The following is a 223601-nucleotide window of genomic DNA, read 5'->3' on the forward strand; positions in this document are numbered from 1 at the left end:
GTTTTTTTCGGTGAGCATAGGCACCGGGAAGGTGTTCCAGCCGAGGATGTTAGAGTAACGAAAGTCAGTCTTCATCTTGCCGCAGACGGTGGCAATCCAGACCAGATGCATGCGACTGGCGATCAGCGCCATGTTCCAAAGTGGCGCGTCAATAAGGGCGAAGGCTTGGTTGGTCGTAACAGCCTCTGCGCTCTTCAAGTCAGTTGGCATATATTCGCGCCGCTCCGAAGATACGGTCGGAACGAGAATCAATTGACGCTCTGCGGCATTGCGATCCCTGTACTGATGTGCACGTGTTGCAAGCGCGTTCAAAGCCGGATCGCGACTGGATAGCCGGGTAGATCGGACGGCTTCGATTCGACTAGCAATAGTCGGATCACTCATAGCTTGGTCGAGCATTTCATCGTCGATCCAAAGACAGAATCGACTTAGACCTCTGATAAACTCTTGGGCGCCATAAACGGGCTTTACGATCTTACTCAGATCAGGTCGGCGAGTACGCAGCTCTCGTGCCTCGGCAGGACTGAGCGTTAGGTGATTACCATCTCCTGGATAGTTGCCATAATTCATATTAGGCAATTTTGAAATTGGCCGCGATGATTTTTCAACCCAAATATTTGACGCAGCTATTAGGTAGGGATTGATATTATCGGTCTCTTTGACAACGACATCGCCACCAACTGAGAGGGAAAACAATCGACGAGTTCTTGGCGCTTGATTGGACAAGCCGATCACGGCAACAGTTACGCCAGCATTGTGACTCGCCAGATTCGCCCACTTGAAGCTGGTGTGTGCAAAAGCGATTTCATGACCAGTCTCAAGAAGAAGCGGCCACAAGATTGGGACATGCTGTCCCTGACAAATGGAGTTCGTCGTCACAAATGCTGTATCGGTCTTCGTTCGTAGTCCATAATCGACCGATTTCAAAAACCAAGCGGAAACATAATCGAGCAATCTCCAAGAGGTTGTACGATCATTAAATATACGTTTTAAATCCTCTTTTTGCTCTGGCAATTGCTCACGAGCCCCTTGATAGGGAGGATTCCCACAGATATATGTCTCACCACCTTCATTTTCAAAATCAATTTCCGCCTGTTCTAGCGGTGTTGCAAACAAATCATCCGCCTGCATCTTCACGCCGGTTCCAGTCGGCGGGCAAATACTCAACCAATCCAGCCGCAGTGCATTACCGCAAGTAATCCAGTTCTCGTTGCGAAGCGGCAGGAATTCGGCCAGCGCCAGCCGTTGCCCGCGATAAAGAACATCGCACTGGTACTCGGCGATGATCAGCGCAAGGCGGGCAATTTCCGCCGGGAAGTCGCGTAGTTCAATCCCGCGAAAATTAGTGAGCGGAATTTCCGATGCGCGATCCTGTTCCCCACGCCGCTGGTTGATCTCGGCCTCGATGGTGCGCATTTCCTTGTAGGCGATCACAAGGAAATTTCCCGACCCGCAGGCCGGGTCGAACACGCGGATACGCGCCATGCGCTTGCGCAGGTTAAGCAAGGTGCGTGGGTTGTCACCCGCCTCTTCCAGCTTTGCGCGCAGATCGTCGAGAAACAGCGGGTTCAACACCTTCAAGATATTGGGAACGCTGGTATAGTGCATGCCCAGCTCACCACGTTCCTCGTCTTCAGCGATGGCCTGGATCATTGAGCCGAAGATGTCGGGATTGATTTTTGTCCAATCGAGGCCACCGACGTGCAGCAGGTAAGAGCGGGCGATGCGACTAAATCGCGGCACTTCGTCGCTGCCCGAGAACAAGGAACCGTTGACGTAGGGAAACTCTGCGGCCCAACGGGGAATGCCAGCGGTGGCCCGCTCCTCGCGCTGGGTGTTCATGGCGCGAAACAGCGTGGCGATGACCTCGTGAGTATTGGAGGCGTCACGCTCGCTCATCTGCGCGACGGTGTCGGTGAAGCGTCCCTTGCCGATGAAAATATCGGTGTCCTCGGCGAAAAAGCAAAAAATCAGCCGAGCCATGAACTTGTTCATGTCATGACGGCGATCTGCCGTGCCCCATTCGGGGTTGTCTTTCAGCAGCTCGACGTACAGCCGGTTCAGGCGACTGGTGGCCCGGATGTCGAAGGCGTTTTCGCTGATCTGACGGACGGTACTAATACCCGCCAGCGGCAGGAAGAAGCCGAAGTGATCCGGAAAGTCCTTGAAGGTGCAGGCGACAGTCTCGCCGCTGGTGAGGTCTTCGGCTTCGAAGTCTGCGCCGTCCGTGGCGAGAATGAACTTCGCCTTGGCCTTGCTTGTGGCCGGGCTGCCCTTGAGCGCGGCCAGCGCCTGCGTCACCTGCCCCGCGTCGCAGGTCAGGATGTGGATGTTGCTGGTCTGGAGAACACCGCCGAGGTCGGACTTGTTTGACGCCCCCGCGCGCAGGCGCTTGATGGTCGTCGCCTTGTTGCCGAAGGCCTCAAGAAATGCAAAGGGAAACTCCGCGCGGTCGAACGGCTGCTCCGCAAGGTCGGTGATGGCTTGTTCGATTTCTACGGCGTTCATGGTGTTGCAGTCGGTTTGACGCTGCCCACATGACGATAAATCGTCGTTCGACTCACTCCGTAGCGCTGCGCCACTTCGGTGACCGCCATATCTGGGTTGCTGAGCAACACTTTGATTTCCTTGATTTTTTGAGCATCCAGCACAGGTTTACGTCCACCCTTACGCCCCCGCGCCCTGGCTGCCTTCAGGCCAGCCATCGTGCGCTCACGGATCAAGTTACGCTCAAACTCGGCCATGGCAGCAAACACGTGGAACATCAGTTTCCCAGTGGCGCTACCAGTCTCTATGCGTTCGGTCAGGCTCTCAAAACCGATGTGCTGGACCTCCAAGTCCGTGATCGTCCGCACCAGGTGCGCCAATGATCGACCCAACCGATCCATGCGCCATACCACCAATGTGTCGCCAGGCCGCAGCGCTTTTAAACAGTGATCAAGCTCTGGTCGATCCGTTGAGCTGCCGCTGATCTTCTCTTGATAGATGATTTCGCAGCCCGCCTGCTGCAGGGCATCAATCTGCAAGGCGAGATCCTGATCGTCGGTGCTAACCCGAGCGTATCCAATTCGTTCTGACATACCGTTTGTGAAACATAGATAGTGAAACCAATTTTGGAACAAAATCAGATGCTCGTGAAGCACCTTTCATGTCGTTTTCAGAAGACGGCTGCACTGAACGTCAGAAGCCGACTGCACTATAGCAGCGGAGGGGTTGGATCCATCAGGCAACGACGGGCTGCTGCCGGCCATCAGCGGACGCAGGGAGGACTTTCCGCAACCGGCCGTTCGATGCGGCACCGATGGCCTTCGCGCAGGGGTAGTGAATCCGCCAGGATTGACTTGCGCTGCCCTACCTCTCACTAGTGAGGGGCGGCAGCGCATCAAGCGGTGAGCGCACTCCGGCACCGCCAACTTTCAGCACATGCGTGTAAATCATCGTCGTAGAGACGTCGGAATGGCCGAGCAGATCCTGCACGGTTCGAATGTCGTAACCGCTGCGGAGCAAGGCCGTCGCGAACGAGTGGCGGAGGGTGTGCGGTGTGGCGGGCTTCGTGATGCCTGCTTGTTCTACGGCACGTTTGAAGGCGCGCTGAAAGGTCTGGTCATACATGTGATGGCGACGCACGACACCGCTCCGTGGATCGGTCGAATGCGTGTGCTGCGCAAAAACCCAGAACCACGGCCAGGAATGCCCGGCGCGCGGATACTTCCGCTCAAGGGCGTCGGGAAGCGCAACGCCGCTGCGGCCCTCGGCCTGGTCCTTCAGCCACCATGCCCGTGCACGCGACAGCTGCTCGCGCAGGCTGGGTGCCAAGCTCTCGGGTAACATCAAGGCCCGATCCTTGGAGCCCTTGCCCTCCCGCACGATGATCGTGCCGTGATCGAAATCCAGATCCTTGACCCGCAGTTGCAAACCCTCACTGATCCGCATGCCCGTTCCATACAGAAGCTGGGCGAACAAACGATGCTCGCCTTCCAGAAAACCGAGGATGCGAACCACTTCATCCGGGGTCAGCACCACCGGCAAGCGCCGCGACGGCCGAGGTCTTCCGATCTCCTGAAGCCAGGGCAGATCCGTGCACAGCACCTTGCCGTAGAAGAACAGCAAGGCCGCCAATGCCTGACGATGCGTGGAGACCGAAACCTTGCGCTCGTTCGCCAGCCAGGACAGAAATGCCTCGACTTCGCTGCTGCCCAAGGTTGCCGGGTGACGCACACCGTGGAAACGGATGAAGGCACGAACCCAGTGGACATAAGCCTGTTCGGTTCGTAAACTGTAATGCAAGTAGCGTATGCGCTCACGCAACTGGTCCAGAACCTTGACCGAACGCAGCGGTGGTAACGGCGCAGTGGCGGTTTTCATGGCTTGTTATGACTGTTTTTTTGTACAGTCTATGCCTCGGGCATCCAAGCAGCAAGCGCGTTACGCCGTGGGTCGATGTTTGATGTTATGGAGCAGCAACGATGTTACGCAGCAGGGCAGTCGCCCTAAAACAAAGTTAGAGGGCATGGAGCCGCTTCGCATCGTCCAGCGCACGAGACACATGCGACCGGATGGCCTGCTCTGCAAATTGTTTCCCTTGGGTAAAAACCGCATCGAGCATTCCAGCAACAATCTGGTAGTTGGTGAAAGAGTCGAGGTGTAGCGAGTATTCAACTCCGTCGATCTTGAAGATCGCGGTTCCATCAACCGCATCCACATTACCTTTCCACTCACTTGGGTATGTCATGGCATTGCCCTCTAACAATTCATTCAAGCCGACGCCTACGGCGCGGCTTAATTCAGGCGTTAAACATCATGAGGGAAGCGGTGATCGCCGAAGTATCGACTCAACTATCAGAGGTAGTTGGCGTCATCGAGCGCCATCTCGAACCGACGTTGCTGGCCGTACATTTGTACGGCTCCGCAGTGGATGGCGGCCTGAAGCCACACAGTGATATTGATTTGCTGGTTACGGTGACCGTAAGGCTTGATGAAACAACGCGGCGAGCTTTGATCAACGACCTTTTGGAAACTTCGGCTTCCCCTGGAGAGAGCGAGATTCTCCGCGCTGTAGAAGTCACCATTGTTGTGCACGACGACATCATTCCGTGGCGTTATCCAGCTAAGCGCGAACTGCAATTTGGAGAATGGCAGCGCAATGACATTCTTGCAGGTATCTTCGAGCCAGCCACGATCGACATTGATCTGGCTATCTTGCTGACAAAAGCAAGAGAACATAGCGTTGCCTTGGTAGGTCCAGCGGCGGAGGAACTCTTTGATCCGGTTCCTGAACAGGATCTATTTGAGGCGCTAAATGAAACCTTAACGCTATGGAACTCGCCGCCCGACTGGGCTGGCGATGAGCGAAATGTAGTGCTTACGTTGTCCCGCATTTGGTACAGCGCAGTAACCGGCAAAATCGCGCCGAAGGATGTCGCTGCCGACTGGGCAATGGAGCGCCTGCCGGCCCAGTATCAGCCCGTCATACTTGAAGCTAGACAGGCTTATCTTGGACAAGAAGAAGATCGCTTGGCCTCCCGCGCAGATCAGTTGGAAGAATTTGTTCACTACGTGAAAGGCGAGATCACCAAGGTAGTCGGCAAATAATGTCTAACAATTCGTTCAAGCCGACGCCGCTTCGCGGCGCGGCTTAACTCAAGCGTTAGATGCACTAAGCACATAATTGCTCACAGCCAAACTATCAGGTCAAGTCTGCTTTTATTATTTTTAAGCGTGCATAATAAGCCCTACACAAATTGGGAGATATATCATGAAAGGCTGGCTTTTTCTTGTTATCGCAATAGTTGGCGAAGTAATCGCAACATCCGCATTAAAATCTAGCGAGGGCTTTACTAAGCTTGCCCCTTCCGCCGTTGTCATAATCGGTTATGGCATCGCATTTTATTTTCTTTCTCTGGTTCTGAAATCCATCCCTGTCGGTGTTGCTTATGCAGTCTGGTCGGGACTCGGCGTCGTCATAATTACAGCCATTGCCTGGTTGCTTCATGGGCAAAAGCTTGATGCGTGGGGCTTTGTAGGTATGGGGCTCATAATTGCTGCCTTTTTGCTCGCCCGATCCCCATCGTGGAAGTCGCTGCGGAGGCCGACGCCATGGTGACGGTGTTCGGCATTCTGAATCTCACCGAGGACTCCTTCTTCGATGAGAGCCGGCGGCTAGACCCCGCCGGCGCTGTCACCGCGGCGATCGAAATGCTGCGAGTCGGATCAGACGTCGTGGATGTCGGACCGGCCGCCAGCCATCCGGACGCGAGGCCTGTATCGCCGGCCGATGAGATCAGACGTATTGCGCCGCTCTTAGACGCCCTGTCCGATCAGATGCACCGTGTTTCAATCGACAGCTTCCAACCGGAAACCCAGCGCTATGCGCTCAAGCGCGGCGTGGGCTACCTGAACGATATCCAAGGATTTCCTGACCCTGCGCTCTATCCCGATATTGCTGAGGCGGACTGCAGGCTGGTGGTTATGCACTCAGCGCAGCGGGATGGCATCGCCACCCGCACCGGTCACCTTCGACCCGAAGACGCGCTCGACGAGATTGTGCGGTTCTTCGAGGCGCGGGTTTCCGCCTTGCGACGGAGCGGGGTCGCTGCCGACCGGCTCATCCTCGATCCGGGGATGGGATTTTTCTTGAGCCCCGCACCGGAAACATCGCTGCACGTGCTGTCGAACCTTCAAAAGCTGAAGTCGGCGTTGGGGCTTCCGCTATTGGTCTCGGTGTCGCGGAAATCCTTCTTGGGCGCCACCGTTGGCCTTCCTGTAAAGGATCTGGGTCCAGCGAGCCTTGCGGCGGAACTTCACGCGATCGGCAATGGCGCTGACTACGTCCGCACCCACGCGCCTGGAGATCTGCGAAGCGCAATCACCTTCTCGGAAACCCTCGCGAAATTTCGCAGTCGCGACGCCAGAGACCGAGGGTTAGATCATGCCTAGCATTCACCTTCCGGCCGCCCGCTAGCGGACCCTGGTCAGGTTCCGCGAAGGTGGGCGCAGACATGCTGGGCTCGTCAGGATCAAACTGCACTATGAGGCGGCGGTTCATACCGCGCCAGGGGAGCGAATGGACAGCGAGGAGCCCCCGAACGTTCGGGTCGCCTGCTCGGGTGATATCGACGAGGTTGTGCGGCTGATGCACGACGCTGCGGCGTGGATGTCCGCCAAGGGAACGCCCGCCTGGGACGTCGCGCGGATCGACCGGACATTCGCGGAGACCTTCGTCCTGAGATCCGAGCTCCTAGTCGCGAGTTGCAGCGACGGCATCGTCGGCTGTTGCACCTTGTCGGCCGAGGATCCCGAGTTCTGGCCCGACGCCCTCAAGGGGGAGGCCGCATATCTGCACAAGCTCGCGGTGCGACGGACACATGCGGGCCGGGGTGTCAGCTCCGCGCTGATCGAGGCTTGCCGCCATGCCGCGCGAACGCAGGGGTGCGCCAAGCTGCGGCTCGACTGCCACCCGAACCTGCGTGGCCTATACGAGCGGCTCGGATTCACCCACGTCGACACTTTCAATCCCGGCTGGGATCCAACCTTCATCGCAGAACGCCTAGAACTCGAAATCTAACGTCCGTTCGGGCATCGAGGTCCATGTCGGGGTGGGACGGGCCCGTGGCTTCAAGATCACTTGCAGTCCGACCGCGATGTCTTGGTTGCGCGAGAGGTTGTCGATATCTGTTGATTTGCACCCAAATTTGACCCGGGATTTGCATTGAATTTTGACCCACCCCTTGTTGTCAGAATTATGTCTCGATTTTCAGTTTGCGGGTCTGTTTTTCCTCCTGCTTATTCTGAGTTGAACTGTGTTTGAAGCGGTAACTTTCATTGCCGGTTTCCAGGATGTGGCAGTGGTGGGTTAGTCGGTCCAACAACGCTGTTGTCATCTTTTCATCGCCAAACACTCGGCTCCATTCCGAGAAGCTCAAGTTGGTGGTCAGTATCACGCTGGTTTTTTCGTACAGCTTTGAGAGCAGGTGAAACAGCAGTGCCCCACCGGTTTGGCTAAAAGGCAAATATCCCAGCTCATCCAGAATCACCAAATCGGCATACAACAGACGGTTTGCGATTTGTCCCTGACGCCCAGATGATTTCTCTTGCTCCAGTGCATTGACCAAATCCACGGTGGAGAAGAAACGCACCCGTCGGTTCAAGTGCATCACTGCTTGTGTACCAATGGCTGTGGCCAGGTGAGTCTTGCCTGTGCCTGGCCCACCAATCAGCACCACGTTCTGGGCTTGTTCCATGAAGTCGCACCGGTGCAATTGTTTGACCGTGGCCTCATTAACCAGGCTTTGACTGAAGTCAAAGCCCACCAAGTCCCGATACACGGGGAACTTGGCCACCCGCAATTGATAGTTCACCGAACGTACTTCACGCTCTGCCACTTCAGCTTTAATCAAGCTGTCCAGCATGGGCAAGGCTTGATTAAATGCTGGTGAATTCTGATTGCCCAACTCCTCAATGGCGTGTGCCATGCCAAAGAGTTTCAAGGATTTGAGGATTCTCACATGGCCTTCATGCTGCATCATGGGCTCTCCTTAAACTGTCATAGCGGTTCACGTTGGCCTGTGGTTCCAATGTCAGCCTTAACCCCTTGGGAATTGGAATCGGTTTGGGTGGAGGTTCTTCGGTCAAACGTCCCAACAGATTAAGCACATGCTCCTTCGATGGCTTGCCACACTCCAATGCCAATTCCACAGCACTGAGTACCGCACCTTCATCGTGGTGCAATACAAGGGCCAGAATTTCCACCATGTCACGGTCACCGCCGGGGCGTTGCAGCAAGATGGATTGAAGCTTCTTGAACGCGGGTGGCAATTCAGCAAATGGCGCACCATTGCGCAACGCCCCAGGTTTCTTCTGAAGCACAGACAAGTAATGGTGCCAGTCGTATTGTGTGTGGCCACGCCGAGCGTGGCCACTGCCAAACAATCTTGGATGCTCGGCAATGTGTTGGCCTTCGGCAGCCATCACCAGCTTGTCTGCATAAATCCGAAGGCTGATGGCCCTGTTGGCGTAACTGGCAGGAACGCTGTAGCGATTGCCCTCGTGGTGAACAAGGCAGGTTGAAGTGACTCGCTTGGTTTGCTCCACGAATGCATCAAAGGCATTGGGTAGCGCCATCAACTCGCCTTGTTCATCGGCAAAGGCCTCTTGCACGGTTTGGTCCAATTCGGGGTGGCGCAGCTCAGACCACAGCGCTTTGCAGCGATGCTCAAGCCACACATTCAAATCAGCAAGGCTTTGAAAGTCTGGTGCCCCTTGCCACAGGCGTTGGCGGGAATCCTGCACGTTCTTCTCAATCTGGCCTTTCTCCCAACCCGATGCTGGATTACAGAACTGCGCATCAAACAGGTAGTGGCTGACCATGGCAGTGAACCGCTGATTGACCCTGCGCTCTTTGCCACGCCCCACCGAATCCACAGCGGTCTTCATGTTGTCGTAGATGCCGCGCTTGGGAATGCCACCGAAGATTTGAAAGGCATGCCAGTGGGCATCAAACAGCATTTCATGTTTTTGCTGGTAGTAAGCCCGAAGCACAAAGGCCCGGCTGTGGGCCAACTTAAACTGGGCAATCTGAAGTTTGACCTGTTTGCCCGCTATGCGGGCAAAGTCCTCACTCCAATCGAATTGGAAGGCTTCGCCACAAGCAAAGCGCAAGGGGATGAAACAACCCTTGCCCGAGGTTTGCGCCTTGAACTGTTCGGAATCTTTCCACTGTCGGGCAAAGGCACACACTCGGTCATAAGACCCGGTAAAGCCCAAAGCGACCAAATCCCGGTACATGCTGCGCAGGTTTCTGCGCAGCTTCTTTGTCTTTTTGTGCTCGGTGGAGAGCCACTGCCTTAACTTGGGCTCAAAAGGACTTAACTTGCCAACGCTGTCTCGCGCTGGGTACTGCGGTTCAACCACCTTGCTTTGCAAATACTTGCGAACGGTGTTCCTGGACAGGCCGCTTCGTCGGGCTATTTCCCGAATCGACGCACCATCGCGAAAATGCCAGCGTCGAATTGCGCTCAATATCGCCACGTTTATCACTCCTTGATTTCTCCCGCCATATCCAGACGGGAAACAGTGTCATACGTGGGTCAAATTTCGACGCAAATCTTTACCCTAAGTGGGTCAATTTTAGATGCAACTCAACAGGCCATGCTGAGTGTGCGATGGTTGATCGCTTCCTCGCCGCTCTCCACGGCGACGATGGCCGCCGCCATCAGCAAGTGCGCCAGTTCCCCTATGGTGCCCTCGCTGCGTGTGAGCAGGTAGCGAGCCATGTCCAGCGTGGCAATTGGGGAAGGCCGGCGCAGCGGGAGCGAAGCGGCGAAGCTGGCCAGCAGTGAGCAGCAATCGTCGTTGGCCTCCCATACCGGCAGCATCATCGGCTCGAAGCGATTTTCCAACTGGTCATCGGAGCGGATGGCTAGGTAGGCGTCGCGCGTGCCTACCCCAACCAACGGGATGCGCAGTTCGTTGCCGAGGAAGCGCAGCAGGTTGAGGAATTCCCGGCGGTTGACGCTGTTGCCGGCCAGCACGTTGTGCAGCTCGTCGATCACCAGCATGCGCACGCCGACCTTGCGCAGCAGTGCCAGAGCCAGTTGCTCCATTTCCGGCAACCGTGGGCGTGGGCGCAGCGGCGCGCCCATCGCGGCGAGCAGCGCGACGTAGAAGCGGATCACGGACGGCTCGGACGGCATCTGCACGACCAACACCGGGATGTGCTCCTGGTCGGCGTCGGAGCTGGCCGGGTGGGTGCGGCGGAACTTCTCGACGATCATCGACTTGCCATTGTTGGTCGGGCCAACCAGCAGCAGGTTGGGCATGCGTTGCTTGTTTGGCCACGCATAAAGGGCTTCCAGCCGGTTCAGCGCCTCGACTGCGCGCGGATAGCCGATCCAGCGGTCGGCGCGAAGGCGCTGGATGCGCTCGTCCGCCGGAAGACGGGCCAAGCCCTGGGCCGCCGGCAGCAGGTGGGACAGGTCGATGATGGGATATTCGTCCACGGCTACCACTCCTCAATCTGGTCGAACGGTTTGGCGGGTGGCAAGTTGTCTGCCTGCGGGTCGGCAATATCCGTATCCGGCGGAACGGGCTTGTCCGGCCGAGCTGATGTCTTGAGGTGCTGGCGGCGATCCGCGTCACGCCGCGCCTTGCGTGTGGCCTTCTGCGCGCTGGTCACAATCTCACGCATCTGGCCGATCATGCGGAACAGCGCCGACTCATCCACCTGTTCGCGCCCTTGCTGCCGCAGTTTCGCCAGCGCCTGCCGTTGTTCCCAGAGGGTGACAGCCGGATGCGACAAGGTACGGTAGGGAATTTCCAGGTAATGCTGTCCCTCCGGTTCCAGGACCCAGATACGGCTGATGTCGCGCGGATCGCGCCGGATCAGAAAGGACGGCCAGCGTTCACGCCGCGCAATCCACGGCTTGAGCGCATCGGCGTAGTAGTGGATGTGGTCGATGACAAAGCCGGTGCGGGTCAGCGTGCGCCGGAGGATCGGCAGAAAATCGACCAGGAACGAAGTAGCGCGTGTGACGACGGCCGGTACGCCGACACGCGCCACGGCCTCGGCCCAGCGCGCGGCCGGCGGTTGGAGCAGGCCGTTGTGCACCGAACCGTGGTAGGTGCCGACCGCCAATGTGAGCCAGCGCTCTAGCTCGCGCAGCGTCAGGGCGGCCTTGTTTTCGGAATCGTAGTCGCCGCGCTGGTCAGGGTTGGAGAAGGTCGTTCCCGGCAGTTCGTCGTGAATCATCTGCATCGCCGTGCCGATGATCCGTTCCACGATGCCGCCATAGTGCGGCTGTCCCAGCGGGCGATAGTCCAGCCGGATGCCATGCTGCTCGCAACCCCGGCGCAGGGCCTCGCTCTTGAACTCGGCCGCGTTGTCTAGGTAGAGCAGCAAGGGCTTGCCGCTCATCTGCCAATCCATTTCCACGTTCAGTCCTTCCAGCCAAGGGCGCTTGTCGCAGGCGACATGCACGAGGCACAGGCCAACCGAAACGGCAGACGGCGCTTCCAGCGTGACGACCATGCCGAGCACGCAGCGGGTGAACACGTCGATGGCGAGGGTCAGGTACGGGCGGCCAATAGGTTGCCGGTCGCGGTCATCGACCACGATCAGGTCGATGACCGTATGGTCTATCTGCACCTGCTCCAGCGGCGCGGTCACGGCAGGAGGCTCGCCGCCCACACCTTGTAGGTCACGAGCGGCATCCTGGCCTTCCCGCCGGCGGATGACCTTGCGCGGGTCAAGGCTAGCGATCCGTAAGGCCACGGTATTGCGCGCCGGCACTCGCAGTTTTTGAGCCTTGCACACCTGAGTGACTTCGCGGTGAAAGGCCGCTAGGCTGCGCTTCTGCTTGGTCAGGAACCGCTTTTGCAGTAGCTCGTGGATGACGCGCTCGACCGGTTCCGGCAAGCGCCCCTTACCTTTACCTCCACCGGACTGGCCGGGCACCAGATCCGTCACGAGGCCGCTGCCTTGCCGGGCACGCCGGATCAGAACGTATACCTGGCGCCGAGACAAGCCCAGCGCCTGAGCCGCCATATCGGCCGCTTCGTGCCCGACCGTCTCCGACTGCGCCAACGGACTGATGATCTCCGCACGACGGCGCGCACGCTCCCAAGCCTCATCAGGCAGAGTGGCCACGCCTTGTTCTGGAATCCGTGGGGTGTCCGTCGCCATGCTCACCTCGCTTTGGTGCACACGAGTATTGAGCATAGTCGAGATTGGTGCAGATCACTTCTGATATTGAACTGTCAGGAGCTGGCTGCACAACAGCCATTACGCCCAATCAACTGGTGCAGTCGTCTTCTGAAAATGACATTTCAAGCGCCTCACATGATTGTCACACAAACGACCGTTTGCGCAACACAGTCAACTCAGAGTCGATGATAAAATGATCCAGTGCACCCGTCGATGCACGCTGCCCACCACGGCACACCTGGTTCGCTAGGACGACATAAAACATTTTTGTGATTCCCGTGTCTTGCGGGAGTTCGGCAGTGGGCACCGAACCAAACCGCATGAACTTGGAAACACATATGAAGTATTTACGCACCACAGCCACCGCCGTCGAAAAGATGCGGCGTCGCGCCAAGATGCTGAGCAAGGCAGGCCAAATGCTTTGGCTCACGGCCCTTGACCTCGCTGCAAAAGAGTTCGGTTACCTGCACTGGAGGCACGTGACCGTCTGCCACGCTCAAACGCAGAAAGACCCGGTCGAAATCCTCCACCGAGAACATCATCGTCGGCGACACACGTTCCTCCCGAAGATGTCCGCAGAGGATCGAGCACTTTTTGACGGTTTGAGCCAGGAGGTTCAGGACTTCTGGCTTTTCCAGCTGGAAAAAAGCACACCAGAGGGAAAAGCTCGATACCAATCAGTCAGCTCCGTTGTTCGCAGCTCGTGGGAAAGTGCCTCCCCGGTTGCTAACGTGACACGAACATCTTGGAGTGAGTCCAAATCAATTCTGTCGAATTGATCAATCGAGCAGCCTGACCGGTTTTGCACCTCAGGCTGCTCACTCCTTTTCAGTTGGTTTCGGTCACGGCCGCATTGAGCGATGGCGTTTTCGCGTGCTTGGCCTTGACGTGCTCGATGCCCAGTCGCGTGTGTTCCGCGCTGCTGATCTCGCCGTCGATGAAACGTTGGTTCAGCGCCTCAATTTCAGCGTCCAGAACCACGCCCTCCAGGCGAACGCTGTTGCGCGCCTTGCGGATGGCTTCGCTGCGCTGCCGACGCTCTTGTTCGCTGATCTGCATGTCTTGCTCCTTTGCCTGGCCACGCTCAATCAGAAGTCCAGAACTGGCGTATTACCCGGTCGGCTCTGCCTCGTTTTGTTGCGGCGAAAGGCCTCTTTGGTTCTCTCCCGACGCTCCAGCTCATCTTCTGCCAACTTTTCCGAGGCCGGTTTTTTGGAGCCTTTGGGTCTCGATTCACCCTGCCTTACGTCATCCGCACCAGGTTTGTCGCCACAACCCACAAAGCAAGCTACTGCAGCAACCAGCCCGATCATCCACAACCTTCGCCCGACTTCCATGCACACCTCCCGGGAGAGGCCCGCACCTGGCATCGGTCAATCCAGACACTCCAAAAATTCACCGACTTCCAAGCCCAGCGCCTCGACCCACAGCTTGAGTTCAATCACATCCAGGCGCCTCACGCCCGTTTCGCATTTGCTGATCTCGTCCTGCGTGGCCTCCAGCACCTCGGCCAATTGCCTCTGCGTCAAGCCGGCGTTGTGCCTGGCTTTTTTCAGATGGCGCAGCATCTTCTGGTACTGCTGGGTGTAGAGGGACTTCTGCATGGGCTCGTCTCGGGCCCATGCAGATTGCATGCGAAATACGCATATGCGAAAATCGCATCATATACTATGAAAACCAACCTCTGGCAGCTCCAAAAACTCTGCACGCCTGCCCAAGACAAGGCCCTGGCGGCCAAAACCTGGGACTGCTACGTGTTCCTGCGGGCCGTCATACATCAGCTTGTCTGCGCCATGGATCGCTGGCGCTATGCGGGTGCGCCCAGGCCCGGTCGATCCGTGGCCATCGACACCGAGATGGCCAACGGACTGGAGACCTTTCTTCAACAGCTTTCTCTCGAAGACCCCCGCTACCTGCTCGATCATGTCTGCCGCCGCCTCAGCAGCACCTGGATCGGGCAAGGCGTCTCACACAACGGCCGCGACACGGACCTTCCAAGCCTGTCCGACAACGAGCCGCTGCTGTCGCTCTACACGATCGAACGAGATCCAGGAAGCGGCTGCATCCAGGACCTCCAGCTGGTACTGCCAAGATGGCTGTACAAGGCCATCGCGGACAACCGCTTGGATCTGCTGGCGCATCCACCGGGGAGCAATGACCTGGTGGACTCCAAGCTGGAGCGCGACATCTACCGCATGGGTCTGGCACTCGCCAAGGACGCACCCTTCAGCGTGCCTTTCAAGGCCTTGCGCATCCAGACCGAGAGCCAGCGCCCGCCAATGGAGTTTGACTTTGACCTGCGGCTCATCATCGACGTCAACGATCTCCCCGGCTTCACCCTCCGCCAGGGCAACTCCACCGACGAGCAAAGCTGCCTGGTGATCGAGCCCGTGGCGGCCTGAGCCGACTGTTTTCAGGCGCCAGGCTTTCCTTCCACATCTGCCGCCACGGCCTCCTGCCATCGAGCATGGCGAATCTTGGCTTGGTCAATGGCCGCATCCACGGCCTCCGGCGGTGGCTGAGGAACACAGGTAAAGAACGCTTGCGCCAGGTAATGAACCTGCGACACGTTCACCTGCACCCCATCGTTGACGGTCTGGATCATCTGCATGACGCGCCCGAAGGTCGCAGCCATGCGTTCCTCCATCGCACTGAGAACGTCGTCGTTCTCGATCAACTGGGCCTTCTCTCGAGCTGCCGCCAGCAGGAAGGCGCTCAGGGAACGATAGCCAGCTCGGGCCGCAACCTTCTCAAGTAAAGCCCGTTCCTCCGGGTCGATCCTGACTGTGTAGAAAGCCGATTTCCGAGACATCACAAATGTGGGGTATGAGTGCAAGTCTGTGGGGTAAAAAAACGTAGCAACCACAACGCTTTGCGTGCGATTTTATGGGGTAGTGGCACACATCCCTTTATGTTCCACTAATACGGCGTTTCCGCCAATACCCCCTGATCCGCCTTTCCTTCGCCGCCCAGAACAAGCCTTGCGCTGCCGACTATTGACGCAATCGACAACTTTCTTCAACAATCATCAACTATCAGAATCGAAATCCAACTTTCCGAGAGTTACGGAGAGAAATCGAGAGACTGGGAGAGACCCGACCTGCATCAACCTTCAACACTCTCGACAAGACAACGCCTGAGAAATGCGCATGAATGACCGCCAAGCTCCCAGACGCAACGCCTCGGCCTACATCCGGGCCAACCGGCATCTGGTCGATGAACTGCTGGCCCAGGGCTATTACCTGCACACCGTGGCCGAGAAGCTGGGCGAGCAAGCCGGCTTTCCCATCGGCTACAACACGCTGCGCTCCGTGCTTTCCCGGCAAAAGGAACGTACCGCGCCTGCGGCAGAAAAAACCCCTGCGGCCGCCGTGCGCGAATCAAGAAGCCTGCATCAAGAGAAGCCACCCCGAAGTTCGGTGCCACGCCGCGTCGTCTGGAACCCCAACCCCGATCCGAAGGAGCTGCTGTAGTGCAGCTCTGGAGTGCTACGAACCAGCGCGGCATTTGAATAAACACCGATCCCAGGCCGATTGCCACCTGATTGACAGCAAGCAGGGGGGAGCCACGAAGTGGGGGGAGCGCAGCTTCCCCGGAGGGGTCGAGGCCGCGCCGTGGAGCGCCGCAGGCGCGTAACAGGCGGACAGGGGAGGCGCAGCCTCCCGCGGCCTGGGGGCGCGTGGCGCGGAGCGCCAGGGCTCCCCCCTTCAGGGGGGCTGTTTAAGGGAGCACTTGGCGCGCGGCACAAATTTTGTCGTCTTAAAAAGATCTGTTGTCGTAGTGGTGTCGACTGCCAGCTTATCCACACCCCACCTCCAGTAAAAAGAAGGTAAAAAGAAGGTAACGATCTTTTTTTTAGAAAAAATTGCTTATGCATCAATGCATTACAAGGCTAGGGTGCGACGCTATGCCACTAAAGCGCGACGCTATGCCACCAAATGGCGATGCTATGCCACTGCGGGCGCGACGCTATGCCACTGCGGGCGCGACGCTATGCCACTGCGGGCGCGACGCTATGCCACCGGCTAAGCGCGACGCTGTGCCACTGTTGGAAGTACCTCTACCAGAGCGCCAGCCAGAAGAGTCGTTTCTCTAAAATTTAGACTGCTGCACGTACGAGCCACAAGGTGAGTTGCTGAGCGCCTTTAGTATTTGTGGCTATTTTCCCTTTGGCGACGATCTGGAGCCGTTCAAGTTCTTGAACGGCGGCAGTCAGAGCACTTCTAAAATCCCGCATACGCCCTTGGTATTCCATCTTCGCTTTCAACATATCTAAACCATATCGTTGTACCGTGTTGGAAGAAGTCGAAACCAACCGTTGCAGTGTTTTTGCCATATCCTGCCCTCGTCGAATGCTCCTTCGTTTCTCCCAATCAAGGAGGGAGTATTCGCGATTACCAAACATCAGCTCCCAACGAGGATCAAGCGTATAGCAATAAACTTCCGCAGAATCGTCATAGCTAAGGTTTTGCACGATGTTGAACGAGGTCATTTTTCCAATAGAATACCCAGTTGTTCCGTCAAGCTTTTTTGTTTCTAAAAAAAGAGTGGCCTCGCGTAGCCTTTTAAGACTTCGATGCAACCATTGATACTGCGAACTCCCAATAGCTCCGCGCTTAATTTTTCGCAGAAGTCTTTTCCTATTTAACTGAACGGATGTACCGAGTGGATAAGGACGCGCAAAGGCAATCAGCGCCATAATGACATCGCCATCCCCTTCATCCAACTGCTCACCTGTGTATTCCAGCACGCAATCTCTCCGGGTGACCATGATGGCTTGACGGTAAAATTTGCGTTGGCCACGTGCAATCGGGGCGATCAAGCTTGAACGGTTTAGATGGTTTGGGAAAGCTCCAATGTCAAACCCAGGCAGGAACAGCTGCGTCGGAGTCGATAAAGTCTTTGCTTCTGCAGCCGCGTGATTTGCTGCAATCCGCAGTCGGACACGAGCTAAAGCTTCATCAAACGCCTGATCTGATGATGAAGGCGAAAGCATCTCGCAACACTATCTTCCGCTCAACACCTTCGACACATCGATGGTCCGAAAGTAGACGCGTCGACCTAACTTGACCCTCGTTTCGTTGATGCGCCTTGACCAATCAGAATCGTTCAGCAGGCTAACACGTAGCCCTTCTGATGAACGATCAAGCACTTTTGCCAGCTGAGCCATGCTCAGCAACGGACCATACTGACGAAGCAGTACATCCTCTATGTTCATGCTATGCCCTTCCTTCAATTACGTTCGTTGACTAAAGGATGGGGTTGTTCGACCGTGCTGAGTCAGGAAATTGTTAGAATTTTGTTGTCATATCGAGTATAATTTTTTTATGGCTACACACAAAAAAAGAAAAATCAAGAGACTACTGTTCGATCCGTGGACTGAACAGCTTGTGCCAGAATACGAAACAACTTCTCCACGTATACGGTGGAAATTAAATCAACATTATGATTGGAGATTTTGTGATTTATGCTGGCGCTCAACTGAATACGCTGTTAGGCGAGAGATTTTCGTAGCAGTTAAACGTTTGCCGCGAGGCGGAGCAAAGGTGATCCCTTTAACGGATGCCATGCGAGATGAAGCCAAGAAAAATGCGGACGCCATGATCACGCACTTCAAACGCTTGCTGAGCGGGGAAATGAAACCTGATGACCCCTTTGAGGCCGCTCGCATGGTGAGCGACTATTGCAATTTATCTGAGATGAATCATGATTTTTCAATCGATTCAATTCAAGATCACTTCGAGCGACAGGCCCTTCTATCACGCTGGGCACGAGGCGGTTTACTTGTAAATCTTGCCCAAATACCAGGTCAACCCATGGGGTCACCTAAAGCCAGTAAGCTGTATTGTGAAAATCATAACCCAAGACGAAGTGAAGAAGCACGCCGAGCATATCAAAGAGATATAAGATTCATCGACGATTTTGAGGTCATCGTGAATATTCTATGGATGGAAAATGCTGCTCGTCTTTCAAGAAGCATCGCTGAGCATCAAGAAGCGATCAGATACGAGGCTTATTATCGACTCCAAGGGCATAAGACACCAACCATCAAAATTGATGAACTACTGGAAGAAGGCATAACCAACCAAGCAGAAATTGCTCGTCGCCTTGGAATATCCCGTCAAGCCGTTTCAGCAGCACTCCGTCGCCGAAAACCAAAAAACTCGAAGAGTGACAACTAAACTCTAACTATTGTTGTCCCTGCCAAGCCGTTCTGGCGACATTCTTGGATTAGCCAACGTAATCCAAGGGAAGTTACCGTATGCAGGCCGAAGAGAAGCGAAAGACTCTGATCAACCGAAAAAGGTTGTTAGCAATGATTCCGCTGTCCGAAAGAACAATCTTCAACATGGAGCGTCGGGGAGAATTCCCGCAGCGCATTGTTTTGACCAAACGAAGCGTCGCCTGGGACTTAGCCGAGATTGAAGCGTGGATAGAAATGCGTAAATCGACCGGGGCACGTGCCACTCGTCCAGGTATGACAGGGTCGCCAGTAGTCACCGGACTTATTTGACTGGTTTGACTTCCTTTTCGGCGCGTGAAGCATGACTACGGCTGTGTCCATCCATCAATCATGTCCGCCCAGTCCTGGAGCATCGCTGCACGTTGCTCGCGATATTCAGCCTTGTTGTAGACAGCCCTCACGCCCTTTTGCTCGTGGGCTAGGCATTTCTCAATCCAATCGGTGTTGTAGCCCGCTTCGTGCAGCAAAGTGCTAGACGTGCGCCGCAAGTCATGCGGACCGAATTTTGCGAGCGGCTTACCTTCCTTCTGTGCCAACCGGTATGTCAGCGTCAACACTTGGTTGAGCGTGGCGCTGCTCATCGGCTTGTCTGAGTCGTACCGCGACGGCAGCACATAGTCTGATCCACCCGCGAACGTTTTCAACGCAATGAAGATATCCAGCGCCTGGACGGACAAAAAGACCAAATGTGGATTGCGGCGCTTCATTCGCTCCTTCGGGATCGTCCAAAGTGCGTCGCTGAAATTGATCTCACTCCAGGTCGCCTTGGTCAACTCGCTCTTGCGCACCATCGTGAGCAACAACAACTTGACTGCCGCCCGAATTGAAGGCGACGTACCAATGCGCTCGATGTACTGGTACATCAAACCAATTTCATCGGGTGTCAGAGTACGGTCGCGCGGCTCGAATTTAGCGATGGATGCTGGACGCACCAACTCTGCCGGATTTTCCACTTTCTGGCCGCGCTCGATGGCCCAGCGAAAAACCTGCAACACCACCTCGCGGGCATGCACTGCAGTTGCCGGCGCGCCGCGCTCCACGATGACATCGGTCAGTGCGCGCAGATCTTCGTGGGTAATTTCTATCAGCTTCTGGTTGCCAAATTTCGGCTTCAACTCGCGTTCATAGACAGAGCGACGCATATCACGAGTGGAATCGGCCATCTGGTAGCCGCGTAGCCACTTTTCCGCCCAAGCTCCGAACGTCTCGGCATCTTTGACACGGGCCTTGTCCCGCGCCTTTTCCTTGGCTGGGGACTTCCCAGCCGCGATCATCTTTTTGGCCTCGCTCAACCGCTCGCGGGCTTCCGAAAGAGTGATTCCGCCATGACCGTAACGGCCGAAGGTGATGGTCTCCTGCCGACCGTGGATGGCGTAGTTGTAGCGGAACGAAATCGACCCGGCCGGTGTGACGGCTACATAGAGGCCGTCACGGTCGTTCACTTTGTAAAGCTTGTCCTTCGGCTTGAGGTTGCGCAACTTGGTATCGGTCAGCATGGCGTTCACCTTGAATCAGTTGAAATACCATGATTCACATACCCACTTTTTGCACAGAAAAATCCATACAAATCAATGATTTACATGTTTCTGATACCATGAGAAATCGCAAAACGGCTTCATGGTATCGAAAGCACATCATGGCATCGGACAAGAATAGTACCACTTACCATGCCATGAAAAAACAGTGCTTGACGATGCCAGCAGTTGCCAGTCTATGCCAAACAATTCAATAAAATTCAATATTGACAACAAGTTAAGTGTCGCTTCTTGCTAGTTAGTGCCAGCCGATGCCAGACGCAGAATCATTCCCACTCAATGGTGGCCGGCGGCTTGCTTGACACGTCGTAGGTCACGCGATTGATGCCGCGCACCTCGTTGATGATGCGGCTGCTGACGCGTTTGAGCAGGCTCCAGGGCAGCTCGGCCCAGTCGGCGGTCATGAAGTCGGTGGTCTGCACCGCGCGCAGGGCGACGACGTAGTCGTAGGTGCGCCCGTCGCCCATCACGCCCACGCTTTTCACCGGCAGGAAGACGGTGAAGGCCTGGCTGGTCAGCTCATACCAGCTCTTGCCGCTGGCCGCGTCGATGCAGTTGCGCAGCTCTTCGATGAAGATGGCGTCGGCGCGGCGCAGCAGGTCCGGGTATTCGGGCTTGATCTCGCCCAGGATGCGCACGCCCAGCCCCGGGCCGGGAAAGGGGTGGCGGTAGACCATCTCGGGCGGCAGGCCCAGGGCGATGCCGAGTTCACGCACCTCGTCCTTGAACAGGTCGCGCAGGGGTTCGAGCAGCTCCAGCCCCAGCTGCTCGGGCAGGCCGCCGACGTTGTGGTGGCTCTTGATGGTGACGGCCTTCTTGGCGTTCTTGCTCGCGCCCGATTCGATCACGTCGGGGTAGATCGTGCCCTGGGCCAGGAAGGCGATTTCGCGCGCGCTCTCGGCCTTGAGCTTCTGGGCTTCGGCCTTGAACACCTCGATGAACAGCCGCCCTATGGTCTTGCGCTTGGCTTCGGGCTCGCTGATGCCCGCGAGCTCGCGCAGAAAGAGCGGCCCGGCGTTCACGCGCACGACCTTGACGTGCAGCTTCTCGGCAAACATGGCCATGACCATGTCGCCTTCGTGCAGGCGCAGCAGCCCGTGGTCGACGAAGACGCAGGTGAGCTGATCGCCGATGGCCTTATGGATCAGCGCGGCGGCGACGCTGGAGTCGACCCCGCCGGACAGCCCCAGCAGCACCTGCTGGTCGCCGACCTGGGCGCGGATGCGCGCTACCGCTTCGGCCACGTGGTCTTGCATCACCCAGTCGGCGCGCGCGCCGCAGATGCCGAGCACAAAGCGCTGCAGCAGCGCCCTGCCCTGCAGGGTGTGCGTGACCTCGGGGTGAAATTGCACGCCGTAGAAGTGCCGCGCCTCGTCGGCCATGCCGGCAATCGCGCAGGACGGCGTGCTCGCCATGAGCTTGAAGCCCGGCGGCAGCGCGGTGACCTTGTCGCCGTGGCTCATCCAGACCTTGAGCATGCCGTGGCCTTCGGGCGTGGCGAAGTCCTGCAGGTCCTTGAGCAGTGCGGTGTGGCCGTGGGCACGCACCTCGGCATAGCCGAACTCGCGCTGTTCGCCGCCCTGCACCGCGCCGCCCAGCTGCGCCGCCATGGTCTGCATGCCGTAGCAGATACCCAGCACCGGTACGCCCAGCGCGAACACCGCCTGCGGCGCGCGGTCGGTGCTCTCGAGCGTGGTACTGGCATGGCTGCCCGAGAGGATCACGCCCTTGAGGTGCCCGCCCTGCTGCTGCGCGCGCAACCAGTCGTCGGAGACGTCGCAGGGGTGTACCTCGCAGTACACATGCAGCTCGCGCACGCGCCGGGCGATGAGCTGCGTGAGCTGCGAGCCAAAGTCAAGGATGAGGATCTTGTCGTGGTCCATGGCGTTTCATGAAGAAATCGGCCTCCAGCCCTTGTCTGGCAAGCGCCGGCAGCTATCAAAACAGAGATTTCGGCAATCAGTTGCCGTGGTAGTTGGGCGCTTCCTTGACGATCTGCACGTCGTGCACGTGCGATTCGCGGATGCCGGCGGCGGTGATCTCGACGAACTCGGCCTTCTCGTTCATCTCGGCGATGCTCGCGCAGCCGCAATAGCCCATGGAGGCGCGCACCCCGCCCGTCATCTGGTAGACGATGGAGACCATCGAGCCCTTGTAGGGCACGCGGCCTTCGATGCCCTCGGGCACGAGCTTGTCGGCGTTGGGGTTGCCGCTGCTGCTCTCCTGAAAATAGCGGTCGGCGCTGCCCTGCTGCATCGCGCCGATCGAGCCCATGCCGCGGTAGCTCTTGTAAGAGCGCCCCTGGAACAGGATGACTTCGCCCGGCGCCTCTTCGGTGCCGGCAAACACGCCGCCCATCATCACCGAGCTCGCGCCCGCGGCCAGCGCCTTGGCGATGTCGCCCGAAAAGCGGATGCCGCCGTCGGCAATCAGCGGCACGTCAGTACCCTTGAGCGCAGTGGCCACGCTGTCGATCGCCATGATCTGCGGCACACCCACGCCGGCCACCACGCGGGTGGTGCAGATGGAGCCCGGGCCTATGCCGACCTTGACCGCGTCGGCGCCCGCCTCCACCAGCGCCAGCGCGGCCGCGCCGGTGGCGATGTTGCCGCCCACCACCTGCAACTGCGGGTAGTTGTGCTTGACCCAGCGCACGCGCTCGATCACGCCCTTGCTGTGACCGTGGGCGGTGTCGACGACGATGGCGTCCACGCCGGCGCGCGCCAGCAGCTCCACGCGCTCCTCGGTGCCCGCGCCCACGCCCACCGCCGCAGCCACGCGCAGGCTGCCGCCGGCGTCGCGCGCGGCGTTGGGGAAGGTGGTCTGCTTGTCGATGTCCTTGACGGTAATCAAGCCCTTGAGCTCGAAAGCGTCGTTGACCACCAGCAGCCGCTCGAGCTTGTGCTTGTTGAGCAACTGCTTGGCCTCGTCCGGGCTGGTGTGGTCCTGCTCGCGCACGGTGATCAGGCGCTCGCGCGGCGTCATGATCTCGCGCACCTTGACCTCGTAGCGCGTCTCGAAGCGCACGTCGCGGCTGGTGACTATGCCCACCACCTTGCCGCCGTCGCACACCGGAAAGCCGGAAATGCCGAGTTCCTCGGACAGCTGCAGCACTTGCAGCACCGTGTGCTCGGGGGTGATGACCACCGGGTCGAGCACCACGCCCGATTCATGGCGCTTGACCTTGGCCACCTCGGCCGCCTGCTGCTCGGCCGACATGTTCTTGTGCACCACGCCGATGCCGCCTTCCTGGGCAATGGCGATCGCAAGGCGCGCTTCGGTCACGGTGTCCATGGCGGCGGACACCAGCGGAATGTTCAGGGAAATGCCGCGCGTGAAGCGGGTGGCGAGAGAGGCGTCCTTGGGCAGGACCTGGGAATACGCGGGCACCAGCAACACATCGTCGAAGGTGAGCGCTTTTCCGAGAAGGCGCATGGGAAAGCTCCAAAAAACGGATTGTACCCATGCGACCACAACGCCCTAGGCGCTGCATGCACGCGCCGCTACACTGCGCGCATGACTGTGCAACGCATCTTCCTGCTGCTGCTGGCCTGCTGCTGGGCGACGCTGGCTTCGGCGCAATACCAATGGCTGGACAAGGACGGGCGCAAGGTCTTCAGCGACCGCCCGCCGCCGCTGGACGTGCCGCAAAAGAACATCCTGCAAGAGCCCCGGCTGGGCCGCATCGCGCCGGCGCGCAGCGCCCCCGCCGCACCTGCAAATGCAGCACCCGCAAATGCAGCGCCGTCCGATGCCCCGGCAGCAGGCGCCGATGCCGCCCCCGCAGCCGACGCGCCCGCGCCCACCGCAGCGCCGGCCGTCAAACCACCGACCGCCGCCGGCACCGACAAGGCGCTGCAGGAAGCCAAGGCCAAGGCCGAGGCACAGGAGCAGGCCAAAAAGAAGGCCGAAGACGAAGCCAAGGCGCGCAAACAGGCCCAGACCCAGGCCGACAACTGCAAGCGCGCGCGCCAGGCCAAGGCGGCGCTCGAGCCCGGGCGCCTGGTGAGCACCGTGAACCCCCAGGGCGAGCGCGTCTACATGGACGACGCCACCCGCGCGGCCGAGCTGCAGCGCGCCGAGCAGATCATCGCCAGCGACTGCAAGTAAGTCCGGCGGGAAGGGGTTTTTTCAGCGTAGCCCCGGGCCTTCAGCGCCGCTGGGCGAACAGGCCGGCGGTGCGCGCGCCCTGGCGTGCGAAGCGCTCGCGCCGCGCCACCTTGGGGTCTACGCGCAGCGGCCGGCACCAGTCGATGCGATCGCCTTCGCGCAGTGGCGTATCCAGCGGCTGCGCCCTGCCCCAGACGCCAGCGGCGTAGTCGGGGTCGCCCGGCTGCAGGCCACAGGCGCGCAGTGCCTCGGCCAGCGTGGCGCCGGCGGGCAGGTCCAGCGTCCAGCTTTGCGTCTGGCGCGGCGCGGCCGAAGTGACCACCACCACGCGGATCGTCGCTTCAGCCATAGACCTTCTGCGCACGCTCGACGAAGGCATCGACGAGCGAAGCGGCAATGCGGTCGAACACCGGCCCTACCAGCGCCGCCAGCGTGCGGCTGGAAAAGCCGTAGTGCAGGCGCAGCTCCACCTTGCAGGCGCGCTGGGCGCCGTCGCCCACGGGATGGAACTGCCAGTCGCCGTCAAGCTGGGAAAACGGCCCCTCCACCAGGCTGATGGTCACGCGCCGGCCGGCTTCGTGCTCGTTGCGCGTGACGAAGGTCTTGCGCACGCCGGCGAAGCTGATGCCCACCTCGGCGGTCATGCCGTGCTCATCGCGGCTGCGTACCGCGGCGTGGTCGCACCAGGGCAGAAACTCGGGGTATTTGGGCACATCCGTGACCAGGTCGAACATCTCTTGCGGCGTGTACCAGATCAGAACGGATTTGTGGACAGTCTTCATGCGTGGACGGGAGCCGGGCGCCGCCTAAAATGGACGCCCTTCAGGCAGAACCGATTCTAGTGGTGCTGCCGGCACGACTCTTCATGGCCAAGAAACCCCAACCGTCCCCGCGCATCGCCGAAAACAAGAAGGCCGCGTTCAACTACTTCTTCGAGGAACGCCACGAGGCCGGCATGGTGCTGCACGGCTGGGAGGTCAAGGCGCTGCGCGAAGGAAAGGCGCAGCTGACCGAGGGCTATGTGGTCATCAAGAACGGCGAGCTGTTCCTGATCGGCTGCCAGATCCAGCCGCTCAAGACCGCTTCCACCCACGTGAGCCCGGACGCGGCGCGCACCAAGAAGCTCTTGATGCACAAGGACGAGATCCGCCGCCTGATCGGCAAGGTGGAGCAAAAGGGCTACACCCTGGTGCCGCTCAAGCTCTACTGGAAGGACGGGCGCGCCAAGTGCGAGGTTGCGCTGGCCAAGGGCAAGGCCGAGCACGACAAGCGCAGCACCATCAAGGAGCGCGAAGGCAAGCGCGAGGTGGAGCGCGCGATGAAGAGCCGCCAGCGCTGAAGAGTGTTGAGCGTTGGGTGCGCTGATCGGAACGCGCTGCGTGTGCGCCCTGGTGGCGCAATCGGTGAGGTTGAGCGTTGAGCGTTGAGCGGACTGTACACACGGGAAGTGTTGGATTGCGACGTATTTTGACGCAAAAGACCACAAAATACTCTCATCGGTAACAGACGCCCTGAGCAAGCCAAGCATGCACGGCCAACGGCCCGGCGCTGGCAAAAACAAGGGCTGCCACCGGGGAGTCCCATGGAAAATCTATCCGCAACACAAGACAGCATTACGCGCTCGCCGCTCGCCAAGCACCTTGAGCACATGCTGCACGACCTCGACCCCATGGGCACTTGCTGCCGCCTGAATCTGAACATGGAGGACGAGTACAAAGCTGAGGCGCCGCACATCGCGCGTCTGCTGAGCACGGGCCTACCGCTGCGCGATGCCGTCTGCCAGGTGTTCGATGACTGGTTTGAGACCGGCTGCCTGCAGAACCGGTGGGGTGAAAAAGGGTTGATCGAGCTGATCGCCAAACTCGATCAAGGTCTGCAGCGCCTGAACGGCGCCCATGACCAAATGCTGATCTTGCATGAGATGCTGTTCGAAAACATCCTGCCTGATTTATTTACCGAAGAATCGGGCTGGACCTACGTCCAGTTCATGCAGACCGCACCTGAACAACACCACCCTGAAGCTGCTGAGGGCGGACCAGTGTTCCGCGCAGACATGGCGGTCTACAAACTGGACGACTCTCAGGAAAAAGTCAGCGATGATGGCGAACGGGGAGCCGTTGAGCAGACCCGCATGCCCTCTCCGGGAGAACCGGACATCCACCATCTGATGCCCTGGCTGCACGCCTTGCTGTTTGAGAAAACCCGCCGACGCACCCCAGCGCCGCATCAGTTGACCTACGAGCAGTTTCTGCAGCAGGTCCGCTGTCGCATGGGAAGCTGACAACAGCCGGTTCTTCAGCCTCTCCGAGCAGCACCCGCAGTATTCGGCCATGCTTCCCGCGGGTCTGTGCATCACTTTCGACACTGGCGAGCGCTGCAATGGCGAGGGCCGCTGCTTCTGCGTGCCTTGTACCGAGCCCGTTAGCCAAGTCGAAAGACATGGGCTGTGCAAAGATATTGCTTTGAGCCCCCGTTACAGTGAGCAGGTCAGGAGGGTGCCGCGTGTTCGGCAACGGCTTCGTATTCTGGACTGCGGCGCCAGTTGGGCCATGCTTGGACACCGAGGATCGATCACGATACATATGAAAAAGGTAGTCGCGGAGTGTCAGACGTCGACTATTGCCCTCGGGAAGAGAAAAGAATTCACGCATTGTTTTTGAAATCGTAACGTTCAGCCTTAACCAAAAATCAATTTACAGGTGAACCAATGGCTCGACACACAGGTACTAACGCAAACAAGATTTATAAAATAGCAACTAATTTCTTGCATAACTGCTTGTTGAAAGATGGATCATTATTATTCTCCAATGAGGAAGTATGGAATCACAGAACACTAGAGGAATTCTGTTATATTCTTGAAAAAAATCCCGATCAGGGTAACAGAAAATTTCTTGACAAACTCCAGGATCAGATAAAAGACAAAGATGATAAAGTAATAAAACTTACCGCAGAAATTCTGACTGTCTACTTCCTGTTTTTATCGAATGTTACTGGCGAGAAAAAGCAGGAAAACGTGAATTTTGTTCTTGGTTTATGCGGAAAATCGCTACCAACATCCGGAGATTTGATTGATGCTTTCTCAACGGGCATTGGTAGTGGCGGTCAGGGGTACAACACCCGGAGACCCACTGAAATCATATTTTTGAGTAAATTTGCTGATGAATGGAAAAAGCTCGACGAGCCCCAGCAGAAAAGCAAAGCAGAAGACCCGTGGGAATTCCAAGATTTCATGGACGGTATCGAGAATGCAGATTCCGTTCTAATACGGCACATGCTCCTTCACCTAGTGTTTCCTGAACACTTTGAACACATGGCAACCAGCAACCATAAAAACAGACTGGTCAACCACTTTTCAAAATTGATAACAAAGTCATCTGGTAATATTGACAAAGATATCCTTGGAATTCGCAGAGAACTCGAAAAATTGAGGCCCGGAGAGCAACTGGATTTTTATTGTTCGCCATTGAAGGAGGCCTGGATTGGAGACGATGACCGAGCGTCTGCGGGCGCACCTTTGGAAATCATAGAATATAAAAAACAAATCGTCCTTTATGGCCCACCGGGAACTGGCAAGACTTACCGCGCAAAGGAATTGGCCAAATACATCATTCGGTCTGCAGCTCTGAGGAAGTGGGGAGCGTCTGATTATTTCAGGAAAGAATCTGCTATTCAGGACGCAGTTGCGAATAATGTACACAGACTACAGCTTCATCCCGCCTACAGTTACGAAGATTTTATTCGGGCACTTCACATTTCAGGCAAGGGGGGAACAGAATATCGGGCTGGTTATCTACCCCGACTGATTGAAAACATCGAAAAACAGCGTAAAGAAGAACGCTTGCCACACATCCTCATCCTCGATGAAATGAATCGGACGGATCTGAGCAGGATGTTCGGCGAATGCTTCTCCTTGCTGGAAGATCGGGACCAATCAATTGATCTCCCAGCACGCAACGAAGAAGGGGCAGCAATGACACTGCACATCCCGGATGATCTGTTTGTGATTGGCACAATGAATCTGATTGACCAGTCGGTTGAACAGATCGATTTCGCGTTGCGCCGCCGCTTCTTGTGGATATCTTGTCCATTTGATGCTGAAGCGTTCATGAAGGCCGTCGAATTCCAATGGAACGAATTAGGATTGCCTCTCAAATGGGACCGCGTAAAACCAGATTTTCGCGATTTGGCTGCAACAGCTACCGCATTGAACAATGAAATCCATAAAAGCCCACTACTGGGCCCCCAATACGAGATTGGACACACCTACCTGCTCGACGTAGCCGAGTTCTTGAGGAACACATCAGACATTCAGAACACACGGAAACAGAATTTCCTCTGGAATCGCCAAGGTGAAGCGCTTGAACCGGTTAAACAACTGTGGCGCCTGTCTCTACAACCGTTGCTCGAGCAATATCTCGCAGGTTTGGGCGCAGATGAACGCAATAGTCAGCTGGAAAATCTATCAAAAATTTTCTTCAAACGGCCGGAGTCCAAGTGATATTCGTCGCCCAGGATTGTTCGCCGCTCAATCCCCAGCCAACAGCAAAACAAGCTAATTGGCTCCATAGACTCTCAGCCAATATGAGGGCTGCCGAGCTTGTTGTTTCCATCTCCGGTGAAAGAGATGAAGACGAACCCATTGTCTACTGCGATAGGGATGGAATTTGGAAAGCGGGAAGATATGTCGGCTCAATTGCTTTTGAGGGCTGCATATTGAAGATTGAGCCACGCTTTGGTCTGCCCGCTCTAAAAGGCTGGATCTCCGAAGTTGCGTCCGTTAAATTGGTCGATACCCTGGGCAAACTACGTGAGGACGAATCGTTTATCGCTAATCTCTTGGCGTCTGTTTGGGCGCGCAATTTAGCCGAGGCTGCCCGGCACGGGCTACCTGCACTACGTCGAGAGGTCACCACGAGAGGCTTAATACTGAGAGGGCGACTGGATGTCTCTGCATCAATCCGCTCGATTGCTGAAGGTTGTGGGCAGGTTGTGTCCATCCGATCGGAGCGGTCATTGGATCATGCAGCATCCGATGCCATCATTGCCGCTTATACAGTTTTGCGGAGATGGCTTGAAGGTCAAGAGGAAAAATGGTTGCCCGCTCGCACAAAGGAACTATTATCCTCTCTGATGGCAGTTACCGGCACCCGGCCGCACGTCCCTACCAAAGCCGAACTCAAACGGGTTCGCTACACACCGATAACTGCCGGCTTTGCCCCTGTCGCTGAGTTGTCGAGACAAATTGCAAATCGAAAAGGTCTGGCTACCTCTCTTGATTCCAACGAGGAAACGAAAGGCGTTCTCCTGGATGTGGCTGAATTGTGGGAAATGTATGTTCTCAGTGTCTTGCGCAAGGCTGCAGCACCGTTGACTATAATTCACGGCACTCGAGACAAATTTTCCAACAAGAAATTGCTCCGCAGCAATGATTTGGAGCAGTCTATCGGTACGTTGATACCCGATGGCATCATACAGTGGGGCTCAGACGTTAGAGGTATCGTTGATGCCAAGTACAAGTCTCTCCATCCCTCTGCAAGCTCACAAAGCGGTCCGCAGCGTAATGACCTATACCAGATGGTTACCTACTTAGCAAGCTTTCAACCGCATTCCGACCGAGCGGCTTGGGGACTATTGGTCTACCCTTTCGATCCGAAAAAACCTGATATGCCGAATGCCGAGCAGAAAAGCCCGTGGAGCCTTGGCGAAAACACAAAAATCAGTTTTTGCACGCTGCCGCACAACTCTGCTGAAGCCGTAGAAAAACTGTGTTCTCTAATTTTTCAAATACAACCAGCGGGCAACCTGGCGAACTGAAAATTGCGTTGCTTGGCGTTCTCATTGAATGGCATACGGGTCCAAAGCAATGGACATTTCTGTTGGTTTCTCCTCACCCGTACGGTCGCCCCTGCAACCGCAAACTACCACGACTGCCCAACATTTTCCGCCCGCTGGCCTGCTCCAACATCCATGTTCAAACATGCAAGGCCCGGATTTGCTGCACCAGAGCGGCGGCAACCAACCGTGCTCGCACTTCGTGGCCCCGAACCATGGCCGATTGGCTCAACCATGTCTCTGACTGAGGCACAAGACGCGCTAAAGGACAAGCGGTGAAGCTGTGCCCGATACACGCCAGTTCGGATTCTCCGCAGTCACGGTGACGCGCTGGCCCATGCTGACCCGCTGCAGTATTCGACAGTCGCTGAGCTCGACGGCCGAAGGGTTGAAGAACAAGGAGCATGCTCAAGAGCTGGCAATTCGCCAATCCAATGCTGTGCTTGCGGCTCGCCTGACTCGGCTGTCGTCTCTGATGGCGCATCACCGTGCCGGCCATCCAGATCCCATACCACTCGCAATCGCCTGGATCAACCCTCTCCTGGTTGCGGATCACGTTCAGTTTCTCCGGTAGCTGGCGGCAGACAAGAAGCACGGGCATCCTTGCCTACTTCTCCGTTGCACCAGAGTAGCACCGCTTCCTCTATCCCGCCTTTGTCTCCGATGCACTCCAGCTGCAGTCCGGGGTGACTGGGCGAGCGCAGGCGAATGTGCATGCCCAGAACATAATCAAGATCGTAAAAGTCATCGTATTCGTCGACCTTCACTGCTGCATTGTGCGGGACATCGCGGTAGCACACGCCCTGGCTCGCCCAGCTTGAGGTGGTGTCATCCAGGGTAACGAAACCGGTGGAAGAGGCATAAACCTCATGGAGTGTTTCCGCACTGTGGTTGACCAGATACAGCTCGCTGCCGCTGCGTCTCAACCACAGAGCAGGCAATCGGACATCGGGCTTGCGCGGCGGCATGGGGCCACCGAAGTGACTCCGGCGCTGGTGTACCGGTATCCATTGGATTTCATCCACGAGGAGTTTGGGCTCGAACATGGCTCTCCCGCACAAGAGGTTAGAGGGCAAGGTGAGCGGACGTCGGTCTTGCACCGCACGCCTTGTTTTCACACTTGTCATTGTGTTCCAGGTTCCGACAAAATGGGACGTTGGCAACTACTTTTCCTGACCTTGCATGCCTGCGCAAACCACCCGTCAGACCCTCGCCCGCCAATGGGAGCTACTCAAGTTGCTACCTTCTCGAGGCGTGGGCAAGACGGCTGCGGAATTGACCCAGAACCTGAATGCGCTGGGTTTCAAGGTGAGCAAGCGGCAGGTGGAGCGGGACCTGTGGCAGCTGTATGAGGCTTTTCATCTGGAGTGCAATGAAGGCGGCGCGCCCTACGGCTGGAAATGGCCGCTGGGGGCGAGCGTTGACATGCCTGCCATGACGCTGGCCGAGGCGCTGTCACTGGCGCTGGTGCAAGACATCTTGGAACCGCTGCTGCCGCCCTCCTTGCTCGTGGCGCTACAGCCCCGTTTTGATCTGGCACACAGGAAGCTGGACCAACTAAAGTCGAACAACCCCAGCGCAGACTGGCTCAAGAAGGTAGCAACCGTGCCGCCCGCTCTGCCCTTGCAGCCTGCCAGGCTGGCAAACGAAGTGCTGGAGGCGGTTCACGAAGGTTTGCTGCGGGAACGCCAGTTGGAAGTGAGCTACCAGGGGCAAGATGCCAAGGTGCCAATATCCATCCGGCTGCATCCTCTGGGTGTGGTGAATCGGGGGCCAGTGAGTTATCTGGTGGCTACGGCCTGGGATTACGACGACGTGCGGTTGTACGCCATGCACCGTATCCACGCTGCGGCCCTGACCGAGGAGCCCGCGCGTCAGCCTGCGAGCTTTGAGCTAGACGCCTACATCCGGCAAGGCGCCTTGCAGTTTGGCGGCGAGCACACGATACGCCTGAAGGCGAGGGTCAGTGATGAATTGCGGCGCATTCTGGCCGAAACACCGCTGTCAGAAGATCAGGTGTTGGAGGGTCACCTGCTGAGTGCAAGCGTGCGTGAAACTTGGCAGCTGACGTGGTGGATTCTCAGTCAGGGCGCAGGCATGGAAGTGCTGGAGCCCAAGGCTCTGCGTGGGCAGATCGCTGCGAAGATTGCCGAAGCGCATGCTCGCTACCAATCTGCGCCCAACTGACTCGTATTGGTGCCCTGCGTGAAGGCTGGCAATCCTGGCAGCATGTCGAGCGCGAGGAAGACAAATCCGGTCATACGGTTTTGCATACAAGCGTAGAAAAAGAGGGGCCGACCCTGCGGTACGCTTGAAAGCGAAACCATATCCAGCGGAAATCCACGCTGACTGCTCGCCGCCAAACCCCTTTCCACGCCCAATCTCACGTTGAGCCTTGAGGCGCGGGACAAGCAGCCGGGCTGCAATTACCGCCCTCGCCCGCGTGATCCAGCGACCCGCTTGCCGGGATTGCGCCGCCGTCCTCAGCCAGCAAGCGACCCAGCACCACACCAAGTTCCAGCTCATCGATGCTGCCAAAGTGGTGGGCGCGCAGGCGCCCGGCCTTGTCGATCAGCAAGGTGCTGGGCGTGCCCTGCAGTTGCCAGCGCAGCATGGTGGCGGGCAAGGGGCTGTGCTCCAGAGGCCGGTCCACGCCGACGGGAAAGCGGATCTTGTATTCGTACAGGAAGGCTTCGAGCGCGTGCGGCTGCATCGCCTCGTGGTGCTCGAACACGGTGTGCAGGCCAACGACGGCCAGGCCTTGATTGCCGTACATCTGGTGCACCTTGCCGGCCAGCGGCAAGGCCTGGCTGACGCAGCCGGGGCAGAGCATTTGAAAGGCTTCAACCAGCACCACCTGGCCGCGCAGGCCGGCCAGGCTCAATGGCGTGTCGGTGTTGAACCAGCGAGAGACTTCCCAGTCGGGGAAAAGGCGTTGTTCGGCGGCAGTCATGCCCGCCATGGTGCCACGGCGGGCAAGTGCCTGCCGGCAGCAGGCTTCAAGCCAGGCGCGCCAGCGGGTGCAGCGCCTGTGGCCAGGGGCTCTCGAAGAAGGCTTGCACCAGTTGCGGGTCCACCTCCTCGATGCGCGCCGGCTTCCACTGCGGATTGCGGTCCTTGTCTATGGCCAAGGCGCGTATGCCTTCGAGGGTTTCGCTCTGGCCCGGGCGCAGGTGAAAACAATGGCGCACCAGGTCGCGCTCCATGCGCAGGTCTTCGGCCAGCGTCATGCTGCGCGCGCGGCGGATCTGCTCCAGCACCACATGCAGCATCAGCGGCGAGCGCTGGCGCAGCGTGGCGGCGGTGGCGCGCTCCCACTCGCCTTCAGAAGCTTCCAGCGCGGCGATGATGGCCGGCACGTCGGGCAGTGAAAAATATGGGTCAAATTCGGCCCTGACGCCCGCCTGCTCTGCGCTGGCAGCTATACTTTGAGAAGCAATCCAGCTTTGCACCGCGGCCCCGTCGGCAAAGCTTTGCTGGCCCAGTGCCTCCCAGACCTCGGCCAGTTTTTCCGACGGCAGGATGGCATCGGCCAGATGCAGGGCCACGGCCTGCTGCGCGCCTATGGTTTCGCCGGTCAGCGCCAGCCATTCGCCCACGTGCCCGGGGCAGCGCGAAAGGAAGTAGCCGCCGCCCACGTCGGGGAACAGCCCGATGCCGGTTTCGGGCATGGCCATCTTGGTGCGCTCGGTGACGATGCGCAGGCTCGCGCCCTGGCTGATGCCCATGCCGCCGCCCATGACCACACCGTCCATGAAGGCGATGTAGGGTTTGGACAGGTGGTGCGTGAGGTGGTTGAGGATGTATTCCTCGGTGAAGAAGTCTTCTACCCGCGGGTCGCCCTGCGTGGCGCCCTGGTGCAGAAAGCGGATGTCGCCGCCGGCGCAGAAGGCGCCAAACGGCCCTTCCTTGTTGCTGCCGCGTATCGCGATGGCAAGCACCTGCCGGTTCTGGTCCCAGGCCTGCAAGGTGGCAAACAGGGTGCGCACCATGCCCAGCGACAGCGCATTGAGCGCCCTGGGGCGGTTCAGGGTTATGCAGCCGATCTGGCCGCGCACTTCAACAAGGACTTCTGCGTCTTGCATGCCTGCTCCTGCAAAAAGTGGGGGTCAATCGCCGCGCTCCTGGCGCGCGGCACGCTTGCGCTCGTGTTCGCTCAAATGGCGCTTTCTGAGGCGGATGCTCTTGGGCGTGATCTCGACGAGTTCGTCGTCCTCGATGAATTCCACGCCGTATTCGAGCGTGAGATCGATGGGCGGCGTGACCTTGATCGCGTCCTCCTTGCCGCTGACGCGAAAGTTGGTCAGCTGCTTGGTGCGCGTGGCGTTGACGACGAGGTCGTTGTCGCGGCTGTGGATGCCGACGATCATGCCCTCGTACACCGGGTCGCCCGCCTTGACGAACATGCGCCCGCGGTCGTCGAGCTTGCCCAGCGCGTAGGTGAAGATCTCGCCCGCGTCCATGCTGATCAGCACGCCGTTCTTGCGCCCGCCGATCTCGCCCTTGTAGGGCTCGTAGCCGTCGAAGATGTTGGAGATCAGGCCGGTGCCGCGCGTGAGGTTCAGGAACTCGTTGGTAAAGCCGATCAGGCCGCGCGCCGGGATGCGGTATTCCAGGCGCACGCGCCCGCGCCCGTCGCTTTCCATGTTGACGAGTTCGCCCTTGCGCTCGCCCAGCGCCTGCATCACGCCGCCCTGATGGTTTTCTTCCACGTCGGCGGTGACCATCTCGATCGGCTCGCAGCGCTCGCCGTCGATCTCGCGAAACACCACGCGTGGCTTGGACACCGCCAGCTCATAGCCCTCGCGGCGCATTTCCTCCAGCAAGATGGTCAGGTGCAGTTCGCCGCGGCCCGAGACCTCGAACACGCCGTCTTCGCTGGTTTCCTTGACGCGCAGCGCGACGTTGGAGCGCAGCTCTTTTTGCAGCCGGTCCCAGATCTGGCGGCTGGTGACGTACTTGCCCTCGCGCCCGGCCAGCGGGCTGGTGTTGACGCAGAAATTCATCGTCAGCGTCGGCTCGTCGATCTTGAGCATGGGCAGGGGTTGCGGCGCTTCGGGGTCGGTGATGGTTTCGCCGATGCCGATGTGCTCTATGCCGTTGACCAGCACGATCTCGTCGGGCCCGGCCTCGCTCACCTGCACGCGATCTAGCCCCTGGAACTGGTGGATCTGGTTGATGCGCGCCTTGTAGGCCTCACCGTCCGGCCCGGCCATGACCAGCACGTCCTGGCCCGCGCGCAGCGTGCCCTGGTTGATGCGGCCCACGCCAATGCGCCCGACGAAGGTGGAATAGTCCAGCGCCGAGACCTGCATCTGCAAGGCGGCGGCCGGGTCGCCCTGCACCGAGGGCACGTGCTTCAGGATGGTCTCGAACAGCGGCGCCATGTCCGGCCCCCACTGCTCGCCCGGCGCTCCTTGCGTGAGCGAGCTCCAGCCGTTGATGCCCGAGGCATAGACCACGGGAAAGTCGAGCTGCTCGTCCGTGGCGCCCAGCTTGTCGAACAGGTCAAAGGCGGCGTTGACCACATAGTCGGGGCGCGCGCCCGGCTTGTCTACCTTGTTGACCACGACGATGGGCTTCAAGCCCAGCGCCAGCGCCTTCTTGGTCACAAAGCGCGTCTGCGGCATGGGGCCTTCCTGCGCGTCGATCAAGAGCACCACGCCGTCAACCATGGACAGCGCGCGCTCGACCTCGCCGCCGAAGTCGGCGTGCCCGGGCGTATCGAGGATGTTGATGTGCGTGCCCTGCCAGGTCACCGCGCAGTTCTTGGCCAGGATGGTGATGCCGCGCTCGCGCTCGATGGCGTTGTTGTCCATGACGGTGTCCTGCACCTTTTCGTGCGCGGCGAAGGTGCCGCTCTGGCGCAGGAGCTGGTCGACCATGGTGGTCTTGCCATGGTCCACGTGGGCGATGATGGCGATGTTGCGTATGTGCTTGCTCATGATGACAGTGCTTCTTCTTGCAGGATTTGCCGGATTTCGAGGGGGCTGAGCAGCCGGTCGGGAATCAGTTCGCCCGCGCTGACGTGGCCGACGCCGAGCAAGGCGGGCGGCTGCTCGCCATAGACAGCGACGGCGCTGGTATCGGGCCAGGGGCCGCGGCGGCGCAGGCCTGAGAGAAAGCGGCCGGCGTCTTCGGCTTGAAGCGTGATGCGCGCATGCCCGGCGAGCAACGCGTCGACGGGCAGCAACCGCGCCAGGCGCCCGGCCTCGGGCAGGGCTTCAAGCTCAGGCAGCGTGATGCAGCGCGCAAGGCCGATGCCGCCGGTTTCAACGCGCCGGAGCGCAATCAGATGCGCGCCGCAGCCCAAGGCCTGGCCGATGTCTTCGGCCAGCGTGCGAATGTAGGTGCCCTTGCTGCACAGCACATCAATTTTGATAGCTGCTTGCGCTTGACTGGTGGGCGCTGGAGCCATATTCAGCTCAAATATCTCGATCTCGCGCGGTGCGCGCTCGACCTCGACGCCTGCGCGCGCATATTCGTACAGCGCCTTACCGTCCTTCTTGAGCGCGCTGTGCATCGGCGGCACCTGCCGGATGCGGCCGGTGAACCGGCGCGCAACCGCGGCCAGATGCTCGGGCGAGAGCGCGTTCGGGTCGGGCGGCGTGCGCGCAAGCACCTCGCCCTCGGCGTCGCCGGTGCTCGTGGTCACGCCCAGCAGCGCCAGCGCCTGGTAGCGCTTGGGCGCGTCGAGCTGCAGCGCGCTGAACTTGGTCGCCGCGCCAAAGCACAGCGGCAGCACGCCGCTGGCCATGGGGTCGAGCGTACCGGTGTGCCCGGCTTTTTCGGCGCGCAGCAGCCACTTGGCCTTTTGCAGCGCCTGGTTGCTGGAGAGGCCCAGGGGTTTGTCCAGCAGCAGCACCCCGTGCACCGGGCGCCGCTGCACCCGGATGCGAGGGGCAGCCGTCGTCATGCGTCCTCGTCTTTGGAGCGCGAAGCCACGGCGCGCGCGATCAGCGCATTCATGTCGGCCGCGCGCTCGCTGGTGCGGTCGTAGATGAAATGCAGCGTGGGCACGGTATGGATCGCAAGGCGCTTGAACAAGCCGTTGCGCAGAAAGCCTGCCGACTGGTTCAGCGCCTCTTGCGAGGCCTCGCCGTCGCCTACCAGCACGCTGAAATAGACCTTGGCGTGCGCATAGTCGGGCGTGACCTCCACCGCCTGGATCGTGCACATGCCGATGCGCGGATCCTTCAGGCCGCGGATCAGCTCGGCCAGATCGCGCTGGATCTGGTCGGCAATGCGCAAGTCGCGATGGGGTCCGGAATGCTTCTTCATGCTTGTGCCCTGCGCGTGGGGCGCACGAGCACCCCACGGCCCAACTGCCTCTTTACAGCGTGCGCGCCACTTCCTTGACTTCGAAGAATTCGAGCTCGTCGCCTTCCTTGATGTCGGTGTAGTTGCGCAGCTTGATGCCGCACTCGAAGCCTTCCTTGACTTCCTTGACGTCGTCCTTCAGGCGCCGCACCGATTCCACCTCGCCGGTGTAGATGACCACGTTCTCGCGCAGCAGGCGGAACTTGCAGCCGCGCGTGACCTGGCCCGAGGTGATATAGGAGCCGGCAATCGTGCCGATCTTGCTCGCGACGAACACCGTGCGGATCTCGGCCGTGCCCAGCTGCTCTTCGCGCTGTTCGGGCGCGAGCATGCCCGACATCGCCGCCTTCAGTTCATCCACGGCGTCGTAGATGATGTTGTAGTAGCGCAAATCCACGCCGTTCATCTCGGCCGTCTTGCGCGCATTGGCGTCGGCGCGCACGTTGAAGCCGATGACGATGGCCTTGGAGGCCAGCGCCAGGTTCACGTCGGACTCGCTGATGCCGCCCACGCCGGCGTACACCAGTTGCACCTTGATCTCGTCGGTAGAGAGCTTGAGCAGCGACTGCGCCAGCGCCTCCTGCGAGCCCTGCACGTCGGCCTTGACGATGATGGGCAGGTGTTGCACCTCGCCCGCCTGCATCTCGGCAAAGACGTTCTCCAGCTTGGCCGCCTGCTGCTTGGCCAGCTTGGTGTTGCGGAACTTGCCCGCGCGGTAGGTTGCGATCTCGCGCGCCCGGCGCTCGTCGCCCAGCACCATGAATTCGTCGCCCGCCTGCGGCACTTCCGACAGGCCCTGGATTTCCACCGGGATGGACGGGCCGGCTTCCTTGATGGACTTGCCGTTTTCGTCGCCCATGGCACGCACGCGGCCAAAGGTCTGGCCCGCGAGCACCACGTCGCCCACCTTGAGCGTGCCCGACTGCACCAGCACCGTGGCCACGGGGCCGCGGCCCTTGTCCAGTTGCGCCTCGATCACCAGGCCCTTGGCCATGGCGTCGACCGGCGCCTTGAGTTCGAGCACCTCGGCCTGCAGCAGCACGTTTTCCAGCAGATCGTCTATGCCCATGCCGGTCTTGCTCGACACCGCGATGAAAGGCGCCTCGCCCCCGTACTCCTCGGGCACCACTTCCTGCGCCACCAGCTCCTGCTTGACGCGCTCGGGGTTGGCCTCGGGCTTGTCCGACTTGGTGATGGCCACCACCAGCGGCACCTTGGCGGCACGCGCGTGCTTGATGGCTTCCTTGGTCTGCGGCATCACGCCATCGTCGGCCGCCACCACCAGGATCACGATGTCGGTCGCCTGCGCTCCGCGGGCACGCATGGCCGTGAAGGCCTCGTGGCCGGGGGTGTCGAGGAAGGTGACGATGCCGCGCGGCGTCTTCACGTGGTAGGCACCGATGTGCTGGGTGATGCCGCCGGCCTCGCCCGTCGCGACCTTGGTGCGGCGGATGTAGTCCAGCAGCGAGGTCTTGCCGTGGTCCACGTGGCCCATGACGGTGACCACCGGCGCGCGCGGCAAGGCCTCGGCCTCGTGGCTGGAGACTTCTTCGGCGGTGAAGGCCTCTGGGTCGTCCAGCGCCGCGACGATGGCGGTGTGGCCCATTTCCTCGACGATGATCATCGCGGTGTCCTGGTCCAGCGGCTGGTTGATCGTGACCATCTGGCCCATCTTCATGAGCACCTTGATGACTTCGGATGCCTTGACCGCCATCTTGTGCGCGAGCTCCGCGACGGTGATGGTTTCGGGCACATGCACCTCGAGCGCGCGAAACTCCACTGGTGCCGACGGCTGATGGCGCTCCTCGCGAGCGCCGCCCCTGCGGCCGCCACGCCCGCCGCCCGCGCGCCAGCGGTTGCCGCCGACGCCGCCCGAGCTGTCGCCGCGCGTCTTGATGCCCTTGCGCTTCTCGCTCTCGCCAGCCCAGCTCGAAGACAGCTTGGAGGACTTGACCTCCTTGCTGGTCGAGGGCGTGGCGCTGCCCGCCGTCTTGTGCAGCGTGCCCTTCTTGGCATCGGTCTTGGCGGCGTCCTTGTCCTTGCCGTGGCGCGTCTCTTCGGGCTTCTTGGCCACCAGCACCTTCTTGGGCGCGGCCAGCATCGCGCGGATGGCTTCGGCCTCGGCCTGGGCGCGGCGGCGGCGCTCTTCCTGGTCCTCGGCGCGCTCGGCTTCCTCGGCCGCACGGGCCTGGGCTTCGGCGGCCGCTTCCTGCTCAGCCTGGGCCTGTTCTTCCTTGCGCTCGGCCGCTTCGCGCGAAGCCTGCTGGCGCGCGGCCTCTTCATCGGCCTTCTCGCGCGCCTTGCGCTCACGCTGCTCGGCCAGGTAGGCGGCGGCGCGCTCTTCGGCTTCGCGCTCCTTGCGGGCGCGCTCATCGCGTTCGCGCTGGCTCAGGCTGCCGTCGGCTTCCTGCTGGCGCAGCAGCGCCGCCTGGCGCTCGGCCTCGGCCGCGCGACGCGCCTGCTCGGCCTCGTCGACGACAGAGACCGGGGCGGCTGCCGCTTCGGGCGCCTCGGTCGCGGCTTCGGGCGCTTCTTCGCGCTTGATGAAGGTGCGCTTCTTGCGCACCTCCACCTGGATGGTGCGCGCCTTGCCCGTGGCGTCCGACTGGCGGATTTCGCTGGTGGAGCGCTTGACCAGGGTGATCTTGCGCCGCTCCTTGACCTCGGTGCCATGGGCCGCGCGCAGATGGTCCAGCAACTGCTGCTTGTCCGCTTCGCTCACGGTGTCGGCGGCAGATTTCTTGGCCACTCCGGCAGAGCGCAATTGCGACAGCAGGGTTTCGGGCGTTTTCTTGAGTTCAGCGGCAAACTCGGCAACGGTAATGCTCGACATATTCGGTTCGGTCCTCCCCGGCCTTATTCATCACCTGCGGCAAACCAGTGCTCGCGGGCTTTCATGATCAAGGCCTTGGCGTCTTCGTCGCTTTGGCCAGTGAGTTCCATCAGTTCATCGACCGCCAGGTCGGCCAGCTCGTCGCGCGTGGTTACGCCGCCGGCGGCGAGCTTGACGATCAGCTCCGTGGTCAGGCCTTCGAGTTCGCGCAAGTCCTCGTCGACCTTGCCCACCACCTGTTCACGCGCGATCTGCATGGTCAGCAGCGCGTCCTTGGCTCGGGTGCGCAGCTCTTCGACGAGGTCTTCATCGAAGCCTTCGATGTCCAGCATTTCCTGCAGCGGCACGTAGGCCACCTCCTCGAGGTTTTCGAAGCCCTCGCGGATCAGGATGTCGGCAATCTCCTCGTCGACGTCGAGCTTTTGCATGAAAAGCTCGCGCGCGGCGCTGGTTTCGTCGGCCTCTTTCTGCGCCGACTCGGCCGCATCCATGATGTTGATCTTCCAGCCGGTGAGGTCCGACGCCAGGCGCACGTTCTGTCCGCCGCGGCCAATCGCAATCGCCAGGTTTTCCTCATCTACCACCACGTCCATCGCATGCTTTTCCTCGTCGACCACGATGGATTGCACGTTGGCCGGCGCCAGCGCCCCGATGACGAACTGCGCCGGGTCTTCGCTCCAGAGCACGATGTCCACGCGCTCGCCGGCAAGCTCGTTGCTGACCGCGTTCACGCGCGTGCCGCGCACGCCCACGCAGGTGCCGATGGGATCGACGCGCTTGTCGTGGCTGAGCACCGCGATCTTGGCGCGGCTGCCCGCATCACGCGCGCAGCTCTTGATTTCCAGCAGGCCTTGTTCGATCTCTGGCACCTCGTTGCGAAACAGCTCGATCATGAATTCGGGCGCCGAGCGCGACAGCAGGATGGGCGCGCCACGCAGCGTCAAGTCCACCTCCATGATCATCGCCCGCACGCGGTCGCCGGTGCGCAGGTTTTCCTTGGGGATCATCTCGCTGCGGCGCAGACGCCCTTCGACGCGGCCGCTCTCGACGATGATGTCGCCCTTGTCCATGCGCTTGACCGTGCCCGAGAAGATCTTGTCGCCGCGGCTCATGAAGTCGTTGAGCAGGGTCTCGCGCTCGGCGTCGCGAATCTTCTGCAGGATCACCTGCTTGGCCGCCATCGCGCCGATGCGCCCTATGGGCACGGAGTCGACCGGCTCCTCGATGTATTCACCCACCTCGATGCCGGGCACGCGCTCTTGCGCGTCCATGAGCAGCTCTTCGGCGTCGGGGTTTTGCAGCCCGGCGTCGTCGGGCACCACCAGCCAGCGGCGGAAGGTCTGGTAGTCGCCGCTGTCGTGGTCCAGCGCGACGCGGATGTCCACTTCGCCCTCATAGAGCTTCTTCGTGGCCTGGGCCAGCGCCGACTCCACCGCCCCCAGCACTATTTCGTGATCCACGCTCTTTTCGCGCGAAATCGCTTCAATCAGCATCAACAACTCGCGATTCATGCCCAGGCACTCCTGTTTTTGTCAATTTCGGGCCGGCCGTGTGGCGCTGGCCCCATCCTTGGTCTGTGTCAATCGGCTTGTGGCTTGCGGCCGGCGCGACCCTTGAAGTTCACCGCCGGCGCCAGGCGCGCTTCGCGCAGCTCGTCCCATTCGAAGCCCAGCACCTGCAGCGGCGCGGCTTCGCGCTTGCGCGCCACGCGCCGGCCCGGCGGCGGCGCGGGCTCGTCGCTCCAGGTGATCTGCCAGCCACCGCCCTCGGCGCGTTCGAGCCGCCCGCGGAACTTCTTGCGGTTGGCGGCCACCTGGCCGCCCGCAGCCGCACCCAGCGGCGCCTTGAGCGTGAGGTCGATCAGCTCGCCCTCGAAACGCTCGAGATCGGCCTCCTTGCGCAGCGGCCGGTCAATGCCCGGCGAGGACACCTCCAGACGCTGGTAATCGATGCTGCCCACTTCCAGCGCAAACTGCAGCTGGCGCGTGACCGCTTCGCAGTCGTCCACGGTGATGAAGCGCTCGGCCACGGCCTGCCCCGCTTCGGGGCGCTGCCACGGGATGTCTATGGTCACGCGCAGCAGCCCGCCTGCGGAGCGCTCCACGTCCACGAGCTCAAAACCCAGACCTTCGACGGTCTGCTGCACGATTTGCTGCAATGCCACTGCCTTGTGTTCTCTGCGCCTTTGCGGGGCCCGTGCCCTTGTCCGGCGCCGATTCAACCCCGATTCAATCTCTATCCAAAACCGATCGACCAAAAAAAACGGGCGGTTGCAACCCGCCCGGTTTTGGTCGTGAAGCGGGTATTGTAGTGTCAAATACCCTGCTTTTCAAGTTATGGCAAGCCCCTCGCAGCGAGGGCCGCTGCCTCAGCCGCGGCTTGCGATGATGCGCTGCAGCAAGGCCAGCGCCTCGGGCTCGTTTGCCGCGGGCGCGTCGGGGCCCAGCAAGCCCTGGGCCAAGCGCAGCAGCGCCTCGGGGCGCGGTGCGATGGGCGCGCAGTAGCGCAGCTGTCCGGCGCGCCCGAGCAGCAGCGTGGGGAAGGTTTCGACGTCGAAGTCGCCCACCAGCGCTTCTTCGTCCTCGATATCCACCCAGGCAAAACGCCACTGCGGCTGCTGCGCGGCAAGCGCTTCGAAGTCCGCGCGCCAGCCGCGGCAAACCTTGCACCACTGGGCGCACAGGCAGACGATCCACCAGGCTTCGCGCGATTCGGACATGGTTTCACTCAATAAGTGCTGCGCTCGCGCACGCGGTGCACGGCTATCGCGTCCACCCGGCCCGCCTGGTTGCCCCAGGCCTGGCGGATGTAGCTCAAGACCGCGGCGATGTCTGCGTCCGTCATGGACTGGCGAAACGGCGGCATGCCGTGGGGGCGCGGGTTGCCGGCAGTGGCAGGCAGGTAGCCGCCGTGCAGGGTGATCTGGATCAGGTTCAGCGGCTCGGCCATGGTCACGGCCCGGTTGCCCGCCAATGCGGGAAAGGCGCCGCGCTTGCCCTGGCCTTCGTCCTGATGGCACTCGGCGCAGTAGTCGGCATACAGCTTGGCGCCGCGCTCGAGCACCTGCGCCGCAGCGGCCGGGGCGCTCGGCCCCGCCGCCGGCGCATGCTGTGGCAGGGCGCGCAGCCAGCGGGCCAGCGCCAGGGCGTCATCCGCCGTGAGGTATTGCAGGCTGTGGAACACGACCTCGGCCATGGGGCCGGAAACACCCGCCTGCGCCGAGCGGCCGCTGGTCAGCAGCGTGGCGATGTCTTGCTCGCTCCAGTCGGCCACGCCGGCCTGCGCCGGGGAATGCAACGATGGCGCCCACCAGTATTCGCCCGGCACGATGGCGCCGCTGAGTGCCTCGCCGCGCAGCGGCCCGCCGAGCGCGTCGCGCGGGCTGTGGCAGGCGGCGCAATGCCCCAGGGCCTGGGCAATATAGGCGCCGCGCTGCAGCGGCGTTTGGGGCGCCGGGCGCTCTGGCGCCGGCCGAAAGTACAGCGCGCGCCAGACCGCGAGCGCCGCCTGGGTGTTGTAGGGAAAGCGCAGCGTCGGCGCCGGCGTGGCCTGGTGCACTGGCGCCAGGCTCTGCAGGTAGCTGAAGAGCGCGTCGGCGTCGGCGTGCGTGATGTGGGTGTAGGCCGGATAGGGAAACGCCGGATAGAGCAAACGCCCGTCGGCCGAGCGCCCGTGGTGCAGCGCACGCCAGAAGGCGTCGGGGCTCCAGCCGCCCAGGCCGGTTTGCACGTCCGGCGTCAGATTGCTTGCATACACCGCACCAAAAGGCGTCGCTATCGCGCGCCCACCGGCATAGGGCGCGCCCCCCGCGCGGGTGTGGCAGGAGACGCAGTTGCCCAGCCGCGCCAGATAGGCGCCGCGCGCGATCTGCGCTGCATCGGCCCCGGCCGTGCCGCTGCCGTCCACCGGCGCTTCGCCGCGCAGGTTGAGTGCCCAGATGGCGGCGGCCGCCAGCAGGCCGAGCGCCAGCAGCACGGCGGCTAGCCAGGTGCCAAGCCGGCGCAGCTTCATTGCGCGCGCTCCGCCAGGCCCGCCGGCGGCCAGCGCACGTTCAGGCTGCCGCAGTCCAGCGGCGGCGCCTGCGTGAAGTCCGCCGCCGCCTGCCCGCCCCCGGGTACCGGCTGGGCCGCAAGCCAGGCGGCCACCGCTTGCACGTCCGCAAGCGCCATGCGCCGCGCCACCTGCGCCATGCAGTCGGGCTCGCTTGCATGGCGCTGGCCGGTGCGCCAGGCGCCGAGTTGGCTGCTCAGATAGTCTTGCGACAGCCCGAGCAGGCTGGGCACGAAGGGAGCCACACCGGTCAGCCGGGCGCCATGGCATTGCTTGCAGGCGGGCAGCTCGCGCGCGGTGTCGCCGCTGCGCACCAACTGCTCGCCGCGCGCCAGCAGCGCCGCGCCCACGCTCGCCGGCGCCGGCGCGGCATAGGGCAATTGCAGCTCGGAGAAGTGGCGTGCGATCTCGGCCAGGTAGTCGTCGCTCAGATAGCTCAGCAGATACGCCATCGGCGGATAGCGCCGCTTGCCGTCACGAAAGTGGCGCAGCTGGTTGTACAAATAGCCGGCGGGCTTGCCCGCGATGCGCGGGAAGTAGCCCTCGGGCGTTGCCCGCCCCTGCTTGCCATGGCAGGCGGTGCATGGCAGCACGCGTTGCTCCATGTCGCCCGCCGCGCCGCCGGCGGCCAGCGCGGCGTTCGCCAGCGCCAGGCACAGCAGCGCCAGGGCCTGTAGAAAAAGTGAGCGCAGCACGCTTTATCCGCGGCCGACGAAGGGCATTTTCGTGGCCATCACCGTGTGAAAGAGCACGTTCGCAGACAGCGGCAGCTCGGCCATGTACAGCACCGAGGCGCCGACGATGTCCACGTCCATCAAGGGCTCGTCGGCCATGGCGCCGTGGGCTTGCAGCACGCCCTGGGTGAGCTGCTGCGCCAGCGCCGTATCGGCATTGCCCACGTCAATCTGGCCCACCGCGATGTCGTAGGCGCGTCCGTCCAGCGCGGCCGACTTGGTCAGGCCGGTGACCGCGTGCTTGGTGGCGGTGTAGGCGATCGAGTGCGGGCGCGGCGCATGCGCCGAGATCGAGCCGTTGTTGATGATGCGCCCGCCGCGCGGCGTCTGCGCCGCCATCACCCGAAACGCGTTCTGGATGCAATAGAACATGCCGCTCAAGTTGACGTCCACGACCTGTTGCCAGTGGCGCACTTCCAGCTCTTGCAGCGGCACCGCCGGCGCGCCCGTGCCGGCGTTGTTGAACAGCAGGTCAACGCGCCCGTAGTGCTGCACGCTTGCGTCAAAGAGGCGACGCACCGCAGCCGGGTCGGCCACGTCGGTGGGCAGGGCAAGCGCCGCCCCTTCGCCGCCGCACTCCTGCGCCAGCGCCTGCAAGGGCTCGGGCCTGCGCCCCGCGAGCACCAGCCGCCAGCCCGCGCGCGCCAGCGCCAGCGCCGCGGCACGCCCTATGCCGCTGCCCGCGCCGGTGATGAGCGCCACGCGCCCCGCCGTGCTCACGACGACCTCCGCGTGCGGGCGGAGGCGCCGTTGCGCGCTTCGCGCTTGGCGCGCTGCCCGCCCGCCTTGGTCTTGGGCCGCGCGGGTGGCGCAGCGCCTGCAAGGTCGTGCTCCTCGTGGGCCCGGCGCTCGGCCTTGCGCGTGCTGCGCCCGCCCTCGGGCTTGGCGGCAAGGGAGCTTGCGACATCGTGCACCAGGCGAAAGTCGATCTTGCGCCCGTCCAGGTCCACGCGGCTGACCTGCACCCGCAGGCGCGTGCCCACGGCGTAGCGCATGCCGGTGCGCTCGCCGCGCAGCTCCTGGCGTACCTCGTCAAAGCGGAAATACTCGCCGCCGAGCTCGGTGATGTGCACCATGCCTTCGACGTAGAGCGCGTCCAGCGTCACGAAGATGCCAAAGCCCGCCACCGCGGTCACGACGCCGCCGTACTCCTCGCCCAGGTGCTCGCGCATGTACTGGCACTTGAGCCAGGCTTCGACGTCGCGGCTGGCTTCGTCGGCGCGCCTTTCGTTGGCGCTGCAGTGCAGGCCCGCGGCCTCCCAGGCCAGGCGCGACTTGCTCGCCGGCGCAGAGCGGCCGCCCTGCCCCTCGCTGCGGCCCTTGGCGGCCCATTGGCGCGCGAGCTTGTGCTGGGCCTCGCCGGGCAGCGGCAAGGCGGGCAGCTGGTAGGTCTTGTCCGCCAGGATGGATTTGATGACGCGGTGCACCAGCAGGTCGGGGTAGCGCCGTATCGGGCTGGTGAAGTGGGTGTAGGCGTCGAATGCCAGCCCGAAATGGCCGCTGTTGATAGGGGTGTAGATCGCCTGCTGCATGGAGCGCAGCAGCATGCTGTGGATTTGCGCCGCGTCCGGCCGCTCGCGCGTGGCGACGGCAATCGCCTGGAAAGCCGCGGTGGGCGGGTCGTCGGGCAGGCTCACGTGCACTGCCAGCGCCTTGAGGTAGGCGCGCAGCATCTCGAGCTTTTCCGGCGTGGGCTTGTCGTGCACCCGGTAGAGGCAGTCGCGGTGGTATTCGCCCACGAAGTCTGCGGCGCAGACGTTGGCGGCGAGCATGCATTCCTCGATCAGCCGGTGCGCCTCGGTGCGCACGCGCGGCTCGATCTTCTCGATGCGGCCGTTGTCGTCGCAGACGATCTGGGTTTCCGTGGTTTCAAAATCTACGGCGCCGCGCGCGTGGCGCGCCGCCAGCAGCGCGCGGTAGGCCTCGTGCAGATGCAGCAGGTCGGGCAGCCTGTCGGACAGCTGCGCCGCCTGCGGCCCCCGCGTGTTGCCCAGCGCGGCCGAGACCTGGGTATAGGTCAGGCGCGCGTGGCTCTGGATGACTGCGGGATAAAACTGGTAGGCGTGCGTCTGGCCCTTGCCGTTGATGACCATGTCGCAAACCATGGCAAGGCGCGCCACGCCAGGGTTGAGCGAGCACAGGCCGTTGGAGAGCTTCTCCGGCAGCATGGGCAGCACGCGGCGCGGGAAGTAGACGCTGGTGGCGCGCTCGTAGGCGTCGGCATCGATCGCGCCGCCCGAATCCACGTAGTGGCTGACGTCGGCGATCGCCACCAGCAGGCGCCAGGCCTTGGCCCGGCCCAGACGCATCGGGGTGCAATAGACGGCGTCGTCAAAGTCGCGCGCGTCTTCGCCGTCGATGGTGACGAAGGGCACGTCGCTCAGGTCGACGCGCTCTTGCCAGTCGGCCTCGCGCACCTGGTCGGGCAGCGCCTTTGCCTGCGCAAGACAGGCGTCGGAAAACACATGCGGCACGCCGTACTTGCGCACCGCGATCTCCACTTCCATGCCCGGATCGTCGATCTCGCCCAGCACCTCCACCACCCGGCCCACGGGCTGGCCGTGCAGCGCCGGGGGCTCGGTCAGTTGCACCACCACCACCTGGCCGACGCTGGCGCTGCCGATGGCGCTGCGCGGCACCAGAACGTCCTGCCCGTAGCGCGTGTCTTCCGGCGCGACCAGCCAGATGCCGGCCTCGTGCAACAGGCGACCGATGATGGTCTGGCTCGGGCGCTCGATGATCTCCAGCACCCGCCCCTCGGGGCGGCCGCGCCGGTCCTGCCCGATGATGCGCACGCGCACCCGGTCCTTGTGCAGCACCGCGCGCATCTCGTTCGGTGCCAGGTAAATATCGCCTTCACCGTCGTCACGCAGCACGAAGCCGTGTCCGTCGCGGTGGCCGCGCACGCTGCCTTCAATTTCCTTGTTGGCGTTTGCGTGAAACTCGTTTTTTTTGCTATACAATCTGCGACTTCCTGAAATGCCCAGGTGGCGGAATTGGTAGACGCACTAGTTTCAGGTACTAGCGGGTAACTCCGTGGAGGTTCGAGTCCTCTCCTGGGCACCAAGTGTAGAAGAACACTTGGCGTTGATATGAAGACAGGCCGCTTGCATTTGCATAGCGGCCTTTTCTTTTGCCTTGCAGTTTGCTGCGCAAAAAATCACTTGCGCAGCAGCACCTTGAGCGCGGCCTGCAGGCGTTGGCCGCTGGTGCGGTCCGCCGGCCCGGCCAGCACGCGGGCGGTGTCCTCGGGCCAGGTCTCGCCCGGGCCGGGTTCGTTTCGGCGCGTGAGCAGCTGCAGTTGCAGCGCGCGGCGCGCGTCGTGGTGTTCGGCCGGCGTGGGTACGTCGGCGGCAATTTCCAGGCGCAGCAGCGCCTGGGGGTCTGTCGCTTGTGCGCCGCCCTGCAAGGCCTTGGCCCAGGCGGCCACCGCCTGCGTGTTCACGCCGCGGCCAAGCTCGCGGGCAGCGGGCAGCATGGCGGCGTCGCGCTGCTGCCAGGCTTGCAGAAGCTGGTTCAGCGCCTCGCCGTGGGCCTGGGCGGCCAGCTTGCGCAAGGCCATCTGTGCCTGCTCCACAGCCTCGCGCTGGGCGCGAAACGCGGTGTCGCCCAGGCGCGGGCCGCGCTCCGGGCGGCCGCTGCGCTCGGGGCGCTCGCGGCCAAAGCGCTCGCCCCCCGCGCGCGGGCTGCGGGCATCGGCGCGCGGGCCGCCGGGCTTGCGCGCGGTCGGCGCCGGCGTGGCCGGCTTGCGCGCGTCGGGCCGGTCGTCGCCGCGCACGGCCACGACGCGGCGCGGCGCGGTGGGTGCGGCCGGGCCATCGGCTGGCGCAGCGGGCGCTGTATCGCCTCCTGCATCTTCAGAAGTTGTAGCTGGATCCGCAGTATCGGCGGGCGTTTGCACCGGTTTTTGCTCAGATTCTGCACCGGCTGCTCCGCTTGGCCGGCCCTGCATCACCGCCTGCAACTGCTGCATGGCCAGCCGGATCTGCTCGGCATCGCCCGAGGCGTTGGCCGCGTCGAGTGCGCGCGAAGCCTGCAGCACGGCCGCGTCGTGGGCGGACAGCGCAGCGGCGCTGCGCTCGCGTTCGGCGCTCTTGCGCTCGAAGGCCGCGTCGATGGGGCTGCGAAACGCGTCCCAGAGCTTTTGCTCCTGACGGCGCTCCAGCGGCACCGCCTGCGCCAGCGCCTGCCAGCGCTGCTGCAGCGCCTTCACCGCGTCGGTGCGCAGCTGCGGCGCCGCGCCCAGGGCCACGGCTTCGTCGATCAGCGCCTGGCGCTCCTGCAGGTTCTGCTTCTGCGCGGCAGCCAGCGGCGCGCCGGCTTCGGCCAGCGCCTGCTTCCATTGGGGCTGCAGCTCGGCAAAGAGCTTTTCGCCCACGTGGCCGCTGGCGCGCCAGCGCTCGCCGAACTGGTGCAGCGCGCGGATTTGCATCTTCCAGTCGCTGGAGCGCGCGTGCTCTGCGCCCCAGGCCTTGAGCTCCTCGATCAGCGCCAGGCGCTGGGTCTTGTGCTCGAGCGCCTGGGCGCGCGACTTTTCCAGCCATTCCTCGACCTGCTTGTGCGCCGCGTTGCAGGCCTCGTCGAACTTCTTCCACAGCGCGTGGTTGGCCAGCGCGCCCTGGTCGGCCTGTTTCCACTGTTCGCGCAGCTGGCGCAGCTGCTCTTGCAGCCGGCGCCCGCCCAAGGCCTGGCCTTCTGGGCGCTGCAGCAGGCCTTGCGCCTTGGCCACCAGCTCTTCGCGGATCTGGTCGGCGCTCCAGCGCTGCCAGCCTTCGAGTTCGCCGGCGGTGGTCAATGCGGCGTGCACACGCGCTTCCAGCGCCGCATCGACAAAGCGGCCGTGGGCCTTCCAGGCGGCGCGCAGCTGCTGGGCCGCGCCGACGCTGGCCTTGCCGCGGCCTTGGGCGGTTGCGCCCTCAAGCCGGGTCAGCGCCTCGGTCACCGCCTGCACCGCCTGGGCGATGCGCTCGGGGTGCGGCGCGGCGCGCGCGGGCTCGGCGGCGGAGGCGCTCGTCGCCCCGCCTCGGGCGGCGCGCAGCTCTTCGGCCCACACCGGCACCTGGGGCAGCGGGGCCTTCGGGTCTTCGCTGGCCGCCGCCGCCTGGGTGAGCGCGGCGCCAAACGCATCCCAGACCAGGCCGAGCTGGGTCTGGGCGGCTTCGAGCTGGGGCGCAAAGCGCAGGTCCACGCTCGGCCAGACGGGGTCTTGCACGATCTCCTGCGCCTGCTGGCGCCAGCGCGCGACGTCCTCGGCCAGCGTGGCGTGGGCCGCCTGGGCCTCGCGCCAGGGTTTGGTGGAGAGCACCTCGATGCGCTGCGCCATCAGCACCGCGGCCTCGCGCTGCACCTGTACGCGGTGCTGCAGGTCTTCGACTGCCTTGACGCGTTCGGCCAACCGGGTCTTGAGCGTCTGCAGTGGTTCGCGCGAGAGCGGCGCGCCGGCGCGGGCCGCGTCGCGCTGCCAGGCGAGCGCATCGGCAACATGCAGACGCGGTGCATCGAGCAGCGCCTGGGCCCGCGCCGCCCACTCCGCCGCCATGGCCTGCTGGGCCAGGGCGCGGCGCTGTTCCTCCAGGCGCTCGCGTATTGCCTTGGCCGCGCCCTTGTCGCGCGTGCTCAGCTCCTTGAATACTTCCTGCATCTGGGCGCTGTCGGGGTTGGTGGCCAGCCAGTCGCGGATGCGCGCCGAGCGCTCGCCCGAAGTCGCGGCGGAGAAAGCGCCGCCGGTCAGTGCATCCAGCGGATGCACATGGGCGCTCTTGTCCGCAGGAGCAGCGGCATCGGGTTCAGGCGCAGGGCTGGGGGAAGAAAAGGGAAACATGGGTGGTGCGAGGGTAGATCGGTAGGGCGTTGACGCGCGCCCGGCGTCATCAGGGCAAGAAACGCGCGAGCAAGGCGGCTATTGTGGCTTGGTTTGCGGCCTGTACCGCCCGCGCCGTCCCGGTGCCCTGCGACACGGCCTCTTGCACTGCGCAAAGAGAAGCCCGGTGGCGGGGGAGCCCCGGGCACCGGGCTGGGGGACCGGCATACCCGCCGGGTCCGTCCCTGGCGCGGCGGAGATTGCTGTCCGACGCGCCGGAGGCAAACGATTGCCTCCCATGGTGCTGCCCGCCTTGCCGGGCGCGCGGCGATCGATGGAGGATCGACCGGCATGGCAAGTCTGGCAAGCGGCGTCTGCGTGCTGCAGACGAAGGCACCTTAGCAGCTTTGCGCCGGCCGGTCACGCACCGTTGCAACTGGAAACCTGCGGGCTGCGCGGTGCGCGTCGCCAAAAGGCCCATCGATGGAAAACCCTTGAATTGGGTGCCTTGAGCGGGCTGCCTGGAGGTGTTACTAATAATGTTTTCGTTCTACAAATCTTTTCTTTAGTATTGACCGTGTATATGCAAGCTCCCTAGAATCCGGCTCAACTCCACAAAGGGTCCGTACAAACCCTTAGATCTCTCCCAGTGCCACGCACCATGTCGGCCCCATCCGAACAGGCCGAGCTCCCATGTACCGAGGGTGGTGGCGGAACGCCGGATCCGGATCCGGCTCTTGAAGGTGTCGCCTGCGCTTCGGACGCAAAAGCAGGCGGGCATCGATGCAAAAGGACTCCCCATGAAGAAGGCAGGCTTGCGTGCCGTCTCTGGTATGCGTACTTTCGTCGGCGACATAGCTGCCGGATTCTTTGAAGTGACCCACAGCGGGCTTGCGCTGCTGGGTCTGGCGGTGGCCTTTGCGGCGATCACCCTGACCGCCCGCCCAGACCTGCGCCAGATGGGCGCCGACCAGCTCATGGGCTGGCTGCAGGAGCGCCAGGTCGAGATCAACGGCTTTGCCCTTGAAGCCGTCGCGAGCGAGCGCGCTACGGCCGGCAACCCCAAGGACTTGCCGCGCGAACAGGCCGCCGTGACCTACTGGCTGAGCAAGAAGTACCGCGTGGCCCCCGAGCCGCTGGCGGTGCTGGTGGGCGAAGCCTACGCCGTGGGCGCACGCACGCGGCTGGAGCCGACCCTGATTCTGGCGGTGATGGCGGTGGAGTCGGGCTTCAACCCCTTCGCGCAGAGCGCTGTCGGCGCCCAGGGCCTGATGCAGGTGATGACGCGCGTGCATACCGACAAGTACGAGGACTTTGGCGGGCGCTTTGCCGCCTTCGACCCGGTGGCCAACCTGCGTGTGGGCGTGAAGGTGCTGCAGGAATGCATTCAGCGCGCCGGCTCGCTCGAAGGCGGCCTGCGTTTTTACGTCGGCGCGGCCAATCTGGCCGACGATGGCGGCTACGCCGGCAAGGTGCTGGCCGAACACCAGCGCCTGCGCCAGGTGGCCGAAGGCGCTGCGCGCGCGCCGCTGGTTGCTGCGCGCACCCCTGCTCCCGCAGCGCCGTCAGGCCCCGGCGCGCTCACGCGCCAGCCGGGCGAAAAGGTGGCCTTGCTGGCCAGCGGATACTGAGGCGCGCCGGGCGGGGTGCGCTCGCCGGCGCGCCTGCCCTGCAGGCTACACTCGCGCGGTACGCAACTGGCGATAGGTCTGGCGTTGCCCCTGACGGGCGGCGCCGCCGACGTGGCGCGCCGGCGCAACCAGCGCATACCACGGGGAAGCGTACCGCACGGGCACAAGCCGCTGCGCGTTTTGTCGTTCGCCTGGGCAGCCCTTGCACGCCAAGGGAAGACTCTGCAATCTCTGCCATGTACCAACGAAACATCCTCGTAGAACAGACCGACCCCGAAGTGTGGGCCGCCATCCAGGCGGAGAACCGCCGCCAGGAAGAACACATCGAGCTCATCGCCAGCGAAAACTACGCCTCGCCCGCCGTCATGGCTGCGCAAGGCTCGCAACTGACCAACAAGTACGCCGAGGGCTACCCGGGCAAGCGCTACTACGGCGGCTGCGAAAACGTGGACGTGATCGAGCAGCTGGCGATAGACCGCGTCAAGCAGCTCTTTGGCGCTGAGGCGGCCAATGTGCAGCCCAACTCGGGCTCGCAGGCCAACCAGGCGGTGCTGATGGCCTTTGCCAAGCCCGGCGACACGCTGCTGGGCATGAGCCTGGCCGAGGGCGGACACCTCACGCACGGCATGGCGCTGAACATGAGCGGCAAATGGTTCAACGTGGTCTCCTACGGCCTGAACGCCAGTGAAGAGATCGACTACGAGGCCTTTGAAGCCAAGGCGCGCGAGCACAAGCCGCGCATCATCATCGGCGGCGCCTCGGCCTATGCGCTCGCCATCGACTTCGAGCGCATGGCGCGCGTGGCCAGGGAAGTGGGCGCCATCTTCTGGGTGGACATTGCGCACTACGCCGGCCTCGTCGTCGCGGGTGAATACCCCAACCCGGTGCCGTTTGCCGACGTGGTCACCTCCACGACGCACAAGAGCCTGCGCGGCCCGCGCGGCGGCTTCATCCTGATGAAGGCCGAGCATGAAAAAGCCATCAACTCCGCCGTCTTCCCCGGCCTGCAAGGCGGGCCGCTGGAGCACGTGATTGCCGGCAAGGCCGTGGCCTTCAAGGAGGCGCTCTCGCCCGAGTTCAAGGCCTACGGCAAGCAGGTGGCCAAAAATGCCCAAGTGTTTGCCCAGACCCTGACAGAGCGCGGTCTGCGCATCGTCAGTGGCCGCACCGAAAGCCACGTGATGCTGGTGGACCTGCGCTCCAAGGGCATCACTGGCAAGGCGGCCGAGGCGGCGCTGGGGCTGGCGCACATCACCATCAACAAGAACGCGATTCCGAACGACCCGGAAAAGCCCTTCGTGACCAGCGGGGTGCGCGTAGGCACGCCCGCGATCACCACGCGCGGCTTCAAGGAAGAAGAGACGCGCCTGACCGCCCATCTGATGGCCGACGTGCTTGACAAGCCGCACGACGAGGCCAACCTGGCCCAGGTGCGCGCCAGGGTGGGCGAGCTGACCGCGCGCTTTCCGGTCTATCGCTGAGCCACGCACGCCGCCCGGACAGCCATGAAATGTCCGTTCTGCAGCCATCCGGACACGCAGGTCGTGGAGACGCGCGAGTCCGAGGGCGGCGACTACGTGCGCCGCAGGCGCCGCTGCAACGCCTGCGACAAGCGCTTTACCACCTACGAACGGCCCGAGGTGAACTTCCCCGCGATCGTCAAGAAGGACGGGCGGCGCGTGGAGTACAAGCGCGAGAAGCTCGAAGGCTCATTTCGCATTGCGCTGCGCAAGCGCCCGGTGGGCACCGAGCAGGTGGATGCGGCGATAGAGCGCATCGAAGAGCGCCTGCTGCAACTGGGCGAGCGCGAAATCCTGTCCAACCGCCTGGGCGAGATGGCGATGCACGAGCTGCAGCGCATGGACAAGGTCGCCTACGTACGCTACGCCAGCGTGTACCGCAGCTTTGAACACATCGACGAATTCAAGGCGCTGGTAGACAAAGTGGCAGAGTAGCCCAGCACTATTCAAACGATAGCTGCCAGCGCTCGTCTGGCAAGCGTTTGCTCTGTTTTTTACTTCAGACTTGCCGCGACCGGGGCAAGCGCCTGGCTCACGTCGGCGCACTGCGCGCGCTGCAGCAGCGCGTGGTCCATCAGTACCAGGGCAAGCAAGGCTTCGGCGATCGGCGCCGCGCGTATGCCCACGCAAGGGTCGTGTCGGCCCTTGGTGACCACCTGCACCGGCGCGCCATGGATGTCTATGGACGGGCGCGGCGTCAGGATGGAGCTGGTGGGCTTGATGGCGATGCTCACCTCGATGTCCTGCCCGCTGCTGATGCCGCCCAGCACCCCGCCGGCGTGGTTGCTGGCAAAGCCCGCCGGCGTGATCGCGTCGCCATGCACACTGCCGCGCTGCGCGACGCTGGCAAATCCGTCGCCGATTTCCACGCCCTTGACCGCGTTCAGCCCCATCATCACCTTGGCGATGTCGGCGTCGAGCTTGTCGTACAGCGGCGCGCCCAGGCCCACGGGCACGCCCGTAGCCTGCACCCGGATGCGCGCGCCGCAGGAGTCGTGCGCCTTGCGCAGCGCGTCCATGTAGTCTTCGAGCTGCCCTACTTCGGCCACTGGCGCGAAGAAGGGATTGTTCGGCACGTGCTCCCAGCTCTCAAAGGCAATCGGCAGCTCGCCGAGCTGCGTCATGCAGGCGCGAAATTGCGTGCCGTACTTCTCTTTGAGCCACTTCCTGGCCACGGCGCCCGCGGCCACCGTGGGGGCGGTCAGGCGCGCCGACGAGCGCCCTCCTCCGCGCGGATCGCGCAGGCCGTACTTGTGCCAGTAGCTGTAGTCGGCGTGGCCGGGGCGAAACTGCTGCGCGATCTCGCCGTAGTCCTTGCTGCGCTGGTCCTGGTTGCGGATCAGGAGCGCAATCGGCGTGCCCGTGGTGCGGCCCTCGTACACGCCCGAGAGGATCTCCACCGCATCGGGCTCGTTGCGCTGCGTGACGTGGCGGCTGGTGCCGGGGCGGCGGCGATCCAGATCGTGCTGGATGTCTGCCTCGGTGAGCGCCATGCCCGGCGGGCAGCCGTCGATCACGCAGCCAATGGCCGGGCCGTGGGATTCACCGAAGTTGGTCACGCAAAACAGCCTGCCCAGCGTGCTGCCACTCATGGGGAACTCCTGGTTTGATAGCTGCCAGCGCTTGCTGGATGGGCGCTAGAGGCGGATTTCAACCTTGCGCTTCAGAGGGGGCCTGGTCTTGCGGCCAATCGCGGATATAGGCCTTGAGCAGCTTGTTTTCCAGGTTCTGGCTGTCCACCACCGTCTTGGCCACGTCGTAGAAGCTGATCACGCCCATGAGCTGGCGGTTGTCTATCACCGGCAGGTAGCGCGCGTGGCGCCCCAGCATCATGCGGCGCACCTCGTCGAGCTCGGTCTCCAGCGTGCAGATGAGCGGCCCCGGGTCCATGCTGCGGTAGACCGACAGGCCGTCGAACTTGCCGCCGTTCTTCACCGCAGCGTCTATCACCTCGCGGAAGGTGAGGATGCCGACCACACGCTCGTGCGCCATCACCACCAAGGAGCCGATATCGTTTTCCGACATGATGCGCGCCGCGTCCGCCAGCGAGTCCTCGGGCGTGATGGTGTAGAGCGTGCCGCCCTTCAGGCGCAGGATGTCGCGAACTTTCATGGCTGTGATCGGTGCGATGGGCACCGGCAAATATAGCCCACAATGCATCGCTTCATGCACGAACACGGAGACATCCATGCCCGGCTACGCCGATCCCGGCTTTGACACGCTGGCGGTGCACGCGGGCGCGCGGCCCGACCCTGCAACCGGTGCGCGCGCCACGCCGATCTACCTGAGCACCTCCTTCGTCTTCGAATCGAGCGAACACGCCGCCGCGCTGTTCAACATGGAGCAGCCGGGGCACGTGTATTCGCGCCTCTCGAACCCCACGACCGACGTGCTGGAGCAGCGCATCGCGGCGCTGGAGGGCGGCGCGGGTGCCATCGCCACAGCCAGCGGCATGGCGGCGCTGCACCTGGCCATCGTCACGCTGATGGGCGCGGGCAGCCACATCGTCGCCAGCACGGCGCTGTACGGCGGCTCGCAAAACCTGCTGAACTACACGCTCAGGCGCTTCGGCATAGCGACGACCTTCGTCAAGCCGACCGACGTCGACGCCTGGCGCGCCGCGATCCGCCCCAACACCAAGTTGCTGCTGGGCGAGACCCTGGGCAACCCGGGGCTGGAGGTGCTGGACATTCCCGCCGTGGCGCAAATCGCGCACGAGGCGGGCGTGCCGCTGCTGGTCGATTCCACCTTTACCACGCCGTATCTGATGCAACCGCTCGCGCACGGCGCCGATCTGGTCTACCACGCTGCTACCAAATTCCTCTCGGGCCACGGCACGGTGATGGGCGGCGTGCTGGTCGACGGCGGCGGTTTCGACTGGGACGCCTCGGGACGCTTTCCCGAGCTGACCGCACCCTATGACGGTTTTCACGACATGGTGTTCACGCAGGAATCGAGCGTCGGCGGCTTCCTGCTGCGCGCGCGCCGCGAAGGCCTGCGCGACTTTGGCGCCTGCCTGAGCCCGCACAGCGCCTGGCTCATCCTGCAGGGCGTGGAAACCCTGGGCGCGCGCATGGAGCGGCACGTGCGCAACACCGAGCGCGTGGTGCAGTTCCTTGCGAGCCACCCCTTCGTCGCGCACGTGGGTCACCCCATGCTGGAGAGCCACCCCAGCCACCACCTGGCGCAAAAACTGTTGCCGCGCGGCGCGGGCGCGGTCTTCAGCTTTGACCTCAAGGGCAGCCGCGAGCAGGGCAAAAAATTCATTGAAACGCTGAAAATCTTCAGCCATCTGGCCAATGTCGGCGACTGCCGCTCGCTGGTCATCCACCCCGCGAGCACCACGCACTTTCGCATGACGGACGAGGCGCTGCTCGCGGGCGGCATCACCCAGGGCACGATACGGCTTTCCATCGGATTGGAAGACCCCGACGACCTGATCGACGACTTGAAGCGCGCGTTGAAAGCGGCAGAAAAGGCGGGTGCGTGATGCTCTACCAAGTCCAGGGCGCGCCGCTTTATGCCTATACCGGCGACAAGAGCTTCAACCCGGCCCAGCCCAGCGTCGTCCTGATCCACGGCGTGCTGTGCGACCACAGCGTCTGGCTCTGGCAGGCACGCTACCTCGCCAACCACGGCTTCAACGTGCTTGCGATCGACCTGCCCGGGCACGCGCGCAGCAGCGGCGAGGCGCCGGCGAGCGTCGCGCAGGGGGCGCAGACCATCGCCGCGCTGCTCGATGCCGCCGGCTGCGACAAGGCCGCGCTCGTCGGCCACAGCTGGGGCTCACTCATCGCGATGGAAGCCGCGGCTGCCCTCAAGGAGCGCGTGAGTCACCTCGCGCTGATCGGCACGGCGGCGCCGATGGCCGTCTCGCCCGCCTTGATCGAGGCCGCGCAAAGCGACCCCGAGAAGGCGCTGAAGATGATCAACGTCTTCTCGCGCAGCACGCTCGCCTCGCCCAGCGGCGCGGGCTTGTGGGTGTATGGCGCCAGCATGGCGCTGGGGCGCAAGGTGCTGCGCAGCAACCGCCAGGTGAACGTGTTTTACCGCGGCTTTCTCGCCTGCGACCAGTACAGCGGCGGGCTTGCCGCCATGGCCACCCTCACCTGCCCGGTGCTGTTTCTGCTGGGGCAGCTCGACCAGATGACCCCGCCGCGCGCCGCCCGGCCGCTCATCGATGCTGCCCGGGCTGCGGGGCGGCAGATAGAGGTGCGCCATCTGCCGGTCGGGCACCATCAGATGACCGAGGCGCCGGTGGAAACGGCGGCGGCGCTGCGCGAATTTCTGAACTCGTCGTCATCGGCACTGCAAGCATGACTTCCGAACATACCTCTCGCCCCGTATGGATGGTGCGCGCCGGCGAAGGCGCAAGCCTGATCGAAGACTTTCGCGCGCAGTCGCTCGTGGCCATAGGCTGGAGCGCCCTGGGCGACTTGTCGCGCTATGCCACGCGCGCCGATTTCGCACTGGCAGTGGAGCAGGCCATGCCGGAGCTCAAACCCGGACAGAGGGCGTCTGCTGCCGGGCAGACCTACCGTTTCGTGCACGAGATCGCGGCGAGCGACCACGTCGTGAGCTACGACCCGGACAGCCGCGTCTATCTTCTGGGCAGCGTCACCGGTGCCTACGCCTATCGCCCTGCGCACTCGGCCGAATTTCCGAACACGCGCAGCGTGCGCTGGCTCGGCAGCGTGCCGCGCGATGCGCTCTCGGTAGCTGCACGCAACAGCCTCGGCGCCATCTCCACGCTCTTCCTGCTGCCATCTCAGGTGGGGCAAGAGGTGCTTTCCCGCTTGTCGCAACCTTCGGCCAAGCCCCACGAGAGTGTGCAGCCGGCGCAAACGGAAGAAGACAGCCAGGAAGATATCTACCGCGACGTGCAGTCCAAAGGCTTCGAGTTCATCAAGGACAAGGTCAACGCGCTCGATTGGGAAGACATGCAGGAGCTGGTGGCCGGCCTGCTGCGCGCCATGGGCTACAAGACACGCATCTCGCCCAAAGGCTCGGACCGGGGCAAGGACATCGTGGCTTCGCCCGACGGCTTCGGGTTTGAAGACCCGCGCATCGTGGTCGAGGTCAAGCACCGAGAAGGCAGCGCCATCGGCTCCCAGCAGATACGCAGCTTTCTGGGCGGCCGCCATGATCACGACAAGGGCTTGTACGTGAGCACTGGCGGCTTTACCAAAGACGCGCGCTATGAGGCCGAGCGCGGCCGCATTCCGGTGATGTTGATGGACCTGGACGATCTGGTGCGCGCTCTGCTGGAACACTACGAGCGCATGGACGTGGAGATGCAGCGCCTGGTCCCCTTGCGCAAGGTGTACTGGCCTGCCTGAGGCTCGCGCCGCAGTGGCATCCGTGAACCCTGCCCCCGTCACCCACTACGAAAACTTCCCCGTAGCCTCCTGGCTGTGCCCGCCGCGCCTGCGCGCGCCGATTGCCGCGATCTACCACTTTGCCCGCACGGCGGACGACCTGGCCGACGAGGGGCACGCCACGGCCGGGCAACGCCTCGCCGACCTGCAAAGCTACCGGCAAGACTTGGCCGCCGCCGCAGCAGCCCAGGCCCCGAGCGCACGCTGGCCGCAGGTCTTCGGTCCCTTGGCCAGCGCCATCGCGGCCCACGACTTGCCCCTGAACCTGCTGACCGATCTGCTCGACGCCTTCGAGCAGGATGTGGCGATGACGCGGGACCATGCCACGTTTGCCCATCGCGCCGCGCTGCTCGATTACTGCCGGCGCTCGGCCAATCCCGTCGGGCGGCTGCTATTGCATCTGTACGGCGTGCACGATGCACAGGCGCTGGCGCAAAGCGACGCGGTCTGCTCGGCGCTGCAGCTCATCAATTTTTGGCAAGACCTGAGCGTGGATCTGCCGCGCGGGCGCCACTATCTGAGCGACGCCGACTGCGCCGCCCACGGCGTGGCGCGGGCCGATCTGGCGGCGCTGCGGCGCTCGGCGGCGAGCGATGCGCTCATCATGGATTGCGCCGCATGGGCGCGCGCCCTGATGCTGGAGGGTGCGCCGCTGGTGCATCGCCTGCCGGGACGCGTGGGCTGGGAGCTGCGCCTGGTGGTGCAAGGGGGCCTGGCGGTGCTGGGCCAGGTGCAGGCGCTGGGCGGCGCCAGCCTGCAGTTGCGCCCGCGCCTGTGCGCCTGGCATCTGCCGGGCATGCTCTGGCGTGCCGCGCTGATGTAATCCTGTTTTGATAGCTGCCAGCGCTTGTAAGGCAAGCGTTTGAGGCCGATTTTTCTTAAAACCGTAAACCGGAGGCGGGCGCTCATGCGCATGGGACAATCACGCCCCGATGAACCCCGAGCAGTACGTGCAGAACAAGGCAGCGGCCTCAGGCAGCAGCTTTTATTACGCCTTTCTCTTTCTGCCGCGCGACAAGCGCGCCGCGATCACCGCCTTCTACGCCTTCTGCCGCGAGGTGGACGATGTGGTGGACGAAGTGCGCGACCCTGGCGTGGCGGCGGCCAAGCTGGATTGGTGGCGCTCGGAGGTGGAGCAGGCCTTCGACGGTCAGCCCAGCCATCCGGCGATGCGCGCGCTGATGCCGCACGTGGGCGCCTGCGCGATCGAGCGCCAGCAACTGCTGGACATCATCGAAGGCTGCCAGATGGATCTGCGCTACGACAGCTATGAAGACTTCGCCGGTCTGGCCAACTACTGCCATTACGTGGCCGGCGTGGTGGGCGAGGTGTCGGCGCGCATCTTCGGCCAGCAGGACAAGGCGACCAGCGACTACGCGCACAAGCTGGGCCTGGCGCTGCAACTGACCAACATCATCCGCGACGTGGGCGAAGACGTGCGGCGCGGGCGCGTCTATCTGCCGCAGGCAGAGCTGCGCGAGTTTGGCGTCACGCCCGAAGACCTCGCGCACCGCCGCTACGGCGAAGCCTTCACGCGGCTGATGCGCTTTCAGGCCGAGCGCGCGCACCGCAGCTTTGACGAGGCCTTGTCCATGCTGCCCGCGATCGACCGGCGCAGCCAGAAGCCGGGGCTGATGATGGCCAGCATCTACCGCACGCTGCTGCGCGAGATCGAGGCCGAAGACTTCCAGGTGCTGCACCAGCGCATTGCGCTCACGCCGCTGCGCAAGCTCTGGCTCGCCTGGAAGGTGCAGGCGCTGGGGAAGATGTGAAGCGCGGCGCGGGGCGGGCGGGCCGCTGTCGTGCCCCTGGGCGCGGCGGCAAGGGCAGGCAGGCATGAAGGTCGCGGTCGTCGGGGCCGGCTGGGCGGGCTGCGCGGCGGCGCTTGAAGCGGCGCAGCAGGGACACCGCGTCACGCTGCTGGAGGCCGGGCGCGAAGCCGGCGGGCGCGCGCGCACCGTCACCGTCGCCGGGCCCGAGGGCAGCCCGCTGGCGCTGGACAACGGCCAGCACATCCTGATCGGCGCCTACCGCGAATGCCTGCGCCTGATGCGCCTGGTCGGCGTGCAGCCCGAGAGCGCGCTGCAGCGCGAACCGCTTGCGCTGCGCTTTGCCGACGGCAGCGGCCTGGCGCTGCCCGACATCGCGCCGCCCTGGGACGCGCTCGCCGGCATTGCGCGCGCGCGCGGCTGGAGCCTGGCCGAGCGCCTGGCCCTGCTGCGCCAGGCGCTCGCCTGGCGGCTCGGCGGTTTTGCCTGCGCCAGCACCGCGACGGTGGCCGAGCTCTGCGCCCGGCTGCCCGCGCGCCTGGTGCAGGAATTCATCGCACCGCTGTGCATCTCGGCGCTCAACACCCCGCCCGATTGCGCCAGCGGCCAGGTTTTTCTCACGGTGCTGCGCGACAGCCTGTTTGCCGGGCGCGGCGGCTCCAACCTGCTGCTGCCGCGCCTGCCGCTGGGCGCGCTGCTGCCCGAGCCCGCACTGCACTGGCTGCGCGAACGCGGCCACGCGGTGCACCTGGGCCGGCGCGTGCAGACCCTGGCGCACGACGGCCGCCACTGGCATGTGGACGGCGAAGCTTTCGATGCGGTGCTGCTGGCCTGCCCCAGCAGCGAAGCCACGCGCCTGCTGGCCCATGCCGGTGCGACCGGCGCGATGCGGCTATTGCTGCAAGCCTGGGTCACCGCGGCCGAGCCGCTGGCCTATGGCGCGATTGCCACGGTGTATGCCCGGCTGCCCGGCGCCCGCGGCCCGGTGCTGGGCCAGGCCATGCTGGCGCTGCGCCCCGGGGCGGATGCGCCGGCGCAGTTCGTCTTCGACCGCGGTCGGCTCGGCGGGCCGCCGGGGCTGTTGGCCTTCGTCGTGAGCGCCTTCAGCGGCGAGCGCCGCACACTGGCGGCGCAGGTGCTGCGCCAGGCGCAGAGCGCGCTCGGCCTGGCCGGTCTGCAGGTGCTGCAGACCGTGGTCGAGCGGCGCGCCACTTTCTCCTGCACGCCGGCGCTCAATCGCCCGGCGATGCACATCGCCCCGGGTCTGCTTGCCTGCGCCGACTATGTCGATGGGCCCTACCCCGCCACGCTGGAAGGCGCGGTGCGCCTGGGCGTGGCGGCCGCACGCAGCCTGGCGGGCGCTGCAGCAGGCGGCGCGCAGGCATAAGCACATTGCCAAACGATCGCTGGCCCGGCCCTTGCCGAACAGCGATTGCGCGCATACTTGGCGGCCAGGCGCGGGCCGCAGGCCGGCGCGCAAGGCATAGAGGAAAACCATGAAACTGTTCAAGACCCTGTGGCTGGCCGCCGGCATCGCCAGCCTTGCCCTGTGGGCACAAACCCCTGCGCTGGCCGCCGACGACCTGGCCGCGATCCAGAAGGCCGGCACGATACGCATAGGTACCGAAGGCACTTACGCGCCCTTCAGTTTCCATCAGGCGGCGGACAACAAGCTCGTCGGTTTTGACGTGGACATCGGCCGCGCGATTGCGGCCAAGCTCGGCGTCAAGGCCGAGTTTGTCGAAGGCAAGTGGGACGGGCTGATCGCGGGGCTGAACGTCAATCGCTACGACGTGGTCATCAACCAGGTGGGCATTTCCGCCGAGCGCCAGGCCAAGTACGACTTTTCCAAGCCCTACATCGCCTCGGCGGCCGCGCTCATCGTGCGCGAGAGCGAAACCGGCATCAAGAACTTTGCCGACCTCAAGGGCAAGAAGTCGGCCAACAGCATCAGCAGCAACTTTGCCAAGCTGGCCGAGCGCAACGGCGCGCAGGTGGTGGCGGTGCAGGGCTTCAACGATGCGGTGGCGCTGCTGCTTGCGGGCCGCGTTGATGCCACGGTGAACGACTACCTGTCCTACCTCGACTTCAAGAAGCAGCAGCCGCAGTCCAAAGTGAAGGTGGTGGCAACGGACGACAGTGCGGAGTTCGGCCGCTCGGGCGTGCTGATGCGCAAGGGCCAGGCCGAGCTCAAGGCCGCGGTGGACAAGGCCATCGACGCGCTGATTGCCGACGGCAGCTACAAGGAGATTTCCGAGCGCTACTTCGGCGAAGACCTCTCGGCCAAGCTGCGCTGAGGCGCCGCCGCCCCCGCGCTACGGAGTCCCGTGCCCGACTGGCTGCAATTGATGTGGCAATCCCTCTGGCCGCTGCTGGTCGGAGGGATCAAGTTCACCGTCCCGCTCGCCATCCTGTCCTTCGTCTTCGGTCTGGTGCTGGCGTTCTGGGCGGCGCTCGCGCGCCTCTTCGGGCCGGCGCCGCTGGTGGCGCTGGTGCGCTTTTACATCTGGCTGATCCGCGGCACGCCGCTGCTGGTGCAGCTCTTCGTGATCTTCTACGGTCTGCCCAGCGCGGGCATCGTGCTCGACCCCTTCACCGCCGCGCTGATCGGTTTTTCCCTCAACATCGGCGCCTACAACGCCGAAGTGATTCGCGGCGCGATCGAAGCCATCCCGCGCGGCCAGTGGGACGCCGCCTATTCGATAGGCATGACGCGCGGCCAGGCCATGCGCCGCACCGTGCTGCCGCAGGCGGCGCGCGTGGCGGTGCCGCCGCTGGCCAATTCCTTCATCGCGCTGGTCAAGGACACGTCGCTCGCTGCAGTGATCACCGTGCCGGAAATCTTTCAGGCGGCACAGCGCATCGCCTCGGTCACCTATGAGCCGCTGGTGCTGTACGTGGAGGCGGCGCTGATCTACCTGGTGCTGTGCTCGGTGCTGGCGTCCGCCCAGGTGCGCCTGGAGCGCCACTTCAGCCGCCATGCGGTGTTTGCCGAGGGCGGGCGGTGATTGCGCTGCAGGACATCCACAAGAGCTTTGCCGGCCAGGAGGTGCTGCACGGCGTGAGCGTGCAGATCGCGCCCGGCCAGGTGACGGCGCTGATCGGCCCTTCGGGCAGCGGCAAAAGCACCTTGCTGCGCTGCGTGAACCTGCTCGAAGTTCCGGACTCCGGCACGCTCACCGTCGGCAGCGAAACCCTGAGCTTCACCCCCGGCACGCGCCCGGCGCACGAGGCGGTGCAGCGCATACGCCTGCAGACCGGCATGGTGTTTCAGAACTTCCAGCTGTTTGCGCACCAGAGCGCGCTGCAGAACGTGATGGAAGGTCTGGTCACGGTCAAGCGCTGGAGCCGCGAGCGTGCGCGCGAACGGGCGCTGGCGCTGCTGGCCAAGGTCGGCCTCGCGGACAAGGCCGACGCCTGGCCCGCCAACCTCTCGGGCGGGCAGCAGCAGCGCGTGGCGATTGCGCGCGCGCTGGCGCCCGAACCGGCGGTGCTGCTGTGCGACGAGCCCACTTCGGCGCTGGACCCGGGTCTTGCCGCCGAGGTCGTCGCGGTGCTGAGCGACCTGGCGCGCGAGGGCATGACCATGCTGATGGCCACGCACGACCTGCGCCTGGCGGCCCAGGTGGCAAGCCATACGGTCTTCTTGCAGGACGGCGCGGTGGTGGAAGCGGGCCGCTCCGGCGAGATCTTCGGCCAGGCGCAGGACGCGCGCACCCGCGCCTTCGTGCAAACGCTGGCGCCGCAATGAGTCTCAGGACGCCGGCGCGGGCGCGCCGCCGGCAGGCTCGCGCTCGAGTACGTCGGCGAGCTTGAGCACCTGCATGCCGGTGTGGCCCCAGAAGCGCTGCAGCGCCGGCGTGCGCTCGATCAGCAGGCGCTGCACCAGCGGCTCCATCGGCGTGCTGGCGGGCTCGGCGAGCAGCAGGTAGCGCGCGTCGGACAGATCGCGCGCGCCGCCCGCCACCTCGTTGATCTGCGCTACCCAACCCAGCTCCAGCAGCTCCTGCAGCACCGGGGCAAGCTGGGGCTCGCCCACGTGCAGCCAGCGCGCGAGCTGGGCGCTGCTCAGGCCCCGATGCGGTCGCTGCAGCGCAGCGTGCAACTGCTGCAGCACCTGCACCGCCAGCGCGAACGGCACCTGGTTCTCCAGGGTGTCGGTACGCGCCATCCGGGCGCGCAAGCGCGGCACGTAAGCCGCGATCACCGCCCCCAGCAGCACGATCACCCAGACCATGTAGACCCACAGCAGCAGCAACGGCACCGTGGCGAAGGCGCCATAGATCAGCGAATAGGTCGGCACCGAGGCGAGGTAGATCGCCAGCCCCTTCTTGGCCAGCGCCACGCACAGCGCCACGAACACCCCGCCGGCCAGCGCGTGGCGCCAGCGCACCGTGGTGTTGGGCACGTAGTGGTAGAGCGCCGACATGCCGGCGGCCATCACCAGGAATTCGATGATGCCAAACAGCAGGCGCACCCCGCCGGGCAAGGCGCCGCCGATGTGGTGCGAGGCGGCGGACGCTGCCGATGTGGTCAGCATCAGGCCACCGGCCAGCACCAGCGGGCCCAGCGTCATCGCGGCCCAGTAGATCAGCACGCGCTGGCCCAGCGGGCGCAGGTGCGGCACGCGCCAGATGGTGTTGAGCGTGCGGTCTATCGTGAGGATCAGCGCCAGCGCGGTGACGATCAGAAAGAAGAAGCCCACCGCACCCAGGCGACTGGCCTGGGCCGCGAACTGCATCAGGTAGTCCATGACCGGGCGCGAGATGTTCTCCGGGAACAGGCTTTGGGTGAGCCAGTTCTGCAGCACTTGCTGCATCTCGCTGAAGATCGGAAAGGCCGCGAAGATGGCCAGCACCACGGTCAGAAAGGGCACCAGCGCCAGCAGCGTGGTGTAGGTCAGGCTGGCTGCGATCTGGCCCAGGCGGTCATTGCGGTAGCGCTCGGCCATCAGCACCACCACGCCCAGCCACGGGAAGTGGCGCAGACGGCGCAAGACATGGTCAACGGTGCTGCGACTGAATCTCATCGCCCGTATGATCCCAGATTCCGCCCGCCATGCCGACCACGCCGCCCCGCCCCGCCGCCCCGCCACCGCTCGTGGTACTGAGCCAGACGCTGGCGATTGCGGCGCTTGCGCTGCTGATCGTGCTGTGCCTGGCCTGGGAGCTGTGGCTGAGCCCGCTGCGCCCTGGCGGCTCCTGGATCGCGCTCAAGGCGCTGCCCCTGGCGCTGCCCTTGGCCGGGCTGCTCAAGCGGCGCATGTACACCTACCGCTGGCTCAGCCTGCTGCTGTGGCTGTACTTCACCGAAGGCGTGGTGCGCGCATGGAGCGAGCCCGGCCCCAGCCGCTGGCTGGCGCTGGGCGAAATTGTCCTGAGCCTGCTGCTGTTTGCTGCCTGCGTGATGCACATCCGCCTGCGGCTGCGCGCAGCGCACCCGAATCCACCGGTATCGCATGACCTCCGAAGCACTCCTTGAAGCACTGCGCACCATCGTCGGCGCAGACCACGTACTCACCGAAGGCAAGCTCTGTGCCTGGGAGCAGGACTGGCGCCGCCGCCGCCAGGGCAAGGCGCTGGCCGTGGTGCGCCCGGCCAGCACGGCCGAAGTGGCCGCCGTCGTGCGTGCCTGCGCCCGAAGCGGCACGGCACTGATCCCGCAGGGCGGCAACACCGGGCTGTCGGTGGGGGCAACGCCCGACGACAGCGGCACGCAAATCGTGCTCAGCCTCACGCGCATGAACCGCATCCGGGCGATCGACCGCGACAACCTCACGGTGACCGTGGAAGCGGGCTGCATCCTGCAGACGCTGCAGGAATACGCCGATCAGCACGGCTTGCTGTTTCCGCTCTCGCTCGCCGCCGAAGGCTCGTGCACCCTGGGCGGCAACCTGGCCACCAACGCCGGCGGCACGCAGGTGGTGCGCTATGGCAATACGCGCGAGCTGTGCCTGGGCCTGGAGGTGGTGACCGCGCAGGGCGAAGTCTGGGAAGGCCTGTCGGGCCTGCGCAAGGACAACACCGGCTACGACCTGCGCCATCTCTTCATCGGCAGCGAGGGCACGCTGGGCGTGATCACTGCCGCCACGATGAAGCTTTTTCCCAAGCCGGTGGCCGATCTCACCGCCTGGGCCGCGGTGCCGTCGATGCAGGCCGCAGTGCGCCTGCTGGGCCTGGCGCACCAGCACCTCGGAGCATCGCTCACCGGTTTCGAGGTCATGGGGCAGTTCGCGCTGTCGCTCGTCGCGCGGCACATGCCGCAGCTGCGCGTGCCCTTTGCCGGCATGCAGGGCGCGCCCTACTGCGTGCTGCTGGAAAACGCCGACAGCGAATCGGAGCAGCACGCGCGCGAGCGCTTCGAACACCTGCTGGAGCAGGCGCTCGACGATGGCTGCGTGCTCGACGCCGTGGTGGCCGAGAGCATCGCCCAGGCCCGCGAGCTCTGGCATGTGCGCGAGAGCATTCCACTCGCCCAGGCCGAGGAAGGCCTGAACATCAAGCACGACATATCGGTGGCGGCTTCGCGCATTCCGGCCTTCGTCGAACACACCGATGCGCTGCTCGCGCGCGAGATTCCCGGCGTGCGCCTGGTGAACTTCGGTCATCTGGGCGACGGCAACCTGCACTACAACGTGCAGGCGCCTGCAGGAGCAGATGGCAAGGTCTTCCTGCGCGAGCAAGAGGCGCGCGTGAACCGGCTGGTCTACGACGCGGTCGCGCAGTTCGGCGGGTCGTTCTCTGCCGAGCACGGCGTGGGCCAGCTCAAGACCCACGAGCTTGAGCGCTACGAGCCGCCGGTCGCGCTCGCCTTGATGCGCGCGATCAAGCAGGCGCTCGATCCGCAAGGCATCATGAATCCGGGATGTATACTATCTAAACAATAGCTGCAAGCGCGCTCCAGTAAAGCGTTTACGCTGTATTTCGCTTGTATTTCGCTTGCTTCTTCGAAACAAGGAAGTAAGATGTCTGCACTTTCCCGACGGAGAACAAAGTGCTTGCCAAGCTGACATCCAAAAACCAGATCACTTTGCCCAAGGCCGCCATCTCGCGCGTGCAGGCCAGCGACTATTTCGAGGTGGCGGTGGAAGATGGACGCATCGTGCTGACCCCGGTACAGATGCTGCGCGGGCAGGCAGTGCGTGACAAGCTCGCGCAAATGGGCTTGAGCGAGCAAGACGTGAAAGATGCCGTCGCGTGGGCGCGGCAATGAGCGAGCAAGCAGCCAGGGTGGTGCTCGATACCAACATCGTCGTGTCCGCCCTGCTTTTCGAACAAGGCCAGCTGGCCTGGTGGCGCCACGCCTGGCAGGACGGCAGCATCGCCCCCATCGCGTGCAAGGAAACCACCAGCGAACTGCTGCGCGTGCTGGCCTATCCCAAGTTTCGCCTCACCGAAGCCGACAGGCAGGCCTTGCTGGCCGATTTTCTGCCCTACGTCGAGGTTGTCGGCCTGCCTAGCCCCTGGCCCGTTTTGCCCCAATGTCGCGACGTGAAGGACCAGGTGTTCCTGGTGCTTGCCCATGTGGCATCGGCCGATGCGCTGGTCACGGGTGACGCCGATCTGCTGGCCTTGCGCGCTACATTCCCCTTGCCGATCTGCACCGCGCACGAGTACCGGCAGAAGCATTGACAGAGCTCATCGTCCATGAATACCCGCCCCGTTCGCTCCCAGTACGAAGACCTGATGCGCCATGTTTACGAACACGGCGTCGCCAAGGGCGACCGCACCGGTACCGGCACGCTGAGCGTCTTCGGGCACCAGATGCGTTTTGACCTGGCCGAGGGATTTCCGCTGGTCACGACCAAGAAGGTGCACCTCAAGTCCATCATCTACGAGCTGCTGTGGTTCCTGCGCGGCAGCGGCAACGCGCGCTGGCTGCAAGAGCGAGGCGTGAGCATCTGGGACGAATGGGCCGACCCGCAAACCGGCGACCTCGGTCCGGTGTACGGCGTGCAGTGGCGCTCCTGGCCGACGCCGGGCGGCGCGCACATCGACCAGATCGCCCAGGTCGTCGAGCAACTCAAGAGCAACCCGGACAGCCGACGCATCATCGTCTCGGCATGGAACGTGGCCGATCTGCCCAGCATGGCGCTCATGCCCTGCCATGCGGTCTTTCAGTTCTACGTGGCCGAGGGCAAGCTCAGCTGCCAGCTCTACCAGAGGAGCGCCGACATCTTCCTGGGCGTGCCGTTCAACATCGCCAGTTACGCGCTGCTCACGCACATGCTGGCCCAGCAATGCGACCTCACGGCAGGCGACTTCATCTGGACCGGCGGCGACTGCCACCTCTACAACAACCACCTCGAGCAGGTGCGCACCCAGCTGGCGCGCACGCCCTACCCTTACCCGGTGCTGCACATCAGGCGCCGGCCGGCATCCATCTTCGACTACGCCTACGAGGATTTCGAGGTGCAGGACTACCGGCACCATCCGGCGCTCAAGGCACCGGTCGCCGTCTGAAGCCAATTGGGGCTAGGCTTGGCCCCTGACGTTTGAGGAGATCACCATGTCTGCACAAGGCTACATGCCGGGCTTCGGCAACGAGTTTTCCACCGAGGCGCTGCCCGGCGCGCTGCCGGCGCGCGGCAACTCGCCGCAGAAGGCGCCCTACGGGCTGTACGCGGAGCAGCTCTCGGGCACCGCCTTCACCGCACCGCGCCATGCCAACCGGCGCTCGTGGCTGTACCGCATCCGCCCGGCGGCGGTGCAAGAGCCCTACGAGCCCTGCGATATCGCCCCGCGCTGGCTCAGCCATTTCGACGAAGTGCCCACGCCGCCCAATCCGCTGCGCTGGGACCCGCTGCCCCTGCCCGGGCCGAGCGCGGAAGTGGACTTCATCGACGGCATGACGACCATGGGCGGCAACACCGGCTGCGCGGTGCACATCTACGCGGCCAACCAGTCCATGGGCACGCGCTACTTCTACGACGCCGACGGTGAGCTGCTCATCGTGCCCCAGCAGGGGCGGCTGAAGATAGCCACCGAGTTCGGCCTGATCGAGGTAGAGCCTCAGGAGATCGCGGTGATTCCGCGCGGCGTGCGCTTTCGCGTGGATCTGCCCGAAGGCCCGGCGCGCGGCTATGTCTGCGAAAACTACGGCGCCCACCTGCGCCTGCCCGATCTGGGCGTGATCGGCTCCAACGGCCTGGCGCACCCGCGCGACTTCCTCACGCCCGTGGCGGCCTACGAGGACAAGGAAGGCAGCTTCGAGATGGTCGCCAAGTTCCAGGGCCGGCTGTGGCGCGCGCCGATTGGCCATTCGCCGCTGGACGTCGTTGCCTGGCACGGCAATGGCGCGCCCTACAAATACGACTTGCGCAAGTTCAATCCGATAGGCTCGATCAGCTACGACCAGCCCGACCCGTCGATCTTCCTGGTGCTGCATGCGCCCAGCAGCACCCCCGGCGTCGACACGCTGGACTTCGTCGCCTTCGCGCCGCGCGTGCTGGCCATGCAAGACACCTTCCGCCCGCCGTGGTTTCACCGCAATATCGCCGGCGAGTTCATGGGTCTGGTGCATGGCGCCTACGACGCCAAGGCCGAGGGCTTTGCGCCCGGGGGCGCATCGCTGCACAACTCCATGATCGGCCACGGGCCGGACGCGGGCACCTTCGACAAGGCCAGCCAGCACGACACCAGCCAGCCCGACTACATCCGCGACACCATGGCCATCATGTTCGAGACGCCCGTGGTCATCCAGGCCACGCGCTTCGCGCTCGAGTCGCCCCAGCGCCAGCGCCGCTACCACGAATGCTGGATGGGGCTGAAGAAGCACTTCGACCCCACGCGCCGCTAGAGCGCTGAAGCGCGCCGGCGCGCTTCAGGCGCGCACCAGCAGCGAATGGCTGCCCGGCGGCAGCATCTCGCCCACCACGGCCGCATGCTCGAAGCCCTGCTCGGCAAACAGCTGCAACACCTCGGGCGCAGCCTGCGGCGTGCAGCTGACGAGCAGACCGCCCGAGGTCTGCGGGTCGGTGACGATGGCGCGGGCAGCGGGCGCGAGTGCCGGGTCCAGCAAGACCTCAGCGCCATAGGCCTCCCAGTTGCGCCGCGAGGCGCCGGTCTGCAAGCCTTGCTCGACCAGTTGCGCTACCTGCGGCAGCAGCGCAAGCCTGTCGTAGTACAAATGCGCCGCAAGCCGCGAGGCCCGCGCAAGCTCCAGCGCATGGCCGGCCAGGCCAAAGCCGGTCACGTCGGTGAGCGCATGAACCCCGGGCAGCTGCGCCAGCGCCATGCCCGGCGTGTTCAGCTGTGTGGTGCTGGCGATCAGCGCCTCGTAGCCCTGGGCGCTGAGCCTGTCTTTCTTGAGCGCCGCCGACAACACGCCCACGCCCAGACGCTTGCCCAGGATGAGCACATCGCCCGCGCGCGCGTCGCGGTTGCGCTTGACCTGGCCGGGGTGTACCAGGCCCATGACCACCAGGCCGTAGATCGGCTCGACCGAATCTATGGTGTGCCCGCCCGCGATGGGGATGCCGGCCTCGCGGCAAATGGCTTGGCCGCCGCGCGCGACGGCGCCTATGGTTTCCAGCGAGAGCTTGGCCAGCGGCATGGCCAGCAAGGCCAGCGCCATGATGGGCCTGGCGCCCATGGCATAGATGTCGCTGATGGCATTGGCCGCGGCGATGCGCCCGAAGTCATGGGGGTCGTCCACGATGGGCATGAAGAAGTCGGTCGTGGCCACCAACGCCTGATCGTCGTTGAGCCGGTACACCGCGGCGTCGTCCGCGGTTTCATTGCCGACCAGCAGTTCGGGCGGCACCCAGCCTGCGGCGCTGCCCTGAAGGATCTCCTGCAACACCCCGGGAGCGATCTTGCATCCGCAGCCGCCGCCATGCGACAGACTGGTCAGGCGCAGGGGTGCGGCGGCTTCAAGAGGGCTGTGGATCATGGCGGTCAAACGGTGCAATCGAAACGCCTATTGTCCGCCCCGGGGCCTTCGCCATAATCAACGCATGCGACTTCTACACACCATGCTGCGTGTGGGCGACCTGCAGCGTTCCATCGATTTTTATACCCGGGTGCTGGGCATGCAGTTGCTGCGCACCAGCGAGAACCCCGAATACAAGTATTCGCTCGCCTTCCTCGGCTACGAAGGCGGCAACCCCGGCCAGGCCGAGATCGAACTGACCTGGAACTGGGGCGTCGAGCGCTACGAGCACGGCAATGCCTACGGCCACATCGCCATTGGCGTGCCCGATGCCCATGCGGCCTGCGAGCGCATCAAGGCCGCTGGCGGTCAGGTCACGCGCGAAGCCGGTCCGGTCAAGGGCGGCAGCACCATCATCGCCTTCGTGACGGACCCGGACGGCTACAAGATCGAGCTGATAGAAAAATCGTAGGCGCTGGCTGCCGCGCCATGCAGGGCTGCACCGCGCTGCAAACGCATGGGCAGCCAGCCATGTCGGCAGTTCAAGGCTTGCGTGCAGCCACGGACGCCCGGGTGTCGCACTTGAAGGCGCGGCCCAACTGGCGCAATGCCTCACGCTTGCGCCATGCCGATTCGGCCGCGGTGCAGTTGCGCGGCACCTGAACCTGGTAGCCACACATGCGCGCGTCGGTCGCGGACAGCATGACGCACATGTCGGTAGCGAACCCCACGATGCACAGCCGCTCGGCCCGCATGCGATCCAGCAAGTGTTCCAGCGGCGTCGAATGAAACGCCGAATGCTGGGGCTTGAGGATTACCAGGTCTTCGGGCGCGGGTGCGAGCAGCTCGGCGATCTCGCCGCGCGCCCCGGGCAGGCTGCGGCAGGCCTGCAGGATGTCGCTGAACTCGCTGTGCCAGGTGCCGTAGTTGTCGTTGGCGTAGATGGCGGCAACGCCCCGGCGCGCGAGCTCCTGCTTGAGCCGCGCGATGGCGCGCGCGGCAGCGAGTGCGCTCGCCAGCATCTGCTCGGCCTCGGGAAAGTCCAGCGGGTTGATCACGTCCACGAGCAGCAGCACCTCGCGGCTGATCGGCACCCGCGTGGGTTCGAGCCGGCGCGCTCGCGCGCTCGCCTGCGCGTCAGAGCATTTTTTCGCGCTGCTGCTCTGCGCGTGAGGCGCCAATCGCGGACTCCACATGTTTCACCTCTTCGGGCGGCGGCAGCACGGCTTTCATGCCCAGGTGCTGAATCCACAGCTCGCGCCCCCATCCCTTGGTGTGAAAGAGGTGATGGTGTTCGTCCTGGGCCACTTCATCGTAGGCCTGCTTGAGCACCTCTGCGCTCTCGCCCTTCATGTGTTCGGCCAGTTGGTCAAGCAACTCCCAGTTCGCATGGTCCTTGGTTTCGGCGTGGACCACGCATTCGCACGCCACGAGCTCGGCCAGAGCGCGGTCGCCGCTGTCGCTGGCCATCTTCATCGCCTTGACCAGAGAGTTCCCGATGTGCTTGACCACCTGGCGCCCGGGCGAGTCGGCATTGCTGTCCACGCCGAGCGCCTCGCACACCGAACGCACCACCTCCTGGTGCTTGATGGTTTCCTCGCAATACTCTTCCCACTCCTTCTTCAGGTCGTCGTTGAGCACGCAAGTCAGGGCGGTGCGATACACCTGCTCCCCGCCGAGCTCGGTCTCCATCATCTGCAGCAACAGCTCTTGGGCCTGTGCATTGATCTTGTCGTGTTTGACCATGGGTATTTCTCCAGTCTCTGTTTCAGGTAAGCGCCTTTGCCGCGCGGGAACGAAGGGTCTCAGCGGGCATCGGCGCCGCCTGCGGCGCTGCCGGCGGCAGCCGAGAGGCCCGAACGATCGGGTCGGGAAGGAATGGAAATGCCTTGCAAGGCCTTGGCGGCCTCGTCCGTGTCGGCGCGCACGGCCACGTCGCCCAGCGAGAGGATGCCGACGAGCTGCTCACTGCGGTCCAGCACCGGCAAGCGGCGCAACTGGGCGTCGCACATGATTTGCGCGGCCTCTTCGACGGACTGGTCTTCGTAGCAGCACTGCACCTCGCGGCTCATGATCTGCGCGAGCTGCGCATGCTCGGGCGACAGGCCATGCGCCGTAGCGCGCACCGTGATGTCGCGGTCGGTCACGACACCCACCACGCGCTGGCCGTCACATACCGGAACCGAGCCCACCGAGAGCTCGTCCATGGCCTGCGCGGCAAACTGCAGGGTGTCTTCGGGGCTGAGAGTGCGTACGCCACGGGTCATGACTTCGCTCACTGTGGGCATTGCTTGCGTCCTTTGCTGGTAGGTGTTTCCAAGTCCGCCGCAGCGGGGCAGACCGTGCAGGCAAGCCGCGTTCCCGACCGGTGTTGCACCCCACCCGCTTCGCGGGCATGCTGCCTGCCGTATCTGCCGCCGCAGCCTGTCCGGCAGCAAAACACGCTCCGCTCGTCCACTTGCACGCCGCGCTCATGCACATCCAGCCCAACGCCTCTCGCTGCTCTGCCGGACCAGGCGTCAACAGCACGGCCGGCGCGCACTCGCTTGGGTGCTGCGCCGGGTGCACCGCATCACCGCGCGTCGGGGGTCAGGGGCGGGGGCGGGAGCAACATCCATGACGCCCACCCCAGAGTCTGAAGGCGAGCCGGCGATCGTCTACGTGGACGACTACACGCATGGCTGGCGCCGGGTACGCCGAGGGCGCGGCTTCTCTTATCTGGATGAGCACGGCCGGGTGATACGGGACAAGCAGACGCTCGCTCGCCTGCGCAAGCTGGCGATACCGCCGGCCTATACCGATGTCTGGATTTGCCCAGACCCGGCAGGTCACCTGCAGGCGACGGGGCGCGATGCCAAGGGCCGCAAGCAATACCGCTACCACCCGCTGTGGAAGCAATGGCGCAGCGCCGCCAAGTTTGACCGCATGCTCGCATTTGGCCGAGCACTGCCCGCGCTGCGCCGTGCGGTGCAGCGCGATCTGGCGCGCCGCCGGCTCGACCTGACCACCGTGGCGGCCGCCGTCGTGCGCGTAATGGACTTGCAGGGACTGCGCGTGGGCAACGAGGTCTATACGCTGGAGAACGGCTCCTATGGCCTGACCACGCTGCAGCGGCGGCACGCAAAAACCCGAGGCACGCGCCTGCTGCTGAAGTTCCGCGGGAAAAGCCATGTCATGCGGCAATGCGCCATCGACGACCGCCGCGTGGTGCGCATTGCCCGGCGCTGCCAGGATCTGCCGGGCCAGCGCCTGTTTCAGTTTCTCGACGAAACCGGCGAAGCCTGCGAAATTCGCTCAGACCACGTGAACGATTACATCCGCGGCATTTGCGGCAAGAATTTCACCGCCAAGGATTTCCGCACCTGGCATGGCAGCGTGCACGCAATGGCGCTGGCATTGGAGAATGCAAACGCGCGCGATGGAGACGGCGCTCCTTCCAAATTGGACGCGGGCGAAGTCGCCATGCAGGTTGCCAGGCATCTGGGGAATACGCCCGCCGTCTGCCGCAAGTTCTACATTCACCCGGCAGTATTAGCGCTCTTCGGCCCCACGGGCAGGCCCCTGCCGCGCAAACGCAAGTCTGGCAAGGGCCTGAGTCAGCCCGAGTCGGCGCTGCTAGCCCTGCTTGCCAGCCGCAAACGCGCGAAACGGGCGAAAAAGCGTGACCGGGGGAAATGAAGTAACGTCAAAAAATGAAATAGCCGTTAACTGACGTGTATATTGTGTATATTTTTGAAACGTAACCGACAAGGGGATATTGTTTCTCGACCCTACACGACCTGCATGCGATTTGTGTACACTGGGTCGATTAACCCAGAGATATCCATCATATGCATGTACGACGAGGAGGACTGACAGATTGGCGCGCTTATCTGTTGGGTTTCTCCTTGGGTGCGGCGGCGCTGATTCTCTACATATTCCTTCAACCCTGGATCAGCCCCAAGGATCTGGTCTGGCTTGCCCTTCCCATCGTCGGCCTGGGCGCGGCAATCGGGGGACCCGGACCGGGGCTGGCGCTGCTGCTGGCCGGCTATCTCGCGCTGGGCTGGGCTTCACCGATTCATACGCGCCAGGCGCTTGAGCCACAAGCGCTGTTGCTCTTCCTCGGGCAGGCGGCGCTGTTGCTCGTCATGGGCAGCGTTGTGCACCGCTACCGCGCCCGTGCATTGCTTGCAGAGGAGCGCCTGCGCGTGGCGACCGAGGAAACCGGCCTCGGCGTCTTCGAGCTCGACCTGGCACGCAAGACGGTTTACGCCTCGCCGGTGTTGGCCTCTTTGGTCGGCATGCCCGAAGTCGCGCGATGGCAGCCCTTTTCCGCATGGCAGGCCTGTTTGCCACCGGAACTCATCGCCGAGAACATCAAGGTGTTGCAGATGCGCATGGCGGAAGGGCTGGCCAGCTACGAGCGCGAGATCTCGCTGCCACGCCTGCAGGGCGGCTCGCTGTCGCTGTTCGTCTGCGTCCGTGCGCGGCATGCGCACGGCAAGGTCACGCGCCTGTTCGGAACCTGCCTGGACGTCACCGAGCGCAAAGCGGTCAACCAGCGGCTGGTCCAGGCGCGCGACCAGCTCAGCCAACAGCTCAGCGACTTGAACCACCTGCACGAACTCAGCGCGCAACTGCTGGAGACGCCCCAGCTCGATACCCAGTTGGACATGATTCTGAGCACCCTGGCGTATTTCCATGGCGCGCGCCAGGGCGCAATCCTGCTGTGCGACGATCAGGCCGAAAACTTGGAAATCGGCGCGAGCATCGGTCTGGACGCCGAAGCGCGGGCGCTGCTCGGAACCTCGGGCACCAGCGCATGCGCTGCGGCCTGCCAGCAGCGTGCGCGCGTGGTCATCACGGACGTGGACCTTGAACTGCACGGCACCGAGTGTCAGAGGCTCGCAAACCAGGCCGGATTTCGTGCCATCCACAGCACACCACTGCTCAGCCCGCAAGGCGAGATGCTGGGCGTGCTGAGCATCTTTCTGGACACGCCGCGCAGCGCCACCACGCGCGAATGCACGCTCGCGGACATCTGCGCGCGCAAGGCCGTGCTGTTCATCGAGCGCATGCATGCACGCAAGGCGCTGCAGGACTCCCAGGGGCGCTTCGAGGCGGTGCTCGAAGCATCGGGCGCGCCCTTCGTGATTCTGGAGCCGATACGCGAGAACGGCGTCGTGGCCGACTTTCGCTGGACTTACGTCAACCTCGCGGCCACCCGTGCGCTCGGCAAACCGCCGCGCGAGCTGCTGGGCAGCCGCGCGCTGGAATCGCTGGCCGGCCTGTCACGGGAAAGCGCGGAGTTTCTCCAGTGCCTGAAGGCCTTGCAGACGCAGCGCATCGTCGAGTTCGACACTGTCAGCGGCAGACGGCGCAAGGCCCGCTGGTTCCATTGCATCGTTTCGGCCATCCATGGCAGCCTGGCCATCTGGTTTACCGACATCACCGAGCGCATACGCAACGAACAGCGCCTGCGCCACACCGACAGGCGCAAGGACGAATTTCTCGCCACCCTGGCCCATGAGCTGCGCAACCCGCTCGCGCCCATCGGCCAGGCAGTGCGGCTGCTGATGTCGCCCCAGGCATCGCCGGCACAGCGGCGCTGGGCTTGCGAGGTGACTGACAGGCAGGTCAGGCGCATGGCCTTGTTGCTCGACGATCTGCTCGACGTGCCGCATATCGGCCGCGGCACCTTGACGCTGCGCAAGACCTTCAGCGACATCAACGACATCCTCAACGCCGCGATGGAAACGGCGCGCCCCAACATCGACGCGCGCAAGCACAGCCTGTCGCTGCAGAGCAGCCCTGCGCCCATCATCATCTGGGCCGACGCCTTGCGGATTGCGCAGGTCGTCTCCAACCTGCTGAACAATGCCGCCAAATACACCAACCCGGGCGGCAAGATAGGCGTTGCAGTGCGCCGCGAGGACGACGAGGTCGTCATCGAGGTGCACGACAACGGCATCGGCATCCCTCCGGCTTCGATACCGGACGTGTTTCGCATGTTCTCCCAGTTGCGGCAGACGGACGACAAGACGGGCGGCGGCTTGGGGATAGGCCTCGCCCTGTCCAAGGGCCTGGTCGATTTGCACGGCGGCACGCTCAGCGCCTACAGCGAAGGGCGCGGCTGCGGCAGCGTTTTCACCGTGCGTCTGCCGCTCGGCTACCACGGCCAGCCCTTGCTGCCCTTGCCCGCGCCGAAAGCCGACCCGGACGCTTCGGCGGCGCGCTGCAAGGTGTTGATCGCCGACGACAACCGGGACGCGTCCGAAACACTGGCGGCCTTGCTGGCGGCCGAGGGGCACGAGACGCACAGCGCCTACGACGGCGTGCAGGCTTTGGCGCTCTGGCGTGAGGTCAAGCCCGATGTCTGCCTGCTCGATATCGGCATGCCAGGGCGCAGTGGCTATCAGGTAGCGCGCGAAATCCGCCGGCAGCCTGGCGGAGAAGACACGCTGCTCGTCGCGGTGACCGGCTGGGGCCAGGCGCAGGATCGCCAGGCGTCGCTTGCGGCCGGGTTTGACCACCATCTGACCAAACCGGTAAACCCGGAGCAGATCACCGCCTTGCTGCGCGTGCGCCAGCCGGCTTGAGTGGCTGTCGCCAGCGCAACAGCCCTGCGGGCACGTCGTTTGCCTCCAACTACAGGTGTTCCCTGCGATGGAGTTCGCTCATGCGCCCTGCCTGCTGTCCCGCCCCTGCCGCGTCTGTCGCATCTGCGATCGGCGCCCCGGCTGCTGCCGCCAAGCCCGCAGCAGCCACGAAGACAGAGCCCATTCTGGTGGTCGGCGACAGCATGCTCGACCGCTACTGGGAAGGGGCGGTGGAGCGCATCTCCCCCGAAGCGCCCGTGCCCGTGCTGCGTTTCGGCAAGCAGTGGCAGCGCGCCGGCGGCGCGGCGAATGTGGCGGTCAATCTGAGTGCCCTGGGAAGCCGCGTCACGCTCGCCACCCTGCTCGGCGAGGACGAGGCCGGCGACGATCTGGTGCAACTCATGAGCCAGGCCGGAGTCGCCTTGCATGCCGTGCGGGCCCCGGGGTTGACCACCACCGAGAAGATACGCGCGGTCTGCAGCCGCCATCAGTTGCTGCGCGTCGATTTCGAGCGCGCGCCAGCGCCCGAGGCCGTGCAACAGCTGTGTTCGCTCGTCGGCGATTTGCTGGGCAGCCACCCATGGGTGGTGCTGAGCGACTACCGCAAGGGCTCGCTTGCGCATTGCGAGCACTTGATCGCACAAGCCATCGAGCGCGGCTGCCGCGTCATGGTGGACCCCAAGGGCAGCAGCTTCGAGCAGTACAGGGGCGCCTGGTTGCTCAAGCCCAACGAGAAAGAAGCGGCCATTGTCGCGGGCAGCTGGGCCGATGAGCGCGGGTTCTCGCGCGCCATGACGGGCTTGCGCTCGCGCCTGGAGGTCGAGCACCTCCTGGTGACCCGGGGTGAGCGCGGCATGTCCCTGTTCAGCGCGGGGCAAGAGCCCGCGCACATCCCCGCGATGGCCAGGGAGGTCTTTGACGTGAGCGGCGCCGGCGACACCGTGCTCGCCGCGCTCGCCTCTTATCTCGCCACCGGCGAGACCCTGCACGATGCGATCCAGCGCGCCAATCTGGCGGCCGGCATCGCCGTTGCAAAGTTCGGTACCGCCGTAGTCACGCGCTCGGAAATCCGCGGTCTGCAGCACACGGTGCAGGCTTGAGGCCCGCACACGCGGTTTTCAAGCCGGCCTGCGCCAGATCAGGGCCTGACCTCGCGCGCTACCGGTGGCACCGGACTGCCGCCCTCGCCCTCCCAGCGTTGCAGGTTCTGTGGCATGGCAGCAGGGCGCGCGGCCTTGCGCCGCTGGTGTACCGCGGCGCAGCCCGCGCAGCAGCGGGCGATGAGAAAACCGACTGCGCCGGCGAGCAGCATGGCGCGCGTGCATTCGGAAGGCAGCAGCCGGCCCATCAGGCCGGCGTCATCGTGAGCGTGGGTGGAATACATGGAAAAGACCTCCTTGCTTGATCTTGCTTGGGAGTAGCTATCGGCAAGGTCCGTTCCTGCGGCTGTCACATCTCTATACATCACCCTGTCGCGATTGGGGTCATCATGCATCCCGCCGGGGACGCATAGCAACAACTTAGAAGGACAACAATGAACCATGTGTTGATCGTCGACGACGACGTAGATTCTGCAAGCAGCATGCGCGAGCTCGTAATGGGCGAGCGCTTTTCCGTAGCGGTTGCCCACAACCTGCGCGACGCGCGCAAGCAAATCGCGATGCAGACACCCAATCTGCTGCTGCTGGACCTGGAGCTGCCAGACGGCAACGGCATGGAGTTGTTTTCCGATCCGCAAGTGGTGGATGAATCCAAGATCGTGCTGGTGACCGGGCACGCCAGCCTGGACTCGTCGATCGAAGCATTGCGCCGCGGTGCGATGGACTACCTGGTCAAACCGGTGCGCATGCGCCGGCTCGAGGAAATCCTGGAAGGTTTCACCGTACCTGGCGGCAGCGACGGCGCGCTGGTGCCGATGGCGCGCGGCGCAGCCGACGAGGACGGCCGCTTCGGCCGCCTCTGGGGCAGCTCGCAACCCATGCAGCGGGTGTATGAACAGATTCGCCGCGTCGCGCCGACCGGAGTGACCGTCTTGATCACCGGCGAGAGCGGCACCGGCAAGGAGGTCGTGGCGCAGACCCTGCATGAGCTGAGTTCGCGCCGCTCCAAGCCCTTTCTTGCCGTCAATTGCGGTGCGATTTCGCCGCAGTTGATCGAGAGCGAAATTTTCGGCCACGAGAAGGGCAGCTTCACCGGGGCAGAGCGTCAGCATCAGGGCTTTTTCGAGCGCGCGGCCGGCGGGACGCTGTTTCTCGACGAGGTGACCGAGATGCCGCCACAGCTGCAGGTCAAGCTGCTGCGGGTGCTGGAGACGGGCTGCTTCATGCGCGTGGGTTCGACCCAGACCCTGCAGGCCCAGGTGCGCATCGTTGCCGCAACCAATCGCGTTCCGCTGGAAGCGGTTGCGGCTGGCAAGTTGCGCGAGGACTTGCTCTACCGTCTGAACGTCTTTCCGATAGCGCTGCCGCCGCTGCGCGAGCGCCTCTCGGACGTGCCCATGCTGGCAGAGCACTTCCTGCAGCAGATCTCGCAACGCGAAGGCCGAAGCAAGCAATTCAGCAGCGCCGCGCTCAGACAGCTCGCACGCTACCCCTGGCCGGGCAATGTGCGCGAGCTGCGCAATGCGGTGCAGCGCGCCTACGTCATGGCGTGCGGCGAGGTCATCGACACCGAATGGTTGCCCCAGGCACAGGCGCTGGACGGCGCGGGCCCGCTGGCCTTGCCGGCGCCACAGGCGCTGCAGGACGTGGGCGTGGAGCCGGAGCAGGTCCACGCAGCGCAGCCCAATGTGCTGAAGCTGCCAGTCGGCCTGTCCATGGCCGAGGCCGAGCAGCTGCTGATCGAGGAAACGCTCAAGCAATGCCAGTATCAGAAGGAGCGCACCGCGGCCGTGCTGGGCATCAGCCTGAAGACGCTGTACAACCGCCTCAAGCGTTATTCGAGCGCCGAGCAACGCGCTTCCTGAGCACGGGGGCGCGCATCGCGCCCCGGGGGCTCAACCAGCCACGCTGTCAAACACCTGCAGCCAGTCGTCGATGAAGCGCTCAATGGAGAAGCGCTCACGCGCCGTGCGTTGTCCCGCACTGCCCCACTCGGCTGCCAGCCCAGGGTCTTCCAGCAGCACGCGCATCACCGCCTCCAGCCGGTCCAGACGCGTATCGACGTAGCCGTTGCGGCCACTGTCTATGACCGTCACCAGTTCGGTTGTCGCCAGCCCTACGACCGGCAAGCCCATGAGCATGGCTTCAATCACTGCCAGCCCCAGGCTGGTGTGGCGTATCGGGTTGAAGAAGAAGCGGTGGCTCGCCATCATCGCCGGCAGTCGTAGCTGCGCTATCTCGCCCAGCCCGCCCACCAGTTCGCTGCCCATGCCGACCAGGTGCAGCGGGAGCCGGGTGGACATGTGCTGCCAGATGTCCAGCCCCAGGCGGCGGCCGCGCCGCTGGATGTTGTTCACCACCACCAGGCCGCAGGCCTGCTCGCCGCCCCACACCTGCGGCTGCAGCAGGCGCACGCCATGTTCGACGATGCGCACCGGCGTCGAGCCGTTGTCCCACATCAGCGCGTTGAACGGCGTGACATGTACCAGCAGAACGTTGGGGTCGTCGCACCAATGGCGCGTGTTGGTCGGGCTCTCCTGCGGCGGATCGTGTTCGAGCACGATGCTTGGCAGGCGCCGCTGGGCAGGCGAGAGCAGCGTATGGCGGTCCTGCTCCCAAGCCTGTCTGGACTGGTAGAGCACCAGGTCGAATTCCATGGAGGCGAGTTCCTGCACCGGCGCTTCATGCACGTTGTCGCCCCAGGGCAGCGTGCCGCTGCGCCCGCTGTGGTGCGGCGAGCGTTCACTATCCGTCACGAGCCAGAAATCCTGCGGTACCTGGGTCAGGTTGTAGAGATAGTTTCCATGGACATGCCAGGTAAGGATGCGCCATCGCTTGCGGGCTTGTGTAAGTGTTGCGTTCATGTGTTTGCTCCATTTGCCATGGCCAGCGCCGCGTGCGTGACCGAATCCACGCTCACGCCAGACGCGCAGCCGTGCCCCACGGGGCAGTTGCGGTGCCCACAGGGGCGACACGGCATGTCGTGCCACAGCACCCGGTGGCGGCGTGTATCGAGAGGCGCCCAGCGGCGGGTATCGCTGCCGCAGGCCACGACCACGCTCGGCGTGCCCAGCGCGGCAGCAACGTGGGACAGGCCGGTGTCGTTGCACAGCAGCAGCCGCGCCGAGGACAGCAAGCCGCCCAGCGTCCACAAGTCGGTACGGGCGCACAGGTTGAGTGCCGGCTCGCGCATCGCTGACGCCACCGACGCCACCAGCTCGCGCTCGCCTTGCGTGCCGGTCAGCACCACGCGCAGACCGGCCTGCGCCAGGCGATCGGCGACAGCAGCGAAACGACGCACGCCCCAGCGCCGCGATGGCAGCTGAGCACCCGCGTGCACCACCACATGGCTGCGTCCCGCAGGCAGCAGGCGGCGCGCGCAAGCGAGGTCGCGCGGGCGCAGCGCCCAGTCGATCTCGGTGCCGCGGCGCTCAAGTCCGAGATGGTCCGCAAGGCGCAACAGGCGCTGAATCTCGTGGCCCTCCTCGGGCCAGAGGGCAAAGCGCTCTGCCTCGCCCGGCGGTATCCAGGCGGTGCGGCCTGCAAAGCCGGCGTTGCGGGCGGCACCGAAACGTGCGACCAGCGGGTTGACCCGCACGCCCGAACCATGCAGCTGGATGGCGAGATCAAAACGCTGCTCACGCAGTCCGTTCAGAAAAGCCAGCAGTTGCCGCGCGGGCGCAGGCGGCGTTTCCGGCAACCCCGGCCAGCCGGGAAAGGCCTCGAAGGCGTCCACGCTCGCCAGGCGCTGCGCCCAGCTTGCAGCCCAGGGAAGTCCGACCAGCGTGATGCGGGCTTGCGGCCACGTCGCGCGCACGGCCCTGAGCACGGGCGTCGCACAGAGCATGTCGCCCAGCATCAATGCGCGAAAGACCACAATGCGCCGCACCGGCCCCAAGCGGGAAGCCGTGGCGTTCATCGATGCATGGCCTGCGCGAGTATCAGGCGGGCAGCGTCCCACCAGTCTGTCGTGAGGCTCCAGGGGTAGCGAAGCGGCGCCATCCGCCAGCGTGTTTCGCCGCCGGAGTCGTAGAAGATGGTGCGGCAGCCGGCCCGGCGGCCTGCCTCCACGTCGTCCAGCGTGTCGCCAATCATCCAGGAGCGCTCCAGGTCAATGCCGTGCATGCGGCTGGCTTCGAGCAACATTCCGGGCCGGGGTTTGCGGCAGGAACAGGTCGGGCGCCCGTGCGCGTCCGGCTCATGGGGACAAAAATGAAAGCCCTTGAGCCGCACACCCGCCTCCTCGGCAAGACGCCGGGCGAGCGCGTCGCGCAGGCGTGTCAGTTGCGTGCGCGTGAAGTAGCCGCGCGCCACCCCGCTCTGATTCGTCACCACGACGATCGCAAAGCCGCGGGCTGCAAGGGCCGCGAGCGCCCGCAAGGCACCGGGCTTGAACTTCAACAGGTCAGGATCGACGTTGTAGGGGACGTTTTCCACCAAGGTGCCGTCTTTGTCGACGAAGATGCCCGGAGCAGACAACTCGCTCATACCGCACCCGCCTGTCGCAACGCCGATGCCATCGGGCGCCGCAAGCTGCGGCTTTGCAGCGCTTGGCGCGGGGCAAGGCCCTCGAACACGCTGACGAACTCGCGCGCCACCTGCTCCCAGGTGAAGTGCTCTTGCACGCGCGCGAGGCCCGCCTGCCCCATGGCCTGGGCCAGCCGCGGGCGTTGCTGCAGCTCAAGCAGGCGGCCCGCCAGCGCCTCGGGTGTCTTGGGCGCAACCAGAAAGCCGCTGACGCCATCGCGCACCGTGTAGCGGATACCGCCCACGTCGCTGCCCACCACCGGTCTCGCACAGGCCATGGCTTCGAGCGGCGTGATGCCAAAAGGCTCGTACCAGGGAGTGGTCACGAAAACGTCCGCCGCCTGGTACCAATCCACCAACTCGTCGCGGTCGCGGCGCCCGACAAAGCTGACGCTGTCGCCCACACCGAGCTCTTGCGTCAGTGCCATGAGGCGCGCGAGCTCCGGGTTGGAGCCCGGGTCGGGCAGCCGGGAATCCCCCCCGACGACCGCCAGGCGCGCAGGGACCGATGCCGGCAGCAAGGCCATTGCGCGGATCACGTTGTCTATACCCTTGCGCGGCACCATGCGGCCCAATTGCAGCACGATGAACTCGTTGTCGGGCAGGCCCAGGCGCCGGCGCGCCGCGCTGCGGCTGCCAGGGCAGAACAGATCCGTGTCCACGCCGCAGGGGATCATGTCGATGTGTTTGGCCGGTGCGTCGTACAGGCGCATCAGGTCCTCGCGGTCCTGGGGGCACTCCGCGATCACGCGGTTCGAGCGGCGTGCCAGTACGTGCTCTATCGCCTCGCGCTCACGCGGAAATCCGTCGGCAGCGCCCTGGTGCTCGCGGCGCACCAGCCCCAGCGCGTGAAAGGTCGTCACCAGCGGGGCCTTCAGCGCCGGGCGCAGCACCAGGCCGACCCAGCCGGACATGAAGAAATTGGCATGGATGGCGTCGTAGTGGCCTTCGGGCAGCAGTTGTTGGCGCGCGTGCCGGGCAAACTCGGGCATCCACTGCAGCAGCTCTTCCTTGGCAATGTGCTGGGCCGGTCCGGCATCGACGTGCATGACGCGCACGCCCGGCGCGATCGGCACCACCGCAGGCAGTTTGGGGTCGTCGCGGCGGGTGAGCACGTCAACCCTGTGCCCCAGCGCGCCGAGCTGGCGCGCCACACTGTCCACGTACACATTCTGACCGCCCGCATCCACGCCGCCGGCCAGGGCCAGGGGGGAAGCGTGCTCGCTGATCATCGCAATTTTCAAAGGGTGCATCATCATGTCCTGCTCCAATTCCTGTTCATTCCTGTTCAACCCGCAGCCAGGCAATTGGCGTTCCGATCGAGCGCTCCAGCGCGATCGCGCGCAGGTGCGCGGCCACCAGCAACGAGAAGGTTTCGTCCCACGCCGGCAGGGCGCCGCTGGCGGCCACGACGATGCCGTCCAGCCACACCCCGCCCCACAACACGGTGTCCTCGTGCGAGAGCCGGTGCGGCTGCAACTGCACCACCTTGCGGCTGTCCATCTGGTGGCGCCAGCTCAGCAAGGCCTTGTCGCGAGCGAAGGCCGCGTAGTCCGCGTCCCATTGCTCGCGATCGCCCACCGAGTGCTCGTAGAGCAAGGCGTCCTTGAACTCGGACGAGCCCGGGCAGGCGGCGGGGTCAAGCACCACAAGATGCAGCACCTTCAACGCGCTCACGCCAGAGCGCTGCAAGGTCTGTTCTATGGAAGGAAGGGCCAGGAGGACGGCGGCGCGGGCCGCCTCGGCATCGGCGTAACGGCTACGGTGTTTCATGCCCAGCGTTAGGCAATCGGCGCTCCCGCTCTGCCGGGCCGCGGCATGCGGCTTGCCGCTACAGTGCCATCCCAACCATGCCAAGCACACGATGAAGCATCTCGCGCCCGCTCTCCTGCTGAGCTGTCTACTGGCTGTTGCAGCCCCTGTGCACTGCCTCGCCCAAAGCGTGGACACCCAGTCCCTGCCCGCGCCCGGCACGCCAGCGGCGCAGATGTACGCCTGGATCATGCAGTCGGGTGACCATGGCGATCTGCCTTTCGTCATCATCGACAAGCGTGCGGCGCGCATCTGGATCTACCGCGCCGATGGCAAGCTCGCAGAGACCTCGCCCGTGCTGCTCGGCATCGCCATCGGGGACGAATCCGTTCCCGGCATAGGCCTGCGACCGCTGTCGCAGATCAAGCCTGAGGAGCGCACCACGCCCGCCGGGCGCTTTCTGCTCGAAGCCGGCTACAACACCGCGGGCGAGAGCATCTTCTGGATCGACTACGACGCCGCCGTGTCCCTGCACCGCGTGCGCCGCGGGAGCCCGGGCGACCGCCGGCTGCATCGGCTCGCGACGCCTACGGAGGCGGACAACCGGATCTCCTACGGCTGCGTGAACATGCCGGTGGCGGTTTACAACCGCAGCATTCATCCGCTGTTCATTCGACACGGCGGCTACGCCTACGTGCTGCCCGAGGTGATGGATTTGCGCAGCGCATTCCCGACGCTCGCTCACCTCATGCCAGAGGCACCCCGGATCGGCCCATAGCGACCGCCCTGAGCGGCGGCGAATGCCCGGTAAAGGGGCGGGATGCGTATCGGTACGGCGGTGCAACCCAGCGCCTGGTGCCCGCATGGCAGGCATCCCGCTTGCCCGCCCTGTCAAGCAAATTGATTAACAGGAGCACACATGGATAGCGCAAACCACCGTTCCTACGGGGTGTTCAAGCCCGTGGGCCACATCGTCGTTTCCTTCCCCAACGCAGTGCTGGCCAAGAACGGCCATGCGGCGCTGCGGGCGCTCGGGGTGGCCGATCAGGACATCCACGACTTCAGCGATCAGGAAATGATCGCGCGCATTGATGATGACCTCAAGCAGGCCGGCGCCCTGGCATCGTTCGGGCAGGAGCTCAATCTGGTGAAAGCCCATCGCGCGCTGGCAGAGCAGGGCTATTACTGGCTCATCGTGCGCGCCGAGGGCAGCGACAAGGCGCGGCAGATGGCCGATGCCTTGCGCGCGCAGGGCGCCGAACGGGCGCAGTTGTACGGGCGCTTCATCATCGAAGAGCTGATCGAACACCCCGACGACATGCCCCAGGCCAAGGAGCCCGCGGGCCATGGCCTGGACGCCCAGACCCGCTCTGGGCTTGAAGAAGAGCGCGCACTGCGCCGGCCCGACGGCAACACCGGCAGCGAGCCGCCCAACCCGCGCTGAATCCGGCACGCGGATTGCCTGCCGCCGTTCACCATCAACTACGAGGGTATCGCAATGAACTTCTTCATCTGGCTACTGGTCGGGGGTCTCATGGGTTGGGTCGCAAGTCTGGTCATGCGCACCAACGTCCGCCAAGGGCCCTTCCTCGATATCGCCGCCGGCGTCGTCGGAGCCATGCTGGGCGGCTGGCTCGTCACGCCGCTGCTGGGGCCGCAGTCCAGCATCAACGAAGGTGTGTACAACCAGATGTCCGTGTTCGTCTCTCTCATCGGGGCCATCGTGCTGATCGCCCTCGTGAATCTGGTGCGTCGTCGCTCGCCGCGTTGAGCGCTGAACTGAAAGGAAATCCATGAACATGCAAGACCCCAACACGAGCGCTTCCCGCTCTCCCTTTCCCGTGTCGTCCCAGGGCCCGGCGAACCCCAACGACAGCGACAGCAGCGGCGCGCCGCCCGCCGGCAAGCCCGAGGTGGTGCAACAGCTCGAACGGGGTGCCCGCGAGGCCGTCGAAGAGCTGGCAGAAGATGCTTCGACCCACGTGCGCCGGATCCAGCAAACGCTGTCGAATGCGGGTGAAAGCCTGCAGCAGACTGCACAAACCCTGAAAGAGACCGGCGACGAATGGCTGCAGTGCCTGCGCGGCGCGGTCCAGGAAAGGCCGCTCACGTCCGTTTCCGCATCGGTCGCGCTGGGCTGGTTGCTCGGGCGTCTGTGCCGGCGCTGAAAACGCCAGCGGGGCCGGACGGCATCCGCCGTCCGGCCCCGTTTGCTTTGAGGCAAGCCGGTCGCCCCGGGGCGGGGCGGACCATCCAGGTCAGAGCAAGGTGCCGGCGCGCGCCTGGTCACGCAACTCGCGGATCTGTTGGTGGTTGCGCTTTACTCCCTCGTACTGCGCCTGCACCAGTGCGCGCACATGGGCCGGCAGGTCGTGCTCAAGCGCATCGCGGTAGCGCGCCACCGCGGCATCTTCACCGCGCTCGGCTTCTTCGAGCATGTTCAGGTCGCTGTAACCCGCCAGCGTGCCCTTGACTGCAACCCAGCCGCGGTGCGCCGCACCCGCCAGGGTTCCGTGCTCTGCCGAGTCGCCACCCATCTGGGCCACGATGTCCTGCAGTTGCTGGGTGGCGGCGCGGCAGTCCTCGGACCGTGCGAGAAAGACCTGCTTGAGGTTGTGGCTGCGCGCATGTTCGGCGGTGCTCTTGAAGCCATATTCGCCGTCCTTGCAGTTCTCGATCAGGTCGTTCAAAACTTCAATGACTTGTTTTTCATCCATGGTGTAGTTCCCGGTTGGTTAACGGACAAGCTGCCTTGTTTGGCAGAGCCCTCTTCAGGCATTCGGCGTGCCCGCTTGTCCGACCAGGGAGGCTGCAGGTGGAGTGGGGGCGGCCTCGGGAACCACTGCGGCCAAGCGCAGTGAAACGCTCACGCTGCGCCCTGCCTCCAGCTTCACCCAGGCACCGGCGCCCGCAGCCTGGCTGACACGCTGGACCACGCCAAGCACCAGGTCGGGGCAGGCGTCTGCCGGCCGCCAGGCTGGCTGCGCCGCCTCTGGCGGGCCAAGCTTGGTCACCGGAATCTTCGCCAGCGCTTCAATCCGGATCTCGACCAGGCGCTGCGCCGCGCTCTGCGCCGGGCTGTCCTGAGCGTCATGCCAGGGCCGGCAGACGATGGTCACCGTGCCCTCGCGCGGCAATTGCGTGCGGACGTTGAGCAGGACGCAGGTGAGCGCCAGTTCAAGCTCTCCCGGGTCGGCGTACACCTGGTGCGTGCCCGGCGTCACCACGATCTGCAGCTCCATGCCCTTGCCCATCACCAAGGCAAAGGCCGCCTGCAGACCTTCGAGCCAGCTGTGCAGAGCGATAGGCTGCGGACTATGGGCCTGCGGCGTCGCCAGCGCCTGCAGGCGATGCGTTGCGAAGCTGGCCGTATCGACCGCGCGCAGCAAGGCTTGCAGCGGACGCTGCAGCGCAGGGTCCTGGGCGCGGCGTTCGATGAGACAGGCGCTGTTGCTGATCACGCCCAGGTGGTTGTTGAAGGCGTGGGTGTAGCGGTTGCTCAGCCAACCGACTACCAGCATGCGGTCCTGCCAGCTCACGCTGGCGTCGGGCGGCGCCTGGGGCGCCGCAGGCGTGGCAGCGCGCGGCAGAGCCCGCGCCGGCGCACCTCTGTCCATGGCGAGCGCGGCGCGCCCCATCGCCCAGGCGGCGCTCACCAGCAGCACCAGGGCGGCGCCCAGCATCCAGCCCAGCGCCGGAGAACAAGCGGGATCGAGCGCCGAACACGACGTCCATGCGACTGCAGTCCAGCCTTGTTCATCGCGGGCGAAGTAGGCGCGCTGCGACTGCCCCTGGGCGTCCGGCGACGACAACCACCCGCTGCTCGCGTCCTGCGTTCCGGCAAGCAGGCGTGCCAGCTGCTCCGGGCCATAGCTGCTGCGCAGACCCTCGGGATGCGCAAAGACGACGCGGCCCTCGGCGTCGACGAGGATGCTTTCCCAGTTGACCGGGGTCGCAGGCTCTTCGCCTGGCTCCTGCGGCGCACTACTCTGGTCCTGCGCCGGCGGAGCAACCGGCACCGGTGCCCGAGGCCTGGCCCCGGGCTGCAGCGTGTGGCCGGTATAGGCCGCCATCTCCAGCAGCGCAGCGACGGTGACGCCGGCGCGCGCTTCGTCGGACGCGCGCTGCGCATGCTGCGCCCGCAGCAGCAGCCAGGCCGACGCGGCCGAGACAAGCAGCAATAGAACAAGGGCAGAGAAAACCAACCGCAGTCGTGGGGACATGGGAGCCTGGGTTCTTGCTCCGCGGCTGCGGGGCAGTTGTGCCGCACCGAGGAGACGACGGCGGGCGAGATTCAATGACGCTACCGGGCAATTGCCGTGCCAGTCACGTCCGCAAGCAGCCGGGTTTGCCGAAAACTATGCACCAAATCGGCACTTCCTGCAGGCGGCATGCATGCGCTCTGCGTAGGGATAGGCCAAGGCGCAAGGAAGATGTATCCGCGTCGGCGGGCAAACCTTGGGGAAGGGGCAGGAATCGCGCCCGAAATGTAACAAAGGCTGTGGGCACCGCTGTTCCGGCACGGTCGTTGCATTGCTCTGGTGTCGGCAGTTGCCGCTTCGATTCATCCGCATCAAGGAGACGCCATGGGTTCCATGCAACTCACCACCACTACACGCCAGGTTCAAACTTTGTCACCGCGCCTGCAACGGGCGGTGCAACTGCTGCAGATGTCCTCACTGGATTTTGCGCAGATGGTGCGCGAGAAGATCGATGAGAACCCCTTCCTCGAGGAGGAAGAAGACAGCGATACGGCCCCGCCCGCGGCTGCCGAAACCGCCAGCGACACCGAGAGCTACCCCGAGGGCGAAGCCGGCGACGACCGTGACATCTGGCTCTCGGAGCGCGGCCCCGGCAAGCAGCAGTCGGACGACGAGCATGCGAGCGCCATCGATCTCGCCGCAAGCAGGACGACGCTGGCGATGCATTTGCACGGCCAGCTCAATCTCATGGCACTGGGCGAGCGCGACCTGTGCCTGGCGCGCGCAATCATCGAGTCGCTGGACGACGACGGCTATCTGCGCATTGCGCTCGACGAAGTGATAGACCGCCGCCAGCTCAGCCCCGCCCCCCAGCCAGCGGAACTGATGATCGCCCTGCGCCTGGTGCAGTCGCTCGAACCCGCAGGCATTGCGGCGCGCAGCGTGGGCGAATGCCTGGCACTGCAATGCCCGCGCATCGCCGACAGCGGAACCCGCGCCCTGGCGCTGCGCATCGTCGAAGACCATCTGGAGGCTTTGGCGGCGCGCGACGTAGCAGGCCTTGCCAAGGCCTTGCGCCAGCCCGCGGCGCGGGTGCAAGAGGCGATCGCCGCCGTGCGCCGCTTGAATCCGCGCCCGGGCTGGTCGGTAGGCAACGCGCGCATCGACTACATCGTCCCCGATGTCACCGTGCGCCGCGTGCGCGGGCGCTGGTGCGCGCAACTCAACCCGGCAGTGGTGCCGCGCGTGCGTCTGAACAGGGTGTATGCCGAGCTGTTCCAGCGCCACCGCCGCAGCGGGCACGAACCGCTCGTGGACCACTTGCAGGAGGCCCGCTGGACGGTGCGCAACATCGAGCAGCGTTTTGCGACCATCCTCGATGTGGCCCAGGCCATCATCCGCAAGCAAGAGCTGTTTCTCGAATACGGCGCGATGGCCATGAAGCCGCTGGTGCTGCGGGAAATCGCCGACGAGATCGGCGTGCACGAATCGACGGTCTCGCGCGTCACCAACAACAAGTACATGGCTACCCCGCTCGGGGTCTTCGAGCTCAAGCACTTCTTCTCTCGCCCCATGATCAGCGCCAGCGGCAAGGCCTGCTCCGCCACGGCGATACGTGAACTCATCGGCGACATCATTGCCGGCGAGTCGCCCGCCCAGCCCCTGTCCGACGGCGACATCACGCGCCAGCTCGCAGCGCAAGGCCTGTTGGTCGCCAGGCGCACCGTCACCAAATACCGCCAGCTGCTGCGCATAGAGCCGGTCGCCCGGCGCAGGCGCTGCGCCTGAAGGACAAAAAAATGCCACGGGGCGCGAACCCCGTGGCATGCGCCGGCGCTCAGCGCGAGCGCTGCTTACTTGCTGTCCTTCGAGCTGGAAGAAGCGCTGCTGCCATGCGTGCCAGACGAAGAGGACGACGAACCGGACGACTTGCCCGCCTTTCCGTGCTGGTTGCGCCATTGGGAGAACTCGTCGGAGAACTTCTTGTAGCGGTCGCTGCGCCAGGAACGATAGTCTTCGTCCAGGGCTTGCATCTGCTCGTTGCGCCACTGGTAGTAGTCGGGGTCGAACTGCGCGTCCTGCCAGCTCGGGCCGCCATGGCCCTGGGCTTCAAAGCTGCCCCAGGCGGCGTGTCCGGAACCGCGGCTCTGCTGGCCGCCGCCGTAGCTGCCCTGGCCATAACCGCCTTGGCCATACTGGCCCTGGCCCTGACCATAGCCGCCCTGGCCCTGACCATAGCCGCCTTGGCCTTGGCCGTAGCCACCCTGCCCGTACTGGCTTTGCCCCTGCCCGTAGCCACCGCGGCCATAGCCACCCTGGCCATAACCACCGTGGCCATAGCCGCCCTGCCCGAACTGGCTCTGGCCCTGGCCATAGCCACCTTGGCCGTAGCCAGCTTGACCATAACCGCCCTGACCATACTGGCTTTGTCCATGGCCGTAGCTGCCCTGACCCTGGCCACCCTGGCCATAAGCGCCCTGGCCGCCCCAGCCGCCCTGGTGTTCGCCGTAATTGCCCTGTCCGCCGTAGCCGCCGTACTCACGGCCTTGGCCGTAATCGCGGCCGTGGTTGCCACCGCCCTGCATGCCGCCCTGGCGGCCCGATTGGCTGTAACCGCTGCTGCCATACCACTCCCCCTGGTTGCCGTTCTGGTACGGCGGGCGGGCCGCACTCGAGTGCCCGCTGCTCTGGTAATCGTCCCCCATCGACTGGCGCGTCTGGTCCCCTGAACCTTGGCGGCCGCGTTCGTCATACTGTGCCATTGCTGGATCCTTTCAAAATCAATAGACATCAGGCTCGCGAAAGCGAAGCCTGTGGTCGATCGGGCAAACGCCATACCTGCCAATGTGTGCGCGCGCCCAGGGCGACTTTCCGGTCGGCATGCATGGCAGCAAAGGCTGCGGCAAGCCTGGCTCAGGCCGCAGGCTAAGCCCGTCGGCGGGCCGCCTGATGTCGCCCGCCGACCATCGTCGCCAGAGGCTCAGGAAGTGTGCTGGCGCGGCTCGCCCACACCGGGCAGGCGCGACGCCTGCGCGGCGGCAGCGGCCACCACGTCGGCCGGCGCCGCCGACTTTGGAAAATGCGATTGAAAGCCCGACATCAGCGCCAGCAGGCGGTCGTTGGCCTGGTCGGAAGTGGTCAATGCGACCGCGTGGATGCGCTTGTCCAGCGCGATGCCGCGGCGTTCTTCGAGCTCGCGGATCCGCGCCATGATCTGGCGCCCGTCCTCCTGGCCGAGCGAGATGTCGCAAAACAGCATGCTGGGCCACTGTGCGAGCGGCCTGGCCTGCAGCCACTCGAGCGCTGGCTCGCCGGACGCGAAGCCGTGCATGCGCGCGCCTTCGCTGCGCAGCGCAAGATCAAAGGCCTCGCGCACGCCCTCGCGATCGTCAATGACCATGACCTCCATGCCATGGAGCCGCTGATCGCTGGGCGCCTGCAGCGCCAGCGGCGTTGAAGCACGAATCGCCGCCGCCGAGGGCGAGCGCAAGGGCAGCGCGATCACGAAACGCATGCCCTGGACCGATGTGGGCGCGGTGATGGTCAGATGCCCGCCCTGGCGCTCAATGGCCGAGCGCAGCACCAGAGGATCCATGGCGGCGGGCAGCGCCTGCCTGGCGGTTGTTGCCGCGCCGCTGTCCGCCTGGTGTCTGCTGTCCGTGATGCTCAGATGGGCCTGGCTGCCGCGGCGCTCCAGCCGCAGCTCGATGCGCCCACCGCGCGGCGTTGCGCGGATGGCCTGCATGCAGATGCTCCAGATGGCCTGCGACAGCACCGCCGGGTCGCCGCTGATGCGCAGCGGCTCTGGGTCCAAGTGGGTGTAGAGCTGTACCGCGCGCGATTCGAGGCTGCGCCGCAGCTCATCGACCACGCTGGCCAGCAGCACGCCCAGGTTCAGCGGCTGGCGCACCAGCTTGCGCGCCAGTCGGTCGAACTCCTGCTTCTGGCGCTGCAGATCCCAGAGCTGGGCATAGAGGCCGCGGTGCGCGAGCAATTCCTCGTGGCGCCCCTGCTCGACGATGCGCCCCTTGTCCATCACCAGAATGCGGTCTGCATCGACGATGGTGGAGAGCCGGTGTGCAATCACCAGCGTGGTGCGCCGCGAGGCCAGCGCGTCCAGCTGCACCTGGATGGCCTTCTCCGAGCGCGTATCGAGCGCGGACGTCGCCTCGTCCAGGATCAGGATGGGGGCGTTCTTCAGGAAGGCGCGGGCAATCGCGATGCGCTGCTTCTCGCCGCCCGAGAGCTTGAGCCCGCGCTCCCCGACCAGGGTTTCAAGCTGCTCGGGCAGCGAGGCGATCAGCTCGTCGATCTGCGCCGCGCGCGCGGCATGCACCACGTCGGTGATCGATGCGCCGGGCCGGCCGTAGGCAATGTTGTAGGCCACGCTTTCGTTGAACAGCGTGCTGTCCTGCGGCACGATGCCTACGGCGGCGCGCAGGCTGGCGAGCGTCACCTGGCGGATGTCGCGCTCATCAATCAGCACCCTGCCGCCCTGCGGATCGTAGGTGCGCAGCAGCAGGCGCGCGAGCGTCGATTTGCCCGAACCGCTGCCGCCGACGACCGCTACCGTCTGGCCCGCCTCGATGCGAAAGCTCACGTCCCAGAGCACCTGGCGCCCGGGTTCGTAGGAAAAATCCACATGCTCGAAGGCCACGGTGCGCCGCTTGACTTCGAGCGCGGTGGCACGCGGGTCCTCTTCGATCTCGGGGCGCCGCGCCAGCAGTTGCTGCAGTTTTTCGGCGTTGGTCAGCGCGTCTCGCGCTTCGCGAAACAGAAAGCCCAGGGCGTTGAGCGGCAGGCAGATCTGGATCACATAGCTGTTGAGCAGCACCAGGTCGCCCACGGTGATGCTGCCACGCAGGGCTTCGCGGCCGGCAAACAGCATGATGGCGCCGACGCCAAAGGCGATGATCGCGCCCTGTCCCAGATGCAGCGCAGACAAGGCCTTCTGGTTGTCCACGCTCTGCTCTACCCAGGCCTGGCGCGCCTCGCCATAGCGGCGCACCTCCTGGGTTTCGCAGGCGTTGTTGCGCACCGACTCCTGATTCACCAGGCTGTCGAGCATCAGCCCGCTCGCGCGTGAGTCCAGCGCATTCACCTGACGCTGCACCAGCACCCGCCGGCGCGTCATGACGGTGGTGTAGCTGGCGTAAAGCACGAAGGTGGCCACGATGATGGCGGTAAACCACAGGCTGTAACCCAGCGCCAGTATCGTGACCACGGCAAGAATCTCGACCAGCGTGGGCAGCAGCGTGAACAGCAGTGCGCCGAGCAAGAAGCCCACGCCGTTCGTGCCGCGCTCCACGTCGCGCATCAGCGCCCCTGTCTGGAACTGCAAATGAAAGCGCGGCCCCATGGCATGCATGTGCGCCAGAGCGCGGCGGGCGAAGTCGGCCACGGTCACCAGCGTGACCCGCGCAAAGCACAGGTCGCGCAGCTCGGTGAACAAGGTGCTGGCAAAACGCAGCGCCGCGTAGCCGGCCAGCAGCAGCACCGGCAGCATCAACACCTGCCCTCCGGCAGGCGCCACTGACGAGGCGCCAGGCAGCAGGTCGGCGCTCAGGCCGCCGGGCATGCTGAACAGATCGATGATGCGCTTGAAGACCAGCGGCACGCCCACCGCAGCCACTTTGGCCAGCACCAGCAGGACGACCGCGGCGAAGGTGCGCCAGCGATAGCGCCAGACCGCGCGCCAAAGCTGCGCAAAGAGCACCGAGGTGTGCTCGTCAGACGGCTTGCCGGGCGTGGCCGTGGCAGCTTCAGGCATGGCGCACACCGTGCGCAGCGAATTCCTTGCTCAGCGCAATGTTGAGTTCGCTCGTGAGCCGGTCGCGCGCGACCACACCGGGGCAGTACCACACGGCCAGCTCGAATTTGCAGTTGCTGCCCTCCAGCGCGCTCATGAGGACCTCGGGAGCGGGCGTTGCAAGCACGTGGGGGTTGGCCGCGGCCACGGTGCGCAGAATCTGCTCGAGCAGCGCGAGCTCGGTCTCAGCCACCAGCACCACCGTGATGCGCAGGCGCACCGACTCGTTCAGGTAGTCGGCATTGACCACGTTTTCCAGAATCAGGCGCTGGTTGGGAATCAGTACCGCCACGTTGTCCGCCGTGACCACGGTCGTGCGCCGGGCGGAGATCTCGCGCACCACGCCTTCGATGGCGCCGACCTCGATGCGGTCGCCCACCTTGACCGGCCGCTCGAGCATGACGATCAGGCCGCTGATGAAATTGCTGACGATGTTCTGCAGGCCAAAGCCCACGCCCACGCCGATGGCGCCCGCCACGACGCTGAGCGCCGAGAGCTTGATGCCCACGTTCTGCATGATGAGCATCATCCCCAGCACCAGCACCAGATAGCGCAGCACCGAGGCGATGGCGATGCGCGTGCCCGCATTGGCGTCAAAGTGGCGCAGCAGCCGCGTCACCATCCAGCGGCGCATGGCCCCGGCAAACCAGAACAGCGCCGTCATCAGCACCAGCAGCTTGAGCAGGGAGCCAGCGGTGATGGACACCTCTCCCAGGCTTACGAGCTGCAGGTTCAGGGCGGCAGAGATCCAGGCGGCATAAGAAGTCAGATGTTCCATCCCCATGGCAGGCCTTGCGGGCAAACGCCATACCCGGCCGGCGCAAGCGGCCGCCCCAAGCCCTGCCAACACGCGCCTCGGGCACGGCACTTGCCCGGTGGCGCCGGTACAAGCAAACACGGACGGAAAATGAACGAACTCGAAGGAAAGACGGTCCTCGTCACCGGCGCGGGCAGCGGCTTGGGTGCGGCCATCGCGCGGCAACTGGTGCAAGCCCGCGCGCGGGTGGTTTTGGCAGACATTGGTGCCGAAAAAGCCGAGAGCGTGGCACGCCTCATCGACCCCGAGGGCAGCGCCACGCAGGCGCTCAAGATGGACGTCAGCCAGCCTGGCGACGTAGCCAACGCGATCAGCGACATCCATGCGCGCTGGGGGCGCCTCGATGTGCTCATCAACAACGCCGGCACCGACGTCACCGAGTCGATCGAGGACATCGACGCCGGCGAGTGGGCGCGCGTGGTGCAGACCAACCTGTACGGCCCCTTCCTGCTGGCCAAGGCGGCGCTGCCGATGCTGCGCGCGGCCGATGCCGGCCGCGGCGGCCACATCGTGAACGTGGCGTCCACCGCCGCGCTGCGCGCCTGGCCCAACGCCAGCGCCTACCACGCCAGCAAGTGGGGCTTGCGCGGACTGAGCAAAGCCATGCATGTCGAGCTGCGCGAGGCCGGCATCCGGGTGAGCACGCTGTTCGCCGGCGGCATGCGCACGCCTTTTCTGCTGGAGCGCTTTCCGGGGATAGATACCGGCCTGCTGCAGGACCCAGAGAACGTCGCGCGCACCGTGGTGTTCCTGCTCACCGTGCCGCGTGGCTCCGTCATCGCCGAGATGATGGTGCTGCCGGACAGGGAGACCTCATGGCCTTGAAAACCGGCTGGGCTGGGGCCAGGAACATCCTTGCGGTGCGGCTGGACAGCATGGGCGACGTCTTGATGAGCTCGCCCGCACTTGCCGCCATGCGCCTGAGCTCGCCCGACGTACGCCTGACTCTGCTCACCTCGATCGAGGGCGCGCGCACCGCGCGCCACGTCGATGTGGTGGACGACACGCTGGTCTACGCCGCCCCCTGGGTCGCACCGGCTGCCGAACCGTCCTCGCACCGCGCCGATCTGGCCTTCATCAACACACTCGCCCAGCGCGGCTTTGACGCGGCGGTGATCTTCACCGTGTGCACGCAAAGCGCGCTGCCAGCGGCGCTGGCCTGCAGACTGGCGGGCATACCGCTGCGCCTGGCGCACAGCCGCGAAAACCCCTACGCGCTGCTGACCGACTGGGTGCGCGACCCCGACACCGAGATCGCCAGCGCCCGCCATGAGGTGCAACGCCAGCTTGACCTGGTGCGCGAGGTCGGCTTCGAGACGCAAGACCAGCACCTGCGCATGCGCTACGACCACGCCGATGCCTTGCGCATGCAGGCCGCGCTGGCAGAGGCCGGCGGCGATGTGCGCCGCCCCTACATCGTGGTGCACGCCGGGGCGCGCGCCGCCTCGCGGCGCTATCCGGCGCCGCTCTATGGCGTGGTCGCGCGGGCGCTGCAGGCGCGTACCGGCATGCAGCTGGTATTCACGGGCTCGGACGGCGAGGCGGATCTGGTGACGCAGGCCGCGGCGCAGATGAGTCAGGCGCCGGTGGACCTGGCCGGAAAACTGGGCCTGGGCGAGCTCGCCGCGCTCCTCGATGGTGCGCAGGTGCTCTTGTGCAACAACACCGGTCCGGCCCACATGGCCGCCGCGCTGGGCACGCCGGTGGTGGTCTTGTATGCGCTGACCAACCCGCAGCACACGCCCTGGCAGGTTCCGGCGCGCGTGCTCAGCCACGACGTGCCCTGCCGCAACTGCCTCAAGAGCCGCTGCCCCGAGATACACCACGACTGCCTGCTGCGCATTGCACCCGAGACCGTGGTCGAAGCGACGCTCGACCTGTTGGCGCGCAGCGCATCGGTGCCGCACCACGGCGCTGCACATGCCGCAGCGCGCTGGCAGCACCATGGCGCGGCGCGCCCAGCGGCCAGGGCCGCCGTGGGCTGAGGAGCGGCCATGCCTGAAGCCAAGATCTGTTCACGCGCCCAAGGGCCGAGCCGGGTGGCCGCGCTCGCAGGCCCGGTGGTGTTCACCAACGGCGTTTTTGATCTGCTGCACCGCGGCCACGTGCAATGTCTGGAGGCGGCGCGCGCCCTGGGTGGCTCGCTGGTCGTCGGGGTCAACAGCGACGCCTCCACGCGCGAGCTGGGCAAGGGACCCGGGCGGCCAGTCAATCCGCAAGAGGACCGCGCGGCGGTGCTGGCGGCTCTCGAATGCGTGTCGCTGGTGATCGTGTTCGACGAGGCCACGCCGCTCGCCTTGCTCACCCAGCTGCGCCCCGACATCTACGTCAAGGGTGGCGACTACCGCAACAAGCCCCTGCTGGAGGCCGAGCTGATGCGTCAGTGGGGTGGCTCCGCCGTGGTGCTCGATTACCTGCCGGGCCGCTCGACGACAGCGCTGCTCGAGCGGGCGTTTCACATTGGCAATATGGAGATAGCGAAATGAAAGTCATGCACGCACCCTCGAGGGCCGGCTTCGGTCCCTCGTCCTGGTTGCCCGATCCGCCCTACCGGCGCGCGCTGCGCGAGCACCGCCTGCTGTTCGACGGTCTGGTCGCGATTCAGGAAGAAGTGGAAGCCGCTGCGGCCATGCTGGTGCAGTCGCTGGTGGCGGGCAAGAAGCTCATGCTCTGCGGCAACGGCGGCTCGGCCGCCGACAGCCAGCACATTGCGGCCGAGCTCACCGGGCGTTTCGTGCACGACCGCCGGCCACTCGCGGCCATGGCATTGACCACCGACAGCTCGGCGCTCACCTGCATCGCCAACGATTACGACTTCGAGCAGGTGTTTGCGCGCCAGGTGGGCGCGCTCGGGCAAGCCGGCGACTGCCTCGTGGCCATATCGACCTCGGGCAATTCCCCCAACGTCTTGCGCGCGGTGGAAACCGCGCGGCGCATGCGCATTGCCACGGTGGCGCTGACCGGGCGCAGCGGCGGGCGCCTTGGGGAAACCTGCGACGCGGCCATCGTCGTGCCTTCGTCCATCACCGCGCGCATTCAGGAGGCGCACATCTTCGTCGGGCACGTGCTGTGCGCGCTGGTCGAAGACGGCTTGACGCGCGCCGGCATGCTGCACGCGGCCCAGCCGGCGCTGGGCAAGGCTCAGATCGCGCCTATGCTGCCGGTCACTGGCAAGACGATGCCGGTGACATAGCCCGACATCACCGGCGAAGCAAGGAAGACGAAGGCGGGCGACAACTCCTCGGGTTGTGCGGCCCGCTTCATGTCGGTTTGTTTGCCGAACTCGGCCACCTTCTTCGCCGGCAGGTCTGCGGGGTTGAGCGGCGTCCATACCGGGCCGGGTGCGACGGCGTTGACGCGTATGCCCTTGGCGACGAGATTGCTCGCCAGCGCCTTGGTGAAGGCGTGGATGGCGCCCTTGGTGGCCGCGTAATCGAGCAGATGCGCGCTGCCCCGCAGGCCCACGACCGAGCCGGTGTTGATGATCGCCGCGCCGCTGCCCAGGTGTGGCACGGCGGCGCGCGTCATGCGGAAATAGCCGCCGATGTTGGTCTGCAGCGTCTCGTTGAGCCGCTCGTCGCTGATGTCCTCGATGCTTTGGGCATGCTCCTGGAAGGCGGCGTTGTTCACCAGCACGTCGAGGCCGCCCAGGGTCTCGCGCGTCTCGCGCACCGCCTGTTCGCAAAACCCGCTGTCCTTCACGTCGCCTTGCAGCAGCAGACAGCGCCGCCCCTCACGCTCCACGCATTCCTTGGTGTGCTCGGCGTCCTGCTGCGCGCTGAGAAAGACGATGGCCACGTCCGCGCCCTCGCGCGCGAAGAGCACCGCCACGGCCCGGCCTATGCCCGAGTCACCACCGGTGACCAGGGCCACCTTGTCCTGCAGCTTGCCGCTGCCGCGGTAGTCGGGCGCGAGAAAGCGCGGGGCAAGCTCCAGCGCCGCTTCGCTGCCGGGCTTTTGCAGATGCTGCGCAGGCATGGTTTCGGGCTGGATGCGCGCGCCTGCCTGGGCCGCGCCCTGGTCCTTCTCTTTGTCGGACGCCTGGCGGTCGCGGCGGTCCTGCCGCTGTTGTATCTCCCGCTGGGTCTGCAAGGTGTCGTCGCTGCGCGCGGATGGGTGTTGTTCGTCGTTCATGGTCGGTGCTCTTTGGGGGACAGGTGTTGTAGGCAAGGCGTGGGTGCCGCGGGTCGGCTTGCTGCTCGGCAGCGCCGGGACCCGTGCGCTTGCCGCAAGGGCTGCTGCACGGCTTGGCGGGCGGGGATGGCGGCATCACGCGCTCGCTGGCGGCGTCATCGGGACTTGCGGCGCTGAGCGTGCCTCAATGGCAAGGCAGCGGCGCCGTCGCAATGCCGGGCCGCTGCCGCCTGCCTGGCGCCGTACAACTTCTGGACGGCCCGGGCTTGAAATAGGAGCGGGCCGCGCCCCGGCAAATGCCGGGGGCGGCCTGCCGGGCTTCACACCTGACGGTGCTGCTGGCCGCGCTCACTTTCGTTGTGCGTGGTGCGCCGTGCATCTTGCTGGTCCTTGTGCTGGCCTTGGTGCGAGGGAGCGGCTTGCTGATCCTTGCCCTGACCTTGGTGCGAAGGGGCGGTTTGCTGATGCTGCGGTGTGTGGTTGGGCGACGAACTCTGCGGTTGTTTCTGTCCGGGTTCGTTGCGTTGGGTTTGCGTCATGCTGATCTCCGTTGGTGAATGCCGGCAAAGCGGCCGGCAAGACATGACAGGCAAACCGCGTACCCGCTGCGCCGCCCCATGAACCGCAAAGCGGTTTCAGCGCGCCGCAGCGCTCTTTTCGGCAGGGGCGCCGGGCAGCTCATGCGCTTCTTGCAGATGGTGCTCCAGCGTGGGCAGGGTGCGCGTGGCAAACGCACGCACGTCCGGGTCCTTGGCTTCCTGCGCGGCCTTGCGAAACAGTTCTATCGTGTCCTTGTGGGCCTTCACGCCGACGCTTTCGGCGTACATGCGGTCGAAGTCCTTGTCGTTGGCCAGATTGAGCAGCTCGAGCTTGGCCTTTTGCATCAGCGAGGCATCGTCGGGCAGGTCCACACCCTTGGCGGCAGCCAGACGTTCGAGCTCCTGTCCCGCCTTGCGGTGGTCGTTCAGCATCTGCTGGGCGAACGCTTTGGTCTGCGCGTTCCTGGCCTTCTCCAGCGCCATCTCGCTGCCCTTGATCTCGGCCTGGTTGTTCTGGGCGGCATCCTTGAGGAAGGAGGCGTCGGCATGCGCGAGCTTGTCCTTGCCGCGCAGCGCCGTCGGCGCCGCGTCGCTCTGCGTGGCACCCTGCGTGTGCGCCGCCGCAGCGCTGCTGGCGGCAGTGCCGGCAGCATCGGCCGCCTGGGCGCCGCCCGCCGCGAGGAACACGGCAGCAAGCAGCGCTACGCCTGCTCCCGGGCGCAGGCCACGCGGCCTGCGGGCGCTCAGGGTAGAAGTGGCGGGCTCGCGCGCGCGAGGACTGTGGGTGTGATCAATGGACATGACGGTGTTCCTGAATGAGGCGGATCAGAAGGGGAGACACATGCCAGCGCGGCCTTGTCCGGCGCTCAAGGCGCGGGGCACACGCAGCTGTGCAGAGAGAAGAGGTGTGGGGCGCGAATGACCGTGGGGCGTTCAAGCCCGTGCCAGCGCGCGCTGCCCGCAGGCAGACGGGGCGGCGCCACGGCCCGGTTGCGACACCAGGTCGCGCACCGCGGGCCGCCGCGCTCGAGGGATCAACCGCGGTCGCTGCGTGCAGCGCGCGTACGGTTGTTGTTGTCGTTGGGGTCTTGATTGCGGTTGGCACTGCCCGCGGGCACGTTGCCAGAGCGCGCCTGACCCGCGTTGTTGCCCGAAGCGGTGGAACCCGTGGCGTTCGTATTGCTGCGCACGCCGTTGGCATTGCTGCGCGTGTCGTGCGGGTTGTTGCGATTGGCCATGTCCGAATTGGTGCCGGCCGCCGAGTTGCTGCTGCCCGCATTGTTGCTGGAACTGGAGCTGCCCGAGTTGGTGTTGCTGCTGTTGCTGGTGTTGCCGCTGCTGTTGGCAGCAGCGTTGCTTGACCCGGATTGCGAGGACTGCTGGCTGGTGCCGGTAGCGCCGGCGTTGGGACGATTGGCGTCGCCCGTCGTGCCCATGGTGGAGCTGGACGTGCCGGTGGCGTTGGTGGATGCGTCGTTGGTGCCGGAATTCTGCGTCTGCGCCATGCCGGCGGTGGCCAGCATGCAGGCCGAGACGGCCAGGGCACAACGGAGTTGCTTGGAAAAGTGTTTCATGTAAATACTCCTGTGGGTTGGAAACTGCGTGTCCGTGAACTCGCGTGGCGGTGCACGGTGCGCGCCCTTGTCCGGCAAGACGCATGCCCGCGCAGCGCCAGCGCCGCCGGGGCCGCGTGCCACAATCGCCCGCGCCGGCGGCACGCCAAGTCCCTTCGCAACGACCAGCACAGGAGAGCCCCCATGACCAACCCGTTCGCACCCATGCCCGACGCCCAGGGCTTCTTCGGCCCCTACGGCGGCCAGCTGGTGCCGCCGTTTCTCAAGCAGGCGATGGACGACATTGCCAAGGCCTACGCCGAGATCACGCAGCGCGCGGACTTCCAGCAAGAGCTGCGCGAGCTGCAGACGGACTACGTCGGCCGGCCCAGCCCCATCTTTCACGCGCGGCGCCTGTCGCAGCAGCTCGGCGGCGCGCAGATTCACCTCAAGCGCGAAGACCTCAACCACACCGGCGCGCACAAGATCAACCACTGCCTGGGCGAGGCGCTGCTGGCCAGGTTCATGAACAAGACCAAGGTGATTGCCGAGACCGGCGCGGGCCAGCACGGCGTGGCGCTGGCCACGGCCTGCGCGCTGGTAGGCATACCCTGCGAGATCCACATGGGCCAGGTGGACATCGAAAAAGAACACCCCAACGTCACCAAGATGCGCATCCTGGGTGCGACGCTGGTGCCGGTCACGCGCGGCGCCGCCACGCTCAAGGAGGCGGTGGACAACGCCTTCGAGGAATACCTGAAGGACCCGACCAACTTCTTCTACGCCATCGGCTCGGTGGTCGGGCCGCACCCGTTTCCGATGATGGTGCGCGACTTTCAAAGCATCGTCGGGCGCGAGGCGCGCGAGCAATTCCTGACGCGCCACGGCAAGCTGCCCGACTATGCCGCGGCCTGCGTGGGCGGCGGCTCCAACGCCATGGGCTTGTTCACCGCCTTTCTTGAGGACGAGAGCGTGAAGCTCGTGGGCGTGGAGCCCGCGGGCGAAGGCACGGACAAGCCCGGGCGCCACGCGGCCACGCTCACCATGGGCAAGCCCGGCGAAATCCACGGCATGAAGTGCTACGTGCTGGAAGACGCGCCGGGCGTGCCCGCAGCCGTGCACAGCATCGCCTCGGGCCTGGACTACCCCGGCATCGGGCCGCAGCACAGCTACCTCAAGGACATTGGCCGGGTGCAGTACGAGCTGGCCGACGACCAGCAGGCGCTCGATGCCTACATGCGCCTGTCGCGCGTGGAGGGCATCGTGCCGGCGCTGGAGAGCGCGCACGCCGTCGCCTGGGCCATGCGCGTGGCGCCCGGGCTGGGCAAGGAGGTGAACATCCTCGTGAACCTCTCGGGCCGGGGCGACAAGGACGCGGACTACGTGGCGCACAAGCTCGGGCTCTGAGCGGGCACTCACGCGGCGCGGCAGGCATGAGCGGCCCCATCCCCTGGCTGGCGGCGCACGACCCGTTTCCGCCGCCGCAAACGAGCTGGGGGCCGGACAGCCCCATGCCCGGTCTGCTCGCTGCGGGCGGCGCGCTGGACGTGCCGCACCTGGTGGCGGCCTATGCCCAGGGGATTTTTCCGTGGTTTGGCGAGGACCAGCCCATCCTCTGGTGGAGCACGGCGCCGCGCATGGTGCTGCATCTGGATGAATTTCGCCTGCATGCCTCGCTGCGCAAGACGCTCAAGCGCTTTCGCGCCGCGCCAGGGCACGCGCTGCGCGTGGACAGCGACTTTGCCGCGGTGATCCACGCCTGCGCGAGTACCGCGCGCGCGGGCCAGGCGGGCACCTGGATCGTGCCGCAGATGGTGCGCGCCTACGAAGCCTTGCACGCCGCAGGCTTTGCCCACAGCGTCGAGACCTGGGTGCAGGGACGGCTCGTGGGCGGTCTGTACTGCGTGGCGCTGGGGCGCGCGGTGTTCGGTGAATCCATGTTCGCGCACGCGCGCGATGCCTCCAAGATCGCGCTGGCGGCGCTGGTGGCTTTGTGCCGCGCCCAGGGGGTGCGGCTGATCGATTGCCAGCAGAACACGCGCCATCTGGCGTCGCTGGGCGCGCGCGAGATCGAGCGCGAGGACTTCCTCGCGCATGTGGCGCAGGCACGCATACTGGCGGCGCTGGATTGGCGTTTTGCACCACAATGCTGGGACGAGCTTTTGCCTGCCATCACAGCATGACCCAACTCAACGACCTGCCGCTGCAGGCGCTGCAGTTCTACACCACGGCGCCCTACGAATGCAGCTACCTGCCGGGGCGCATGGCGCGCTCGGAGGTGGCCACGCCCAGCCATCTGATCCACAGCGGGGTGTATTCCGAGCTCATCGCCCAGGGCTTTCGCCGAAGCGGCATGTTCACCTACCGCCCGCATTGCGAAGGCTGCAACGCCTGCACGCCGATACGCATCCTGGCGCAGGACTTCAAGCCCGACCGTAGCCAGCGGCGCGCCCTGCGGCGTCACCGCAATCTGCAGGCGCGCGCGCTGCGCCTGCATTTCGTGCCCGAGCACTACCAGCTCTACCTGCGCTACCAGGCGGTGCGCCACAGCGGCGGCGGCATGGACCACGACAGCATTGACCAGTACACCCAGTTCCTGCTGCAAAGCCGGGTCAACTCGCGCCTGATCGAGTTTCGCGAGCCCCAGCCCGGCGGCGGCCCCGACCTTCTGCGCATGGTGTCGGTGCTGGACATCCTGGACAACGGCTTGTCGGCCGTCTACACCTTCTATGACCCGGACGAAGACGCGAGCTACGGCACCTACAGCATCCTCTGGCAGATCGAGCAGGCGCGCGCCATGGGGCTGGAGCACGTCTATCTGGGCTACTGGATCGCGCTCAGCCCGAAGATGAATTACAAGACACGCTTCAAACCGCACCAGTTGCTGCTCGATGGCGCCTGGAAGCGCTTTGACTGAACTTGTGAGTCAAATCGGCCTCCAGCGCCCGTCCATCAAGCGCTGGCAGCTATTGTTTTGATATCACGGAGCAAGATCGAAGACCAGCACCTCGGCCCCTTGGCCTTGCGCCAGCGCGATCTGCGCTTCGTCCTGCAGGAGCGCCGCGTCCCCGCCCGCGAGCGCCACGCCGTTGACCTGCAGCGCCCCGCGCACCAGATGGACGTAGGCCTTGCGCCCCGGCGCGATCGCCAGGCGCGCCGCCTCATCGCCGTCGAACAGACCGGCATACAGGCGCGCGTCGGCGTGCATGCCTACCGCGCCGCCCTGCCCCATGGGCGCGGCGATCAGGTGCAGACGCCCGCGCTTGGCGCTGTCGGGCACGCGCGTTTGTTCGTAGCTCGGCGACACGCCCTGGGCGTCGGGCAGGATCCAGATCTGCAGAAAGTGCGTCTCCTGCCCCTGGGCGTGGTTGAACTCGCTGTGCATCACGCCGCTGCCCGCGCTCATGCGCTGCACCTCGCCCGGCGGTATCGCCTGCACGTTGCCCATGCTGTCGCGGTGCGCGAGCTCGCCCGAGAGCACGTAGCTGATGATCTCCATGTCGCGGTGTCCGTGCGTGCCGAAACCGCTGCCCGGCGCAATGCGGTCTTCATTGATCACGCGCAGATTGCCCCAGCCCATGTGGCGCGGGTCGTAGTAGTCGGCAAACGAAAAGCTGTGCAGCGACTTGAGCCAGCCGTGGTCGGCCAGGCCGCGCTCGCTGGCCTTGCGCAGGGTGAGCATGAAGAGTCCTCCTGGGTCGGATGGGTGCCATCGTCCCATGTGGGTGCATTGCCGGGTTTGCCAAGGGCGCCGCGCGGCATGCACGGCGGCGCGGGCCGCTCGCGGGTGTGCTGGCCGCGCGCGTGTAGAGTGCGGCCAGTGCCACCACGGAAGACCGCCATGCCCGCGCAAGCCCCCGCCCAGACCCGGCGCAAGCCCCAGCATTACGCCGTCGTCGGCGCCGGCATTGCCGGCATTGCCTGTGCCCGCACGCTGGCGCAGGCGGGCCACAAGGTGAGCGTGTTCGAGCAGGCAGAGCGCGTCGGCGGGCGCACCCGCACGCTGCAGAGCCCGGCCGGCGGCTTCGACGCCGGCGCACAGTACTTCACGGTGCGCGACGAGCGCTTTGCCCGCGCGCTGCAGACCGTGCCCGGCTTGTGCCGCCCCTGGAGCGCGAGCACGGTGCGCGTGCTCGACGGCGCGGGCCGCGTGGTCAGCGCCGCGCCGCCGCCCGGCGAGGCGCACTGGGTAGCCCAGCCCGGCATGGACGCGCTGGCCGCCGCCTGGGCCGAGCCCCTGGCGCAACTGCACACCGGCCTGCAGGTCACGGGCTTCAAGCGCCTGGGCGCGCGCTGGCGACTGCACACCGCCGCCAGCGCTGGCGGGCAGGATGTGCAAGACGCGGGCAGTTTCGACGCGCTGCTGCTGGCCCTGCCCGCGCCCGAGGCCTTGGCGCTGCTGCAAGCCTCTGGCCTGCGCCCCGCCTGGGCGCCGGCCCTGGCGCAGGTGCGCATGGCCCCGTGCTGGACGCTGATGCTCAGTTTTGCGCAGGCGGTGCGCCCGGGCCTGACCACGCTGGGCCCGCAATGGAACGCGGCGCGCAGCACCCACCACCGCGTGGCCTGGCTGGCACGTGAATCGTCCAAGCCCGCGCGCGCCCAGATCGAGCGCTGGACGGTGCAGGCCAGCCCCGCCTGGTCCGAAGAGCACCGCACGGACAGCGCGCAGCGCGTGCAGGACAAGCTGCTCAAGGCCTTTGCCGAAATCACCGGCATCCGCGCCACACCAAGCGCGGCGCGCGCCCTGCTCTGGCCGCATGCGCAAACCCAGGTCGCGCTGGGCCAGTCCTTCGTCTGGGACAAGGCGTTGCACCTGGGCGCCTGCGGCGACTGGTGCCTGGGCCACAGATTGGAAGACGCCTTCGTCTCGGGGCTGGAGCTGGCGCTGGCCGTCGCCACCTGAGGCGATGGCCCTGGCTGCCTTGCGCGCCCCGTCCGCCGCCCATCGGCTTGATATCGATCGTCTGCATGTACCTGGGTCGTTTTGCCCCCTCGCCCACCGGGCCGCTGCACGCGGGCTCGCTGGTCGCGGCGCTGGCCAGTTGGCTGGACGCGCGCGCCGCCGGCGGCCGCTGGCTGGTGCGCATCGAAGACGTGGACAGCGGCCGCTGCCGCGCTGGCGCGGCTGAGCGCATCCTGGCCCAGCTGGCCGACTGCCAGTTGCTGCCCGACGCCCCGCCGCTGTACCAGTCGCAGCGCGGCGCGCACTACCAGCAGATGCTGGACGTGCTGCTGGCGCGCGGCCTGGCCTACCCCTGCGCCTGCACGCGCCGCGACATCGACGCCGCGCTGGCCGCGCACGGCAGCGCACACCAACGCCACCACGATCGGCCCTACCCCGGCACCTGCCGCGCCGGCCTGCACGGCAAGCCCGCGCGGGCCTGGCGTTTTCATCTTGAAAAATACCTTTCAAATTGGCCGCAAACGCAGACCAGCAAAGCGCCAGCAGCTCATTTTTCAGTAGAAGGCAGCAGGCTGCGCTGGCAGGACCGGCGCCTGGGAGCGCAAAGCCAGGACGTGGCGCGCGAGGTAGGCGACTTCGTGCTGCGCCGCGCCGACGGCCTCTGGGCCTACCAGCTGGCCGTGGTAGTGGACGACGCAGACCAGGGCATCACCGACGTGGTGCGCGGCGAAGACTTGGCCGACAACACCCCGCGCCAGATGCTGCTGCAGGCGGCGCTGGGCCTGCCCACGCCGCGCCATTTGCACACGCCGCTGGTGCGCGCGAGCGACGGCGAAAAGCTCTCCAAGCAGCATGGCGCGCCGGCGCTCGACACCCGCGCACCCCTGACCGCGCTGGCGGCCGCCGCGCGCGTGCTAGCCCTGCCCGAGGCGCCGCGCCAAGGCACTGTCGCCCAGGCGCTGGCCCTCTGGGTCGGCGCATGGCGCGACACCTACAATCGCGCGCCGTGACCCAAGAGCAGCCTTCCCCCGCCGAGCCCGAGCACCGCGAGCGGCGCATCCGCAGCTTCGTGCTGCGCGCCGGGCGCACCACCGCCGGCCAGGCCAGAGCGCTGGCCGAGCTGGGGCCGCGCTATCTGCTCGACTACGCACCAGCGGTTATCGATGCCGCAGCCGCCTTTGGCCGCGCCGCGCCGCTCATCCTGGAGATTGGCTTCGGCATGGGCGAAGCCACGGCGCAGATCGCCCAGGCCCGCCCCGGCGACAACTTCCTGTGCTGCGAGGTGCACGAGCCCGGCGTGGGCGCGCTGCTCAAGCGCATCGGCGAGCAAGACCTTGGCAACATCCGCATCGTGCGCCACGACGCCGTGCAGGTGCTCACCCACATGCTCGCACCCGGCCAGCTCGCCGGCGTGCACATCTTCTTTCCCGACCCCTGGCACAAGACGCGCCACCACAAGCGCCGGCTGATCCAGCCGCCGCTGGTGGCGCTGCTGGCCAGCCGCCTGGCGCCTGGGGGCTACCTGCACTGCGCGACCGACTGGCAGCCCTATGCAGAGCAGATGCTGCAGGTGCTCTCGGCCGAGCCGCTCTTGAGCAACACCGGCACGCCCTGGGCCGAGCGCCCTGGCTACCGGCCGCTCACCAAGTTCGAGAACCGCGGCCTGCGCCTGGGCCACGGCGTGCGCGACCTGGTCTTCGTGCGGCGGCGAGTCGCGCCCTGAGAGCGCGTCCGGGCCTGCGCATTGCCAGCACTTGCGGGTAATATCCGCAGCAAAAAAAACGGCAAGCGCGAACGCAGGCATCGCCAGCATGCCGTCAGGAGACCCACCCCTTGCTACGCCCCGTCGAGCTCAGATACCTCGGAGGCTGCGCCCTTGCCGCCGCCGTGTGCGCGCTCGCCGCCGTTTTTCCGGGCTGGAGCGCCGGCTGGCTGAGCGGGCGCACTGCGCTCGGCCTGCACCTGTTCACCGAGGTGTTTGCGCTGGCGATGATGCTGGGCATGGCAGCGCTCGCCTGGAACGATATCCGCGAAAACCACCAGCGCTCGGCCAACGTGGTGCTCTTTGGCTGGGTGCTGATCGCCGCGCTGGACACCATGAGCCTGTTCAGCTTCGAAGGCATGCCCGGCTACAGCCCTGCGCAGGGCATGACGCTCACTTTCTTCTACCGCACGCTGGCGCGCACGATAGAGGCGGCCTACCTGTTCTACCTGGCCTTGCTGCTGGGCTTTGCCGGGCGGCGGCTGCTGTGGCTCGCGGCCGCGCTCGTGCTGGCCGGCGCGCTGGGGCTGCTCGGGCTGGCCGCGCCGGCGCTGCCCTTGCTGCTCTACACCCCGCAACTGGGCGCGGGCATGTCGGCGACGGGGCTGGTGCTGCAGCTTGCGGGCATTGCGCTGTGCCTCGTCAGCGCCGTGCTGTTCCTGCGCCACTGGCGCCAGCGCCCGCTGCTGCTGTCGCTGCAGATCGCTGCGGCCTGCTTCGTGCTGGCGTTGAGCCGGGCCTTGTTCATAGGGCACTTTGGCACGCTCGACGGCGCCGACATCGCCGCCTGGCTGCTGCGCGCGAGCGCCTACGCGCTGCTGTACAGCGCCTGGCACCAGATCGGCGTCGCCCACCCGCACCAGCGGCTGCAGCAGTCGCAGCGCACCATCGCGCGGCAAACACGCGAAATCCTCACCGCCATGGCCGAGATGCCGGTCGAGGTCGTGCTGCTCGACCCCGCGCTGAACTACCACTACGCCAATCCGGCGCACACGCGGCGCACCGGCATGCACCGCAAGGAGCTCGCCGGCACCTCCTGGCTGGGCCAGGTGCCCTACGAACAGAGAGACCTGGTGCTGGCGCAGCTCAAAAGCGCACTGAACGGGCAGCACGTGCGTTTCGACCTGCGCGAGGAAGCGGGCGGCGTGGTGCTGCTGAGTCTGGACGCGCGGGCCGCGCCGCGCCATGCGGCCAACGGCAGCGTGGAGGGCGTGCTGCTCACGCTGGTGGACAACACCGAGCAGGAAAACACCCGCCTCATGACGCGCCTGTCGCTGCAGGAGGCGGCGGACCTGAAGGCCGCGCTCGACGCGCACGCCATCGTCGCCGTCTCCAACGCCGAGGGCACGATCACGCAGGTGAACGACAAGTTCTGCGAGATCTCGGGCTACCGGCGCGACGAACTCATTGGCCACACCTACGCGCGTATCCGCTCGGGCATGCACCCGCCGAGCTTTGACGAGGAGATCAGCCGCACGGTGGAAGCCGGTCAGGTGTGGACCGGCGAGATCTGCAACCGCGCCAAAAACGGCAGCCTGTTCTGGACCCAAACCACCATCGTGCCCTTCACGCGCAGCGACGGCGCGCCCCAGCAATACATCACGCTGCGCACCGACATCACCGAACGCAAGACGTCGGAGCAGCAGGCGCGCGAGATGGCGCTGTACGACGAGCTCACCGGCCTGCCCAACCGGCGCCTGATCGTCGACCATGTGCAGCAGGCCTGCACCAGCAGTTCGCGCAGCGGCAGCCACAGCGCGGTGATGCTGCTGGACCTGGACAACTTCAAGGAGGTCAACGACACCCAGGGGCACGACCAGGGCGACGAGCTGCTGCGCTGCGTGGCGCGGCGGCTGCAGCGCAACCTGCGCACCGTGGACATGGTCGCGCGCCTTGGCGGCGACGAGTTCGTGATTCTGGTCAACGGCCTGAGCAGCGAGCGCCACGGCGCGGGTGAAGAGGCCCTGGCCATAGGCGAGAAGGTGCGCGCTGCGCTGGAGCGCGCCTTCAACCTCGGCGCGCGCGTGGTGCACACCTCGGCCAGCATGGGTTTGTCGCTGTTCCAGGGCACGGGCACGACGCAGGACGACATCCTCAAGCGCGCCGACATGGCGCTCTACCGCGCCAAGGCACGCGGGCGCAACCAGATCTGCCTGTTCGACCCCAGCATGCAGACCGAGGTGGAGCACCGCGCCAGCCTGATGTCCGACCTGCGCATGGCGCTGAGCCAGGGCGAGCTGCAGCTGCACTACCAGGTCATCGTCGACCGCAACCGCCAGCCAATAGGCTATGAGGCGCTGCTGCGCTGGCAGCACCCGCTGCGCGGCCAGGTGCCGCCGCTCGCCTTCATCGAACAGGCCGAACAGTCGGGCCTGATCCTGCCCATAGGCACCTGGGTGTTGCAGACCGCCTGCCGCCAGCTCGCCGAGTGGGCGCTCGACCCTGCCATGCGCCGGCGCACGGTGTCGGTGAACATCAGCGCGCGCCAACTGCGCGACCCCGACTTCGTCGGCGTGGTGCGCTCCATCCTCGACGAAACCGGCGCCAGCGCCCACCTGCTGTGCCTGGAGCTCACCGAGAGCATGTTCCACGAGGACATGGAGCAGAGCATCGCCAAGATGCAGCAGCTGTGCGCGCGCGGCGTGCGCTTTGCGCTCGACGACTTCGGTACCGGCTACTCCTCGCTGGGCTATCTGCGGCGCATGCCGCTGGACATCATCAAGATCGACAAATCCTTCGTGGACGACATCCTCACCGACCCCAACGACGCCGCCATCGCCCAGACCATCATGGCACTGGCCGGCACGCTGGAGCTGCGCGTGATTGCCGAAGGCATAGAGGCGAGCGAGCAGTTCGAATGGCTGCGCAGCCGCCACTGCGACGGTTTTCAGGGCTACCACTTCGGCCGCCCGGTGCCGGCGCAGCAGTTGCAGGGCTCAGCTCAGGCGCTATAGTCCTGCGCCAAGATGTCTTCTGCGCCCCTGCTTCAGATCGTCCCGGCGGATCGGCACGCCGAGCCGCCCGAGCAGGTGTTCGAGCGCGCCGCCGACATCTTCCGGCTCATGTCCACGCCGGTGCGGCTCAAGATCATCAGCTCCTTGTGCGCGGGCGAGAAGAACGTGAGCGAGATCCTGGCCGAGATCGACACGACCCAGCCCAACCTGAGTCAGCATCTGAACGTGCTCTACCGCGCCGAAATCCTGGCGCGCGAGCGCCGCGGCAACCAGGTCTTCTACCGCATCCACAACCACGGCGTGGTGGCGCTGTGCCGCACGCTCTGCGGCATGCTCAGCGCCGACCAGCAGCACGCGCGCACGCCCTGAGCCGGCCGCAAAGACAAGTGCCCGGCGGCGCAGGCAAGTTCAATCGAGCGATCTGCGCAGCGCCAGGTAGCGCGCCTCGTTGCTCACGCCAGTGAGCCCGGCGAACTTGCCGGCGAGCAGCGGGTCCAGCCGCGCAATGCGCTCGGCCACCGGCGGGTGGGTGGCAAACAGCATCTGGTAGTTGGCGTCCTGCGCCGAGCCTGCGGCCAGCGCGTGCAGCGACTGCACCAGGCCCGAGGGCGCATAGCCGGCGCGCGCGGCCCACAGCAGGGCGTAGCGGTCGGCGTCGTATTCGTCGGACTGGTCCAGCCCCTTGGCGTAGATGTTGCGCACCATGCTGATCATCGGGCCGCTCAGCGCGGAATTGCCGCTGCGCGCCTCGATGATGCCGCCGGCCATCTGGGCAAAGCCGCCCGATTTGACAGCAGCCAGATAGTGGCCGCGTACCACGTGGGTGATCTCGTGGGCCAGCACGCCGGCGAGCTCGGCTTCGGACTTGAGTGTGCGCAGCAGGCCGCGCGTGACGAAGACGTAGCCGCCCGGCGTGGCGTAGGCGTTGACCGCGTCGGAGTCGATCACGCCAAAGCGCCACTGGTAGGCGATCGGCCGGCCGGCGCCGTCCTTGCGCGTATCGGCCTGCTCGGCCACCCACAGGCCCACGCGGTTGACGTAGCGCTGCACCTCGTCGTTGCGCAGCAGGGGACGCGCGCCCAGCAGCACCGAGGCAAAGCCGTTGCCCAGCTCGCGCTCTTCTTCGGGGCTGTAGTCCTTGAACGCGGCCGAAGCGCCCTGCACCACGTTTTGCACCCCGCTCATGGTGCTGCCCCCGCCGCCCAGGCTGCCGAGCGCGGCAGTCAGGCCTCCAAGGCCGCCGCCGGACATGGTTTCGCAGCCCAGCAGCACGGCGGCGCCGGCGCTGGCAAGCAGCCAGCGCAGATTCGTCATCAGGCTCATTGCGCGCCTCCGTCGTAGTCGGCAATCGCGGTGGCCGCGAGCTTGCCGCTGCGTGCAAACTGCTGCGCCTCGCGCGCGCTGACCGCGTGCTGCTCAAGCCGGCGCACCTCCTGCGGTGCGGGCTGGGCCGAAGCGAGTTCTTCCTGCGTGAGGCCGCGCGTGCCGGTGGTGGCGGTAGGCTGGTTGCTCGCGCCGGTGAACAGACTGGCGAGCGGGTTGGCGCTGGCCGCGGGCGCGCGCGCCGTCGTGGTGCGCACATGGGTCAGGCGCACCCAGCCTTGCTGTTCGCCGGCCTGCACCTTGAGCCAACCTCCCTGGGTCTGCACGCCCTGCAGCGGCGTGCCCGCCGGCAGTTGCTGCAGCACCAGGGAATTGAGCGAGGGTGTGGCGCGCAACTGCGTCGCCGTGCTCACCTCGTGCGTCTGGGCGCCGGCAAGCAAGCCCCAGGCGAGCAAGGCCGCAAAGACCAGCCAGCGCCAGCCGCGGCTGCGTGTGTGGTAGCTCATGGTTCACCTCCATCTGTGCTGCCCCCTGTGCCGGAGGCTGTTCTCGTGGCGGCCATTGTAGGCAGCGGCTCGTACAAAAGCACCTGTTGTTCGCGCCCCTTGACGCTGAAGGCGCCGTGGTTTGCAAAGGCCAGGCGCTCGCCGCAGAGCTCACGCGTGGCTTCGGACACCAGGATGCGCGCCACGCCCTTGGTGCAGCCTTCGATGCGGCTGGCCAGGTTCACCGTGTCGCCGATGGCGGTGTAGTCCAGGCGCCGGGAGGTGCCGAGAAAACCCACCACCGCCGGCCCGCTGTGTATGCCTATGCCGATCTCGAAGCGCGTGCCCGGCAGCTCGCGCGCGACCTCGGCAGCAAAGCGCTCGAGCGCCTCGGACATGCCCAGCGCCGCGCGCACCGCGCGCTCGGCATGGTCGCCCTGCGCCATGGGCGCGCCCCAGAAGGCCATGATGGCGTCGCCGATGAACTTGTCGAGCGTGCCGCCGTGGCGAAAGATCACCTCCACCTGCATCTCGAAATAGCGGTTGAGCAGCGCCACGATCTCCTCGGGCTGGCGGTGCTCGGACAGGCTGGTGAAGCCGCGGATGTCGGAAAACAGCACCGTCACCTCGCGGCTGGCGGAGACCTCGGCCTGCGCCACCTGCTGCGCCTCGGACAGATCCTGCACGATGCGCGGATCGACGAAGCGCGAGAACATCGCCTGCACATGGCGGCGCTGCGCCATCTCCAGGCGCGAGGACAGCAGCCCGAAAGACAGCAGCGCCAGAGCCCCCATGGCCAGGGCCGACGTAGGCACCCAGTACACCTGGCTGCCCAGCAGCAGCGCCGATGCGGCCACCGAGGCCACGGCCGCCGTGCCCAGCAGCGCCGCCGGCCACAGCGGCGACAGGCGCAGCACGAAGGCCGCGGCAATCGCCAGCACCAGCCCCAGCGCCAGCGCCGGGCTGAGCCAGCGCGGCGCCTCGCGCAGCCAGTCGCCCTGCTGCAGATTGGCCAGCGCCGTCGCCAGCACGAAGGGGCCTGGCGTGGTTGCGGCCACCGGCGTGGGCACGAAGTCCAGCAGACCCGAGGCGGTCGCGCCGATGATGATGATCTTGCCCGCGGGGTCAAAGGGCAGCGCCTGCCCCTCGCTCAGCGCGGCCAGATAGACCTCGGCGTAGGGGATGCGGGTAAAGCTGCGGCCATACCAGTGCAGGCGAAACGCCGGCGTGCCCGGGCGCGCCAGCCCCAGCCGGTCGGCCACGCGCCCGACGATGTGCGGCAGCCACCAGCCCTCGACCTCGCGGCCCAGCTCGATGCTGCGCCCCAGGCCGTCGGCGTCCTTGATGAAGTTGATGTAGCCGGTGCGCCAGAGCTCGGGCGGCAGCGCGATGGGCGCGTCGATGCCGTAGCGCGCATCGGGCCGGGCCGCCGGGCCGCGGCGTATGCCCATGGCTTCGGGGGCGAGCGCCAGCGGCGCCTGCTGCGTCGACTCGGGCATCAGGATCATGGGCACGAAGATGCGCTCGTCGTGCAGCGCTGCGGCGAGGGCGGCGTCGTTTTCCGGGTGCAGACGGTCGGGCGGCGAGAGGATCAGGTCGAGCACCATGGCCCGGGGGCCGTGGGCGGCCAGCGCGGTGAGCAGCTCGGCATGGATGGCGCGCGGCCAGGACCAGGTGCCCGCCAGCTCCAGCATTTGCGGGTCCATGAGCGAGTTCTGGTCTATGTCCACCAGCACCACGTCGGGCGGCGGCGTGCGCCGCGCCGCGTCCCAGCGCAGCAGCGCATCGCCCACGCGGTTGTCCAGCGCTTCAAGCACATGCCAGTGCGCCCCGTCGGCCCAGGCCAGCAAGGCCAGCAGCGCGGCGAGCAGCGCATGCAGCGTGCGCCGGCCCAGGCGAGCGCGCAGGCGCTGCAGGCGGCTTCGGGGGCGGGCGGTTTCAGTCACGCCCGGCAGTATCGGCAGGCGCTGCGTTCAGGTCAACGCAGGCGCTTTTGCTACTTGAAAGATAGCTGCCAGCACAGTATCCACGGGCGCTGGAGGCCAATTTCATCCACGTTGACGCCGTGCTTCGTAGAGGCATACGCCACTGGCCACCGAGACGTTCAGGCTCTCCACCGCGCCGTGCATGGGGATGGACACCAACACGTCGCAGCGCTTGCGCGTGAGCTGACGCATGCCCTGCCCTTCGGCGCCCAGTACCAGCGCGAGCGGCCCGCGCAAGTCCGCCTGGTACAGGGTTTGCGGTGCATCGTCGCTCGTGCCCACGACGGTGATGCCGCGTTCCTTGAGCTCCATGAGCTGGCGCGCGAGGTTGGTGACCATGAAGTAGGGCACGGTCTCGGCCGCGCCGCTCGCCACCTTGGCCACGGTGGCGTTGATGCCGGCAGCATGGTCCTTGGGCGCAATGATGGCGTGCGCGCCCGCGCCGTCGGCCACGCGCAGGCAGGCGCCCAGATTGTGCGGATCGGTCACGCCGTCGAGCACCAGCAGCAGCGGCGGCGCCTGCAGGCTGTCGAGCAGGTCGTCCACCGAATGGCTGCGCGCAAGTTCCTGCACCCGCGCCGCCACGCCCTGGTGGCCGTGCGTGCCGGCCAGACGCGCGATGCGCACGCTGTCGGCTTCCACCAGGCGCACACCGGCTTCGCGCGCGCGCTGCAGGAACTGGCGCATGCGCGCGTCGCGCCGCGTGGGGTCGTGCAAAACCTCCATGACGCTGGCGGGCGCGGTCTTCAGGCGCACGCCCACCGCATGAAAACCGAAAAGCACTTTGAGATCAGCCATGGCGCGCGATTATCCGTGTGTGGGCGCAGCCGCTTGGGGCATCATCGGGCCGAACCGCCCGGTCCGCCAACGCATGCTGCAACTGCCCCACATCTCGCCCCTGGAACACAGCGCCTTCGTGGCCGCGGGGCTGCTCACCTATGTGGTGGTCACGCGCATTCGCCAGCAGCGGCGCCACCCCTATGCGGCCATGGCCTGGGTGCTGGGCATTGCGGCCTTTCCCTATCTGGGCCTGCCGCTGTTCCTGGTCTTTGGCACGCGCAAGCTGATTCGCCCGCTCACCCCGGCCCAGCCCGCGCCGGCCGGCCCCTGGGCGCATGCCGCGCCGATCTGGGCCACGCGCCTGCTGGCTTCGCTGGGCGTGGCCGGCGCGCGCCCGCAGCGCAGCGTGCGCTTTGCCGCCGACGGCGCCGAGGCGCTGGCGCAGCTGCGCGAGGTGGTCGCGGCCAGCCGGCACACGCTGGACATCTGCACCTACGTGCTCGGCGATGACGAAGTCGGCGCGGCGGTGGCCAGCGCGCTTGCCGAGCGCGCGCGCGCCGGCGTGCGCGTGCGCCTGCTGGTAGACAGCATAGGAAGCCTCAAGAGCGCGCACCGCCACGACGACATGCTGCAGGCCATGGGCGTGCGCACGCGGCTGTTCGTGCCGGCGCTGGGTCTGCCCGGGCGCGGGCGCACCAATCTGCGCAACCACCGCAAGGCGGTGATCGCCGACGGCGCGCTGCTGTGGGCCGGCGGGCGCAACATCGCCAATGAATACTTCACCCATGCGGGCGAGGGTCCGCCCTGGCTGGATCTGAGCTTTGTCGCCCACGGGCCGCTGGCCGCGCAGGCGCAGGCGCTGTTTGACGGCGACTGGCGCATCGCCCGCGGCGCGCGCAGGGCGCCGCGTCTGGGCTATGCCGAGCGCTTTGCGCGCCAGGAGGCGGCGCAGGCCGCGGCGGCCAAAGCGGCGCTGCAGCCGCCGGCCGCAGACGCGCCGCTGCACGGCGACGAGCCGCGTGCGCTGCGCCTGGCGCACTGGGTAGCGAGCGGTCCGGACTTTCATGAGGACGTGTTGCACGCGCTGGTGGTGTCCGCCGCCTTCCATGCCGAGCGGCGCCTGCTGCTGGCCACGCCCTACTTCGTGCCCGACGAAGGCCTGCTGGAGGCGCTGGTGCTGGCCGCCAAACGCGGGCTGAACATCACCCTGGTGCTGCCCGCGCGCTCCAACCACCGCCTGGCCGACTGGGCGCGCGGGCGGGCGGTGCGCACGCTGGTGGACGCGGGCGTGAACGTGCGTCTGCTGCCGGCCATGGTGCATGCCAAGGCGGTGGTGGTGGACGAAGCACTGGCGCTGTGCGGCTCGGCCAATCTGGACAGCCGCAGCCTGTTCATCAACTACGAGGCCATGGCCGCGTTCTACGGCCCCGACGAAATCGAATGGCTGGGGCAGTGGATAGTGCAGACCGCCGAGCAGGGCGAGCGCGCCACCTCGGGCACGCCCAACTGGCTGCGCGACCTGGCTGAAGGCATCGTCACTACCATCGGCTTTCAGCTCTGAGTGCGCTGCACGATGCGCCCGGCCTGCAGCGTGATGCGCTGCTCGCAGCGCGCGGCAATGCCCTGGTCGTGCGTGACCAACACCAGCGCCGTGCCCTGCTCGCGGTTCAGCTGCAGCATGAGCTGCATCACGCTCTCGCCGCTCGCGTGGTCCAGGCTTCCGGTGGGCTCGTCGGCCAGCAGCAGCGCCGGCTGCACCACGAAGGCGCGCGCCAGCGCCACGCGCTGCTGCTCGCCGCCCGAGAGCACCCGCGGATAGGCGCGCGCACGCTGCGCCAGGCCCACGCGCTCGAGCATCTGCGTGGCCCGGGCGCGCGCGTCGCGCCGGCCGGCGAGCTCCAGCGGCAGCATCACGTTTTCCAGCGCGCTCAGGTGGCCCAGCAGCTGAAAGCTCTGGAACACGAAGCCCAGCTCGCGCGCGCGCAGCGCGGCGCGCCCGTCTTCATTCAACGCGAACAGCTCTTGCCCGGCCAGGCGCACGCTGCCGCGCGTGGGCAGATCGAGCCCGGCGATCAGCGACAACAGCGTGCTCTTGCCCGAACCCGAGGCGCCGACGATGGCCAGGGTTTGCGCGCGCGCCAGCGTCAGATCGATATCCGTGAGAATGTCGAAGCTGCCTGTGGCGTCGGTCACCGTCTTGCCCAGGCCTTGCACCTGCACGAGCGGGGTTTCGGAAGATGGAACCAGGGACATGAAGAGCTTTCAGCGGCGCGCGGTCAACCGGCGCGACTTTATCCTGCTTGCCTGCGCAGCCTGCGCCCCGCCGGCCCGCGCCGCGGGTGCCGCGCCGGTGATTCTGGTGGTGGGCGACTCCATGAGTGCCGAGTACGGCCTGCCCCAGGGCAGCGGCTGGGTGGCGCTGCTGCGCCAGCGCCTGGCAGCGCAGCGGCGCGAGGCCAGCGTGGTCAACGCCAGCGTGAGCGGCGACACCACGGCGGGCGGGCGCTCGCGCCTGGCGGCGGCGCTGGCGCGGCACAAGCCGGACATCGTCATCCTCGAGCTCGGCGGCAACGACGCGCTGCGCGGCCTGCCGCTGTCCTCCACCGAGGACAACCTCGCGACCATGGCGCGCCAGGTGCGGCAGGCGGGCGCGCGGCTGCTGCTCGTGGGCATGCAGGTGCCGCCCAACTACGGCGCCGACTACACCCGGCGCTTTGCCGGGCTGTTCGAGACCCTGGCGCGCGAGCACCAAGCGTCGCTCGTGCCCTTTCTGCTCGAAGGCGTGGCCAATGCGCCCGACCCCACGGCGCTGTTCCAGGCCGACCGCATCCACCCCAGCGTGCAGGCCCAGCCGCTGCTGCTGGACAACGTGTGGAAGGCGCTTCAGCCCATGCTGTCTTGAGCGCTATTGATGCAATAGCTGCCAGCGCTTGACCAGCAAGGGCTAGATGCCAAAAACACGCTCCATTGCCTGGGCCAGGTCGGCGCGCAGGTCTTCCACGCCTTCCAGGCCGATGGCAAAGCGCACCACCGTGCCCGGCGCGAGCTGCGTTGGCGTGGCGGCGCGCATGGCGGCAAGCTGGTAGGGCATCACCAGGCTCAGCGGCCCGCCCCAGCTGTAGCCCAGGCGAAAGTGCTGCAGCGCGTCGCAAAACGCATCCACCTGGGCGCTGGTGTAGCGCGCATCGATCACGACGCTGAAGATGCCCGCGGCCAGGCCCTCGCCGCCCCGGGCGCACAGCAGCTGCCAATGCGCATGCCCGGGGCTGCCCGCGAGCGCCGGGTGCAGCACCTGGGCTACCGCGCCCTGCCCCTGCAGCCAGCCTGCGAGCTCGCGCGCCGCGCGGTCTTGCGCGCGGTAGCGCAGCGCCATGCCGGGCAGCGCGCGCAGCACCGCCTCGACGTCGTTGCCCGCCACGCCCATGCCCAGGTGCATGTGGCAGCGCTGAATGCGCTCGTGCAGCGCGCGGCTGCGCGTGCTGATCGCGCCCATCAAGAGGTCGCCGCCGCCGCTGGGGTATTTGGTCAGCGCGTGCACCGACACATCCACCCCGAGGCTGGCGTCGCCCAGCAGGTCAAAAGGCGCAAACGCCAGGCCTGCGCCCCAGGTGTTGTCCAGCGCCGTGGTAACGCCGCGCCCGCGGCACACGCGCACCAGCGCGGGCAGGTCGGGGAATTCCATGGTGACCGAGCCGGGCGGCTCCAGCCATACCAGGCGCGTGGCAGGCCCCATGCGGGCGGCCAGGTCTTGCGCGTCCATGGGGTCGTAGAAGCCGCAGCCAATGCCGTAGCGCTGCAGCAGGTCCACGCTCAGCGCCTTGTTCGGGCCGTAGACGTTGTGCGGCAGCAGCACCTCATCGCCCTGGCCCAGCAGCGCGAGCGCGGTCACGCTGATCGCCGCCAGGCCGCTGGGTGCCAGCAGGCAGTGGCTGGCGCCTTCCAGCGCGGCGATGCGCTGCTCCAGCAGGTAGCTCGCCGGCGTGCCGTGCAGGCCGTAGGTGTAGCCGCTGCGGTCTTCCCAGCGGCTGGCGCGCAGGGCGGCGGTGTCGGCAAACAGCACGGTGGAGGCCTTGTACACCGGCGGCTGCACGCTCTCGAAGCCGGCCGGCGGACGGTAGCTGTCGTGAATGAGCCGGGTGGCGATGTCAAAGCGGGTGGTATCGGGCATGGCGCGATGGTAGCGCTGCAAAATACGCCGATGCCTTCACCGCGCAAGCTGAGCACCTGGCTGCCCTTTCTGGCCTGGCCAAGGCCGAGTCGCGAGCTGCTGCGCGGCGAATTCTGGGCCGGCATGACGGTGGGCCTGATGCTGGTGCCCCAGGGCGTGGCCTACGCACAACTCGCCGGCATGCCGCTGGTGACCGGCATGTACGCATCGCTCATTCCCATGCTGGTGGCGGTGCTCTGGGGCTCTTCGGTGCGCCTGGGCGTGGGGCCGACGGCGCTCACCAGCCTGCTCACCGGCACCTCGCTCATCGGCCTGGCGCAGCCGGGCAGCGCGCATTGGGTGACGCTGGCGGTGTGGCTCGCGCTGCTGTCGGGCCTGCTGCAGGCCTTGCTCGGCGTGGTGCGCTTTGGCTGGCTGCTGAGCCTGGTGACTTCGCCCATCCTCAACGGCTTCACCCAGGCGGCCGCGCTCTTGATTCTGCTGTCGCAACTGCCGGCGCTGCTGGGCCTGGACCTGCCCTGGCGCGCCTTCCTGCTGCAGCCCTCCTGGCAGGCGCTGGACGTGCAGGCTGGCGCCTTTGGCCTGGGGAGCCTGGCGTTGCTGTGGCTGGCCGCGCGCTGGCGGCGCAGCTTTCCCGCAGCCATCGTGGTCATCGCCCTGACCGCCGCGCTCAGCTGGGCCATGGGCTTTGCCGCCGCGGGTGGCAAGGTCGTGGGTGCGCTGCCCCAGGGGCTGCCGGCGCTCTATCTGCCGGGCTGGCTCAGCTGGGATGAGTTCAGCACGCTCTTGATGCCGGTGATGGTGATCACGCTGGTGAGCTTTCTGGAGACCGCCTCCAGCGCCAAGGTGGACCATCGCGAAGGCGGCACGCAGTGGAACGAGAACCAGGACCTGATCGCCCACGGCCTGGCCAAGGTCAGCTCCGGCCTGTGCGGCGCGTTTCCGGTCAGTGCCTCGTTCTCGCGCTCGGCGCTGAACCTCTATGCGGGCGCGCGCAGCGGCTGGGCCACGCTGTTTGCCTTTGCGCTGGTGCTGGCCGCCTTGCTGTGGCTGCTGCCGCTGCTCTACCACGTGCCGCAATCGGTGCTCGCGGCCATCGTCATCGTCGCGATCAAGGGCTTGATACAGCCACGCGGCATGCTGAGCCTGTGGCGCGTCTCGCGCGTGGAAACGGCCACCGGGCTGCTGACCTTCGCGGTCACGCTGCTGAGCGCGCCGCGCATCTACTGGGGCGTGCTTACCGGGCTGCTGGTCAACCTCAGCTATTTCATCTACCAGCGCCTGCACCCGCGCATCATCGAAGTGGGCCTGCACCCGGACGGCACGCTGCGCGACCGCGCGCTCTGGGGCTTGGGCGTGCTCGACGAGGCGGTGCTGGCGCTGCGCATGGACGCGGCGCTGGACTTTGCCTCGGCCACCGCGCTGGAAAAGCGCGTGGCGGACGAATTCTCTGCCCGCCCGGCGCTCAAGCACCTGTGCCTGTTCGCCCAGTCCATCAACCGCATCGACGTCACCGGCGTGGAGGCCTTTGCCCGCCTGCGGCTGTTCGTGCAGGGGCGCGGCGGCTGCATGTACTTGAGCGGTCTGAAACTGCCGGTGCAGCAGACCCTGCAGGCAGCCGGGGCGCTGGAGCCGGGCCCGCATCTGGTGCTGTGTCGCAGCGACGCCGAAACCCTGCGGCACCTGGGCCACACCCGGGCAGATTGAGGCAGGCCGCAGCAGGGCGCACTGCTACACTTGCGCGAGCCCCAATTCCCGCACGGCCCTGCCCTCACTGTCCATGGATTCTGGTGACCTGCGTCTAGCCACTGCCCATGCCCTGGTCACCGAAACCCTGGGGGACTGCCTGCCGCCCGCCGGCAGCGGATCGGCGCGCTATCTGCAGGCCTTGATCGACGCGCTGTGCGAGCTCTCGCTCAAGGACCCGCTGACCGGGCTGCACAACCGCCGCTTTTTCGACGCCGCGATAGAGAGCGAAATCGACCGCGTGGCACGCACCGGCGAGGCGGCGCTGCTGCTGATGCTCGACATCGACCACTTCAAGCGGGTCAACGACGCGCATGGCCACCTGGTCGGCGACCTGGTGCTGCAGACGGTGGCGCACACCATCCGCGGCTGCATGCGCCCCATGGACACCGTGGCACGCTATGGCGGCGAGGAATTCGCCATCATCTTGCCGGCCTGCCAACTGAGCTTTGGCGCGCGCGTGGCCGAGCGCCTGCGCCAAGCGATAGCGGCCGCGCCGATCGCGCTCACCCCTACGCAGCAGCTGCGCGTGAGTGTGAGCGTGGGCGGCGCCTACGCCATTCCGTGGATACGCAGTACCCCCAAACTCTGGATAGAGCGTGCGGACCTGCAGCTCTACCACGCCAAGGAAGCTGGCCGCAACCGCGTCAGCATCGAGGAGCCGCGCGACAGCACCGTCACCGCGGACGAGAAAAACATGCTTCTGGCACCGCTTTACACTTCTTCAGCCTGGGGCGAACTGTCGTCCAATCAGACTCCGCCCCATGGCAGCGCCCACTGAATCCCCGACCATGTCCGACGTGCCACTTGCGCCCCCTACCGCCGAAGCCGACGCTGCGGCGCAGGCCCGCCCGATCAGCGGCGCGCGCATCGTGGCGATCACCAGCGGCAAGGGCGGCGTGGGCAAGACTTTCGTGTCCGCCAACCTGGCCGCCGCGCTCACGCGCCGGGGTTTGCGCGTGCTGGTGCTAGACGCCGACCTGGGCCTCGCGAACCTGGACGTGGTGCTCAACCTCTATCCCAAGCTCACGCTGCACGACGTGTTCACCGGCAAGGCCGAGCTCAGGGACGTGGTGCTGCCCGCGCCCGGCGGTTTTTCGGTGCTGCTGGCGGGTTCGGGCATGGTCGAGTATTCGCGCCTCACGCCCGAGGTGCGCAGCGAATTCCTGCACGTGATCGAGACCATCACGCCCGACTACGACATCGTGCTGCTGGATACCGGCGCGGGCATCTCCGACGTGGTACTGTTCTCGATCTCGCTGGCCTCCGAGGTGCTGGTGGTAGCCACGCCCGAGCCGACCTCGCTGACCGACGCCTACGCCGCGATCAAGGTGCTTGCGGCGCAGCAAAGCCGCAGCCACATCCGCATGGTGATCAACCAGACGGTGCGTCCGGGCGACGGGCGCGCCATTACCGGGCAGCTGCAGCAGGTGCTCAACCGCTTCGTGGCCACGGGCAGTGGACAGCCCCTGCGCCTGATCCACATGGGCGACATCCCGGCCGACCCGAGCGTGCGCGACGCGGTGATGCGCCGCCAGTTGCTGCTGCAACAAATGCCCGGCTGCCCCGCCGCCCTGGCCATAGGGCAGTTGGCAAGCAAGCTGCAAAGCAGCCTGCTCGACCAGCCCCGCTGAGGCCGAGGGCAAGGCTGAAAAAGCCCCTCGCGCTCTCAGACCGAGAGCGCGCCCATGCTGGAGACGCCAAAACGCAGCACGGGCGCGGCCGCGTCGGCAAAGGGCACGCTCATCGCGATCTCGCCTGCGCCATGCAGCAGGCAGCTTTCGCGGCGCAACTGCACGGGCGCCGCGCCATCGGCAAAGCGCACCCAGGTGCCGAAGCTGCTCAGATCGGTCAGCACCGCACTGCCCTGGCGCCAGTCCACGCGCGCATGCATGCGCGAGACGCGCGGGTCGTCCACGCGCACATGGCAGTTGGCGCCGCGCCCGATGTAGAGCGTGCCGGCCGCGGCCATGAAGCTCTGCTGCGTGCCGCGCCAGTCGAAATCGAGCTTGCCGTGCGCGGCGACCACGCCGAGCGCGCCGATCTCGCTGGGCAGGCCGCCTTGCACGGTCATGAAGTCGGTGGTCTCGTCCTCGCGCCATTCGAGCTGGTAGGCAAGCACCGGGTCGCTCTTGCCGCGCACTTCCATGTGGCCCATACGCACCAGCGCGACCAGGCCCTTGGGCAGGGTCTGCACCGTTTCCTGCGAGGCGAGGATCTCGCCCGGCGCGGCAATCTCGCACAGCCGGGCGGCGACGTTGACCGCATCGCCGTAGGTGTCGCCGTCCACCTCGACCACCTCGCCGCTGCACAAGCCCACGCGCACCGCCAGGCGGTGCGACTGGGGCAGTGCGCGCGTGGCCAGGTGTTGTTCGCGCATGAGCTCGACCACGCCCGCGGCCGCGGCGGCGCCGTCACCAAAGACGCCGAGGACCCCGTCACCGAGCTTCTTGACCACGCGCCCGCCGGCGTTCTTGATGGCCAGACCCATCTGGCGCGTGAGCGTGGTCACCGCCCGGGTCGCCTCGGCATTGCCCAGGGCGTCGTAGAGCGCGGTGCTGCCGGAAATGTCGGCAAATACCACGGTCTTGATCTGGCTGGCCTGGGTATCGGGCACGAGGGGTGTTCCAGCAGGGTTCATGGGCAGCAGTCACCTGCCGTGTAGCGCAGGGCCGCACCACATTATGGGGACGAAGCGTGTCCGTGTGTAAGTGCAAACGTCGAAGATTGTCAGCGCCTCAGTGCATGTGCCCCCATACCAACAGCGCCTCGCGCTCGTGCACCGCAAGCGACACCGACGCGCCCACCGGCAGCAAGACCTTGGTCGGAACGTGGCCGAAGGGCAAATTGGTGAGCACCGGCGCCTTGATGCGCGTGCGCAGCCAGTCCACCACGCTTTGCAGTCTGTAGCCCTTGTCGTGCGCGGCCAGCTTGTACTGGGTGAACTGGCCCAGCAGCACGGCCTTCTGCTGCGCCAGCACGCCGGCGTAGAGCAACTGGGTGAGCATGCGTTCGATGCGATAGGGGTGCTCGCCGATGTCTTCCAGAAACAGGATGCCGCCCTTGACCTGCGGGAAATACGGCGTGCCGATGAGCGAGTTCAGCACCGCCAGATTGCCCCCCCACAGCGGCGCCGGCTTCAGATGGATCTCGGGCGCCGCCGCAGAGCCGTCGGCTTTGGGCTTTTCACGGCCCAGGCGCCAGCCCGTGCCTTCGCCGTGGCCGGTGAGCAGGTCGTCGAAACAGGCGGCCATGATCTCGTCGGGCTCGCCCTTGACCCCCCAGTCGATTTCCAGGGACGGGCCGGCCCAGGTGATCGCGCCGGTGCGCGCCAGCACCGCGCATTGAAAGGCGGTGAAGTCGCTCATGCCTACGAAGCGCGTGCCGCGCTCTATGGCCTTGGCGATCTTCTTGTACTGGATGTCCGCCAGGATGCGCGTGCAGCCGTAGGCGGCGCGCGATATCAGCGCCACGTCGGCCCCGCTGGCGGCCGCGCGGTGGATCGCCGCCAGGCGCGTGGCGTCGTCGCCGGCGAAGCGGGTGTGGCGGGCGAGCGCGTCGGCGTCCACCTCCACCTCGTGGCCCAGGGCCTGCAGGCGCGCAATGCCGCGCCGAAACGCCGCCTTGTCGCGCACCGCGCTGGCCGGGGAATAGATGTAGATGTGCTTGGGGCCGTGGTCGTGGCCGCAGTGCTCAGGGTCGTGCATGGTGGGCGAAGTATTCCATAGCGGCCCGGGCCGAAGCCGCGCTGGCGTCGGGCAGCGTGAGCACCGCGGGCGGCTCGCCAAGCGCAAAGCGCGCAAAGGCGCGCGGTCCGGCGCGGTGCCCGGCGTCGGGGAACGCGGCCTCGTCCGCCAGCGCCGCCTGATCCACGCGCACCAGCGGCGCGCTCATGGCCGGCAGCAGCGCACCGGCCTGCGCGAGCAGCACCACGTGGCGCAGCGCCAGGCGCTCGGCCAGCTGCGCCAGCACCTGCCGATGCCAGTGCGGGCTGTGCGCGGCCTCCCGCTTGGGTTTGTCGCTGCGCCCGAAGCCGATCAGATCGGGCGCGACCACGCGCTGGCCGGCTGCGGCAAACACCGGCGCCATGCGCTGCCAGACCTCGCCCGAAGCGGGGCTCGCGTGCAGACACAGCCAGGTGCGGGACGCCTCGCGCGGGCCGATGTCGCGGTAATGCAGGCGCAGTCCGTCGAAGTAGTCGTACTGCCCTTCGGGGCCGGCAAAGCGCGCTGCGGGCGTGCGCAGCGCGTCCTCGCGCAGCGGCTGGGCCTGCGCGCGCTGAATGCCCCGGCGCTCGGCAAAAAATGCCTGCAGCAGCGCGCCGCATTCAGCCGCCAGCACGCCGCCTTCGACCTGCGTCTGGTGGTTGAGCCGCGGCTGGTCAAAGAGCTGGAGCACCGAGCCCGCCGCGCCGGTCTTGGGGTCGGGCGCGCCATAGACCACGCGCGCCAGCCGCGCATGCAGCAGGGCGCCGGCGCACATCGCGCAGGGTTCGAGCGTCACGTAGAGCGTGCAGCCGTCGAGCCGGTAGTTGCCCAGGCGCGCACCGGCGGCCCGCAGCGCCATGATTTCGGCATGCGCGCTCGGGTCGTGGCTGGCCAGCACCGCATTGCGGCCGCTGGCGATGAGCGCGCCGCCCTGCACCAGCACCGCGCCCACTGGTACCTCGCCGGCCTCGCCGGCTTCCTGCGCGGCGGCGAGCGCGGCGCGCATCCAGCGCTCATCGTCCTCGGTAGTGCAAGATTCCACTATCACAAAAATAGCTGTTCGCGCTTGCACCGCAAGGGCTGGAGCACGATTTCATTGCTCATCTTCAGGCATGGGCCGCGGCTGCTGCATCAGGGTCTGCACCTGCTCGCGCACCTGTTCTTGCACCTGCTGGCCCTGCGCGCGCACCGTGCCCGTGGGCGCAGCCGCGGCCGGGGCCTGCAATGCCGGCACAGGCGCGCGGGTGGCACTGAGCTGCTTCTTGACCAGCACGCCGACCAGTAGCAGCGCGACAAGCAGGCTGAGGATGCCGATCACCGCGCGCATGGGCGGCGCCTGCAAGGCAGGTCAGACAGAGATGGCATGGCGAGCGTGGCGATACAGTATTTCGCGCGGTCGGGCATATTGCGGAATTCGTCCCAGAGTTTTTGCGCCTCTTCGCGCAGCAGCGGCTGCACCGGCACGGTGCGCTGCTCATAGGGGCGCTTCATGTCTTCGCTGATGTTCAGGTCGGCGAACAGGTCGGCGTAGTCGCCCAGGCGGCGGCGTAACAGATGCGCTCGACGCGCGCCCAGCAGGCCGTGGCAAAACACATCGGGCATGGCTCGCATCTGGTGAACGGCGTGGCGATGCAGAAGCTAGCTGCCTTGCGTGTCATGGTCCTCGCCAGCGCTCATGGTGTTCCCCCGATAGTGATTGGAGCGTGCATCCTAGCGACAAAGCCGTGCGGCTGTACAGGCGTGTTTGCCCGATGCGTGGCGCCCGGCGCCGCGCCCGCCTGGCGCGCATAAGCACATAGCCAATGCGTCGTTTGCTGCTGGCGCCTTGCGCCGACAATCAGGCCTTTTGACCCACTGGAGGCTGCGCCCATGCATCTCGATACCCTGGCGATCCACGCCGGCTATACCCCAGAGCCCACGACCAAGTCGGCTGCGGTGCCGATCTACCAGACGACCTCCTACGTCTTCGACAGCGCGCAGCACGGCGCCGACCTGTTCGACCTGAAGGTGCCGGGCAACATCTACACGCGCATCATGAATCCGACGACCGACGTGCTGGAAAAGCGCCTGGCGGCGCTCGAAGGCGGTGTCGGGGCGCTGGCCTTTGCCTCGGGCATGTCGGCGATCACCGCAGCCATCCAGACGATTGCCGAGGCGGGCGACAACATCGTCGCGGCCAGCACGCTCTACGGCGGCACCTACAACCTGTTTGCCCACACCTTCCCGCAGCAGGGCATCACCGTGCGCTTTGCCGACCCGCGCAAACCTGAAACCTTCGGCGAGTTGATCGACGCGCGCACCAAGGCCGTCTTTTGCGAATCCATCGGCAACCCGCTGGGCAACGTCACCGACATCGCCGCGCTGGCCGAGGTCGCGCACGCGCATGGCGTGCCGCTGATCGTGGACAACACCGTGCCCAGCCCCTACCTGCTGCGTCCTATCGAGCATGGCGCGGACATCGTGGTGCATGCGCTGACCAAATACCTGAACGGCCACGGCAACAGCATAGGCGGCGCCATCGTCGACAGCGGCAAGTTCCTCTGGAGCCAGCACAAGGCGCGCTTCAAGCGCCTGAACGAGCCCGACGTGAGCTACCACGGCGTGGTCTATACCGAGGCGCTGGGCGAGGCGGCCTACATCGGCCGCGCGCGCGTGGTGCCGCTGAGAAACACCGGCGCGGCGCTCTCGCCCTTCAACGCCTGGCAGATTCTGCAGGGCATAGAAACCCTGGGCCTGCGCATGGAGCGCACCTGCGAGAACGCGCAAAAAATAGCCGAAACGCTGGAGCAGCACCCCAAGGTGCAGTGGGTGCGCTACGCGGGGCTGCCAGGCCATCCGGACCACGCCATCGCCCAGCGCCTGCTGGGCGGCAAGGCCTCGGGCATCGTCTCGTTCAACCTCAAGACCGAGGGCGATCCGCGCGCTGCGGGCGCCCGCTTCCTGGACGCGCTCAAACTCTTTTACCGCCTGGTGAACATCGGTGACACGCGCTCTCTGGCCACGCATCCGGCATCGACCACGCACCGCCAGCTCGATGCGGCCGAGCTCCTGAGCGCGGGCGTGAGTGAGGGCATGATCCGGCTGTCGATTGGCATAGAGCACATCAGCGACCTGCTTGCGGACCTGAACCAGGCGCTGGACGCAGTCTGACCAGCTTTGTGCATCAAAAACGCGGCTGGCGCTTGTGGGGCAAGCGCCAGTCGCTATTTTTTTCAGTGCAACAATTGCGGCACGATGGTCGAGATCCAGGGCACGTAGGTCACGACGATCAGGAACAGCAGCAGCAGCAGCGTCCAGGGCAGCGCCGCGCGCACCACCTGCCCTATCGTCATGTGCGTGATGCCCGAGGTGACGAACAGGTTCAGCCCCACCGGCGGCGTGACCATGCCGATCTCCAGGTTCACCACCATGATGATGCCCAGGTGCACCGGGTCTATGCCCAGCTTCTCGGCAATCGGAAACAGGATGGGCGCCATGATCAGGATGATGCCCGTGGGCTCCATGAACATGCCCGCGATCAGCAGCAGCACGTTGACCACCAGCAGGAACTGCCAGGGCGCCATGCCCATGCCGGCGATCGATTCGGCGATCTGCTGCGGAATGCGCTCGGTAGTGAGTACGTGGGCAAACAGCAGCGCATTGGCGATGATGAACATCAGCATCACCGTGACCTTGGCCGATTCCAGCAGCACGCCGGGGATGTCGCCCCACTTGAGGTCGCGGTAGATGAACACCGCCACCACGAAGGCGTAGACCGCCGCCACCGCCGCCGCTTCGGTCGGTGTGAACACGCCGCCGTAGATGCCGCCCAGGATGATGACCACCAGCAGCAGGCCCCACAGCGACTGGCGCCCGGCCACCAGCACCTCGTTCATGCTGGCCCTGGGCTGGCGCGGCAGATTGAGCACGCGCGCGCGCCAGTAAATGGCCACCATCAGAATCAGACCCAGAAGAATGCCTGGCAGGATGCCCGCAAGAAACAGCGCGCCCACCGAGGTTTCCGTGACCGCGCCATAGACCACGAGCACGATGGACGGCGGAATCAATATGCCGAGCGTGCCGGCGTTGCAGATCACGCCGGCGGCAAACTCCTTGCTGTAGCCGGCCTTGACCATGCCGGCAATCACGATCGAGCCCACCGCCACCACCGTTGCGGGAGAAGAGCCCGACACCGCAGCAAACAGCATGCAGGCGAGCACCGAGGCCATGGCCAGCCCGCCCGGGAAATGCCCCACGCAGGCATTGGCAAAGCGGATCATGCGCCGCGCCACGCCGCCCGTGGTCATGAACACGCCGCCCACGATGAAGAAGGGAATCGCCAGCAGCGTGTAGTGCTCGGACGTCTCGTAGATCTTGAGCGTGAGCGAGGCGAGCGAATCGTTGGTGAAGCCCAGAATCACCGCCAGCGACGACAGGCCCAGCGCCACGCCCACGGGCATGCCCATGAACATGAAGACGAAGAGCAGCACGAAGAGAACCAGGGTGTTCATGGCTTGGCCTCCATCTCTTCGCGCATCTTCAGCGCGTCTTCGGCCTCGTCACCGAGCAGGTGCACGTCCTGCCCGCTCAAGAGCTTGAAGAACAGCACGCCAAAGCGCAGCGCCAGCAGGATGAAGCCCAGGGGCAGCACGATCTTGGGCACCCACTGCGGCACCGGAATGTCCTGCATGTACACGCCCACGGTGTAGAGCTTGGACAGGTACTGCCAGCCGCCAAAGGCCAGCACGCACGAGTACAAAATGCACAGCGCCGTGGCCACCAGCGCGACCGCGCGCGCCAGGCGCGGGTTCATGATCCGTATCAAGGCGTCGATGCCGATGTGCGCACTCACGCGCACGCCGTAGGAAGCGCCGATGAAGATCATCCAGGCGAACATCACCCCGGTGAGCTCCATCGCCCAGGTGAAGCTGTAGTTGAACACGTAGCGCGCAACCACCTGGCCAAAGGTGACCAGGGTCATGCCCGCCAGCATCAGCGCGAGGAAATACTCCTCAAGTCGGTCCATCCAGCGCATGCTCGGATACTCTCAGGTGAAATAAACAGGTCAAAAAAAGCGACCCAGTGTGCGGGTCGCTTCCCTCTTTGGGCTTGGCAGATGCAAGGCCCCCTGACGCTCACTGATTGGATTTGAGGGCCGCGTCGATCAAGTCCTTGCCGATGTCGCCTTCAAACTTCTTCCACACCGGCTCCATGGCCTTGCGCCAGGCGGCAACGTCGTCCTTGGTCAGCTGCTGGATGCGCGCCTTGCCGGCTTCGCTGATGAGCTTCTTGTCGCGCTCGTTGAAGTCGCCGGCCAGCTTGTTGCCGTATTCGGTAGCTTCGGCCATGGCCTCGGACAAGCCCTTCCTCACGTCGGCGGGCAGGCCTTCCCACCACTTGGAGTTGGTCACCACCATGTAGTCGAGCACGCCGTGGTTGGTCTCGGCGATGGTCTTTTGCACCTCGTGGAACTTTTGCGAATACATGTTCGACCAGGTGTTCTCCTGGCCGTCCACCACGCCGGTCTGCAGCGCCTGGTAGACCTCGGAGAAGGCCATCTTCTGCGGATTGGCACCCATCGCGCGGAATTGCGCCTCCAGCACGTCGGACGCCTGGATGCGGAACTTCAGGCCCTTGACGTCCTCGGGACGCTCGAGCTTGTCCTTGTTGGTCGACAACTGCTTCATGCCGTTGTGCCAGAAGGCCAGACCCTGCAGACCACGGCCCTTGATCGAATCGAGCAGCGACTTGCCCGCGGCGCTGGCCTGGAAGCGGTCCACCGCGGCCATGTCGTCGAACAGGAAGGGCAGGTCAAACAGCTGGATCTTCTTGGTGTAGCGGTCGAACTTGGACAGCGAAGGCGCAATCATCTGCACGTCGCCCAGCAGCAGGGCTTCCATTTCCTTGCCGTCGCCAAACAACTGCGAGTTGGGGAAGACCTGCACCTGCACCTTGCCCGGCAGCTTGGCTTCGGCCAGTTCCTTGAATTTGAGCGAAGCCTGGCCCTTGGGCGTCTTGTCGGCCACCACGTGGCTGAACTTGACCACAATGGGCTGCGCGTGGGCCGCCACAGTGGCGCCGAAAGCCAGCACGGCGCAGGCCAGGATGTGTTTCAGGGGCAATCGCATCGGAAGTCTCCTCGCAACAGGTACAACGAACAAGACTTGCACTCTAGGCCAGACGGGTGCCAGGCGTAACTGTGGCCTTCCACAGCTAGGGTTTACACCTAAGAACATTCCAAAGACACCACTGCCGGGCAGCGTCGCCCTAAGTTTCGAGAGCCGCGCGCACCCGTTCCAGCCAGGCGGCGGTACGCGGCTCCAGTTGCTCGTACACCGCCTGCGTTCCCTGCCGCAGGCGCTCGCGCCGGCCCTCGTCGAGCAGGTGGATGCGCGTTGCGCCGCTGGCGCGCAGCGCGGCCAGAGCGGCATCGTTTTCCTGCTGGGCGATGGTGTTGCCCCAAGCCAGCGCCTCCTGCAGCGCCGTCGACACGAGGTAGCGGTCCTGGGCGCCAAGGAAATCCCAGAAGCGCCGCTGCGCCACCACCGCGTAGCCCAGCCAGGCGTGCGCGGTCAGGCTCAGATCGAGCTGGGCCTCGTGCATGCGCTGGGTCCAGAAGTTGGAGATCGGGTTTTCCGTGCCGTCCACCACCCCCAACGCCAGCGCGCGCCGCGCCTCGCCGAAGGCCAGCACCACCGGGCGCGCGCCCAGCACCCGCATCTGCCGCGCAATCACGCGCGAGCTTTGCACGCGCATGCGCAGGCCCGCGAAGTCCTGCGGCGCCAGCAGCGGCCGGTTGGCGCTCATGTGCTTGAAGCCGTTGTCCAGGTAGCCCAGGCCGACCAGGCCCTGGTGCGCCAGGCCGTCGAGCAGCGCCTGCCCGACAGGCCCCCGGGTGATGCGGTGCACCTGCGCGCGCGCGCCGAACAGGAAGGGCAGGTCAAACAGCTCGAATTCGGGAAAGCCGATGGCGCCAAACTTGGACAGCGAGGGCGCCAGCATGTCCACCGCGCCCAGTTGCAGCGCCTGCATCTCGTCGGCGTCGCCATAGAGCAGCGAGTTCGGGTAGATCACCACCTGGATGCGCCCCGCGCTCGCCTGCTGCACGTTCTGCTGGAAGCGCTCCATGGTCAGCCCCTTGGGAGTCTGGCGCGTGACCACGTGCGACAGGCGGATGGTCACGCGCGCCGGTTGCGCGGCCGCGGGCAGCGGCAGGGCCGTGGCCGCGAGGGCCCCGAGCAGACGGCGGCGGGAAGCGAGCGAAGCAGGCACGGCCGCTATTATCCAAAGCCGTGCCGCTGACCGCCCCGCATCCCGCCGAAGACTTCGCGCTCCTGCACGCCGCCACCCGCCCGCTGGGTGAACGCGGCAGCCGGCGCGCCACGCTCTGGATGCTGGGCCTGGCCTTGCTGACCGTGCTGACCGTGCTGGCCCTGGCCTGGTATCTGCACCGTGTCGAAGTGCAGGAAGAAGAACGCCGGCGCGGCGCGGACGCGCAGTGGCTGGAGCAAAGCGTGCAGTTCCACTTCCGCCGTCTTGAAGGCGACCTGGCGCAGCGCGCGCGCCAGCTCGCGATCGACGGCCCGCAGGCGCTGCAGGCACCGGGCCAGGGCGAGGCCGACACCCACCCTGCCGGCCTGCTCTGGCGCAGCCCCGGCGTGGTGTTGGCCCAGGCCTGGCTGGCGCAGCCGGGTGATGCCCGCGGCGATGCGGGCGACCTCGCCGTCTGGCGGGCCGACCTGGAATCGAATGCCGAAAACCGCCAGAAGCTGCAACTGCTGCAGGACACCGCCGCCAACCTGCGGCGAGCAAGCTATGCCGGGCCCCTGCAAGACGCGGGCGGTGACCAGGACGGGCGCGTCTGGCTGGCCGTCCCCTCGTTCGACGGCGCTCGCCTGGCCGGGCTCTACGTGGTGGCGCTGTCCATGCAGCAGGCCCTGGACGCCCTGCTGCCGCCCTGGTTCATCGCGCAGCAGCAGGTGCACATCGTGGCGGACGCGGGCCTGCCGGACGGCGCCAGCTACCTCACACCCATGAACCTGCCCGGCGTGGAGCTGCTGTTGCAGGTGACGCCGCTGGGTTCGCACACCTCCTCCACGCCACGGCTGTTCTTCGCCGTCGCCCTGGTGTTCCTGCTCGGCCTGCTGGTGAGCCTGCTGGCGCTGCGCCGCGACTTTGCCAAGCGCCAGCAGGTGCAGCAGCGCCTGCAAGCCGAGGTGGCGCTGCGCTCGGCCATGGAGCGCTCGGTCAGCATAGGCATGCGCGCCTGGGACCTGCAAGGCACCATCCTCTACGTGAACCAGGCCTTCTGCGCCATGGTGGGCTACGGCGCGCAGGAGCTGCGCGGCGCGCGCGCGCCCATGCCCTACTGGCCGGACGAGCAGGCAGGTGAGCTGGCCATGCTGCACGGCGGCATCCTGCACGCGGGCACGCAGCCCCAGGGCCTGGAGGCGCAGTACCGCCATCGCGACGGCCGCTTGGTGGACGTGCTGATCCACGAAGCGCCGCTGCTCGCCGCCGACGGGCGCCAGCTCGGCTGGATGAGTTCGGTGCTGGACATCAGTGAGCGCAAGCATGCGCAGCGGCTGGCCGCCGAGCAGCAGGAAAAGCTCGAAGCCTCCGAACGCCTGGTGGCCGTGGGCGAGGTGGCCTCCACACTGGCGCACGAGCTCAACCAGCCGCTGGGCGCGCTGGCCAGTTTTGCCAACGGCCTGCTCAACCGCCTGCGCGCGGGCACGATTGCCCTGGCCGACATGGAACCCGTGGTGCGACGCATGGCGCAGCTGGCCGAGCGCGCCGGCGGCGTGACGCAGCGCGTGAACGCCTTTGCGCGCAAGCGCGAGCTGCATCTGACGCGCCTGGATCTGGCGATGCTGGTGCGCCGCGCGGCGAGCACGGCGCAGGAAGGCCAGGCCACGCCCATCGCCCTGCAGCTGCCAAGCCGCCCCGTGCTGGTGCGCGGCGACGCCCTGCTGCTGGAGCACCTGGTGCACAACCTGTGCTCCAACGCGCTGGACTGGGCAGGAGAAGCCGCAAGCACCCCGGCCCGGGTACAGGTGCGCCTGCAGGCCGACACGGCCACGGGCGAAGCGAGCCTGGCGGTGGCCGACAGCGGCCCCGGCGTGTCCGAGGCTGCCCAGGCCCGGCTGTTTGACGCCTTCTTCAGCACCAAGCACGGCGGCATGGGCATGGGCCTGGCCATCTGCCGCTCGATTGCCGAGGCGCACCACGGGCGCATCCAGGTGGAGCGCGACGCACTGCTGGGCGGCGCGCTGTTCACCGCCATCCTGCCCCTGGAGAGCGACGCATGAACACCACTGCCATGGACATCCACATCGTCGATGACGATGCCGACGTGCGCGACGGCCTGGCCTGGCTGTTCGATTCGCGCGGCTGGAAGACTCGGGTATGGCAAGGCGGCGACGTCTTTCTGGATGCGGTCCACGCGCTGCAGGGCGAGTGGGGCCTGGCGGTGGTGCTGCTGGACATCCGCATGCAGCCGCTCTCGGGCCTCGTGACTTTCGAGCGCCTGAAGGCCCTGGGCTGCCCCTGGCCGGTGCTTTTCCTGACCGGGCATGGCGACGTAGCCACCGCAGTGCAGGCGGTGAAGGAAGGCGCCTGGGACTTTCTGGAAAAGCCCTTCCAGGACAACATGCTGGTGGACCGCGTGGAGCAGGCCATGCAGGCGCTGCTGGCGCGCAGCGCCAGCGAGCGCGAGCTGCAGCGCCTGCGTCAGGCGCTGGCCTCCCTGAGTCCGCGCGAGCGCGAGGTGCTGGGCGAGCTGCTGCGCGGCCACTACAACAAGAACATCGCTGACCACCTAGGCATCAGCGCGCGCACTGTCGAATTCCACCGCGCCAACATCTTCGAGAAGATGGGCGTGGAATCGGCCATCGAGCTGGCGCACAAGCTGGGCCAGCTGCAGCCTGCGGGACGTGATGGCGAGCCCGGCTCGCCCTGATCCGGCAGCGCCTCAGCGCGCACCCTCCACGTCCGACAAGACGGCCACGTAGTCGCCCAGTGCCAGGCAACTGGTGAGCCCGGGCGACTCGATGCCAAACAGGTTCACCAGCCCCGGCACGCCATGCGCGCTCGGACCCTGGATCAGGAAGTCCGCCGCCGGCTCGCCCGGCCCGCTGATCTTGGGGCGCATGCCCGCGTAGTCCGGCTGCAGCGCGCCGGCGGGCAGCTCGGGCCAGTAGCGGCGGATTTCGGCATGGAAGGCCTCGGCCCGGGCGGCGTCCACCTGCAGCTCGTCGGGGCTGTCCACCCACTGCACGTCGGGGCCAAAGCGCGCCTGCCCTGCCAGGTCCAGCGTCAGGTGCACGCCCAGTCCGGCGGGTTCCGGCAAGGGGTAGATCAGATGAGAGAACGGCGCGCGCACGCTGCATGCAAAGTAATTGCCCTTGGCGTGAAACGACCTGGGAATGGCAGCGGGCGCCAGCCCCTGGATGCGCCGCGCCAGCGCCGGCGCCTGCACTCCGGCGGCGTTCACCAGCAAGGCGGTGAGCAGCTCGCTGCCATCGTGCATGCCAAGCCGAAAGCCTTGCGCTGTGCGGGCGACGCTGTCCACGCGGGTGCGCAGCACCACCGTGGCGCCGCTGTGCTGCAAATCGGCCTGCAGCGCCAGCATCAGCGCGTGGCTGTCGATGATGCCGGTGGCGGGCGACAGCAGTGCGCCGTGGCAGCGCAGCGCGGGCTCGAGCGAGCGCACGCCGGCGCCGTCCAGCCAGCGCAGGCCTTGCACGCCATTGGCGCTTGCCTGCGCGGCCAGTTGTCGCAAGGCCGGCAGTTGCCGCTCGCTGGTGGCCACGATCAGCTTGCCGCAGCGCCGGTGCGCCACCTGGCGGCGAGCGCAGTAGTCGTAGAGCATGGCGCTGCCCTGCACGCACAAACGCGCCTTGAGCGAGCCGACCGGGTAGTAGATGCCCGCATGGATCACCTCGCTGCTGCGCGCGCTGGTCTGCGTGCCGACGGCCGCTTCGGCCTCCAGCACCAGCACCTCGCGCCCCTGCAGAGCGAGCGCGCGCGCCACCGCCAGGCCTACGACGCCCGCACCTACCACCACGCATTGCACGCTGTCCGCCATGGTTTGCCTCCGTGCCCGCATCCCGCGAAAAGCCGCCCGAAGAAGCGCCTGATTATCCGCAGCCGCTCTGGCAGAGGGTGGCACAATACTGTACAAATCAACAGTTGATTGCCACAACAGCCACAGCACCCAGCGCTACGCCGATGGTCATGTTTGCCCCTCGCCCCCTCGTTTCGGACGACCCGCGCCCTGCGCTCGCGTCCCTGCCTGCCCAGGTCTGGCGCGGCGGCACGCTGGGCGCGGCCGAAGGCGCGGTGCTCCCCAGCAGCCACGCCCCGCTGGACGCCGAGCTGCCCGGGGGCGGCTGGCCGCTGGGGGCGCTGGTGGAGCTGTTGCAGCGCCGCCCCGGCCTGCATGAATGGGCCTTGCTGCTGCCCGCCCTGGCGCAACTGGCGGAGGGGCAGCGCGGCGTGATCGCGCTCGTGGGTGCGCCCCATCTGCCCTTTGGCCCGGCGCTGGCCGCGCGCGGCCTGCCCGCCGAACGGCTCTTGTGCATCACCACCACAGCGCCGCTGCAGCGCCTGTGGGCCGCAGAGCAGGCGCTGCGCTGCCCCGATGTGCTCGCGCTGCTGCTGTGGCTGCCCCACGCGCAAGACCACGCGCTGCGCCGCCTGCATCTGGCGGCGCGCGGCCGGGCGCGGCCGCTGTTCGCCCTGCGCCCGCACGCCGCGCGCACCCAGCCCTCGCCCGCGCCGCTGCGCCTGCTGCTGGAGGGCGACGGCGAGAGCCTGAAGCTGGACTTGTTCAAGCGCCACGGCCCGCCCTTGGGCGCTCCGCTGCACCTGCCCGCCCAGCCGCCGGCCCTGCGCGCGCTGCTGGCCGCCAGCCGCCAGCCGCGCGAGGCCCCGCGCAAAGAGGCGCTGCAAACCCCGCACAGGCCGGCACCCGCGCAGGCGCTCGGCGCGGGCCTTGTCGATGGCAAGAGCTACAGGGCGCAAAACCACTCCGCGCGCCAGGCGGTACTGGCAAGAGCCGTTTGACGCCATGCACTGGATCGCCCTGCACCCGCGCGACGACACGCCCGAGGGCCGCCAACTGCTGGCCTGGCGCATGCTGACCTACACCCCGCGCGTGGCGCTGGTGGACGAGGCGGTGCTGATGGAGGTGCAAAGCTGCCTGCGTCTGTGGGGCGGCCCCCGGCGCTTGCTGGTCAAAATATTTGAAGAGAAAACGGCTCCGGCGCCCGACAGACATGCGCAAGGCGCTTCATCTTTGATAGCCCTGGCACGCCTGCGCCTGCCGCCCGGGCAGAGCGCTTGCACACCGCCCCACGCCCTGCCGCTGGCCACGCTGAGCGCCGCCCGGCCCCATCTGCCGGTGCTGGCCCGCCTGGGCTGCAGCACCTGGGGCGAACTGCGCGCCCTGCCCCGCGCCGGAGTGGCGCGGCGCCTGGGCGCGGCTCTGCTGGCGGCGCTGGACCAGGCTGAAGGCCGCGCGCCCGACGTCTACCCCTGGGCACAACTGCCCGAGCACTTTGACGAAGCGCTGGATCTGCCCCTGCTTGCCAGCACCACGCCCGAGCTGCACCTGGCGCTGGAGCACCTGTTGCTGCGGCTGCAGGTCTGGCTCGGTGCCCGGCTGCTGGGCGCATCGGCCATTGCGCTGCATTGGCGCTTTGACCAGCGGCGTTTGAACGGCGCAGAGCTGCCTCCCGGGGCCGAGCTGCAAATCCGCACCGCCCAGCCGGTGCAGCGCATGGCCCATCTGCGCCGCCTCATCGACGAGCAGTTGGCGCGCACGCCGCTGGCCGCGCCGGTCAACCGCCTGGGGCTGCGCGTGCTGCAGCTCTCGCCCTGGCAAGACCCTGCCGGCAGCCTGCTGCCCGGCGAGCAAGACCGGGGCGAGCCGCTGCACCAGCTGGCAGAGCGCCTGAGCGCCCGCCTGGGCCCCGAGCAGGTGCTGATGGCCCAACCCCATGCCGACCACCGGCCCGAGCGCATGCAGCGCTGGCTGCCAGCGCAGCAGCTGCTGTCTACGGCGCAGCGCGCAGCGCCCCCCGCCAGCGCCTTGCCGCTGGCCCCCACCTGGCTGCTGGCCACGCCGCAGCCGCTGGTCGTGCAGGACGATCGCCCGCAGTGGCAAGGGCGGGCGCTGGCGCGACTCACCCCCGCGCAGCGCATCGAAACCGGCTGGTGGGAAGAGCGCCAGGGGCCGCTGCGGCGCGACTACTTCATCGCCCGGGCGCCCGGCGAGGGCCTGCTGTGGATCTACCGCGAACAAGACCCCGGCGACGCCGCGCCGCGCTGGTATCTGCACGGCTTGTATGCCTGAGCCCGCCGCCCTGCCCGGCTACGCCGAGCTGCATGCAATCAGCGCCTTCAGCTTCGGGCGCGGCGCTTCGCTGCCGCAGGAGCTGGTGCAGCGCGCGGCAGAGCTCGGCTACGCCGGCCTGGCCTTGACCGACGAATGCTCGGTCGCGGGCGTGGTGCGCGCCTGGACGCGGCTGCGCGAGCTCAGGGAAGAAGGCCGCGTGCCCGAGGGTTTTGCCCTGCTCTACGGCAGCGAATTCGCCCTGCCCGGCGGGCGGCTGATCGCCATCGCACGCCATCTGGAGGGCTGGGGCGGGCTGTGCCGCTTCATCACCGCCGCGCGCACCGCAGGCGCCGCCAAGGGCAGCTACCAGCTTGATTGGCAGCGCAGCGACTTCAGCCTGCTGGCCGGCTGCGAAATCCTCTGGGCGCCCGAGCAGCCGACCGATAGAGCTATCGATACAGAAGCTGTCAGCGCTTGTATGGCAAGCGTTGCAGCCCGATTTGACCCCGAACATCTGTGGCTGGCCGTGGAGCTGCTGCGCAGCCCCCACGATCCGCTGTGGCTGGCCACGCTGCGCCTGCTGGGCGCGCGCCACGGCTTGGCGCTGGTGGCGGCGGGCGGGGTCTGCATGCACCGGCGCTCGCGCAAGCCGCTGCAGGACGTGCTGACCGCCACGCGCCTGAACCGCCCCGTGGCCGACTGCGGCCTGCAGCTTCAGCCCAGCGCTGAGCGCCATCTGCGCCATCGCCTGCTGCTCTCGCGCATCTACCCGCGCGCGCTCCTGCAGGCCACGCTGCAGGTGCTGCAGCGCTGCCGCGGTTTTGACCTGGCGCAGATCCGCTACGACTACCCGCAAGAGAGCCTGCCCGCCGGCCTCACGCCCAGCCAGGCGCTGCGCCGGCGCGTGCTGCAAGGCATGGCCGAGCGCTACCCGCAGGGCACGCCCGTGCAGATCAAGCGCTACCTGGTCAAGGAGCTCAGGCTGATCGCCGCCTGCCGCTACGAGATGTTCTTCCTCACCGTGGACGACATCGTGCGCTTTGCGCGCAGCCGCGCCATCTTGTGCCAGGGGCGCGGCTCGGCGGCCAATTCGGTGGTCTGCTGGTGCCTGGGCATCACCGCGGCCAACCCCGAGCATTCACACCCGCTGCTCGAGCGCTTCATCAGCCGCGAGCGGCGCCACGAGCCGCCCGACATCGACGTCGACTTCGAGCACGAACGGCGCGAGGAGGTCATCCAGTACCTCTACGCCAAATACGGGCGCGAGCGCGCCGCGCTGGCCGCGGCCGTCATCTCCTGGCGCAAGCGCAGCGCCATCCGCGCGGTGGGCGCGGCGCTGGCTCTGCCCCAGGCCTTGATCGACGCCTACGCCCAGGACCACCCGGGCTTTCACGAAGCGCCGGGCAGCGCCCACCTGCAGGCGCTGGCGATGCGCACTCTCGGCCAGCCGCTGAGCGAGCGCAGCGCCCTGCTCTGGCCCCTGCTGGCGCGCCAGCTCCTGGGCCTGCCGCGCCACCTGAGCCAGCACGTGGGCGGCTTCGTGCTCACGCAGACGCCGCTCACCCGTCTGGTGCCGGTGGAAAGCGCCGCCATGGCCGAGCGCTCCGTCATCCAGTGGGACAAGAACGACATCGAAGCGCTGGGCCTGATGAAGGTGGACGTGCTCGCGCTGGGCATGCTCAGCGCCATCCGCCGCACGCTGGAGCTGGCCAGCGAGCGCCGGGGCGCGCCCTTCACGCGCTACGACATCACGCCCGAAGACCCGGCCACCTACGCCATGGCGCGGCGCGCCAACACCGTGGGCGTGTTCCAGATCGAAAGCCGCGCGCAAATGGCCATGCTGCCGCGCCTCAAACCCGCCACCTTCTACGACCTGGTGGTGCAGGTGGCCCTGGTGCGCCCCGGCCCGGTGGCCGGCGGCATGGTGCGCCCCTACCTGCTGGCGCGCAGCCGCCGGGCTGCGGGGCGGCCTCTGTCTTGCGAGCGCTCGGCCCTGGAAGACCCGGCACAGCCGCCCCGCCTGGCCGGGGCGCTGGCGCGCACCCTGGGTGTGCCGGTCTTTCAGGAGCAGGTGATGCAGATCGCCATCCTCGCCGCAGGTTTTTCGCCCGGCGAAGCCGACGCGCTGCGCCGCGGCATGGCCACTTTCAAGCACGGCGGCAACGTGCAGCAGTTCGAGGCGCGCTTCATCGGCGGCATGGTGGCGGGCGGCTACAAGCCGGACTTTGCCCGGCGCCTGTTCGATCAGATCAAGGGCTTTGGCGAATACGGCTTCCCCGAAAGCCACGCCTGGAGTTTTGCGCTGCTGGCCTATGAAAGCGCCTGGCTCAAGTGCCACGAGCCCGAGGCCTTTGTGGCCGCGCTGCTCAACTCCCAGCCCATGGGCTTTTACACCCCCTCGCAACTGATCCAGGACGCGCGCCGCAACGGCGTCGTGGTGCTGCCGGTAGACGTGACGCAAAGCGACTGGGACTGCCGCTTGCAATGGCCGCAGGGCATGGAGGCGAGTTTCAAGCAAAATACGCCCCAAACGCTTGATGGGCAAGCGCAAGCAGCTATTGCAACTGAAGCAAATACCGCCGCCCGCCCCGCCGTGCGTCTGGGGCTGCGTCTGGTGGGCTCGCTCAGCCGCGAGGCCGGCGTACGCATCGTGCAGGCGCGCACGCTGCAGCCCCTGACCAGCACCGAAGACCTCGCGCAGCGAGCGCAGCTTGACCGCGGCGATCTGAACGCCCTGGCCGCAGCCGATGCGCTGGCGGGCCTGGCAGGCCACCGACGCCAGCAAGCCTGGGATGCGGCCGCGCTGCACGTCGCCCCCCGACTGCTGCAGGGCGCGCCGATGGACGAGCCGCCGCTGTCCCTGCCGCCGGCCCCCGAGGCCGAGGAAATCATCCACGACTACGCCGCGCTGGGCCTGACGTTGCGCCGCCATCCGCTGGCGCTGCTGCGCCCGCATCTGACGCGCCGGCGCTTGGCCAGCGCCGCCGCCCTGCTGGCCTTGCCGAGCGGGCGCAGCGTGCGCGCCTGCGGCCTGGTCACCGTGCGCCAGCGCCCGCAGACCGCGGGCGGCACGGTCTTCGTCACGCTGGAAGATGAAACCGGCATCGTCAACGTCATCATCGGGGCCGAGCTGCGCGAGCGCCAGCGCCAGACCTTGCTGCACGCCCGGCTGCTCGCGGTGCAGGGCCGCTGGCAGCGCACGCCCGGCGCCGAACCCGCAGCAGGCAGCGCCGCCTGCCATCTGGTAGCCAGGCAACTGGCCGACCTCACGCCGCTGCTCGGCCGGCTTGCCGAGCACAGCGGCAGAAGCCGCGACTTTCGCTGAATCAGCCTCGCCCTCAACCCAGGGCGGCAAGCACCTCGGGCGGGGCCTGCACCAGCTCCAGCAGCACGCCTTCGCCGCTGATCGGAAACTGCTCGTTGCCCTTGGGGTGCAGAAAACACACGTCGTGGCCCGAGGCGCCCTTGCGTATCCCGCCCGGCGCAAAGCGCACGCCCTGCGCCGTCAGCCACTCGACGGCCTTGGGCAAGTCGTCAATCCACAGCCCGATGTGGTTCAAGGGCGGAATGTGCACCGCCGGCTTCTTGTCGATGTCCAGCGGCTGCATCAGGTCGACCTCCACCCTGGAGGCGCCGCTGCCCATGACCAGGATGTCTTCATCCACGTTCTCGCGCTGGCTCTGAAAGCTGCCGCTGGGCGTGAGGCCGAACATGTCCACCCACAAGCGGCGCAAGGCCGCCTTGTCGGTGCCGCCGATCGCAACCTGCTGTATGCCCAGAACCTTGAACGGACGATTTGCCATGCGCTTTACTCCTTGAAAATTTCATCGGCGCCACCCTGGCGCATCCAGACTGCCACCTGCTCGCGCGCGCGGGCCAGTTCCTGCTCCGACGCAAATTCCAGCCCCAGGCGCTTGCGCCGCGCCGCCGCGCCGGCCAGCAATTGCACCCGGGCGCGGGGCAGAGCAAAAGCCTGCGCCGCCCAGGCCAGCAAGGCGGCATTGGCCTTGCCATCGACCGGCGGCGCGGCCAGGCGCACACGCAGCGCCGCACCATGGGCGCCGGCTGGCCCGGTGCGCCGCGCACCCGGCGTGGCGTGGATGGACAGCACGAGCATGGACGGCATGGCCGCCATTGTCCGGCAAGCGACCCGCCTCGCAATTCAGCTTGCGCCCAGCCAGAAGGCCCAACGCGGCGCCCGCGTTCATCCCTCTGCGGCGAACGCGCCGGCGCACATCCGGCCGAGGCCTTGCGAGGAGCTGCGGTCAACGCGTCTGCAAGTGCTGGCGCAGCCAGGCGGCGAAGTCGGCTTCCTGCAGGTCGCCGGCGGCAAGAGCGAGGGTTTGCAGCACGCAATCAACATGGGGCGCCTGAATGCGGTAGCCGTTCAAGCGCAGAAAGAGCTGCGCCGCAACGAAGGCCGTGCGCTTGTTGCCGTCGATGAAAGGGTGATTGCGCACCAGACCCCAGGCATAGGCAGCGGCCAGATCCACCACGTCAGGCTGGCCGTAGGTGGCCATGTTCTGCGCGCGGGCCAATGCCGATTCGAACAAGCCTTCGTCGCGCAGCCCTGGCGCACCCCCATGTTCGGCCAACTGCTCCTGATGAACCGCGATCAGCACCTCACGCGGGAGCCAGCGCCAGCTGTCGTTGGCCGCCGTCATTTGGCCAGCTCACGCAGCACGTCGCGATACTCCTTCATGATTTCCCGCGCCAACGCCATCTGCTCGGCAAACTCATCGTCGTAGGGGCGCAGCGCCACGCCATCGGGCAGTTCGCTCAGAAAGAGCGAATCGCCCTTTTGCACCTTCAGGCGCGCCAGCACCTCCTTGGGCAGGATGACGCCCATGGAGTTGCCGATCTGGGTGACTTTCAAGGCAGTGGCGGCGGACATGAGAGACCTCACAAGCAAGTTATAACGTACGTTATATTTTAGGCCAGTCTTCGTCCTCGCGCCAGCCCGAGCCCCTGCTCATTCAAACTCGACGATGGGCTGGTCCACCGCCAGGCTCTCGCCCTGCGCGGCCTTGATCTCCTTGACCACGCCGTCGCTGCTGGCAAAGAGCACGTTTTCCATCTTCATCGCCTCGATCACCGCCACGCGCTCGCCCGCCTGCACCTTCTGCCCGGGCTGCACCGCCACCTGCACCAGCAGGCCGGGCATGGGCGAGAGCACGTACTTGCTCATGTCCGGCGGCGCCTTGTAGGGCATCAGCGCAAACAGCTGGGCGCGCAGCGGCGTGAGCACCAGCGCGTCGATCTGCCTGCCGTTGTGGATGATGCGCAGCGCCAGCGGGTTGCTGGCCAGGCCGCGCTCGACCTGGGCGGTGAAGCCCTTGCCGTTGCAGGCGCCTTGCACACGGATGCTGCCCAGGTGCGCGCTGCTACTGATGCGATAGCTCTTGTCGCCCACCAGCACTGCGCTGGAGCCCGATTGGTCTACATAGTCGGTGACGCTCACCTCGTGCGGCACATGCTGGCCCTCGGCGCCCAGCACCACGACGGTGAAAGCCTCGCCCACCTTGATCTCGTGCCCCACCATCTGCCCGCTGATGCCGCAGGCGCGCGCGCGGTAGCGCCGGTGCATGTAGGCGGCCAGCGCGACGAGAAAGTCGGGGTCTTCGTGCGGCACGTCTTCGGCGCGAAAGCCGTGCGGGTAGTGCTCGGCGATGAAGCCGGTGTTGAAGTTGCCGCTGGCAAAGTCCGGATGACCGAGCAGCGCCGCCTGAAAGGGGATGCTGCTCATCACCCCGCGTATCACGAAGGCGTTGAGCGCGGCGCGCATCTTCTGGATGGCGTCGGCGCGGTCCTGCCCGTGCACGATGAGCTTGGCGATCATCGAGTCGTAGTACATCGGGATCTCGCCGCCCTCGTACACGCCGGTGTCCACGCGCACGCCGTAGCGCTTGTCCATGTCGGCCTGGAACATGGTCTGCTCGGGCGGCTCGAAACGCACCAGCCGGCCGGTGGAAGGCAGGAAGTTGCGAAACGGGTCTTCGGCGTTGATGCGGCACTCTATGGCCCAACCCTCGCGCTTGACCTGCGACTGGGTGATGCTGAGCTGCTCGCCCGCGGCGATGCGGATCATCCACTCGACCAGATCGAGCCCGGTGATGCTCTCGGTCACCGGGTGCTCTACCTGCAGGCGGGTGTTCATCTCCAGAAAGTAGAAATCCTGGTCCTTGCCGACGACGAACTCCACCGTGCCCGCGCTCTGGTACTTGACCGCCTTGGCCAGTTGCACCGCCTGCTCGCCCATGGCGCGGCGCGTGGCCTCCGAAATGAAGGGCGAAGGCGCCTCTTCGATCACCTTCTGGTGGCGCCGCTGGATCGAGCATTCGCGCTCGTTCAGATAGATCACGTTGCCAAAGCCGTCGCCCAGCACCTGGATCTCGATGTGGCGCGGCTGCTGCACGAATTTCTCGATGAACACGCGGTCGTCGCCGAAGGCCGACAGCGCCTCGTGCTTGCACGAGGCAAAGCCTTCGTGCGCCTCCTGGTCGTTCCAGGCCACGCGCAGGCCCTTGCCGCCGCCGCCGGCGCTGGCCTTGATCATCACCGGGTAGCCCACGTCCCTGGCGATCTCCACCGCGTGTTCGGGCGAATCAATCGCCTCATTCCAGCCGGGGATGCAATTGACGCCCGCTTCCTTGGCCAGCTTCTTGGAGGCGATCTTGTCGCCCATGGCGGCAATCGCGTGGTGCTTGGGGCCGATGAAGGCCAGGCCCTCTTCTTCCACCCGGCGCGCAAAGCCTTCGTTCTCGCTCAGGAAGCCATAGCCCGGGTGGATCGCCTGCGCGCCGGTCTGTTTGGCCGCGGCAATGATCTTGTCGCCCTGCAGATAGGACTCGCGCGAGGGCGCCGGGCCGATGTGCACCGCCTCGTCGGCGAGCTTGACGTGGCGCGCCTCCTTGTCGGCGTCGGAGTACACCGCCACGGTGGCGATGCCCATTTTCTTGGCCGTCGCGATCACCCTGCACGCAATCTCGCCACGGTTGGCAATCAGGATTTTTTCAAACATGGTGTCTCTCCTTGCCCGATCACAGCGGCATGTTGCCGTGCTTGCGCCACGGGTTTTCCAGTTGCTTGTTCTGCAGCATGCCCAGCGAGCGACAGATGCGCTTTCTGGTCTCGTGCGGCTGGATCACGTCGTCAATGAAGCCGCGTGCGCCCGCGACGAAGGGGTTGGCAAAGCGGGTCTTGTATTCGGCCTCGCGCGCGGCGAGTTTTTCCGGGTCGCCCTTGTCCTGGCGGAAGATGATCTCCACCGCGCCCTTGGCGCCCATCACCGCAATCTCGGCGTTGGGCCAGGCCAGGTTCACGTCGCCGCGCAGGTGCTTGGAGCTCATCACGTCGTAGGCGCCGCCATAGGCCTTGCGCGTGATCACGGTCACCTTGGGCACCGTGGCTTCGGCGTAGGCAAACAAGAGCTTGGCACCATGGCGGATGATGCCGCCCCATTCCTGCGAGGTGCCGGGCATGAAGCCGGGCACGTCGACGAAGGTGATGATGGGGATGTTGAAGGCATCGCAAAAACGCACGAAACGCGCGGCCTTGATGGAGCTGCGAATGTCCAGGCAGCCGGCAAGCACCAGCGGCTGGTTGGCGACGATGCCTACGGGGTGGCCGTCCATGCGCCCGAAGCCGATGACGATGTTCTTTGCGTAGTCGGGCTGCAGCTCGAAGAAGTCGCCGTCGTCCACGGTCTTGAGGATCAGCTCCTTCATGTCGTAGGGCTGGTTGGGGTTGGCCGGCACCAGGGTATCGAGGCTCAGGTCCGCGCGGTCTATCGGGTCGCGGCTCGGTCGCACCGGGGGTTTTTCGCGGTTGTTCAGCGGCAGGTAGTTGTACAGGCGGCGCAGCATCAAAAGCGCCTGCACGTCGTTGTCAAACGCCATGTCGGCCACGCCGCTCTTGGTGGTGTGGGTGATGGCGCCGCCCAGCTCTTCGGCGGTCACGCTCTCGTGCGTGACCGTCTTGACCACTTCGGGGCCGGTCACGAACATGTAGCTGGAATCCTTCACCATGAAGATGAAGTCGGTCATCGCCGGGCTGTAGACCGCGCCGCCGGCGCAGGGGCCCATGATCATGGAGATCTGCGGCACCACGCCGCTGGCGAGCACATTGCGCTGGAACACCTCGGCATAGCCGCCGAGCGAAGCCACGCCCTCCTGGATGCGCGCGCCGCCCGAATCGTTCAGGCCGATGACCGGCGCGCCGACCTTGATCGCCTGATCCATCACCTTGCAGATTTTCTCGGCGTGGGCTTCGGAGAGCGCCCCGCCAAACACCGTGAAGTCCTGGCTGAAGACGAACACCAGGCGGCCGTTGATCATGCCGTAGCCGGTGACCACGCCGTCGCCCGGAATCTTGTTGTCCTGCATGCCGAAGTCGGCGCAGCGGTGCTCGACGAACATGTCCCACTCTTCAAAAGTGCCTTCGTCGAGCAGCAGCTCGATGCGCTCGCGCGCCGTGAGCTTGCCCTTGGCGTGCTGCGCGTCGATGCGCTTTTGCCCGCCCCCCAGGCGCGCAAGATCGCGCTTTTGCTCCAGTTGTTCCAGGATGGTTTGCATGCTTGGGTCCTTGCTTGTAGTCGGGTTTACTATTCAATTGATAGCTTGCGGCGCCTGCCCTGCCTGCGCTGCGAGCAGATTGCGTGCTGCGGTGCTGGCAGCGATGTGCCCGGCGACGACGTCGGCTTGCACTTGCGGCAAGAGTTGCTGCACCGCAGGGTGCTGACGAAAGGCGCTGCGCAGGCCGGCGTCGATGCGCTCCCACATCCAGGCGAGCGCCTGGCGCTCGCGCCGCGCGGCCAGTTCGCCATTGGCGCTTTGCAGGCGGCGGTATTCGCTCACCGCCGCCCAGAAGTCCTGCACGCCCTCGCCCTTCAGGGCGCTGATCGTCAGCACCCTGGGGTGCCAACGCTGCGGATCGTTCTGGGCATGCCTGGGGTTGCCTTGCATCGCCATGATGCGCAGGCTGGAGGTGATTTGCGTGCGCGTGCGGATCGCCGCGCGCGGGTCGATGTCGGCCTTGTTGACCACGACCAGGTCCGCGAGCTCCATCACGCCCTTCTTGATCGCCTGCAAGTCGTCGCCCGCGTTGGGCAGTTGCAGCACGCAGAACATGTCGGTCATGCCGTGCGCCGCGGTTTCGCTCTGGCCTACGCCGACGGTCTCGACGATCACCACGTCGTAGCCCGCGGCCTCACATACCAGCAGGCTTTCGCGCGTCTTCTCGGCCACGCCGCCCAGGGTGCCGCTGCTGGGGCTGGGGCGGATGTAGGCATGCTCCTGGCTTGCGAGCTGCTCCATGCGCGTCTTGTCGCCCAGGATGGAGCCGCCGGAGACGGTGGAAGACGGGTCTATCGCCAGCACCGCGACCTTCAGGCCTTGCTCGCGAATCAGGTACAGACCCAGGGACTCGATGAAGGTGGATTTGCCCACGCCCGGCACGCCGCTGATGCCCAGGCGCAGCGCGCGGCCAGTGTGCGGCAGCAGCGCCGTCAGCAAGGCATCGCCCTGCGCGCGGTGGTCGGCGCGGGTGGATTCCAGCAGCGTGATCGCCTTGGCCATGGCGCGCCGGCGCACCATGGGCGCACCATGCAGCAGGGGTTCGAGCAGCGGCGGGGTGCCCATGGGTGGATCAGAGAATTTCAAACGCGCGCCCGTCGGGCAGGCGGTAGCGTGAGAAGTCGCGCACATCGATGGTCCAGACCTGGGCGATGGCGGTTTCGCCTGCTGCCCAGACCAGGCTCGCGTCCGCAAAGTCCATTCGGGTACGGCGACCGTCGGTGTAGCGCTGCATCAGCGCGCGCATCTCTTGCAGATGCTCGGGATCGAACGGAAAGACCGAGACGCCGCCCTGCTCCACCCAGAGCAGCATGCGCGTGCCAATCTGCACGGGCAGGAAGCGCGAAGCCTCGACCACGCACGGCCAGGTGGTCGTGAGGTGCCATCCGGCGCGCTCTTGCTGCAGCAACTGGCGGTAGTGGTCATGGGCGATGTCGTCCTCATCGAACAAGGCGACCAGTGGGCCGGTATCGAGCAGCGCGACGTTCACTGCGCACCGTCCTCGTTGTCGGGCACCCAGGCGACGCCTTTCTTGCGCGCTGCCTGGTATGCCAGCCAGTCACGGCTCTGCGCCTCGCGCTGGGAGCGCAGTTTGTCCCGCAGGCGCTCGCCGGTGCTCAGCGGCTGCGCCGATGCATCGTCGGGCGCGGGGTCGGCTACGCGATATTGCGCCGCGGATTCCATGACCTCGTGATAAAGCTGCGCCGGGTCCTTGCGCCCCAGCGCGCGCTCAACCGCATCGATGATGAATTGCGATTTGGTTTTTCCCAGGCGGCGCGCGGCCTGCTCCAGCTCTTTTTCAAGCAAGGGGTCCATGCGAACGGAAACAGCCATGGTATGTCCTCCGGTTGAAATACGGTATTACTGTATCTCAACTACCCGGCTCAGGCAATCGCCTGCTTGATCTTTTCCAGCACGTCTCTGGCGCAAGCCGGTATCGGCGTGCCCGGGCCGTAGATGCCCTGGGCACCCGCCTGGTAGAGGAAGTCGTAGTCCTGGCGCGGCACCACGCCGCCGACAAAGACCACGATGTCGTCCGCGCCCTGCTTTCTCAGTTCCTCGATGATGGCCGGCACCAGCGTCTTGTGACCGGCCGCGAGCGTGGAGACGCCAATCGCATGCACGTCGTTCTCTATCGCCTGGCGCGCGCATTCCTCGGGCGTCTGGAACAGGCTGCCGATGTCCACGTCAAAACCCAGGTCGGCAAAGGCCGTGGCCACCACCTTGGCGCCGCGGTCGTGTCCGTCCTGGCCCAGTTTGGCCACCATCAGGCGCGGGCGCCGGCCCTGCGCCTGTGCAAAAGCGTCGATCTCGCTCTTGATCGCGTTCCAGCTCTCGGGCGAGTCGTAGGCGGCTGCGTACACACCGGTCACCTTTTGCGTATCGGCGCGATGGCGCCCGAAAATCTGCTCCAGCGCATCGCTGACCTCACCCACCGTGGCGCGCAAACGAATGGCCTGGATGGACAAGTCCAGCAGGTTTCCTTCACCGGTTTTTGCTGCATTTGTAAGAGCTGCCAGCGCTTGCTCCACCTTGGCTGCATCGCGTTTTTGCTTCAAATCGTTCAGGCGCGCAATCTGGCTCTCGCGCACCTTGACGTTGTCCACTTCGAGGATGTCGACGGGCTCTTCCTTTGCCAGCTTGTATTTGTTCACGCCGACGATCACCTCCTTGCCCGAGTCGATCAACGCCTGCTTCTCGGCCGCCGCCGCCTCGATCTTGAGCTTGGCCCAGCCGGAATCGACCGCCGCCGTCATGCCGCCCATCCCCTCGACTTCCTCGATGATCTTCCACGCGGCATCGGCCATGTCCTGCGTGAGTTTTTCCATCATGTAGGAACCCGCCCAGGGGTCGATCACCTTGGTAATGTGGGTTTCCTCCTGGATGATGAGCTGGGTGTTGCGCGCGATGCGGGCGGAGAACTCGGTCGGCAGCGCAATCGCCTCGTCGAAAGAATTGGTGTGCAGGCTTTGCGTACCGCCGAACACCGCTGCCATCGCCTCGATGGTCGTGCGCACCACGTTGTTGTACGGGTCCTGCTCGGTCAAGCTCCAGCCGCTGGTTTGGCAGTGCGTGCGCAGCATCAGGCTCTTGGGCTTCTTCGCATCGAACCCCTTCATGATGCGGCACCACAAGAGGCGCGCGGCGCGCATCTTGGCGATCTCCAGATAGAAATTCATGCCGATCGCCCAGAAGAAACTCAGGCGCCCGGCAAAGTCGTCCACGTCCATGCCCTTGGCGATGGCGGTCTTCACGTACTCCTTGCCGTCGGCCAGCGTGAAGGCGAGTTCCAGCGCCTGGTTGGCCCCGGCCTCCTGCATGTGGTAGCCCGAAATCGAGATCGAGTTGAACCTCGGCATGTACTTGGCCGTGTACTCGATGATGTCGCCGACGATGCGCATGCTGGGCTTGGGCGGATAGATGTAGGTGTTGCGCACCATGAACTCTTTCAGAATGTCGTTCTGAATCGTCCCGGAGAGCTGGTCCTGGCGCACGCCCTGCTCTTCTGCCGCAACCACATAGCCCGCGAGCACCGGCAGCACCGCGCCGTTCATGGTCATGCTGACGCTCACCTTGTCCAGCGGAATGCCGTCAAAGAGCACCTTCATGTCTTCCACGCTGTCGATCGCCACGCCCGCCTTGCCCACGTCACCGGTCACGCGCGGATGGTCGCTGTCGTAGCCGCGGTGCGTGGCCAGGTCGAACGCCACGCTCACGCCCTGCCCGCCGGCGGCCAGCGCCTTGCGGTAGAAGGCATTCGATTCTTCGGCAGTGGAAAAGCCCGCGTACTGGCGGATGGTCCACGGGCGCCCGGCGTACATCGTCGCCTGCGGGCCGCGCAAATAGGGCTCGAAGCCCGGCAGCGTGTCGGCATAGGGCAGGCCTTGGGTATCGGCCGCGGTGTACAAGGGTTTGACGGTGATGCCGTCGGCCGTCACCCAGTTGAGCCTGGCCACGTCGCCCCCGGGCGCGGATTTGGCGGCTGCCTTGGTCCAGGCGGCGAGGTCGGCGGATTCAAACGTGGGGAAAGATTCGCTCATGATGGCTGCTGGTTGGGGCGCGCTGCAGGGTAGGTGCTCGACGGGCAGACACGAGCGGCTCCAAGTCTGCCGAAATGCAATGGCAAGAGTGTAGCAGATTCCGTAATTATTAATTCATTATTTCATTTCAGGTACAGTGTGGCCATGTCCCACGCCACGCTGAACCACCGCGCGCTCTACGAAGAAGTGGCCGAGCAACTGCGCCAGCGCATCTTCCAGCGCGAGCTGGAGCCGGGCTGCTGGATAGACGAGCTCAAGATTGCCGAGGAATTCGGCATCAGCCGCACGCCGCTGCGCGAGGCCTTGAAAGTGCTCGCCACCGAAGGGCTGGTCACGATGAAGGTGCGCCGCGGCGCCTACGTGACCGAAACGTCGGAAAAAGACCTGCGCGACATCTACCACCTGCTGGCCCTGCTCGAAAGTGATGCGGCCGCCCAAGTGGCGCGCGGCGCCAGCGGCGCCGAGCTCGCCGAGCTGCAGACGCTGCACGACGAACTGGAAGGCGCGGCAGACCAGCACGAACGCTTCTTCGCGCTCAACGAACAATTTCACCTGCGCGTGCTCGAGCTTGCCGACAACCGCTGGCGCCAGCAGCTCGTGGGCGATCTGCGCAAGGTGATGAAACTCAACCGCCACAACTCGCTGTTCAAGCGTGGGCGCATCGCCGATTCCCTCGCCGAGCACCGCGCCATCATGGCTGCGCTGCGCGAGCGCAAGCCCGAAGCCGCCGCCCAAGCGGTGCGCGAACACTTCGCCAACGGCCTGCAGGCCGCCGGTTGACACTATCGATTTAATAGCTGCTTGCGCTTGATGGCAAAGCGCAAGAGGCCGAATTCGTTAAAATACGACCCCGACTTTCCCGACTGCCCGTGTCTGAAACCGCCCTGCCTTGTTCGCCCTGGCGCCTGTCCGTCGCCCCGATGATGGACTGGACGGATCGCCATTGCCGCTACTTTCACCGACTGCTCACGCGCCACACGCGCCTGTACACCGAGATGGTGACCACCGGCGCGCTGCTGCATGGCGACGCGCCGCGCCACCTGCGTTTTGATGCGCTCGAGCACCCCGTGGCGCTGCAACTGGGGGGCAGCGAGCCGGCCGAGCTGGCGCAGGCCGCGCGCCTGGGGGCCGAGTGGGGCTATGACGAGATCAACCTCAACTGCGGCTGCCCGAGCGAGCGCGTGCAGCGCGGCGCCTTTGGCGCCTGCCTGATGCGCGAGCCGCAGCTCGTCGCCGACTGCGTCAAGGCCATGGTGGATGCGGTGGACGTCCCCGTCACCGTCAAGCACCGCATCGGCATAGACCAGGACGAAAGCTACGCCTTCGTGCGCGACTTCGTCGGCACCGTGGCCGAGGCGGGCTGCCGGGTCTTCATCGTGCATGCGCGCAATGCCTGGCTGCAAGGCCTCTCGCCCAAGGAAAACCGCGAGATCCCGCCGCTGCGCCATGAGCTCGCTCAGCAGCTCAAGCAGGACTTTCCCGCGCTGTGCATCGTGGTCAACGGCGGACTCAAGAGCAACGAAGCCATCGCCGCGCAACTGGCCGTGCTCGACGGCGTGATGGTCGGGCGCGAGGCCTACCACAACCCCTGGCTGCTCGCTTCCTGGGACAGTACTTTCTTCAATGGTCCAGACCCTGCGCAAAGCCGCGACGCCATCGAACAAGCCATGACCGAATACATGGAGCGTGAAGCACGCGAACACGGTTCCTCCTGGCAGAGCATCGCGCGCCACATGCTGGGGCTGAGAAACGGCCTGGCAGGCAGCCGCCGCTGGCGCCAGGTCTGGAGCGACCATCGCCTCAAGGACTTGCCCGCGCGTGAAGTAGGCGCACGTGCCGCCCGTGGTGCACGACTGCACGCTCGGGCAGATCAGGCCGCCTTGCCATGACAGAGCGGCGGCCCGCCGACCAGACGGTTCAACCTTCGCGATAGCCCGCAGGCCAAGCTCCGGACTCATCGCAGCACCTGCCCCACCCGCGCAGCCGGGGTGTCTGCCCCAGGCCCGGGTTGAAAGTGTTGGTGGGGTCCAGTTCGCGGTAGAAATCGGCAAGTGCCGGCTTGGCCACATACATGTGTCCAACATTGTGCTCGGCCGGGTACTCGGCGCGCCGCTCGTCCAGCAAGCGCCACATGCGGTGCTCCATCGCAAGCGGATCTGCGCCCTTTCTGACGATGTAATCCTGATGAAACACGTGGCAGAGGAAATGTCCGTAATACACCTTGTGGAGCACATCGCGCTCGACTGCCTCGGGCAGACGCTCTACCCACTGCCGGTCGTTGCGGCGCAGGGCCACGTCCAGAGCCACGATGTCCTGAACCTGGCGCCGGTGTACCGCGCGGTAACGGATAGCCGCTCCGGCAACGGCGAAGCGGTGCAGAAAGGCCTTTTTCCCTTCGTGCGGCGTGCACTCGAACCAGCCGCCCGTATCGCTGGCGCCGAAAAAATCGGCAAAAAAGTCGCGCGCTGCATCCGCCGCGTCATTGGCCACGCGCACCAGCAGGTGGTGCTCGTAACGCTCGCGCCACTGGCTCATGCGCCTGGGCAGGTGGCCCGGCAGCAATCCGGTCACGAACTGCAAGGCATGGTCCGTCACCCCATGCAGGCCCAGACGTTCAAGCCAACCGTCAATGCGGCTTTTCAGGGCAAACGCGGCGGGAATGCGCGCCGTGCCGAAGTGGTGGATGAAGAGGAAAGTGTCCTTACCGTATTTTTCGCCGATGTCGTAGGCCGTGCGGTGAATGTATTCCCCGGCGATGGGCAGGCTCGGCAAGGCCGTCAGCAGATGGCGGCGTACCGCCGTCAGATCGTCCGGCGCATTGCTGCCGATATAGAACACCGTGCTTTCTTCCTTGGCGAAGGTGTCCAGCCGCACGGCAAACACACAGAGTCTGCCGGCCGAGCCCGAAGCCTCGAACAGGCGCGAGCGGTCCGCATTGAAGCGCGCCGGCGTATCGGCATCGACGGCCCGCACGTCCTGCGCATAACGGCGATCGGACGCCGCGCGCTGCGGATCGTGCGTGATGTCGGCCTCGCCGTAATCTCCCGCCTGCAGCCGTGTGAGTATTTCTTCCGGCGTGCTGCCGAGGGCAATCCCCAGATGGTTGACGAGCTCCAGCGTGCCGTCGCCGCGCAGGCGCGCATACAGCGCCAATTCGGTATACGCGGGGCCGCGCCGCACCAGCGCGCCGCCTGAGTTGTTGCAGATGCCGCCCAGCACCGACGCACCGATGCACGAGGAGCCGATCACCGAATGCGGCTCGCGCCCCAGCGGCTGCAGCACCCGCTCCAGACGATCGAGCGTGGCCCCGGGCAGACAGACCACCTGCGTCCCCCCGGCGATCAATTGCACGCCGGTGATGCGCAGGGTGTTGATCAGCACGACCTCGCGGTCATAGCGATCCCCGTCGGGCGTGGAACCGCCGGTCAGCCCGGTATTGGCCGCCTGCATGATGACGATGCGGTCTGCGGCCGTCACCGCCTGCAACACCTGCCACTGTTGCAGCAAGGTGGCCGGGCGCACCACGGCAAGCACACGGCCGCCGCCCGTGCGATGACCCTTTCGAAAACGCCGTGTGGCCTGCTCGCCCGTGAGCACATGGGTCGCACCGACGATCTCGCGCAGCAGCGCCAGCAACGCGCGGGCATCAGGCACCGCTGCGGGGCAAGAGGCGCTCATGCGGCGCACGCAAGCAGATCGGAAGTGATGTCCGCCACTGAGGCAGTGCTCGTGAGCGTCATGGCCACGCGCAACTCCTTCTCCAGCAGGTCGAGCAGGTGCTTCACACCGGCCTCGCCAGCTGCGGCCAGGGCGTAGATATAGGCGCGGCCGATCATGGCGCAGTCGGCGCCCAAGGCCAGCGCGCGCATCACATCCAGACCGCTGCGCACACCCGAGTCAAGCAATATCCTGATCTGCCCCTTGACCGCATCGGCGATCGGCGGCAACGCACGGGCCGACGAGAGCACGCCGTCGAGCTGGCGCCCGCCGTGGTTGGAGACGACGATGCCATCGGCCCCGAACCGCACGGCGTCCCTGGCATCCTCGGGATCGAGAATGCCCTTGATGACCATCGCGCCCTTCCAGAACGCGCGTATCCACTCCAGGTCCTTCCAGGCGATGGAAGGGTCGAAGTTCTCGCCCAGGTAGCCCATGTAATCCTGCAAGCCGGTTGGATGGCCACGATAGGCGGAAATATTGCCCAGGTCGTGCGGGCGCCCGGCCAGCCCCACGTCCCAGGCCCAACGCGGATGCAACACGGCCTGCACATAGCGGCGCAGCGCAGCCCACGGACCGCTCATGCCCGAATGGGCATCGCGGTAGCGGGCGCCGGGCACCGGCATGTCCACCGTGAACACCAGCGTGGAGCAGCCTGCGGCCTGAGCGCGTTCGAGCACGTTCTGCATGAAGCCGCGGTCTTTCAGCACATAGAGCTGAAACCACATCGGCCGCGTGATCTGCGGCACCACTTCCTCAATCGGGCACACCGAGACGCTGGACATGGTGAAGGGCACCCCGCAGGCATCGGCCGCACGAGCCGCCTGCACCTCCCCGCGCCGGCGGTACATGCCCGTCAGGCCGACCGGCGACAGCGCCACGGGAAACGCAAGTCTTTCGCCGAACAGTTCGATGCCGGTGTCCAGCCGACTCATGTCCTTGAGCACGCGCTGGCGCAGGGCCACGTCGGCAAGATCCTGCACATTGCGCCGCAATGTGTGCTCGGCGTAGGCGCCGCCATCGATGTAATGAAACAGGAACGGCGGCAGAATGCGCTGCGCTGCCGCGCGGTAGTCGGTGCCGCAGGAAATGATCATGGCAAGGCTCGCTGGTCGGTCAATCGGTGGGGGTTGCGGGCATCAGCGTCGGCGCCAGGTCCAGCGGCAGGCGCATGGAGCGCTCGCGCCGGGCACGATCTTCATCCATGCGCACGATGGTCGCGCGCACGTGCTCGAGATGCACGCCGATGCAAGCGCGGGCGCGCTGGGCATCACCCTGCACGATGGCCTGCATCAGGTGTTCATGCTGCTGCGTCAATTCCTGCAGGGTTTGCGGCTCACTCAGGCGAAACATGTCGTGGCGGTTGCGCTCTACGGTAGAGAGCACCAGGGTGAACAAGCTATGCATCACCTGCACCAGCACCAGGTTGTGCGAGGCTTCCGCGATCGCCAGGTGAAACTGCGCATCGGCCCGCGCCGCCAATTCGGCATGGCCGCTCTGCTGGTACTGCAGCATGACCTTGAAGCAGCGCTCTATGTGCGCCTTGTCCTGCGCCGTGGCGCGCTGCGCTGCCAGCCATGCGGTGCTGGTTTCCAGCGCGTGGCGCGTCTCCAGCACGTCGTAGCGATAGTAGGGGTCGGCATCCATCAGTCCCGCGATCGGGGCCATGGCGCCACGCAGCCATTCGGCCGTCGGGTGCGCCTGCAGGTAGGTGCCGTCGCCACGCCTGGAGCGCAGAATTCCTTGGCTCACGAGCTTCTGGATTGCCTCGCGCACCGAGGTGCGCGACACTTGCAACTCCTCGGCCAGCTGCCGCTCGGCCGGCAGGCGCTGCCCAGGCCGCAGCCCCCTCGACTGAACCAGGTTCAGGAGCTTTTCCACGACGTGATCGACAAGGCGCATGGGAGCGATGCTGGGGGATTGCAGGCGGTTCATGGCCTGCAATCATCAGGGTAATGACGACTGCTTGCAGGTGAACTCGAATGATCGCGGCGCTGCGTCAACCGCCCGGGCTGTACATCTGCTGCGGCAGCCACAAAATGAGTTTGGGAAACAGCAGGCACAGCGCCACCATGGCGACCTGCAGCAGCACGAAGGGAATGATGCCGATGTAGATGTCCCGGATCGTCACACCCTTGGGTACCACGCCCTTGAGATAGAACAGTGAAAACCCTACGGGGGGCGTCAGGAAGGAGGTCTGCAGCATCAGGGCGATCAGAATCAGGAACCAGGTCATGTCCGTGCCGTTCATCTTGATCACTGGCGCGAGCAGCGGCAGGACGATGAGCACGATCTCGAACCAGTCGAGGAAGAACCCCGCGACAAACACCACTCCCAGCACCAGCAGCACGAGCCCGGTGGGGCCCAGGCCCGTCCCCTTGAAAAACTCGGTGATCAACTCGTCGCCGCCTATCATGCGCAGCACATAGGCAAACACTGTCGCTCCGATGAAGATGGCAAAGATGAAGCTGGTGGTGAGAGTGGTCTCTATCCCTACCTGGCGAATCACCTGCCAGCTGAGCTTGCGATTGAGCGCCGCCAGCAAGATCGCGCCTGCCGCCCCCAGACCCGAGGCCTCGGTGGGAGTGGCAATGCCGAAGAAGATGGAGCCCAGCACCAGCAAAATCAGCCCGAAAGTCGGCAACGCGGACATGAACGCCATGCCCACCTGGCCCAAGGTCAGCTTCTGCGCGTCCGCAGGGCGCGGCGGCACGATGTCCGGGCGCACGACGCCGACGATGAAGACGTAAATCATGTACAGCACGCCCAGAAGCAGCCCGGGGATGACCGCACCCATGAACAGATCGCCCACCGAGATGGACACCTGATCGGCCATCAACACCAGCATGATCGAAGGCGGGATCAGTATTCCGAGCGTGCCCGAGGCCGCAACGATACCCGAGGCCATCGCCTTGGAATAACGGTGTTGCAGCATGATCGGCATAGAGAGCATCGCCAGCAAGACCACCGACGCCCCCACGATGCCCGTGGAAGCCGCCAGCAGGATGCCGATGACGATCACCGTCAGCCCCAGGCCACCGCGTATGCCGCCGAACACCTTGACGAAATTGCGCATCATCAGGTCGGCCACGCCAGAGCGATCCAGCATCAGACCCATGTAGACGAACATGGGCAGGGACACCAGAACCCAGTTGGACATGATGGCGTCGAACCGATCGATGATGCCGGAAAATTTCGCCCAGCTGGTCAGCAAGAAGGTGTCCAGCCCGAACTGCGTGGTCAAGGTAATTGCCACCGCCGTGAACAGCACCGACACGCCGGCCAGCAGCCAGGCTACCGGATAGCCGAGAAACAAGGCGACGATGAAACAGCCCATCAGAATGAGCGAGAGAACTTCGTAAAACGGCATGATGTGCAGCCTCAGCTCAGGGTTGTCGCGCCAGACGCCCGGGTACGCAGGGCAACCCAGACACGGGTCAGGCGGCCCAGTCCCGCCAGGGCCAGCAAGGCGAATGAACTCACGAGAAAGGATTTGAGCGCCCAGCGATAGGGCAAGCCGCCGGGAGCGGCGGACACCTCATTGAGCTGCCAGGAGGTGACTACGAACGGCACGCTGTACCAGATCGCGAGCGCCGTGAAGCTCAGCAGCAGAAACACGATGCCGAGCAATTCGATCCACAGCCGGGTCCGGTATGAAAACCGCTCGGCGAGCACATCGATGCGCACGTTGCGCTCGCGCACTTCAGTAAAGGAAAGACCCAGCATGAAGCCCACGGCATACAAGTGCCATTGAGTCTCTTCAAGCGTGATTGAACCCAGCCCGAAGACGTAGCGCAACAAGACCTGAAGCACGATGACGACCACCAGAATCGTCCAGAGGGCGGATGCAAATTCGCCAACCCAAGTTATCAACCGATCCACCGCACGTGAAAACCCGGTGACTGGCAGCGCGATGCCTGACGGACCCGCATCAGGTAGCCCAGGAAGAACTGTCGCCATGAAATACCCCGCAAGAAATTCCACCACCGGCGCCGCTTTGCGCCGGTGATGCAAGAGCATCAATTGAAGAAAGCGGCTGCGGCTGCGTGCCCGATCACTTCTTGTAATCGCGCGGCAGATAACCCAGGTGGTGCCACTGGGCGTTCTGCTTCTGGAAGGCGTTCATGCTCTCGAGCACCTTCTTGAACATGGCGTCTTTGGCGGCCTCTTCCTGCAGCACCTCCTCTGACGCCTTGGCGAAGGCGTCAAGCATGGTCTTGTTGAACTGCCGCGCCTTCACGCCCTCCTTCTCGAACTTTTCCAGCACCCCGCCCTGCAGGGCTTCCGCCTTCGCCAGAGCCATGGTCACGCCCGCCGTGCAGGTCGTCTCGATCTGCGCCTGCGTCTGCGGCTTGAGTTTGTTCCACGCGGCGATGTTCACGTACAGGAACTGATTGGTCGATGGCTGATGCCACCCCGGCATGTAGTAATTCTTCGCCACCCGCGCAAAGCCCAGTTGCTCATCTACCGTGGGCAGCGAAAACTCGGTACCGTCGAGTACGCCCTTTTCCAGCGCCTGGTAGAGCTCGCCACCCGGCAACATGGTGACCGATGCACCCAGCTTCTGGTAAATCTTGCCGCCCAGTCCCGCCGCACGGAACTTCAGACCCTTGAGGTCTTCGGGGGTGTTGATTTCCTTGCGAAACCAGCCTGCCGCCTCGGGACTGATCGAGCCGCACAAGATGGGGTAGACGTTGTGCGGCTTGTAGGCCTCCTTGAGCAGCGCATCGCCTCCGCCGTAGTACATCCAGGCGACGAATTGCGGTGTTTCCATGCCAAAGGGCACGGCGCCGAACAGCGCCGAGACAGGCACCTTGCCGATCTCGTATCCCATCCAGCTGTAGCCGGCCTCGACCTTGCCCGAGGACACGCTGTCGAAGATAGCCAACGCGGGCACCAGTTTGCCGGGCTCGAATACCTGCAGATTGACCGACCCGCCCGTCACCTTCTTCAACTGCTCGGAGACCCAGGGCATGGTGTCGCCCAGCGCGGTGAGATTGGCGCCGAAGGACATGGGAATGCCCCAGCGCACGGTTTCCTGAGCACTGGCTGCCAGTGCAGCGCCTGCCAGCATGGCCGCTACGACCGCGGTCTTCAATGGATGCTTCATGTGTAGGGTCTCCGAAGATGTTGAACCAATGTGAAGCGGCAGATCAGGACGATTTGCCGGACGAACCAATACCGCTTTTTGGTATTACCTTTGCGTGTTTCAGCGAAAGCAGCGGGATTTTTGCAAGGAACATCCGGTTATTTTTCGGGGTTTACCCGTATTTTATTGCAAAACCCGCCCATTTCTCTTGATTGGTCATACCACTTTACGGCTTGTTCTCATCCCATGAACAGGCATAGGCGCATCAAACGAAACGGGTCTTCACGCGTTGTCGGCGCAGGTCCGGTCGGCAAGCGGTGGACGCACCGTCTCACTCGGGCTCCAGGGCAACGCCGCGCCCTATCCCGAGGACAAGGGCGGGCGCCAGATCATTGGACTGGAGCGCATGCTGCGCATGCACCTCGCGCAACACTGGTTGAGCCTGGTCGATGGTGCTTTTGAGCTGGCTCTGCACGACAGCGCGAACCTGGGCCGCTTCATCGGCATCGATCGAGGCCGCGAACATGGCTGCAGTCGGTACCTGCAAACCGTCGTGTACTGAATGCTTGGCAAACCCATGCTGCTTCGGGATGACGACGCACATCGGGGCAGACAGTCGAGACGGGCTGGCCTACGGCGCCGTGGTCAGCGCAGCCAGCGTGCACGACAAACATGTGCTGCCCGATCTGCTGCACTGCCATGAGCGGCGCGTGCAGACAGACGGTGCCCATGCCAGTCAGAACGCGCTGACCTCTGGCAAGGCGTCGGGAGCCGCAGTATCACCAAGGAGCGTGCGCACGACCGCAACGGCGAGGCCGACGAAACCACGTGCGCGAAAAACCACGACAAATCCAAGCCAGGCGCACACGCCAAGGCGGTACGTCGACGATGGCGCCAAGCAAGTCGTTGCATGGCATGACCCTCTCGCCCCGAAAAGGATGCTCGACACCCGCGCGGGCTTGGCGTCCGCTGCCTTCATCCGTAGCTACGAGACATCTGTCGCGGCACTCGGAGCACAGTGCTGGTGTTGTTTGGACGCGCCGCTTGCGCCCCACCCGGGTGACCAAGCCGCCATGCGCGATCCAAGGCTTCGCTTCTTGCCCTGGAGAACAAGTCAATCAGGTCGCGCGTTGATTGCTATCCATTTCGGGAAAAGCTGTAATCATTTGCGGTAATGAAGTCACATACGTGACAATTTCTTGGTGTATACGTGGACAACAGCCGGGCCCGATTATTGATATATTGCGCCGCAACATAGCCACGGTACTGCCATGCTCTACACGCTTTACGAAACCCAGCGCACCTTGATGGAGCCCATCTCCTACATGGCCAAGGGCCTGTCCAAGTTTTACAGCAACCCGCAGTGGCCCTTCAGTGAAACCCAGCTCGCGCACCGCGTTTCCGCCGGTTACGACCTGCTCTACCGCCTGGGCAAGGATTACGAGAAGCCGGGCTTCGATATCCGCAAGGTGCCGGTGGACGGCGTCGATGTGGCGATCGACGAGCGCATCGAGCTCGACAAACCGTTTTGCGAGCTGCGCCGCTTCAAGCGTTTTTCGGACGATCCGCCGACGCTGGAAAAGCTCAAGGCCCAGCCGGTGGTGCTGGTGGTCGCGCCGCTGTCGGGCCACCACGCGACGCTGCTGCGCGAGACGGTGCGCATGCTGCTCACCGGCCACAAGGTCTACATCACCGACTGGAAGAATGCGCGCGACGTGCCGCTCGATGACGGCATCTTCAGCCTGGACGACTACGTCAACTACGTACAGGAATTCATCCGCCACGTGCAGGGCATCTACGGCTACTGCCACGTGATCAGCGTCTGCCAGCCGACGGTGCCGGTGCTGGCCGCGATCTCGCTCATGGCCAGCCGCGGCGAGCAGACGCCGCAAAGCATGACCATGATGGGCGGCCCCATCGACGCGCGCCGCTCGCCCACCTCGGTGAACAACCTGGCCATCCAGCACAGTTTCGAGTGGTTCGAGAACAACGTGATCTACCGCGTGCCCAGCCGCTTTGCCGGCAGTGGTCGCGCGGTCTACCCCGGCTTCCTGCAGCATGCGGGCTTCATCGCGATGAATCCGGATCGCCACGCATCCAGCCACTACGACTACTTCCTGAACCTGATCAAGGACGACGACAACAACGCCGAAGCGCACCGCAAGTTCTACGACGAATACAACGCGGTGCTCGACATGGACGCAGCCTTCTACCTGGACACCATACGCACCGTGTTTCAGGACTACAGCCTGGTCAATGGCACCTGGGACGTGGTCTCGCCCGCCGGCAAGAGCGAGCGCGTGCGCCCGCAGGACATCGCGCACACCGCGCTGCTGACCGTGGAGGGCGAGCTCGACGACATCTCCGGCTGCGGCCAGACCCGCGCCGCCCACGATCTGTGTACGGCGATCGCCGCAGACCATCGCCAACACCTGGAAGTCAAGGGCGCGGGCCACTACGGCATCTTCAGCGGCCGGCGCTGGCGCGACATCGTCTATCCGGTGGTGCGCGACTTCATCATGAAGCACCAGCCCAGTGCGCCTGCCGCGGCGCTCGTGCCGGTCCCGGTGCGCAGGAGCGCTGCCACGCGCAAGCGCAAGGCAGCGTGAGCGGGCAGCCCCAAGACCCGCAGACAGCGCAGCTGGCCGAGCGCATCAACGCCGCACTGCCGCAGACGCAGTGCACGCGCTGCGGCTTTGCCGACTGCGCCGCCTACGCGCACGCCATCGCCAGTGGCGAAGCCGCCATCAACCAGTGCCCGCCCGGCGGCGCCGAAGGCGTGGCCCGCCTGGCGGCCATTACCGGCCAGAGCGCTCTGGCGCTCAACCCAGAGCACGGCCTGGAAAAGCCGCGCGCGCTCGCCGTCATCGACGAAGACTGGTGCATAGGCTGCACGCGCTGCATGAAGGTCTGCCCGACGGACGCCATCGTCGGCATCCACAAGCGCATGCACACCATCCTGGACGAGCATTGCACCGGCTGCGAACTCTGCGTGGACGCCTGCCCGGTGGACTGCATCAGCATGGAAGAAGTGACGGGCGAGGCCACTGGCTGGGACGCCTGGTCGCCCGAGCTGCAGGAGCAGGCGCGCAGCCGCTACAGCGCCCGCCAGGCGCGGCTGCGCGCCGCCAGCGAGCTGAGCTACGTCGCCCGCACACCGACGCGAACCACGCCGGCCGATGCTGAAACAAGGCAGGCCACCATCGAGGCCATCGTGGCACAGGCGCGCCACACCGACTGATTCCCCGGGGCCGAGGCCTCTAGGCGCTGGCCAGCGTCTTGTACACGCCGCAGCCGATGTAATAGCCCTCGCCCGCCAGGCGCACGTAGGACATCTTGGTCTGCACCTTGCCATTGGCGGGATTGACGTAGTCGTACTCCACCCAGCCCGGGCCGCGCCGCGCCTGCTCGACGATGGCGCGCATCAGACCGTCGCCGTCCACTCCCGGAACGTCCCGCACGCGGGTATTGACCCGGGCCGGATTGCCGCCGAAGGCCAGGTAGGTGCCGTTCGCGTCCAGCGCGAAAACGTACATGTCGCGGTCGTGAAAGGGCTGGCTCTTGTCGGTCAGCGTCTGCAGGAAGGCTTCATCGGAGCAGGTCCCGTACAGCGCATGCGCACGCTCCACCAGCGCCACCGCCTCCTCCGCCGTGCCCTGTTGCAGCCGGAACTTGCGCACCGCCTGGGTGAGCGTAGATGCCCGCGCCTGCAAGGCCTGCGCCTGCTGCACCGCGTCGCCCACCATGTCGGCATTGCTCTGGGTGATGCTCTCGAGCTGCTGCACCGCGTCGCCGATCTCGTTCAGGCCCAGGTGCTGCTCATGCACCGAGTTGGATATGCCCCCGAGCCGGTCGGCCACCGAGCGTATGCCCGTGGCCATGGCTTGAATGCCGTCGCCTGCGGTGCGAATCTGGTCGGCGCTGGCCTGCACCTGCGTCACCGAAGTGCCGATCAGCCCGCGAATCTCGCGCGCCGCCTCGGCAGAGCGCCCGGCGAGCGAACGCACCTCACCGGCCACCACGGCAAAACCGCGCCCCTGCTCGCCGGCACGCGCCGCCTCGACCGCAGCGTTCAGCGCCAGGATGTTGGTCTGAAACGCAATCCCGTCGATCACGCCGATGATTTCGTTCATGCGCTTGGCGCCGTTCTGGATGGTGTGCACCGACTCGACCGCGCGCTCCATGGCCTGCACGCCCTTGTCCGCCGCATGGCGCACGCGGCCCGCCTGCTCGTCCGCCTCGCGCGCCGCTTGCGCGTCGTTTTCCAGCGCCGTCGTCAACTCATGCACGCTGGCCGTGGTGCGCTCCAGATGGTCGCCCTGCTGCTCGGTGCGCTGGGCAAGTTGCTCGTTGTCCGCCAGCAAGCGCTGGCCAGCATGGGCCACCAGGGCGGCGTTGCTGCGTATGTCTGCCACCATGGCCGACAGCGTCAACACCATCTGGTTGAGGCGCCCGCCAAGCTGCGCGAGCTGCCCGCGCCCGCCGACCGCGGCGCGCACCGACAGGTCGCCCTGGGCGACGCTTTCCATCACGCGATCGAGCTGGGCCAGGTCGCCCGCCACGCCCCGCCACACGCAAACCAGCAGATACAGCCACAGCGCCCCGGCCAGGCACCAGGCCCAGAGCATGGCCGGCGCCAGCACCGCGAGGGCCAGCGTCAGCAGCGCCAGCAAGCCCAACAGCGCAAACCGCCCGCCCAAGGCAAATCGATGCACAAGCCAGGTGCCGGGGCGCAGAAATACGGTGCCATTCATGCCACTTGCCTCGTGTGACGAATCGTGTCTGAACAGTGTACAGACTCCCGCCGATCAACTCCAGCGGGCAGCGGTGAGACAGTGCCCGCAGGTGCACGCATGTCCGATAATGAACACTTGACAGCACCGGGAGGGCGGCACATGGGCACGATGGAACGCATACTGCGACTGATGGGGGAAAAGCAGGCCTCCGACGTCTATCTGTCGGCCGGCGCGCCGGCGCTGATCCGCATCAACGGCGACTGCGTGCCGATCAACAACCAGTCGCTCGCGCCCGACGCGCCCAAGAGCCTGCTGGCCGAGATCATCCCGCCCGAGCGCATCGAGGAGCTGGAAGAAACCGGCGAACTCAACATGGGCGTGCCGCTGACCGGCGTGGGACGCTTTCGCATCAGCGCCATGCGCCAGCGCGGCAGCTACGCCGTGGTGATCCGCTTCATCACCTACCAGATCCCCGAGCTCGCCAATCTGGGCCTGCCGCCGGTGCTCAGCGACCTGATCATGGAAAAGCGCGGTCTGATCCTCGTCGTTGGCGCCACCGGCTCGGGCAAGAGCACCACGCTCGCGGCGATGATCGACAAGCGCAACGGCGAATCGACCGGCCACATCCTGACCGTGGAAGAGCCGATCGAATACCAGTTCAAGAACCGCAAGTCCATCGTCAACCAGCGCGAAGTGGGCAGCGACACGCGCAGCCTGCAGACCGCGCTCAAGAACGCGCTGCGCCAGGCGCCGGACGTGATCCTGATCGGCGAGATCCGCGACCGCGAAACCATGTCGGCGGCCATCGCCTACGCCCAGTCCGGCCACCTGTGCCTGGCCACGCTGCACGGCAACAACAGCTACCACGCGCTCAACCGCATCTTGTCCTTTTATCCGGTCGAGGTGCGCCCCACCATGCTGACCGACCTCGCTTCGGCGCTCAAGTCCATCATCTCGCAGCGTCTGGTGCGCACCACGACGGGCGGGCGCGTGCCGGCAGCCGAAGTCATGCTCAACACCAAGCTGGTGAGCGACCTGATCGAACAAGGCGACTTTTCCGGGGTGCGCGACGCCATGGAAAAATCCATGGCCGAAGGCTCGCAGACCTTTGAAGAATCGCTGGCCAAGCTCATCTTGGAAGACAAGATCACGCGCAAGGAAGGCCTGGCCAACTCCGATTCGCCCACCAACTTGCTGTGGCGCCTGCAAAACGACTTCAACGTGGCGGCCAAGGCCGCCGCACAGGCGCAAAAGCAGGGCCAGGCGCCCGTGGAAGAATCGGGTCCCTCGTTCACCGAGATCGTGCTCGACGTCAAGCCCGGTTGAGCCTGCGGCCGCGGCGCGCCAGCACCCTGCACACCATTGTTTCCGACAGGCCGGCTTGCACGCCGGCCTCTGTTTCATGCTGACTCTGAACAAGCTGAGCCTGCGCCGCGGCACCAAGCTGCTGCTCGACGGCGCCAGCACCGCCATCCAGCCCGGTGAACGCGTCGCTCTCGTCGGGCGCAACGGCGCCGGCAAATCGTCCCTGTTCGCGCTGCTGCAAGGCCAGCTGCACGAAGACGGCGGCGAGCTGCTGCTGCCGGCGCACTGGCGCATCGCCAGCGTCGCCCAGGAGATGCCCGAAACCGCGCAAGACGCCACCGCCTTCGTGCTCGCGGGCGACGAGCGGCTGCAGCAGCTGCAAGCGCGGCTCGCCAGCGCCGAGCAGGCCGGCGACGGCATGGCCATCGCCCAGCTGCACGCCGACTTGCACGATGCCGGCGCGCACGACGCCAGGGCGCGGGCGCAGGCGCTGATTCTCGGCCTCGGATTTCAGGTGACGCAGCTGGAGCAGCCGGTCAAGAGCTTTTCCGGCGGCTGGCGCATGCGTCTGCAGCTGGCCCGCGCGCTCATGAGCCCGAGCGACCTGCTGCTGCTGGACGAACCCACCAACCACCTCGACCTCGATGCCATGGTCTGGCTCGAGGGCTGGCTCAAGCGCTACCCGGGCACGCTGTTGGTGATCAGCCACGACCGCGAATTTCTCGACGCCATCGCCCAGGTCACCTTGCACATCGAGCACGGGCGTCTGGTGCGCTACAGCGGCAACTACAGCGCGTTTGAAGAGCAGCGCGCGCAGCAACTGCTGCTGCAACAGGCGGCCTACGAGCGCCAGCAGGAAAAAATTGCCCACCTGCAGCATTTCATCGACCGCTTCAAAGCCAAGGCGACCAAGGCCAGGCAGGCGCAAAGCCGCGTCAAGCAGATCGAGCGCATGGAGAAAGTGGCGCCGGTGCTCGCCGAAGCAGATTTTTCCTTCACCTTCCGCGAGCCGGCCAGCCTGCCCAACCCCATGCTGGCCATCCGCGACGCAAGCTTTGGCTACCGCAGCGAAGACGGGCGCGCACTGCCCATCGTGCAAGGTGTGGGCCAGACCGTGCTGGCGGGCCAGCGCATAGGCATTCTCGGCGCCAACGGCCAGGGCAAATCCACGCTGGTCAAGACGATAGCGCGCACCCTCGCGCCGCTGTCGGGCACGCTGACCGAAGGCAAGGGACTGCGCATCGGTTATTTCGCGCAGCAAGAACTTGACGTGCTGCGCCCGCAGGACACGCCGCTGGAACACCTCATCCGGCTGGCGCGCGAGATGGGCGCTGGCGGCGAGCAGTCGCGCGAGCAGGACCTGCGCAACTACCTGGGCAGCTTCAACTTCAGCGGCGACATGGTGGCTCAGAGCGTGGGCAGCATGAGCGGCGGAGAAAAGGCCAGGCTGGTGCTGGCGCTCATCGTCTGGCAGCGCCCCAACCTGCTGCTGCTCGACGAGCCGACCAACCACCTGGACCTGGCCACGCGCGAGGCGCTGGCCATGGCGCTCAATGACTTTGACGGCACGCTCATGCTGGTGAGCCACGACCGGCACCTGCTGCGCGCGGTCTGCGAAGACTTCTGGCTGGTGGCGGACGGCAGGCTGCAGCCCTTTGACGGCGATCTGGACGCCTACCAGCGCTATCTGCTCGACGCCGCGCGGCGTGCGCGCGAACCCGCAGCCCCCGCTCCAGGCACCGCAGAAGTCGCCCCTGCCGGGCTCGATCCGCGCGAGCAGCGCCGGCTTGCCGCGCAGGCGCGCCAGCAACTTGCGCAGCAAACGCGGCCGCTCAAGCTGGAGCTCGCCGCGCTGGAGCGCGAGATGGCCCGGCTGGAAGAAGAAAAGCAGGCGCTCGAAGCGGCACTGTGCACCAGCACCGAAGCCCGGCACATCGCCGAGGCCGGCAAACGCCTGAAGGCGATTGCCGAGGCCTTGAACGCCAGCGAAGAGCGCTGGCTGCAACTGTCTGAAACCGTCGAAAGTCTTTCAGCGGCCGCCCCGGCCGATGCGTTCTAGCAAAAATTCCTTGTCTGAAAGCGGCTTGCACCCGATACCTCAATGGTCTTGCAAGTAGGTATAAACCCGAATTTTTTAACAGCGCGGTGTCAACCGACGCTGTCCCAGGGGCGTTGAACGTGCAATCAAAGGAGTTGGACCATGTTCACTGCAAGCACCCTCACCGCCCAGACCACCCTCTGGCCCGATGACGAGCGCGACCGCAAACGCGCCCCGGTTCGCGGCGCGCTGTAAGCACGCACCGGCCGCCGGCTGGCCCGATTCGGGCGGCCGGCACCGCGAACGAAAAAGCCCCGCTGTGCGGGGCTTTTTGAAGCCGGACGCGCTTCAAGCCATGTGCAAGCCGCCGTTGACCGAGAACTCGGCGCCGGTGGCGTAGCCGCCTTCATCGGACGCCAGCCAGGAGATGATGGAGGCGATCTCGCTGGGTTCGCCCAGGCGCTTGACCGGCACCGTGGCGACGATTTTTTCCAGCACGTCGGGGCGGATCGCCCGCACCATGTCGGTGCCGATGTAGCCCGGCGCCACGGTGTTCACTGTCACGCCCTTGGTCGCAAGCTCTTGCGCCAGCGCCATCGTGAAGCCGTGCATGCCCGCTTTGGCGGCCGAATAATTGGTCTGGCCCGCCTGGCCTTTTTCGCCGTTGACGCTGCTGATGTTGATGATGCGCCCCCAGCCGCGCTCCACCATGTCGGCCACCACCTGCTTGGTGACGTTGAACATGCTGTTGAGGTTGGTGTCTATCACCTGGCGCCAGTCCTCGGGGCTCATTTTCACGAACATGCGGTCGCGCGTGATGCCGGCGTTGTTCACCAGCACATCGATGGGGCCGTGTTCGGCCTTGGCCTTCTCGAAGGCCTGCACGGTGGAGTCCCAGTCGCTCACGTTGCCCACCGAGGCGTGAAAGCTGTAGCCCTCGCTCTTCTGTTCGTCCAGCCACTTCTGGAAGTCGCGCGTGGGGCCGCAGCCCGCGATGACCTTGTAGCCGTCCTTGTGCAGGCGCTGGCAGATCGCGGTGCCAATGCCGCCCATGCCGCCGGTGACGTACGCTGTTCTTTGTGCCATGAGCCGTTCTCCTTCTGTCTTGTTCGTCCCACTCTAACCGAGATCGGCGCCGGCCTGGCCCATGGAAAACACCAAGCCCGCGCCGCCCGCCCGCTGCGCTTCAGCCGCGCTCCACGGCCATGGAAACCCCCATGCCGCCGCCTATGCACAGCGCCGCCAGACCCTTGTGGGCGCCGCGGCGCTGCATCTCGTGCAGCAGGGTGACGAGAATGCGGCAGCCCGACGCACCGATGGGGTGACCAATGGCGATCGAGCCGCCATTGACGTTGACCCTGGACGCATCCACCGCCAGCTCCTGGTTCACCGCGCAGGCCTGGGCCGCGAAGGCCTCGTTGAGCTCGAACAAGTCGATGTCGGCCACGCTCCAGCCCGCGCGCTGCAAGACCTTGCGCGTCGCCGGCACCGGCCCCATGCCCATGGTCGCCGGGTCGAGCCCGGTGATGCCGTAGGCCTTGATGCGCGCCAGCGGCTCGATGCCAAGCTGCGCCGCTTTCTTTGCGCTCATCACCACCACCGCGGCCGCGCCGTCGTTGATGCCCGAGGCGTTGCCGGCTGTCACCGTGCCCGTCTTGTCGAAGGCCGGGCGCAGCTTGGCCAGCAGCTCGGCGTTGGTCTTGCGGTTGACGAACTCGTCGGTATCGAAGACCACCGGGTCGCCCTTCTTCTGCGCCAGGCTGACCGGCACGATCTCGTCGGCAAAGCGGCCCGCGTCCTGCGCCGCTGCGGCCTTCTGCTGACTGGCCAAGGCCAGCGCGTCCTGCATCTCGCGCGTGATTGCGTGCGCTTTGGCGACGTTCTCGGCCGTGATGCCCATGTGGTACTGGTTGTACACGTCCCACAGGCCGTCGACGATCATGGAATCGACCATCTTCCAGTCGCCCATGCGCTGGCCGGTGCGCGAGCCGTGCAGCACGTGCGGCGCCAGGCTCATGTTCTCCTGCCCGCCGGCCACCACGATCTCGCTGTCGCCTGTGGCCACGGCCTGGGCGGCAAGGATCACCGCCTTCAGGCCGGAGCCGCAGACGGCGTTGATGGTCATGGCCGGGGTTTCCTTGGCGACGCCGGCCTTCATCATGGCCTGGCGCGCGGGGTTCTGGCCGCTGCCTGCGGCCAGCACCTGGCCCATGATGACCTCGCCGACCTGGTCCAGCGGCACCTTGGCGCGCGCCAGCGCTTCCTTGATGACGACGGCGCCGAGCTCGGTCGCCGGCGTGTGCGACAGGGCGCCGCCGAACTTGCCTATGGCCGTGCGCACGGCCGATGCGATGACGATGTCTTCCATGATGGTCCTTTCTGCAAAATCCGCCGCGACGGCCGCTTGCCGCCACGTTCACGAAACCGTTGTGCCGCTGCCTGCGCGCACCTTTCAGGCCTTTTGCCGCACATAGCTGCCGGGCGCGGGCTCCAGCGGCTTGTAGCGCGGCGCCTTGCCAAAGCTCTTGGGCGCAGCGATCTGCTTGCCCGCATGGCCCTTTAGCCAGGCGGCCCAGTCCTCCCACCAACTGCCGGGGTGCTCGCTGGCGCCCTTGATCCAGGCGTCCACAGTGGACGGGAACTTGCCGTCTTCACGCAGCCAGTGGCTGCGCTTTTTCTTGGCCGGCGGATTGATCACGCCGGCGATGTGGCCCGACGCGCCCATGACGAAGCGCTTCTTGCCCGGCAGCACCTGGGTGGAAGCATAGGCGCCGCCTATGGGCACGATGTGGTCTTCGCGCGAGCCGTAGATGTAGACCGGCAGCTTGACCTGGGCGAGGTCGATCTCTTCGCCGCACACCGTCACGCCGCCGGGCTGCACCAGGCGGTTTTCCAGATAGAAATTGCGCAGGTACCAGGCGTAATAAGGCCCGGGCAGATTGGTGCTGTCGCAGTTCCAGTAGAGCAGATCGAAGGCCGGCGGCGTCTCGCCCTTGAGGTAGTTGCCCACGACGTAGTTCCAGACCAGGTCGTTGGGCCGCAGAAAGCTGAAGGTCGAAGCCAGGTCCTGCCCCTTCATCAGCCCGCCCTGCCCCATCTGCAGCTCGCGCAGGCGCACGAAGTTCTCATCGATGAAGACGTCCAGCACCCCGGTTTCGGTGAAGTCGATCAGCGTGGTGAGGAAGGTGCTGCTCGCCACCGAGTCGTCACCGCGCGCGGCAAGTACCGCCAGCGCGTTGGCCAGCATGGTGCCGCCCACGCAAAAGCCCAGGGTGTTGATCTGCGGCGCACCGGTGATCGCCTTGACCGTGCGGATGGCCTCGATGACCGCGTCCTCGATGTAGTCGTCCCAGGTCTTGTCGGCGAGCGTCATGTCGGGGTTGCGCCAGCTCACCACGAAAGTGCGCTGGCCCTGCTGCACCGCGTAGCGGATCAGCGAATTGTCCGGCTGCAGGTCGAGGATGTAGTACTTGTTGATGCATGGCGGCACCATCAGGAAGGGCCGCTCGTGCACCTTGGCGGTGAGCGGCTTGTATTCGATGAGCTGAAACAACTCGTTCTGGTAGACCACCGCGCCCTCGGTCGTGGCGACGTTGCGCCCGACCTCGAACTGGCTCTCGTCGGTCATCGAGATATGGCCTTGCTGGATGTCCTTGAGCAGATTGGCCATGCCTTGCGCCAGGCTCTCGCCCCGGGTTTCGAGGGCCTTTCTCTGCGCCTCGACGTTGAAGGCCAGGAAGTTGCTCGGCGCACTGGCCGCGAGGTATTGCTCGACACTGAAGCGGATGCGCTCGCGCGTTTTCTCGTCCGCCTGCACCGCCTGCGTCATCGCGCGCAGCGTGCGTGCCTGCAGCTCATAGGCCGCGACGGTGAAGGCCGACACCGGGTTGTTGCTCCAGGATTCGGCGGCAAAACGCCGGTCGCTGGAGCCCTCAGGCGCCGCGCCGCCCCAGTTGCGCCCCCAGAGCTCGCGCATGCCGTCCAGGTATTCCTGCTGCAACTGCGCGAGCTTTTCCGGCGAAAGGCTCACGGGCTGCAGCGGCTGCAAGCCGGCGGCCAGCGCCCCCACATCCACGGGCTTGTATGCCTGCAGCATCTGGCCCCAGGCCTGGGCCCAGAGCTGCTGCAGCGCGCCCGCGTTGCGGGCCCATTCAGTATCGACTGACATGGCGGCTCCTTTGCTCGTTTGTACGTGACGAGCCACTATATGCCGAGAAAGCCCTGCTGCGGCAGCGGGCGCGGCGCGGCATACTCCGGCTGATGCTTCTGGTGCTGATTGCCTGGCTTTACGTGACCGCGCTGATGGCGCTGGCCGAGGCCATGGCGCCCAATGGCTCGGTCTGGGGCGCCCTGCTGAGCTTCCTCTTCTATGGTCTGCTGCCTGGCGCGTTGATGGGCTATTTTTTGCTGCGCGCACGGCGCAGGCGCCGCAGCGCCGCTGCGCCGCCGCCCTCAGGGCTGCAGCCAGACGCAGGCGGCCATGCGCCCGCTGCTGCCCAGGCGGACGGCGTCGCGCCGGTGCGAGAAGAACCGTGAGGGATTGCTGACGGTGCACCAGGGCGCGCTGGCGTCGTTGCCATACACCGCATCGACCCCCGCGCGCCGCAGGCGCTGGCGCGCAAGAGCGGGGAGGTTGGCGAAGAACTTGCCCGCCGCGCCCGCGGGGACAAAATGCCGCGCTGCGTCGGCATCGGCCGCGCAAAACGCCGCGCGCACCTCGGCGCCGACCTCGAAGGCCTGCGGGCCTATGCAGGGGCCAAGCCAGGCAATGACTTCGCTTTCGATAGCTGTCTGCGCTTGTCCAGAGCCGGTTGCAGCCCGAAAAGTCTGCAAAGCAGCTTCGAGCACGCCCGCCGCCAGCCCGCGCCAGCCCGCATGGGCCGCGGCCACGCGGGTGCCGGCGCGGTTGCACAGCAGCACCGGCAGGCAGTCGGCGACCATCACGGTGCAGGCCAGGCCAGGCAGATCGGCGGTGCAGGCGTCGGCCTGGGCGCCATCGGGCACACCTGGCTGCAGCGCGAGCACTTTGCTGCCATGCACCTGGTGCAGAAACACCGGGCGCACCGGCGCGCCCTGCGCACTCAGCACGGTCTGCAGCAGCCGGCGGTTGGCGGCCACGGCTGCGGCTGCGTCGCCCACGTGTTCGCCAAGATTGCAGTGCTCCCAGGGCGGCGCGCTCACGCCGCCGGCGCGCGTGGTGCACAGCGCGCGCACGCCGGGCGGCGCGGGCCAATCGGGAACCATCCAGTCGCTGGGCATGGCAGACATGGCACCAGCATAAGCCAACGCGTGGCACACTCGCTGGCGCAGTTTCCACCCCGCACAGAGATGAACCACGTCTTTCCTCCCGCCGCCAGCGCGAGCGTGCCGGTCACCGGCTCGGCCCAGCGCTTTCCCGTGCACCGCATCTATTGCGTCGGGCGCAATTACGCCGAGCATGCGCGCGAAATGGGCGCGAGCGGCCGCGAAGCGCCCTTCTTCTTCATGAAGCCGGCCGACGCCGTCCTGCCCGCGCCCGCGGATGCCAGCGCCGCCATGCCCTACCCGCCGCAGACCGCCGATCTGCACCATGAGGTCGAGCTGGTGCTGGCCCTGGGCCGCGGCGGCAGCGACATCGCGCCAGAGGATGCCGCAGCCCACATCTGGGGCTATGCGGTGGGCCTGGACATGACGCGGCGCGACCTGCAGGCCCAGGCCAAGAAGCTCGGCCGCCCCTGGTGCACCGCCAAGGGCTTTGACGCGAGCGCCCCGATCGGCGCGATCACGCCCGCGGCGCGGGCGGGGGACATCGACGACGCCGAGATCACGCTCAGCGTCAACGGCGCGCTGCGCCAGAGCGGGCGCATCGCGCAGATGATCTGGAACTGCGCCGAGGTGATCAGCCACCTGAGCCGCCTGTGGACGCTGCAGCCGGGCGATCTGGTCTTCACCGGCACCCCGGCGGGCGTCGCCGCCGTCGCCCGCGGCGACCGGCTGCGCGCCGAGGTCACGGGCCTGGAGGCGCTGTCGATCGAGATTGTTTGATTACTACCAAAACGATAGCTGTTGGCGCAATGTCTGAGAGCGCCAGAGCCTGATTTCATACCGAATATGTTCGCCCGCCGCCCTATCCTGCACTGCCGTGAATGCGGCGCCAGCGTGGTCTATCGCCTGCCCGACGACGGCGACACCCACCCGCGCGCCGTGTGCACGCGCTGCGCCACCGTGCACTATGAAAACCCGCTGATGGTGGTGGGCACCGTGCCCGTGTTGGGCGAGCGCGTGCTGCTGTGCCAGCGCAACATCGAGCCGCGCCGCGGCCTGTGGACGCTGCCGGCCGGCTTCATGGAGCTCGATGAAACCACCGCCCAGGGCGCGGCGCGTGAAACCGACGAGGAAGCGGGCGCGCAGATCGAGATGGGTCCGCTCTTCACCCTGCTGAACGTGACGCACGTAGGCCAGGTCCACTTGTACTACCGCGCCGCGCTGCTCAGCGACGCCTTTGATCCCGGCCACGAAACCATGCAGGCACGCCTGTTCACCGAAGACGAAATCCCCTGGGAGCAGCTCGCGTTTCGCACGGTGCGCCGAACGCTGGAGTGCTATTTCGCCGACCGGCGCGCGGGCCAGTTCGGCTTTCACTGCATGGACTTGAGCTGAAGCGTGGGCAGCGAGCCCCCGATGCGCGGCCTGCACGCTCCGCCCCCGGCGGGGCGCGCGCCGCTGTCCGCGCGCACGGCCGCCTTGCTGTTGCTGGCCTTTGGCGTAGTCTGGCTGCTGGCACTGGCAAGCACGGCCGTGACGCCGCCGCTGGACAACGTGGAGCAAAGCATCTGGCTGCGCTCGCTGCAGTGGGGCTATTACAAGCATCCGCCCCTGCCCACCTGGCTTGCCGCGGCCGCCAGCGCCATAGGCGGGCACGGCCCGCTGCCGCTGTACCTGCTGGGCGCGACCTGCACGCTGGGGTCGCTGCTGATCTTCTGGCAGCTGCTGCGCGAATGCCGCGGACCGCAGTTCGCCCACGTCGCGCTGCTGGCCGCGCTGTGCGTGACCTTCTACAACGGGCGGCTGTACTACTTCAACCACAACGTGGTGATGATGCTCGCCATCGCCGCCATGGTCTGGGCCTGCTGGCGCCTGAGCCTGCGCCCGCGCCTTGCCACCTGGGCGGTGCTCGGCCTGTGCGCGGGCCTGGGCATGCTGGCCAAGTACCAGACGGCCGTGGCCGGCGTCTGCGTGCTGCTGTGGTGGCTGCAGCTGCGCGGCTGGCGCCACCCAGTGCACCGCATCGGGCTGTGGCTGGGCGGCGCAGTGGCCGCGCTGGTCTTTCTGCCGCATGCGCTGTGGCTGTGGCAGCACGACTTTGCGCCGCTGCACTATGCGCAGCACAGCTCGCTGGGCGTGGGCCTGGGTCCGCTGGCGCGGCTCAAGCACACATTGCTGTGGCTGGCCGACTGGCTGTTCAACCGCCCGGTGCTCGCTTGGTTGGTGCTGGCCGCCGCCTGGTGGGGCGCGCGCCCGCAGCCGGGCGACGGCGCGGCGCCGGCGGCGGGGCCAGCAGTTGCAAGGGACGAATCGCGCCGCTTCCTGCTGCTCTGGGGCATGGCGCCGGCGCTGATGATGGCGCTGCTTGGCCTGGCGCTGGGCACCGATCTGCAGCTGCAGTGGCTGACCGCCTTCACGCTGTGGACGGTGGCGGCCGTCATGGTGCTGCTGCCCGCGCGCGCGCTCACCTGGCGGGCGCGGCGCGCGGCCGCGTGGGCGTTTGCCGCGCTGCAGCTCTTGCTGCTGGCGCAGCTGCTGCTGTCTTCGGTCTACGGGCCCGAGCGCTGGCGCTCGGTGCACTGGCGCAACTTCCCGTCCGACCGCCTGGCGCAGGGCGTGGCCCAGCCGGCGCGCGAACTGCTCGGCGGGCCGATAGACATCATCAGCGGCCCCTACACCGAGGCCGGCGCGCTGGCGCTGCGCATGGCCGAGCACCCGCGTGTGCTGATCGATGGCAAGCTCGCGATCAGCCCCTGGATCAGCGCCGAGGAACTGCGCCGCGCCCGGGTGATCAGCCTCTTTCCTGCGACCGAGCCGCCCGCCGGCGCCTACCGCGCCATGCCCGGCTGGGCCTGGCGCCCGGGCGGCACGGACGCCAAAAAAACCCCGCCGCCATGAGCACCGCACCCGCAGCCCGGCCCAAACCCCTGGTGCTTTGCGCCGACGACTACGCCCAGGGGCGCGGCGTGAGCCAGGCGATCCGCCGCCTGGCCGCTCAGGGGCGCCTGAGCGCCACCAGCGCCATGGTGCTGGCGCCGCGCTGGCCCGAAGAGGCGGCGGCGCTTGCGCCGCTGCGCGGCCAGCTCGACGTGGGCCTGCACCTGGACTGGACCAGCGCCTACGCGCGCGCCGCCGGCCATGGCCTGGGCCTGGCGGCGGCCATGGCGCGCGCGCTGCTGGGCGGCTTTGAGCGCAGCCGGGCGCGCGAGGTCATCGAGCGCCAGCTCGACCTGTTCGAGGCCCACTGGCAGGCCCCGCCCGACCATGTGGACGGGCACCAGCACGTGCAGCAGTTTGCCGGCATCCGCGAGCCGCTGGTGCAGTTGCTGGTGCGCCGCTACGGCGCTGACCGATCCTGGCTGCGCGTCTCGCGTCCCGCGCCAGGGCAGGCCGACCTGAAGAGCCGCACCATCGCACTCATGGGCGCCGATGCTCTCACCAAGATAGCTGCAGACGCAGGCGTACCAAGCGCAAAATGGCTTTGCGGCATTTACGATTTCAAGGGTGATCAGGCAGGCTACGCGCGCCGCATGGGCCAGTGGCTGGAAAGCGCCCCGGCGGGTGCGCTGCTGATGTGCCACCCGGGCGATTCCGATGCCGACAGCGATCCCGACGCAGCGCCCGACCCGATTGCCGATGCGCGCGGGCACGAGGCCGCCCACTTGGGCAGCAGCGCCTTCGGCGCGCAGCTTGCCCGCGCCAGCGTGCGCCTGGTGCGCGGCAGCACCCTCTACCGCAGCGCGCCGCCAGCCGAACCCCGATGAAGCCAACCGTCCCCCCCGAAGCCCCGCCGCCGCCATGGCGCTGGCTCGCGCTGCTGCTGGGCCTGCTCTTGCTGCTGGCCGCGCTGCGCCCGCTGAGCCTGCCCGACGAAGGGCGCTATGCCGAGATCAGCCGCTGGATGCTGGCCTCGGGCGACTGGCTCACGCCGCGCCTGGACGGCCTGCCCTTTTTTCACAAACCGCCGCTGCTGCACTGGCTGCAGGCCGCCGTCATGGGCGTGCTCGGCGTCAGTGCCTGGGCCGCCCGGCTGGTGCCCGCCGCTGCTGCGGTGCTGATGGTCACAGGGCTGTACCTTGCGGTGCGGCGCGTGGCCGGCGCGGCGTTGGCGCGGCGCGCGGCGCTGGTGCTGGCGGCAAGCGGCGTCTTCCTGGTCGGCGGCCAGTACGTGAACCACGACATGCTGGTAGCCAGCTTCATCGCCAGCGCCATCTGGTGCTTTGCGCTGGCGCTGCTGCACGGGCCGCGGCCGCACGCGGTGCTTGCGCGCCTGGGCTTTGCCTGTTGCGCGCTGGGGCTGCTGACCAAAGGCTTGATCGGCGTGGCCCTGCCCGGCCTGGTGCTGCTGGTGTGGGTCAGCTGGGCGCGCCTGTGGCCGCGCGTGCTGCGCCTGCCCTGGGTGAGCGGCCTGCTGGTGTTCGCGCTGCTGGCGCTGCCCTGGTTCGTGCTCGCCGGCCGCGAGCATCCGGGGCTGTGGAACTATCTGTTCGGCGCCCAGCAGTTTGGCCGCTACACCGGCGCGGTGTTCAACAACCAGCACGGCCCGTGGTTCTACCCGGCGGTGCTGGCAGTGATGCTGCTGCCCTGGAGTGTTTTTTTGCCGTTTTCGCTCAAAACCCGCACCGGCACTGCGCTATCAGCTACTGATAACGGAGCGAACCAATTGCGCCTGCTGTGCTGGATCTGGGTAGCGGTGGTGGTGCTGTTCTTCTCGCTGCCGCGCTCCAAGCTCGCGGGCTATGTGCTGCCGGTCACGCCGGCGCTGGCGCTGCTGGCGGCGCTGGGCTGGCAGCGCAGCATGGCCGCGCGCCGCCATGGCGAGCGCTGGTTTGCGCTGCTGGCGCTGCTGCCTGCGCTCGCCGCCCTGGCGCTGACCCTGGGGCCGGGGCGCGACGCGAGGCGTCTGAGCATCGACGTCGCCCCCGCCCTGGCCGCGCGGCTGCAGCCGGGCGAGCCGGTCTATGTCTGCGGCGGCTACCCCTACGACCTGCCCTTTCTCGCGCGGCTGGGCGCGCCGCTCATCGTCGTGCAGGACTGGTCGCGGCTGCGCGCCAGCGCCGGCGACAACTGGCAGCGTGAGCTGTTCGAGGCCGGCGACTTCGAGCCCCAAGCCGCCCGGCGCATCCTGCAAACGCCCGCGCAGTTTGCCGCGCGCGAGCGCAGCCAGCGCGCCTGGCTGCTCGCGCCCACGGGCCAGGCGCCGCCGCCGGGCTGGCGCAGCGAGCGCGAGGGCCTGCGCTGGACGCTGTACGCCTCAGCGCCGGAAGGCCCAGTAGCGCCCGAGCACGAAGGTCTGGCATGCGGCGACCAGCATGGCGGCAACCAAGGCCAGCCATGAGGGCCAGTGCGCCAGGCGCAGCAGCGCGGAAAACACCAGCTCATTGAGCGCAAAACCGGCGAGCGCGGTCAGCGCAAAACGCAGCAGGCTTTGGCCCATGCCGGTGGCGGCATCGCGAAAGCTCAGCCAGCGGTGGCCGGCAAAGCTGACGAAGAAGGCGACGATGAAGCCCAGCGCATTGGCAAGCTCGGCCAGCAGCGCATGCTGGGCCAGCCAGAACACCGCCGCATGCGTGGCGGCCGCGCCCGCGCCTACCGCGATGAACCAGGCGCCCTCGCGCGCCGGGGCGGCCAGCGGCAGCACCTTCATGCGCCCTGCGGGCCCGGTGCGGCGGGCGGCAGGCCGGTGCCCGCCTCGTCGGCCACGAGGTAGAGCGGGCGCTGCTTGACCTCGTCGTAGATGCGCGCCACGTATTCGGACAGCAGGCCTATGGACATGAGTTGCACGCCACTCAGAAACATCATGCCCACGACCAGCGTGGCGTAGCCCGGCACGTCGATGCCGCGCAGGAAGTACTCGCCTATCACCCAGAGTCCATAGCCTATGGACGAAAGCGACAACACCCCCCCGACCAGCCCGAGCAGGCGCAGCGGCACGGCGGTAAAGGCAAACAAGCCGGTCGTGCCCAGGCTGAGCGCGCCGCGCAGACCAAAATGGCTCGCGCCGGCGTGGCGCGCCAGCGGCTCGTAGTCCAGCGCCACGCTGGGAAAGCCGACCCAGGCGTAGAGCCCCTTCATGAAGCGATGGCGCTCTGGCAGGCGCAAGAGCGCCTGTACCACGCGCCGGTCCATGAGGCGAAAGTCCCCGGCATTGCGCGGTATGCGCACCCGCCCGCCCCAGTTGACGATGCCGTAAAACCAGGCCACCAGGCGCCGGTGCAGCGCCGACTGGTCGTCGCGCGTGCGCCGCACTGCGTAGACCACGTCCGCGCCTTCGCGCCAGTGGCGCAGCATGTCGGCAAGCAAGGCCGTGGGGTGCTGGCCGTCGGCGTCCATCAGCACCACCACGTCGCCACGCGCGGCGGCCAGGCCGGCGCTGAGCGCGGCTTCCTTGCCGAAATTGCGCGACAGCTGCACCAGGCGCAAGGCCGGCTCGCTGGCGCACAGGCCGCGCACCACGGCTTCGGTGTCGTCGCGGCTGCCGTCGTTGACCACTATCAGCTCCACGCGCGGTGACAGCGCGCGCAGCGCCTGCAGCGTCTGGTCGATGACCGCGGGCAGGCTCGCGCCTTCGTTGTAGGCGGGCATGACGCAGGAAATGGACGCCTGCGCGTGCGCTCTTTGGTTCATGGCTTCCCTTGGAAACAAATGGTCTGCGCAATACCGCGCAAACCGGGGCGGCGCGCGCGGGGTGGGCTTGCGCATCGCCCTGGTTGCCGATTTTGGCCGAGCGGGCGCGCCCCTGCGGCGGCGCAGCGCACAAAGCCACGCATGCTGCTTGGCTTCAGATTCGGTACTTATAATCGCCGCGTGTCTTACAACCTGCAACGCAGGTCCTCATGCCTGTAGTGCTTGTTGCACTCTGGCATGGAACACGGTCCGGCGCCGTGCCCCATGGGCACTTGCCGCCAGCCACGGCCGAAGCTTCGGCCTCGATGCACCGGGTGGGCCCGGTCCCGGCGACAGGCGCCGCACCCCCACCCGCGCACCGGCTCTTGCGCACCCTTTGAGCGTGCCATCCGAGCCGCCCGGCTACCCCGGAAGGTAGTCACCACCCCGGCAGCGTTCTCCGTGTGCGTCCCGAAGAGGGCATGCACTTTGGGCGATGTCATTGCATCGGGGCTGCGTGATTTTCATGCTTCGGCCATTCCTGCCCTGCGCCCGCCAGCGTGCGCGGGGCGAGTTCAATCCGCAAGAAAGAACCTGCCAGGTGGCCAAGTCAATCACTATCGACAAGGTATTCAAGGTGTTCGGCGACGCGCCCGAACAGGCGCTGCGCATGGCCCGCGCCGGCGTGCCCAAGCAGCAGATACTGGAGCGCACCGGCCAGTCCATCGGCGTGTTCAACGCCAGTTTCGACATCGCCGCCGGCGAGATCTTCGTCGTCATGGGCTTGTCGGGCTCGGGCAAGTCCACGCTGGTGCGCATGCTCAATCGGCTGATCGAGCCGACCAGCGGGCGCATCCTCGTGGACGGCGAGAACATCAACGACTACGGCGAAAAGCGCCTGCGCGCGCTGCGCCGCAAGGACATCTCCATGGTGTTCCAGTCGTTCGCGCTGATGCCGCACCTGTCGGTGCTGCAGAACACCGCCTTCGGCCTGGAGCTCGCCGGCGTGGCGCAAGCCGAGCGCGAGAGCGCCGCGCGCCAGGCGCTGGCGCAGGTCGGCCTGGCCGGCTGGGAGGCAAGCTACCCGGACGAACTCTCCGGCGGCATGCAGCAGCGCGTAGGCCTGGCACGGGCGCTGGCGGCCGATCCTTCCATCCTGCTGATGGACGAGGCTTTTTCCGCGCTCGACCCCATCATCCGCACCGAAATGCAAAGCGAGCTGCTGCGGCTGCAGGAAGCCAAACGCCGCACCATCGTCTTCATCTCGCACGACCTGGACGAGGCCATGCGCATTGGCGACCACATCGCCATCATGAAGGACGGCCACGTCGTGCAGGTGGGTACGCCCGACGAGATCCTGCGCGCGCCGGCCGACGACTATGTGCGCGACTTCGTGCGCGGGGTGGACGCGGCCGCGGTGTTCAAGGCCAGCGACATCGCGCGCCAGGCGCTCACCGTGATTTCCGAGCAGGGCGACCGCGGCTGCCGCGCGGCGCTGCGCATTCTGGAAGACTCCGACCGCGACGTGGCCTACGTGCTCAGCCCGCGCAGGCACTACCTGGGCACGGTGTCCTCGCAGTCGCTGCGCGCGGCGCTGCGCGGCCACCAGGGAGCGCTGGGCCTGAAAAACGCCTTCATGCGGGACGTCACGCCGCTGCAGGCGAGCGCGCCTGTGGCCGATCTCTACGGCGCCATGGTGCATGCGCCCTGCCCGCTGCCCGTGGTCGACGAGGGGGGCCAATACCTGGGCGTGGTCAGCCGCACCACCTTGATGCGCTTTCTCGACCGCGACACGCCCCCGGTGCTGCCGGCCCAGCCCGAAGTGGCGCCGCTGCAGTTGAACCCGCAGTTTCCGCACCAGGCGGCCGAACCCATCGTGCGCGCCGCATGACACGCAAAGGACAAGACCATGGCCGATGAAGCCACTACCGACCCCTGGAGCGCCGCGAGCGTGCCCGCCGCCCCCGCCGCAGCGCCGGCCGAGCCCGACGCCTGGGGCAGCGCCATGGACGGCGCGCAAGGCGGCGCGAGCTGGCTGGACGCACCTGCCGGCGCGACGCCGCCCGATGCCGACGGCAGCAGCCTGGCCGCGCTCTGGCAGCAGATCAGCAGCGACGGTCTGCCGGTGCAAGGCCCGATCAACGAGGGCCTGGCCTGGCTGGTCAGCCACTTCCGGCCCTTCTTCCAGGCGGTGCGCACGCCGATCGACGCGATCCTCTCGGGCATCACCGACGGCCTGCTGGCCGTGCCCTGGCCGCTGATGGTGTTGCTGATCGCGCTCATTGCCTGGCAGTTTGCCGGGCGCTGGCTGGCGCTGGGCACCGTCCTGTCGCTGCTGGCCGTGGCGCTGCTGGGCATCTGGAGCGACACCATGGTGACCCTGGCGCTGGTGTTCACCTCGCTGCTGTTTTGCGTGCTCATCGGCCTGCCGCTGGGCGTGCTGCTGGCGGCCAGCGACCGCGCCCAGCGCATCACGCGGCCCATCCTGGACGCGATGCAGACCACGCCGGCCTTCGTCTACCTGGTGCCCGTCGTCATGCTGTTTGGCATAGGCAACGTACCGGGCGTGATCGTCACCATCGTCTTCGCGCTGCCGCCGTTGGTGCGCCTCACAAACCTGGGCATACGCCAGGTGCGCCCCGATCTGATCGAGGCCAGCCGCGCCTATGGCGCCTCGCCCGCGCAACTGCTGTTCAAGGTGCAGCTGCCGCTGGCCATGCCCTCGATCATGGCGGGCATCAACCAGGCGCTGATGCTGAGCCTGTCCATGGTCGTCATCGCCTCGATGATCGCCGTCGGCGGCCTGGGGCAGATGGTGCTGCGCGGCATAGGCCGCCTGGACATGGGCCTGGCCACCGTCGGGGGCCTCGGGATCGTGCTGCTGGCCATCGTGCTCGATCGCATCACCCAGGCCATGGGCGAGCCGCGGCGCGGCGGCGAGCGCTGGTACAGCGGCGGGCCGCTGGGCCTGCTGCGCCGCAAACCATCAAAAACATAGCTGCCAGCGCTTGCTGCGCAAGGGCTGGAGCCCGATTTCATTCAAATTTTCATTTTCCGTTTCCCATCACAGAAGGAGCATCCCATGTCCCGCCACTCCCCCCTACGCCGCCTGCTGGTGCTGGCCACCGCAGCCAGCACCTTCGCCCTGGCCGCCAGCGCGGCCGACCTGCCCGGCAAGGGCGTGAAGGTCTTGCCGCTCAAGAGCTCGATCGCCGAGGAAACCTTCCAGACCCTGCTGGTGATGAAGGCACTGGAAAAGCTCGGCTACGAGGTGCAGCCGATCAAGGAGGTCGAATACCCCACCGCGCACATCGCCATCGGCAATGGCGACGCCACCTTTCTGGCCGACCACTGGAACCCGCTGCACGCCGACTACTACAAGAACGCCGGCGGCGACGCCAAGCTCTACCGCGAGGGCATCTTCTCGGCCAACGCGGCGCAGGGCTATCTGATCGACAAGAAGACCGCCGACGCGCACAAGATCAGCAACATCGCCCAGCTCAAGGACCCGGCAATCGCCAAGCTCTTTGACAGCGACGGCGACGGCAAGGCGGACCTGACCGGCTGCAACCCCGGCTGGGGCTGCGAGGCGGTGATCGAGCACCAGCTCACCGCGTTTGACCTGCGCAAGACCGTCACGCACCAGCAAGGCAGCTATTCCGCGCTGATTGCCGACACCATCACGCGCTACAAGGCGGGCAAGCCCATCCTCTACTACACCTGGACGCCCTACTGGGTGAGCAACGAGCTCAAGCCCGGCAAGGACGTGGTCTGGCTGGAGGTGCCGTTTTCTTCGCTGCCCGGCGAGCAAAAGGGCTTGGACACCAAGCTGCCCAATGGCAAGAACTACGGCTTCGTGGTGAACAACCAGCAGATCGTGGCCAACAAGGCCTGGTGCGATGCCAACCCGGCGGCTGCCAAGCTGTTTGCCGTGATGCAGTTGCCGATTGCCGACATCAACGCGCAGAACTTCCTGATGAGCCAGGGTCAGAACAAGGCCGCCGACATCGAGCGCCACACCGACCAGTGGATCAAGGCGCACCAGGAGACCTTTGACGGCTGGATCGCCCAGGCCCGCGCCGCCGCCCGCTGAGCGCGGCACTTCGCCCTGACACATCTACCGTACACAAGGAGTTTTGTAGCGTGCAGCGCTCTCTTTCCGCCCTGTTTCACCTGTTTCTGGCGCTGGTGCTCGGCGCCGCCATGCCGCTGGCCGCGCAGGCGGCGCAGTTCGTCAGCATCAAGGGCAATGCCGTCAACGTGCGCGCGCAGCCCAGCACCCGCGCGCCGGTGCAATGGGAGCTGGACAGCGGCTACCCGCTGCGCGTGCAGCAGAAACAAGGCCGCTGGCTCAAGGTCGCGGACCACGAGGCCACGCTGGGCTGGGTGTACGCGCCGCTGACCACGCGCACGCCGCACCGCATCGTCACCGCGTCGCGGGCGCGGCTGCGCGCGGGGCCAGGCACGAGCCATCGCATCCTCGCGACGCTTGCCGGCAACGAGATCGTGCGCACCCTGGCCACGCGCGGCAGCTGGGCTCAGGTGCAGCGCAGCAGCGGCCAGCGCGGCTGGGTGGCAACGCGCCTGACCTGGGGCTGGTAGCAGGCGCCGCGGCAACAGCGGGGCCGGCGGGCGCCGCTCCGCGCGCGGCCATGACTTGTGGCACTGGACAAGGCGCCGCTTTTCATGGCCAATGTGCCCACGACCTTGTTCGCGAGCGCCATGCCTGCCAGTGCCCCCCTCCTCGCCCCCGGCCTCACGGCGCCGGACACCTGCGCGCCGGCGCGTGCCATCCTGCTGGTGGACGACCACGAGCTGGTGCGCCTGGGCTTTCGCGCGCTGATGGCCAGCCACGCGCCGCCCGCGGGCGAGCCGCCGCTCACGGTGTTGTGCGCGTCCACGCTGGCCGAAGCGCTGCAATGCCATGAGCAGCACCAGGCATCGATTGCCGTGGTGGTGCTGGATCTGTCCCTGCCCGACGCCGAGGGCTTGAGCGGCCTCATCCGCTTGCGCCAGGCCTGCCCGCAGCTGCCCGTCGTCGTGCTCTCGGGCACGGCCAGCGCGCAGATGGCGCAGGACGCGCTCACGCTCGGCGCGCTGGCCTTCTTCGAAAAGTCGGGCGAGCTCACGGCCATGCTCGGCTTCGTCCTCGACTGCGCCCGCCTGGGCGTGCAGGCCGCATGCAGGCAGCGCGCGCCCGCCGCCGCCCCGGCGCTGGCCGGCGGCGCGGCGCGGCGCGGCGCCCTGGCCGAACTCACCGCGCGGCAGTTGCAGATCCTGCAGTGGCTGCTGGAGGGCAAGAGCAACCGCGAGATCAGCGAGATTGCCCACCTCAGCGAAGGCACGGTCAAGAACCATGTCTCCATGCTGCTGCTCACCTTTGGCGTGCGCTCGCGCGCCCAGCTCATCATCAAGCTGCATTCATGAGCGCCGCCGCTGCCGCGCCCGCCGCGCCGTCGCCCTTCGCCGAGCAGGTGCTGCGCGAGCAGGTGGCCATGCTGTATTCGACCATTCGCGCCGCCACCCTAGGCGACTTCCTGCTGGCCCTGGCCTTTGGCAGCGCGATGTACTGGCAAATGCGCGCCTGGCCCATCCTGGCCTGGATGCTGCTGCACCTGTACAACACCTCGCGCCTGCCGGTGATGACCGCCTATTTCAAGGACCCGCAGGCCGGCCAGCGCCTGCAGCACTGGGCCGACGTCTATTGCCGCGAGCTCGCGCTCAACAGCCTGACCTGGGGCCTGGCGCCGCTGCTGTTCCTGCCCGACAGCCTGCCGCTCACCGCGGTGATGATGCTGGTGATGATGGGGCTGTGCGCCGCAGGCGTCTCCGCAGTGGCTCCGCTGGCGCGTGCGGCGCGCCACTACCTGGTGCCGATGCTGGCCTGCCTGATGCTGGCGCTGCTGATGCGCCCGAGCACCATGCACCTGTTTCTCGCGCTGTGCAGCGCGATCTTCCTGGCTTCGATACTGCGTTTTGCCAAGGCGCAGTCGGCGCTGCTCAAGCAGGCGCTGCAGGCGCGCTTCGAGAACGAGGCGCTGGCCGCACAGCTCGCGCGCCAGGTGCGCGCCACCGAAGAAGCCAGCCAGCAGAAGACGCGCTTTCTGGCCTCCGCGAGCCACGACCTGCGCCAGCCGCTGCACGCCATCGCGCTGCTCGGGGCGGCGCTGCAAAAACAACTGGCAGGCGCGCCGCAAGAAGCCAACGCCGAGCGCCTGATGCAGGCCGTGGGCACGCTGAGCCAGTCGCTGGACGCGATGCTGGACGTCTCGCGGCTGGACGCCGGCGTGGTCGCGGCCACGCGCCGCCCGATCGCGCTGCAGGAGATCTTCCAGTCGCTCGGCCAGAGCTTCGTCAACGCCGCCAGCGAGAAGGACATCACGCTGCGCCTGCGCGCCACCGAGCTGTGGGTAGACAGCGACCCGCAGCTGCTGCGCCGCCTGCTGTCCAACCTGCTGGACAACGCCATCAAATACACCCATGAGGGCGGCGTGCTGGTGCTTGCGCGCGGGCGCGCGGCGCAGGTCTGGGTCGAGCTCTACGACACCGGCATAGGCATTGCACCCGAGCAGCAAAGCCGCGTGTATGAGGAGTTCTACCAGGTGGGCAACCCGGGACGCGACCGCGCGCTGGGGCTGGGCATAGGTCTTGCCATCGTCGCGCGCCTGGCGCGACTGCTGCAGCACCCCCTGCAGCAGCGCTCCGTCCTGGGGCGGGGCACGCGCTTTCGCCTGGTTCTGCCGCGCGCCGCCGCGCCGCCAACCCGGCCGCTGAGCTCGGTGCTGCCGCTGCCGCCGCTGTGGAGCGCGGACAGCGCGGCGCGCACCCTGCCGCGGCGCGCACTGCTGCTGGACGATGAAGCCGACGTGCGCCTGGCCATGGTGCAGCTGCTGCAGGCCTACGAGGTGCACGCCTGCGCGGTGGCCGATGAGGCGCAAGCGCGCGGCGCGCTGGCGCAGGCGCGCGCCGCCGGCCAGCCCTTTGATCTGCTGATTTGCGACTTCCGCCTTGCCGGCGGCGCCGACGGCCTGCAGGCCGGCATGGCGCTGGCACGCGAGTTCGCGCCACTGGCGCTGCTGCTCGTCACCGGCGAGACCGCACCCGAGCGCCTGCGCCACGTGCGCAGCGCCGGCGTGCCGGTGCTGTTCAAACCGGTCGGGGGCGAGCAGTTGCTGCAGGCCATCGCCGCCATCCGCGGCTGAGGCGCGGCTGCGGCGCGGCGCCCCAAGCTTGCATGACTTTGGTCACTGGCGCCGCCGCGCTGCTGCTGGCATGCTGGTGCCCGCAGCGACACAAGAAGAGCGAGGGAGAGAGAGGAGCCGCCGCGGGTGGCAGCCGGCGCCGTGGGATGCAAGCGCAGCCCCTGGCCGCCGTGGCCATGTTCCTGGTGGGGAAGGTGGCTGGCAGACCCGGGCCGGGCGGGGAGGCCTGGCCCGGGTTCTGCGCTGGCCCCAGGGCGCGCCGGCGCCGCTGCACCACGAGGCCATGAAAAGCCAAGGGCGCCGCCCGTTGCCGCGCGGTGGCGCCCCCTGCATTTTGCGGCTGCCCTCGGCGCCGCGGCCGGCTTTACTGGCGCAGAAAGTCGATCACGATCTCGCCGGGCTCGCGCTGGCGGTATTCGATGGCCACGCCCTCGCCGTAGCGCATTTCGATCTGGTTGAGCAGCGGCAGCGGGTCGTGGTCGTTCATGAAGCGCATGGTCTCGCCCGGGTGCAGCGCATCGAGCGCGCCGAAGATGGCCGAATGGCGAAAGCGCCGCGCAATGCCGCGGGCATCAAAGGGGTAGATCGCTTCAGCGGTGGTGTGGTCGTGCATGGAATGGAAGGTGCATGTGAAATGACACTTCAGTGTAGGCCGCCGCCCCGCCCCGCACCAGCCGTGGCCCTGCTGCAAATGCGGGCAAAGGCCGGCCTCACTGCATGAAGCGGCGCAGTTGCGGCAGGCCTGCGTGCGCGGCGCGCCGGCCTTCCTCGATCGCTTCGGCGGCGCGGTGAAAGTCGAGCAGGCCCAGGTGCGCCAGGCTCGGCGCGATGACCACTTCGGGCGGGTCGCCCGCCATGCGGCTGCGGGTGATGCGCATCTGCATGATGCTCACGCTGGTCATGACCACGTCCAGCACCGAGGGCGGCTTGGCCCGCGCCGGCGCGCCGCCCGCGTGCCATGCGGGCAGCCAGGTGCGCAGGCGCTCGCGCCAGGGGTGCGGCGCGTCCTCGGCCGGCACGGGGACTTCGGGCTCGACCGGTTCGGTCGGTCCGGCCGGCTCGGGCGGGTGCTCGGCCTGCGCCGCATCCGTCTCGGGTGCGGGTGCCATCACGGCCAACGGCTGCATGTGGCGGTGCAGGATGTCGGCATTCAGGTCCACCGCGATCACGATGTCCGCGCCCATGGCGCGCGCAAGCGAAGTGGGCACGGGGTTGACGATGCCCCCGTCCACCAGCAGCCGCCCGTCGCCGCACTGCACCGGCGTGAACAGGCCGGGCAGCGCGATCGAGGCGCGCACCGCGTCGGCGATCGAGCCTTCGCGCAGCCAGACCTCGGCGCCCGAATGCAGGTCGGTGGCCACCGCGCCAAAACTCATGGGCGAGTCTTCGATGTTGAAGTCGGCAAAGTGGCTGCGCCAGAAGGCGATCAGCTTCTCGCCCTTGAGCATGCCGCCCGAGAGGCGAAAGTCCATGAAGCCGAAAACCTCGCGCATGCCCAGGCTCTGCACCCAGTCGGCAAAGCGCTCCAGCTCACCGGCGGCGTAGGCTGCGCCCACCAGCGCGCCGATCGAGGCGCCGCAGATCAGGTCGGGGCGCACGCCCTCTTCCTGCAGCACCTGCAGCACGCCAATGTGTGCCCAGCCGCGCGCCGAGCCACTGCCCAGCACCAGGCCCAGGCGCGGAGCGCGGCGGGCCAGCGCCATCAGAGCCTGCCTTCAAGCAGCGCGTGCAGCCCGGCCTCGTCCAGCACCGGGATGCCCAGGGCCTGCGCCTTGGCCAGTTTGCTGCCGGCGTCCTCTCCGGCGACGACGTAGCTCGTCTTCTTGCTGACCGAACCGGCCACCCTGGCACCCGCGGCCTCCAGCAGCGCGCCCGCCTGCTCGCGCGTGAGCGTGGGAAGCTGGCCGGTGAGCACCACGGTCTTGCCCGCCAGCGCCAGATCGGCGGCGGGCGCCGGCTCGGCTTCCTGCGGCTGCACGCCGGCTGCGAGCAACGCCTGCACCACCTCGCGGTTGTGCGGCTGGGCGAAGAAGGTATGGATGGATTCGGCAACGATGGGGCCGACCTCGGGCACTTGCATGAGCTGGTCGGTGTCGGCCTGCATCACGCGCGCGAGCTGGCCGAAATGGCGCGCCAGGTCCTTGGCCGTGGCTTCTCCGACATTGCGTATGCCCAGCGCGTAGAGAAAGCGTGCCAGGCTCGGCTGGCGCGAGCGCTCGAGCGCCGCGCGCAGGTTCTGCGCCGACTTTTCACCCATGCGATCGAGCGCGGCGAGCTGCGCGGCGTCGAGCGCATAGAGCTCGGCCAGACCATGAATGATGTCGCCATCGACGAGCTGGTCCACCAGCTTCTCGCCCAGACCCTCGATGTCCATCGCCTTGCGGCTGGCAAAGTGCAGCAGCGCCTGCTTGCGCTGCGCCGGACAGAACAGGCCGCCGCTGCAGCGGTGGTCGGTCTGGCCCGGCTCGCGCACCACGGCAGAGCAGCAGACCGGGCAGTTGCGCGGCATGTGAAAGTTGGCCGCGTGCTGCGCACGAGCGCCCGGCACCACGCCGACCACTTCGGGAATCACGTCGCCCGCGCGGCGCACGATCACCTGGTCGCCCACGCGCACGCGCTTGCGCCGCAGCTCAAACAGGTTGTGCAGCGTGGCATTGGTCACGGTGGCGCCGCCCACGAAGACGGGCGCCAGGCGCGCCACCGGCGTGAGCTTGCCGGTGCGCCCCACTTGCACGTCTATGCCTTGCACCGTGGTCACCATCTCCTGCGGCGGGTATTTGTGCGCCACCGCCCAGCGCGGCTCGCGCGTGACGAAGCCCAGGCGCCGCTGCAGCTCCAGGCTGTTGAGCTTGTAGACCACGCCGTCGATGCCGTAGGCGAGCGTGGCGCGCGCCGCGCCCATGCTTGCGTGAAACGCCACCAGCTCGTCGGCGCCGCGGGCCACGCGCACCTGCGGCGCAACCGGAAAACCCCAGGCCTTGAGCTGCTGCAGCAGCGCGTACTGCGTGCCGAACTCGGGTCCGCCCGCTTCGGGCGGCGTGAGTTCGCCCACGCCGTAGGCAAAGAAGGACAACGGGCGCTGCGCGGCGATGCGCGCGTCGAGCTGGCGCACCGAGCCGGCCGCGGCATTGCGCGGGTTGACGAAGCTCTTGTCGCCTGCGCCTTGCTGGCGCGCGTTCAGCCGCTCGAAGTCGGCCCAGCGCATGTAGACCTCGCCGCGCACTTCAAGCAACGCCGGCGCGTCTGCCGGCAGGCGCAGCGGGATCTGGCGGATGGTGCGGATGTTGTGCGTCACGTCCTCGCCCACTTCGCCGTCGCCGCGCGTGGCCGCTTGCACCAGCAGGCGGCCCTCGTAGCGCAGGTTCATGGCAAGGCCGTCGAACTTGGGCTCGGCGCAGTATTCAACCGGCGCATCGCTCTCTTGCAGCCCAAGCTCGCGGCGGATGCGCGCGTCAAACGAGCGAGCGCCGCTTGCCTCGGTGTCGGTTTCGGTGCGGATGCTGAGCATGGGCAGCGCGTGGCGCACCGGCGCGAGGCCCGGCAGCACGCTGCCGAGCACGCGCTGCGTGGGCGAGTCGGGCGTAGCCAGGTCGGGGAAGGCGGCTTCCAGTTGCTCCAGGCGCTGATAGGCGCGGTCGTATTCGCCATCGGGCACGCTCGGGGTATCGAGCACGTAGTACTCGTGCGCCCAGCGGCGCAGGCTGGCTTTGAGCGCATCGATTTCGATAGCTGCTTGCGCTTTGCTGGCGGGCGTTTGCGCCCTGAAAGTATCTGAATCCATCAGCTGAACACGCGCCGCGCAAGCACCGAGCCGGCCGAGAGCTCGCGCTCGTCGAGCTGGTCGTAGAGCTGCTCCAGGTCGGCGGCGATCGGCTCCATCGCCATCGCCGGCAGGATCTGGCCTTCGGGGTCGCAGAGCACGCCGTCCATGCTCTGGCACAGCTGCGCCGCGACTTCGCGCAGGCGCGCAAAGGGCTGCTCGCCGCGCGGCACCTGGGGCACGTCGAGCTCCAGGCTCACCTCGCGCAGCGCCGAGCGCTCGGGCTCGTCGGACATCGCCGCCTGGGCGTCGTAGCCCAGGGTGAGCAGCGGCGGCGAGCCGGGCTGCGCGGCGGGCAGCACCAGGCGCCCCGGCATGGTGCCGATGACAAAGCCCAGCGGCGCCGCGCTCTGCTGGATGTAACCCGGGCTCCAGGCGGCCTGGCGCGCGCGCAGCGTGAAGCTGAGCTGCGCGTCGTGGCTGCTGGCGAACTGGTCGAGCTCGCGCGCGCGCGCCACTTCGTGCAGCATGTCGGGGAACTCGGGCGCGGCGTTGATCGCGTCGGCAAAGGCCTGGCTCTTGGCAACGAACTCCGAGAACTCGATCTCGTTGAGCGCGCCCAGCCGGTTGGCCAGCTGCACGCCGGCCTGAAACTGCCGGTAGCGCTGGCCGGGGCGCGGCTTTTCCCATTGCTGCGTGGCCTCGTTCAGGCCTTCGACGGCAAAGGGCTTGCTGCCCACGCGCCGGGTGTGCGGCAGCGCGGCCAAGGCCGCGTCGCCCGAGACCTGCTGCTCGGCGGTGATCGGCACGATCACGTCGACGAGTGCATCGAGCGCGCCGCGCTGCGCCGCGGGCGCGCCCTCCAGGCCGGGCAGCGGGGCCGGGTCGATCTGCAGCTCCTGCCAGCCCTGAGCGCCCTCCGGGTCGTCGGGCGCCAGCCCTGGGGCGCCCGCGTCCAGCAGCGGCTCGCGCCGGCCCGGCTCGGGCGCGGCGTGGCTGGCGGCTGCCGGCGCGCGCGCGCGGCGCGGCGCGTGGCGGCGCGTGTTCCAGGCGTTGTAGGCGACGACGGCGATCAGGACGATCGCGCCGATGATGACCAGGGCCGTCTGAAAGGAACTCATGATGGTGGTGTTCAGGCTTGGGCCATCGTCAATGCGCTGGCCATGTCCACGGCAACGATACGCGAAACGCCCTGCTCCTGCATGGTCACGCCTATGAGCTGCTCGGCCATTTCCATCGCGATCTTGTTGTGGCTGATGAAGAGGAACTGCGTGCCCCGGGACATGCTGGCGACGAGCTTGGCGTAGCGCTCGGTGTTGGCGTCGTCCAGCGGCGCGTCCACTTCGTCGAGCAGGCAAAACGGCGCGGGGTTGAGCTGGAAGATGGCAAACACCAGCGCAATCGCGGTGAGCGCCTTTTCACCGCCCGAGAGCAGATGGATGGTCTGGTTCTTCTTGCCCGGCGGCTGGGCCATGACCTGCACGCCGGCGTCCAGGATCTCGTCGCCGGTCATGATGAGCTGGGCGCGCCCGCCGCCAAAGAGCTCGGGGAACATGGTGGAAAAGTGCTGGTTCACCGTCTCGAAGGTGCCCGACAGCAGGCTGCGGGTTTCCGCGTCGATGCGCCGGATGGCGTCTTCCAGCGTGTTCATCGCCAGTTGCAGGTCTTCGTCCTGCGCCTGCAGGAAGCCGTGGCGCTCGCGCGCCAGTTCCAGCTCTTGCAGCGCGGCGAGGTTGACCGGGCCGAGCTGCTCGATCGCGCGCTGCCATTGCTCGATCTGCGCCTGCAAGCCTTCGGGCTGCACGCCGCCTTCGGTGATGGATTGCTGCAGCGCGCCGAGGTCGGCCTCGGCGTCGGTGAGCAGCTTGTCGTACTGCTCCTGCGCCAGGCGCGCGGCCTGCTCCTTGAGCTGCAGTTCGGTGATGCGCGCGCGCTGGGGTTCGAGCTCGCGTTCGGTTTGCATGCGCAGCTCGTCGCTCGCGCGCAGGCGCGCCGTGAGCGCGTCGTAGTCGCTGCGCTGGCTGGCCAGGGCTTGTTCAAATTCCAGCTTGGTTTGCAGCGCCTGCTGCAGCCCGCCCTGGGCGGCGGCGTCGGACAGGCGGGCGAGCTCTTCGCGGGCGCGCTCGCTCTCTTGCGCCAGCGCCTGGCTTTGCTGCTCGGCCATGGCGACTGCGCGCTCGAGCTCGGCGCGGCGTGCCTGCAGGCTGCGCTGGGCAAACTGCGCCTCTTGCGCGCGCCGCTCGAGCTGGCGCTGCTGCTCGCGCCACTGGCTCAGTTGCTGCTCGGCGGCGATCACGCGGTCTTGCAGTTGGGCTTCGCGCTCCTGGCTGTCGGCCAGCTGCAGGTCCAGCTCCTCAAAGCGGCCTTCTGCGCTGGCGGCGCGCTCGTGCAGTTCTTCGAGCTGGGCCTGCAGCTCCTGCAGGTCGCTCTCGATCTGGCGGCCGCGCTCGCGCGCCTGCTGCACCGCCTGGCTCAGGCGCAGCAGCTCTACCTGCTCGGCATGGGCCTGGGTCTGCGCCTCGGCGGCTTCGCGGCGGGTGCCGAGCAACTGCGCGTTGGTCTGCTGGTAGCTGCTTTCAGCGCGCAGCAGCGCGCCGCGGGCTTCTTCGGCCATCAGGCTCTGGGCGCGCAGCTCTTTTTCCAGGTGCTCGATCTCCTGCGCGCGCGCAAGCAGCCCGGCCTGCTCGGAATCGGGCGCATGAAAGTCCACTGCATGGGCGCTGACGGCGTGGCCTTCGCGGGTGTAGATGGCTTCGCCCGGCTGCAGCTCGCCCCGGCGCGCCAGGGCTTCATCGAGCGATGCGGCGGTGTGGCAGCCGTGCAGCCAGTCGGCCAGCACGGCGTGCAGGCCGGCGTCGTCGGTGCGGACCAGGTCGGCGAGTTGACCTGAGCCTGCGCTGGCCGCGGGCGCATCGGTGCGGCTGTAAAAGCTCAGGCGCGCGGGAGGCGTGCCGCCGGCGCTGGCAAAGCCGCGCACGCGCTCGAGCTGCCCCACGGGCAAGGCCCCCAGGCGCTCGCGCAGCGCGGCTTCAAGCGCCGACTCCCAGCCGGGCTCCATGCGCAGGTGCGTCCACAGGCCTTGCAGGCCGCCCAGGCCTTGCTCGGCGAGCCAGGGGGCGAGCTTGCCGTCGGTCTTCAGGCGCTCTTGCAAGTCCTTGAGCGCGCCCAGGCGGGCGGTGAGCTGCGCATGGCGCGCGCTCTCGTCGTTGACGGCCTGCTGGCAGGCACGGCGCGCGTCGTCGCGCACCGGCAGCTCTTGCTGCAATTGCTCCAGCCGCGCCTGCGCCTGCTCGGCCAGCTCGGCCGCGGCGCTGCTGCTGGCCTGCAGTTGCGCCAGGCGCGTTTCGTCGGGCACGGTGAGCGCACCCTGGTCGGCGCGCAGGCGCTGCAGGCGCGATTCGAGCTGGCGCTGCTGCTCCTGCAGGCTGCGCTGCTCGGCGGCCAGCACCTGAATCTGCTGCTGCACCTGGGCGACCTGCTGGCGCTGGGCCTCGCTCTTGCTGCGCGCCTGGTGCAGCGCGTCTTCCAGCCCAGGCAGCTCTGCGGCCTGCTCTTCGGCCTGGGCGGCCAGCAGCTCGGCCTGCTCCTGGGCGTCGTCGCCGCCGGCGGCCAGTTGGTCCAGCTCGGCGCGCGCATCGCCCTGGCGGGCGCTCCATTCCTCGATCTGCGTGGCCAGTTGCGCCAGGCGCTGCTGCACGCGCTCGCGGCCTTGCACCACATAGCGGATTTCGGCCTCCAGCCGCCCGACTTCGGCGGTGGCTTCGTAGACCTTGCCCTGGGCCTGGTTGACCGCGTCGCCTGCGGCGTAGTGGGCCTGGCGCACGGCCTCCAGCTCGGCCTGCACGCGGCGCAGATCGGCCATGCGCGATTCCAGGTCGTTGACCGCCTGCAGCCCCTGGGTGCGCACGGTATCCAGCTCTTGCCCCGCGCTCTGGCGCTTGAAGTACCAGCTTTGCTGCTGGGCACGCTGGGCCTGCGCTTGCAGGCGGTGGTAGCGCTCGGCCACTTCGGCCTGCTTTTCCAGCTTGCTCAGGTTGCCCGAGAGCTCGCGCAGGATGTCTTGCACGCGGGTGAGGTTCTCGCGCGTGTCGGCCAGGCGGTTTTCCGTCTCGCGCCGGCGCTCCTTGTACTTGGAGACGCCCGCGGCTTCTTCCAGGAACAGGCGCAGTTCCTCGGGGCGGCTTTCGATGATGCGGCTGATCGTGCCCTGGCCGATGATGGCGTAGGCGCGCGGGCCCAGGCCCGTGCCCAGGAACACGTCGTGCACGTCGCGCCGGCGCACCGGCTGGTTGTTGATGTAGTAGCTGCTGCCCCCGTCGCGCGTGAGCACGCGCTTGACGGCGATTTCGGCAAACTGGTTCCACTGCCCGCCCGCGCGGTGGCTGGCGTTGTCAAACGCCAGCTCGACGCTCGCGCGGCTCGCGGGTTTGCGGCTGGTGGTGCCGTTGAAGATCACGTCCTGCATGGACTCGCCGCGCAGTTCGCTGGCGCGCGACTCGCCCAGCACCCAGCGCACCGCGTCCATGATGTTGGACTTGCCGCAGCCGTTGGGGCCGACCACGCCCACGAGCTGGCCCGGCAGTTGCAGCTGCGTGGGCTCGGCAAAGGACTTGAAGCCGGAGAGTTTGATCGAGGTCAGGCGCACGGCGGGCGGTGCAAGGCGGGCATCAGGGCAGGCAAGGCGGCAATCATACCGTGGGCGCCGCGCCCGATGGTTTCAATAAAATACGACTTTAGCCCTTGCGGTACTTGCGCGTGCAGCTATCAAATGCAGAGTTTGACTCCGGGGTCTGGCATGCCGCGGGGGCGCATGGCTGCGCGCAGGCTCAATACTGCGCGCCCGGCGCGGGGGCGCGCGCGTGCACCAAGGCCTCGAACGCCTCCAGCGTCACCGGCTTGCTCAGCAGATAGCCCTGCCACATGTCGCAGCCATTGCGCTCCAGGAATATGCGCTGTTCTTCGGTCTCGACGCCCTCGGCGATCACCTCCAGGTCCAGGCTTGCGCCCAGCGCGATGATGGTGCGCGCGATCGCCGCCTCGTTGGGGTCGGTGAGCACGTGGCGCACGAAGCTCTGGTCGATCTTGATCTCGTCCAGCGGCAGTCGCTTGAGGTAGGACAGCGAGGAATAGCCGGTACCGAAGTCGTCGAGCGAAAAGCGCACGCCATAGCCCCTGAGCTGGCCCATCTTGGCGATGGTGGCCTCGATGTCGCCGATCAGCATGCTCTCCGTCAGCTCGAACTTGAGCAGCCGCGTGGGCGCGCCGGTGGTCGCGAGCGTGGCCAGCACCTGCTGGGCAAATTCGGGCTGGCGAAACTGCAGCGCGCTGACGTTGACCGACACGCTCAGGTGCCCGAGCAGCGGGTGCATGCTCCAGCGCGCCAGCTGCTCGCAGGCGCTCTTCATCACCCATTCGCCCAGCGGCAGGATCAGGCCGGACTCTTCGGCCAGCGGCACGAATTGCAGCGGCGACACCAGGCCGCGCTCGGGGTGGTTCCAGCGCACCAGCGCTTCGGCGCCGATGATGCGCCCCTGCTGCACCTTGGGCTGGTAGTAGAGCTCGAACTGGCCGGTTTCTATGCCGCTGCGCATGTCGCTCTCGAGCTGCACGCGCTCGGCCACGGCCACTTGCATCGCCGGATCGAAAAAGCGCAGCAGCCCGCGCCCCGCCGCCTTGGCCGCGTACATCGCCATGTCGCTGCGCTTGAGCAGCTCTTCAGCGGACACGACTTCTTCACGCCCGAAACGCGCCACGCCCACGCTCAGGCTGGCCTGCAGCGGCCGGCCCTGGCCTATCTTGTAGGGCTCGGCCACGGCCTCAAGCAGCTTGTCGGCCAGGTTCTGCACTGCCAGCGCCGCTTCCTCGGCGCTGCCCGCAAGGTCGCCAAGCACCACGACGAACACGTCGCCGCCGTGGCGCGCCACGGTGTCCTGCGCCGGCACGCGCCCGCTCAGGCGCCGGGCCACCAGCGCCAGCAGGCGGTCGCCGACCTCGTGGCCAAAGGTTTCGTTGATGGTCTTGAAGCGGTCTATGCCCAGCATCAGCACCGCGCCGTACTGGCCGCTGCGCGCGGCGCGCTCCACCGCCTGCTGCAGGCGCTCGAGCAGCACCCGGCGGTTGACCAGACCGGTGAGCACGTCGGTGCGTGCCAGGTAGGCGATTTCCTGCTCGGCGCGCTTGCGCTGGCTCTCGTCCACCATCACCACGATGTGGCCCGTGCCTGCCGCCATGCCCGAGAGCTCCACCTCACGGCGCGTGCCGCCCTTGGCGGTGAGCACGAAGTTGACCGGCCGTATCGTGCCGTCCACCTCGAACTGGGCCGCTTCGCGCGCGGCCTGCCAGGCGGCGCGCGCACGCTCGCGCTCCTGTTCGTCGGGCACGACGCAGTGCCACCACTCGTCGATGTTGGCCACGTCGTTCATCGAATAGCCGCAGATCTGCACATGCCTGTCGTTCAAGAAGAGGATCTGGCCCTGGTCCACATGCGCCACGCCGACGGGCATGTGGTTGAAGATGTCGCGGTAGCGCTCCTCGCTGCGCGCGAGCTCGAGCTCGATGCGCTTGCGCACGCTGATGTCCTGCGCCACCACCAGGTGCGAGGCGGTCTCGTCGCCCGCGGCCTTCATCAGCGTGGCCGAGATGTCCACCCAGACCACGCCGCCGTCCTTGCGCCGGTAGCGCTTTTCCAGCCGCGAGCCCTCGGTCTGCTGGTTCACCAGCGCGCTGAAGGCATCCCAGCTCAGCTGCATGTCGTCCGCGATGGTGTAGTCGGAAAAGCGCATCTGCTGCAATTGGGTCTGCGAATAGCCCAGCAGGTCGCAGAAATACTGGTTGGCGCGCAGCACCATGCCGGTTTCCGGGTGCAACTGCACGATGCCGACCGAGGCCTGGTTGAACACCGCCTGGAAGCGGTTTTCCGAACTCTGCTGGCGCGCCAGCGCCGCGTCCGCATCCTGCAGCGCGTGCAGGCGGCGCAGCGCGAGCACCGCCACCAGTGCGGCGAGCAGCAGCGTGATCAGCACGCCCGCGGCCGCGGCCGCGGCCGGGCGGTAGCGCTCCACCTCCGACAGCAGCTGCGGCTCGGGCATGAAGCGCAGCTGCCAGCGCCGCCCGCCCACCGGCAGATCGATCTCGCGGCCGCTGGCGGCGTCCCAGGGTGTTTGCGTAAGCGCGGCCATGGAGCGCGGCTCGGATGGCAGCGACGCCGCAACCAGCCCGCGGTCGGACAGCTCCAGCGACAAGCCGTCGGTTTCACTGCTGTCCTGCAGGATCTCGAGCAGGCGCGGCACGTTCACCGTCAGGCCTATGGTGCCCATGAAGCCCTGCTCCATGCTCAGGTCCTGGGTGTGGTCGAACACGGGCAGGTTCAAGGTCACACCTATGGCGCCATGCTGCGTGAAGGGCGCGGAGGCCGCGAGCTGGCCGGTGCGCCGCGCGCGCGAATAGGCTTCGAGGGCCACCGGCTGGGAGTGCAGCTCCAGCCCCAAGCGGGCCTCGTTGCCAGGCACCGGCCAGGTGAAATCGACTACGAAATACTCGGGCAGGGTCTGCGCCGGATGCACCTTGAAGCCCAGCGGCGGGCGCCCGCTCAGGTGCGGCTGGCCCAGCGCCAGCTCTTCAAAGCCCGCGCGCTCCTGCGCCGGTACCTGGCGCACGAAGTCGATGTGGGCCACGCTCGGATGGGTGCGCATCACGTCGAGCTGCCCCAGCGCCCATTCGAAGTCGCGCCGGCTCAGGTGCGGCTCCACGCTCATCAGGTTGCGCAGGCCGGCCAGCAGGTCCACCTGCAACTCCACCTGCTGCTGCAGCGCGGCGGTGACATTGGCCGCCTTGGCCTCGAAGCGCTCGCGCACCAGCTCCTGGGTCAGCGTGCTCTGGTAGCGCCACAGTCCGTAGCTGCCCAGCAGCCCCAGGGCGAGCACCAGCGCCACCGGCAACCAATGCCAGAAAGAGTGTGGTAGACGTCGGGCTTGAGGCACGCTGCGGGATGCGGTTCAGCAAAAGGCGTGCAGCATACCGGATGCAGTGGTGTCTGAACACTGTTTGCCAAGTGCTTTACCTGCCGCGTTTGCGGCCCGCTCAAGGGCGCAGCCGCGCGGCCTGCGATTGGCCTACCTGCTTGAGGAATTCCCACACCGCCTGGATGCGCGCCTGGTGCTTGCCTTCGGCCGGCATGCTCATCCAGAAGGTGCGGGTAAAGCGCGCCTCGCGCGGCAGCACGCGGGTGAGTGAGGTGTCGCGGTCGGCCAGGAAGGCCGGCAGCACCGCCAGGCCCGCACCCGCGCGCACCGCCTGGTACTGCGCCATGATGCTGGTCGAGCGCAGCGTGAAGCGCTCGGGCGGGAATACTTCCTCGAGAAACTGCAGCTCCTTGGAGAACAGCAGATCGTCCACGTAGTTGACGAATTCGTGCTGGCGCAGGTCTTGCAGGCGCGTGATCAGCGCGCGGCGCGCCAGGTATTCACGCTGGCCGTAGACCATCAGCGTGTAGTCGGCCAGGCGGGTGACGATGACCGAGCCCTGCTTGGGCCGTTCGAGCGAGATCACGATGTCCGCCTCGCGCCGCGACAGGTGCAGCATGCGCGGCACCGCCAGCAGGTCGATGGACAGATGCGGATGCTGGCGCGTGAGCTGGGCGAGCTGCGGCGCCAGGATCAGCGTGCCAAAGCCTTCGGTCGCGCCCACGCGCACCAGGCCCGCGGGCCCGCTGCTGGAAGCGCCCGGTGCGGCCACGCGCTCGACACCGAGCGCTGCCGTCTCCATCGCCTCTACCGAAGGCAGTAGCTGGCGCCCGGCCTCGGTCAGGCGATGGCCTGCCGCCTCGCGCACGAAGAGCGGCGCGCCCATGCGCGCTTCGAGCTGCTGGATGCGCCGCGCCACCGTGGTGTGCTCCACGCCGGTGCGCCGCGCGGCGGCCGCCAGCGTGCCGGTGCGCGCCAGCTCCAGAAAGTAGCGCAGGTTGTCCCAATCCAGCGAAGAAGGCTTTTTCATGTGCAAATCTGCAAAGCGAAAGTGCAGCATTGTCTATTGCATATTCAAATTTGCACAACTAACATGGGCCCGATCCGCTTTTCGATCACCCCCGTTTTCACAGGAGACATCAGCCATGGACGCATCCACTTCGCAGGGCGTGCTCGCCCCCACTGTCAAGCTCTTGATCGACGGCAAGCTCGTCGAATCCAAGACCACGCAGTGGCATGAGGTCATCAACCCCGCCACCCAGCAGGTGCTGGCGCGCGTGCCCGAATCCACGCCGGAAGAAATCGCCGCCGCCGTGGCCAGCGCCAAGAAGGCCTTCAAGACCTGGCGCAAGACCTCGCTGATGGCGCGCGGGCGCATCTTCCTGAAGTACCAGGAACTGATTCGCGCGCACATGAAGGAGCTGGCCGCCATCCTCACCGCCGAGCAGGGCAAGACCCTGCCCGACGCCGAAGGCGACGTGTTCCGCGGCCTGGAGATCGTCGAGCACGCGGCCAGCATAGGCACGCTGCAACTGGGCGAAGTGGGCAACAACATTGCCACCGGCGTCGACACCTTCACCATGCTGCAGCCGCTCGGGGTGTGCGCCGGCATCACGCCGTTCAACTTCCCGGCGATGATCCCGCTGTGGATGTTCCCGATGGCGATCGCCTGCGGCAACACCTTCGTGCTCAAGCCTTCGCAGCAAGACCCGATGGTGACCATGCGCCTGTGCGAACTGGCGATCGAAGCGGGCGTGCCCGCGGGCGTGCTCAACGTCATTCACGGCACAGCCGACGCGGTCAACGCGATCTGCGACCACCCGGACATCAAGGCCATCTCCTTCGTCGGCTCCACCAAGGTCGGCACCCACGTCTACCACCGCGCCAGCCTGGCTGGCAAGCGCGTGCAGTGCATGATGGGCGCGAAGAACCACGCCATCGTGATGCCCGACGCGAACAAGGAGCAGGCGCTGAACGCGCTGATCGGCGCATCGTTTGGCGCCGCCGGCCAGCGCTGCATGGCCATCTCGGTCATGGTGCTGGTGGGCGAGGCGCAGCAATGGATTCCGGACATCGTCGCCAAGGCCAAGGGCCTGAAGGTGAACGTGGGCACGGCCGAGGGCACCGACCTGGGCCCCCTGATCACCTGCGCCGCGCGCGACCGCGTGGAAGGCCTGATCGAGCAAGGCATCAAGGAAGGCGCCAAGCTCGAACTCGACGGCCGCAAGCCCACGGTGCCCGGCTACGAGAAGGGCAACTTCGTCGGCCCGACCATCTTCAGCAACGTCAAGCCCGGCATGACGATCTACGACCAGGAAGTCTTCGGCCCGGTGCTGTGCATCGTGCAGGCGAACAACCTGGACGAGGCGATCGAGTTCATCAACGCCAACCCCAACGGCAACGGCACCGCCATCTTCACCCGCTCGGGCGCGGCGGCGCGCCAGTTCAAGGAGGATGTGGACGTCGGTCAGGTCGGCGTGAACCTGCCGGTGCCGGTGCCCGTCTCGCTGTTCTCGTTTACCGGCAGCCGCGGCTCCAAGCTCGGCGACCTGGGCCCCTACGGCAAGCAGGTGGTGCTGTTCTATACCCAGACCAAGACCGTGACCGAGCGCTGGTTTGACGAGGCCGAGCACCACGCGATGAACACCACCATCAGCCTGAAGTAAACGCGGGCTTTGGCTCCTTCCCCCTCTGGGGGAAGCACCCTCTTCACTCCCTCCCCCTCTGGGGGAGGGCAGGGGTGGGGGCCAGCGGCCTTGGCCTGAGCACAGTGCTCGTTCAAACGCCCCAAGTCCCCACCCTACCTCCCCAAAGGGGGAGGATGAATACAAGCAAAATCGGCCTCCAGCCCTTGCCCAGCAAGCGCCAGCAGCTATAAAAACACAGGAGACGCCCCGCATGGATTTCGAACTCTCCGAAGACCAGCGCGCCTTTGCCGAAACTGCGCGCCAGTTTGCCCAGAGCGAGCTCGCGCCCTACGCGGCGAAATGGGACGAAGAAGCCATCTTCCCGGTTGATGCGATTGCCAAGGCCGGCGAGCTGGGCTTCTGCGGACTGTACGCGCCCGAGAACGCCGGCGGCCTGGCCTTGCCGCGCCTTGATACCACCCTGGTCTTCGAGGAACTCGCGGCCGTCGACCCCTCCACCACCGCCTTCATCTCCATCCACAACATGGCCACCTGGATGCTCGGCACCTGGGCCACGGATGCGGTGCGCGACGAATGGGGCCCGCTGCTGACCAGCGGGGAAAAGCTCGCCAGCTACTGCCTGACGGAGCCCGGCAGCGGCTCGGACGCCGCCAGCATCAAGACCCGCGCCGAGCTGCAGGGCAGCGAATATGTGATCAACGGCGGCAAGGCCTTCATCAGCGGCGCCGGCTCGACCGACCTGCTGGTCTTGATGGCACGCACCGGCGACGCGGGCGCGGGCGGCATCAGCGCCTTTGCCGTGCCCGCTCAGCTTCCCGGCATCAGCTACGGCAAGAAGGAACACAAGATGGGCTGGAACAGCCAGCCCACGCGCACCATCAGCTTTGACAACGTGCGCATCCCCGCCAGCCACCTGCTGGGGCGCGAGGGCGAGGGCTTCAAGATCGCCATGAAGGGCCTGGACGGCGGGCGCATCAACATCGCCACCTGCTCGGTCGGCGCCGCGCAGGGCGCACTCACCCATGCCCAGCGCTATCTGCAAGAGCGCAAGCAGTTCGGCAAGCCCCTGGCGAGCTTTCAGGCGCTGCAATTCAAGCTCGCCGACATGGCCACCCATCTGGTCGCCGCACGCCAGATGGTGCGCCTGGCCGCGAGCAAGCTCGATGCCGGCGCGGCGGAGGCGACAACGTATTGCGCCATGGCCAAGCGCTTTGCCACCGATACCTGTTTTGACGTGATCAACGAAGCCCTGCAACTGCACGGCGGCTACGGCTATCTGCGCGACTTTCCGCTGGAGCGCCTGCTGCGCGACGCGCGCGTGCACCAGATTCTGGAGGGCACGAACGAGATCATGCGCGTCATCGTCGGGCGCAGGATGCTCGATGGCGACGCGCCCGATGCCATCCGCTGACATGACAGAAAACTCCCTCTTCCTCTGGGGGAGGGTCGGGGTGGAGGCCAGCGGCGCCAGCACAAGCCCGCCCCCATCCCCGCCTTCCCCCAAAGGGGGAGGGAGCAAGACGCAAGCCAGACAACCCACCACCTCACTGAAGGAGACAACGCATGCAAATCGCTTTCATCGGCCTGGGCCACATGGGCGGCCCCATGGCCATCAATCTGCACAAGGCCGGCCACCAGGTTCAGGCTTTTGACCTTGCCAGCGCCGCCTGCGAGCATGTCAAGGCCGCAGGCGTGGCCATCGCCACGAGCAGCGAAGCGGCGGTGAAGGACGCCGAAGTCGTCATCAGCATGCTGCCCGCCAGCCAGCACGTCGAAGGCCTGTATCTCGGTCGCGATGGCAGCGGCGGGCTGCTCACGCACATCGCCCGCGGCACGCTGGTGATCGACAGCTCGACCATCGCCGCCGCCACCAGCCAAAAGGTGGCCAAGGCGGCGCAGGCTGCGGGCATCGCCTTCATCGACGCGCCGGTCTCCGGCGGCGTGGGCGGCGCGGTGGCGGGCACGCTCACCTTCATGGTCGGCGGCTCGGACGCCGATCTGGAGCGCGCGCGCCCGGTGCTCGAGAAAATGGGCGCCAACATCTTCCACGCCGGCGACATCGGCGCAGGCCAGACCGCCAAGATCTGCAACAACATGCTGCTGGCCATCCTGATGATAGGCACCAGCGAGGCCATGAGCCTGGGCGTGGCCAACGGGCTGGATCCCAAGGTGCTGGCCGAGATCATGCGCCGCAGCTCGGGCGGCAACTGGGCGCTGGAAAAGTACAACCCCTACCCCGGCGTGCACGAGAACGCCCCGGCGAGCAAGGGCTACGCCGGCGGCTTCGGCACCGACCTGATGCTCAAGGACCTGGGTCTGTCGCAAGAAAACGCCACCGCCATGCGCGCCTCCACCCCGCTCGGCGGCCTGGCGCGCGCGCTCTACGCCGCGCACAGCCTGGCCGGGCACGGCGGGGAAGACTTCTCCAGCATCATCAAGATGGTGCAAAAGAAGGCATAGCCGCCATCAGACCCCGCCGGGCGTAGTGCGCCCGCGCGGCACTGCCCGGCCCGGGAACCGTCCACGCAAGGCCCATCTGCATGTCGCTGCGCGGCATCCTCATCTTCGTGTTCTTCTGCCTGCCAATGTCGCTGGTAGGCATTGCGGTTTTCGCCCTGGGAAGCTTCGGCGCGGCCGAGCGCGACAGCCGCATCACGGACGCCGGCGTGCAGACCACCGCCTGGGTCACCGACAAGGAATACAGCCCGGGCCTGCGCAGCCGCGACCCGGCGCAATACATCGTGCGCTACAACTTCAGTCTGGCCGACGGCACGCTGGTAGAGGGCGCCTCCATCCATCCCGATGTCTGGGACAACACGGAGATCGGCAGCCCGATCAAGGTGTACTACGACGCCGCACAGCCGCAGAACAATTTTCCGGTGGGCGCAGGTTTTTCTGTTGCCCTCGCGCTGGGCATGGGCTTCATCGCGCTGATGGCCCAGATACCGACGGCGCTGCTGCTCTACTTCTGGTGGCTCAAGCGCCGCTATGGCGGCGCCGAGTGAGGGCGGCGCAGAGCAAGGTCAGCGGCCGGCGCCCAGCGCCGCTTCCAGCACCGGCTTGGCCCAGTCGGGCGTGCGTGCCAGTTGCTCCAGGTCGTCCGGCACCGGCCAGACCAGCCGCCCTTCACGAAACACCGCCACCGGCAGCGGGTCTGGCACGGGTTCACCGACCGCGACGCTGGCGCTGTTGTCGAACAGGCGCGCTTCGAGCAGGTGTGGCAGCAGCGCGATCAGATGGGTGATGGCGCTGGTCCAGCGTTCGCGGATCTTGGCTTCGGGGATGTCGTGGCCGCCCGCGGCCACGCGCTCGCGCACGCGCTGCAGGTGCAGCTCGGGGCTGGCCAGGCCGCAAAACCAGATCAGCACGTCGTGCGTGCTGCTGGCCGCGCGCAGGCGCGCGCTCACGCTCTCGCCGCCCAGCGTGGTTTCAAAGGCGTGGCTGCGCCTCTGCGCGACGGCTTCATCGAGGCGGCGCATGCCCTCGGTCCAGGCGGCGGCGTTGGCCTGGGTTTGCTCACCCATGCCTGCGGCCATCAGTTCGCGGGCATAGCTGTCGGGGTTGAACCAGGCCAGGCCGGCGCGGCTCAAAAAATGCCCGCCTATCGAGCTCTTGCCTGCACCGTTGACCCCGGCCAGAACGTAGATGACAGGACGGGAAATCAGCATGAAAAACGGCTCCAGCGCCCGACTGGCAAGCGCTGGCAGCTATCAAAAAGATGAAATTGAATCAGCAGGTCTGCCCTGCGCGCACCTGCCCCGCCAGGGACAGGGGCTGGGCCAGCAGGCCGCGCAGGCGGTCGGCGGCGTCGGGCGCCTGCAGGCAGGCCAGGCGCTCATCGAAGCGTTCGCGCAAGGCCTGCAAGGCGTCTTGCTGGATGGCGCGCGCGGCCTCGGCCGCCTTGAGCAGGCGCTGGTATTCGCCGGTGGACAGGATCACCGCCTCGGGGCGGTCGTGGTTGGTGACCAGCACCGCGCCCTGCTCGCCCACCACCCGCATCACGCCGCGCCAGCCCAGCTTCTTGACGTCGGATGCCGGCGTGTGCGCCAAGGCGGAAAACGCGGGGACTGCGAGTGCAGCGGCGGCAGCGGACATGGCCCATCTCCTTGCAAAAGGCATTTTGGGCATTTTACCCATAATTGGAAATTACCCCTCTCGGCCAGGCGGCGCGCGCGCCCGGGCAAGAGCGGGCGCAGCTCAAGCCGGATCGGCCGGCGGCGCTGGCAACCAGGGCGCGAGTACCTCTTCGGCATGCTGCGCCCAACTGCGGTTGGCCACCGGGTTGGCCGGACTCGGGTGCAACAGGTAGTGCACCACTGTCGCATCCCCAAGCGCCGCCTGCAACTGCTTTTGCGCATAGCGCCCGAAGGCGACCACCGCCTGCGGCTGCAGCCGCTGCACCACTTGCACCAGCGCGGCATTGCACGGCGCCTCCAGCGCGCGCTGCTCGGTCTGTTTGAGCTGGGACGGAATCAGGTTGCGCCCCTGGCCCAGGAAGAGCAGCGGGCAATAATTCCAGACAAAGAAGCGGCTAAAAAATGCTTCGGGCTTGCCCACGCGCTGCGCCGCCCAGCCCCACAGGCGCTTGCCGCTGCCTTCCTCGCGGTGGCAGTCCATGCCCAGCAGCGGGTAGCGCGGGTGCTGCAGCGGCAGCGAGCGCGCCAGTCGCGGCTGCATGCCAAACCAGTCGCGCACCGCGCCCACGCTGCCAAAGGGCACGCCGGTCTGGGCCATGCCCCAGGGGCCGGGGTTCATGCCGACCAGCAGCACGCGCCCGCTGGCCGAGCCAAAGCGCTGCAGGTATTGACGATGGCCGTCCCAGGCGTAGACGAGGGGGTTGTAGACGTGACTGGGCGTGTGCCAGCTCAAGCGATCCAGATCGCGCGCCAAATTGCGCGCCACGCGTTCAAGCGAAGTACCGGTGGCCATGTCTCAATCCTACGGGCGCCTTGATGCGCTTGCGCGGCCTGGCCTCGCGGCGCGACCCGCGCACCGGCTTGCGGCGGCGCTTTTACACTTCCCATCCATGAAAGCCGCCCCTTTGTCCAGCCGGCTGCCTCTGGCGCTGCTGTGCGCCGCCCTGTTTTCCCCGGGCCTGGCGGCCCACGCCCAGCAGGCTGCGGCAGGCGCGGCCGCACGGCCGCTGAGCTATGAACAATCCGCCCTGCTGCTGGCCGAGCGCTCCGACGCCCTGCTGGGCGCGAGCCGCAACACCGAAGCCGCGCGCCAGCAGGCTCAGGCGCTCAAGGCCCTGGCCATGCCGCGCATCCACTTCGATATGCAGGGCCTGTACTACCAGAAGACGGTGACCGTGTCGCTGGGCGACTTGCGTGAGCGCGCCCAGGGCGCTGCCGGAGCCACTCTGGCGCAGATGGCCGATCGCGGCCTGCCTGGCATAGATCCCGGCGCGGTCGGCCAGGTCATCGACCAGGTGCAGGCAGCCCTGCCGAGCATGTTCCGCCCCATCCCGGACGAAATCAGCGCCCGCGCCCGCCAGAGCCTGTGGCACCCCACGCTGTCCACCGTGGTGCCGCTATACACCGGCGGGGCGATCACCGCCGCCAAGGCCGCCGCGCGCTCGGGCGTGGACGTGGCCCAGGCCGCGGGCGACAGCCTGCACGAGGCCCAGCGCTTTGCCCTGGCCAAGGCCTACTTCGGCCAGGTGCTGGCCGAGCAGGTGCTGGCCGTGGCGCGCGACACTCTGGCGGGTTTTGACGAGCACCTGGGCAACGCCCGCAAGATGCAGGCCCAGGGTGTGCTGAGCCAGGCCCGCGTGCTGCAGGTGCAAGTGGCGCGCGACAGCGCCGAGCGCAGCGTGCAGCGCGCCCAGGGCGAGCACGCCGCCGCCGTGCAGGTGCTGCAGCATCTGCTGCGCAGCGAGCAGCCAGTGGCGCCTACCAATGCTCTCTTTCTGCAAACCCGGCCACTGCCTGCGGTAGACAGCTTTCTGGCCGCTGCCCAGGACGGCCACCCCGCCCTGCGCCAGGCCCGCGCCGCCCGGGAGGTAGCCCACCAGGGCACGGCACTGGCCCAGGCGGCCAAATACCCGACGGTCTATGCCTTTGGCAGCGTGAACCTGAATCGGCGCAACGCCTTGCTGACCGAGCCGGACTGGATCGTCGGCGTGGGCCTGCGCTATACGCTGTGGCCGCAAATCGACCGCAACAGCCGCGAGGCCGCCGCGCTGGCCCGCGAGGAAGCCGCCCAGGCCGCCACGCGCGAAGCCTGGACGCAGATCCAGATGGCCATACACCAGAGCTGGCAAGTGACTGAGGCGGCGCGGCGCGAATACCTTTCGCTCGCGTCCAGCATCGCCTCGGCCAGCGAATCGCTGCGCGTGCAGGAAGTTTCGTTTCGCGAAGGCGTGGGCACCATGAGCGAGTTGATCGACGCGCGCAACGCCCTGGCCCAAGCGCGCACCGAGCGCGCCGCCGCGGCCTACAAATACGATCTGGCGCTGGCCTCGCTGCTGCTGGCCAGCGGTCAGGGCGAGCAATATCAGGACTACCTGCTGCGCGCCGACGAGCATTTGAGCACCCCATGAACGCACCTGCCGCACCCGCTGCCCCTGCTCCGCCTCCTGCACCCGTGCCGATGCCCGCCAAGCCTCGCGCAGGCAGGCTGCGCACCCTGACCGCCGCACTGCTGCTGCTGGGTTTTGCCGCCTTCATCGCCTGGGGTCTGTGGCAAGCCAGCCGGCCCGTGCCCCAGCAGCTGCAAGGCATGGTCGATACCAGCCAGATCAACGCCGCCACGCGCATGACCGGGCGGGTGCTGCAAGTACTGGTGCACGAGGGCGAAACCGTCACCGCCGGCCAGTTGCTGGCGCGCCTGGAAAACCCGGAAATCCGCGCCCAGGAAGATCAGGCCCAGGCCTCGCTGCTCAGCGCCGAGGCGCTGCGCGAGCGCACCGACGCCGGCCGGCGCGAGCAGGACGTGGACTCGCTCAAGGCCACCTGGCAAAGCGCCCAGGCCCAGGCCGACCTGGCCGCCGTCACCGCCAGGCGCATGCAGAACCTGTTTGCCGAACAAGTGATCTCCGCCCAGCGGCGCGACGACGCCGTGGCCGCGCAAAAGGCCAGCGAGGAAATGGCCCGCGCCGCCCGTCTGCAATACCTCAAGGCCCTGGAGGGCGCGCGCGCCGAAGACAAAAAAGTGGCCGCCAGCCAGGTCGCCGGTGCCCAGGCCCGGCTGCGCGGCGCCCAGGCCATCAGCGCCGAAATGCAGTTGCTGGCCCCCGCCAGCGGCGAGGTCGACAAGATCTTTGCCCACCCCGGCGAGATCGCCCTGCCCGGCGTACCCGTCATCACCCTGGTGGACTTGAGTCGGCTGTGGGTGGCCTTCAACGTGCGCGAAGACCAGTTTTCCGGCATCGCCTTGGGGCGCCAGTTGCGCGCCAGCATCCCGGCGCTGGGCCTGCAGAATGTGGCTTTCAAGGTCAGCCACATTCGCGCCCAAGGCGACTTTGCCACCTGGCGCGCCACGCGCCAGTCCAGCGGCTACGACGTCAAGAGCTTTGAAGTGCGCGCCGTGCCGGTGCAGCCTGTTGAGGGGCTGCGCCCGGGCATGAGCGTGCTGTTCGCGTGGCCGCAGGCAGACTGAGCTGGCCGCAGGCGGCCGCCGCTGCACTGCGCCGCGAGCTGGGGCTGCTGGCAGGCAGCCGCTGGGACCAGTTTCTGCTGCTCGGCCTGCCGCTGCTGGCCGTCGTCACGCTGGCGGTGATGTTCCTGCCCGGCAGCTTCAACCAAGTGCCGATCGCAGTGGTGGACGCCGACCACTCCGCCCTGAGCCGCGCCGCCGTGCGCCATCTGCAGGCCACGCCCAAGCTGCAGGTGGCCGCCAGCCCCGTGGACCTGCCCGAAGCCATGGGGCTGATGCGCGCGGACCGGGTCTACGCCGTGGTCTATCTGCCGCCCGGCCTGCAGGAGCGCCACGCGCGGCGCGAGGACGAGCGCGCCATCATCTACTTCAACGCCGCCTTCCAGACCGTGGCCACGCAGGCGGCGGATGCCGCCCAGGCGGCGCTGGGTCAGGCGCTACGCCCCGGCCTGGTCGGCGAGCTGGCGGAGCTCGCGCGCATTCAGCCGCCGCGCATCCAGGTCAACATCGTCGGCAACCCGCAGGCCAGTTTCGAGCTCTTCCTGCAAAGCCTGGCCACGCCCCTGGTGCTGGCCATGCTGCTGGGTTGCGCGGCGGTGTACGCCGTGGGCCGCGAATGGGCCGACGCCAGCCTGGCCGACTGGCTCGCGCACAGCGACGGGCGGCTGCTGGCCGCGCTGCTGGGCAAGCTTGCGCCGTACGTGCTGGTGTTCTGGCTCTGGAGCGTGGTCTTCACGCTCTACCTGGCCGGCGCGCGCGGCTGGCAGGTGGCCGGCTCGCTCCCGCTGTTGCTGCTGGCGCAACTGCTGTTCTACGCCGGCATCGGAGCCATTTCCGCGCTGCTGGTAGCGCTGCTGCGCGATCTGGACACGGCGCTGTCGGTGTCGGCCTTCTATCTGGGTTCGGGCCTGTCCTTTGCCGGTGCCACGCTCACGCTCAACGGCGGCTCCTGGTTCGTGCGTGCCTGGTCGGCGGTACTGCCCAGCACCAGCTACGTGCAAATCCAGGAGCAGCAATGGGTCATGGGCTCGCCCCTGGCCAGCAGCGCCGTGCCACTGGCTGTGCTGCTGGCCTTCATCGTGCTGCCTCTGGCGCTGGCCTTGCCCTTGCTGGCGCGCATGGCGCAACCGGGTGCGCGCCAGGCCCGCCTGCATGCGCCGCCCACGCCCGCCGGCTGGCTGGCGGCCATGGCGCACACGCTGCGCACCGTGGCGCTGAACCGCCCCATCGTGCTCACCGCGGTGGCGGCGGTGGTGCTCTATGGCTTTTACTACCCCTCGGCCTACACCATGCAGACAGTGATCAAGGTGCCGGTGGCCGTAGTGGACCTGGACCGCAGCCCGCTCAGCCGCAGCCTGCTGCGCAAGCTGGACGCCACGCGCGAAGTGCGCCTGGCGGCCCAGCCCGACTCCATCGCCGAAGGCCAGGCGCTGCTGCAGGCAGACAAGGTAGACGGCCTGATCGTGCTCACCGGCGACCTGCAGGCCAGCGTGCTCAAGGGCGCGCCCGGCGGCGTGAGCGTCTACCTGAAAGGCGCCTACCTGGTGCGCGCGCGCTTCATCGGCGAGGCACTGCGCGGCGCCATCGGCGCGGCGCTGCAGGAGAGCATCCACCCGCTGGCCGCGCTGCTGTCCCCGGGCCACCTCGGCGTGCAGCAGCGCGCGCTGTTCAACCCGGACAACGGCTACGGCAGCTATGTGGTGCCGGGTGTGGCCTCCATCATCCTGCAGGCCACGCTGCTGTTTGCGGTGGCCATGTTCATGGGCCTGAAGCGCGAAAGCGGCAACTGGCGCATGGGCCACCGGGGCTTTCTCGGCACCTGGTGTGCCTTCACCCTGCTGGGCAGCCTGATGGGCTGGTTTTTCTTCGGCTTCATCTTCTGGTGGCAGGACTACCCGCGCGGGGGCAACCTCGCCGGCCTGCTGCTGGCCGTGCCGCTGTTTGCCGCCAGCGTCTCGGCGCTCGGCCTGCTGGTCGGCTCGCTGTTCGAGCGCCACGAGCGCAGCATGCAGATCCTGGCGGGCACGTCCATTCCGGTGTTTTTCCTCTCGGGCCTGTCCTGGCCTTTTCTGGCCATGCCGGCGCTGATGGTGGCGCTGGCCAAGCTCATTCCCTCCACCACGGCGGTGCTGATGTTCGTGCAGCTCAACGCCATGGGCGCCACGCTGGCGGAGATCGCCCCCAGGCTGGCCACCCTGGCCGCGCTGACGCTGCTGTATGGCGCAGCAGCCTGGCTGCGCCTGACCCGGCCCACGCAGGCAACCGCACCCGCCAAGCGGCTTTGCACGCCTGCGCCGCAGTCAGCGCAGGCGGCTGATAAGCTCGGCAATCATTCCCATTCGCAGCCTCTCGCCAGGCCGCCATTACAGGGCACCACCATGAGCATCTTGAACGAAACCCACGACCCCGCGCTGCGCAGCTGGCTTGCATCCGCCCATGCCGGAGGCACGGACTTTCCCATCCAGAATCTGCCGTTTGCGGTGTTTCGCCGCAGGGGCAGCACCGAGCCCGCGCGCGGCGGCGTGGCCATAGGCGACCAGATCATCGACCTGGCCGAGCTGCACCAGGCCAAGCCCTTCAGCGGCCGCGCCGCCGAGGCGCTCGCCGCCGGCAGCCAGAGCACGCTCAACGCGCTGATGGCACTCACCCCCGCGCACTGGAGCGCGCTGCGCCTGGCGCTCTCGCGCGCGCTGCGCGAAGGCGCGCCCGAGCAGGCCGTGCTGCAAATCTGCCTGGTGCCCCAGGCCCAAGTGGAATACCTGCTGCCCGCGCGCATTGGCGACTACACCGACTTCTACACCTCGATCCACCACGCCACCAACGTCGGGCGCCTGTTCCGGCCGGACAACCCCCTGATGCCCAACTACAAGTGGGTGCCCATCGGCTACCACGGGCGCGCTTCCAGCGTGGTCGTCTCGGGCCAGAACTTTGCCCGCCCCTGCGGCCAGCTCAAGGCGCCAGAGAGCAGCGCCCCGGTCCTGGGTGCAAGCCAGCGCCTGGACATCGAGCTGGAGCTGGGCGTGTTCCTCGGTCAGGCCAATGCCCTGGGCGAAGCGGTGCCCATCACCGAAGCGGAAGACCACGTGTTCGGCCTGTGCCTGCTCAACGACTGGTCGGCGCGCGACATCCAGGCCTGGGAGTACCAGCCGCTCGGCCCCTTCCTGGCCAAGAACTTCGCCACCAGCATCTCGCCCTGGGTGGTGAGCATGGAAGCGCTCGCGCCCTTTCGCACCGCGCCCGAGCGCCCGGCGGGCGACCCCGCGCCCCTGCCCTATCTGGACAGCGAGCACAACCGCAGCGCCGGCGCGCTGGACGTGCAAATGCAGGTCACGCTGCAAACCCCGGCCATGCGCGCGCAAGACCCGGCCAGCGGCGCCGTCATCTGCACCACCAGCTACCGCCACGCCTACTGGACGCTGGCGCAAATGGTGGCGCACCACAGCGTCAACGGCTGCAATCTGCAACCGGGCGACCTGCTGGGCACGGGCACGCTCTCCGGCCCCACGCTGGAGCAGGCCGGCGCGCTGCTGGAGCTCACCGCCGGCGGCAAGAACCCCATCAAACTGCCCAATGGCGAGCAGCGCGCCTTCCTGGAAGACGGTGACACGGTGGTGTTTCGTGCCTGGTGCGACAAACCCGGCCAGGCGCGCATCGGCTTTGGTGAATGCCGCGGCCAGGTGCTGCCCGCGCGCAGCCTCTGAAAGCGCGCGATGCAGCTCTACAACTACTTTCGCAGCGGCACATCGCACCGCACGCGCATTGCCATGGCGCTCAAGGGCGTGCAGGCACAGTACGTCGCGGTCGATCTGCTGCACGAGGCACACCTGCACGGCGATTTTCACGAGGTGAACCCGCAGGCGCTGGTGCCCGCGCTGGTGCTCGATGACGGCACGGTGCTCACCCAGTCGCCCGCCATCCTCGAATGGCTGGAAGAAACCCATCCCGAGCCGCCGCTGCTGCCTGACGAGCCCCGGGCCCGCGCCCGAGTGCGGGCGCTGGCCGCCCTGATCGGCTGCGACATCCACCCGATCAACAACCGGCGCATCCTGCAATACCTCAAGCACGAGATGGGCGCCGACAAGGCCGCGATCGAGCGCTGGTGCGGCCAGTGGATCAGCGCGGGCTTTGACGCCTACGAAAAGCTCCTTGCAGCCGACAGCGCGCGCGGCGACTTCAGCTGGGGCGGGCGCCCCACGCTGGCGGACTGCTATCTGGTGCCCCAGGTCTTCAGCGCGCGGCGCTTCAATGTGGACATGGGGCGCTGGCCCTTGATCAGCGCCATCGATGCCGCCTGCGCAAGGCTGCCCGCCTTCGAGCAGGCCGCGCCGGCCAACCAGCCGGACGCCCCCAGAGACTGAAACATGCAGCCAGAGCGCGCGGCAGCCTGAGACAATCGCCGCATGGCCGACAACGCTCCCGCTACCGCCGTGCTGCTGTGCAATCTGGGCACGCCCGAGGCGCCGACCGCCGCCGCGCTGCGCCGCTACCTGGCCGAGTTCCTGAGCGACCCGCGCGTCGTGGAAATCCCGCGCGCCGCCTGGTGGCCCATACTGCACGGCATCGTCTTGCGCACCCGCCCGGCCAAGTCCGCCGCCAAGTACCGCAGCATCTGGACCGCCGAGGGCTCGCCCCTGCTGGTATGGACGCAAAAGCAGGCGCTGATGCTGCAGGGCTGGCTCGCGCAGGCAGGCCTGCCCGCCACCGTGCTGCCGGCGATGCGTTACGGCCAGCCCGCCATCGCCGCGCAACTGCAGGCGCTGATGGCCCAGGGTGTGCAGCGCGTGCTGGTGTTGCCGCTGTACCCGCAGTATTCGTCCACCACCACGGCCAGCCTGGTGGATGCGCTCACCACCTGGACCAGGCGCACGCGCGCCCTGCCCGAGCTGCGCCTGGTCAACAGCTACCACGACCACCCCGACTACATCGGCGCGCTGGCGCAGAGCGTGCGCCAGCACTGGCAGCGCGAGGGCGGGCGCGCCGACAAACTGCTGGTGAGCTTTCACGGCATTCCCGAGCGCAACGTGCGCCTGGGCGACCCCTATGCCGAGCAGTGCCGCGCCACCACCGAGCTGCTCGCGCGCGAGCTGCAGCTCAAGAGCGGCGACTACCAACTCAGCTTCCAGTCGCGCTTTGGCCGTGCGCGCTGGCTGCAGCCCTACACCGAACCCACGGCCATCGCCCTGGCCCGAAGCGGCACGCGCAGCCTGGACGTGATCTGTCCGGGCTTCACCAGCGACTGCCTGGAGACGCTGGAAGAAGTCAACCAGGAGGTGCGCGACGCCTTCCTGAAGGCGGGCGGCCAGAGCTTTCGCTACATCCCCTGCCTGAACGACAGCCACGCCTGGATCAGCGCGCTCTCGCGCATTGCCCAGCAGCACCTGGCGGGCTGGCCGGTAGCGGACAAAAATATCAACAAAATCGCAGTCTAGCCCTTTACCAGCAAGCGCGAGCAGCTATTATTTTAATAGTTCATGGCCAGCCCGTCCGAATCCATGCGCCTGGACAAATGGCTGTGGTGCGCGCGCTTCTACAAGACCCGCGCTCTTGCGGTGCAGGAGATAGACAAGGGCCGCGTGCAGGTCAACGGCACCAACGCCAAACCCGCGCGCGAGCTGCGCCCCGGCGACACCGTCGCGCTGCGCCAGGGGCCGGCCGCGCGCACCGTGGTCGTGCGCGCGCTCAGCAACTTGCGCGGGCCCGCGCCGGTAGCGCAGCTTCTGTACGAAGAAACCGCCGAGAGCCTGCTTGCGCGCGCCCAGGCCGCCGAAGCCCGGCGCCTGGCGCCCGAACCCGCCGACAGCCTGCGCCAGGGCCGCCCCACCAAGCGCGACCGGCGCACGCTCGACGACACGCGCCGGCGCGGCTGGGGCGAGCGCTGGAGTGCGTCGCTCGACGACGATTAGGCGCTACCGGAACGGCGCAGACCCTGACCCCGACAATGGCCGGTGCCCCCTGCGCTCAGCGCGCGAAGAAGCGTTCCACCCAGGCGAGTTGCTCGGGCACATTGAGCGCGGGCGCGTGGCCGCAGCCTGGCACCTCGATGACCTCGAGCTGGCCGCGCGCGCCCGGGCCGCACTGCTTCATCCGCGCGATCGTCTCGGGCAGCACCAGGTCGGAATCGACGCCATGCAGGCAGAGCACGGGCAGGTCCAGCGCCTCATAGACGGCCCACTGGTCGTAGTCGTGCGGGTGCACCGTGAACTGGCGCACCATGGCCGGGTCGTAGTGCGGCGTCACACGTCCGTCGGGCAGGCGCCGGGTGCTGGTTTCGGTCAGGCGCCGCCACTGCGCGTCGCTCAGCCAGCCGTAGGGCGCATACACCTGGCGAAAGAAGGCTTCCAGCTCGGTCACGGTAGCGAAGGCCGGCGGCTGGCCGGCATAGGCCTTGATGCGCTGCACCGCGGCAGCGGCAAGCTCGGGCGCGATGTCGTTGAGCACCAGGTGCGTGATGCGCCCGGCCAGCGCGCCGCCCGCAGCCGCCATGCCAATGGCGCCGCCCATGGAGGTGCCTATCCAGCGCACCTGCGCAACGCCCAGCCGATCGAGCAGCGCGCTGGCCAGACGGGTGTAGAAGGCCAGGCAATATTCCTCGTCCGGCGCGCGGCTCCATTGGCTCAGGCCGCGGCCCAGAGTGTCCGGGCAGATCACGCGAAAGCCGCACGCCGCCAGATGCTCGGCGAGCTCGTCCATGTCGCGCCCGGTGCGCGCCAGCCCGTGCCAGGCCAGGACCACCGGCGCGTCCTGGTCACCCCAATCCATCAGATGCAGCTCATAGCCAGCGCAATGCAGATAGCGTGAGACAGGAACCATCGGACTGCTTTCAATTTGCTCGGGTGTTCAGACTCAATCGGGAATGGCAATGGTCCCGCCGCTCACGGTGATCGCGTCGGCCGCGGCCGGAGTGGCGGCGATGGACGGCAGATTGGCCGCGGTGATCGCCGGGGCGCTGCCCGGCGCACCGCCCCGCGCCACGGTGCGCACCACCTGGCTGGCGGGCAGCGGCTTGCCCGTCGCGAGGTTGGCGTAGACCGCATCCAGCGCTTCATTCAGGTAGACATGCAGCGGCACGTAGCGGCTGTCGTAACCCGGCAGGATGGTCGGCAGGCCGATGAAGCTGTCGAAGTGCTGCGCGTTCGTCACTTCGATGTAGCGCAGATTGCTCGACTTGCCCTCGACCTTGCCGTTGAGCGCGACATAGGGGCGCGAGGTGTGGTTGACCGGCAGCAACGCATCAGCGCGCCCGTGCACGATGATCGCGGGCTTGCCGTGCAGGTTGCCGCTGCGCTGTGTCTCCTGCATGCCGGCCTGCAGCGCCTTGGCACTGGTGCTGGTACCGGTCACGAGCTCGCGCAGGCACAGCGCGCCTTCCAGGTTCCAGTCGAAGCTGCCGTTGGACGACATCGAGAGGAAGTCGCGTGCGGCGCCGAGCTTGCCGTTGTTGTTCACCAGATTGATGCCGCCAGACGGCGGCACGCCGTTGCCGGTGGCGAACATGCCCGCAAGCGCCAGCGGGGGCAGCGCGTTCACCGCGCCCGTGGCCGCCGTGGAGGCGTAGCTGAAACCGCACAGCTTGTCCTTGACGCTGGCGCGCGCCAGAGCGTTGGCAAAGGTCACGGCCACCGCAGGCGCAACCTCGAAGGCCGCAAGCGAGGCGTGCAGCACCCTGGATTCCGGCGTCCAGCCATAGCCCTCCAGCTTCTGCAGCGCCTCTTCGGCTTGGGCCTCGGTGCTGCTGGCCGTGAGCAGCCCGGCGGCCTTGAGCGAGGCGCAGCGGTTGGGCGCGATCGGCAGCGCCTTGGTCGCAAAGCCTGCGGCAAAACCGGCGGCAAACGGCGCACTCGCCTGCGACGGCGCCAGCGCCGCGCAGGCCTGGTAGAGGTTGGCCACCGTGGTGAAGTCGACCAGGTTCTTGCCGGTAACGGCGATGGTGGTGGCGCCGCGCTGCACCGTCACGCCGGCGTTGGCGGGCATCTCGATGGCCGGCTCGGACACCGCCACGCCGCTGATCAGGCCTTGCGTATCCAGCTCGGCCGCCGCAATCGCGGCGCCGCCGCCGTTGGAGATGCTGGACGCAATGGTGATGGTGTTGGCCGGAGTGAAGGTCTTCAGGCGCTTGCCGTCCTGCACCTTGCCGTAGCGCTCGTTGAGCACCCAGTAGGCGAATTCCACTGCGCGCAGCGTGCTGCGGCCCCAGTCCTTCTCGGGGTTTTGCTGCGAATGCGCGTGCTTGAAGGCGTAGCGCTTGGGCGTGGCGGCGTTGAACGCGGCCAGATCCGCTGCCGACAGCCCGGCGTTGAAGGCGGCGTTCTTGCCCGCCGCTGCCGCCGTGGTGCGCGTGCCGTCGATCAGCGGCACGGTGTCGTTTTCCAGGTCGTGCGGCGCAGCGCCCGTGCCCTTGTCGCTGTAGGCGACGGCACAGCCCTTCTTCAGGCCCCATTCGCCCGTGGTGATGGCGCCATAGACGCCGCGCGAACCCGACGCGGTGGCGGTGATGATGCAAGGCTTGGCCGGATCGAAGCTGTCGGGCACCTGCACCATCAGCGTGACGTTCTGGCGCCCGCTGCCATCATCGGCGAAGGCGATGGTTTCGGTGCCCCCGACCAGGCCCTCGCCGCTCGTGACCTTGCCCTGCGCATCGACGTTGGGGCCGTAGAAGCTGCCGTAGCCGCCCGCCGCCGTCATGTCGAGCATGGCGCGGTAGTTGTTGTAGATGGCGCTGCGGCGCAGCTCGGCGGCAGTGGGGTTCAGCGGATCGGCATACGCCGGCGCAACGGCCGAAGCCAGGCCGCTCTTGCCCAGGCCCGCCGTCAGCAAATCATCACGCACGCCGTCATAGGCCATGCTGCGCACCTCGCCCAGCCAGACAGGTTTCACGTTCCAGTCGAAGTTGTCTCCCCCGCCACAAGCGCTCAGCGCCGCCATGGCCACAGCGGCGGGCGCCGCCAGTCGAATCACGTTCTTCATGGGTCTTGTCTCCGTTTGAGGTGATGAATGGACACACAGGGAAGCACACGATCAAGGCAGGCGCGCAGCGCGCAGCCGCCCCACCACGCCGGTGGGAAAGTAATAAACCGAGAGCACGAAGAGCAGCCCCAGCCAGAGCAGCCAGCGGTCGGGCGAGAGCAGCGCGGAGAGCCAGGGCAGCGCGCTCACCGCCTCGCTCGCCAGGCGCAGCAGGTCTTGCAGATAGCTTTGCGCGACCATGAAGAGCACCGCGCCGATGGCCGCGCCGTAGATCGTGCCCATGCCGCCGATCACGACGATGAGCAGCACGTCCATCATGATCTCGAAGGACAGCGAGGTTTCCGGCCCGTTGTAGCGCAGCCACAGCGCCAGCATGCAGCCCGCGAGCGTCGCGAACAGCGCCGAGATCACGCTCGAGAGCGTGCGATAGACCACCACGCGGTAGCCGATCGCCTCGGCGCGAAATTCGTTCTCGCGGATGGCCTGCAGCACGCGCCCGAAGGGTGAATTCACCACGCGCAGCATGGCCAGCATCAACACCAGCGCGCAGACGAAGAGCAGGTAGTAGCAGAAGATCTTTCCGTCGATGTCCACGCCGAGGAAGGGGTTCTCGAACGGCTCAAAGCTCGGGGAGAGCAGCTCGGGGATCTTGAAGCTCAGGCCGTCCTCGCCGCCGGTGAAATCCGACAGCTGCGAGGCCAGCGTCTGGAAGGCCGCCGCCACCGCCAGCGTGATCATCGCGAAGAAGATCGCCCGCACGCGCAGCGAAAACAGCCCTATCAGCAGCGACAGCACCAGCGACACCGCCAGCGCCGCCAGCGTGCCCAGCGCCAGCGCGCCCCAGGTCGGCCCCAGGCGCGTCGTCGCGATCGCGATACCGTAGGCGCCGATGCCGAAGAACATGGTGTGGGCAAAGCTCACGATGCCGGTGTAGCCCAGCAGCAGGTCAAAACTTGCCACCAGCACGGCAAACACCAGCACCTTGGCCGCTACGTTGAGCGCCTTCACGCCGGGGAACACGAAGGGCGCAAGCAGCAGCCCGACAAACACCGCCAGCAGAATCACCGCCAGCACGCGGCTGCGCGGAAGGTCGCCCGAGAAGATGCGTTGCAACATGGCCCTGCCCCTTGCTCAGCGCTCGGTCAGCGGATAGACGCCGCGCGGGCGCCACAGCAAGATGGCGACCATCAGCGCGATGTTGGAAAACAGCGCCACCTTCGGCAGCAGAAAGCCGGTGTAGTTGGCCATCAGGCCCACCAGCAGCGCCCCGATCAGCGCCCCGCCGGTACTGCCCAGACCGCCGATGATGAGCACGATGAAGATCAATATCGTCACCTCGTTGCCCATCTGCGGCACCACGCTCTGCTGGTACAGCCCCCACATCACGCCGCCCAGGCCGGCGAGCGCGCTGCCCGCGACGAACACGCCGACGAACAGGCGGCGAATGCGGTAACCCAGCGCCTCGACCATCTCGCCGTCCTGCACGCCGGCGCGTATCAGCAGGCCCACCTTGGTGCGCGAGAGCACCCAGAGCAGCGCGGCAAAGACGATGAGGCCGACCACCACCGCGACCAGCCGATACTTTTCGATCGCCGCATCGCCGATGAGCAGCGAGCCGCGCATGCCCATGGGCAGCGGCAGCGGAATCTGCTGCGGCCCCCAGACGACCTTGATCAGCTCTTCGCCGATGATCATGCCGCCCATGGTGATCAATATCTGCTTGAGATGGTCGCCATAGACCGGGCGCACCAGAAAGCGCTCGAAGGCGATGCCCACGGCCCCCGCCACCAGCATGGCCACGACCATCGCGGGCAGCACCGCCAGCAGGTTGCGCCACAGCTCGCCCGAGCCGGTCCAGTCGCCCATCAGCCCGAGCACGCTGCTGGCAACGAAGGCCCCGAGTGCGATGAACACGCCGTGGCCGAAATTGAGCACGTCCATCAGGCCGAAGATCAGCGTCAGGCCGGAGGCGATGATGAAGACGATCATGCCCATGGCCAGCCCCGCCACGGTGAGCGTGAGCCAGGTCGAGGGCGAACCGATCAGCGGCAGCCCCACGAGCGCCAGCAGCGGCACCAGCGCAAGCGGCTTCCAGTCGAGCTCGCCGGTCTTCATGCGGCTGCTCCTGATGTGATAGCTGTCAGCGCTTGCTGCACAAGGGCTGGAGCCCGATTTTGCTTGCAATTCATAAGGACAGCCCCAGCAGCGAGCGCTGCAGCGCCTCGTCCTGCGCCAGTTGCGCCATGGGTCCGGCGTGCACCACGCGGCCGTTGTCCATGACCGCCACGCCATCGCCGAGCTTGCGGGCGAAGCGGATGTTCTGCTCCACCAGCAAAATGCTCACGCCACCCTGCTTGAGCTGCTCGAAGGCGGCAATCATGTTGTTGATGATGGCCGGCGCCAGGCCTTTGCTCGGCTCGTCGACGATGAGCAGATCGCGCGGCTCGACGATGGCGCGCGCCACGGCCACCATCTGCTTTTGCCCGCCCGAGAGCTTGCCCGCCGCCTGGTTCCAGAACTTTTGCACCGCCGGGAACATGCCGAAGATCCACTGCAGGCGCTCGCCATCCATTTGCGTGGCGTTCGCCGCCCCGCGCGCGGCCAGCAGCAGGTTCTCCTTGACCGTGAGGTCGGCAAAGATGCCCATGTTCTCGGGCACGTAGGCAATGTTGCGCTGCGCGATGCGCGGGGTATCGAGCCGGGTGATGTCCTCGCCGCCCAGCCGTATGCTGCCTTGCGAGGCACGCCACAAGCCCATGATGGTGCGCAGTGTCGTCGTCTTGCCCGCGCCATTACGCCCGAGCAGCAGCGTGACTTGCCCGCGCGGCACCACCAGGTCCACGCCGTGCAGGATGTGGTAGGCGCCGATGTGGGTGTGCACGCCCGAGAGTTCCAGCAGCACGTCGCTCATGGCTGCTCCTCCCTCCCCCGCTGGGGGAGGGCCGGGGCGGGGGCCAGCGGGACCGTGGACGCGGCGGCGGCCCCCATCCCTGCCTTCCCCCAAAGGGGGAAGGAGTCAAAATCTGCGCTCATGCAGCCTCCTCCTCGGCGCCCACGCCCAGGTAAGCCTGCTGCACCACGGGCGAGGCAATCACCTCGGCCGGCGCGCCGTCGGCCACGAGCTGGCCATTGGTCAGCACGATGATGCGATCGGCCAGCTCGCGCACCACGTCCATCTTGTGCTCAACGAGCAAAATGGTCTTGCTCTTGTCCTTTTTCAGCGCGCGGATCAGGTTCAGGATCACCGGCGCTTCGTCGTGGCTCATGCCGGCCGTGGGCTCGTCAAACATGTAGACCTGCGGCTGCAGCGCCATCAAGAGCGCCACTTCCAGCTTGCGCTGGTCGCCGTGCGGCAGGCTCGCGGCGGCATCGTCGCGCCGCTCCCAGAGCGCCACGCTGCGCAGAATCTCCCCGGCCCGGCGGGTCAGCGCGCCGTGGTCGCTCCAGATGCTCCACAGGTTCAGGCCGCGGCGGTGCGGCCCGCGCTGCATGGCCTGCACCGCCAGGCGCACGTTCTCCAGCACCGGCAGATTGGGAAACAGGTTGGTCAGCTGAAACGCCCTGCCCAGGCCCGCACGCGCGCGCTCCGACGGGGCCAGCGCGCTCAGATCGCGCCCGTTCAGGTGCACGCTGCCGCTGCTGG

Annotated in this window: 204 protein-coding genes, 1 tRNA gene, 2 pseudogenes and 1 riboswitch (2 of these 208 running past the window's edge); of the genes and pseudogenes, 96 read left to right on the forward strand and 111 right to left on the reverse strand. The window is 66.5% G+C overall.

What is annotated here, in order from left to right:
* The 4 genes from KUD94_RS04355 to KUD94_RS04370 form a co-directional block, all read right to left on the reverse strand.
* A protein-coding gene (locus KUD94_RS04355; protein WP_218238592.1) for a DNA methyltransferase crosses the window boundary here: on the reverse strand, positions 1-2508 show its 5' portion. Its footprint begins 291 nt before the window's first position; only the first 2508 of its 2799 coding nucleotides appear in the window; its start codon is at positions 2506-2508; the stop codon falls past the left edge of the window.
* The gene (locus KUD94_RS04360; protein ID WP_218239182.1) at positions 2505-3080 is read right to left on the reverse strand and encodes a recombinase family protein; all 576 of its coding nucleotides are present in this window, start codon (positions 3078-3080) and stop codon (positions 2505-2507) included. Before KUD94_RS04360 ends, KUD94_RS04355 begins: the two co-directional genes overlap by 4 nt.
* A gap of 271 nt (positions 3081-3351) precedes the next feature.
* Positions 3352-4365, reverse strand: coding sequence for a class 1 integron integrase IntI1 (gene intI1 / locus KUD94_RS04365; RefSeq protein WP_000845048.1), 1014 nt, complete (start codon positions 4363-4365; stop codon positions 3352-3354).
* A 136-nt stretch (positions 4366-4501) separates the two neighbouring features.
* Positions 4502-4759 carry a hypothetical protein gene (locus KUD94_RS04370; RefSeq protein ID WP_218238593.1) on the reverse strand — a complete coding sequence of 86 codons (258 nt, stop codon included), beginning with the start codon at positions 4757-4759 and terminating at the stop codon, positions 4502-4504.
* Positions 4760-4800: 41 nt separating this feature from the next.
* Between KUD94_RS04370 and aadA1 the strand changes: the two are divergent.
* The 4 genes and pseudogenes from aadA1 to KUD94_RS04390 all read left to right on the forward strand — a co-directional run bounded on the left by aadA1 (position 4801) and on the right by KUD94_RS04390 (position 7564).
* Positions 4801-5639, forward strand: a pseudogene (gene aadA1 / locus KUD94_RS04375) (ANT(3'')-Ia family aminoglycoside nucleotidyltransferase AadA1).
* 116 nt (positions 5640-5755) lie between these two features.
* Positions 5756-6103 carry a quaternary ammonium compound efflux SMR transporter QacE delta 1 gene (locus KUD94_RS04380; RefSeq protein ID WP_000679427.1) on the forward strand — a complete coding sequence of 116 codons (348 nt, stop codon included), beginning with the start codon at positions 5756-5758 and terminating at the stop codon, positions 6101-6103.
* Positions 6097-6936, forward strand: a complete 840-nt coding sequence (gene sul1 / locus KUD94_RS04385; RefSeq protein ID WP_000259031.1) for a sulfonamide-resistant dihydropteroate synthase Sul1 — start codon at positions 6097-6099, stop codon at positions 6934-6936. The genes KUD94_RS04380 and sul1 overlap by 7 nt, the downstream gene beginning before the upstream one ends.
* Before the next feature lie 127 nt (positions 6937-7063).
* On the forward strand, positions 7064-7564 hold the full coding sequence (locus KUD94_RS04390) for a GNAT family N-acetyltransferase (RefSeq protein WP_000376623.1): 501 nt from the start codon (positions 7064-7066) through the stop codon (positions 7562-7564).
* 175 nt (positions 7565-7739) lie between these two features.
* On the opposite strand, the gene istB is transcribed toward KUD94_RS04390, so the two are convergent.
* From istB to KUD94_RS04425, 7 genes are all read right to left on the reverse strand, one after another.
* A complete protein-coding gene (gene istB / locus KUD94_RS04395; protein ID WP_000983249.1) occupies positions 7740-8525 on the reverse strand; it encodes an IS21-like element IS1326 family helper ATPase IstB in 786 nt (261 codons plus the stop codon).
* Positions 8512-10035 carry an IS21-like element IS1326 family transposase gene (gene istA, locus KUD94_RS04400; RefSeq protein WP_001324342.1) on the reverse strand — a complete coding sequence of 508 codons (1524 nt, stop codon included), beginning with the start codon at positions 10033-10035 and terminating at the stop codon, positions 8512-8514. Before istA ends, istB begins: the two co-directional genes overlap by 14 nt.
* A 101-nt stretch (positions 10036-10136) precedes the next feature.
* Positions 10137-10997: a TniB family NTP-binding protein gene (locus tag KUD94_RS04405; RefSeq protein ID WP_000344784.1), complete on the reverse strand. Its 861-nt coding sequence runs from the start codon at positions 10995-10997 to the stop codon at positions 10137-10139.
* Between the two features lie 2 nt (positions 10998-10999).
* Entirely contained in the window at positions 11000-12679 is a 1680-nt protein-coding gene (locus KUD94_RS04410) for a Mu transposase C-terminal domain-containing protein (protein WP_000179844.1), read from the reverse strand.
* Between the two features lie 368 nt (positions 12680-13047).
* Positions 13048-13377, reverse strand: a complete 330-nt coding sequence (locus tag KUD94_RS04415) for a hypothetical protein (RefSeq protein WP_218238594.1) — start codon at positions 13375-13377, stop codon at positions 13048-13050.
* Between the two features lie 151 nt (positions 13378-13528).
* Entirely contained in the window at positions 13529-13759 is a 231-nt protein-coding gene (locus KUD94_RS04420) for an antitoxin VbhA family protein (RefSeq protein ID WP_218238595.1), read from the reverse strand.
* A 314-nt stretch (positions 13760-14073) separates the two neighbouring features.
* Complete coding sequence (locus tag KUD94_RS04425; protein WP_218238596.1) at positions 14074-14304, reverse strand: helix-turn-helix domain-containing protein; 231 nt, start codon at positions 14302-14304, stop codon at positions 14074-14076.
* Positions 14305-14370: 66 nt separating this feature from the next.
* Here KUD94_RS04425 and KUD94_RS04430 point away from each other — a divergent pair, with 66 nt between their 5' ends.
* Positions 14371-15102 carry a replication initiator protein A gene (locus KUD94_RS04430; protein ID WP_218238597.1) on the forward strand — a complete coding sequence of 244 codons (732 nt, stop codon included), beginning with the start codon at positions 14371-14373 and terminating at the stop codon, positions 15100-15102.
* Between the two features lie 11 nt (positions 15103-15113).
* Here KUD94_RS04430 and KUD94_RS04435 read toward each other — a convergent pair whose 3' ends face one another.
* Positions 15114-15512, reverse strand: a complete 399-nt coding sequence (locus KUD94_RS04435; protein WP_218238598.1) for a DUF1778 domain-containing protein — start codon at positions 15510-15512, stop codon at positions 15114-15116.
* Positions 15513-15849: 337 nt separating this feature from the next.
* Between KUD94_RS04435 and KUD94_RS04440 the strand changes: the two genes are divergently transcribed.
* Positions 15850-16173, forward strand: a complete 324-nt coding sequence (locus KUD94_RS04440; protein ID WP_218238599.1) for a hypothetical protein — start codon at positions 15850-15852, stop codon at positions 16171-16173.
* 626 nt (positions 16174-16799) lie between these two features.
* On the opposite strand, the gene KUD94_RS04445 is transcribed toward KUD94_RS04440, so the two are convergent.
* Positions 16800-17696: a plasmid-related transcriptional repressor protein gene (locus tag KUD94_RS04445; RefSeq protein ID WP_218238600.1), complete on the reverse strand. Its 897-nt coding sequence runs from the start codon at positions 17694-17696 to the stop codon at positions 16800-16802.
* A 331-nt stretch (positions 17697-18027) separates the two neighbouring features.
* Here KUD94_RS04445 and KUD94_RS04450 point away from each other — a divergent pair, with 331 nt between their 5' ends.
* Entirely contained in the window at positions 18028-18882 is an 855-nt protein-coding gene (locus KUD94_RS04450; protein WP_218238601.1) for a helix-turn-helix domain-containing protein, read from the forward strand.
* Between the two features lie 80 nt (positions 18883-18962).
* Positions 18963-19214, forward strand: coding sequence for an AlpA family transcriptional regulator (locus KUD94_RS04455; protein WP_218238602.1), 252 nt, complete (start codon positions 18963-18965; stop codon positions 19212-19214).
* Positions 19215-19249: 35 nt separating this feature from the next.
* Here the strand turns inward: KUD94_RS04455 and KUD94_RS04460 are convergent, their stop codons facing one another.
* The 3 genes from KUD94_RS04460 to guaB all read right to left on the reverse strand — a co-directional run bounded on the left by KUD94_RS04460 (position 19250) and on the right by guaB (position 23914).
* Positions 19250-20440 (reverse strand): site-specific integrase, encoded by a 1191-nt coding sequence (locus KUD94_RS04460; RefSeq protein WP_218238603.1) that lies wholly within the window; start codon positions 20438-20440, stop codon positions 19250-19252.
* Between the two features lie 305 nt (positions 20441-20745).
* Positions 20746-22362 carry a glutamine-hydrolyzing GMP synthase gene (gene guaA / locus KUD94_RS04465; protein WP_218238604.1) on the reverse strand — a complete coding sequence of 539 codons (1617 nt, stop codon included), beginning with the start codon at positions 22360-22362 and terminating at the stop codon, positions 20746-20748.
* A gap of 76 nt (positions 22363-22438) precedes the next feature.
* Positions 22439-23914 (reverse strand): IMP dehydrogenase, encoded by a 1476-nt coding sequence (gene guaB, locus KUD94_RS04470; protein WP_218238605.1) that lies wholly within the window; start codon positions 23912-23914, stop codon positions 22439-22441.
* Between the two features lie 81 nt (positions 23915-23995).
* Here guaB and KUD94_RS04475 point away from each other — a divergent pair, with 81 nt between their 5' ends.
* Positions 23996-24589 (forward strand): DUF4124 domain-containing protein, encoded by a 594-nt coding sequence (locus KUD94_RS04475; protein WP_218238606.1) that lies wholly within the window; start codon positions 23996-23998, stop codon positions 24587-24589.
* Positions 24590-24629: 40 nt separating this feature from the next.
* On the opposite strand, the gene KUD94_RS04480 is transcribed toward KUD94_RS04475, so the two are convergent.
* Entirely contained in the window at positions 24630-24938 is a 309-nt protein-coding gene (locus KUD94_RS04480; RefSeq protein ID WP_218238607.1) for an RnfH family protein, read from the reverse strand.
* Complete coding sequence (locus KUD94_RS04485; protein WP_218238608.1) at positions 24931-25371, reverse strand: type II toxin-antitoxin system RatA family toxin; 441 nt, start codon at positions 25369-25371, stop codon at positions 24931-24933. Before KUD94_RS04485 ends, KUD94_RS04480 begins: the two co-directional genes overlap by 8 nt.
* An 83-nt stretch (positions 25372-25454) precedes the next feature.
* Here KUD94_RS04485 and smpB point away from each other — a divergent pair, with 83 nt between their 5' ends.
* The 4 genes from smpB (at position 25455) to KUD94_RS04505 (ending at position 30403) form a co-directional block, all read left to right on the forward strand.
* The gene (smpB, locus tag KUD94_RS04490) at positions 25455-25928 is read left to right on the forward strand and encodes an SsrA-binding protein SmpB (RefSeq protein WP_218238609.1); all 474 of its coding nucleotides are present in this window, start codon (positions 25455-25457) and stop codon (positions 25926-25928) included.
* A 243-nt stretch (positions 25929-26171) separates the two neighbouring features.
* On the forward strand, positions 26172-26870 hold the full coding sequence (locus KUD94_RS04495; RefSeq protein WP_218238610.1) for a hypothetical protein: 699 nt from the start codon (positions 26172-26174) through the stop codon (positions 26868-26870).
* Positions 26871-27296: 426 nt separating this feature from the next.
* Positions 27297-29087: an AAA family ATPase gene (locus KUD94_RS04500; RefSeq protein WP_218238611.1), complete on the forward strand. Its 1791-nt coding sequence runs from the start codon at positions 27297-27299 to the stop codon at positions 29085-29087.
* The gene (locus KUD94_RS04505; RefSeq protein ID WP_218238612.1) at positions 29084-30403 is read left to right on the forward strand and encodes an McrC family protein; all 1320 of its coding nucleotides are present in this window, start codon (positions 29084-29086) and stop codon (positions 30401-30403) included. Before KUD94_RS04500 ends, KUD94_RS04505 begins: the two co-directional genes overlap by 4 nt.
* Before the next feature lie 548 nt (positions 30404-30951).
* Here KUD94_RS04505 and KUD94_RS04510 read toward each other — a convergent pair.
* On the reverse strand, positions 30952-31467 hold the full coding sequence (locus tag KUD94_RS04510; RefSeq protein ID WP_218238613.1) for a hypothetical protein: 516 nt from the start codon (positions 31465-31467) through the stop codon (positions 30952-30954).
* A 136-nt stretch (positions 31468-31603) separates the two neighbouring features.
* On the opposite strand from KUD94_RS04510, the gene KUD94_RS04515 reads away from it, so the two are divergent.
* The gene (locus KUD94_RS04515) at positions 31604-32608 is read left to right on the forward strand and encodes a YafY family protein (protein WP_218238614.1); all 1005 of its coding nucleotides are present in this window, start codon (positions 31604-31606) and stop codon (positions 32606-32608) included.
* Between the two features lie 196 nt (positions 32609-32804).
* On the opposite strand, the gene KUD94_RS04520 is transcribed toward KUD94_RS04515, so the two are convergent.
* From KUD94_RS04520 to rnr, 13 genes are all read right to left on the reverse strand, one after another.
* Positions 32805-33374: a redoxin domain-containing protein gene (locus tag KUD94_RS04520; RefSeq protein WP_218238615.1), complete on the reverse strand. Its 570-nt coding sequence runs from the start codon at positions 33372-33374 to the stop codon at positions 32805-32807.
* Between the two features lie 46 nt (positions 33375-33420).
* Positions 33421-34506: an enoyl-CoA hydratase/isomerase family protein gene (locus KUD94_RS04525; protein ID WP_218238616.1), complete on the reverse strand. Its 1086-nt coding sequence runs from the start codon at positions 34504-34506 to the stop codon at positions 33421-33423.
* Between the two features lie 24 nt (positions 34507-34530).
* A complete protein-coding gene (gene typA / locus KUD94_RS04530; protein ID WP_218238617.1) occupies positions 34531-36366 on the reverse strand; it encodes a translational GTPase TypA in 1836 nt (611 codons plus the stop codon).
* Positions 36363-37337 carry a tRNA pseudouridine(55) synthase TruB gene (gene truB, locus KUD94_RS04535; protein WP_218238618.1) on the reverse strand — a complete coding sequence of 325 codons (975 nt, stop codon included), beginning with the start codon at positions 37335-37337 and terminating at the stop codon, positions 36363-36365. The genes typA and truB overlap by 4 nt, the downstream gene beginning before the upstream one ends.
* Positions 37334-37702, reverse strand: a complete 369-nt coding sequence (gene rbfA / locus KUD94_RS04540; protein ID WP_218238619.1) for a 30S ribosome-binding factor RbfA — start codon at positions 37700-37702, stop codon at positions 37334-37336. The genes truB and rbfA overlap by 4 nt, the downstream gene beginning before the upstream one ends.
* A gap of 52 nt (positions 37703-37754) precedes the next feature.
* On the reverse strand, positions 37755-40574 hold the full coding sequence (gene infB, locus KUD94_RS04545) for a translation initiation factor IF-2 (RefSeq protein WP_218238620.1): 2820 nt from the start codon (positions 40572-40574) through the stop codon (positions 37755-37757).
* Between the two features lie 23 nt (positions 40575-40597).
* Positions 40598-42085, reverse strand: coding sequence for a transcription termination factor NusA (nusA, locus tag KUD94_RS04550; protein WP_218238621.1), 1488 nt, complete (start codon positions 42083-42085; stop codon positions 40598-40600).
* Positions 42086-42153: 68 nt separating this feature from the next.
* On the reverse strand, positions 42154-42738 hold the full coding sequence (gene rimP / locus KUD94_RS04555) for a ribosome maturation factor RimP (RefSeq protein WP_218238622.1): 585 nt from the start codon (positions 42736-42738) through the stop codon (positions 42154-42156).
* Between the two features lie 204 nt (positions 42739-42942).
* A complete protein-coding gene (locus KUD94_RS04560) occupies positions 42943-43293 on the reverse strand; it encodes a co-chaperone YbbN (protein WP_218238623.1) in 351 nt (116 codons plus the stop codon).
* A gap of 8 nt (positions 43294-43301) precedes the next feature.
* The gene (locus KUD94_RS04565) at positions 43302-44585 is read right to left on the reverse strand and encodes a cytochrome c (protein WP_218238624.1); all 1284 of its coding nucleotides are present in this window, start codon (positions 44583-44585) and stop codon (positions 43302-43304) included.
* Entirely contained in the window at positions 44582-45229 is a 648-nt protein-coding gene (locus KUD94_RS04570; protein ID WP_218239183.1) for a c-type cytochrome, read from the reverse strand. Before KUD94_RS04570 ends, KUD94_RS04565 begins: the two co-directional genes overlap by 4 nt.
* Positions 45230-45322: 93 nt before the next feature.
* A complete protein-coding gene (locus tag KUD94_RS04575) occupies positions 45323-46078 on the reverse strand; it encodes an SDR family oxidoreductase (protein WP_218238625.1) in 756 nt (251 codons plus the stop codon).
* The gene (rnr, locus tag KUD94_RS04580) at positions 46075-48321 is read right to left on the reverse strand and encodes a ribonuclease R (RefSeq protein WP_218238626.1); all 2247 of its coding nucleotides are present in this window, start codon (positions 48319-48321) and stop codon (positions 46075-46077) included. The genes KUD94_RS04575 and rnr overlap by 4 nt, the downstream gene beginning before the upstream one ends.
* A gap of 18 nt (positions 48322-48339) precedes the next feature.
* Between rnr and KUD94_RS04585 the strand changes: the two genes are divergently transcribed.
* Positions 48340-48424 (forward strand) — tRNA-Leu (locus KUD94_RS04585).
* Positions 48425-48518: 94 nt separating this feature from the next.
* On the opposite strand, the gene KUD94_RS04590 is transcribed toward KUD94_RS04585, so the two are convergent.
* Positions 48519-51179, reverse strand: a complete 2661-nt coding sequence (locus KUD94_RS04590; RefSeq protein WP_218238627.1) for a DUF349 domain-containing protein — start codon at positions 51177-51179, stop codon at positions 48519-48521.
* A gap of 812 nt (positions 51180-51991) precedes the next feature.
* Between KUD94_RS04590 and KUD94_RS04595 the strand changes: the two genes are divergently transcribed.
* The 3 genes from KUD94_RS04595 to nrdR all read left to right on the forward strand — a co-directional run bounded on the left by KUD94_RS04595 (position 51992) and on the right by nrdR (position 54744).
* On the forward strand, positions 51992-52789 hold the full coding sequence (locus KUD94_RS04595) for a transglycosylase SLT domain-containing protein (RefSeq protein WP_370625887.1): 798 nt from the start codon (positions 51992-51994) through the stop codon (positions 52787-52789).
* 52 nt (positions 52790-52841) lie between these two features.
* Positions 52842-52993, forward strand: a riboswitch (ZMP/ZTP riboswitch).
* Between the two features lie 32 nt (positions 52994-53025).
* Positions 53026-54270 (forward strand): serine hydroxymethyltransferase, encoded by a 1245-nt coding sequence (gene glyA, locus KUD94_RS04600; protein ID WP_218238629.1) that lies wholly within the window; start codon positions 53026-53028, stop codon positions 54268-54270.
* A 24-nt stretch (positions 54271-54294) separates the two neighbouring features.
* The gene (gene nrdR, locus KUD94_RS04605; protein WP_218238630.1) at positions 54295-54744 is read left to right on the forward strand and encodes a transcriptional regulator NrdR; all 450 of its coding nucleotides are present in this window, start codon (positions 54295-54297) and stop codon (positions 54742-54744) included.
* Positions 54745-54803: 59 nt separating this feature from the next.
* On the opposite strand, the gene aroC is transcribed toward nrdR, so the two are convergent.
* Positions 54804-55901 (reverse strand): chorismate synthase, encoded by a 1098-nt coding sequence (aroC, locus tag KUD94_RS04610; protein WP_218238631.1) that lies wholly within the window; start codon positions 55899-55901, stop codon positions 54804-54806.
* Positions 55902-55959: 58 nt separating this feature from the next.
* A complete protein-coding gene (locus KUD94_RS04615; RefSeq protein WP_218238632.1) occupies positions 55960-56421 on the reverse strand; it encodes a CBS domain-containing protein in 462 nt (153 codons plus the stop codon).
* A 76-nt stretch (positions 56422-56497) separates the two neighbouring features.
* Between KUD94_RS04615 and KUD94_RS04620 the strand changes: the two genes are divergently transcribed.
* From KUD94_RS04620 to KUD94_RS04660, 9 genes are all read left to right on the forward strand, one after another.
* Positions 56498-57799 (forward strand): O-acetylhomoserine aminocarboxypropyltransferase, encoded by a 1302-nt coding sequence (locus tag KUD94_RS04620; protein ID WP_218238633.1) that lies wholly within the window; start codon positions 56498-56500, stop codon positions 57797-57799.
* Complete coding sequence (locus KUD94_RS04625) at positions 57799-58629, forward strand: alpha/beta fold hydrolase (protein WP_218238634.1); 831 nt, start codon at positions 57799-57801, stop codon at positions 58627-58629. The genes KUD94_RS04620 and KUD94_RS04625 overlap by 1 nt, the downstream gene beginning before the upstream one ends.
* Positions 58626-59648: a restriction endonuclease gene (locus tag KUD94_RS04630; protein ID WP_218238635.1), complete on the forward strand. Its 1023-nt coding sequence runs from the start codon at positions 58626-58628 to the stop codon at positions 59646-59648. Before KUD94_RS04625 ends, KUD94_RS04630 begins: the two co-directional genes overlap by 4 nt.
* A gap of 22 nt (positions 59649-59670) precedes the next feature.
* Positions 59671-60510: a squalene synthase HpnC gene (gene hpnC, locus KUD94_RS04635; RefSeq protein ID WP_255569058.1), complete on the forward strand. Its 840-nt coding sequence runs from the start codon at positions 59671-59673 to the stop codon at positions 60508-60510.
* A 109-nt stretch (positions 60511-60619) separates the two neighbouring features.
* On the forward strand, positions 60620-61459 hold the full coding sequence (gene hpnD, locus KUD94_RS04640) for a presqualene diphosphate synthase HpnD (protein WP_218238636.1): 840 nt from the start codon (positions 60620-60622) through the stop codon (positions 61457-61459).
* Positions 61460-61523: 64 nt separating this feature from the next.
* Entirely contained in the window at positions 61524-62843 is a 1320-nt protein-coding gene (gene hpnE / locus KUD94_RS04645) for a hydroxysqualene dehydroxylase HpnE (RefSeq protein ID WP_218238637.1), read from the forward strand.
* A gap of 109 nt (positions 62844-62952) precedes the next feature.
* A complete protein-coding gene (locus KUD94_RS04650) occupies positions 62953-63753 on the forward strand; it encodes an amino acid ABC transporter substrate-binding protein (RefSeq protein ID WP_218238638.1) in 801 nt (266 codons plus the stop codon).
* Between the two features lie 30 nt (positions 63754-63783).
* Positions 63784-64464, forward strand: coding sequence for an amino acid ABC transporter permease (locus tag KUD94_RS04655; RefSeq protein ID WP_218238639.1), 681 nt, complete (start codon positions 63784-63786; stop codon positions 64462-64464).
* Positions 64461-65207 carry an amino acid ABC transporter ATP-binding protein gene (locus KUD94_RS04660; RefSeq protein ID WP_218238640.1) on the forward strand — a complete coding sequence of 249 codons (747 nt, stop codon included), beginning with the start codon at positions 64461-64463 and terminating at the stop codon, positions 65205-65207. Before KUD94_RS04655 ends, KUD94_RS04660 begins: the two co-directional genes overlap by 4 nt.
* A 3-nt stretch (positions 65208-65210) precedes the next feature.
* Here KUD94_RS04660 and KUD94_RS04665 read toward each other — a convergent pair whose 3' ends face one another.
* Positions 65211-66485, reverse strand: a complete 1275-nt coding sequence (locus KUD94_RS04665; RefSeq protein ID WP_218238641.1) for a YihY family inner membrane protein — start codon at positions 66483-66485, stop codon at positions 65211-65213.
* A 29-nt stretch (positions 66486-66514) separates the two neighbouring features.
* Between KUD94_RS04665 and KUD94_RS04670 the strand changes: the two genes are divergently transcribed.
* The 6 genes from KUD94_RS04670 (at position 66515) to hmgA (ending at position 71254) form a co-directional block, all read left to right on the forward strand.
* Positions 66515-66937, forward strand: a complete 423-nt coding sequence (locus tag KUD94_RS04670; RefSeq protein ID WP_218238642.1) for a DUF2069 domain-containing protein — start codon at positions 66515-66517, stop codon at positions 66935-66937.
* Positions 66915-68342: an FAD-binding oxidoreductase gene (locus KUD94_RS04675; protein WP_218238643.1), complete on the forward strand. Its 1428-nt coding sequence runs from the start codon at positions 66915-66917 to the stop codon at positions 68340-68342. The genes KUD94_RS04670 and KUD94_RS04675 overlap by 23 nt, the downstream gene beginning before the upstream one ends.
* Before the next feature lie 107 nt (positions 68343-68449).
* Positions 68450-68668: an AbrB/MazE/SpoVT family DNA-binding domain-containing protein gene (locus KUD94_RS04680; RefSeq protein WP_218238644.1), complete on the forward strand. Its 219-nt coding sequence runs from the start codon at positions 68450-68452 to the stop codon at positions 68666-68668.
* Positions 68665-69087, forward strand: a complete 423-nt coding sequence (locus tag KUD94_RS04685; protein ID WP_218238645.1) for a putative toxin-antitoxin system toxin component, PIN family — start codon at positions 68665-68667, stop codon at positions 69085-69087. Before KUD94_RS04680 ends, KUD94_RS04685 begins: the two co-directional genes overlap by 4 nt.
* Positions 69088-69102: 15 nt before the next feature.
* On the forward strand, positions 69103-69918 hold the full coding sequence (locus KUD94_RS04690; RefSeq protein ID WP_218238646.1) for a thymidylate synthase: 816 nt from the start codon (positions 69103-69105) through the stop codon (positions 69916-69918).
* Positions 69919-69943: 25 nt separating this feature from the next.
* Positions 69944-71254, forward strand: coding sequence for a homogentisate 1,2-dioxygenase (gene hmgA, locus KUD94_RS04695; protein ID WP_370625893.1), 1311 nt, complete (start codon positions 69944-69946; stop codon positions 71252-71254).
* A 24-nt stretch (positions 71255-71278) separates the two neighbouring features.
* Here the strand turns inward: hmgA and selD are convergent, their stop codons facing one another.
* Entirely contained in the window at positions 71279-72349 is a 1071-nt protein-coding gene (selD, locus tag KUD94_RS04700; RefSeq protein ID WP_218238648.1) for a selenide, water dikinase SelD, read from the reverse strand.
* A gap of 64 nt (positions 72350-72413) precedes the next feature.
* Between selD and gloA the strand changes: the two genes are divergently transcribed.
* A complete protein-coding gene (gene gloA, locus KUD94_RS04705) occupies positions 72414-72800 on the forward strand; it encodes a lactoylglutathione lyase (RefSeq protein WP_218238649.1) in 387 nt (128 codons plus the stop codon).
* Positions 72801-72870: 70 nt separating this feature from the next.
* Here gloA and KUD94_RS04710 read toward each other — a convergent pair whose 3' ends face one another.
* From KUD94_RS04710 to KUD94_RS04720, 3 genes are read right to left on the reverse strand one after another with little or no spacing between them, the layout of a single operon-like run.
* Positions 72871-73422: a cysteine hydrolase family protein gene (locus KUD94_RS04710; RefSeq protein WP_255569061.1), complete on the reverse strand. Its 552-nt coding sequence runs from the start codon at positions 73420-73422 to the stop codon at positions 72871-72873.
* A gap of 43 nt (positions 73423-73465) precedes the next feature.
* Positions 73466-74074, reverse strand: a complete 609-nt coding sequence (locus KUD94_RS04715) for a hypothetical protein (RefSeq protein WP_218238651.1) — start codon at positions 74072-74074, stop codon at positions 73466-73468.
* A 59-nt stretch (positions 74075-74133) separates the two neighbouring features.
* Entirely contained in the window at positions 74134-74616 is a 483-nt protein-coding gene (locus tag KUD94_RS04720; protein ID WP_218238652.1) for a CBS domain-containing protein, read from the reverse strand.
* Positions 74617-74989: 373 nt separating this feature from the next.
* Here KUD94_RS04720 and KUD94_RS04725 point away from each other — a divergent pair, with 373 nt between their 5' ends.
* From KUD94_RS04725 to KUD94_RS04735, 3 genes are all read left to right on the forward strand, one after another.
* Positions 74990-76006: a DNA topoisomerase IB gene (locus KUD94_RS04725; RefSeq protein ID WP_370625888.1), complete on the forward strand. Its 1017-nt coding sequence runs from the start codon at positions 74990-74992 to the stop codon at positions 76004-76006.
* Between the two features lie 197 nt (positions 76007-76203).
* Positions 76204-78909: an ATP-binding protein gene (locus tag KUD94_RS04730; protein ID WP_218238653.1), complete on the forward strand. Its 2706-nt coding sequence runs from the start codon at positions 76204-76206 to the stop codon at positions 78907-78909.
* A 188-nt stretch (positions 78910-79097) separates the two neighbouring features.
* A complete protein-coding gene (locus KUD94_RS04735) occupies positions 79098-80009 on the forward strand; it encodes a bifunctional heptose 7-phosphate kinase/heptose 1-phosphate adenyltransferase (protein WP_255569062.1) in 912 nt (303 codons plus the stop codon).
* A gap of 38 nt (positions 80010-80047) precedes the next feature.
* On the opposite strand, the gene KUD94_RS04740 is transcribed toward KUD94_RS04735, so the two are convergent.
* A complete protein-coding gene (locus tag KUD94_RS04740) occupies positions 80048-80293 on the reverse strand; it encodes a hypothetical protein (protein WP_218238655.1) in 246 nt (81 codons plus the stop codon).
* Positions 80294-80443: 150 nt separating this feature from the next.
* Here KUD94_RS04740 and KUD94_RS04745 point away from each other — a divergent pair, with 150 nt between their 5' ends.
* Positions 80444-81874, forward strand: coding sequence for a sigma-54 dependent transcriptional regulator (locus tag KUD94_RS04745; protein WP_218238656.1), 1431 nt, complete (start codon positions 80444-80446; stop codon positions 81872-81874).
* Positions 81875-81904: 30 nt separating this feature from the next.
* Here KUD94_RS04745 and KUD94_RS04750 read toward each other — a convergent pair whose 3' ends face one another.
* The 5 genes from KUD94_RS04750 to KUD94_RS04770 are packed head-to-tail and all read right to left on the reverse strand — an operon-like array spanning position 81905 to position 86309.
* On the reverse strand, positions 81905-82873 hold the full coding sequence (locus KUD94_RS04750) for a glycosyltransferase (protein WP_218238657.1): 969 nt from the start codon (positions 82871-82873) through the stop codon (positions 81905-81907).
* Complete coding sequence (locus tag KUD94_RS04755) at positions 82870-83928, reverse strand: glycosyltransferase family 9 protein (RefSeq protein ID WP_218238658.1); 1059 nt, start codon at positions 83926-83928, stop codon at positions 82870-82872. The genes KUD94_RS04750 and KUD94_RS04755 overlap by 4 nt, the downstream gene beginning before the upstream one ends.
* Positions 83925-84497 (reverse strand): HAD-IIIA family hydrolase, encoded by a 573-nt coding sequence (locus tag KUD94_RS04760; protein ID WP_255569063.1) that lies wholly within the window; start codon positions 84495-84497, stop codon positions 83925-83927. The genes KUD94_RS04755 and KUD94_RS04760 overlap by 4 nt, the downstream gene beginning before the upstream one ends.
* A complete protein-coding gene (locus KUD94_RS04765; RefSeq protein WP_255569064.1) occupies positions 84494-85795 on the reverse strand; it encodes a glycosyltransferase family 1 protein in 1302 nt (433 codons plus the stop codon). The genes KUD94_RS04760 and KUD94_RS04765 overlap by 4 nt, the downstream gene beginning before the upstream one ends.
* 19 nt (positions 85796-85814) lie before the next feature.
* Positions 85815-86309 (reverse strand): hypothetical protein, encoded by a 495-nt coding sequence (locus KUD94_RS04770; protein ID WP_218238659.1) that lies wholly within the window; start codon positions 86307-86309, stop codon positions 85815-85817.
* Positions 86310-86478: 169 nt separating this feature from the next.
* Between KUD94_RS04770 and KUD94_RS04775 the strand changes: the two genes are divergently transcribed.
* The 4 genes from KUD94_RS04775 (at position 86479) to KUD94_RS04790 (ending at position 88456) form a co-directional block, all read left to right on the forward strand.
* On the forward strand, positions 86479-87066 hold the full coding sequence (locus KUD94_RS04775) for a L,D-transpeptidase family protein (protein ID WP_255569065.1): 588 nt from the start codon (positions 86479-86481) through the stop codon (positions 87064-87066).
* A 141-nt stretch (positions 87067-87207) separates the two neighbouring features.
* Positions 87208-87732 (forward strand): hypothetical protein, encoded by a 525-nt coding sequence (locus tag KUD94_RS04780; RefSeq protein ID WP_218238661.1) that lies wholly within the window; start codon positions 87208-87210, stop codon positions 87730-87732.
* Positions 87733-87786: 54 nt separating this feature from the next.
* On the forward strand, positions 87787-88059 hold the full coding sequence (locus KUD94_RS04785) for a GlsB/YeaQ/YmgE family stress response membrane protein (protein WP_218238662.1): 273 nt from the start codon (positions 87787-87789) through the stop codon (positions 88057-88059).
* 22 nt (positions 88060-88081) lie between these two features.
* Positions 88082-88456 (forward strand): YqjD family protein, encoded by a 375-nt coding sequence (locus KUD94_RS04790; protein ID WP_218238663.1) that lies wholly within the window; start codon positions 88082-88084, stop codon positions 88454-88456.
* 90 nt (positions 88457-88546) lie between these two features.
* On the opposite strand, the gene KUD94_RS04795 is transcribed toward KUD94_RS04790, so the two are convergent.
* A complete protein-coding gene (locus KUD94_RS04795; RefSeq protein ID WP_218238664.1) occupies positions 88547-89005 on the reverse strand; it encodes a PA2169 family four-helix-bundle protein in 459 nt (152 codons plus the stop codon).
* A 54-nt stretch (positions 89006-89059) separates the two neighbouring features.
* A complete protein-coding gene (locus KUD94_RS04800; RefSeq protein WP_218238665.1) occupies positions 89060-90511 on the reverse strand; it encodes a hypothetical protein in 1452 nt (483 codons plus the stop codon).
* 363 nt (positions 90512-90874) lie between these two features.
* Between KUD94_RS04800 and rpoN the strand changes: the two genes are divergently transcribed.
* Positions 90875-92278, forward strand: coding sequence for an RNA polymerase factor sigma-54 (gene rpoN / locus KUD94_RS04805; protein WP_218238666.1), 1404 nt, complete (start codon positions 90875-90877; stop codon positions 92276-92278).
* Between the two features lie 65 nt (positions 92279-92343).
* Here rpoN and KUD94_RS04810 read toward each other — a convergent pair whose 3' ends face one another.
* The 3 genes from KUD94_RS04810 to KUD94_RS04820 form a co-directional block, all read right to left on the reverse strand.
* Positions 92344-93195 carry a hypothetical protein gene (locus KUD94_RS04810; protein ID WP_218238667.1) on the reverse strand — a complete coding sequence of 284 codons (852 nt, stop codon included), beginning with the start codon at positions 93193-93195 and terminating at the stop codon, positions 92344-92346.
* Between the two features lie 275 nt (positions 93196-93470).
* On the reverse strand, positions 93471-96260 hold the full coding sequence (locus KUD94_RS04815; RefSeq protein ID WP_218238668.1) for an ATP-binding cassette domain-containing protein: 2790 nt from the start codon (positions 96258-96260) through the stop codon (positions 93471-93473).
* Complete coding sequence (locus tag KUD94_RS04820; protein WP_218238669.1) at positions 96253-97077, reverse strand: mechanosensitive ion channel family protein; 825 nt, start codon at positions 97075-97077, stop codon at positions 96253-96255. The genes KUD94_RS04815 and KUD94_RS04820 overlap by 8 nt, the downstream gene beginning before the upstream one ends.
* A gap of 129 nt (positions 97078-97206) precedes the next feature.
* Here KUD94_RS04820 and KUD94_RS04825 point away from each other — a divergent pair, with 129 nt between their 5' ends.
* The 4 genes from KUD94_RS04825 to KUD94_RS04840 are packed head-to-tail and all read left to right on the forward strand — an operon-like array spanning position 97207 to position 100309.
* On the forward strand, positions 97207-97941 hold the full coding sequence (locus KUD94_RS04825) for an SDR family oxidoreductase (protein ID WP_218238670.1): 735 nt from the start codon (positions 97207-97209) through the stop codon (positions 97939-97941).
* Positions 97932-99101: a glycosyltransferase family 9 protein gene (locus KUD94_RS04830; protein WP_218238671.1), complete on the forward strand. Its 1170-nt coding sequence runs from the start codon at positions 97932-97934 to the stop codon at positions 99099-99101. The genes KUD94_RS04825 and KUD94_RS04830 overlap by 10 nt, the downstream gene beginning before the upstream one ends.
* Before the next feature lie 9 nt (positions 99102-99110).
* Positions 99111-99602 carry an adenylyltransferase/cytidyltransferase family protein gene (locus KUD94_RS04835; RefSeq protein WP_218238672.1) on the forward strand — a complete coding sequence of 164 codons (492 nt, stop codon included), beginning with the start codon at positions 99111-99113 and terminating at the stop codon, positions 99600-99602.
* Entirely contained in the window at positions 99599-100309 is a 711-nt protein-coding gene (locus KUD94_RS04840; protein WP_255569067.1) for an SIS domain-containing protein, read from the forward strand. The genes KUD94_RS04835 and KUD94_RS04840 overlap by 4 nt, the downstream gene beginning before the upstream one ends.
* Here KUD94_RS04840 and KUD94_RS04845 read toward each other — a convergent pair.
* The 4 genes from KUD94_RS04845 to KUD94_RS04860 all read right to left on the reverse strand — a co-directional run bounded on the left by KUD94_RS04845 (position 100258) and on the right by KUD94_RS04860 (position 103363).
* Positions 100258-101250, reverse strand: coding sequence for an SDR family oxidoreductase (locus tag KUD94_RS04845; protein ID WP_218238673.1), 993 nt, complete (start codon positions 101248-101250; stop codon positions 100258-100260). The genes KUD94_RS04840 and KUD94_RS04845 overlap by 52 nt on opposite strands.
* A 320-nt stretch (positions 101251-101570) precedes the next feature.
* The gene (locus tag KUD94_RS04850; RefSeq protein WP_218238674.1) at positions 101571-101789 is read right to left on the reverse strand and encodes a hypothetical protein; all 219 of its coding nucleotides are present in this window, start codon (positions 101787-101789) and stop codon (positions 101571-101573) included.
* Positions 101790-101885: 96 nt separating this feature from the next.
* Positions 101886-102590, reverse strand: a complete 705-nt coding sequence (locus tag KUD94_RS04855) for a DUF4142 domain-containing protein (RefSeq protein ID WP_218238675.1) — start codon at positions 102588-102590, stop codon at positions 101886-101888.
* 233 nt (positions 102591-102823) lie between these two features.
* Positions 102824-103363, reverse strand: coding sequence for a hypothetical protein (locus tag KUD94_RS04860; protein ID WP_218238676.1), 540 nt, complete (start codon positions 103361-103363; stop codon positions 102824-102826).
* 183 nt (positions 103364-103546) lie between these two features.
* Here KUD94_RS04860 and trpB point away from each other — a divergent pair, with 183 nt between their 5' ends.
* The 3 genes from trpB to KUD94_RS04875 are packed head-to-tail and all read left to right on the forward strand — an operon-like array spanning position 103547 to position 106259.
* Complete coding sequence (trpB, locus tag KUD94_RS04865) at positions 103547-104749, forward strand: tryptophan synthase subunit beta (RefSeq protein ID WP_218238677.1); 1203 nt, start codon at positions 103547-103549, stop codon at positions 104747-104749.
* Positions 104750-104775: 26 nt separating this feature from the next.
* Positions 104776-105525: a leucyl/phenylalanyl-tRNA--protein transferase gene (gene aat, locus KUD94_RS04870; RefSeq protein WP_218238678.1), complete on the forward strand. Its 750-nt coding sequence runs from the start codon at positions 104776-104778 to the stop codon at positions 105523-105525.
* Positions 105522-106259, forward strand: coding sequence for an arginyltransferase (locus KUD94_RS04875; RefSeq protein WP_218238679.1), 738 nt, complete (start codon positions 105522-105524; stop codon positions 106257-106259). The genes aat and KUD94_RS04875 overlap by 4 nt, the downstream gene beginning before the upstream one ends.
* Positions 106260-106322: 63 nt before the next feature.
* On the opposite strand, the gene KUD94_RS04880 is transcribed toward KUD94_RS04875, so the two are convergent.
* Positions 106323-107024, reverse strand: coding sequence for a pirin family protein (locus tag KUD94_RS04880; protein ID WP_218238680.1), 702 nt, complete (start codon positions 107022-107024; stop codon positions 106323-106325).
* Positions 107025-107183: 159 nt separating this feature from the next.
* On the opposite strand from KUD94_RS04880, the gene KUD94_RS04885 reads away from it, so the two are divergent.
* The 5 genes from KUD94_RS04885 to KUD94_RS04905 all read left to right on the forward strand — a co-directional run bounded on the left by KUD94_RS04885 (position 107184) and on the right by KUD94_RS04905 (position 113330).
* Complete coding sequence (locus tag KUD94_RS04885; RefSeq protein WP_218238681.1) at positions 107184-108245, forward strand: NAD(P)/FAD-dependent oxidoreductase; 1062 nt, start codon at positions 107184-107186, stop codon at positions 108243-108245.
* Between the two features lie 65 nt (positions 108246-108310).
* The gene (gene gluQRS / locus KUD94_RS04890; RefSeq protein ID WP_218238682.1) at positions 108311-109255 is read left to right on the forward strand and encodes a tRNA glutamyl-Q(34) synthetase GluQRS; all 945 of its coding nucleotides are present in this window, start codon (positions 108311-108313) and stop codon (positions 109253-109255) included.
* Entirely contained in the window at positions 109225-109968 is a 744-nt protein-coding gene (gene trmB / locus KUD94_RS04895; protein ID WP_218238683.1) for a tRNA (guanosine(46)-N7)-methyltransferase TrmB, read from the forward strand. Before gluQRS ends, trmB begins: the two co-directional genes overlap by 31 nt.
* Positions 109969-110078: 110 nt before the next feature.
* Positions 110079-112961, forward strand: a complete 2883-nt coding sequence (locus KUD94_RS04900) for an EAL domain-containing protein (protein WP_218238684.1) — start codon at positions 110079-110081, stop codon at positions 112959-112961.
* 12 nt (positions 112962-112973) lie between these two features.
* Positions 112974-113330: a helix-turn-helix transcriptional regulator gene (locus KUD94_RS04905; RefSeq protein ID WP_218238685.1), complete on the forward strand. Its 357-nt coding sequence runs from the start codon at positions 112974-112976 to the stop codon at positions 113328-113330.
* A 39-nt stretch (positions 113331-113369) separates the two neighbouring features.
* On the opposite strand, the gene KUD94_RS04910 is transcribed toward KUD94_RS04905, so the two are convergent.
* The 4 genes from KUD94_RS04910 to rlmB form a co-directional block, all read right to left on the reverse strand.
* A complete protein-coding gene (locus KUD94_RS04910) occupies positions 113370-114284 on the reverse strand; it encodes a M48 family metalloprotease (RefSeq protein ID WP_255569068.1) in 915 nt (304 codons plus the stop codon).
* Complete coding sequence (locus KUD94_RS04915) at positions 114281-114790, reverse strand: SH3 domain-containing protein (RefSeq protein WP_218238686.1); 510 nt, start codon at positions 114788-114790, stop codon at positions 114281-114283. Before KUD94_RS04915 ends, KUD94_RS04910 begins: the two co-directional genes overlap by 4 nt.
* The gene (locus KUD94_RS04920; protein ID WP_218238687.1) at positions 114787-116715 is read right to left on the reverse strand and encodes an adenylate/guanylate cyclase domain-containing protein; all 1929 of its coding nucleotides are present in this window, start codon (positions 116713-116715) and stop codon (positions 114787-114789) included. Before KUD94_RS04920 ends, KUD94_RS04915 begins: the two co-directional genes overlap by 4 nt.
* A gap of 102 nt (positions 116716-116817) precedes the next feature.
* On the reverse strand, positions 116818-117552 hold the full coding sequence (gene rlmB, locus KUD94_RS04925) for a 23S rRNA (guanosine(2251)-2'-O)-methyltransferase RlmB (RefSeq protein ID WP_218238688.1): 735 nt from the start codon (positions 117550-117552) through the stop codon (positions 116818-116820).
* Positions 117553-117625: 73 nt separating this feature from the next.
* Here rlmB and KUD94_RS04930 point away from each other — a divergent pair, with 73 nt between their 5' ends.
* Entirely contained in the window at positions 117626-119095 is a 1470-nt protein-coding gene (locus KUD94_RS04930; RefSeq protein ID WP_218238689.1) for a phospholipase D-like domain-containing protein, read from the forward strand.
* Here the strand turns inward: KUD94_RS04930 and KUD94_RS04935 are convergent.
* Positions 119086-119787: an ABC transporter ATP-binding protein gene (locus tag KUD94_RS04935; protein WP_255569070.1), complete on the reverse strand. Its 702-nt coding sequence runs from the start codon at positions 119785-119787 to the stop codon at positions 119086-119088. The two genes, KUD94_RS04930 and KUD94_RS04935, sit on opposite strands and share 10 nt — an antisense overlap.
* Here KUD94_RS04935 and KUD94_RS04940 point away from each other — a divergent pair.
* A complete protein-coding gene (locus KUD94_RS04940; RefSeq protein WP_255569072.1) occupies positions 119786-120436 on the forward strand; it encodes an arylesterase in 651 nt (216 codons plus the stop codon). The genes KUD94_RS04935 and KUD94_RS04940 overlap by 2 nt on opposite strands.
* Positions 120437-120478: 42 nt before the next feature.
* Here the strand turns inward: KUD94_RS04940 and KUD94_RS04945 are convergent, their stop codons facing one another.
* Complete coding sequence (locus tag KUD94_RS04945) at positions 120479-121702, reverse strand: PLP-dependent transferase (protein ID WP_218238692.1); 1224 nt, start codon at positions 121700-121702, stop codon at positions 120479-120481.
* 30 nt (positions 121703-121732) lie between these two features.
* On the opposite strand from KUD94_RS04945, the gene KUD94_RS04950 reads away from it, so the two are divergent.
* From KUD94_RS04950 to KUD94_RS04960, 3 genes are all read left to right on the forward strand, one after another.
* Entirely contained in the window at positions 121733-123409 is a 1677-nt protein-coding gene (locus KUD94_RS04950; protein ID WP_218238693.1) for a SulP family inorganic anion transporter, read from the forward strand.
* A 73-nt stretch (positions 123410-123482) separates the two neighbouring features.
* Complete coding sequence (locus KUD94_RS04955; protein ID WP_218238694.1) at positions 123483-124229, forward strand: GGDEF domain-containing protein; 747 nt, start codon at positions 123483-123485, stop codon at positions 124227-124229.
* Positions 124230-124239: 10 nt separating this feature from the next.
* Positions 124240-125082, forward strand: a complete 843-nt coding sequence (locus KUD94_RS04960; protein WP_218238695.1) for a MinD/ParA family protein — start codon at positions 124240-124242, stop codon at positions 125080-125082.
* A 35-nt stretch (positions 125083-125117) separates the two neighbouring features.
* On the opposite strand, the gene KUD94_RS04965 is transcribed toward KUD94_RS04960, so the two are convergent.
* From KUD94_RS04965 to KUD94_RS04985, 5 genes are all read right to left on the reverse strand, one after another.
* Positions 125118-126065 (reverse strand): adenylate/guanylate cyclase domain-containing protein, encoded by a 948-nt coding sequence (locus KUD94_RS04965; protein ID WP_255569073.1) that lies wholly within the window; start codon positions 126063-126065, stop codon positions 125118-125120.
* A gap of 121 nt (positions 126066-126186) precedes the next feature.
* Entirely contained in the window at positions 126187-127155 is a 969-nt protein-coding gene (locus KUD94_RS04970; protein WP_218238697.1) for an LD-carboxypeptidase, read from the reverse strand.
* Positions 127142-128161, reverse strand: coding sequence for a tRNA adenosine(34) deaminase TadA (gene tadA, locus KUD94_RS04975; protein ID WP_218239190.1), 1020 nt, complete (start codon positions 128159-128161; stop codon positions 127142-127144). The genes KUD94_RS04970 and tadA overlap by 14 nt, the downstream gene beginning before the upstream one ends.
* 87 nt (positions 128162-128248) lie before the next feature.
* Positions 128249-128482: a hypothetical protein gene (locus KUD94_RS04980; protein ID WP_218238698.1), complete on the reverse strand. Its 234-nt coding sequence runs from the start codon at positions 128480-128482 to the stop codon at positions 128249-128251.
* Positions 128470-128757, reverse strand: coding sequence for a hypothetical protein (locus KUD94_RS04985; protein ID WP_218238699.1), 288 nt, complete (start codon positions 128755-128757; stop codon positions 128470-128472). Before KUD94_RS04985 ends, KUD94_RS04980 begins: the two co-directional genes overlap by 13 nt.
* A 267-nt stretch (positions 128758-129024) precedes the next feature.
* Here KUD94_RS04985 and KUD94_RS04990 point away from each other — a divergent pair, with 267 nt between their 5' ends.
* The gene (locus KUD94_RS04990; RefSeq protein WP_218238700.1) at positions 129025-130305 is read left to right on the forward strand and encodes an O-acetylhomoserine aminocarboxypropyltransferase/cysteine synthase family protein; all 1281 of its coding nucleotides are present in this window, start codon (positions 129025-129027) and stop codon (positions 130303-130305) included.
* A gap of 62 nt (positions 130306-130367) precedes the next feature.
* On the opposite strand, the gene KUD94_RS04995 is transcribed toward KUD94_RS04990, so the two are convergent.
* The 4 genes from KUD94_RS04995 to KUD94_RS05010 form a co-directional block, all read right to left on the reverse strand.
* Entirely contained in the window at positions 130368-131645 is a 1278-nt protein-coding gene (locus KUD94_RS04995; RefSeq protein ID WP_218238701.1) for a TRAP transporter large permease, read from the reverse strand.
* Positions 131642-132160, reverse strand: coding sequence for a TRAP transporter small permease (locus KUD94_RS05000; RefSeq protein WP_255569074.1), 519 nt, complete (start codon positions 132158-132160; stop codon positions 131642-131644). Before KUD94_RS05000 ends, KUD94_RS04995 begins: the two co-directional genes overlap by 4 nt.
* A 109-nt stretch (positions 132161-132269) precedes the next feature.
* Complete coding sequence (locus tag KUD94_RS05005) at positions 132270-133262, reverse strand: TRAP transporter substrate-binding protein (protein ID WP_218238703.1); 993 nt, start codon at positions 133260-133262, stop codon at positions 132270-132272.
* A gap of 139 nt (positions 133263-133401) precedes the next feature.
* The gene (locus KUD94_RS05010; RefSeq protein ID WP_255569075.1) at positions 133402-134406 is read right to left on the reverse strand and encodes a DctP family TRAP transporter solute-binding subunit; all 1005 of its coding nucleotides are present in this window, start codon (positions 134404-134406) and stop codon (positions 133402-133404) included.
* 20 nt (positions 134407-134426) lie between these two features.
* Here KUD94_RS05010 and KUD94_RS05015 point away from each other — a divergent pair, with 20 nt between their 5' ends.
* Together KUD94_RS05015 and KUD94_RS05020 are read left to right on the forward strand one after the other, a co-directional pair.
* Positions 134427-136445 (forward strand): sensor histidine kinase, encoded by a 2019-nt coding sequence (locus tag KUD94_RS05015; protein WP_255569076.1) that lies wholly within the window; start codon positions 134427-134429, stop codon positions 136443-136445.
* Positions 136442-137095: a response regulator transcription factor gene (locus KUD94_RS05020; RefSeq protein WP_218238705.1), complete on the forward strand. Its 654-nt coding sequence runs from the start codon at positions 136442-136444 to the stop codon at positions 137093-137095. The genes KUD94_RS05015 and KUD94_RS05020 overlap by 4 nt, the downstream gene beginning before the upstream one ends.
* A gap of 12 nt (positions 137096-137107) precedes the next feature.
* Here the strand turns inward: KUD94_RS05020 and KUD94_RS05025 are convergent, their stop codons facing one another.
* Entirely contained in the window at positions 137108-138223 is a 1116-nt protein-coding gene (locus KUD94_RS05025) for an NAD(P)/FAD-dependent oxidoreductase (protein ID WP_218238706.1), read from the reverse strand.
* A 149-nt stretch (positions 138224-138372) separates the two neighbouring features.
* Here KUD94_RS05025 and imuA point away from each other — a divergent pair, with 149 nt between their 5' ends.
* From imuA to KUD94_RS05035, 3 genes are read left to right on the forward strand one after another with little or no spacing between them, the layout of a single operon-like run.
* Positions 138373-139203, forward strand: coding sequence for a translesion DNA synthesis-associated protein ImuA (imuA, locus tag KUD94_RS05030; RefSeq protein ID WP_218238707.1), 831 nt, complete (start codon positions 138373-138375; stop codon positions 139201-139203).
* 4 nt (positions 139204-139207) lie between these two features.
* Positions 139208-140494 carry a DNA polymerase Y family protein gene (locus tag KUD94_RS14690; RefSeq protein WP_255569078.1) on the forward strand — a complete coding sequence of 429 codons (1287 nt, stop codon included), beginning with the start codon at positions 139208-139210 and terminating at the stop codon, positions 140492-140494.
* A complete protein-coding gene (locus KUD94_RS05035; protein ID WP_255569079.1) occupies positions 140487-143801 on the forward strand; it encodes an error-prone DNA polymerase in 3315 nt (1104 codons plus the stop codon). Before KUD94_RS14690 ends, KUD94_RS05035 begins: the two co-directional genes overlap by 8 nt.
* 13 nt (positions 143802-143814) lie before the next feature.
* On the opposite strand, the gene KUD94_RS05040 is transcribed toward KUD94_RS05035, so the two are convergent.
* From KUD94_RS05040 to scpA, 10 genes are all read right to left on the reverse strand, one after another.
* A complete protein-coding gene (locus KUD94_RS05040; protein ID WP_218238709.1) occupies positions 143815-144279 on the reverse strand; it encodes a VOC family protein in 465 nt (154 codons plus the stop codon).
* Between the two features lie 5 nt (positions 144280-144284).
* Entirely contained in the window at positions 144285-144602 is a 318-nt protein-coding gene (locus tag KUD94_RS05045; RefSeq protein WP_218238710.1) for a DUF167 domain-containing protein, read from the reverse strand.
* A gap of 139 nt (positions 144603-144741) precedes the next feature.
* Positions 144742-145140 carry a type II toxin-antitoxin system death-on-curing family toxin gene (locus KUD94_RS05050; protein WP_218238711.1) on the reverse strand — a complete coding sequence of 133 codons (399 nt, stop codon included), beginning with the start codon at positions 145138-145140 and terminating at the stop codon, positions 144742-144744.
* Entirely contained in the window at positions 145137-145370 is a 234-nt protein-coding gene (locus KUD94_RS05055) for an AbrB/MazE/SpoVT family DNA-binding domain-containing protein (RefSeq protein ID WP_218238712.1), read from the reverse strand. Before KUD94_RS05055 ends, KUD94_RS05050 begins: the two co-directional genes overlap by 4 nt.
* 78 nt (positions 145371-145448) lie before the next feature.
* Positions 145449-147497 (reverse strand): acetyl-CoA carboxylase biotin carboxylase subunit, encoded by a 2049-nt coding sequence (accC, locus tag KUD94_RS05060; RefSeq protein ID WP_218238713.1) that lies wholly within the window; start codon positions 147495-147497, stop codon positions 145449-145451.
* 19 nt (positions 147498-147516) lie between these two features.
* Positions 147517-149049 carry an acyl-CoA carboxylase subunit beta gene (locus tag KUD94_RS05065; protein ID WP_218238714.1) on the reverse strand — a complete coding sequence of 511 codons (1533 nt, stop codon included), beginning with the start codon at positions 149047-149049 and terminating at the stop codon, positions 147517-147519.
* A 33-nt stretch (positions 149050-149082) separates the two neighbouring features.
* Entirely contained in the window at positions 149083-150114 is a 1032-nt protein-coding gene (meaB, locus tag KUD94_RS05070) for a methylmalonyl Co-A mutase-associated GTPase MeaB (protein ID WP_218238715.1), read from the reverse strand.
* 7 nt (positions 150115-150121) lie between these two features.
* Complete coding sequence (locus KUD94_RS05075) at positions 150122-150538, reverse strand: type II toxin-antitoxin system VapC family toxin (RefSeq protein WP_218238716.1); 417 nt, start codon at positions 150536-150538, stop codon at positions 150122-150124.
* Positions 150535-150855: a hypothetical protein gene (locus KUD94_RS05080; RefSeq protein WP_218238717.1), complete on the reverse strand. Its 321-nt coding sequence runs from the start codon at positions 150853-150855 to the stop codon at positions 150535-150537. The genes KUD94_RS05075 and KUD94_RS05080 overlap by 4 nt, the downstream gene beginning before the upstream one ends.
* A gap of 77 nt (positions 150856-150932) precedes the next feature.
* The gene (gene scpA, locus KUD94_RS05085; protein WP_218238718.1) at positions 150933-153089 is read right to left on the reverse strand and encodes a methylmalonyl-CoA mutase; all 2157 of its coding nucleotides are present in this window, start codon (positions 153087-153089) and stop codon (positions 150933-150935) included.
* A gap of 144 nt (positions 153090-153233) precedes the next feature.
* Between scpA and KUD94_RS05090 the strand changes: the two genes are divergently transcribed.
* Positions 153234-153869 (forward strand): GntR family transcriptional regulator, encoded by a 636-nt coding sequence (locus tag KUD94_RS05090; protein ID WP_218238719.1) that lies wholly within the window; start codon positions 153234-153236, stop codon positions 153867-153869.
* A 140-nt stretch (positions 153870-154009) separates the two neighbouring features.
* Positions 154010-154978 (forward strand): tRNA dihydrouridine(20/20a) synthase DusA, encoded by a 969-nt coding sequence (gene dusA, locus KUD94_RS05095; protein ID WP_255569174.1) that lies wholly within the window; start codon positions 154010-154012, stop codon positions 154976-154978.
* Positions 154979-155006: 28 nt separating this feature from the next.
* Here the strand turns inward: dusA and dld are convergent, their stop codons facing one another.
* From dld to KUD94_RS05125, 6 genes are all read right to left on the reverse strand, one after another.
* Entirely contained in the window at positions 155007-156767 is a 1761-nt protein-coding gene (dld, locus tag KUD94_RS05100) for a D-lactate dehydrogenase (protein WP_218238720.1), read from the reverse strand.
* Positions 156764-157903, reverse strand: coding sequence for an FMN-dependent L-lactate dehydrogenase LldD (gene lldD, locus KUD94_RS05105; RefSeq protein WP_218238721.1), 1140 nt, complete (start codon positions 157901-157903; stop codon positions 156764-156766). The genes dld and lldD overlap by 4 nt, the downstream gene beginning before the upstream one ends.
* A gap of 19 nt (positions 157904-157922) precedes the next feature.
* Complete coding sequence (lldR, locus tag KUD94_RS05110; RefSeq protein ID WP_218239193.1) at positions 157923-158708, reverse strand: transcriptional regulator LldR; 786 nt, start codon at positions 158706-158708, stop codon at positions 157923-157925.
* Between the two features lie 97 nt (positions 158709-158805).
* Positions 158806-160176 carry a TRAP transporter large permease subunit gene (locus tag KUD94_RS05115; RefSeq protein WP_218238722.1) on the reverse strand — a complete coding sequence of 457 codons (1371 nt, stop codon included), beginning with the start codon at positions 160174-160176 and terminating at the stop codon, positions 158806-158808.
* Positions 160177-160187: 11 nt separating this feature from the next.
* Positions 160188-160826, reverse strand: coding sequence for a TRAP transporter small permease subunit (locus KUD94_RS05120; RefSeq protein ID WP_218238723.1), 639 nt, complete (start codon positions 160824-160826; stop codon positions 160188-160190).
* 34 nt (positions 160827-160860) lie between these two features.
* On the reverse strand, positions 160861-161916 hold the full coding sequence (locus KUD94_RS05125) for a TRAP transporter substrate-binding protein (protein ID WP_218238724.1): 1056 nt from the start codon (positions 161914-161916) through the stop codon (positions 160861-160863).
* Between the two features lie 394 nt (positions 161917-162310).
* On the opposite strand from KUD94_RS05125, the gene KUD94_RS14880 reads away from it, so the two are divergent.
* The 3 genes from KUD94_RS14880 to KUD94_RS05140 all read left to right on the forward strand — a co-directional run bounded on the left by KUD94_RS14880 (position 162311) and on the right by KUD94_RS05140 (position 165136).
* Positions 162311-162457 (forward strand): hypothetical protein, encoded by a 147-nt coding sequence (locus tag KUD94_RS14880; protein ID WP_370625894.1) that lies wholly within the window; start codon positions 162311-162313, stop codon positions 162455-162457.
* Between the two features lie 709 nt (positions 162458-163166).
* Entirely contained in the window at positions 163167-164504 is a 1338-nt protein-coding gene (locus KUD94_RS05135) for a polyhydroxyalkanoate depolymerase (RefSeq protein WP_218238726.1), read from the forward strand.
* Entirely contained in the window at positions 164501-165136 is a 636-nt protein-coding gene (locus KUD94_RS05140) for an RnfABCDGE type electron transport complex subunit B (protein WP_218238727.1), read from the forward strand. Before KUD94_RS05135 ends, KUD94_RS05140 begins: the two co-directional genes overlap by 4 nt.
* A 19-nt stretch (positions 165137-165155) precedes the next feature.
* Here the strand turns inward: KUD94_RS05140 and KUD94_RS05145 are convergent, their stop codons facing one another.
* Positions 165156-166649 carry a methyl-accepting chemotaxis protein gene (locus KUD94_RS05145; RefSeq protein ID WP_218238728.1) on the reverse strand — a complete coding sequence of 498 codons (1494 nt, stop codon included), beginning with the start codon at positions 166647-166649 and terminating at the stop codon, positions 165156-165158.
* Positions 166650-166790: 141 nt separating this feature from the next.
* On the opposite strand from KUD94_RS05145, the gene KUD94_RS05150 reads away from it, so the two are divergent.
* On the forward strand, positions 166791-167957 hold the full coding sequence (locus tag KUD94_RS05150) for a PilT/PilU family type 4a pilus ATPase (protein WP_218238729.1): 1167 nt from the start codon (positions 166791-166793) through the stop codon (positions 167955-167957).
* A 76-nt stretch (positions 167958-168033) separates the two neighbouring features.
* Positions 168034-169995, forward strand: a complete 1962-nt coding sequence (locus tag KUD94_RS05155) for an ABC-F family ATP-binding cassette domain-containing protein (protein WP_218238730.1) — start codon at positions 168034-168036, stop codon at positions 169993-169995.
* A gap of 327 nt (positions 169996-170322) precedes the next feature.
* Here the strand turns inward: KUD94_RS05155 and phbB are convergent, their stop codons facing one another.
* From phbB to KUD94_RS05170, 3 genes are all read right to left on the reverse strand, one after another.
* Positions 170323-171060: an acetoacetyl-CoA reductase gene (phbB, locus tag KUD94_RS05160; RefSeq protein ID WP_218238731.1), complete on the reverse strand. Its 738-nt coding sequence runs from the start codon at positions 171058-171060 to the stop codon at positions 170323-170325.
* A gap of 100 nt (positions 171061-171160) precedes the next feature.
* Positions 171161-172342, reverse strand: coding sequence for an acetyl-CoA C-acetyltransferase (locus tag KUD94_RS05165; protein WP_218238732.1), 1182 nt, complete (start codon positions 172340-172342; stop codon positions 171161-171163).
* Between the two features lie 84 nt (positions 172343-172426).
* The gene (locus tag KUD94_RS05170; RefSeq protein WP_218238733.1) at positions 172427-174142 is read right to left on the reverse strand and encodes an alpha/beta hydrolase; all 1716 of its coding nucleotides are present in this window, start codon (positions 174140-174142) and stop codon (positions 172427-172429) included.
* A gap of 92 nt (positions 174143-174234) precedes the next feature.
* Here KUD94_RS05170 and KUD94_RS05175 point away from each other — a divergent pair, with 92 nt between their 5' ends.
* On the forward strand, positions 174235-174510 hold the full coding sequence (locus KUD94_RS05175; RefSeq protein WP_218238734.1) for a hypothetical protein: 276 nt from the start codon (positions 174235-174237) through the stop codon (positions 174508-174510).
* On the opposite strand, the gene pgeF is transcribed toward KUD94_RS05175, so the two are convergent.
* Positions 174427-175233: a peptidoglycan editing factor PgeF gene (pgeF, locus tag KUD94_RS05180; protein ID WP_218239194.1), complete on the reverse strand. Its 807-nt coding sequence runs from the start codon at positions 175231-175233 to the stop codon at positions 174427-174429. The genes KUD94_RS05175 and pgeF overlap by 84 nt on opposite strands.
* A gap of 69 nt (positions 175234-175302) precedes the next feature.
* Between pgeF and KUD94_RS05185 the strand changes: the two genes are divergently transcribed.
* The 5 genes from KUD94_RS05185 to KUD94_RS05205 all read left to right on the forward strand — a co-directional run bounded on the left by KUD94_RS05185 (position 175303) and on the right by KUD94_RS05205 (position 180556).
* On the forward strand, positions 175303-175998 hold the full coding sequence (locus KUD94_RS05185) for a fumarylacetoacetate hydrolase family protein (RefSeq protein ID WP_218238735.1): 696 nt from the start codon (positions 175303-175305) through the stop codon (positions 175996-175998).
* A gap of 66 nt (positions 175999-176064) precedes the next feature.
* On the forward strand, positions 176065-176613 hold the full coding sequence (locus tag KUD94_RS05190) for an NUDIX hydrolase (RefSeq protein WP_218238736.1): 549 nt from the start codon (positions 176065-176067) through the stop codon (positions 176611-176613).
* 3 nt (positions 176614-176616) lie between these two features.
* Positions 176617-178116, forward strand: a complete 1500-nt coding sequence (locus tag KUD94_RS05195; protein WP_218238737.1) for a glycosyltransferase family 39 protein — start codon at positions 176617-176619, stop codon at positions 178114-178116.
* Positions 178113-178982 carry a ChbG/HpnK family deacetylase gene (locus KUD94_RS05200; RefSeq protein WP_218238738.1) on the forward strand — a complete coding sequence of 290 codons (870 nt, stop codon included), beginning with the start codon at positions 178113-178115 and terminating at the stop codon, positions 178980-178982. Before KUD94_RS05195 ends, KUD94_RS05200 begins: the two co-directional genes overlap by 4 nt.
* Positions 178979-180556, forward strand: a complete 1578-nt coding sequence (locus KUD94_RS05205; RefSeq protein WP_218238739.1) for a glycosyltransferase family 39 protein — start codon at positions 178979-178981, stop codon at positions 180554-180556. The genes KUD94_RS05200 and KUD94_RS05205 overlap by 4 nt, the downstream gene beginning before the upstream one ends.
* Here the strand turns inward: KUD94_RS05205 and KUD94_RS05210 are convergent.
* Positions 180473-180865 (reverse strand): GtrA family protein, encoded by a 393-nt coding sequence (locus KUD94_RS05210; RefSeq protein WP_218238740.1) that lies wholly within the window; start codon positions 180863-180865, stop codon positions 180473-180475. The genes KUD94_RS05205 and KUD94_RS05210 overlap by 84 nt on opposite strands.
* Complete coding sequence (locus tag KUD94_RS05215; RefSeq protein WP_218238741.1) at positions 180862-181845, reverse strand: glycosyltransferase family 2 protein; 984 nt, start codon at positions 181843-181845, stop codon at positions 180862-180864. Before KUD94_RS05215 ends, KUD94_RS05210 begins: the two co-directional genes overlap by 4 nt.
* A 580-nt stretch (positions 181846-182425) precedes the next feature.
* On the opposite strand from KUD94_RS05215, the gene proV reads away from it, so the two are divergent.
* The 6 genes from proV (at position 182426) to KUD94_RS05245 (ending at position 189026) form a co-directional block, all read left to right on the forward strand.
* Positions 182426-183715, forward strand: a complete 1290-nt coding sequence (gene proV / locus KUD94_RS05220) for a glycine betaine/L-proline ABC transporter ATP-binding protein ProV (protein WP_218238742.1) — start codon at positions 182426-182428, stop codon at positions 183713-183715.
* An 18-nt stretch (positions 183716-183733) separates the two neighbouring features.
* Complete coding sequence (proW, locus tag KUD94_RS05225) at positions 183734-184822, forward strand: glycine betaine/L-proline ABC transporter permease ProW (protein WP_218238743.1); 1089 nt, start codon at positions 183734-183736, stop codon at positions 184820-184822.
* An 84-nt stretch (positions 184823-184906) separates the two neighbouring features.
* Positions 184907-185917: a glycine betaine/L-proline ABC transporter substrate-binding protein ProX gene (gene proX, locus KUD94_RS05230; protein WP_218238744.1), complete on the forward strand. Its 1011-nt coding sequence runs from the start codon at positions 184907-184909 to the stop codon at positions 185915-185917.
* A gap of 110 nt (positions 185918-186027) precedes the next feature.
* Positions 186028-186426: an SH3 domain-containing protein gene (locus KUD94_RS05235; RefSeq protein ID WP_218239195.1), complete on the forward strand. Its 399-nt coding sequence runs from the start codon at positions 186028-186030 to the stop codon at positions 186424-186426.
* An 84-nt stretch (positions 186427-186510) separates the two neighbouring features.
* Positions 186511-187251 carry a response regulator transcription factor gene (locus tag KUD94_RS05240; RefSeq protein WP_255569085.1) on the forward strand — a complete coding sequence of 247 codons (741 nt, stop codon included), beginning with the start codon at positions 186511-186513 and terminating at the stop codon, positions 187249-187251.
* Positions 187248-189026, forward strand: a complete 1779-nt coding sequence (locus tag KUD94_RS05245) for a HAMP domain-containing sensor histidine kinase (protein WP_218238745.1) — start codon at positions 187248-187250, stop codon at positions 189024-189026. The genes KUD94_RS05240 and KUD94_RS05245 overlap by 4 nt, the downstream gene beginning before the upstream one ends.
* A 364-nt stretch (positions 189027-189390) precedes the next feature.
* On the opposite strand, the gene KUD94_RS05250 is transcribed toward KUD94_RS05245, so the two are convergent.
* The 7 genes from KUD94_RS05250 to KUD94_RS05280 all read right to left on the reverse strand — a co-directional run bounded on the left by KUD94_RS05250 (position 189391) and on the right by KUD94_RS05280 (position 201759).
* A complete protein-coding gene (locus KUD94_RS05250; protein ID WP_218238746.1) occupies positions 189391-189639 on the reverse strand; it encodes a DUF2249 domain-containing protein in 249 nt (82 codons plus the stop codon).
* 97 nt (positions 189640-189736) lie between these two features.
* Positions 189737-190729, reverse strand: coding sequence for a patatin-like phospholipase family protein (locus tag KUD94_RS05255; RefSeq protein ID WP_218238747.1), 993 nt, complete (start codon positions 190727-190729; stop codon positions 189737-189739).
* Positions 190729-192807: an NAD-dependent DNA ligase LigA gene (gene ligA, locus KUD94_RS05260; protein ID WP_218238748.1), complete on the reverse strand. Its 2079-nt coding sequence runs from the start codon at positions 192805-192807 to the stop codon at positions 190729-190731. Before ligA ends, KUD94_RS05255 begins: the two co-directional genes overlap by 1 nt.
* Positions 192807-193907, reverse strand: coding sequence for a cell division protein FtsZ (locus KUD94_RS05265; RefSeq protein WP_218238749.1), 1101 nt, complete (start codon positions 193905-193907; stop codon positions 192807-192809). The genes ligA and KUD94_RS05265 overlap by 1 nt, the downstream gene beginning before the upstream one ends.
* Positions 193908-193918: 11 nt before the next feature.
* Complete coding sequence (gene smc, locus KUD94_RS05270) at positions 193919-197431, reverse strand: chromosome segregation protein SMC (protein WP_218238750.1); 3513 nt, start codon at positions 197429-197431, stop codon at positions 193919-193921.
* Between the two features lie 181 nt (positions 197432-197612).
* Positions 197613-200765 (reverse strand): EAL domain-containing protein, encoded by a 3153-nt coding sequence (locus KUD94_RS05275; protein WP_218238751.1) that lies wholly within the window; start codon positions 200763-200765, stop codon positions 197613-197615.
* 100 nt (positions 200766-200865) lie between these two features.
* Positions 200866-201759 carry a LysR family transcriptional regulator gene (locus KUD94_RS05280; RefSeq protein ID WP_218239197.1) on the reverse strand — a complete coding sequence of 298 codons (894 nt, stop codon included), beginning with the start codon at positions 201757-201759 and terminating at the stop codon, positions 200866-200868.
* A 133-nt stretch (positions 201760-201892) separates the two neighbouring features.
* On the opposite strand from KUD94_RS05280, the gene KUD94_RS05285 reads away from it, so the two are divergent.
* From KUD94_RS05285 to KUD94_RS05300, 4 genes are all read left to right on the forward strand, one after another.
* Entirely contained in the window at positions 201893-203413 is a 1521-nt protein-coding gene (locus tag KUD94_RS05285; RefSeq protein WP_218238752.1) for a CoA-acylating methylmalonate-semialdehyde dehydrogenase, read from the forward strand.
* Between the two features lie 232 nt (positions 203414-203645).
* Complete coding sequence (locus KUD94_RS05290) at positions 203646-204806, forward strand: acyl-CoA dehydrogenase family protein (RefSeq protein WP_218238753.1); 1161 nt, start codon at positions 203646-203648, stop codon at positions 204804-204806.
* A 152-nt stretch (positions 204807-204958) separates the two neighbouring features.
* Positions 204959-205855 carry a 3-hydroxyisobutyrate dehydrogenase gene (gene mmsB / locus KUD94_RS05295; protein ID WP_218238754.1) on the forward strand — a complete coding sequence of 299 codons (897 nt, stop codon included), beginning with the start codon at positions 204959-204961 and terminating at the stop codon, positions 205853-205855.
* Between the two features lie 80 nt (positions 205856-205935).
* Positions 205936-206400 (forward strand): DUF3592 domain-containing protein, encoded by a 465-nt coding sequence (locus tag KUD94_RS05300; RefSeq protein ID WP_218238755.1) that lies wholly within the window; start codon positions 205936-205938, stop codon positions 206398-206400.
* A gap of 18 nt (positions 206401-206418) precedes the next feature.
* Here KUD94_RS05300 and KUD94_RS05305 read toward each other — a convergent pair whose 3' ends face one another.
* The 3 genes from KUD94_RS05305 to KUD94_RS05315 form a co-directional block, all read right to left on the reverse strand.
* The gene (locus KUD94_RS05305) at positions 206419-207063 is read right to left on the reverse strand and encodes an AAA family ATPase (RefSeq protein ID WP_218238756.1); all 645 of its coding nucleotides are present in this window, start codon (positions 207061-207063) and stop codon (positions 206419-206421) included.
* 61 nt (positions 207064-207124) lie between these two features.
* On the reverse strand, positions 207125-207490 hold the full coding sequence (locus KUD94_RS05310; RefSeq protein WP_218238757.1) for a type II toxin-antitoxin system Phd/YefM family antitoxin: 366 nt from the start codon (positions 207488-207490) through the stop codon (positions 207125-207127).
* Positions 207491-207592: 102 nt separating this feature from the next.
* Positions 207593-208324 (reverse strand): uracil-DNA glycosylase family protein, encoded by a 732-nt coding sequence (locus KUD94_RS05315; RefSeq protein WP_218238758.1) that lies wholly within the window; start codon positions 208322-208324, stop codon positions 207593-207595.
* A 97-nt stretch (positions 208325-208421) separates the two neighbouring features.
* On the opposite strand from KUD94_RS05315, the gene KUD94_RS05320 reads away from it, so the two are divergent.
* The 7 genes and pseudogenes from KUD94_RS05320 to KUD94_RS05345 all read left to right on the forward strand — a co-directional run bounded on the left by KUD94_RS05320 (position 208422) and on the right by KUD94_RS05345 (position 216897).
* Positions 208422-209939 (forward strand): TolC family protein, encoded by a 1518-nt coding sequence (locus tag KUD94_RS05320; protein WP_218238759.1) that lies wholly within the window; start codon positions 208422-208424, stop codon positions 209937-209939.
* 50 nt (positions 209940-209989) lie between these two features.
* Positions 209990-210997 carry an HlyD family secretion protein gene (locus KUD94_RS05325; protein ID WP_218238760.1) on the forward strand — a complete coding sequence of 336 codons (1008 nt, stop codon included), beginning with the start codon at positions 209990-209992 and terminating at the stop codon, positions 210995-210997.
* A gap of 119 nt (positions 210998-211116) precedes the next feature.
* A pseudogene (locus tag KUD94_RS14700) lies at positions 211117-213171 on the forward strand (ABC transporter permease); the annotation flags it as partial.
* 201 nt (positions 213172-213372) lie between these two features.
* A complete protein-coding gene (gene fahA, locus KUD94_RS14705) occupies positions 213373-214695 on the forward strand; it encodes a fumarylacetoacetase (protein ID WP_255569175.1) in 1323 nt (440 codons plus the stop codon).
* A gap of 9 nt (positions 214696-214704) precedes the next feature.
* Entirely contained in the window at positions 214705-215352 is a 648-nt protein-coding gene (gene maiA / locus KUD94_RS05335) for a maleylacetoacetate isomerase (RefSeq protein WP_218238762.1), read from the forward strand.
* A gap of 42 nt (positions 215353-215394) precedes the next feature.
* Complete coding sequence (gene hemH / locus KUD94_RS05340) at positions 215395-216423, forward strand: ferrochelatase (RefSeq protein ID WP_218238763.1); 1029 nt, start codon at positions 215395-215397, stop codon at positions 216421-216423.
* Positions 216424-216465: 42 nt separating this feature from the next.
* Positions 216466-216897: an RNA-binding S4 domain-containing protein gene (locus KUD94_RS05345; protein WP_218238764.1), complete on the forward strand. Its 432-nt coding sequence runs from the start codon at positions 216466-216468 to the stop codon at positions 216895-216897.
* 55 nt (positions 216898-216952) lie between these two features.
* On the opposite strand, the gene KUD94_RS05350 is transcribed toward KUD94_RS05345, so the two are convergent.
* From KUD94_RS05350 to KUD94_RS05375, 6 genes are all read right to left on the reverse strand, one after another.
* Complete coding sequence (locus KUD94_RS05350; protein WP_218238765.1) at positions 216953-217804, reverse strand: alpha/beta fold hydrolase; 852 nt, start codon at positions 217802-217804, stop codon at positions 216953-216955.
* A gap of 33 nt (positions 217805-217837) precedes the next feature.
* On the reverse strand, positions 217838-219958 hold the full coding sequence (locus KUD94_RS05355; protein WP_218238766.1) for a D-(-)-3-hydroxybutyrate oligomer hydrolase: 2121 nt from the start codon (positions 219956-219958) through the stop codon (positions 217838-217840).
* Between the two features lie 51 nt (positions 219959-220009).
* Positions 220010-221074: a branched-chain amino acid ABC transporter permease gene (locus KUD94_RS05360; RefSeq protein WP_218238767.1), complete on the reverse strand. Its 1065-nt coding sequence runs from the start codon at positions 221072-221074 to the stop codon at positions 220010-220012.
* A gap of 15 nt (positions 221075-221089) precedes the next feature.
* Complete coding sequence (locus tag KUD94_RS05365; protein ID WP_218238768.1) at positions 221090-222073, reverse strand: branched-chain amino acid ABC transporter permease; 984 nt, start codon at positions 222071-222073, stop codon at positions 221090-221092.
* A 70-nt stretch (positions 222074-222143) separates the two neighbouring features.
* Positions 222144-222869 carry an ABC transporter ATP-binding protein gene (locus KUD94_RS05370; protein ID WP_218238769.1) on the reverse strand — a complete coding sequence of 242 codons (726 nt, stop codon included), beginning with the start codon at positions 222867-222869 and terminating at the stop codon, positions 222144-222146.
* Positions 222870-222987: 118 nt separating this feature from the next.
* Positions 222988-223601: the 3' portion of an ABC transporter ATP-binding protein gene (locus KUD94_RS05375; protein ID WP_218238770.1), read on the reverse strand. The gene runs 157 nt beyond the window's last position; only the last 614 of its 771 coding nucleotides appear in the window; its start codon lies beyond the right edge, outside the window — the gene reads right to left on this strand; the stop codon is at positions 222988-222990.

Origin of the sequence: Comamonas sp. NLF-1-9, from assembly GCF_019195435.1 — a bacterium.
GTDB lineage: Bacteria > Pseudomonadota > Gammaproteobacteria > Burkholderiales > Burkholderiaceae_C > Comamonas_C.

Excerpts from the sequence above, each read along its gene's own strand:
- KUD94_RS04360 (WP_218239182.1), bottom strand. The coding sequence starts at position 3,080 with ATGTCAGAACGAATTGGATACGCTCGGGTTAGCACCGACGATCAGGAT.
- intI1 (WP_000845048.1), bottom strand. The coding sequence starts at position 4,365 with ATGAAAACCGCCACTGCGCCGTTACCACCGCTGCGTTCGGTCAAGGTT.
- KUD94_RS04380 (WP_000679427.1), top strand. The coding sequence starts at position 5,756 with ATGAAAGGCTGGCTTTTTCTTGTTATCGCAATAGTTGGCGAAGTAATC.
- sul1 (WP_000259031.1), top strand. The coding sequence starts at position 6,097 with ATGGTGACGGTGTTCGGCATTCTGAATCTCACCGAGGACTCCTTCTTC.
- KUD94_RS04390 (WP_000376623.1), top strand. The coding sequence starts at position 7,064 with ATGGACAGCGAGGAGCCCCCGAACGTTCGGGTCGCCTGCTCGGGTGAT.
- istB (WP_000983249.1), bottom strand. The coding sequence starts at position 8,525 with ATGATGCAGCATGAAGGCCATGTGAGAATCCTCAAATCCTTGAAACTC.
- KUD94_RS04410 (WP_000179844.1), bottom strand. The coding sequence starts at position 12,679 with ATGGCGACGGACACCCCACGGATTCCAGAACAAGGCGTGGCCACTCTG.
- KUD94_RS04420 (WP_218238595.1), bottom strand. The coding sequence starts at position 13,759 with ATGCAGATCAGCGAACAAGAGCGTCGGCAGCGCAGCGAAGCCATCCGC.
- KUD94_RS04425 (WP_218238596.1), bottom strand. The coding sequence starts at position 14,304 with ATGCAGAAGTCCCTCTACACCCAGCAGTACCAGAAGATGCTGCGCCAT.
- KUD94_RS04430 (WP_218238597.1), top strand. The coding sequence starts at position 14,371 with ATGAAAACCAACCTCTGGCAGCTCCAAAAACTCTGCACGCCTGCCCAA.
- KUD94_RS04435 (WP_218238598.1), bottom strand. The coding sequence starts at position 15,512 with ATGTCTCGGAAATCGGCTTTCTACACAGTCAGGATCGACCCGGAGGAA.
- KUD94_RS04440 (WP_218238599.1), top strand. The coding sequence starts at position 15,850 with ATGAATGACCGCCAAGCTCCCAGACGCAACGCCTCGGCCTACATCCGG.
- KUD94_RS04445 (WP_218238600.1), bottom strand. The coding sequence starts at position 17,696 with ATGCTTTCGCCTTCATCATCAGATCAGGCGTTTGATGAAGCTTTAGCT.
- KUD94_RS04450 (WP_218238601.1), top strand. The coding sequence starts at position 18,028 with ATGGCTACACACAAAAAAAGAAAAATCAAGAGACTACTGTTCGATCCG.
- KUD94_RS04455 (WP_218238602.1), top strand. The coding sequence starts at position 18,963 with ATGCAGGCCGAAGAGAAGCGAAAGACTCTGATCAACCGAAAAAGGTTG.
- KUD94_RS04460 (WP_218238603.1), bottom strand. The coding sequence starts at position 20,440 with ATGCTGACCGATACCAAGTTGCGCAACCTCAAGCCGAAGGACAAGCTT.
- guaA (WP_218238604.1), bottom strand. The coding sequence starts at position 22,362 with ATGGACCACGACAAGATCCTCATCCTTGACTTTGGCTCGCAGCTCACG.
- guaB (WP_218238605.1), bottom strand. The coding sequence starts at position 23,914 with ATGCGCCTTCTCGGAAAAGCGCTCACCTTCGACGATGTGTTGCTGGTG.
- KUD94_RS04475 (WP_218238606.1), top strand. The coding sequence starts at position 23,996 with ATGACTGTGCAACGCATCTTCCTGCTGCTGCTGGCCTGCTGCTGGGCG.
- KUD94_RS04480 (WP_218238607.1), bottom strand. The coding sequence starts at position 24,938 with ATGGCTGAAGCGACGATCCGCGTGGTGGTGGTCACTTCGGCCGCGCCG.
- KUD94_RS04485 (WP_218238608.1), bottom strand. The coding sequence starts at position 25,371 with ATGAAGACTGTCCACAAATCCGTTCTGATCTGGTACACGCCGCAAGAG.
- smpB (WP_218238609.1), top strand. The coding sequence starts at position 25,455 with ATGGCCAAGAAACCCCAACCGTCCCCGCGCATCGCCGAAAACAAGAAG.
- KUD94_RS04495 (WP_218238610.1), top strand. The coding sequence starts at position 26,172 with ATGGAAAATCTATCCGCAACACAAGACAGCATTACGCGCTCGCCGCTC.
- KUD94_RS04500 (WP_218238611.1), top strand. The coding sequence starts at position 27,297 with ATGGCTCGACACACAGGTACTAACGCAAACAAGATTTATAAAATAGCA.
- KUD94_RS04510 (WP_218238613.1), bottom strand. The coding sequence starts at position 31,467 with ATGTTCGAGCCCAAACTCCTCGTGGATGAAATCCAATGGATACCGGTA.
- KUD94_RS04515 (WP_218238614.1), top strand. The coding sequence starts at position 31,604 with ATGCCTGCGCAAACCACCCGTCAGACCCTCGCCCGCCAATGGGAGCTA.
- KUD94_RS04520 (WP_218238615.1), bottom strand. The coding sequence starts at position 33,374 with ATGACTGCCGCCGAACAACGCCTTTTCCCCGACTGGGAAGTCTCTCGC.
- KUD94_RS04525 (WP_218238616.1), bottom strand. The coding sequence starts at position 34,506 with ATGCAAGACGCAGAAGTCCTTGTTGAAGTGCGCGGCCAGATCGGCTGC.
- typA (WP_218238617.1), bottom strand. The coding sequence starts at position 36,366 with ATGAGCAAGCACATACGCAACATCGCCATCATCGCCCACGTGGACCAT.
- truB (WP_218238618.1), bottom strand. The coding sequence starts at position 37,337 with ATGACGACGGCTGCCCCTCGCATCCGGGTGCAGCGGCGCCCGGTGCAC.
- rbfA (WP_218238619.1), bottom strand. The coding sequence starts at position 37,702 with ATGAAGAAGCATTCCGGACCCCATCGCGACTTGCGCATTGCCGACCAG.
- infB (WP_218238620.1), bottom strand. The coding sequence starts at position 40,574 with ATGTCGAGCATTACCGTTGCCGAGTTTGCCGCTGAACTCAAGAAAACG.
- nusA (WP_218238621.1), bottom strand. The coding sequence starts at position 42,085 with ATGAATCGCGAGTTGTTGATGCTGATTGAAGCGATTTCGCGCGAAAAG.
- KUD94_RS04560 (WP_218238623.1), bottom strand. The coding sequence starts at position 43,293 with ATGTCCGAATCGCGCGAAGCCTGGTGGATCGTCTGCCTGTGCGCCCAG.
- KUD94_RS04565 (WP_218238624.1), bottom strand. The coding sequence starts at position 44,585 with ATGAAGCTGCGCCGGCTTGGCACCTGGCTAGCCGCCGTGCTGCTGGCG.
- KUD94_RS04570 (WP_218239183.1), bottom strand. The coding sequence starts at position 45,229 with ATGGAGCAACGCGTGCTGCCATGCACCGCCTGCCATGGCAAGCAGGGG.
- KUD94_RS04590 (WP_218238627.1), bottom strand. The coding sequence starts at position 51,179 with ATGTTTCCCTTTTCTTCCCCCAGCCCTGCGCCTGAACCCGATGCCGCT.
- KUD94_RS04595 (WP_370625887.1), top strand. The coding sequence starts at position 51,992 with ATGCGTACTTTCGTCGGCGACATAGCTGCCGGATTCTTTGAAGTGACC.
- glyA (WP_218238629.1), top strand. The coding sequence starts at position 53,026 with ATGTACCAACGAAACATCCTCGTAGAACAGACCGACCCCGAAGTGTGG.
- nrdR (WP_218238630.1), top strand. The coding sequence starts at position 54,295 with ATGAAATGTCCGTTCTGCAGCCATCCGGACACGCAGGTCGTGGAGACG.
- aroC (WP_218238631.1), bottom strand. The coding sequence starts at position 55,901 with ATGAGTGGCAGCACGCTGGGCAGGCTGTTTTGCGTGACCAACTTCGGT.
- KUD94_RS04615 (WP_218238632.1), bottom strand. The coding sequence starts at position 56,421 with ATGAAAGTTCGCGACATCCTGCGCCTGAAGGGCGGCACGCTCTACACC.
- KUD94_RS04620 (WP_218238633.1), top strand. The coding sequence starts at position 56,498 with ATGCCCGGCTACGCCGATCCCGGCTTTGACACGCTGGCGGTGCACGCG.
- KUD94_RS04625 (WP_218238634.1), top strand. The coding sequence starts at position 57,799 with ATGCTCTACCAAGTCCAGGGCGCGCCGCTTTATGCCTATACCGGCGAC.
- KUD94_RS04630 (WP_218238635.1), top strand. The coding sequence starts at position 58,626 with ATGACTTCCGAACATACCTCTCGCCCCGTATGGATGGTGCGCGCCGGC.
- hpnD (WP_218238636.1), top strand. The coding sequence starts at position 60,620 with ATGAACCCCGAGCAGTACGTGCAGAACAAGGCAGCGGCCTCAGGCAGC.
- hpnE (WP_218238637.1), top strand. The coding sequence starts at position 61,524 with ATGAAGGTCGCGGTCGTCGGGGCCGGCTGGGCGGGCTGCGCGGCGGCG.
- KUD94_RS04650 (WP_218238638.1), top strand. The coding sequence starts at position 62,953 with ATGAAACTGTTCAAGACCCTGTGGCTGGCCGCCGGCATCGCCAGCCTT.
- KUD94_RS04665 (WP_218238641.1), bottom strand. The coding sequence starts at position 66,485 with ATGAGATTCAGTCGCAGCACCGTTGACCATGTCTTGCGCCGTCTGCGC.
- KUD94_RS04670 (WP_218238642.1), top strand. The coding sequence starts at position 66,515 with ATGCCGACCACGCCGCCCCGCCCCGCCGCCCCGCCACCGCTCGTGGTA.
- KUD94_RS04675 (WP_218238643.1), top strand. The coding sequence starts at position 66,915 with ATGACCTCCGAAGCACTCCTTGAAGCACTGCGCACCATCGTCGGCGCA.
- KUD94_RS04685 (WP_218238645.1), top strand. The coding sequence starts at position 68,665 with ATGAGCGAGCAAGCAGCCAGGGTGGTGCTCGATACCAACATCGTCGTG.
- KUD94_RS04690 (WP_218238646.1), top strand. The coding sequence starts at position 69,103 with ATGAATACCCGCCCCGTTCGCTCCCAGTACGAAGACCTGATGCGCCAT.
- selD (WP_218238648.1), bottom strand. The coding sequence starts at position 72,349 with ATGATCCACAGCCCTCTTGAAGCCGCCGCACCCCTGCGCCTGACCAGT.
- gloA (WP_218238649.1), top strand. The coding sequence starts at position 72,414 with ATGCGACTTCTACACACCATGCTGCGTGTGGGCGACCTGCAGCGTTCC.
- KUD94_RS04715 (WP_218238651.1), bottom strand. The coding sequence starts at position 74,074 with ATGGTCAAACACGACAAGATCAATGCACAGGCCCAAGAGCTGTTGCTG.
- KUD94_RS04720 (WP_218238652.1), bottom strand. The coding sequence starts at position 74,616 with ATGCCCACAGTGAGCGAAGTCATGACCCGTGGCGTACGCACTCTCAGC.
- KUD94_RS04740 (WP_218238655.1), bottom strand. The coding sequence starts at position 80,293 with ATGTATTCCACCCACGCTCACGATGACGCCGGCCTGATGGGCCGGCTG.
- KUD94_RS04745 (WP_218238656.1), top strand. The coding sequence starts at position 80,444 with ATGAACCATGTGTTGATCGTCGACGACGACGTAGATTCTGCAAGCAGC.
- KUD94_RS04750 (WP_218238657.1), bottom strand. The coding sequence starts at position 82,873 with ATGAACGCAACACTTACACAAGCCCGCAAGCGATGGCGCATCCTTACC.
- KUD94_RS04755 (WP_218238658.1), bottom strand. The coding sequence starts at position 83,928 with ATGAACGCCACGGCTTCCCGCTTGGGGCCGGTGCGGCGCATTGTGGTC.
- KUD94_RS04760 (WP_255569063.1), bottom strand. The coding sequence starts at position 84,497 with ATGAGCGAGTTGTCTGCTCCGGGCATCTTCGTCGACAAAGACGGCACC.
- KUD94_RS04765 (WP_255569064.1), bottom strand. The coding sequence starts at position 85,795 with ATGATGATGCACCCTTTGAAAATTGCGATGATCAGCGAGCACGCTTCC.
- KUD94_RS04770 (WP_218238659.1), bottom strand. The coding sequence starts at position 86,309 with ATGAAACACCGTAGCCGTTACGCCGATGCCGAGGCGGCCCGCGCCGCC.
- KUD94_RS04780 (WP_218238661.1), top strand. The coding sequence starts at position 87,208 with ATGGATAGCGCAAACCACCGTTCCTACGGGGTGTTCAAGCCCGTGGGC.
- KUD94_RS04785 (WP_218238662.1), top strand. The coding sequence starts at position 87,787 with ATGAACTTCTTCATCTGGCTACTGGTCGGGGGTCTCATGGGTTGGGTC.
- KUD94_RS04790 (WP_218238663.1), top strand. The coding sequence starts at position 88,082 with ATGAACATGCAAGACCCCAACACGAGCGCTTCCCGCTCTCCCTTTCCC.
- KUD94_RS04795 (WP_218238664.1), bottom strand. The coding sequence starts at position 89,005 with ATGGATGAAAAACAAGTCATTGAAGTTTTGAACGACCTGATCGAGAAC.
- KUD94_RS04800 (WP_218238665.1), bottom strand. The coding sequence starts at position 90,511 with ATGTCCCCACGACTGCGGTTGGTTTTCTCTGCCCTTGTTCTATTGCTG.
- rpoN (WP_218238666.1), top strand. The coding sequence starts at position 90,875 with ATGGGTTCCATGCAACTCACCACCACTACACGCCAGGTTCAAACTTTG.
- KUD94_RS04810 (WP_218238667.1), bottom strand. The coding sequence starts at position 93,195 with ATGGGGGACGATTACCAGAGCAGCGGGCACTCGAGTGCGGCCCGCCCG.
- KUD94_RS04815 (WP_218238668.1), bottom strand. The coding sequence starts at position 96,260 with ATGCCTGAAGCTGCCACGGCCACGCCCGGCAAGCCGTCTGACGAGCAC.
- KUD94_RS04820 (WP_218238669.1), bottom strand. The coding sequence starts at position 97,077 with ATGGAACATCTGACTTCTTATGCCGCCTGGATCTCTGCCGCCCTGAAC.
- KUD94_RS04825 (WP_218238670.1), top strand. The coding sequence starts at position 97,207 with ATGAACGAACTCGAAGGAAAGACGGTCCTCGTCACCGGCGCGGGCAGC.
- KUD94_RS04830 (WP_218238671.1), top strand. The coding sequence starts at position 97,932 with ATGGCCTTGAAAACCGGCTGGGCTGGGGCCAGGAACATCCTTGCGGTG.
- KUD94_RS04835 (WP_218238672.1), top strand. The coding sequence starts at position 99,111 with ATGCCTGAAGCCAAGATCTGTTCACGCGCCCAAGGGCCGAGCCGGGTG.
- KUD94_RS04840 (WP_255569067.1), top strand. The coding sequence starts at position 99,599 with ATGAAAGTCATGCACGCACCCTCGAGGGCCGGCTTCGGTCCCTCGTCC.
- KUD94_RS04845 (WP_218238673.1), bottom strand. The coding sequence starts at position 101,250 with ATGAACGACGAACAACACCCATCCGCGCGCAGCGACGACACCTTGCAG.
- KUD94_RS04850 (WP_218238674.1), bottom strand. The coding sequence starts at position 101,789 with ATGACGCAAACCCAACGCAACGAACCCGGACAGAAACAACCGCAGAGT.
- KUD94_RS04855 (WP_218238675.1), bottom strand. The coding sequence starts at position 102,590 with ATGTCCATTGATCACACCCACAGTCCTCGCGCGCGCGAGCCCGCCACT.
- KUD94_RS04860 (WP_218238676.1), bottom strand. The coding sequence starts at position 103,363 with ATGAAACACTTTTCCAAGCAACTCCGTTGTGCCCTGGCCGTCTCGGCC.
- trpB (WP_218238677.1), top strand. The coding sequence starts at position 103,547 with ATGACCAACCCGTTCGCACCCATGCCCGACGCCCAGGGCTTCTTCGGC.
- aat (WP_218238678.1), top strand. The coding sequence starts at position 104,776 with ATGAGCGGCCCCATCCCCTGGCTGGCGGCGCACGACCCGTTTCCGCCG.
- KUD94_RS04875 (WP_218238679.1), top strand. The coding sequence starts at position 105,522 with ATGACCCAACTCAACGACCTGCCGCTGCAGGCGCTGCAGTTCTACACC.
- KUD94_RS04880 (WP_218238680.1), bottom strand. The coding sequence starts at position 107,024 with ATGCTCACCCTGCGCAAGGCCAGCGAGCGCGGCCTGGCCGACCACGGC.
- KUD94_RS04885 (WP_218238681.1), top strand. The coding sequence starts at position 107,184 with ATGCCCGCGCAAGCCCCCGCCCAGACCCGGCGCAAGCCCCAGCATTAC.
- gluQRS (WP_218238682.1), top strand. The coding sequence starts at position 108,311 with ATGTACCTGGGTCGTTTTGCCCCCTCGCCCACCGGGCCGCTGCACGCG.
- trmB (WP_218238683.1), top strand. The coding sequence starts at position 109,225 with ATGGCGCGACACCTACAATCGCGCGCCGTGACCCAAGAGCAGCCTTCC.
- KUD94_RS04905 (WP_218238685.1), top strand. The coding sequence starts at position 112,974 with ATGTCTTCTGCGCCCCTGCTTCAGATCGTCCCGGCGGATCGGCACGCC.
- KUD94_RS04910 (WP_255569068.1), bottom strand. The coding sequence starts at position 114,284 with ATGAGCCTGATGACGAATCTGCGCTGGCTGCTTGCCAGCGCCGGCGCC.
- KUD94_RS04915 (WP_218238686.1), bottom strand. The coding sequence starts at position 114,790 with ATGAGCTACCACACACGCAGCCGCGGCTGGCGCTGGCTGGTCTTTGCG.
- rlmB (WP_218238688.1), bottom strand. The coding sequence starts at position 117,552 with ATGGCTGATCTCAAAGTGCTTTTCGGTTTTCATGCGGTGGGCGTGCGC.
- KUD94_RS04930 (WP_218238689.1), top strand. The coding sequence starts at position 117,626 with ATGCTGCAACTGCCCCACATCTCGCCCCTGGAACACAGCGCCTTCGTG.
- KUD94_RS04940 (WP_255569072.1), top strand. The coding sequence starts at position 119,786 with ATGAAGAGCTTTCAGCGGCGCGCGGTCAACCGGCGCGACTTTATCCTG.
- KUD94_RS04935 (WP_255569070.1), bottom strand. The coding sequence starts at position 119,787 with ATGTCCCTGGTTCCATCTTCCGAAACCCCGCTCGTGCAGGTGCAAGGC.
- KUD94_RS04945 (WP_218238692.1), bottom strand. The coding sequence starts at position 121,702 with ATGCCCGATACCACCCGCTTTGACATCGCCACCCGGCTCATTCACGAC.
- KUD94_RS04950 (WP_218238693.1), top strand. The coding sequence starts at position 121,733 with ATGCCTTCACCGCGCAAGCTGAGCACCTGGCTGCCCTTTCTGGCCTGG.
- KUD94_RS04955 (WP_218238694.1), top strand. The coding sequence starts at position 123,483 with ATGGATTCTGGTGACCTGCGTCTAGCCACTGCCCATGCCCTGGTCACC.
- KUD94_RS04960 (WP_218238695.1), top strand. The coding sequence starts at position 124,240 with ATGTCCGACGTGCCACTTGCGCCCCCTACCGCCGAAGCCGACGCTGCG.
- KUD94_RS04970 (WP_218238697.1), bottom strand. The coding sequence starts at position 127,155 with ATGCACGACCCTGAGCACTGCGGCCACGACCACGGCCCCAAGCACATC.
- tadA (WP_218239190.1), bottom strand. The coding sequence starts at position 128,161 with ATGCGCGCCGCGCTCGCCGCCGCGCAGGAAGCCGGCGAGGCCGGCGAG.
- KUD94_RS04980 (WP_218238698.1), bottom strand. The coding sequence starts at position 128,482 with ATGCGCGCGGTGATCGGCATCCTCAGCCTGCTTGTCGCGCTGCTACTG.
- KUD94_RS04985 (WP_218238699.1), bottom strand. The coding sequence starts at position 128,757 with ATGCCCGATGTGTTTTGCCACGGCCTGCTGGGCGCGCGTCGAGCGCAT.
- KUD94_RS04990 (WP_218238700.1), top strand. The coding sequence starts at position 129,025 with ATGCATCTCGATACCCTGGCGATCCACGCCGGCTATACCCCAGAGCCC.
- KUD94_RS04995 (WP_218238701.1), bottom strand. The coding sequence starts at position 131,645 with ATGAACACCCTGGTTCTCTTCGTGCTGCTCTTCGTCTTCATGTTCATG.
- KUD94_RS05000 (WP_255569074.1), bottom strand. The coding sequence starts at position 132,160 with ATGGACCGACTTGAGGAGTATTTCCTCGCGCTGATGCTGGCGGGCATG.
- KUD94_RS05005 (WP_218238703.1), bottom strand. The coding sequence starts at position 133,262 with ATGCGATTGCCCCTGAAACACATCCTGGCCTGCGCCGTGCTGGCTTTC.
- KUD94_RS05020 (WP_218238705.1), top strand. The coding sequence starts at position 136,442 with ATGAACACCACTGCCATGGACATCCACATCGTCGATGACGATGCCGAC.
- KUD94_RS05025 (WP_218238706.1), bottom strand. The coding sequence starts at position 138,223 with ATGGCGGACAGCGTGCAATGCGTGGTGGTAGGTGCGGGCGTCGTAGGC.
- imuA (WP_218238707.1), top strand. The coding sequence starts at position 138,373 with ATGTTTGCCCCTCGCCCCCTCGTTTCGGACGACCCGCGCCCTGCGCTC.
- KUD94_RS14690 (WP_255569078.1), top strand. The coding sequence starts at position 139,208 with ATGCACTGGATCGCCCTGCACCCGCGCGACGACACGCCCGAGGGCCGC.
- KUD94_RS05035 (WP_255569079.1), top strand. The coding sequence starts at position 140,487 with ATGCCTGAGCCCGCCGCCCTGCCCGGCTACGCCGAGCTGCATGCAATC.
- KUD94_RS05040 (WP_218238709.1), bottom strand. The coding sequence starts at position 144,279 with ATGGCAAATCGTCCGTTCAAGGTTCTGGGCATACAGCAGGTTGCGATC.
- KUD94_RS05045 (WP_218238710.1), bottom strand. The coding sequence starts at position 144,602 with ATGCCGTCCATGCTCGTGCTGTCCATCCACGCCACGCCGGGTGCGCGG.
- KUD94_RS05050 (WP_218238711.1), bottom strand. The coding sequence starts at position 145,140 with ATGACGGCGGCCAACGACAGCTGGCGCTGGCTCCCGCGTGAGGTGCTG.
- KUD94_RS05055 (WP_218238712.1), bottom strand. The coding sequence starts at position 145,370 with ATGTCCGCCGCCACTGCCTTGAAAGTCACCCAGATCGGCAACTCCATG.
- accC (WP_218238713.1), bottom strand. The coding sequence starts at position 147,497 with ATGTTTGAAAAAATCCTGATTGCCAACCGTGGCGAGATTGCGTGCAGG.
- KUD94_RS05065 (WP_218238714.1), bottom strand. The coding sequence starts at position 149,049 with ATGCAAACCATCCTGGAACAACTGGAGCAAAAGCGCGATCTTGCGCGC.
- meaB (WP_218238715.1), bottom strand. The coding sequence starts at position 150,114 with ATGGGCACCCCGCCGCTGCTCGAACCCCTGCTGCATGGTGCGCCCATG.
- scpA (WP_218238718.1), bottom strand. The coding sequence starts at position 153,089 with ATGAGCGAATCTTTCCCCACGTTTGAATCCGCCGACCTCGCCGCCTGG.
- KUD94_RS05090 (WP_218238719.1), top strand. The coding sequence starts at position 153,234 with ATGTCCCACGCCACGCTGAACCACCGCGCGCTCTACGAAGAAGTGGCC.
- dusA (WP_255569174.1), top strand. The coding sequence starts at position 154,010 with ATGATGGACTGGACGGATCGCCATTGCCGCTACTTTCACCGACTGCTC.
- dld (WP_218238720.1), bottom strand. The coding sequence starts at position 156,767 with ATGAGCGCCTCTTGCCCCGCAGCGGTGCCTGATGCCCGCGCGTTGCTG.
- lldD (WP_218238721.1), bottom strand. The coding sequence starts at position 157,903 with ATGATCATTTCCTGCGGCACCGACTACCGCGCGGCAGCGCAGCGCATT.
- lldR (WP_218239193.1), bottom strand. The coding sequence starts at position 158,708 with ATGCGCCTTGTCGATCACGTCGTGGAAAAGCTCCTGAACCTGGTTCAG.
- KUD94_RS05115 (WP_218238722.1), bottom strand. The coding sequence starts at position 160,176 with ATGCCGTTTTACGAAGTTCTCTCGCTCATTCTGATGGGCTGTTTCATC.
- KUD94_RS05120 (WP_218238723.1), bottom strand. The coding sequence starts at position 160,826 with ATGCTCTTGCATCACCGGCGCAAAGCGGCGCCGGTGGTGGAATTTCTT.
- KUD94_RS05125 (WP_218238724.1), bottom strand. The coding sequence starts at position 161,916 with ATGAAGCATCCATTGAAGACCGCGGTCGTAGCGGCCATGCTGGCAGGC.
- KUD94_RS14880 (WP_370625894.1), top strand. The coding sequence starts at position 162,311 with ATGCACCTCGCGCAACACTGGTTGAGCCTGGTCGATGGTGCTTTTGAG.
- KUD94_RS05135 (WP_218238726.1), top strand. The coding sequence starts at position 163,167 with ATGCTCTACACGCTTTACGAAACCCAGCGCACCTTGATGGAGCCCATC.
- KUD94_RS05145 (WP_218238728.1), bottom strand. The coding sequence starts at position 166,649 with ATGAATGGCACCGTATTTCTGCGCCCCGGCACCTGGCTTGTGCATCGA.
- KUD94_RS05150 (WP_218238729.1), top strand. The coding sequence starts at position 166,791 with ATGGGCACGATGGAACGCATACTGCGACTGATGGGGGAAAAGCAGGCC.
- KUD94_RS05155 (WP_218238730.1), top strand. The coding sequence starts at position 168,034 with ATGCTGACTCTGAACAAGCTGAGCCTGCGCCGCGGCACCAAGCTGCTG.
- phbB (WP_218238731.1), bottom strand. The coding sequence starts at position 171,060 with ATGGCACAAAGAACAGCGTACGTCACCGGCGGCATGGGCGGCATTGGC.
- KUD94_RS05165 (WP_218238732.1), bottom strand. The coding sequence starts at position 172,342 with ATGGAAGACATCGTCATCGCATCGGCCGTGCGCACGGCCATAGGCAAG.
- KUD94_RS05170 (WP_218238733.1), bottom strand. The coding sequence starts at position 174,142 with ATGTCAGTCGATACTGAATGGGCCCGCAACGCGGGCGCGCTGCAGCAG.
- KUD94_RS05175 (WP_218238734.1), top strand. The coding sequence starts at position 174,235 with ATGCTTCTGGTGCTGATTGCCTGGCTTTACGTGACCGCGCTGATGGCG.
- pgeF (WP_218239194.1), bottom strand. The coding sequence starts at position 175,233 with ATGCCCAGCGACTGGATGGTTCCCGATTGGCCCGCGCCGCCCGGCGTG.
- KUD94_RS05185 (WP_218238735.1), top strand. The coding sequence starts at position 175,303 with ATGAACCACGTCTTTCCTCCCGCCGCCAGCGCGAGCGTGCCGGTCACC.
- KUD94_RS05190 (WP_218238736.1), top strand. The coding sequence starts at position 176,065 with ATGTTCGCCCGCCGCCCTATCCTGCACTGCCGTGAATGCGGCGCCAGC.
- KUD94_RS05200 (WP_218238738.1), top strand. The coding sequence starts at position 178,113 with ATGAGCACCGCACCCGCAGCCCGGCCCAAACCCCTGGTGCTTTGCGCC.
- KUD94_RS05205 (WP_218238739.1), top strand. The coding sequence starts at position 178,979 with ATGAAGCCAACCGTCCCCCCCGAAGCCCCGCCGCCGCCATGGCGCTGG.
- KUD94_RS05210 (WP_218238740.1), bottom strand. The coding sequence starts at position 180,865 with ATGAAGGTGCTGCCGCTGGCCGCCCCGGCGCGCGAGGGCGCCTGGTTC.
- KUD94_RS05215 (WP_218238741.1), bottom strand. The coding sequence starts at position 181,845 with ATGAACCAAAGAGCGCACGCGCAGGCGTCCATTTCCTGCGTCATGCCC.
- proW (WP_218238743.1), top strand. The coding sequence starts at position 183,734 with ATGGCCGATGAAGCCACTACCGACCCCTGGAGCGCCGCGAGCGTGCCC.
- proX (WP_218238744.1), top strand. The coding sequence starts at position 184,907 with ATGTCCCGCCACTCCCCCCTACGCCGCCTGCTGGTGCTGGCCACCGCA.
- KUD94_RS05235 (WP_218239195.1), top strand. The coding sequence starts at position 186,028 with ATGCCGCTGGCCGCGCAGGCGGCGCAGTTCGTCAGCATCAAGGGCAAT.
- KUD94_RS05240 (WP_255569085.1), top strand. The coding sequence starts at position 186,511 with ATGGCCAATGTGCCCACGACCTTGTTCGCGAGCGCCATGCCTGCCAGT.
- KUD94_RS05245 (WP_218238745.1), top strand. The coding sequence starts at position 187,248 with ATGAGCGCCGCCGCTGCCGCGCCCGCCGCGCCGTCGCCCTTCGCCGAG.
- KUD94_RS05250 (WP_218238746.1), bottom strand. The coding sequence starts at position 189,639 with ATGCACGACCACACCACCGCTGAAGCGATCTACCCCTTTGATGCCCGC.
- KUD94_RS05255 (WP_218238747.1), bottom strand. The coding sequence starts at position 190,729 with ATGGCGCTGGCCCGCCGCGCTCCGCGCCTGGGCCTGGTGCTGGGCAGT.
- ligA (WP_218238748.1), bottom strand. The coding sequence starts at position 192,807 with ATGGATTCAGATACTTTCAGGGCGCAAACGCCCGCCAGCAAAGCGCAA.
- KUD94_RS05265 (WP_218238749.1), bottom strand. The coding sequence starts at position 193,907 with ATGAGTTCCTTTCAGACGGCCCTGGTCATCATCGGCGCGATCGTCCTG.
- KUD94_RS05285 (WP_218238752.1), top strand. The coding sequence starts at position 201,893 with ATGGACGCATCCACTTCGCAGGGCGTGCTCGCCCCCACTGTCAAGCTC.
- KUD94_RS05290 (WP_218238753.1), top strand. The coding sequence starts at position 203,646 with ATGGATTTCGAACTCTCCGAAGACCAGCGCGCCTTTGCCGAAACTGCG.
- mmsB (WP_218238754.1), top strand. The coding sequence starts at position 204,959 with ATGCAAATCGCTTTCATCGGCCTGGGCCACATGGGCGGCCCCATGGCC.
- KUD94_RS05300 (WP_218238755.1), top strand. The coding sequence starts at position 205,936 with ATGTCGCTGCGCGGCATCCTCATCTTCGTGTTCTTCTGCCTGCCAATG.
- KUD94_RS05305 (WP_218238756.1), bottom strand. The coding sequence starts at position 207,063 with ATGCTGATTTCCCGTCCTGTCATCTACGTTCTGGCCGGGGTCAACGGT.
- KUD94_RS05310 (WP_218238757.1), bottom strand. The coding sequence starts at position 207,490 with ATGTCCGCTGCCGCCGCTGCACTCGCAGTCCCCGCGTTTTCCGCCTTG.
- KUD94_RS05315 (WP_218238758.1), bottom strand. The coding sequence starts at position 208,324 with ATGGCCACCGGTACTTCGCTTGAACGCGTGGCGCGCAATTTGGCGCGC.
- KUD94_RS05320 (WP_218238759.1), top strand. The coding sequence starts at position 208,422 with ATGAAAGCCGCCCCTTTGTCCAGCCGGCTGCCTCTGGCGCTGCTGTGC.
- KUD94_RS05325 (WP_218238760.1), top strand. The coding sequence starts at position 209,990 with ATGCCCGCCAAGCCTCGCGCAGGCAGGCTGCGCACCCTGACCGCCGCA.
- fahA (WP_255569175.1), top strand. The coding sequence starts at position 213,373 with ATGAGCATCTTGAACGAAACCCACGACCCCGCGCTGCGCAGCTGGCTT.
- maiA (WP_218238762.1), top strand. The coding sequence starts at position 214,705 with ATGCAGCTCTACAACTACTTTCGCAGCGGCACATCGCACCGCACGCGC.
- hemH (WP_218238763.1), top strand. The coding sequence starts at position 215,395 with ATGGCCGACAACGCTCCCGCTACCGCCGTGCTGCTGTGCAATCTGGGC.
- KUD94_RS05345 (WP_218238764.1), top strand. The coding sequence starts at position 216,466 with ATGGCCAGCCCGTCCGAATCCATGCGCCTGGACAAATGGCTGTGGTGC.
- KUD94_RS05350 (WP_218238765.1), bottom strand. The coding sequence starts at position 217,804 with ATGGTTCCTGTCTCACGCTATCTGCATTGCGCTGGCTATGAGCTGCAT.
- KUD94_RS05355 (WP_218238766.1), bottom strand. The coding sequence starts at position 219,958 with ATGAAGAACGTGATTCGACTGGCGGCGCCCGCCGCTGTGGCCATGGCG.
- KUD94_RS05360 (WP_218238767.1), bottom strand. The coding sequence starts at position 221,074 with ATGTTGCAACGCATCTTCTCGGGCGACCTTCCGCGCAGCCGCGTGCTG.
- KUD94_RS05365 (WP_218238768.1), bottom strand. The coding sequence starts at position 222,073 with ATGAAGACCGGCGAGCTCGACTGGAAGCCGCTTGCGCTGGTGCCGCTG.
- KUD94_RS05370 (WP_218238769.1), bottom strand. The coding sequence starts at position 222,869 with ATGAGCGACGTGCTGCTGGAACTCTCGGGCGTGCACACCCACATCGGC.